The sequence below is a fragment of the Zobellella denitrificans genome (assembly GCF_002407485.1).
Lineage (GTDB): Bacteria > Pseudomonadota > Gammaproteobacteria > Enterobacterales > Aeromonadaceae > Oceanimonas > Oceanimonas denitrificans.
This window is the reverse complement of record NZ_CP012621.1, coordinates 337,501-565,191: the sequence shown is the minus strand read 5'-3', so window position 1 is coordinate 565,191 and position 227,691 is coordinate 337,501. Positions and strand designations below refer to the sequence as shown.

The 227,691-nt window shown below is 64.2% G+C and carries 205 protein-coding genes, 1 tRNA gene, 2 rRNA genes, 1 pseudogene and 1 riboswitch (2 of these 210 cut by a window edge); of the genes and pseudogenes, 93 read left to right on the top strand and 116 right to left on the bottom strand.

Translation table 11 applies throughout. From position 1 onward, the window contains the following. Positions 1–180 carry the final stretch of an RES family NAD+ phosphorylase gene (locus tag AN401_RS02645; protein WP_096778459.1) on the top strand. It extends 510 nt beyond the left edge of the window, so 180 of the gene's 690 nt are visible here — the last part of the coding sequence; the start codon falls outside the window, past its left edge; the stop codon is at positions 178–180. 14 nt (positions 181–194) lie between these two features. On the opposite strand, the gene AN401_RS02640 is transcribed toward AN401_RS02645, so the two are convergent. The 3 genes from AN401_RS02640 to AN401_RS02630 all read right to left on the bottom strand — a co-directional run bounded on the left by AN401_RS02640 (position 195) and on the right by AN401_RS02630 (position 3,354). Then, positions 195–449: an ogr/Delta-like zinc finger family protein gene (locus AN401_RS02640; RefSeq protein ID WP_096778458.1), complete on the bottom strand. Its 255-nt coding sequence runs from the start codon at positions 447–449 to the stop codon at positions 195–197. A gap of 83 nt (positions 450–532) precedes the next feature. Beyond that, positions 533–1,528, bottom strand: coding sequence for a phage portal protein (locus tag AN401_RS02635; RefSeq protein ID WP_096778457.1), 996 nt, complete (start codon positions 1,526–1,528; stop codon positions 533–535). After that, the gene (locus tag AN401_RS02630; RefSeq protein ID WP_096778456.1) at positions 1,525–3,354 is read right to left on the bottom strand and encodes a terminase large subunit domain-containing protein; all 1,830 of its coding nucleotides are present in this window, start codon (positions 3,352–3,354) and stop codon (positions 1,525–1,527) included. Before AN401_RS02630 ends, AN401_RS02635 begins: the two co-directional genes overlap by 4 nt. A gap of 176 nt (positions 3,355–3,530) precedes the next feature. On the opposite strand from AN401_RS02630, the gene AN401_RS02625 reads away from it, so the two are divergent. From AN401_RS02625 to AN401_RS02600, 6 genes are read left to right on the top strand one after another with little or no spacing between them, the layout of a single operon-like run. Then, positions 3,531–4,409 (top strand): GPO family capsid scaffolding protein, encoded by an 879-nt coding sequence (locus tag AN401_RS02625; protein ID WP_096778455.1) that lies wholly within the window; start codon positions 3,531–3,533, stop codon positions 4,407–4,409. A gap of 9 nt (positions 4,410–4,418) precedes the next feature. Continuing rightward, positions 4,419–5,468: a phage major capsid protein, P2 family gene (locus tag AN401_RS02620; protein WP_096778454.1), complete on the top strand. Its 1,050-nt coding sequence runs from the start codon at positions 4,419–4,421 to the stop codon at positions 5,466–5,468. Positions 5,469–5,472: 4 nt separating this feature from the next. Further along, entirely contained in the window at positions 5,473–6,186 is a 714-nt protein-coding gene (gene gpM, locus AN401_RS02615; RefSeq protein ID WP_096778453.1) for a phage terminase small subunit, read from the top strand. A gap of 36 nt (positions 6,187–6,222) precedes the next feature. Next, positions 6,223–6,567, top strand: a complete 345-nt coding sequence (locus AN401_RS02610; protein ID WP_157772129.1) for a hypothetical protein — start codon at positions 6,223–6,225, stop codon at positions 6,565–6,567. Continuing rightward, complete coding sequence (locus AN401_RS02605) at positions 6,564–7,130, top strand: baseplate complex protein (RefSeq protein ID WP_096778452.1); 567 nt, start codon at positions 6,564–6,566, stop codon at positions 7,128–7,130. Before AN401_RS02610 ends, AN401_RS02605 begins: the two co-directional genes overlap by 4 nt. Beyond that, on the top strand, positions 7,108–8,835 hold the full coding sequence (locus AN401_RS02600; protein WP_096778451.1) for a hypothetical protein: 1,728 nt from the start codon (positions 7,108–7,110) through the stop codon (positions 8,833–8,835). The genes AN401_RS02605 and AN401_RS02600 overlap by 23 nt, the downstream gene beginning before the upstream one ends. Before the next feature lie 701 nt (positions 8,836–9,536). Here AN401_RS02600 and nhaA (AN401_RS02595) read toward each other — a convergent pair. From nhaA (AN401_RS02595) to rppH, 6 genes are all read right to left on the bottom strand, one after another. Continuing rightward, positions 9,537–10,733, bottom strand: coding sequence for a Na+/H+ antiporter NhaA (nhaA, locus tag AN401_RS02595; protein WP_096778450.1), 1,197 nt, complete (start codon positions 10,731–10,733; stop codon positions 9,537–9,539). 446 nt (positions 10,734–11,179) lie between these two features. Next, positions 11,180–12,370, bottom strand: coding sequence for a Na+/H+ antiporter NhaA (nhaA, locus tag AN401_RS02585; protein WP_094039154.1), 1,191 nt, complete (start codon positions 12,368–12,370; stop codon positions 11,180–11,182). A 182-nt stretch (positions 12,371–12,552) separates the two neighbouring features. Next, a complete protein-coding gene (gene thyA / locus AN401_RS02580) occupies positions 12,553–13,347 on the bottom strand; it encodes a thymidylate synthase (protein WP_094039155.1) in 795 nt (264 codons plus the stop codon). Further along, positions 13,344–14,162, bottom strand: coding sequence for a prolipoprotein diacylglyceryl transferase (gene lgt, locus AN401_RS02575; RefSeq protein WP_094039156.1), 819 nt, complete (start codon positions 14,160–14,162; stop codon positions 13,344–13,346). Before lgt ends, thyA begins: the two co-directional genes overlap by 4 nt. A 62-nt stretch (positions 14,163–14,224) precedes the next feature. Continuing rightward, on the bottom strand, positions 14,225–16,483 hold the full coding sequence (ptsP, locus tag AN401_RS02570; protein ID WP_096778449.1) for a phosphoenolpyruvate--protein phosphotransferase: 2,259 nt from the start codon (positions 16,481–16,483) through the stop codon (positions 14,225–14,227). A gap of 28 nt (positions 16,484–16,511) precedes the next feature. Next, positions 16,512–17,024: an RNA pyrophosphohydrolase gene (gene rppH, locus AN401_RS02565; RefSeq protein WP_094039158.1), complete on the bottom strand. Its 513-nt coding sequence runs from the start codon at positions 17,022–17,024 to the stop codon at positions 16,512–16,514. A 639-nt stretch (positions 17,025–17,663) separates the two neighbouring features. Between rppH and mutH the strand changes: the two genes are divergently transcribed. Continuing rightward, on the top strand, positions 17,664–18,380 hold the full coding sequence (gene mutH, locus AN401_RS02560) for a DNA mismatch repair endonuclease MutH (protein ID WP_094039159.1): 717 nt from the start codon (positions 17,664–17,666) through the stop codon (positions 18,378–18,380). 46 nt (positions 18,381–18,426) lie between these two features. Here mutH and AN401_RS02555 read toward each other — a convergent pair whose 3' ends face one another. From AN401_RS02555 to ffh, 6 genes are all read right to left on the bottom strand, one after another. Then, on the bottom strand, positions 18,427–19,593 hold the full coding sequence (locus AN401_RS02555; RefSeq protein WP_094039160.1) for an MFS transporter: 1,167 nt from the start codon (positions 19,591–19,593) through the stop codon (positions 18,427–18,429). A gap of 149 nt (positions 19,594–19,742) precedes the next feature. After that, positions 19,743–20,105: a 50S ribosomal protein L19 gene (rplS, locus tag AN401_RS02550; RefSeq protein ID WP_094039161.1), complete on the bottom strand. Its 363-nt coding sequence runs from the start codon at positions 20,103–20,105 to the stop codon at positions 19,743–19,745. A 32-nt stretch (positions 20,106–20,137) separates the two neighbouring features. After that, positions 20,138–20,884, bottom strand: coding sequence for a tRNA (guanosine(37)-N1)-methyltransferase TrmD (gene trmD, locus AN401_RS02545; RefSeq protein WP_094039162.1), 747 nt, complete (start codon positions 20,882–20,884; stop codon positions 20,138–20,140). A 27-nt stretch (positions 20,885–20,911) separates the two neighbouring features. Continuing rightward, positions 20,912–21,433: a ribosome maturation factor RimM gene (rimM, locus tag AN401_RS02540; protein ID WP_094039163.1), complete on the bottom strand. Its 522-nt coding sequence runs from the start codon at positions 21,431–21,433 to the stop codon at positions 20,912–20,914. Between the two features lie 23 nt (positions 21,434–21,456). Beyond that, entirely contained in the window at positions 21,457–21,708 is a 252-nt protein-coding gene (gene rpsP / locus AN401_RS02535; protein ID WP_094039164.1) for a 30S ribosomal protein S16, read from the bottom strand. 122 nt (positions 21,709–21,830) lie between these two features. Beyond that, positions 21,831–23,213, bottom strand: a complete 1,383-nt coding sequence (gene ffh, locus AN401_RS02530) for a signal recognition particle protein (RefSeq protein WP_094039165.1) — start codon at positions 23,211–23,213, stop codon at positions 21,831–21,833. Between the two features lie 145 nt (positions 23,214–23,358). Between ffh and AN401_RS02525 the strand changes: the two genes are divergently transcribed. Then, positions 23,359–24,147: a cytochrome C assembly family protein gene (locus AN401_RS02525; protein ID WP_176442017.1), complete on the top strand. Its 789-nt coding sequence runs from the start codon at positions 23,359–23,361 to the stop codon at positions 24,145–24,147. Positions 24,148–24,214: 67 nt separating this feature from the next. After that, positions 24,215–25,483 (top strand): HlyC/CorC family transporter, encoded by a 1,269-nt coding sequence (locus AN401_RS02520; RefSeq protein ID WP_094039167.1) that lies wholly within the window; start codon positions 24,215–24,217, stop codon positions 25,481–25,483. A gap of 2 nt (positions 25,484–25,485) precedes the next feature. Here the strand turns inward: AN401_RS02520 and AN401_RS02515 are convergent, their stop codons facing one another. Next, a complete protein-coding gene (locus AN401_RS02515; protein ID WP_094039168.1) occupies positions 25,486–25,935 on the bottom strand; it encodes an Rrf2 family transcriptional regulator in 450 nt (149 codons plus the stop codon). A gap of 136 nt (positions 25,936–26,071) precedes the next feature. Continuing rightward, positions 26,072–26,728 (bottom strand): tetratricopeptide repeat protein, encoded by a 657-nt coding sequence (locus AN401_RS02510; RefSeq protein WP_096778448.1) that lies wholly within the window; start codon positions 26,726–26,728, stop codon positions 26,072–26,074. Positions 26,729–26,958: 230 nt separating this feature from the next. Between AN401_RS02510 and ptsG the strand changes: the two genes are divergently transcribed. Beyond that, the gene (gene ptsG, locus AN401_RS02505) at positions 26,959–28,398 is read left to right on the top strand and encodes a PTS glucose transporter subunit IIBC (protein WP_096778447.1); all 1,440 of its coding nucleotides are present in this window, start codon (positions 26,959–26,961) and stop codon (positions 28,396–28,398) included. A 127-nt stretch (positions 28,399–28,525) separates the two neighbouring features. Here ptsG and mazG read toward each other — a convergent pair whose 3' ends face one another. Genes mazG through rlmD form a run of 3 tightly spaced genes read right to left on the bottom strand, consistent with a single transcriptional unit; the run spans position 28,526 to position 32,877 of the window. Beyond that, on the bottom strand, positions 28,526–29,329 hold the full coding sequence (gene mazG / locus AN401_RS02500) for a nucleoside triphosphate pyrophosphohydrolase (protein ID WP_096778446.1): 804 nt from the start codon (positions 29,327–29,329) through the stop codon (positions 28,526–28,528). An 11-nt stretch (positions 29,330–29,340) separates the two neighbouring features. Continuing rightward, entirely contained in the window at positions 29,341–31,554 is a 2,214-nt protein-coding gene (gene relA, locus AN401_RS02495; protein ID WP_096778445.1) for a GTP diphosphokinase, read from the bottom strand. A gap of 9 nt (positions 31,555–31,563) precedes the next feature. Then, entirely contained in the window at positions 31,564–32,877 is a 1,314-nt protein-coding gene (rlmD, locus tag AN401_RS02490; protein WP_096778444.1) for a 23S rRNA (uracil(1939)-C(5))-methyltransferase RlmD, read from the bottom strand. An 80-nt stretch (positions 32,878–32,957) separates the two neighbouring features. Between rlmD and barA the strand changes: the two genes are divergently transcribed. Continuing rightward, a complete protein-coding gene (gene barA / locus AN401_RS02485) occupies positions 32,958–35,654 on the top strand; it encodes a two-component sensor histidine kinase BarA (protein ID WP_096778443.1) in 2,697 nt (898 codons plus the stop codon). Between the two features lie 94 nt (positions 35,655–35,748). Here barA and pdxJ read toward each other — a convergent pair whose 3' ends face one another. From pdxJ to rpoE, 10 genes are all read right to left on the bottom strand, one after another. After that, positions 35,749–36,486 carry a pyridoxine 5'-phosphate synthase gene (pdxJ, locus tag AN401_RS02480; RefSeq protein WP_094038511.1) on the bottom strand — a complete coding sequence of 246 codons (738 nt, stop codon included), beginning with the start codon at positions 36,484–36,486 and terminating at the stop codon, positions 35,749–35,751. Beyond that, positions 36,479–37,186: a DNA repair protein RecO gene (gene recO, locus AN401_RS02475; RefSeq protein WP_094038512.1), complete on the bottom strand. Its 708-nt coding sequence runs from the start codon at positions 37,184–37,186 to the stop codon at positions 36,479–36,481. Before recO ends, pdxJ begins: the two co-directional genes overlap by 8 nt. Positions 37,187–37,188: 2 nt before the next feature. Continuing rightward, positions 37,189–38,091: a GTPase Era gene (gene era, locus AN401_RS02470; RefSeq protein ID WP_094038513.1), complete on the bottom strand. Its 903-nt coding sequence runs from the start codon at positions 38,089–38,091 to the stop codon at positions 37,189–37,191. Beyond that, entirely contained in the window at positions 38,088–38,756 is a 669-nt protein-coding gene (gene rnc, locus AN401_RS02465; protein ID WP_254918194.1) for a ribonuclease III, read from the bottom strand. The genes era and rnc overlap by 4 nt, the downstream gene beginning before the upstream one ends. After that, entirely contained in the window at positions 38,756–39,670 is a 915-nt protein-coding gene (gene lepB / locus AN401_RS02460) for a signal peptidase I (RefSeq protein ID WP_096778442.1), read from the bottom strand. Before lepB ends, rnc begins: the two co-directional genes overlap by 1 nt. A gap of 2 nt (positions 39,671–39,672) precedes the next feature. Then, complete coding sequence (gene lepA / locus AN401_RS02455; protein ID WP_094038516.1) at positions 39,673–41,469, bottom strand: translation elongation factor 4; 1,797 nt, start codon at positions 41,467–41,469, stop codon at positions 39,673–39,675. Between the two features lie 80 nt (positions 41,470–41,549). Continuing rightward, a complete protein-coding gene (locus AN401_RS02450; protein WP_096778441.1) occupies positions 41,550–41,999 on the bottom strand; it encodes a SoxR reducing system RseC family protein in 450 nt (149 codons plus the stop codon). Beyond that, the gene (locus AN401_RS02445) at positions 41,996–42,967 is read right to left on the bottom strand and encodes a MucB/RseB C-terminal domain-containing protein (protein WP_094038563.1); all 972 of its coding nucleotides are present in this window, start codon (positions 42,965–42,967) and stop codon (positions 41,996–41,998) included. The genes AN401_RS02450 and AN401_RS02445 overlap by 4 nt, the downstream gene beginning before the upstream one ends. A gap of 18 nt (positions 42,968–42,985) precedes the next feature. Beyond that, positions 42,986–43,543, bottom strand: a complete 558-nt coding sequence (locus AN401_RS02440; protein WP_096778440.1) for a sigma-E factor negative regulatory protein — start codon at positions 43,541–43,543, stop codon at positions 42,986–42,988. 16 nt (positions 43,544–43,559) lie between these two features. Further along, positions 43,560–44,138, bottom strand: a complete 579-nt coding sequence (gene rpoE, locus AN401_RS02435) for an RNA polymerase sigma factor RpoE (protein WP_094038519.1) — start codon at positions 44,136–44,138, stop codon at positions 43,560–43,562. Between the two features lie 181 nt (positions 44,139–44,319). Between rpoE and nadB the strand changes: the two genes are divergently transcribed. Then, positions 44,320–45,936 (top strand): L-aspartate oxidase, encoded by a 1,617-nt coding sequence (gene nadB / locus AN401_RS02430; protein WP_096778439.1) that lies wholly within the window; start codon positions 44,320–44,322, stop codon positions 45,934–45,936. Here the strand turns inward: nadB and AN401_RS02425 are convergent. Continuing rightward, on the bottom strand, positions 45,933–46,316 hold the full coding sequence (locus AN401_RS02425) for a protein YgfX (protein WP_094038520.1): 384 nt from the start codon (positions 46,314–46,316) through the stop codon (positions 45,933–45,935). The genes nadB and AN401_RS02425 overlap by 4 nt on opposite strands. Beyond that, positions 46,285–46,548, bottom strand: a complete 264-nt coding sequence (locus tag AN401_RS02420) for an FAD assembly factor SdhE (protein WP_094038521.1) — start codon at positions 46,546–46,548, stop codon at positions 46,285–46,287. The genes AN401_RS02425 and AN401_RS02420 overlap by 32 nt, the downstream gene beginning before the upstream one ends. A 120-nt stretch (positions 46,549–46,668) precedes the next feature. Between AN401_RS02420 and ygfZ the strand changes: the two genes are divergently transcribed. After that, positions 46,669–47,571 carry a CAF17-like 4Fe-4S cluster assembly/insertion protein YgfZ gene (ygfZ, locus tag AN401_RS02415; RefSeq protein WP_094038522.1) on the top strand — a complete coding sequence of 301 codons (903 nt, stop codon included), beginning with the start codon at positions 46,669–46,671 and terminating at the stop codon, positions 47,569–47,571. On the opposite strand, the gene AN401_RS02410 is transcribed toward ygfZ, so the two are convergent. Continuing rightward, positions 47,553–48,443 (bottom strand): LysR family transcriptional regulator, encoded by an 891-nt coding sequence (locus AN401_RS02410; RefSeq protein ID WP_094038523.1) that lies wholly within the window; start codon positions 48,441–48,443, stop codon positions 47,553–47,555. The two genes, ygfZ and AN401_RS02410, sit on opposite strands and share 19 nt — an antisense overlap. Positions 48,444–48,534: 91 nt before the next feature. On the opposite strand from AN401_RS02410, the gene AN401_RS02405 reads away from it, so the two are divergent. Then, entirely contained in the window at positions 48,535–48,978 is a 444-nt protein-coding gene (locus AN401_RS02405; protein ID WP_094038524.1) for a PACE efflux transporter, read from the top strand. A gap of 34 nt (positions 48,979–49,012) precedes the next feature. Here the strand turns inward: AN401_RS02405 and AN401_RS02400 are convergent, their stop codons facing one another. The 9 genes from AN401_RS02400 to ehuR all read right to left on the bottom strand — a co-directional run bounded on the left by AN401_RS02400 (position 49,013) and on the right by ehuR (position 60,355). Continuing rightward, the gene (locus tag AN401_RS02400; protein WP_096778438.1) at positions 49,013–50,290 is read right to left on the bottom strand and encodes a dicarboxylate/amino acid:cation symporter; all 1,278 of its coding nucleotides are present in this window, start codon (positions 50,288–50,290) and stop codon (positions 49,013–49,015) included. 358 nt (positions 50,291–50,648) lie between these two features. Then, positions 50,649–51,977 carry an amidohydrolase gene (locus tag AN401_RS02395; protein WP_096778437.1) on the bottom strand — a complete coding sequence of 443 codons (1,329 nt, stop codon included), beginning with the start codon at positions 51,975–51,977 and terminating at the stop codon, positions 50,649–50,651. 2 nt (positions 51,978–51,979) lie between these two features. Next, positions 51,980–53,413, bottom strand: a complete 1,434-nt coding sequence (locus AN401_RS02390; protein WP_096778436.1) for an aldehyde dehydrogenase family protein — start codon at positions 53,411–53,413, stop codon at positions 51,980–51,982. A gap of 52 nt (positions 53,414–53,465) precedes the next feature. Then, positions 53,466–54,518 carry a threonine aldolase family protein gene (locus tag AN401_RS02385; RefSeq protein ID WP_232513369.1) on the bottom strand — a complete coding sequence of 351 codons (1,053 nt, stop codon included), beginning with the start codon at positions 54,516–54,518 and terminating at the stop codon, positions 53,466–53,468. Between the two features lie 41 nt (positions 54,519–54,559). Continuing rightward, on the bottom strand, positions 54,560–55,741 hold the full coding sequence (locus AN401_RS02380; protein ID WP_198401794.1) for a M24 family metallopeptidase: 1,182 nt from the start codon (positions 55,739–55,741) through the stop codon (positions 54,560–54,562). A gap of 94 nt (positions 55,742–55,835) precedes the next feature. After that, entirely contained in the window at positions 55,836–57,122 is a 1,287-nt protein-coding gene (locus tag AN401_RS02375) for a TRAP transporter large permease (protein ID WP_094038566.1), read from the bottom strand. Between the two features lie 17 nt (positions 57,123–57,139). Then, positions 57,140–57,739, bottom strand: a complete 600-nt coding sequence (locus AN401_RS02370) for a TRAP transporter small permease (RefSeq protein ID WP_232513368.1) — start codon at positions 57,737–57,739, stop codon at positions 57,140–57,142. 26 nt (positions 57,740–57,765) lie between these two features. Further along, a complete protein-coding gene (locus tag AN401_RS02365) occupies positions 57,766–58,785 on the bottom strand; it encodes a TRAP transporter substrate-binding protein (RefSeq protein WP_094038529.1) in 1,020 nt (339 codons plus the stop codon). Positions 58,786–58,990: 205 nt separating this feature from the next. Next, positions 58,991–60,355, bottom strand: coding sequence for a MocR-like ectoine utilization transcription factor EhuR (gene ehuR, locus AN401_RS02360; protein ID WP_198401793.1), 1,365 nt, complete (start codon positions 60,353–60,355; stop codon positions 58,991–58,993). Between the two features lie 446 nt (positions 60,356–60,801). Between ehuR and doeA the strand changes: the two genes are divergently transcribed. From doeA to AN401_RS02315, 9 genes are all read left to right on the top strand, one after another. Continuing rightward, entirely contained in the window at positions 60,802–61,989 is a 1,188-nt protein-coding gene (gene doeA, locus AN401_RS02355; RefSeq protein ID WP_094038530.1) for an ectoine hydrolase DoeA, read from the top strand. Positions 61,990–61,996: 7 nt separating this feature from the next. Next, the gene (gene doeB / locus AN401_RS02350) at positions 61,997–62,998 is read left to right on the top strand and encodes a N(2)-acetyl-L-2,4-diaminobutanoate deacetylase DoeB (protein WP_094038531.1); all 1,002 of its coding nucleotides are present in this window, start codon (positions 61,997–61,999) and stop codon (positions 62,996–62,998) included. 106 nt (positions 62,999–63,104) lie between these two features. Then, on the top strand, positions 63,105–63,584 hold the full coding sequence (locus AN401_RS02345; protein WP_094038532.1) for an Lrp/AsnC family transcriptional regulator: 480 nt from the start codon (positions 63,105–63,107) through the stop codon (positions 63,582–63,584). Between the two features lie 469 nt (positions 63,585–64,053). After that, a complete protein-coding gene (locus AN401_RS02340) occupies positions 64,054–65,571 on the top strand; it encodes an NAD-dependent succinate-semialdehyde dehydrogenase (RefSeq protein ID WP_094038568.1) in 1,518 nt (505 codons plus the stop codon). Between the two features lie 53 nt (positions 65,572–65,624). After that, entirely contained in the window at positions 65,625–67,031 is a 1,407-nt protein-coding gene (locus AN401_RS02335; protein WP_096778435.1) for an aspartate aminotransferase family protein, read from the top strand. Between the two features lie 102 nt (positions 67,032–67,133). After that, positions 67,134–68,126 carry a hydroxyectoine utilization dehydratase EutB gene (gene eutB / locus AN401_RS02330; protein WP_094038534.1) on the top strand — a complete coding sequence of 331 codons (993 nt, stop codon included), beginning with the start codon at positions 67,134–67,136 and terminating at the stop codon, positions 68,124–68,126. A 40-nt stretch (positions 68,127–68,166) separates the two neighbouring features. Next, positions 68,167–69,111, top strand: coding sequence for a cyclodeaminase (locus tag AN401_RS02325; RefSeq protein ID WP_096780281.1), 945 nt, complete (start codon positions 68,167–68,169; stop codon positions 69,109–69,111). Positions 69,112–69,209: 98 nt separating this feature from the next. Continuing rightward, positions 69,210–70,004, top strand: coding sequence for a maleate cis-trans isomerase family protein (locus AN401_RS02320; protein ID WP_096778434.1), 795 nt, complete (start codon positions 69,210–69,212; stop codon positions 70,002–70,004). Next, a complete protein-coding gene (locus AN401_RS02315) occupies positions 70,001–70,894 on the top strand; it encodes a DMT family transporter (RefSeq protein ID WP_096778433.1) in 894 nt (297 codons plus the stop codon). The genes AN401_RS02320 and AN401_RS02315 overlap by 4 nt, the downstream gene beginning before the upstream one ends. 308 nt (positions 70,895–71,202) lie before the next feature. Here the strand turns inward: AN401_RS02315 and lysS are convergent, their stop codons facing one another. Both lysS and prfB read right to left on the bottom strand, forming a co-directional pair. Continuing rightward, complete coding sequence (gene lysS / locus AN401_RS02310; RefSeq protein WP_181256419.1) at positions 71,203–72,687, bottom strand: lysine--tRNA ligase; 1,485 nt, start codon at positions 72,685–72,687, stop codon at positions 71,203–71,205. Positions 72,688–72,851: 164 nt separating this feature from the next. Next, positions 72,852–73,950 (bottom strand): peptide chain release factor 2 gene (gene prfB, locus AN401_RS02305; protein ID WP_096778432.1). Its coding sequence is split into 2 segments (ribosomal slippage): positions 72,852–73,874 and positions 73,876–73,950, totalling 1,098 coding nucleotides; the frame shifts between segments, so codons are not numbered across the junction. A gap of 200 nt (positions 73,951–74,150) precedes the next feature. Here prfB and AN401_RS02300 point away from each other — a divergent pair. Then, a complete protein-coding gene (locus tag AN401_RS02300; protein ID WP_096778431.1) occupies positions 74,151–76,031 on the top strand; it encodes a methyl-accepting chemotaxis protein in 1,881 nt (626 codons plus the stop codon). A 62-nt stretch (positions 76,032–76,093) separates the two neighbouring features. On the opposite strand, the gene recJ is transcribed toward AN401_RS02300, so the two are convergent. Both recJ and xerD read right to left on the bottom strand, forming a co-directional pair. Then, complete coding sequence (gene recJ, locus AN401_RS02295) at positions 76,094–77,833, bottom strand: single-stranded-DNA-specific exonuclease RecJ (protein ID WP_408645754.1); 1,740 nt, start codon at positions 77,831–77,833, stop codon at positions 76,094–76,096. 149 nt (positions 77,834–77,982) lie between these two features. Continuing rightward, complete coding sequence (gene xerD / locus AN401_RS02290) at positions 77,983–78,870, bottom strand: site-specific tyrosine recombinase XerD (protein ID WP_096778429.1); 888 nt, start codon at positions 78,868–78,870, stop codon at positions 77,983–77,985. A 75-nt stretch (positions 78,871–78,945) separates the two neighbouring features. On the opposite strand from xerD, the gene fldB reads away from it, so the two are divergent. After that, the gene (fldB, locus tag AN401_RS02285) at positions 78,946–79,461 is read left to right on the top strand and encodes a flavodoxin FldB (RefSeq protein WP_094038540.1); all 516 of its coding nucleotides are present in this window, start codon (positions 78,946–78,948) and stop codon (positions 79,459–79,461) included. A 77-nt stretch (positions 79,462–79,538) separates the two neighbouring features. Here fldB and AN401_RS02280 read toward each other — a convergent pair whose 3' ends face one another. The 3 genes from AN401_RS02280 to AN401_RS02270 all read right to left on the bottom strand — a co-directional run bounded on the left by AN401_RS02280 (position 79,539) and on the right by AN401_RS02270 (position 82,279). After that, positions 79,539–79,913, bottom strand: coding sequence for a DUF6746 family protein (locus AN401_RS02280; RefSeq protein ID WP_198401792.1), 375 nt, complete (start codon positions 79,911–79,913; stop codon positions 79,539–79,541). A gap of 189 nt (positions 79,914–80,102) precedes the next feature. Beyond that, complete coding sequence (gene brnQ / locus AN401_RS02275; RefSeq protein WP_096778427.1) at positions 80,103–81,407, bottom strand: branched-chain amino acid transport system II carrier protein; 1,305 nt, start codon at positions 81,405–81,407, stop codon at positions 80,103–80,105. Between the two features lie 164 nt (positions 81,408–81,571). After that, on the bottom strand, positions 81,572–82,279 hold the full coding sequence (locus AN401_RS02270) for a tRNA1(Val) (adenine(37)-N6)-methyltransferase (RefSeq protein WP_096778426.1): 708 nt from the start codon (positions 82,277–82,279) through the stop codon (positions 81,572–81,574). Positions 82,280–82,350: 71 nt separating this feature from the next. Here AN401_RS02270 and srmB point away from each other — a divergent pair, with 71 nt between their 5' ends. Further along, positions 82,351–83,646 carry an ATP-dependent RNA helicase SrmB gene (gene srmB, locus AN401_RS02265; RefSeq protein ID WP_094038544.1) on the top strand — a complete coding sequence of 432 codons (1,296 nt, stop codon included), beginning with the start codon at positions 82,351–82,353 and terminating at the stop codon, positions 83,644–83,646. A 166-nt stretch (positions 83,647–83,812) separates the two neighbouring features. Here srmB and yaaA read toward each other — a convergent pair whose 3' ends face one another. Genes yaaA through AN401_RS02250 form a run of 3 tightly spaced genes read right to left on the bottom strand, consistent with a single transcriptional unit; the run spans position 83,813 to position 86,757 of the window. Continuing rightward, positions 83,813–84,586 (bottom strand): peroxide stress protein YaaA, encoded by a 774-nt coding sequence (yaaA, locus tag AN401_RS02260; protein WP_094038545.1) that lies wholly within the window; start codon positions 84,584–84,586, stop codon positions 83,813–83,815. A gap of 9 nt (positions 84,587–84,595) precedes the next feature. Beyond that, positions 84,596–85,705, bottom strand: coding sequence for a PilT/PilU family type 4a pilus ATPase (locus AN401_RS02255; RefSeq protein ID WP_096778425.1), 1,110 nt, complete (start codon positions 85,703–85,705; stop codon positions 84,596–84,598). A gap of 14 nt (positions 85,706–85,719) precedes the next feature. After that, on the bottom strand, positions 85,720–86,757 hold the full coding sequence (locus AN401_RS02250; RefSeq protein ID WP_438273030.1) for a PilT/PilU family type 4a pilus ATPase: 1,038 nt from the start codon (positions 86,755–86,757) through the stop codon (positions 85,720–85,722). 31 nt (positions 86,758–86,788) lie between these two features. On the opposite strand from AN401_RS02250, the gene AN401_RS02245 reads away from it, so the two are divergent. The 10 genes from AN401_RS02245 (at position 86,789) to mutT (ending at position 92,897) form a co-directional block, all read left to right on the top strand. Beyond that, complete coding sequence (locus AN401_RS02245; RefSeq protein ID WP_096778424.1) at positions 86,789–87,481, top strand: YggS family pyridoxal phosphate-dependent enzyme; 693 nt, start codon at positions 86,789–86,791, stop codon at positions 87,479–87,481. Positions 87,482–87,491: 10 nt separating this feature from the next. Next, positions 87,492–88,316 carry a pyrroline-5-carboxylate reductase gene (gene proC, locus AN401_RS02240; protein ID WP_096778423.1) on the top strand — a complete coding sequence of 275 codons (825 nt, stop codon included), beginning with the start codon at positions 87,492–87,494 and terminating at the stop codon, positions 88,314–88,316. A 9-nt stretch (positions 88,317–88,325) separates the two neighbouring features. Next, on the top strand, positions 88,326–88,877 hold the full coding sequence (locus AN401_RS02235) for a YggT family protein (protein WP_094038550.1): 552 nt from the start codon (positions 88,326–88,328) through the stop codon (positions 88,875–88,877). Beyond that, on the top strand, positions 88,862–89,176 hold the full coding sequence (locus AN401_RS02230) for a DUF167 family protein (protein ID WP_094038551.1): 315 nt from the start codon (positions 88,862–88,864) through the stop codon (positions 89,174–89,176). Before AN401_RS02235 ends, AN401_RS02230 begins: the two co-directional genes overlap by 16 nt. Before the next feature lie 37 nt (positions 89,177–89,213). Further along, the gene (locus tag AN401_RS02225) at positions 89,214–89,627 is read left to right on the top strand and encodes a DUF4426 domain-containing protein (protein ID WP_096778422.1); all 414 of its coding nucleotides are present in this window, start codon (positions 89,214–89,216) and stop codon (positions 89,625–89,627) included. 142 nt (positions 89,628–89,769) lie between these two features. Then, the gene (gene rdgB / locus AN401_RS02220; protein WP_096778421.1) at positions 89,770–90,369 is read left to right on the top strand and encodes an RdgB/HAM1 family non-canonical purine NTP pyrophosphatase; all 600 of its coding nucleotides are present in this window, start codon (positions 89,770–89,772) and stop codon (positions 90,367–90,369) included. Further along, complete coding sequence (hemW, locus tag AN401_RS02215) at positions 90,369–91,514, top strand: radical SAM family heme chaperone HemW (protein ID WP_094038554.1); 1,146 nt, start codon at positions 90,369–90,371, stop codon at positions 91,512–91,514. The genes rdgB and hemW overlap by 1 nt, the downstream gene beginning before the upstream one ends. A gap of 51 nt (positions 91,515–91,565) precedes the next feature. Beyond that, complete coding sequence (zapD, locus tag AN401_RS02210; RefSeq protein WP_096778420.1) at positions 91,566–92,300, top strand: cell division protein ZapD; 735 nt, start codon at positions 91,566–91,568, stop codon at positions 92,298–92,300. Continuing rightward, positions 92,297–92,488, top strand: coding sequence for a DNA gyrase inhibitor YacG (yacG, locus tag AN401_RS02205; RefSeq protein WP_094038556.1), 192 nt, complete (start codon positions 92,297–92,299; stop codon positions 92,486–92,488). Before zapD ends, yacG begins: the two co-directional genes overlap by 4 nt. Next, a complete protein-coding gene (gene mutT / locus AN401_RS02200) occupies positions 92,478–92,897 on the top strand; it encodes an 8-oxo-dGTP diphosphatase MutT (RefSeq protein ID WP_096778419.1) in 420 nt (139 codons plus the stop codon). The genes yacG and mutT overlap by 11 nt, the downstream gene beginning before the upstream one ends. A 36-nt stretch (positions 92,898–92,933) precedes the next feature. Here mutT and AN401_RS02195 read toward each other — a convergent pair whose 3' ends face one another. Beyond that, on the bottom strand, positions 92,934–93,671 hold the full coding sequence (locus AN401_RS02195) for a FadR/GntR family transcriptional regulator (RefSeq protein ID WP_198401791.1): 738 nt from the start codon (positions 93,669–93,671) through the stop codon (positions 92,934–92,936). Positions 93,672–93,937: 266 nt separating this feature from the next. Between AN401_RS02195 and AN401_RS02190 the strand changes: the two genes are divergently transcribed. The 7 genes from AN401_RS02190 to AN401_RS02160 all read left to right on the top strand — a co-directional run bounded on the left by AN401_RS02190 (position 93,938) and on the right by AN401_RS02160 (position 101,724). Further along, entirely contained in the window at positions 93,938–94,909 is a 972-nt protein-coding gene (locus AN401_RS02190) for a TRAP transporter substrate-binding protein (protein ID WP_094038558.1), read from the top strand. Positions 94,910–94,975: 66 nt separating this feature from the next. Then, positions 94,976–95,533 (top strand): TRAP transporter small permease, encoded by a 558-nt coding sequence (locus AN401_RS02185; protein ID WP_198401790.1) that lies wholly within the window; start codon positions 94,976–94,978, stop codon positions 95,531–95,533. Beyond that, a complete protein-coding gene (locus tag AN401_RS02180; RefSeq protein WP_094038559.1) occupies positions 95,530–96,816 on the top strand; it encodes a TRAP transporter large permease in 1,287 nt (428 codons plus the stop codon). Before AN401_RS02185 ends, AN401_RS02180 begins: the two co-directional genes overlap by 4 nt. A 2-nt stretch (positions 96,817–96,818) precedes the next feature. Beyond that, entirely contained in the window at positions 96,819–97,844 is a 1,026-nt protein-coding gene (locus AN401_RS02175; RefSeq protein WP_096778418.1) for a 4-hydroxythreonine-4-phosphate dehydrogenase PdxA, read from the top strand. A 119-nt stretch (positions 97,845–97,963) separates the two neighbouring features. Then, positions 97,964–99,136 (top strand): L-rhamnonate dehydratase, encoded by a 1,173-nt coding sequence (locus AN401_RS02170; RefSeq protein WP_094038561.1) that lies wholly within the window; start codon positions 97,964–97,966, stop codon positions 99,134–99,136. Positions 99,137–99,141: 5 nt separating this feature from the next. Continuing rightward, positions 99,142–100,137 (top strand): AraD1 family protein, encoded by a 996-nt coding sequence (gene araD1, locus AN401_RS02165; RefSeq protein ID WP_096778417.1) that lies wholly within the window; start codon positions 99,142–99,144, stop codon positions 100,135–100,137. A gap of 9 nt (positions 100,138–100,146) precedes the next feature. Continuing rightward, on the top strand, positions 100,147–101,724 hold the full coding sequence (locus tag AN401_RS02160) for an aldehyde dehydrogenase (NADP(+)) (RefSeq protein WP_096778416.1): 1,578 nt from the start codon (positions 100,147–100,149) through the stop codon (positions 101,722–101,724). A 45-nt stretch (positions 101,725–101,769) separates the two neighbouring features. Here AN401_RS02160 and parC read toward each other — a convergent pair whose 3' ends face one another. The 3 genes from parC to AN401_RS02145 all read right to left on the bottom strand — a co-directional run bounded on the left by parC (position 101,770) and on the right by AN401_RS02145 (position 107,076). Beyond that, positions 101,770–104,019, bottom strand: coding sequence for a DNA topoisomerase IV subunit A (gene parC / locus AN401_RS02155; RefSeq protein WP_096778415.1), 2,250 nt, complete (start codon positions 104,017–104,019; stop codon positions 101,770–101,772). A 10-nt stretch (positions 104,020–104,029) separates the two neighbouring features. Continuing rightward, entirely contained in the window at positions 104,030–105,925 is a 1,896-nt protein-coding gene (gene parE, locus AN401_RS02150; RefSeq protein WP_096778414.1) for a DNA topoisomerase IV subunit B, read from the bottom strand. A 578-nt stretch (positions 105,926–106,503) separates the two neighbouring features. Next, positions 106,504–107,076 (bottom strand): YqiA/YcfP family alpha/beta fold hydrolase, encoded by a 573-nt coding sequence (locus AN401_RS02145; protein ID WP_094040819.1) that lies wholly within the window; start codon positions 107,074–107,076, stop codon positions 106,504–106,506. A 334-nt stretch (positions 107,077–107,410) separates the two neighbouring features. On the opposite strand from AN401_RS02145, the gene AN401_RS02140 reads away from it, so the two are divergent. The 3 genes from AN401_RS02140 to AN401_RS02130 are packed head-to-tail and all read left to right on the top strand — an operon-like array spanning position 107,411 to position 110,452. Then, entirely contained in the window at positions 107,411–108,718 is a 1,308-nt protein-coding gene (locus AN401_RS02140) for a CmpA/NrtA family ABC transporter substrate-binding protein (protein ID WP_094040820.1), read from the top strand. Between the two features lie 19 nt (positions 108,719–108,737). Next, positions 108,738–109,595 carry a nitrate ABC transporter permease gene (ntrB, locus tag AN401_RS02135; RefSeq protein WP_094040821.1) on the top strand — a complete coding sequence of 286 codons (858 nt, stop codon included), beginning with the start codon at positions 108,738–108,740 and terminating at the stop codon, positions 109,593–109,595. Positions 109,596–109,606: 11 nt separating this feature from the next. Next, positions 109,607–110,452, top strand: coding sequence for an ABC transporter ATP-binding protein (locus AN401_RS02130; protein ID WP_094040822.1), 846 nt, complete (start codon positions 109,607–109,609; stop codon positions 110,450–110,452). A gap of 1 nt (position 110,453) precedes the next feature. Here the strand turns inward: AN401_RS02130 and AN401_RS02125 are convergent, their stop codons facing one another. From AN401_RS02125 to nudF, 4 genes are all read right to left on the bottom strand, one after another. After that, positions 110,454–111,737 carry a nitrate regulatory protein gene (locus tag AN401_RS02125; protein ID WP_096778413.1) on the bottom strand — a complete coding sequence of 428 codons (1,284 nt, stop codon included), beginning with the start codon at positions 111,735–111,737 and terminating at the stop codon, positions 110,454–110,456. Positions 111,738–111,798: 61 nt separating this feature from the next. Beyond that, entirely contained in the window at positions 111,799–112,584 is a 786-nt protein-coding gene (cpdA, locus tag AN401_RS02120) for a 3',5'-cyclic-AMP phosphodiesterase (protein ID WP_254918319.1), read from the bottom strand. 56 nt (positions 112,585–112,640) lie between these two features. After that, positions 112,641–113,084, bottom strand: a complete 444-nt coding sequence (locus tag AN401_RS02115) for a DUF1249 domain-containing protein (RefSeq protein ID WP_232513366.1) — start codon at positions 113,082–113,084, stop codon at positions 112,641–112,643. Between the two features lie 20 nt (positions 113,085–113,104). Beyond that, positions 113,105–113,725, bottom strand: a complete 621-nt coding sequence (gene nudF / locus AN401_RS02110) for an ADP-ribose diphosphatase (protein ID WP_096778412.1) — start codon at positions 113,723–113,725, stop codon at positions 113,105–113,107. 214 nt (positions 113,726–113,939) lie between these two features. On the opposite strand from nudF, the gene tolC reads away from it, so the two are divergent. From tolC to nirD, 6 genes are all read left to right on the top strand, one after another. Beyond that, complete coding sequence (gene tolC, locus AN401_RS02105) at positions 113,940–115,244, top strand: outer membrane channel protein TolC (protein ID WP_096778411.1); 1,305 nt, start codon at positions 113,940–113,942, stop codon at positions 115,242–115,244. Positions 115,245–115,564: 320 nt separating this feature from the next. Beyond that, the gene (locus AN401_RS02100) at positions 115,565–118,174 is read left to right on the top strand and encodes a nitrate reductase (protein WP_096778410.1); all 2,610 of its coding nucleotides are present in this window, start codon (positions 115,565–115,567) and stop codon (positions 118,172–118,174) included. 271 nt (positions 118,175–118,445) lie between these two features. After that, positions 118,446–119,255: a hypothetical protein gene (locus AN401_RS02095; protein ID WP_157772127.1), complete on the top strand. Its 810-nt coding sequence runs from the start codon at positions 118,446–118,448 to the stop codon at positions 119,253–119,255. Positions 119,256–119,451: 196 nt separating this feature from the next. Continuing rightward, positions 119,452–120,213 (top strand): uroporphyrinogen-III C-methyltransferase, encoded by a 762-nt coding sequence (gene cobA, locus AN401_RS02090; protein WP_094038889.1) that lies wholly within the window; start codon positions 119,452–119,454, stop codon positions 120,211–120,213. A 533-nt stretch (positions 120,214–120,746) separates the two neighbouring features. Next, on the top strand, positions 120,747–123,260 hold the full coding sequence (gene nirB, locus AN401_RS02085; protein WP_094038890.1) for a nitrite reductase large subunit NirB: 2,514 nt from the start codon (positions 120,747–120,749) through the stop codon (positions 123,258–123,260). Continuing rightward, positions 123,257–123,577 (top strand): nitrite reductase small subunit NirD, encoded by a 321-nt coding sequence (gene nirD, locus AN401_RS02080; protein ID WP_096778408.1) that lies wholly within the window; start codon positions 123,257–123,259, stop codon positions 123,575–123,577. Before nirB ends, nirD begins: the two co-directional genes overlap by 4 nt. A gap of 185 nt (positions 123,578–123,762) precedes the next feature. Here the strand turns inward: nirD and hldE are convergent, their stop codons facing one another. After that, complete coding sequence (gene hldE / locus AN401_RS02075; RefSeq protein ID WP_096778407.1) at positions 123,763–125,187, bottom strand: bifunctional D-glycero-beta-D-manno-heptose-7-phosphate kinase/D-glycero-beta-D-manno-heptose 1-phosphate adenylyltransferase HldE; 1,425 nt, start codon at positions 125,185–125,187, stop codon at positions 123,763–123,765. Between the two features lie 139 nt (positions 125,188–125,326). On the opposite strand from hldE, the gene lpxL reads away from it, so the two are divergent. Then, positions 125,327–126,250, top strand: coding sequence for an LpxL/LpxP family Kdo(2)-lipid IV(A) lauroyl/palmitoleoyl acyltransferase (lpxL, locus tag AN401_RS02070; protein WP_094038893.1), 924 nt, complete (start codon positions 125,327–125,329; stop codon positions 126,248–126,250). A gap of 409 nt (positions 126,251–126,659) precedes the next feature. Here lpxL and glnE read toward each other — a convergent pair whose 3' ends face one another. Next, positions 126,660–129,524 carry a bifunctional [glutamate--ammonia ligase]-adenylyl-L-tyrosine phosphorylase/[glutamate--ammonia-ligase] adenylyltransferase gene (gene glnE, locus AN401_RS02065; protein ID WP_096778406.1) on the bottom strand — a complete coding sequence of 955 codons (2,865 nt, stop codon included), beginning with the start codon at positions 129,522–129,524 and terminating at the stop codon, positions 126,660–126,662. 167 nt (positions 129,525–129,691) lie between these two features. Here glnE and AN401_RS02060 point away from each other — a divergent pair, with 167 nt between their 5' ends. From AN401_RS02060 to AN401_RS02050, 3 genes are read left to right on the top strand one after another with little or no spacing between them, the layout of a single operon-like run. Next, entirely contained in the window at positions 129,692–130,105 is a 414-nt protein-coding gene (locus AN401_RS02060; RefSeq protein ID WP_094038895.1) for a YjfI family protein, read from the top strand. A 10-nt stretch (positions 130,106–130,115) separates the two neighbouring features. Then, on the top strand, positions 130,116–130,739 hold the full coding sequence (locus AN401_RS02055; RefSeq protein WP_094038896.1) for a hypothetical protein: 624 nt from the start codon (positions 130,116–130,118) through the stop codon (positions 130,737–130,739). Next, entirely contained in the window at positions 130,736–131,071 is a 336-nt protein-coding gene (locus tag AN401_RS02050; protein ID WP_094038897.1) for a hypothetical protein, read from the top strand. Before AN401_RS02055 ends, AN401_RS02050 begins: the two co-directional genes overlap by 4 nt. A gap of 3 nt (positions 131,072–131,074) precedes the next feature. Here the strand turns inward: AN401_RS02050 and AN401_RS02045 are convergent, their stop codons facing one another. Further along, positions 131,075–132,586 carry a CYTH and CHAD domain-containing protein gene (locus AN401_RS02045; RefSeq protein WP_096778405.1) on the bottom strand — a complete coding sequence of 504 codons (1,512 nt, stop codon included), beginning with the start codon at positions 132,584–132,586 and terminating at the stop codon, positions 131,075–131,077. A 167-nt stretch (positions 132,587–132,753) separates the two neighbouring features. Between AN401_RS02045 and AN401_RS02040 the strand changes: the two genes are divergently transcribed. The 4 genes from AN401_RS02040 (at position 132,754) to putA (ending at position 138,884) form a co-directional block, all read left to right on the top strand. Further along, entirely contained in the window at positions 132,754–133,434 is a 681-nt protein-coding gene (locus AN401_RS02040; RefSeq protein WP_094038899.1) for a TIGR00153 family protein, read from the top strand. Between the two features lie 21 nt (positions 133,435–133,455). After that, positions 133,456–134,721 (top strand): inorganic phosphate transporter, encoded by a 1,266-nt coding sequence (locus AN401_RS02035; RefSeq protein ID WP_094038900.1) that lies wholly within the window; start codon positions 133,456–133,458, stop codon positions 134,719–134,721. Positions 134,722–134,809: 88 nt separating this feature from the next. Continuing rightward, positions 134,810–135,427: a TIGR04211 family SH3 domain-containing protein gene (locus tag AN401_RS02030; protein ID WP_094038933.1), complete on the top strand. Its 618-nt coding sequence runs from the start codon at positions 134,810–134,812 to the stop codon at positions 135,425–135,427. A gap of 286 nt (positions 135,428–135,713) precedes the next feature. Beyond that, the gene (putA, locus tag AN401_RS02025) at positions 135,714–138,884 is read left to right on the top strand and encodes a bifunctional proline dehydrogenase/L-glutamate gamma-semialdehyde dehydrogenase PutA (RefSeq protein WP_096778404.1); all 3,171 of its coding nucleotides are present in this window, start codon (positions 135,714–135,716) and stop codon (positions 138,882–138,884) included. Positions 138,885–139,059: 175 nt separating this feature from the next. On the opposite strand, the gene AN401_RS02020 is transcribed toward putA, so the two are convergent. The 3 genes from AN401_RS02020 to AN401_RS02010 all read right to left on the bottom strand — a co-directional run bounded on the left by AN401_RS02020 (position 139,060) and on the right by AN401_RS02010 (position 141,683). Continuing rightward, the gene (locus AN401_RS02020; protein WP_198401789.1) at positions 139,060–140,634 is read right to left on the bottom strand and encodes a copper resistance CopC/CopD family protein; all 1,575 of its coding nucleotides are present in this window, start codon (positions 140,632–140,634) and stop codon (positions 139,060–139,062) included. A 75-nt stretch (positions 140,635–140,709) separates the two neighbouring features. Beyond that, on the bottom strand, positions 140,710–141,231 hold the full coding sequence (locus tag AN401_RS02015) for a YcnI family copper-binding membrane protein (protein WP_096778402.1): 522 nt from the start codon (positions 141,229–141,231) through the stop codon (positions 140,710–140,712). Positions 141,232–141,290: 59 nt separating this feature from the next. After that, positions 141,291–141,683: a hypothetical protein gene (locus AN401_RS02010; protein WP_157772125.1), complete on the bottom strand. Its 393-nt coding sequence runs from the start codon at positions 141,681–141,683 to the stop codon at positions 141,291–141,293. A gap of 99 nt (positions 141,684–141,782) precedes the next feature. Between AN401_RS02010 and AN401_RS02005 the strand changes: the two genes are divergently transcribed. Then, the gene (locus AN401_RS02005; protein ID WP_094038905.1) at positions 141,783–143,015 is read left to right on the top strand and encodes a multifunctional CCA addition/repair protein; all 1,233 of its coding nucleotides are present in this window, start codon (positions 141,783–141,785) and stop codon (positions 143,013–143,015) included. Here the strand turns inward: AN401_RS02005 and AN401_RS02000 are convergent. Next, on the bottom strand, positions 143,006–143,809 hold the full coding sequence (locus AN401_RS02000) for an undecaprenyl-diphosphate phosphatase (protein ID WP_094038906.1): 804 nt from the start codon (positions 143,807–143,809) through the stop codon (positions 143,006–143,008). The genes AN401_RS02005 and AN401_RS02000 overlap by 10 nt on opposite strands. A gap of 65 nt (positions 143,810–143,874) precedes the next feature. Further along, positions 143,875–144,243: a dihydroneopterin aldolase gene (gene folB, locus AN401_RS01995; protein ID WP_094038907.1), complete on the bottom strand. Its 369-nt coding sequence runs from the start codon at positions 144,241–144,243 to the stop codon at positions 143,875–143,877. Between the two features lie 108 nt (positions 144,244–144,351). Here folB and plsY point away from each other — a divergent pair, with 108 nt between their 5' ends. Further along, the gene (gene plsY, locus AN401_RS01990) at positions 144,352–144,951 is read left to right on the top strand and encodes a glycerol-3-phosphate 1-O-acyltransferase PlsY (protein WP_094038908.1); all 600 of its coding nucleotides are present in this window, start codon (positions 144,352–144,354) and stop codon (positions 144,949–144,951) included. A 59-nt stretch (positions 144,952–145,010) separates the two neighbouring features. Here the strand turns inward: plsY and tsaD are convergent, their stop codons facing one another. Continuing rightward, entirely contained in the window at positions 145,011–146,036 is a 1,026-nt protein-coding gene (gene tsaD, locus AN401_RS01985) for a tRNA (adenosine(37)-N6)-threonylcarbamoyltransferase complex transferase subunit TsaD (protein WP_096778400.1), read from the bottom strand. Positions 146,037–146,207: 171 nt separating this feature from the next. Between tsaD and rpsU the strand changes: the two genes are divergently transcribed. The 5 genes and pseudogenes from rpsU (at position 146,208) to AN401_RS01960 (ending at position 151,027) form a co-directional block, all read left to right on the top strand. Then, entirely contained in the window at positions 146,208–146,423 is a 216-nt protein-coding gene (rpsU, locus tag AN401_RS01980) for a 30S ribosomal protein S21 (protein ID WP_014293599.1), read from the top strand. A gap of 15 nt (positions 146,424–146,438) precedes the next feature. Continuing rightward, positions 146,439–146,882, top strand: a complete 444-nt coding sequence (locus AN401_RS01975; RefSeq protein WP_094038910.1) for a GatB/YqeY domain-containing protein — start codon at positions 146,439–146,441, stop codon at positions 146,880–146,882. 74 nt (positions 146,883–146,956) lie between these two features. Next, complete coding sequence (gene dnaG / locus AN401_RS01970; protein ID WP_096778399.1) at positions 146,957–148,729, top strand: DNA primase; 1,773 nt, start codon at positions 146,957–146,959, stop codon at positions 148,727–148,729. A gap of 233 nt (positions 148,730–148,962) precedes the next feature. Next, a pseudogene (gene rpoD / locus AN401_RS01965) lies at positions 148,963–150,810 on the top strand (RNA polymerase sigma factor RpoD); the annotation flags it as partial. A 140-nt stretch (positions 150,811–150,950) separates the two neighbouring features. Beyond that, positions 150,951–151,027, top strand: a tRNA-Ile gene (locus tag AN401_RS01960). Between the two features lie 155 nt (positions 151,028–151,182). Here the strand turns inward: AN401_RS01960 and AN401_RS01955 are convergent. Further along, positions 151,183–152,115: a ketopantoate reductase family protein gene (locus AN401_RS01955; protein WP_198401788.1), complete on the bottom strand. Its 933-nt coding sequence runs from the start codon at positions 152,113–152,115 to the stop codon at positions 151,183–151,185. 94 nt (positions 152,116–152,209) lie between these two features. Continuing rightward, entirely contained in the window at positions 152,210–153,076 is an 867-nt protein-coding gene (locus tag AN401_RS01950) for a LysR family transcriptional regulator (protein WP_096778398.1), read from the bottom strand. A gap of 120 nt (positions 153,077–153,196) precedes the next feature. Here AN401_RS01950 and AN401_RS01945 point away from each other — a divergent pair, with 120 nt between their 5' ends. Beyond that, complete coding sequence (locus AN401_RS01945) at positions 153,197–154,390, top strand: MFS transporter (RefSeq protein WP_096778397.1); 1,194 nt, start codon at positions 153,197–153,199, stop codon at positions 154,388–154,390. Positions 154,391–154,416: 26 nt separating this feature from the next. On the opposite strand, the gene AN401_RS01940 is transcribed toward AN401_RS01945, so the two are convergent. Beyond that, a complete protein-coding gene (locus tag AN401_RS01940; RefSeq protein ID WP_096778396.1) occupies positions 154,417–155,235 on the bottom strand; it encodes a DUF2797 domain-containing protein in 819 nt (272 codons plus the stop codon). A 141-nt stretch (positions 155,236–155,376) separates the two neighbouring features. Between AN401_RS01940 and AN401_RS01935 the strand changes: the two genes are divergently transcribed. Next, a complete protein-coding gene (locus AN401_RS01935) occupies positions 155,377–155,793 on the top strand; it encodes a VOC family protein (RefSeq protein WP_094038916.1) in 417 nt (138 codons plus the stop codon). Positions 155,794–155,828: 35 nt separating this feature from the next. Here the strand turns inward: AN401_RS01935 and AN401_RS01930 are convergent, their stop codons facing one another. Next, a complete protein-coding gene (locus AN401_RS01930; protein WP_096778395.1) occupies positions 155,829–157,751 on the bottom strand; it encodes an alkaline phosphatase D family protein in 1,923 nt (640 codons plus the stop codon). A gap of 195 nt (positions 157,752–157,946) precedes the next feature. Here AN401_RS01930 and AN401_RS01925 point away from each other — a divergent pair, with 195 nt between their 5' ends. Further along, positions 157,947–159,617 carry a methyl-accepting chemotaxis protein gene (locus AN401_RS01925; protein WP_096778394.1) on the top strand — a complete coding sequence of 557 codons (1,671 nt, stop codon included), beginning with the start codon at positions 157,947–157,949 and terminating at the stop codon, positions 159,615–159,617. Here AN401_RS01925 and AN401_RS01920 read toward each other — a convergent pair. Next, a complete protein-coding gene (locus AN401_RS01920) occupies positions 159,602–160,609 on the bottom strand; it encodes a hypothetical protein (RefSeq protein ID WP_096778393.1) in 1,008 nt (335 codons plus the stop codon). The genes AN401_RS01925 and AN401_RS01920 overlap by 16 nt on opposite strands. A 150-nt stretch (positions 160,610–160,759) precedes the next feature. On the opposite strand from AN401_RS01920, the gene AN401_RS01915 reads away from it, so the two are divergent. Continuing rightward, positions 160,760–161,809, top strand: coding sequence for an AI-2E family transporter (locus tag AN401_RS01915; RefSeq protein WP_094038920.1), 1,050 nt, complete (start codon positions 160,760–160,762; stop codon positions 161,807–161,809). A gap of 6 nt (positions 161,810–161,815) precedes the next feature. Here AN401_RS01915 and AN401_RS01910 read toward each other — a convergent pair whose 3' ends face one another. Next, the gene (locus AN401_RS01910) at positions 161,816–162,118 is read right to left on the bottom strand and encodes a metal-sulfur cluster assembly factor (protein ID WP_094038921.1); all 303 of its coding nucleotides are present in this window, start codon (positions 162,116–162,118) and stop codon (positions 161,816–161,818) included. A gap of 68 nt (positions 162,119–162,186) precedes the next feature. Then, on the bottom strand, positions 162,187–163,419 hold the full coding sequence (locus AN401_RS01905; RefSeq protein WP_094038922.1) for a methyl-accepting chemotaxis protein: 1,233 nt from the start codon (positions 163,417–163,419) through the stop codon (positions 162,187–162,189). Between the two features lie 141 nt (positions 163,420–163,560). On the opposite strand from AN401_RS01905, the gene AN401_RS01900 reads away from it, so the two are divergent. Further along, the gene (locus AN401_RS01900) at positions 163,561–164,304 is read left to right on the top strand and encodes a phosphatase (RefSeq protein ID WP_094038923.1); all 744 of its coding nucleotides are present in this window, start codon (positions 163,561–163,563) and stop codon (positions 164,302–164,304) included. A gap of 56 nt (positions 164,305–164,360) precedes the next feature. Here the strand turns inward: AN401_RS01900 and AN401_RS01895 are convergent, their stop codons facing one another. From AN401_RS01895 to puuE, 3 genes are read right to left on the bottom strand one after another with little or no spacing between them, the layout of a single operon-like run. Continuing rightward, entirely contained in the window at positions 164,361–164,870 is a 510-nt protein-coding gene (locus AN401_RS01895; RefSeq protein WP_096778392.1) for an ureidoglycolate lyase, read from the bottom strand. A gap of 52 nt (positions 164,871–164,922) precedes the next feature. Continuing rightward, positions 164,923–165,438 carry a 2-oxo-4-hydroxy-4-carboxy-5-ureidoimidazoline decarboxylase gene (gene uraD, locus AN401_RS01890; protein ID WP_094038925.1) on the bottom strand — a complete coding sequence of 172 codons (516 nt, stop codon included), beginning with the start codon at positions 165,436–165,438 and terminating at the stop codon, positions 164,923–164,925. Continuing rightward, positions 165,438–166,361, bottom strand: a complete 924-nt coding sequence (gene puuE, locus AN401_RS01885; RefSeq protein WP_094038926.1) for an allantoinase PuuE — start codon at positions 166,359–166,361, stop codon at positions 165,438–165,440. Before puuE ends, uraD begins: the two co-directional genes overlap by 1 nt. A 360-nt stretch (positions 166,362–166,721) precedes the next feature. Between puuE and uraH the strand changes: the two genes are divergently transcribed. Further along, a complete protein-coding gene (gene uraH, locus AN401_RS01880) occupies positions 166,722–167,075 on the top strand; it encodes a hydroxyisourate hydrolase (RefSeq protein ID WP_094038927.1) in 354 nt (117 codons plus the stop codon). Between the two features lie 147 nt (positions 167,076–167,222). After that, positions 167,223–168,512 (top strand): NCS2 family permease, encoded by a 1,290-nt coding sequence (locus AN401_RS01875; RefSeq protein ID WP_408645753.1) that lies wholly within the window; start codon positions 167,223–167,225, stop codon positions 168,510–168,512. Positions 168,513–168,584: 72 nt separating this feature from the next. Here AN401_RS01875 and AN401_RS01870 read toward each other — a convergent pair whose 3' ends face one another. Continuing rightward, positions 168,585–168,926, bottom strand: a complete 342-nt coding sequence (locus AN401_RS01870; protein WP_232513365.1) for a DUF3461 family protein — start codon at positions 168,924–168,926, stop codon at positions 168,585–168,587. Positions 168,927–169,156: 230 nt separating this feature from the next. On the opposite strand from AN401_RS01870, the gene AN401_RS01865 reads away from it, so the two are divergent. Further along, positions 169,157–169,405: a hypothetical protein gene (locus tag AN401_RS01865; RefSeq protein ID WP_094038930.1), complete on the top strand. Its 249-nt coding sequence runs from the start codon at positions 169,157–169,159 to the stop codon at positions 169,403–169,405. A gap of 174 nt (positions 169,406–169,579) precedes the next feature. Here the strand turns inward: AN401_RS01865 and AN401_RS01860 are convergent, their stop codons facing one another. Beyond that, positions 169,580–169,987, bottom strand: coding sequence for a DUF3461 family protein (locus tag AN401_RS01860; RefSeq protein WP_096778390.1), 408 nt, complete (start codon positions 169,985–169,987; stop codon positions 169,580–169,582). Positions 169,988–170,178: 191 nt separating this feature from the next. Continuing rightward, on the bottom strand, positions 170,179–171,498 hold the full coding sequence (locus AN401_RS01855) for an aldehyde dehydrogenase family protein (RefSeq protein WP_096778389.1): 1,320 nt from the start codon (positions 171,496–171,498) through the stop codon (positions 170,179–170,181). A 232-nt stretch (positions 171,499–171,730) separates the two neighbouring features. Here AN401_RS01855 and AN401_RS01850 point away from each other — a divergent pair, with 232 nt between their 5' ends. The 8 genes from AN401_RS01850 (at position 171,731) to AN401_RS01815 (ending at position 182,137) form a co-directional block, all read left to right on the top strand. Beyond that, a complete protein-coding gene (locus tag AN401_RS01850; RefSeq protein ID WP_198401787.1) occupies positions 171,731–173,524 on the top strand; it encodes a SulP family inorganic anion transporter in 1,794 nt (597 codons plus the stop codon). Between the two features lie 109 nt (positions 173,525–173,633). Continuing rightward, positions 173,634–174,614, top strand: a complete 981-nt coding sequence (locus AN401_RS01845) for an AAA family ATPase (protein ID WP_096778388.1) — start codon at positions 173,634–173,636, stop codon at positions 174,612–174,614. Between the two features lie 453 nt (positions 174,615–175,067). Further along, entirely contained in the window at positions 175,068–176,831 is a 1,764-nt protein-coding gene (locus AN401_RS01840; RefSeq protein ID WP_096778387.1) for a cobaltochelatase CobT-related protein, read from the top strand. A 273-nt stretch (positions 176,832–177,104) separates the two neighbouring features. Beyond that, the gene (locus AN401_RS01835; protein WP_096778386.1) at positions 177,105–178,121 is read left to right on the top strand and encodes a TRAP transporter substrate-binding protein; all 1,017 of its coding nucleotides are present in this window, start codon (positions 177,105–177,107) and stop codon (positions 178,119–178,121) included. Between the two features lie 66 nt (positions 178,122–178,187). Next, complete coding sequence (locus tag AN401_RS01830; protein ID WP_096778385.1) at positions 178,188–178,739, top strand: TRAP transporter small permease; 552 nt, start codon at positions 178,188–178,190, stop codon at positions 178,737–178,739. A gap of 15 nt (positions 178,740–178,754) precedes the next feature. Then, a complete protein-coding gene (locus AN401_RS01825) occupies positions 178,755–180,098 on the top strand; it encodes a TRAP transporter large permease (RefSeq protein ID WP_094039612.1) in 1,344 nt (447 codons plus the stop codon). 111 nt (positions 180,099–180,209) lie between these two features. Beyond that, entirely contained in the window at positions 180,210–180,716 is a 507-nt protein-coding gene (locus AN401_RS01820; protein ID WP_094039613.1) for a universal stress protein, read from the top strand. Positions 180,717–181,153: 437 nt separating this feature from the next. Further along, positions 181,154–182,137 (top strand): ribonuclease Z, encoded by a 984-nt coding sequence (locus AN401_RS01815; protein WP_096778384.1) that lies wholly within the window; start codon positions 181,154–181,156, stop codon positions 182,135–182,137. A gap of 16 nt (positions 182,138–182,153) precedes the next feature. Here the strand turns inward: AN401_RS01815 and AN401_RS01810 are convergent, their stop codons facing one another. From AN401_RS01810 to xdhA, 11 genes are all read right to left on the bottom strand, one after another. Then, complete coding sequence (locus tag AN401_RS01810) at positions 182,154–182,447, bottom strand: DUF6506 family protein (protein ID WP_094039615.1); 294 nt, start codon at positions 182,445–182,447, stop codon at positions 182,154–182,156. 24 nt (positions 182,448–182,471) lie between these two features. After that, entirely contained in the window at positions 182,472–183,413 is a 942-nt protein-coding gene (locus tag AN401_RS01805) for a bifunctional enoyl-CoA hydratase/phosphate acetyltransferase (RefSeq protein ID WP_096778383.1), read from the bottom strand. Positions 183,414–183,699: 286 nt separating this feature from the next. Continuing rightward, a complete protein-coding gene (gene xsc / locus AN401_RS01800) occupies positions 183,700–185,463 on the bottom strand; it encodes a sulfoacetaldehyde acetyltransferase (RefSeq protein ID WP_096778382.1) in 1,764 nt (587 codons plus the stop codon). A gap of 361 nt (positions 185,464–185,824) precedes the next feature. Further along, positions 185,825–187,291 (bottom strand): MocR-like pyridoxine biosynthesis transcription factor PdxR, encoded by a 1,467-nt coding sequence (pdxR, locus tag AN401_RS01795; protein ID WP_094039618.1) that lies wholly within the window; start codon positions 187,289–187,291, stop codon positions 185,825–185,827. Positions 187,292–187,698: 407 nt separating this feature from the next. Further along, the gene (locus AN401_RS01790) at positions 187,699–189,123 is read right to left on the bottom strand and encodes an NAD(P)/FAD-dependent oxidoreductase (protein ID WP_094039619.1); all 1,425 of its coding nucleotides are present in this window, start codon (positions 189,121–189,123) and stop codon (positions 187,699–187,701) included. A 31-nt stretch (positions 189,124–189,154) separates the two neighbouring features. Then, entirely contained in the window at positions 189,155–189,550 is a 396-nt protein-coding gene (locus AN401_RS01785; protein WP_094039620.1) for a nuclear transport factor 2 family protein, read from the bottom strand. 222 nt (positions 189,551–189,772) lie between these two features. Continuing rightward, on the bottom strand, positions 189,773–190,513 hold the full coding sequence (locus AN401_RS01780) for a GntR family transcriptional regulator (RefSeq protein WP_096778381.1): 741 nt from the start codon (positions 190,511–190,513) through the stop codon (positions 189,773–189,775). A 199-nt stretch (positions 190,514–190,712) separates the two neighbouring features. Beyond that, positions 190,713–192,020 carry a guanine deaminase gene (gene guaD, locus AN401_RS01775; RefSeq protein WP_094039622.1) on the bottom strand — a complete coding sequence of 436 codons (1,308 nt, stop codon included), beginning with the start codon at positions 192,018–192,020 and terminating at the stop codon, positions 190,713–190,715. A 29-nt stretch (positions 192,021–192,049) separates the two neighbouring features. Then, positions 192,050–192,868, bottom strand: coding sequence for a xanthine dehydrogenase accessory protein XdhC (gene xdhC, locus AN401_RS01770; protein ID WP_096778380.1), 819 nt, complete (start codon positions 192,866–192,868; stop codon positions 192,050–192,052). Between the two features lie 279 nt (positions 192,869–193,147). Further along, entirely contained in the window at positions 193,148–195,550 is a 2,403-nt protein-coding gene (gene xdhB / locus AN401_RS01765; protein WP_096778379.1) for a xanthine dehydrogenase molybdopterin binding subunit, read from the bottom strand. Next, a complete protein-coding gene (gene xdhA, locus AN401_RS01760) occupies positions 195,543–196,988 on the bottom strand; it encodes a xanthine dehydrogenase small subunit (protein WP_096778378.1) in 1,446 nt (481 codons plus the stop codon). Before xdhA ends, xdhB begins: the two co-directional genes overlap by 8 nt. 244 nt (positions 196,989–197,232) lie before the next feature. On the opposite strand from xdhA, the gene AN401_RS01755 reads away from it, so the two are divergent. After that, positions 197,233–198,636 (top strand): MFS transporter, encoded by a 1,404-nt coding sequence (locus tag AN401_RS01755; RefSeq protein WP_096778377.1) that lies wholly within the window; start codon positions 197,233–197,235, stop codon positions 198,634–198,636. On the opposite strand, the gene AN401_RS01750 is transcribed toward AN401_RS01755, so the two are convergent. Further along, positions 198,633–199,253 carry a TetR/AcrR family transcriptional regulator gene (locus AN401_RS01750; RefSeq protein ID WP_096778376.1) on the bottom strand — a complete coding sequence of 207 codons (621 nt, stop codon included), beginning with the start codon at positions 199,251–199,253 and terminating at the stop codon, positions 198,633–198,635. The two genes, AN401_RS01755 and AN401_RS01750, sit on opposite strands and share 4 nt — an antisense overlap. A gap of 169 nt (positions 199,254–199,422) precedes the next feature. Beyond that, positions 199,423–199,854, bottom strand: coding sequence for a GlcG/HbpS family heme-binding protein (locus tag AN401_RS01745; protein WP_096778375.1), 432 nt, complete (start codon positions 199,852–199,854; stop codon positions 199,423–199,425). A 237-nt stretch (positions 199,855–200,091) separates the two neighbouring features. Between AN401_RS01745 and AN401_RS01740 the strand changes: the two genes are divergently transcribed. Beyond that, on the top strand, positions 200,092–200,664 hold the full coding sequence (locus tag AN401_RS01740) for a superinfection exclusion B family protein (RefSeq protein ID WP_096778374.1): 573 nt from the start codon (positions 200,092–200,094) through the stop codon (positions 200,662–200,664). A gap of 81 nt (positions 200,665–200,745) precedes the next feature. On the opposite strand, the gene AN401_RS01735 is transcribed toward AN401_RS01740, so the two are convergent. The 16 genes from AN401_RS01735 to AN401_RS01660 all read right to left on the bottom strand — a co-directional run bounded on the left by AN401_RS01735 (position 200,746) and on the right by AN401_RS01660 (position 213,451). After that, positions 200,746–201,207, bottom strand: coding sequence for a methylglyoxal synthase (locus AN401_RS01735; RefSeq protein WP_096778373.1), 462 nt, complete (start codon positions 201,205–201,207; stop codon positions 200,746–200,748). Positions 201,208–201,326: 119 nt separating this feature from the next. Continuing rightward, a complete protein-coding gene (gene bfr, locus AN401_RS01730) occupies positions 201,327–201,803 on the bottom strand; it encodes a bacterioferritin (RefSeq protein WP_094039631.1) in 477 nt (158 codons plus the stop codon). A gap of 68 nt (positions 201,804–201,871) precedes the next feature. Beyond that, positions 201,872–202,063 carry a bacterioferritin-associated ferredoxin gene (locus tag AN401_RS01725; RefSeq protein WP_094039632.1) on the bottom strand — a complete coding sequence of 64 codons (192 nt, stop codon included), beginning with the start codon at positions 202,061–202,063 and terminating at the stop codon, positions 201,872–201,874. A gap of 82 nt (positions 202,064–202,145) precedes the next feature. Then, positions 202,146–203,852, bottom strand: a complete 1,707-nt coding sequence (locus AN401_RS01720) for a SulP family inorganic anion transporter (RefSeq protein WP_096778372.1) — start codon at positions 203,850–203,852, stop codon at positions 202,146–202,148. A 3-nt stretch (positions 203,853–203,855) separates the two neighbouring features. Then, positions 203,856–204,281, bottom strand: a complete 426-nt coding sequence (locus AN401_RS01715) for a TIGR01244 family sulfur transferase (RefSeq protein WP_094039634.1) — start codon at positions 204,279–204,281, stop codon at positions 203,856–203,858. 147 nt (positions 204,282–204,428) lie between these two features. Next, on the bottom strand, positions 204,429–205,613 hold the full coding sequence (tuf, locus tag AN401_RS01710) for an elongation factor Tu (RefSeq protein ID WP_096778336.1): 1,185 nt from the start codon (positions 205,611–205,613) through the stop codon (positions 204,429–204,431). A 63-nt stretch (positions 205,614–205,676) separates the two neighbouring features. Next, a complete protein-coding gene (gene fusA, locus AN401_RS01705; RefSeq protein WP_096778371.1) occupies positions 205,677–207,776 on the bottom strand; it encodes an elongation factor G in 2,100 nt (699 codons plus the stop codon). A gap of 76 nt (positions 207,777–207,852) precedes the next feature. Further along, complete coding sequence (rpsG, locus tag AN401_RS01700; RefSeq protein ID WP_094040576.1) at positions 207,853–208,323, bottom strand: 30S ribosomal protein S7; 471 nt, start codon at positions 208,321–208,323, stop codon at positions 207,853–207,855. Between the two features lie 84 nt (positions 208,324–208,407). Beyond that, positions 208,408–208,782, bottom strand: a complete 375-nt coding sequence (gene rpsL / locus AN401_RS01695; protein ID WP_094040575.1) for a 30S ribosomal protein S12 — start codon at positions 208,780–208,782, stop codon at positions 208,408–208,410. 132 nt (positions 208,783–208,914) lie between these two features. Then, on the bottom strand, positions 208,915–209,199 hold the full coding sequence (gene tusB / locus AN401_RS01690; RefSeq protein WP_094040574.1) for a sulfurtransferase complex subunit TusB: 285 nt from the start codon (positions 209,197–209,199) through the stop codon (positions 208,915–208,917). Positions 209,200–209,206: 7 nt separating this feature from the next. Beyond that, a complete protein-coding gene (gene tusC / locus AN401_RS01685) occupies positions 209,207–209,563 on the bottom strand; it encodes a sulfurtransferase complex subunit TusC (RefSeq protein ID WP_094040573.1) in 357 nt (118 codons plus the stop codon). Further along, entirely contained in the window at positions 209,563–209,964 is a 402-nt protein-coding gene (gene tusD, locus AN401_RS01680) for a sulfurtransferase complex subunit TusD (RefSeq protein ID WP_094040572.1), read from the bottom strand. The genes tusC and tusD overlap by 1 nt, the downstream gene beginning before the upstream one ends. A 48-nt stretch (positions 209,965–210,012) precedes the next feature. Then, on the bottom strand, positions 210,013–210,396 hold the full coding sequence (locus AN401_RS01675; RefSeq protein ID WP_094040571.1) for a RidA family protein: 384 nt from the start codon (positions 210,394–210,396) through the stop codon (positions 210,013–210,015). Continuing rightward, a complete protein-coding gene (locus tag AN401_RS01670; protein WP_094040570.1) occupies positions 210,393–211,127 on the bottom strand; it encodes a helix-turn-helix transcriptional regulator in 735 nt (244 codons plus the stop codon). Before AN401_RS01670 ends, AN401_RS01675 begins: the two co-directional genes overlap by 4 nt. A 111-nt stretch (positions 211,128–211,238) precedes the next feature. Then, complete coding sequence (ilvN, locus tag AN401_RS01665) at positions 211,239–211,733, bottom strand: acetolactate synthase small subunit (RefSeq protein ID WP_094040569.1); 495 nt, start codon at positions 211,731–211,733, stop codon at positions 211,239–211,241. Beyond that, positions 211,733–213,451, bottom strand: a complete 1,719-nt coding sequence (locus AN401_RS01660; RefSeq protein ID WP_094040568.1) for an acetolactate synthase 3 large subunit — start codon at positions 213,449–213,451, stop codon at positions 211,733–211,735. The genes ilvN and AN401_RS01660 overlap by 1 nt, the downstream gene beginning before the upstream one ends. Positions 213,452–214,240: 789 nt before the next feature. Between AN401_RS01660 and leuA the strand changes: the two genes are divergently transcribed. The 4 genes from leuA to leuD are packed head-to-tail and all read left to right on the top strand — an operon-like array spanning position 214,241 to position 218,916. Further along, the gene (gene leuA, locus AN401_RS01655) at positions 214,241–215,806 is read left to right on the top strand and encodes a 2-isopropylmalate synthase (protein WP_094040567.1); all 1,566 of its coding nucleotides are present in this window, start codon (positions 214,241–214,243) and stop codon (positions 215,804–215,806) included. Between the two features lie 2 nt (positions 215,807–215,808). Then, positions 215,809–216,909, top strand: coding sequence for a 3-isopropylmalate dehydrogenase (gene leuB / locus AN401_RS01650; protein WP_096778370.1), 1,101 nt, complete (start codon positions 215,809–215,811; stop codon positions 216,907–216,909). Then, a complete protein-coding gene (gene leuC, locus AN401_RS01645) occupies positions 216,909–218,306 on the top strand; it encodes a 3-isopropylmalate dehydratase large subunit (protein ID WP_096778369.1) in 1,398 nt (465 codons plus the stop codon). The genes leuB and leuC overlap by 1 nt, the downstream gene beginning before the upstream one ends. 10 nt (positions 218,307–218,316) lie before the next feature. Then, positions 218,317–218,916, top strand: a complete 600-nt coding sequence (gene leuD, locus AN401_RS01640; RefSeq protein ID WP_094040564.1) for a 3-isopropylmalate dehydratase small subunit — start codon at positions 218,317–218,319, stop codon at positions 218,914–218,916. An 18-nt stretch (positions 218,917–218,934) separates the two neighbouring features. On the opposite strand, the gene AN401_RS01635 is transcribed toward leuD, so the two are convergent. Together AN401_RS01635 and AN401_RS01630 are read right to left on the bottom strand one after the other, a co-directional pair. Further along, the gene (locus tag AN401_RS01635) at positions 218,935–219,375 is read right to left on the bottom strand and encodes an acyl-CoA thioesterase (protein ID WP_094040563.1); all 441 of its coding nucleotides are present in this window, start codon (positions 219,373–219,375) and stop codon (positions 218,935–218,937) included. Positions 219,376–219,450: 75 nt separating this feature from the next. Further along, a complete protein-coding gene (locus tag AN401_RS01630; protein WP_094040562.1) occupies positions 219,451–219,741 on the bottom strand; it encodes a PilZ domain-containing protein in 291 nt (96 codons plus the stop codon). A gap of 56 nt (positions 219,742–219,797) precedes the next feature. Beyond that, positions 219,798–219,888, top strand: a riboswitch (TPP riboswitch). A 24-nt stretch (positions 219,889–219,912) separates the two neighbouring features. Here AN401_RS01630 and thiB point away from each other — a divergent pair. The 3 genes from thiB to thiQ are packed head-to-tail and all read left to right on the top strand — an operon-like array spanning position 219,913 to position 223,176. Beyond that, on the top strand, positions 219,913–220,896 hold the full coding sequence (gene thiB, locus AN401_RS01625) for a thiamine ABC transporter substrate binding subunit (protein WP_096778368.1): 984 nt from the start codon (positions 219,913–219,915) through the stop codon (positions 220,894–220,896). Beyond that, a complete protein-coding gene (thiP, locus tag AN401_RS01620) occupies positions 220,896–222,497 on the top strand; it encodes a thiamine/thiamine pyrophosphate ABC transporter permease (protein ID WP_096778367.1) in 1,602 nt (533 codons plus the stop codon). The genes thiB and thiP overlap by 1 nt, the downstream gene beginning before the upstream one ends. Beyond that, positions 222,481–223,176, top strand: coding sequence for a thiamine ABC transporter ATP-binding protein (gene thiQ / locus AN401_RS01615; RefSeq protein ID WP_096778366.1), 696 nt, complete (start codon positions 222,481–222,483; stop codon positions 223,174–223,176). The genes thiP and thiQ overlap by 17 nt, the downstream gene beginning before the upstream one ends. On the opposite strand, the gene AN401_RS01610 is transcribed toward thiQ, so the two are convergent. The 3 genes from AN401_RS01610 to AN401_RS01600 form a co-directional block, all read right to left on the bottom strand. Beyond that, positions 223,173–224,552 carry a PhoH family protein gene (locus tag AN401_RS01610; RefSeq protein WP_096778365.1) on the bottom strand — a complete coding sequence of 460 codons (1,380 nt, stop codon included), beginning with the start codon at positions 224,550–224,552 and terminating at the stop codon, positions 223,173–223,175. The two genes, thiQ and AN401_RS01610, sit on opposite strands and share 4 nt — an antisense overlap. Before the next feature lie 342 nt (positions 224,553–224,894). Next, positions 224,895–225,009, bottom strand: a 5S ribosomal RNA gene (gene rrf / locus AN401_RS01605). Positions 225,010–225,088: 79 nt separating this feature from the next. Further along, positions 225,089–227,691 (bottom strand): 23S ribosomal RNA (locus tag AN401_RS01600) (it continues 287 nt past the right edge of the window).

Sequence of the window (227,691 nt, the reverse complement as noted above, 5' to 3'; positions counted from 1 at the left end):
CAGCAGCGCAGTAATGGGGCCGATGGATTGAAATACCGCTCGGTCAGGCATGCAGGCCATGATTGCTTTGTGCTGTTCAGACCCAGGCTGATCACTGAAATCTGCCAGGCCAAGCACTATGACTATTGCTGGAATGGAAGTGCAATTACCAGTGTGCTGGAAACACGTCTATACGGCTAAATAAGAAAGAGCGCTCACCGCGCCCCTTCCATTTCCCTCAGTAAATCTTTCTGTGCCCCTGGTGGCAGGGCCCTCATCAGTTGGAACGCCAGCTGGGTGGTGGTTTTGGCGCTGGGGCTCAGGCTGTGCCGGTAGCCGGCGCCCATCACCCAGGTGTGGCCGCACTCGGCATCGTTGCACTGACAATACAGCTCGGTGTAATCCCGGCTCAGGCGGTTGGTTTTTGTTATCCGCCCCTTGCTTCCGCACTCTCTGCAGTAAACCCGCATGTTTAAAACTCCCCCGAGTAAACATGCACCTATGATAAAACATCCGGCACCGGATGGCAGCAAACCACTGTTTTTTTATCCAGTTACTCCAGCGTAAACTGCAGGGCCAGCCGCGCCGGGATATCCGGGTCCGAGTTGACCACGTCGGCGATCAGCTCGCACAGCGGCAGCACCTCGTTGCGGGTGTAGACGGCATCGTATTTCTCCGGGTCGCCCAGGCCGCCGGTGTTGGTGGGGATGATGCCGGCCAGCCCGGGCGGAAAGCGGTGCGCGGTGAGCACGTCCTGGGCGCTGATGTTCTTGATGCGGTCGAAGTCGTCCTTGGTGGCGATGTCCCCCACCGGGATCAGCTTCACCCCGTCCGGGTTGCCGTTGGGGATGTTGATAAACAGGCTGCGGAAGTTGCCCACCCCCTTGGAGCTTTGGATCTTCTCCTTCAGCTCTTCTTCCTGGCTTTCGCTCAGGTTGGGGTCGGTGGCGTAGAAGATAAAGCCCATGTGGGCGCCGTTCTGGTAGTAGCGCCGGCGGAACAGGGTGGCGTCCCGGTTCAGCAGGGCGGACTGGATGCCGCCCAGGTAGTCCGGCAGGCCGTAGATCTGTTGGCGGGGGTCGTACTGGCTCAGGAAGATAACGTCGTCTTCCCGGTAGCGGATCTGCTGGTTGTTGGCCTGCAGCAGCACAAAGTCCCCGCTCTTGTGCCGGCGCAGGTACATGGAGGGCAGCGGATGCAACCGCACCACCCGCCCCAGGCCGTTGCGGATCTTCAAAAAGCCCGCGTCGCCGAACTGGATCAGGTTGTGGGCAAAGGCCTGCATCTGCACCCGCTTCATGCCCCCGCCGCCCTTGAACTTGCCGGCGATCATGTTGCGCCGGGCATAGAGCAGGGCGCCGTGGTGGGCGTTGGTGTTGGCAATCTGGGCCAGCCCCTGGCGGCTGACCGGGGTGCTCCAGTAGTCGGCGTAATCGTCGTAAAACAGTTCGGTGTAGTCGGTCAGCCAGCGGCCGGGCTCGATGGCCTCCGGCTCGCCAAAGCTGAACGCAACCAGGTTGTTGGATTGATGGCTGGCTTGCTCGGTCATGCTTGTATGGCCCAGGTTGAGGTGCGTTGGTTGGAGTGGTCCAGCGGCTCGTTGATCACCGCGTGGGCGATGGCGAAAAAGGCGTCGGCGTGGCCGGTGGTGGCGTCCCGCCCCGCCTTGAAGGTCATGGCGTTGCCGGATCCTGTGGTGGTGCGCTTGATGGCCATAAACGCCAGCGGAATGTCCTTGTGCAGCCGGTCCCAGCTGATGCGCCCGGCCTCCACCACGTCGATCATCTTCAGCACCAGGCGGTTTTTGCTCTCCACCGAGTAGTGGATGGCGTGCGCCTCGCGCGGGTACTTGGTTTTGATCAGGTCGAACACCCCGGCACCGATGCCGGTGATGTCCACCCCGATGTAGGTCACCCGGTAGCGCTTGAACAGCTTGGCGATTTCGGCCACATGGTGCTGAAAGTTGAGCCCCCGCCAGTGGTGCTTTTCCAGCACCCGGAACGGCTCGCCGGCGACCAGCGGCGGGGCCAGCACCACCAGGGTGGCGTTGTCGCGGGTGCGGCTCGGGTCGTAGCCCAGCCACACCTCGCGGGTACCGAACGGCCGGGCCGCGCGCGGGTCGAAGTCTTCCCACTGGGCGGTGTCGACGCCGCAGCCTTCCAACTGGTTGAACTTGAACACGCTGGCTTCGTCGTCGACGAACTCGCACATAAACAGGTTGCGGAACACCTCGTCGGCGTATTCGTCGCGCAGCTCGTCCACGTCAATCAGGTTGCAGCCGCTGGCCACCGCGTCTTCCACCGTGATGGCGTAGCGCCATTGCCGGTCCGGGCACACCCGGCCGCCGTCCTGGTAGTCGGCCAGGGTCGGGAATTCGATATCCTTGCGGCTGTCCTTGCCATCTTTCCAACTGTCGCCGGTCCAGAAGCCATAACCCGGGTGCGACTTGGCCGAGGGGGTAGAGAAGTAGGTTTTCCGCCACCGGCTTTGCGTGGCCATGGCCGAGGCCACGTTGGACAGTTTGGTAAAGCCCGGGATCCAGAAGTATTCGTCGATGTAGACGTTGCCGCTGCGGGACTGGGCGCTGTTGGAGTTGGTGGACAGAAAGTGCAGCTCGGCGCCGTTGCTCAGGATGATCGGGTTGCCCGACAGCTCCACCCCCAGAAACTCCCGGGCGATGTTGATGATGTAGGAGCGGAACACCTCGGCCTGGGCCCGGGTGGCAGACAGGAAGATCTGGTTGCCGCCGGTGATGACCGCGTCTTCCAGCGCCTCGCCGGCGAAGTAGTAGGTCATGCCGATTTGGCGGCTTTTCAGGATGTTGCGGGTACGCGGGATGGCCGGGTCGTTCTTGGCCTCGCGGCACCGCAGCTGATAGCCGAACAGGGTATCCAGCCAGCCCTGGAAGTCTTCGGGCAACAACTCGCCGATATCGTTTTTGCGTTGCTTGCCCTTCTTGCCCTTGCCGCCCTTGGCCTGTCCCCCGCCGCGCTTGCCGCGCCGCTCGCCCGGTTCGGGCAATTCATCCGCCGGCACCCCGGCGGCCAGGGCCGCTTCCCGCTCCTTCAGGGCCAGCTCTTTCTCGCGCAGCTGCACCAGATCTTTCTTCAGCCGCACATGCTGGCCGATCAGCCGGTCCAGTTCGTCCAGCTCGGCCGGGGTCTTCTTTTCCCGGGCCAGCAGCAGCTGCACCCGCCGGGCGATGGCGTCTTCCAGCTGCTCGTCGGACAGCAGCGCGTCCCAGCTGTATTTTTCCGCCCACTGGTACACCACCCGCGCCGAGTTCAGGCCCAGCTCCTGGGCGATTTCCCGGGGCAGCCAGCGCTTGAGGTAAAGCCCCTTGGCGGCGTTGCGGATTTCTTCGGTGTAGGCCATGGTGGTCCGTGGTGGTGATGAATGCGGCCATCATACCCACCGAAAACCGCCACCTATCGCCATGAAATTCCGAGAAATTCCGATTTCCCGAAAATCGGAATTCGGTGGAACGGCCCTTGATGAAATCCCCTTCACAAGCCCCTAGCCTGTCGCCATCACAGAACACGAGCAGGCACATGAAACCCGATTCACGGTTACGCACAGGCTGGATTTGCATTGCCACCGAGGGCAACAGCATCGACGGACGTTATATCTCCCGCGAGTGGCTGACCGACATGGCCGAAACCTACGACCCGGATCACTACACCGCCGTTATCTGGCCGGATCACTCTCGTTGGTCGGCCATGGGCACCGTGGAGGAGGTCAAGGCCGAGCAGGTGGACGGCAAGATGAAGCTGTTTGCCGTGCTGCGCCCGACCCGGGATCTCATTTACTACAACCAAATCGGCCAGTACCAGTTCTGCAGCATCGAGCCCCTGGAGCAATTCGCCGGCGGCGACAAAACCTACCTGGGCGGCCTGGGCGTGACTGACCGTCCGGCCAGCACCGGCACCACCCGCATGCAGTTCAGCGCCAAAGACAAGGCGCCCAAGATCATCGGCCAGAGCGAAGCGTTCAGCCTGGCCGAGCTGGCCGACCGCGAGCAGGAAGCCGGCCTGTTCAAGAAGTTTATGGCCTGGTTCAAAACCCAGGAACAAGAGCCCCCTGCCCCCACCAATAACACCCCCGAGGATCCAGCAATGGACAAAGAGCAGTTCAACGAGCTGATGAACACGGTTAAAGGCATCGCCACCAAGCAGGGCGAGCTGGAAACCAAGTTCGAGCAGTTCAGCAAAAAAGACGAGCCCGCCCCCGAGCCGCAAGCCAAGCCCGAGTCCGCCCCGGCCCCCGCCGGTGTCACCGCCGAGCAGTTCAGCGAGTTGCTGACCGCCGTCAAGGGCGTGGCCGAGAAGCAGGGCGCGCTGGAAACCCAGTTTTCCGCCCTGCTGAAGGAAGCGCCCGGCCAGAACCCCAATCCCGCCCCCGCCGGCGGCGACGTCTATCACCTGGTGTAAGGAGCCGACATGAGCATGATCCTCACCCCCGCCGCCGGCGCCATGCTGAATAAATACTTCAGCCAATTGGCCCAGGGCTACGGCATCGACCTGGGCGCGCTGCAGCGCGGCGAGAAGTTCAGCGTCACCCCGCCGATGGAAACCCGGCTGCGCGCCGCCCTGCTGGAGTCGGCCGACTTCCTGCGCATGATCACCCTGGTCGACGTGGACCAGATCAAGGGCCAGGTGGTCGACGTAGGCATCGGCAGTATCCACACCGGCCGTAAAGCCAATGGCCGCTTCCTGAAAAACGTGGGCGTGGGCGGCCACGGCTATGAGCTGGTGGAAACCGACTCCGGCGCCGTGCTGCCCTGGTCTACCCTCGCCGGCTGGGCCAATGCCGGCAGCGAAGGCGAATTTATGCGCCTGGTGAACGAGTTCATCAACCGCACCTTCGCGCTGGACATGATCCGGGTGGGCTTTAACGGCACCTCGGCCGCCGCCGATACCGACCCGGCGGCCAACCCCCTCGGCCAGGACGTGAACAAGGGCTGGCAGCAGCTGGTGCGCGAGTGGAACGACGGCTCGCAGATCGTGGGCTCGGCCCAGAGCAAGATCTACTTCGACCCCGACGGCCAGGGCGACTACAAGACCCTGGACGCCATGGCCTCGGACCTTATCAACAGCACCATCGACCCGGCGTTTCGCAACGATCCGCGCCTGACCGTGCTGGTGGGGGCCGATCTGGTGGCCGCCGCCCAGGGCCGGCTTTATCAGGAAGCCGACAAGCCCAGCGAGCAGATCCTGGCCCAGCAGCTGGCCACCAGTGTTGCCGGCCGCCGTGCCATCACCCCGCCCTTCTTCCCGGGCAAGCGCATGGTGGTGACCATTCCGGCCAACCTGCACCTCTACACCCAGCGCGGTACCCGCCAGCGCAGCGCGGCCCACAACCAGGACCGCAAGGGCTTCGAGAGCCAGTACTGGCGGATGGAAGGCTACGCCGTGGGCGAGTACCGCGCCTATGCCTCCTTCGACGAGTCCGGGATCGAAATCGCCCCGGCACCGGCACCGGCGGGCTAACTGAATGAGCACCCCGGCCCAGCGGCATCGTGATCGGCACCGCGCCCTGCAGGCGGCCACCCAGGCCGGCCGCACCGGGCAAGCCGAGGGCGAGCTGGCCCACAGCCTGCACCTGCAACTGCTGGCCCTGGAGCAGGACCAGCAGCGGCTGAAGGCGCTGGACCGCATCGGCGACAAGATAGCGCTCAAGCGCGAGCTGTTGCCCAAGTACCGCCCCTATGTGGAGCAGTACCTGGCCGGGGACAAGAGCCACCAGAACCCGCTGTTCGCCACGCTCATCGTCTGGCTGTTCGACCTGGGCGAGTTCGAGCAGGCCCTGGACTGGGCCGAACGGGCGATTGCCCAGGGCCAGCACACCCCGCCCCGGCTCAAGCGCGACTTTCCCCACTTTGTGGCGGACACCGTGCTGGAGTGGGCCGAGCAGCAGGCGGCCGAGGGCCAGGCGGTAGAGCCCTACTTCAGTCGGGTGTTCGCCCATGTGGTCAAGGACTGGCGGCTGAATGAAAAGCTCACCGCCAAGTATTTCAAGTTCGCCGGGCTGCTGTTGCTGCGCGACGCCACCGGCGAACCCCGGGCCAGCGCGGTGAATGATCCGGACGTGCTGGAACAGGCCGACGCCCTGCTGGCGAAGGCCCACGAATGGGATCCGGTGGGTGCCCAGGTAAAAACCCACCGGAGCCGGATTGCCATGCGCCTGCGGGCGCTTGAGCAAGACTAGCTCCACGCCGCCGCCCGCCCCCTCACCCCCGCCTGGGTGCCGGGCCGGCACAACAGCGCTCCGGCCCGCCCGGCCCTGGCCGCCCTCGGGGCCCAACTGGCCCAACTGGAATCCCTGGCCGCCGACGCCGCCAGCCCCATAAGCAAGCTGGAAGCGCTGGCCGCCAGGCGTGCGCTGTGGCTGGACGAGCAGCAGCAGGCCCTGGCGGACATCAAGGCCGGCCTCTCCGGCAGTCTGTTCCGGGCATCGGCCTCCGGCACCCCGGGTGCCATCGCCGCCGCCCTCGCCGGCGGCCTGCCCGGCTACGAGCAGGCCCACACTGCCGCCGTGCTGCTGGTCTCGCCCCAACCATTGACGTTTTTCAAGGAGCTGCTGCCATGATTGCACTGGATGGCGAGCTGATCCGCCTCAAGTCCCCCCGCATCAGCCTGAGCATGGAATTCAAGGAGCAGGACACCTCCGGCCAGACCTCCGGCACCGACGGCGCCGAACAGGGCGAAAAGGGCAAGGAGCTGCAGGTCACCGGCCTGATCCCCTTCTCCGACCCCACCGGCCTGGCCCAACTGTTCGAGCTGGCCCAGGCCAAGGGCGACGGCAACGAGCGCAAAATCTACCGCATCGGCTGCGAGCTGGCCGAAGCGGTCAAGATCTACCAGGTCAAATTCGTCGGCCGCATCATGGCCCCGGAGCAAGAGGGCCTGCTGGCCTGGCGCGTTACCTTCACCCTTCGCGAGCACCTGTCGGTGCCGGAAAAACTCGAACAGCGCCGCCCGCAGCCGGAAGCCCAGGTCACCCAGGGCACCGCCAACGCCGAGCCGGTCGCCCCGGCCGGCGCAGTAGACGGCGCAGAACAGCAACAGCGGGATCTGACCAGTACCGAAAAATTCCTTAAAAAGCTGGACGACGCCCTGGGAGGAAACAGTGAAGCTGAACAAACGGCTTAACATCAACGGCCAGCCCGTCACCCTCGCCAACGACAAGTTGATGCTGGAGCTCTCCGCCGCCGGCCGCGGCATCGTCACCGTCGCCGGTCAGGCCAAGGTGCGCGACCGGGTGCAGCTCGACATCGGTTACGGCCAGCGCATGGAGCCCTATTTCACCGGCATCGTCACCAAGGCGGTACCGGCCGAAAACGGCCATACCAAGCTGGTGATCAAGGAGTTGGCCTTCGTGCTCGGCACCCGGCTCACCATCAGCCTGCAGCACGCCACCTTTCGCCGGGTGCTGGAGTGGGTGGGGGAAGAAACCGGCCTTGCCTTCGTGCTGCCCGCCGGCGCCGACTACACCGACCGCCCAATCCCCAACTTCACCAGCGCCGGCTCCGGCGCCCAGTTGCTGCAGAACGCCGGCCGGGCCTTCAACATCCCCGACTTCTGCTGGTACCAGCAGCAGGACGGCACCCTGTACGCCGGCAGCTATCAACACTCCCGCTGGCCGTCCCGCCCGGTCACCATCGACCAGGCCGAAACCGGCGCCCAGGCCGGCGGCAACACCATCACCGTGCCCGCCTCCCCCGCCCTGCGCCCCGGCGCCCTGGTCAACGGCAACCAGATCACCCGGGTGGAATTCGACGGTACCCACATGCGCCTGCAATGGGCCGGCAGCCAGAAAACACCCCAGCAGCGGCAGATGGAGCAGCAATACCCCGAGCTGGCCGCCGGATTCCATCTGCCCCAGTTCGGCCAGGTCATCGCCGTGGCCGACCACGCCCGGGCCGGCGAACTCAACGACCCATTCCGCCCCCGCTACGCCGTGGACGTGCAGATGCTCGACGAAAACGGCCAGCCCGACCAGGCCGTGCCCGTCTATCAAGCCGTGCCCCTGCCCGTGCTGTTCGGCGGCCCCGAACAGGGCCAGTTCCAGTATCCGGTAGAGGGCACCCTGGTGGAGCTGGGCTTCGCCTTTGGTCGCGCCGACCAGCCCTTTATCCGCACCGTGCTCGGCACCGGCTGGCCCCTGCCCGATATCCAGCCCGGCGAGCAGCTGCAGCAGCAGCGGGCCGAGGTATTCCAGCGCACCGATCCGGCCGGCAACCACACCCTGGCCACCGACCAGGCCATCCACCACATCGCCGCCCAGCTCACCCAGCAGGCCGACGACTACCACGGCGAGTTCGGCAGCCAGCACACCACCGTGGCCCAGCACAGCACCGAGGCCGTGGCCGGCCGCAAGCTGATCGAGGCACTGGGTGCCATCGAGCTGCTCGCCGGCGACGATATCGAACTGGCCACCCTGGCCAACCTGCACCTGGTGGCCGCCGGCGAGCGGGTCGACGTGACCGGCGGCGACTACCAGCACGGCATCGGCGGCAACAGCACCACCACCATCCAGGGCAATCGCAGCCTCACCGTGCAGGGCAACGAACAGCGCACCACCCAGGGAAACACCACCGAACAGATCACCGGCAACAAGACCAGCACCGCCCAGGCCCAGGTGATCCAGGGCCAGAGCATCGTGCTGGGCAACGGCACCCACAACATGCTGGCCCTGATGATCAGCATGATGGCCAACGTGCAGGAGGCCCTGCAGAAGCTCGACGGCCACACCCACCCCGACCACCACCAGCCGCCCAACGTCCAGGGCCAGGTGGCCGGCCACGCCGGCAACATCGGCACCATCAAGGGCAACCTGCAAAGCTTCACCGGCTAAACCCCTGTCACACCCACCCAGGCGGCCCACAGCGGCCGCCTTCTTGTATCCCCACCCCACTGCTATATGCCAAGCTCTCCAGCTATATGCTAAGCCCAGCCGCTATATGCTAAGCCCGGCCCGCCGCCGCCACGGCAACCGCCCACGCACGCGCTCGCCCCACGAAAACCGCGCTCCTCCGCGCCCGCCTTCGCGCTTTGCGTCATAAAAATTGTGAAATTCTGCGGGTGTGCAAAACTCACCGCCAGCCCCCGCTGTTATTGGGATCTCGCGTTGATCTGAGGATCTGCAACCAGTGAAGTAAATTGCACGAAAATGAAGGAATTAGAGGCCGGCAAGATCACCGGCAGGATCGGCAACGCCGCGCCGGGCCTGGGCTTCGTGTCGTTTACGTGGGGAACTTCACAGATGACAGAAACAGGGGACCGCCTTGCAAGCCGCGCCAGAACTGGAAACAAGGCCGTATAAGAATTTCAAAACCGATCATCGTCGCCAAAACTGACCAGCGCCGCCAAATTGTCGCCAAACAAAGCGAGAGTGAATTATAAGATGTTGATTTTAAAGGAATAAAAAGAAATTAATTAATACAGGTGGTTGTAATTCAGGTGTGACAAAGCACCATCTCCCATGGATACAGGCCCCATCATAATGAAAGCGGCCGGGTTTGAATACCCGGCCGGCATGGGACAGGCGGCAATGCCCTAGACCGGTTGCGTGTGCGCCTGCTTCTCGTGCTCCGGCGCCGGCTGCGGTAGCACCAGTTTCAGCATCACATAGCCGGCCACGGCCGACATGCTGGAGCCCATCAGGATGCCGAGCCGGGCCAGGTTGGCCAACTGGGCCTGTTCGGCGAAGGCCAGCGATGAAATGAAAATGGACATGGTGAAGCCGATACCGCACAGCACCGACACCGCGAAGATCTGTCTAAAGCCGACACCGGCCGGCAACTGGGCATAACCCAGGCGCACCGCCAGCCAGCTGAACAGAAAGATGCCCATGGGCTTGCCCAGCAGCAGCCCCGCCATGATGCCGAGGGGCAGGGTCGAGGACAGGTCGGCGAACGACAGCCCTTCCAGCGACACGCCGGCGTTCGCGAAGGCGAACAGCGGCAGTATCATAAAGCCACACCAGGGGTTGAGAAACTGCTCCAGTTGCTTGGACGGCGAGAAACGGTGGCCGTAGAGCGGGATCAGGAAACCCAGTATCACCCCGGCCAGGGTGGCGTGAAGACCCGACTTCAGCACCGCCACCCAGACGATCCAACCCAGCACCAGATAGGGCACCAGATTGCACACCCGGGCCCGGTTCAGCCACATCAGGCCGGCAATGCCCAGGCCGGCTGACGCCAGCGCCGTCAGCTCCAGGCCATGATTGTAAAACAGGGCGATGATGATGATGGCACCCAGATCATCGATGATCGCCAGGGCCAGCAGAAACACCTTGAGGCTGAGCGGTACCCGCTTGCCCAGCAGCGTCATCACCCCCAAGGCAAAGGCGATGTCGGTGGCGGCGGGAATGGCCCAGCCGCTCTGGTTGACCGGCTCGCCGAGATTCAGCAGCATGAACCAGAGGGCGGGAAACAGCATGCCGCCGATGGCGGCCAGCGCCGGAAACAGGGCCTTTTCGCGGGTGCAGAGCGCCCCCTCCACCATCTCCCGCTTGACCTCGAGTCCCACCAGCAAAAAGAACACCGCCATCAGGCCGTCGTTTACCCACAGCAGCAAGGGCTTGTGCAGATCCAGTTCACCGATGCGCAGCTGGATGCTCGTATTGAGCACCTCCTGATAAATACCGGCCAGGGCGGTGTTGGCCATCAGCATGGCGATCAGGGCGGCGATGATCAGCAACACCCCGGCGGCCGATTCCATGGCCAGAAAGCGTTTAAGCACACGAGACATATTGAGCTCCTTCTCAAAGTGCTGGCCCGAGTGCAATCAGCTTGTCACAGAGGTAGTCATCGGTTTTTTCTGATTAACACCTCGGGAAAAACGAACTAAAGAGCGAAATGACTCATCAATGCCGATGAAATTGAAATATTAATCTTAAGTTAAGATTTATTTAAAAACAAAAATCTGTCAAATCGCCACAGGTGCTTTTATATGAGGGATAGAGTGGCGTTCAATCAGAATAATATATCAATAAAGATACCCGAACAGTGATGCCGGGCGGTGCACCAACCACATTCCGGGCAAAGATCTTGGCTCGCGGCCGAGTTGCAGCCGGGCCTGCTCCGGGTGGTTGCCATTGCGCCGCGACAAAGCCTCCCTCTTATGGAAACGGGCCCCACCATCATGAAAGCGGCCGGGCTTAAAGGCCCGGCCGCCTGCTGGGTTAATCCGGCCGCTCAGGCCCGGACCGACTCCCCGGCCATCGCCGGTTGGGCCCGGGGCAGGGCCAGGTGCAACATGGTGTAACCGATCAGGGCCGCCAGGGTCGAGCCCAACAGTATCCCCAGCCGGGACAGGTTGGCCAGGTCGGCGTGGCCGACGAAGGCCAGGGAGGTGATGAAGATGGACATGGTGAAGCCGATGCCGCACAGCACCGACACCGCGAAGATCTGCCTGAAGCAGACGTCTGCCGGCAACTGGGCGATACGCAGCTTCACCGCCAGCCAGCTGATCAGGAAGACCCCCATGGGCTTGCCCACCAGCAGTCCCATCATGACTCCCAGCGGCAGGGCGGAGGAAAGATCGCCCAGCGACAGCCCCTGCAAGGACACCCCGGCATTGGCGAAGGCAAACAGCGGCAGGATAAGGAAGGCGCACCAGGGATGCAGGGCATGCTCCAGCCGTTTGGAGGGAGAACCGCCGGCATGGTACAGGGGCACCAGAAAGCCCAGCAGCACTCCCGCCAGGGTCGCGTGGATGCCGGACTTGAGCACCGCCACCCAGACCACCAGCCCCAGCAGCAGGTAGGGAGCCAGGCTGCCGACCCGGCTGCGGTTGAGCAGCAGCAGTCCGACGATAGCGAGCAGGGCTATGCCAAGAGGAGGCAGGGAGAGACCATGGCTGTAGAACAGGGCGATGATGAGGATCACCCCCAGATCGTCGATGATGGCCAGCGCCAGCAGGAATACCTTGAGGCTGAGCGGCACCCGCTTGCCGAGCAGGGCCATTACCCCCAGGGCAAAGGCAATGTCGGTGGCGGCGGGAATGGCCCAGCCGTTCTGGGTCAGGGGATCGTCGGCATTGAACAGCAGGAACCAGAGGGCCGGAAAGACCATGCCACCGAGGGCCGCCAGGGCGGGAAAGATCGCCTGCTCCCGACGGGAGAGGGCCCCTTCCACCAGCTCACGCTTGACCTCGAGGCCGATCAACAGGAAAAACAGCGCCATCAGGCCGTCGTTCACCCACAACAGCAGCGGCTTGTCCAGATCCAGGGCGCTGATGCGCACCTGGACCCGGGTATCGAGAAAGGTGGTATAGAGATGGGCCCAGCCACTGTTGGCCATCAGGATCGCAGCCAGGGCGGCCAGGATCAACAGGATGCCACTGGCCGACTCCATGGCCATAAATCGTTTCAATACGCTTGACATAGATGAGACTCCACAACTCGGAATCACCCGAGTGTAATCAGCTCATCTGCCGGGGAGTAATCGGTTGTTTCTGCTTAAAGACTCGATAAAAACGAATATTTTTACAATTAGACGTTAGTATATCCGATACAAAAACAAAACTTACCACCAAGAGTTAACATTATTAACAATAAAAATACCGTTCAGATAGCCACCGGCGCCTTGATATGGGGGTGCGGCTGGTAATTTTCCAGGACAAAATCCTCAAAGGCATAATCGAACAGGGACTCGGGCTTGCGGGCCAGGCGCAGGGTCGGCAGCGGCCGGGGCTCACGACTCAGTTGCAGCCGGGCCTGCTCCAGGTGGTTGCTGTAAAGGTGCACGTCGCCCCCGGTCCAGACGAAATCGCCCACCTCCAGCCCCGCCTGCTCGGCCATCATATGGGTCAGCAGGGCGTAGCTGGCGATATTGAACGGCAAGCCGAGGAAGACATCGCAACTGCGCTGGTAGAGCTGGCAGGACAGCCTGCCGCCGGCCACGTAGAACTGGAACAGGGCATGGCAGGGGGCCAGCGCCATCTGGTCCAGTTCGCCCACGTTCCAGGCCGAGACGATGATGCGGCGGCTGTCCGGATTGTGCCTGATGGTGTCCAGGGCCAGGCTTATCTGATCGATGACCCGGCCGTCGGCTCCCTGCCAGCTGCGCCACTGGTGGCCGTAAACGGGACCCAGATCGCCGCGCTCATCGGCCCATTCGTCCCAGATACTGACGCCCTTGTCCTTGAGGTAGGCGATATTGGTGTCCCCGTTCAGAAACCACAGCAGCTCATGGATGATGGACTTGAGGTGGCACTTCTTGGTGGTCACCAGGGGGAAGCCCTCGCGCAGGTTGAATCGCATCTGGTACCCAAATACCGACAGGGTGCCGGTACCGGTCCTGTCCTCCTTCTGCTCGCCCTGGTCCAGGATATGCTGCATCAGCTCCAGATAGGCCTTCATGCGGTTTTTTCTCCGTTGGCAAACCATTGCGGGCGCCGGCAGGCGGCCCATAACATTATCGCTCCCGCCACCATCATCGGCATGGACAGCAGTTGCCCCATGCTGAACAGGTTGAGGTAGACGCCGAGGTGGGCGTCCGGCTCGCGCACGAACTCGACCATAAAGCGGAACAGGCCGTAGCACAGCAGGAACAGGCCGGACACCACGCCGCGCGGGGCCTTCAGGCGCCAGGCCAGGTTGAGGATGAGCAGCAGCGCCACCCCTTCCAGGGCGAACTGGTAGAGCTGGGACGGATGGCGCGGCAATGCGCCCGCCGCCGGGAAGATGATGCCCCAGGGCACCTCGGTGACCCGCCCCCACAGCTCGCCGTTGATAAAGTTGCCGATGCGGCCCGCCCCCAGGCCGAAGGGGATCAGCGGGGCGATAAAGTCGGAGACCGCGAAGAAGGTCTTCTTCTGCTTGCGGGCGAACAGCCAGAGGGCGACCAGCACCCCGACCAGGCCGCCGTGGAAGGACATGCCGCCGGTCCAGATCTTGATGAGGTAGAGGGGATCGGCCAGGAAGGTGTCGAACTGGTAGAAGAACACATAGCCCAGGCGGCCGCCGAGGATGACGCCGAGAAAACCGTAGAACAACACATCGGACACCTGATCCCTGGTCCAGCCGGAGCCCGGCTGTGCCGCCCGCCGGTTGGCCATCCACCAGGCGAAGACAAAGCCCAGCAGATACATAAGGCCGTACCAGTGGACCGCCAGCGGCCCCAGCTGGAAGGCGATGGGATCGAATCCGGGAAATACCCAGTGGCTATCAGACATGCGTTTACCCCGTCAAAAACAAAAGCGGTATTGTGCAGTCGTCAAAGGGCAAATACCAGAGCTTAACGCCCGGGGCGCAACAGGCCGCCCAGCCCCCGCTCTTCCAGGTAGCGGCCGAAGACGCCCTTGAAGGCGCCGCTATGCTGATGGCTCAAGGCTTCCTGAAATACCTTCTTCAGTTCGTCGGTACGGGACTGGCGCACTATGTATTTGATACGCATGATATTGCTGTTATTCATGCTGAAACGGCGGTAGCCCATGGCCAGCAGCACCAGCACCCCGACCGGGTCGCCGGCCAGCTCGCCGCAGATGGACACCGGCTTGGCGTAGCGGCGGGCCGCGTCGATGATCTGCTGCAGCGCCCGCAACACCGCCGGGTGCATGGCGTCGTAGATGTCCGCCACCCGGCCGTTGTTGCGATCCACCGCCAGCAGGTACTGGGTCAGGTCGTTGGTCCCCACCGACCAGAAATCCACCAAAGGCGCCAGCTCCGGCAGCTGGTAGAGCAGGGAAGGCACTTCGATCATCACCCCCAGGCTGGGATAACGGATCACCCCCTGCTGTTCGGCGGTTTCGGCCGACACCTCGCGCCAGGCCCTGTCCAGCAGCCGGCGCGCCACCCGCACCTCGTCCAGGTTGCCCACCATGGGCAGCATGATGGACAGGTTGTCCAGCCCCTGGCTGGCGCGCAGCATGGCCTTGAGCTGGACCAGGAAGATCTCGGGGTGATCCAGGGTGAGGCGGATGCCCCGCCAGCCGAGAAAAGGGTTTTCTTCCACTATGGGGAAGTAGGGCAACTGCTTGTCGCCGCCCACGTCCAGGGTGCGCATGCATACCGGCTTACCCACGTAACTGGTCAATACCCGGCGGTAATTGCTGGCCTGCTCCTGCTCGGAGGGAAAGCGATCCCGCATCATGAAGGGGATCTCGGTGCGGAACAGCCCCACCCCGTCGGCCGCGTCGTTCATGGCGATATCGGTATCGGCGCTCAGGCCCGCGTTGAGCAGCAACGACACCGTGACCCCGTCCCGGGTGACCGAACGCTCGTTGCGCACCGTGGCGAACAGTTCGTCCATCTGGGCTTCTTCGGCGATCAGCCGGCGGTATTCCCTTAACACGGAGGCGACCGGCTCCACCAGCAGTTCGCCACTGTAACCGTCGACGATCAGGGTGCGCTCCTCCAGCAGTTCGAAGGAATGGTCGATGCCCATGACGGCGGGGATGCCCATGGCCCGGGCCAGGATGGCGGCGTGGGAGTTGATGGACCCCTTGGCGGAAACGATGCCCCTGAGTTTGTCCCGGGGGATCTCGGCGATCAGGGTGGCGCTGATCTCGTCCGCCACCAGTATGATGGGCTCGGCCAACGTCAGGGGACCTTCGTCTTCATGGATCAGCCGGGTCAGCAGCCGTTGCCCCAGATCCCGCACATCCGCCGCCCGCTCCCGCAGGTAGGGATCGGACATGGTGGAGAACTGGGCGATTTGCTTTTCGCACACCCGCTTGACCGCGCTGCCGGCGGTCCAGCCCCGCTCGATCTCCTCGCGGATCAGGCCGATGAACACCGGATCCTTGAGGATGTATTGGTAGACCTCGAACACCGCCACCGACTCGCTGGCCTGAGACTCCTTGAAGCGCAGCGCCATGCTGTCGAGTTCGTCCTCCACCTGGATCAGCACCTTGTCGAAACGCTCGTGCTGCGCGGCCACGTCGTCGCCCTTGCGGGCCTTGACCTGGTTCAACTCGACCCTGGGCCGCCATACCCAGGCCCGGCCGATGGCCACGCCAGGAGAGCCGGCCAGACCGCGCAGCATGCCGTGCCAGTTGGGAGACTTGAGGTTGCCCTTGGCCTCGGCATGGGCGATCACCGTGGCCAGTTGGGAGGCCAGGGTCACCAGGAAGGATTCTTCCCCCTCCTCGAACAGCCGGACCTGTTTCTGCTGCACCACCAGCACCCCCAGGGCCTTGCGCTGGTGGATGATGGGCGCGCCGAGGAAAGACTTGAAGGCGTCTTCATGGGCTTCGGGCAGGTATTTGAACTTGGGATGGTGCTGGGCGTCGGCCAGGTTGATCAGCTCTTCCTTCTCGCCGATAAGGCCGACGATGCCCTCCCCCAGCGGGATCTTGGCATGGCCCACCGCCTCGACCGCCAGGCCGTCGGTGGCGGCGAGCAGGTAGGCCTGTTCCAGATCCTGGCGCAGATAAATGGAGCAGCAGTCCACATGCATGGCTTCGCGGGTCTTCTTGACCAGTTCGGACATGGCTTCGTTGAGATCGGAGCTGGCCGTCACCCGCTGAACGATTTCCCGCAATTCCTTTAACACTGCCGCCTACTCCTTAATGTCGATCGCGCTAGCGGTGCCGCCGTCGCCCGTCTTTGCGGCCCTGCTCCGCCATCACTATGGGCGCGAACTCCCGCAGCACCCGTCGATATACTTCCCGTTTGAAAGACACCACCTGGCGCACCGGGTACCAGTAGCTGACCCAGCGCCAGTCGTCGAATTCCGGATGCCCGTGGCAACCGAACTCGATCTGCGATTCATGATCCGAATCCAATCGCAACAGAAACCATTTCTGTTTTTGACCGATGCACACGGGATTGCTATCCCACCGCACCAGACGCTTGGGTAACTTGTACTTGAGCCAGTGGCGGGTGACTGCCAGCAGGGTGACGTTTTCGGGCCTGAGCCCTATCTCCTCGTACAACTCCCGGTACATGGACTGCTCCGGCGTTTCGCCGTCGTCCACGCCGCCCTGGGGAAACTGCCAGGAATGCTGCCCGTAGCGTCTGGCCCATAACACCTGGCCTTTGCGATTGCAGATCACTATGCCTACATTGGGACGAAAACCGTCGCCATCTATCACGCAATCACCAGACTAATAAAGCTAACATAAGGATGATTGTTCCATATTCCCCTATTCCCGGCAAATGGTGCTGCAGCAAGGGCAACACGGCCGGATGTTGAATAACTTGGGTTACTGTCAATAGTTATAAACAGAAAAAGGATCTTGTGGCGATCGATTGCCCCCAAATCGTGTGGATAAGCTTGTGACAAAGGTTGTATAGCTTGCGTTCCACCGCGCTGTCAGCGACTTTCATCATACCGAGGGTTACCAAACACAGAATGCAAGTCAAAAATAAATCAATAACTTAACACCATAAAAAAGGATCGAGCTGGATCTTTTCACAGCATCAACCTCGCTGGGCCCAGTGTGAATAAGTCCGATAGCTTAAAGATCCACCACCACCAACTTATCCACAGAGCTTGGGTTGCTCCCGGGTTAACGGCAAGAAAAAAAACCTGATCCTGGCCTTGTCCAGGGTCGGAAAAATCCCCCCGCCATGCCGGCAATACAGTTATCCAGTGTTTCTGTGGATAAGGCTGTGCAACAGCATGTTTATACTCGGGTAAAACCGGTATATCATCCCGTCCTTCGGAAACCTTCCCGAAAGACAGCAATACTGTCATTAAAATCAAATAGTTATAATGATAAACACGATAGATGTCACACCTGAAAGCGGCCCCGGAGAGCGAGCAAAAATTGAGCAACCCCATTTCACGTCCCCCGACCATCGAAGCTCTGCTGTCCCGGGCCGAACAACTGGCCGGCCTGCCCCTGGGCGAACTGGCCGGGCGGCTGGACCTGCCGGTGCCCGCCCACCTGCGGCGCGACAAGGGCTGGACGGGGCAACTGCTGGAACTGGCCCTGGGGGCCAGCGCCGGCTCCAAACCCGAACAGGACTTTCCCGAACTGGGTGTCGAGCTCAAGAGCATTCCCGTCGATGCCGCCGGCAAGCCGCTGGAAACCACCTTTGTCTGTGTGGCGCCGCTCACCGATATCGCCGGCCTGCGCTGGGAGCACAGTAATGTGCGCAACAAGCTGTCCCGGGTATTGTGGATACCGGTACTGGGGGAACGGGGAATCGCCCCCGGTGACAGGATCATCGGCCAGCCCCTGCTGTGGACACCCGACCTGGAGGAAGATCGACTGCTGCGCCAGGACTGGGAAGAGCTGATGGAACTGATAAGCCTGGGACGGGTGCAGGAGATCACCGCCCGCCACGGTCAGGTGCTGCAACTGCGGCCCAAGGCCGCCAACAGCCGGGCCCTGACCGAGGCGATCGGCCCTCGGGGGGAGCCGATCTTGACCTTGCCGCGGGGCTTCTACCTCAAGACCCCCTTCACCGGCGCCCTGCTGGCGCGCCACTTTATGCTGTAGCCGCGAGGGGTGAGGCGCCAGGCCTCATGCCGCCGAGACAAGGCGCCTAAGCCGCCACCGGCTCACCGGCCTTGAGCCGCCAGATCAGCACCAACACCAGCAGTATCCAGGGAATCGCGAGGAGGTTGAGCCAGGCCCAGCCCAGCAGGGCGACGCCCTGGCCGGAGAAAAGGCTGCCCAGGGCGGCGGCACCGAACACCAGGAAATCGTTCATGCCCTGCACCTTGGCCTTCTCCGCCGGCTGGTAGCTGAAGGTCAGCAAATGGGTGGCGCCGATAAAGGTGAAGTTCCAGCCGATGCCGAGCCACAGCAGCCCCCACCAGTAATGCCAGAAGCCCTGGCCGGAAAGATTGATCGCCACGCTCAGCAGCAGGGCGGCGCAGCCCCAGAGGATCACCCGGCGGGTGGTGAAGCGCCGGATCAGATGGCCGGTGAAAAAGGAAGGCACGAACATGCCGAGCACATGCCACTGGATCACCAGGGCGGTGTCGGAAAAGTCGTGACGGTGGTGATCCATCGCCAGTGGGGTCGCGGTCATCAGCAGCACCATGATGCCATAGCCGATCATGCCCGAGGCCACCGCCGCCAGCAACAGCGGCTGGCGGCACAGCTCGCCGTAGGAGCGCACCCGTTCCGCCTGGCTCACCGGCCGGGCCCTGGGCAGGGGCAGCAGCAGGATCAGCAGCAACGCCACCACATAGAGGCCGGACAGGCCGTAAAAGGCGCCGCCGTAGGGGTTGGCCGCATACCAGTCGCGGGACCAGACCGCCAGGTTGGGACCGAGCACCGCCGCCAGCACGCCACCGGCCATCACCAGGCTGATGGCCCTGGGATGCAGGCTGCTGTCGCAGGCTTCGAGGGCCGCGAAACGGTACTGCTGGCCCACTCCGATGGCGATGCCGATCAGGAAGGTGCCCAGGGTGAAGCCGGCCAGGCTGGTCGCCGCCAGCCCCTGCAGGGCCACCCAGGTGCCGAGCAAGCCGATTACATTGCCGAGCACGAAGCCGGTCTTGCGCCCCAGGGTCTGCATCAGGTGGGCAGCGGGCAGGGTGGAGAGGATCAGCCCCAGAAACTGGCAGGCCACCGGCAGGGTGATGAACAGGGGATCCGCCGCCAGGTGCTGGCCGATCAGCGCCGATACCGACACCAGCAGGATATTGCCCGACGCCAGCAGCGCCTGGGCGATGGCCAGGCCCCAAACGGTAATGGGCATGGAAACATCCTTGAAATCAAAGGAAAGGATCATCCTAGCCAGTTTACCGGTAAATGGACAGCCCGCTCAGGCCATGAAAGATCCGGGATGGATGGAAAACGAAAAGGCCCGCAATCGCGGGCCTTTTTCGACAGCCGAACCGGCTTGGCTTATTTGCCGTTCTTGGCGGTAAGACGCTCTTTGATACGAGCAGACTTGCCGGCACGGTCGCGCAGGTAGTAAAGCTTGGCGCGGCGGACGGCACCACGACGCTTCACTTCCACGCTGCCGATCAGCGGGCTGTGAGTCTGGAAGGTACGCTCAACGCCTTCACCGCTGGAGATCTTGCGTACGGTGAAGGAAGAGTGCAGACCGCGGTTACGCTTGGCGATGACCACGCCTTCGTAGGCCTGCAGACGCTCTTTGCCGCCTTCGGCAACGCGTACCTGTACGCGCACGGTATCACCCGGACCGAAGTCGGGGATATCTTTGCGCAATTGTTCTTCTTCAAGCTGCTTGATGATGTTGCTCATGATATTTCCTTACCTAGGGTAAACTGAAAACTCTACTGCTTGCCGCGACAGTCGCGGACAAATTCGGCAAGAAGCTGCTCTTGCTCGTCAGTCAGAGCTAGGTTGTTCAAGAGTTCCGGCCTTCTTAACCAGGTCCGGCCCAACGACTGCTGCATTCGCCAGCGTGCCACCTCGGCGTGGTTGCCACTGAGCAACACTTTGGGAACGGCCATTCCCGCCAGTTGCTCCGGGCGCGTGTAGTGGGGATGATCCAGCAAACCTTCACTGAAGGAATCCTGCTCCGCACTCGCCATGTCGCCCAGGACGCCGGGCACCAGACGGGCCACCGCATCAATCAGCACCATGGCCGGCAATTCGCCGCCACTGAGCACGTAATCGCCGACCGACCACTCTTCGTCGATATCGGCCTGGATGACGCGCTCATCCACTCCTTCGTAGCGTCCCGCCACCAGGATCAGCTTCTCCTGGCCGGCCAGTTCGCGCACGCCTTGCTGGTCCAGCTTGCGGCCCTGGGGGGACAGGTAAATCACCCTGGCTCCCTCGCCTGCCGCCGCCCGCGCCGCCGCGATGGCATCGCGCAGGGGCTGGACCATCATCAGCATTCCGGGCCCGCCCCCGTAGGGTCTGTCGTCGACAGTGCGGTGTCTGTCCCGGGTGAAATCCCGCGGATTCCAGCATTCAAATGTCAGCAGACCGTCCTTGACGGCCCTACCGGTTACTCCATAGTCGGATACTGCCCGGAACATCTCCGGGAAGAGGCTGACCACCCCTATCCACATGATTCTCTCCGCGCGGTGCGACTGGAATTAAAAATCCGGATCCCAATCAATTTCGATGATTTTGTCCTGAAGGTTCACGGACTTGATCACCTGATCTTCCAAAAACGGTATCAACCGTTCCCGTTGACCAAATGCATCGTTGGCATTGGCTTTGACCACCAGCACGTCGTTGGAGCCGGTTTCCATCAGTTGCTCCACCAGGCCGAAATCATAGCCCCTGGTGTTGAGCACCCGACAACCGATCAGATCGCGCCAGTAAAATTCATCTTCCGGCAGGGGCGGAAATGCATCCGCGCTTACCGCGATGTCGACACCGGTCAGTGCCTGGGCCTCTTCCCGCTGGTCGATATCGGCCAGCTTGCAGATGAGCCCCTTGTTGTGACGCTTCCACCCAGTCACCTGGATTTCGCGCCAGCCTTTGCCATCTCTCACCAGCCAGGGCCGGTAATCGAAAATGCCTTCCGGCTGGTCGGTAAAGGAGTTGACCTTCAACCAACCTTTAATGCCGTAAACGGCGCCCAGTTGGCCTACTACTACAGGTTCGCTCACCTTAACTCCCTACCCGTCAAGACTCAGGCTGCGGCTTTGGCAGCGTCTTTGATCAGCTTGGCTACGCGATCGGACACGTTGGCGCCCTGGCCTACCCAGTGATTGATGCGCTCCAGGTCCAGACGCAGTTTTTCTGCCTGGCCGGAAGCGATCGGGTTGAAGAAGCCAACGCGCTCGATGAAACGGCCATCGCGGGCGTAGCGGCTGTCAGCAACGACTACTTGGTAGAACGGACGCTTTTTCGCGCCACCACGTTGTAAACGAATGGTTACCATACCGTCCTCTATTTACTTGAAACAAACAAGGTTCGCAGACAATGCGAACCCCGGCTTAAAATAAGCCGCGCAATTGTACTCCGATCCGGCGAGAATGCAACCGGCTTGGCCCGGCCCCGGCCTCAGAAGGGACCGCGCCGACCGCCGCCCAGTCCGCCCGGGCCCATCAGTCCCTGCATCTGGCTCATCATCTTGCGCATGCCGCCCTTGCCGGACATCTTCTTCATCATCTTCTGCATCTGGGTAAACTGCTTGAGCAGCTTGTTGACCTCCTGCACATCGGTACCGGAACCCAGGGCGATGCGGCGCTTGCGCGACCCCTTGATCAGATCCGGATGGCGGCGCTCCTTCGGCGTCATGGAGTTGATGATGGCCTCCATCCGCACCGTCAGCTTGTCGTTGACCTGATCCTTGACGTTGTCCGGCAGCTGATTCATGCCCGGCAGCTTGTCCATCAGGCTCATCATGCCGCCCATGTTGCGCATCTGCACCAGTTGGTCGCGGAAGTCCTCCAGATCGAAGCCCTTGCCCTTTTTCAGCTTCTGGGCCATTTCGGCCGCCTTGCCCTTGTCCACCGAACGCTCCATCTGGTCGATGAGCGAGAGCACGTCGCCCATGCCGAGGATACGCGAGGCGATGCGGTCCGGGTGGAAGGGCTCCAGAGCGTCGGTCTTTTCGCCGACACCGATGAACTTGATCGGCTTGCCGGTGATGTGGCGCACCGACAGGGCGGCACCGCCCCGGGCATCGCCGTCCGCCTTGGTGAGGATGACACCGGTCAGCGGCAGCGCCTCGCTGAACGCCTTGGCGGTATTGGCCGCGTCCTGGCCGGTCATGGCGTCCACCACGAACAGGGTTTCGACGGGCTCGATGGCCGCGTGCAGCTGCTGGATCTCGGCCATCATCTCTTCGTCCACGTGCAGCCGGCCGGCGGTATCCACCAGCACCACGTCGAAGAACTGCTTGCGGGCATGGTCCACGGCGTTGCGGCCGATGTCCACCGGCTTCTGGTCCGCCCGGCTGGGGAAGCATTCCACCCCCAGATCCGCCGCCAGGGTCTCCAGCTGCTTGATCGCCGCCGGCCGGTAGACGTCGGCGCTCACCACCAGCACCTTCTTCTTGTGCCGTTCCTTCAGGAACTTGGCCAGCTTGCCCACCGAGGTGGTCTTACCGGCCCCCTGCAGGCCCGCCATCAGGATCACCGCCGGCGGAGTGACCGCCAGGTTGAGCGCCTCGTTGGCCTCGCCCATCACCGCCACCAGCTCGGCGTTGACTATCTTGATGAAGGCCTGGCCCGGGCTCAGGGACTTGGAAACCTCCTGGCCCACCGCCCGTTCCTTGACCCGGTTGACGAAGTCCCGCACCACCGGCAGGGCCACGTCGGCCTCCAGCAGGGCCATGCGCACCTCGCGCAGGGTCTCTTTGATATTTTCTTCGGTGAGGCGCCCGCGGCCGCTGATGTTCTTCAGGGTGCGCGACAACCGTTCGGTGAGATTTTCAAACATGACTGAGTCCGCAATTGGCGAAAATTGCGACCAGTATACCCAAGTTGCCGGCCGAACTTAAGCGACCTCAGGTAGCGACATGGCTTCCCTTGGGGGTATACTGGCCGTCCTTCTTTATTTTACCGGTTAATGGCTTACGTTCACTATGGAATTGCTTGCTGTATTGGCGATGGCCTTTTATCTGTTGGCGGCCTTCGCCTGTGTGCACCATCTGCTCAACCCCCACAGCCAGAGCCGCCGCTATGGCCTGCTGGCCGCGCTGTTTGCGCTGGGCCTGCATGGACTCTGGCTGTTCGACACCGTGGTGCTGGTTCCCGGCCAGAACCTGAGCATGCTCAACGTGGCCTCCGTCGTCAGCCTGATCATCTGTGCACTGATGACCCTGCTGGTCAGCCGGTTCAACGTCTGGCTGCTGATGCCGCTGGTCTACGGCTTTGCCGGCCTGCTGCTGGCGGCGGACCTGCTGTTGCCGAGCTACTACGGCATGCATCTGGAAACCCGTCCGGCGGTGCTGCTGCACATCGGCCTGGGGCTTATCTCCTACTCCCTGCTGGTGATCGCCTGCCTGCTCGCCATCCTGCTGGGTTTTCTCGACAACCGGCTGAAAAAGCACAAGCTGTCCAACCTGCCGGCGATGCCGCCGCTGATGACCATAGAACGCTACCTGTTCCGCCTCATCTTCGTCGGGGTGGTGCTGCTGACCCTGTCCATCTCCAGCGGGCTCTTCTTCCTGCAGGAGATGTTCAGCCCCGGCAAGGCCCACAAGGCCATCCTCACCATACTGGCCTGGTGCGTCTATGTCGGCCTGCTGTGGGGACACCACCGCCTCGGCTGGCGCGGACGCAAGGTGATCTGGACCAGCGTGGCCGGCAGCGTATTGCTGACCCTGGCCTATTTCGGCAGCCGTTTCGTGCGCGAGGTACTGCTGGGTTAGCCGCGACTTGACAGTACCGGCCTAAACCCTTAGAAATTGATCAGCTTTTTTACACAGGACGGTCTGCTTGGACGACATATCCACGGGTACCCTTACCGGTATCCTGATAGCCTTACTCTTTATCTCCGCCTTTTTTTCCAGTTCCGAAACCGGCATGATGTCGCTCAACCGTTATCGGTTGCGCCACCTGGCCCAGAACAAGCACAAATCCGCCACCCGGGTCGAAAAACTGCTGGCCCGCCCCGACCGGCTGATCGGCCTGATCCTGATCGGCAACAACCTGGTCAACATACTGGCGTCGGCCATCGCCACCCTGATCGCCATCCGCCTGTTCGGCGACTACGGCGTGGCCGTGGCCACCATCGCCCTGACCATAGTGGTGCTGATCTTCGCCGAAGTCACCCCCAAGACCCTGGCGGCGCTCTATCCGGAACGGGTCGCCTTTCCGGCCTCCTTTCTGCTCAAGCCGCTGATGGTGCTGCTCTACCCGGCGGTGTGGACCATCAACGCCATCTCCAACGGCCTGTTGGCGCTGCTGCGCATCAATCCCCAGGGCCGGGAGGATACCGCCATCAGCTCGGAGGAGCTGCGCACCATCGTCAACGAGGCCGGCGCCCTAATCCCCCGCCGCCACCAGGACATGCTGGTGTCCATCCTGGATCTGGAAAAGGTGACGGTGGACGACATCATGGTGCCGCGCAACGAGATCTACGGCATCGACGTGACCCAGGACTGGAAGACCATCAGCCGGCGGCTGCTGCAGAGCCCGCACACCAAGGTCCTGCTGTACCGGGACAGCATCGACGACGCCCTGGGCTTTATCCATGCCCGCGACGCCCTGCGCCTGCTGGCCAAGGAGGAGTTCAGCAAGTCGAGCCTGATGCGGGCGGTGCGCGAAATCTACTACATCCCCGAGGCCACCCCGCTCAACGTGCAGTTGCTCAAGTTCCAGCGCAACAAGGAGCGCATCGGCCTTATCGTGGATGAATACGGCGACATCCAGGGCCTGGTCACCCTGGACGACATTCTGGAGGAGATCGTCGGCGATTTCACCACCACCATCAGCCCGACCCTGAGCGACGAGATCAAGCCCCAGGAGGACGGCTCCTACCTGATCGAGGGCTCGGCCAGCATCAGGGATATCAACAAGGAACTGGGCTGGGCGCTGCCCACCGACGGCCCCCGCTCCCTCAACGGTTTGATCCTGGAATACCTGGAAGAGATCCCCCAGGCCAATATCGGCCTGCGGCTGGCGGGTTACCCCATCGAAATACTGGAAGTGGAAAACAACATGGTGAAACTGGCCCGGGTGCTGCCCCAATACTACCGGTCCTGAGTTCAGGCCTGACTGGCACGCGGCTCGAGCTGCCTGAAGATCACCGTCAGCTCGTCCCTGTTGCCCACCAGGTCGGCCAGGGTATAGCTTTCCATCACCCGCAGAAAGGCTTCCATCGCCAGCTGAAGGGCATCCTTCAGGCGACAGGCGGGCACCAGGTAACAGGCCGGGCTGCCGCAGTCGATGCCCCTGAGGTTGTGTTCCAGGCTGCGGATCACCTGCCCGATATTGATGTCTTCCGGCGCCCGGGCCAGGCGGATACCGCCATTCTTGCCCCGTACCGCATGGATGTAGCCTTCCCGCGCCAGCTGGTTGACCACCTTGACCATGTGGTTGCGGGACACATCGTACAGCCTGGAGACATGGGCGACGCTGGTCAGTTCGCCCCTGGGCAGGGTGGCCAGGTACATCATGGCTCTCAGTCCGAAATCGGTATAGGTGGTCAGCTTCATTCAGCGGGTATCCTGGGTCGGCGGCTAATATATATACATGATACACATTAGTGCACTAAGGTGACATGAAATGTCGGCGATGACAAGCGCGTCCCGGTAGCGGGCGCCGGAGCACGACGCCCGCCGGCATTCCGGTTCAGAACAGCAGCTGGTGGTTCAGCTCCTTGACCTTGTGGGGCGGCATGCGGGCGGCCAGGCCCTGGCTCAGGCGCTCCGCCTCCCGGTGCCGGGCCGGATCGGCGGTGACTATCTGCTTCAACCACAGGTAGGCCTGGGGATAGTCCAGCGGGCTGCCGGCGCCCTCCAGCAGCCAGCGGGCCCAGGTGAACTGGGCCTTCTCGAAGCCCAGGCTGGCGGCCTCCTGCATCAGGGGCGTGGCCCGCTCCCGGTTCTGCTGCACCAGGGTGCCGTTGTAGTAATACCGGCCCAGCTGTTCCAACGCCGCCGGCAAGCCCTGCTCCGCCGCCTTCCAGATCATCGCCATGCCCCGCCGTGGCTGTTTGGGCACACAGACCCCCCAGGCCAGCATGTCCCCCCACAGGAACTGGTAGGAAGGCAGCCGCAGCACCTCGGCCCTGGCCTCGATATCCTGCACCAGTTGACAGTTGTCCTTGTCCCGCACCTGCTGCAGGTGGCGGTTGTCGTTGATCCAGCGGATCAGCTCGTGCTCCTCGTACAGGGGCACGGCCCTGAGATCGTCGGTCGCGACCGTGCCGGAGGCAGCCGGATCCCGCTCCTGGGCAAAAGCCTGCAGGCTGCAGCACAGCAATAGTAAACAGGATATTCGCTTCATCGGTCGTCCTCCTGGGCTATCTATCGGCGCCGCCTGGCAAAGGTTGAGCCTTGTGTAACGTTTTGTAAGAAACTGTTGCTTTGTTACCGATAAACGCCGGCGAAATGCGCACTCGATCCCCCTTTTTACACTCCGGGTTGCACAAGCTGAATCGATTCAATCAATATATGGCCAACAAGCTTCTATACTACCTGAAAATCCGTTACATCCTTTGTCCTGGAGTGTTTTTTATGCTTAAAAACGCCTTTTCCAACCTGCAGAAAGTCGGCAAATCGCTGATGCTGCCGGTGTCGGTGCTGCCGGTGGCCGGCCTGCTGCTCGGTATCGGTGCCGCCGACTTCAGCTGGCTGCCCCATATCGTGTCCATGCTGATGGCCCAGGCCGGCGGCGCCATCTTCGGCAACCTGCCGCTGATCTTCGCCGTCGGTGTGGCCCTCGGCTTCACCAACAACGACGGCGTGGCCGCCCTGGCCGCCGTGGTCGGTTACTTCGTGCTGACCGCCGCCATCGGCGTCATGGGCCCCATCGTCACCGGCCTGGATCCGGCCACCGACGCTACCCTGATTAAACAGTTGACCGATACCGGCGTGCTCGGCGGCATCATCGCCGGCGGCATCGCCGCCTACCTGTTCAACCGCTTCTACCGCATCCAGTTGCCCGACTACCTGGGCTTCTTCGCGGGCAAGCGCTTCGTGCCCATCATCACCGGCGTCACCGCCATCTTCACCGGCGTGGCCCTGTCCTTTATCTGGCCGCCCATCGGCAGCGCCATCAACAGCTTCTCCGACTGGGCCGCCTACCAGAACCCGGCCCTGGCCTTCGGCATCTACGGCGTGGTGGAGCGGGCGCTTATCCCTTTCGGCCTGCACCACATCTGGAACGTGCCTTTCTTCTTCGAAGCCGGCACCTACACCAACGCCGCCGGTGAAGTGTTCCGCGGCGAAATTGCCCGCTATATCGCCGGCGATCCCAGCGCCGGCAACATGGCCGGTGGCTACATGTTCAAGATGTACGGCCTGCCCGCCGCCGCCATTGCCATCTGGCACTCCGCCAAGCCGGAAAACCGCGCCAAGGTCGGCGGCATCATGATCTCCGCCGCCCTGACCTCCTTCCTGACCGGCATCACCGAGCCCATCGAGTTCGCCTTCATGTTCGTGGCGCCGGTGCTCTACGGCATCCACGCCCTGCTGGCCGGCTCCGCCTATGTGCTGACCATACTGTTCGGCATGAAGCACGGCATGACCTTCTCCCACGGCTTTATCGACTTCGTGGTGTTCTTCTCGCAATCGACCAAAGGCTGGATGTTCCCCATCCTGGGCCTGGCCTACGGCGCCCTCTACTACACCCTGTTCCGGGTCGCCATCGTCAAGCTGGATCTGAAGACCCCGGGCCGGGAAGAGGCCAGCGAGGAAGGCGCCAAACAGGGCGGCTCCGAAATGGCCGAGCAACTGGTCACCGCTTTCGGCGGCAAGAACAACATCGCCAGCCTCGACGCCTGTATCACCCGCCTGCGGGTGGGCGTGAAGGACGTGGCCCAGGTGGACCAGGCCCAACTGAAGAAGCTGGGCGCCGCCGGCGTGGTGGTGGCCGGCTCCGGGGTACAGGCCATCTTCGGCACCCGTTCCGACAACCTGAAGACCGACATGGATCACTGGATCAGGGACAACTGATCCCGTCATTCCGCCGATAGCAAAACGCCACCCGCAGGGGTGGCGTTTTTTGTTTGATGACAAAGTCGTTGCCATAACCGCATAAGTCGATCACGGGGCAAGCTTCGCAAAGGTCATCAACAGCTGTTCAGGACTCCTGCCGCTTGACCCGGTTCCAGTAACCGTCCAGCTCTTCCAGGCTGCAGGCCCGGCTGTCCTTGCCGTCGGCCCGCAGCGCCTGCTCCACCGCCCGGAAACGGCGCTCGAACTTGTCGTTGGCCCGGCGCAGCACCGCCTCCGGATCCTGCTTGAGGTGGCGTACCAGGTTGACGGTAGCGAACAGCAGATCGCCCAGCTCGTCCGCCACCCTGTCCTGATCCCGCTCCGGCTCGTCCAGCTCGGCCATCACTTCGTCCAGCTCTTCGCGGATCTTGTCCACCACCGGCGGCAGTTCACGCCAGTCGAAGCCGACCGCGGCGCAGCGCTTCTGGATCTTGGTGGCCCGGGACAGCGCCGGCAGGCTGCGGGGAATGTCGTCCAGGGCGCTGGTGGCAGCGGCGTCCTTGGCTCTTCGCTCCTCGGCCTTGGTGTTTTCCCAGTTGGCCTTGACCTGTTCTTCGCTGTCGAAGTCGGCGTTGCCGAACACGTGGGGATGGCGGGCCACCAGCTTGTGGCTGATGGACTGCACCACGTCGCCGAAGTTGAACAATGACTGCTCCTCCCCCAGGCGGGCATAGAACACCACCTGGAACAGCAGGTCGCCCAGTTCCCCGGGCAGCTCCGCCAGCGCCCCCCGCTCTATGGTGTCGGCCACCTCGTAGGCCTCTTCCAGGGTGTAGGGCACTATGCTGGCGAAGTCCTGTTTCAGATCCCAGGGACAGCCGTTTTCCGGATCCCGCAGCGCCGCCATGATGGCCAGCAGATCGCCGAGCGAGTAGTTGTAATGTTCCATCCTTGCTCCCGTTACAGCCGCTTGGCTTCCAGTATGTCCGGCAACTGGCTGATCTTGGCCAGGGTCCGGCTCAGGGTATCGATATTGTAGACCTCGAGCTCCATGTCGATGATGGCGGTCTGCTGCTTGCGGTTGGAGCGGCTGTTGACGCCCATCACGTTGATCTTCTCGTTGGCGAGGATGGTGGTGATGTCCCGCAGCAGGCCGGATCTGTCGTTGGCCACCACCCGCATGGTGAGGTTGTAGCCGCCGGAATAGTTCTCGCCCCAGACCGCGTCCACCATCCGCTCCGGGTGCTGGGTCGCCAGCTCCTTGAGCTGCTCGCAGTCGGCCCGGTGGATGGAGATGCCCCGCCCCTGGGTGATGAAACCGACGATCTCGTCGCCCGGTATCGGCTGGCAGCAGCGGGCGGTGTTGGTCAACAGGTTGCCCACCCCCTGCACCACTATATGGCCATGGGCCTTGTGATCCTGTGGCTTCTTCGCCGCCTTCTGCTCCAGCTGGCGCAGCACCTGCTCGTCCTGCTCGGCGCTGGTCGGCTTCTTGTGCTGCCCCTGCAGGTAATTGAGCAGCTGGTTGATGCGCAGGTCGCCGCCGCCGATGCCGGCCAGCAGATCGTCCAGGGTGGCCACGTTGAACCGCTCCAGCGCCTTCTTGTCGATCTGGGAGAAGGTCAGCCCCAGGCGGTCCAGCTCCTTGTCGAGCACCTCGCGGCCGGCGTGGATGTTCTTGTCCCTGTCCTGCTTCTTGAACCAGGTGGCCACCTTGGAGCGGGCCCGGCTGGTGCGCAAGAAGCCCTGGTTGGGGTTCATCCAGTCCCGGCTGGGATTGGGCTGCTTCTGGGTGATGATCTCCACCTGGTCACCGGTCTGCAACTGGTAGGTGAAGGGCACGATGCGGCCGTCGATCTTGGCGCCGATGCAGCGGTGGCCGATCTGGCTGTGGATGTAGTAGGCGAAATCGAGCGGGGTGGCGCCGGCGGGCATGTCCACCACTTCCCCCTTGGGCGTGAACACATAGACCCTGTCCTCGAACACCTGGCTGCGCAGCTCGTCCACCAGGGAGCCGCTCTCGGCCATGTCTTCCTGCCAGGCCAGCAGCTTCCTGAGCCAGGCGATCTTTTCCTCGAAGCCGCTCTGCCTGGCGGCGACGGCGCCTTCCTTGTACTTCCAGTGGGCCGCCACCCCCAGTTCCGCATCCTGGTGCATCTGATCGGTGCGGATCTGGATCTCCACCGTCTTGCCCTCGGGCCCGATCACCACCGTATGGATGGACTGGTAGCCGTTGGGTTTGGGATTGGCCACGTAATCGTCGAACTCCCGGGGGATATGGCGCCACTGGGTGTGCACCACCCCCAGGGCCGCGTAGCAGTCCTGCAGGTGCCTGGTCACCACCCGCACCGCGCGCACGTCGAACAGCTCGTCGAAGTCCAGGTGCTTCTTCTGCATCTTGCGCCAGATGCTGTAGATGTGCTTGGGCCGGCCGTACACCTCGGCCTCGATGCCCGCGTCGCGCAGCGCCGCCTTGAGCCCGGCGACGAAGTTGTCGATATAGGCTTCCCGCGCCAGCCGCTTTTCGTCCAGCAACCTGGCGATGCGCTTGTAGGTGTCCGGATGCAGGTAGCGGAACGACAGATCCTCCAGCTCCCATTTGAGCTGGCCGATGCCGAGCCGGTTGGCCAGCGGCGCATAGATGTTGGCGATCTCCTTGGCCACCAGCACCCGGGTCTCCTCGTCGGCGCTTTTCACCTCGCGCAGGCAGGTGATCCGCTCGGCCAGCTTGATCACCACGGCCCGTACGTCTTCCACCATGGCCAACAGCATGCGACGGACCCTGTCGACCTGGGCCTCGGAACTCTTGTCGCTGTGCACATGCTGCAACGAGCGGATGGCCTCCATGTCGGCCACCCCCTGCAGCAGGCGGGCGATATTGTCGCCGAAATCTTCCCGAGCCCGCTCCAGGCCGAGGTAACCGCTTTCCAGAAAGGGATAGAGCAGGGCCGCCTTGTGGGTATCCAGATCCATGCTCAGGGTCAGCAGTATGCCCACCATCTCCACGCCCTGGGCGTGCAGTCGCTGCTCCACCTCGGCGGGCGCCCCCAACCGGCGGCAATAGTCGTAGACCGCCGTCAGCTGCTCCCGCTCCCTGGCATCCAGCGGCAGGGCCGCCGCCCATTCCGCCAGGCTGAAGGTTGATCTGAGGTGGGTGTCGCGCACTGAAACCATAAGCGTCCCTTAACTGAGTTCAAACAAGGCCATCGCTTCGCAATGGGCCGTATGGGGGAACATATCAATGAGGCCGAGGCGGGCGAGCCGGTAGCCCCCCGCCAGCAGGGCCTCGCTGTCCCGGGCCAGGGTGGCCGGGTTGCAGGAGACGTAGAGCAGCCGCCGCGGCGAGAGCTTCAGCAGATAGGGCATCACCTGCTCGGCCCCGGCCCGCCCCGGATCCAGCAGCACGGCGCCGAAGCCCTGCCGGGCCCAGGACTCGGCGGTGAAGTCGGCGGCCAGATCGGCCCGATGGAAGCGGGCTCCGGGCAGGTCGTTGTCTTCCGCGTTGCCGCGGGCCTGCTCCACCATCTCCATCACGCCTTCCACCCCGACCACGGGATGTCCGGCCGCAGCCAGCGGCAGGGAAAAATTGCCCACGCCACAGAACAAATCCAGCACCGCTTGCCCGGGCTCGGGCGCCAGCCAGGCCAGCGCCTGACGTACCAGCTGTTCGTTGAGCCGGCCATTGATCTGGATAAAGTCCCCGGGAGTAAACGAAAGCTTAATATTATCTATTTGATAATAAAGCGGAAAGGGAACATGTAAAGGGCGCCGGCCGACATCGTCCTGTAAAAACAGCGCCAGTTCCCGCTCCTGGGCGAAGGCCAGCAGGCTGTCCAGATCCCGGTTGGACAGGGCGCCGCCGTGACGCAGCAGCAGGGCGATGCCTTCGGCCGCCTGGTACAGTTCCAGGTGGCCGAGCTGCCTGACCGCCTGCAGCCGGTTGAGCAGGGCACGCAGGGGCGGGATCAGGGCCGACAGGGATGGCGCCAGCACGCCGCAATGGTCGATCTCCACCAGTTCGTGGGACTGGTGCCGGCGAAAGCCCAGCGCCACCCCCTTGCCCTGGCGGCGGATCGCCAGCCGGGCCACCCGCCGGTAGCCCTGCCCTTCCCCCGTCAGCCATTCCGGTTCGGGCAGCGCCTCGACGCCGTGGCGGGCGAACAGCCGGGCCACGGCCCGGGCCTTGAGGGCCCGCTGGTCGACCAGCGGCACATGCTGCAGCGAACAGCCGCCGCACTGGGCGGTATAGGGACAAAAAGGCTTCTGCCGCTGCGGGGACGCCCGCAGCACCTTGGCCAGGCTGGCGGTCCGGTACTTGCTGTTCTGTCCGGTCAGCCGCACCCGCACCCGTTCACCGGCCAGCACGCCGGGCACGAACAGGGGCTTGCCCTGGTGGCGGGCCACCCCCACGCCGTGGGCGTTGAGCTCGAGCACCTCGACCTCGAGCGGCGCCTGGGCCTGGACATCGGGCTTTTTGACCTTGAAGAACTGAACCATAAAACGTGGAGCCCTCGAACCGGCTATGTCATCATAAGCATCTGTTGATTTGAGCGCGTATTGTCCCACATTCACCCACTATGACCAAATACGGCCTGCGAGCCCGGGTACTGGCCTTCACCATCATACCGACCCTGATCATCGGCATATTGCTGGCCGGCTATTTTTCCGTGAACCGCTACCAGCAACTGGAAGAAGCCCTGATCCGCCAGGGGGTCAACGTCATCGAGCCCCTGGCCCTGGCCAGCGAACTGGCCCTGACCGGCCGCAACCGGGAAGCGCTCAACCGCCTGCTCAGCAACATCCATCGCAACAACAGCCCCCTGGTCAAGTCCATCGCCCTGTTCGATCTGGAAGGCCGGCTGCTGGTCACCTCCAACTACCACCGCGACTTCAACGTCATGCGCCTGCCCGAGGGGCTGCCCCTGCCCCGGGTGACCCTGGTGGAAACCGGCCCCGAGGGCATCATACTGCGCACCCCGGTGGTAACCGACAGCATCCGCGTCGACGCCCTGTGGGAGGAGTCCTCCTCCACCCCCATCGGCTATGTGTCCATGCAGCTGACCAACGACTCGGCCATGCTGGTGCACTACCGGGACAGCTTCTTCGCCGGTCTCATCGTGCTGCTCGGGGTCTGCCTCAGCACCCTGTTCGGGGTGCGCCTGATCAAGGGGGTATCCCAGCCGATCACCGACATGGTCAGCGCCGTGTACAAGATCCGCGAGGGCCGGCTGGATACCCGGGTCAATGGCGAGTTCACCGGCGAGCTGGAGGTACTGAAGAACGGCATCAACGCCATGGCCAAGTCCCTATCGGAATACCATGACGAGATGCAGCAGAACATCGACCAGGCCACCTCGGATCTGCGCGAGACCCTGGAGCAGATCGAGATCCAGAACATCGAGCTGGACATGGCCAAGAAGCGGGCCCAGGAGGCGGCCCGGGTCAAGACCGAGTTCCTGGCCAACATGTCCCACGAGCTGCGCACCCCGCTCAACGGCGTCATCGGCTTCGCCCGCCAGCTGCAGAAAACCCGGCTCACCTCCAACCAGCTGGATTATCTCAAGACCATCGAAAAGTCGGCCCAGAACCTGCTCGGCATCATCAACGACATCCTCGACTTCTCCAAGCTGGAAGCCGGCAAGCTGAAGATGGAGCAGATCCCCTTCTCCCTGCGCGACACCCTGCAGGAGGTGATGACCCTGCTCGCCCCCAGCGCCCACGACAAGGGACTGGAGCTGTCGCTGCGGGTGGACGCGGCGGTGCACGACAGCCTGGTGGGCGACCCGCTGCGACTGCAGCAGGTGCTCACCAACCTGGTGGGCAACGCCATCAAGTTCACCGAGCAGGGCAACGTGGACGTGCGGGTCGACGCCCGTCCCGCCGGCCACCCGGACAAGGCCGGCCTGTGCATCCATGTGCAGGACACCGGCATCGGCATCTCCGACAGCCAGCGCCGCCAGCTGTTCCAGGCCTTCAACCAGGCCGACTCCAGCATCTCCCGCCGCTACGGCGGCACCGGCCTGGGCCTGGTGATCACCCAGAAGCTGGTGCACCAGATGGCCGGCGACATCGAACTCTACTCCGAGCTGGGCGCGGGCTCGGTGTTCAGCTTCACCCTGGAGCTGGGCCGGGCCGCCCTGCCCCTGGCCGAACCCCTGCCCCTGAGTGAGCTCGCCGACAGGACGGTGCTCTACCTGGAAGAGGACAACTTCAGCCGCCGGGCCACCACCGCCCTGCTGCGGGAGTGGGGGGTGCAGGTGCTGCACGAGCCCTATCCGGGCATGCCCATCGACTGCGCCCTGCTGGGCTTCGGCCCCCATACCCTGCCCAGCCAGATGGAGCAGAGCATCCTGCGGCAAAAAGAGTACGACAACAGGGTGGTGGTGCTGCTCAGTTCCACCGATCCCACCCTGATCGACGCCCTGCTCAAGACCGGTGCCAGCCACTGCCTGAGCAAGCCGGTGCACTACCAGAAGCTGGCCCACGCCCTGGTGGAGCAGGCCAGCCCGGCCCCCGAGGCGATGCTGCAGATCACCCTGGCCCCCCCTTCCCACAAGCAGGTACTGCGGGTGCTGGCGGTGGACGACAACCCGGCCAACCTCAAGCTGATCAGCGCCATGCTGAGCGAGCAGGTCAGCCAGGTGGAAAGCTGCACCAATGGGCGGGAGGCGCTGAACCTGGCCACCGTCAACCGCTACGACATCATCTTTATGGATATCCAGATGCCGGTGATGGACGGCATCCAGGCCACCCGCGAGATCCGCGCCCGGGGCGGCCTCAACGCCAGCACGCCGATAGTGGCGGTGACCGCCCACGCCATCGAGGGGGAACGGGACCGGCTGCTGCGCCAGGGCATGGACGACTACCTGGCCAAGCCCATCGACGAGGCCATACTGGCCCGCATCATAGAGCGCTTCAGCCACCGGCCACAGGCCCCGGGCCAGATCGACTGGCCCCTGGCGGTCAAACAGGCGGGCGGCAAGGAGCCCCTGGCGAAGGAAATGCTCACCCTGCTGCTGCAGAGCTTCGACGAATTCGCCCCCCTGCTGGACGCCGCCCTGTCCGGGGAGCTGGACGGTGAGCGGCTCTACCCGCCCCTGCACAAGCTGCACGGCGGCACCGCCTATTGTGGCGTGCCCCAGTTGCAGGCGCTGGTGGCCCAGCTGGAGCGGGCCCTGCTGGCCAAGCAGCCGGTAGAGGAGCTGGAGCCCGAACTGCTGGAGCTGGAGGAGCGGATGGGGCAGATCCGAGAAGAGGCGAAGGAATATTTATAATCCGGTGAGGGGTGAGGAGTGAGGGGTGAGGAGTGAAGGGAGGCGTGAGGAGAAGCCTCACGCCGCTCCCCTCACGCCTCACCCTGACCGACGATCAAACGCCCTGGCGGGCTTCGCGCATCAGCCGCTTCATGTCGCGTACCGCCTTTTCCAGGCCGTCGAAGGCGGCGCGGGCGATGATGGCGTGGCCAATATTGAGCTCCAGCATCTCCGGGATGGCGGCGATGGGCTTGACGTTGTGATAGTGCAGGCCGTGGCCGCCGTTGACCTTGAGCCCCAGATCATGGGCGTAGGAGGCGGAGGCGGCGATGCGCTTGAGCTCCGCCAGCCGCTCGGACTCGCAGGGCGCGTCGGCGTAGTGGCCGGTGTGGATCTCGATATAGGGCGCCCCGGCGGCCACCACCGCATCGATCTGGGCCTTGTCCGCATCGATAAAGAGCGACACCTTGATGCCGGCCTCGGTCAGCCGGGTCACCGCGTCCTTGACCTTGTCGAGCTGGCCGGCCACGTCCAGGCCGCCTTCGGTGGTGACTTCTTCCCGTTTTTCCGGCACCAGGCAGACGAAGGCGGGCTTGATGCGGCAGGCGATATCGAGCATTTCCTCGGTCACCGCCATCTCCAGGTTCATGCGGGTCTGAATGGTCTGAGCCAGGATCTCCACGTCCCGGTCGGTGATATGCCGGCGATCCTCCCGCAGGTGCACGGTAATGCCGTCGGCGCCGGCCTGCTCGGCCACCGCCGCCGCCTGCACCGGATCCGGATAACTGGTGCCCCTGGCGTTACGCAAGGTGGCGATATGATCGATGTTGACCCCTAAATACAATTCACTCACTGCGACTTCCTCTCTTTCCTTTGACAAACAGGGCCCGGCTGCGCAGGGCGCGTCCTCCCAGGTAGGGTCCCAGGGCCTGGCGGCTGAAGCGTTTGGCGGAGACCAGCACCTCGGCCCGGCCGAGTTCGAGCCCGGCCAGGGCGTGGAGGTGCTCCCCCGGGTAGGCGCCCGGCTCGGGTCCCTCCAGGGCCACGAAACCGGCCTCCGGCTGGTAGCGGTACCAGCGATCCGGCAGCACCGTCTCGCCGCTCAGGGCGTCCTGGGTAAAATCCACGCCGTAGCCCAGTATATTTAGCATATAAAACTCGAAATGACGCAGACACGGCTCTATTTCCTCGCCGTTCGCCAGCTTTTTCAGCGTATCCTGATAAACGTCGAACACCTCGTCGAACGGCGTCTGGGTTTCCAGCAGGTAATAGATGAGTTCGTTAAGATAAAGGCCGCTGTACAGGGCCGTCCCCGCCAGGCGGATGGCCGGGCCGGTGGCCTCGGCGCTGTGCAGGTTTTTCAGTTCGCCCTTGCCGGCGAAGCCGAGCCGCAAGGGCACAAAGGGCTGCAACAGCCCCTTGAGGGGAGAACGGGGCTGACGGCTGCCCTTGGCCACCAGGCTCTGCCGGCCCTGCTCCCGGGTGAACACCTCGACCAGCTGGCTGGTTTCCCGGTAGGGCCGGCTATGGATGACAAAGGCGGCCTGGGCCATGGTCAGTCGTCACCATACCCCAGGCTGCGCAGGGCGCGCTCGTCGTCGGCCCAGCCGGACTTGACCTTGACCCACAGTTCGAGGAACACCTTCTGCTCCAGCAACTGCTCCAGCTCGATACGCGCTTCGGTGCCGATCACCTTGAGCTTCTCGCCCTTGTTGCCGATCACCATCTTCTTCTGGCCGCTGCGCTCCACCAGGATGAGGCCGTTGATGTGCACCACTCCCTTGTCGTCCACCTGGTAACGCTCGATTTCCACCGTTACCGAATAGGGCAGTTCCTCGCCCATAAAGCGCATCAGCTTCTCGCGGATGATCTCCGCCGCCATGAAACGGGAAGAGCGGTCGGTGATGTAGTCCTCCGGGAAATAGTGCAGCGACGGCTTGAGCCGCGAGCGGGCCAGCTTGGCGATGATGTCCACGCCGGTGCCCTTCTCCGCGGAAATGGGCACGATGTCGGCGAACGCCATCTGCTGGGACAGCCACTGGATATGAGGCAGCAGCTCGTCCTTGCTCTTGACGTTGTCGATCTTGTTGATCGCCAGCACCACGGGGCAGTGCACCCGGCGCAGCTTGTTCAGCACCATCTCGTCGTCGGCGGTCCATTTGGTGCCTTCCACCACGAACACCACCATCTCCACGTCGCCCAGGGAGCTGGTGGCCGCCCGGTTCATCAGCCGGTTGATGGCCCGCTTCTCCTCGATGTGCAGTCCGGGGGTATCCACGTAGATGGCCTGGTAGGCCCCCTCGGTATGGATGCCCATGATGCGGTGGCGGGTGGTCTGCGCCTTGCGCGAGGTGATGCTCACCTTCTGCCCCAGCAGCTGGTTGAGCAGGGTGGACTTGCCCACGTTGGGGCGGCCGACGATGGCGATAAAGCCGCAGTAGGTTTGTTGTTCGGTCATAGCAGGGTATCCAGGGCCTGCTCGGCGGCGGCCTGCTCGGCCTTGCGGCGGCTGGTGCCCACACCAACCACCGGCTCGGGCAGGCCGTCCACCAGGCAGTGCACGGTAAATTTCTGATTATGGGCCTCGCCGATCACGTCCACCACTGTGTAGGTCGGCAAGGGCTTGCGCTTGGCCTGCAGCCATTCCTGCAGGCGGGTCTTGGGATCCTTCTGGTCCACCCCGGGCTGGATGTCGCTGAGCCGCTCGTCGTACCAGGACAACAGCAACTCGCGGATGCGTTCGATGTCGGTATCCAGGTAAATGGCGCCGATCAGCGCCTCCACCGCATCCGCCAGGATCGACTCGCGCCGGTAGCCACCGCTCTTGAGTTCGCCCGGCCCCAGGATCAGGTAGTCGCCCAACTCGAACTCCCGCGCCAGCTCGGCCAGGGTCTTCTCCCGCACCAGAGTGGCGCGCATGCGCGACATGTCGCCTTCGTTCACCTTCGGAAAACGATGGTAGAGGGCGTCGGCGATCACCATGCTGAGGATGGAATCGCCCAGGAACTCCAGCCGCTCGTTGTGGCGGGAGCCGGCGCTCCTGTGGGTCAGGGCCCGCACCAGCAGGGTTTCGTCACCGAAATCGTGGCCCAGTTTTTTCTGCAGAATGTTCAGTTTTTTCATCAATGAATGGCGCCTATGCGGCTGAAGCGCACGTCGCTCGGCACCCAGGCGGGCAACCAGCTGTCGGCGCTGCGTTCAAACTCAAAGCTTATCCAGATGGCCACCGCCCGGCCCACCAGGTTCTCTTCGGGCACGAAGCCCCAGAACCGGCTGTCGGTGCTGTTGTCCCTGTTGTCGCCCACCGCGAAGTAATGGCCTTCCGGCACCAGCCACTCGTCCCGGGCCGTGCCCGGCTGGCGATAGTACATGGAAATGCGGTCCGGCAGCAGCGGGTTGACCAGGATGTCGTGAGGCCGCTCGGTCAGGTGCTCCCGGTAGCGCTCGAGCGATATGCCCATCTGGGTAAACTCGCCGCTGCGCTCGAACTCCAGCGGCACGGGGGCGAAGTCGGGGCAGTCGTCGCCGTCGCAGGCCGGCTTGATAAACAGCTGCTTGTCCCGGTAGACGAGGCGATCCCCGGGCAGGCCGACGATGCGCTTGATGTAGTCGATGCGGGTGTCTTCCGGATACTTGAACACCGCCACGTCGCCCCGCTTGGGCTCACCGGTGGCGATCAGCCGGGTGTTGGTCACCGGCTCCTTCAGGCCGTAAGAGAACTTCTCCACCAGGATGAAGTCGCCCACCAGCAGGGTCGGCATCATGGAGCCGGAGGGGATCTGGAAGGGCTCGTAGATAAAGGAGCGCAGCACCAGCACGGCGGCGATCACCGGGAAAATGGACTTGGCCTGCTCGATCCAGCCCGGTGCCGCGGCGGCCCTGGCCAGGGCGGACCGGTCCACCTTGTTGCCGTGGGCCAGTTGGGCATCGGCAATCCTGCGGGCCCGCTGGGGGGCCCAGATCCACTTGTCACAGGCCCAGATGATACCGGTGACCAGGGTCACCAGCACCAGGATCAGGGCAAAGGTACTCGCCATGGCTACTTGTCCTTACCAACGTGCAATATGGCCAGGAAGGCGTCCTGGGGGATATCCACCCGGCCCAGGGACTTCATCCGCTTCTTGCCTTCCTTCTGTTTGGCCAGCAGCTTTTTCTTGCGGCTGACGTCGCCGCCGTAACACTTGGCGGTCACGTCCTTGCGCAGGGCCTTGACGGTGCTGCGGGCGATGATCTGGTTACCGATGGCGGCCTGGATGGCGATGTCGAACATCTGGCGGGGGATCAGCTCGCGCATCTTCTCCACCAGCTGGCGGCCCCGGAACTGGGCGTTGTCCTTGTGGGTGATGATGGCCAGGGCATCGACCCGGTCACCGTTGATCATGATGTCCAGGCGCACCATGTTGGCCGCCTCGAAGCGCTTGAAGCCGTAATCCAGCGAGGCATAGCCGCGGCTGGTGGACTTGAGCCGGTCGAAGAAGTCGAGTACCACTTCCGCCATGGGAATGTCGTAGGTCAGCGCCACCTGGTTGCCGTGGTAGACCATGTTGGTCTGCATGCCGCGCTTCTCGATGCACAGGGTGATGACGTTGCCCAGGTATTCCTGGGGTACCAGTATGTGGCATTCGGCGATGGGCTCGTGGATTTCCTCGATGTTGTTCACCGCCGGCAACTGGGAGGGGCTGTCGATATAGACGGTTTCGCCGTCGGTCTTGACCACCTCGTAGACCACGGTCGGCGCCGTGGTGATCAGGTCCAGATCGTACTCCCGTTCCAGCCGTTCCTGGATGATCTCCATGTGCAGCATACCGAGGAAGCCGCAGCGGAAGCCGAAGCCCAGGGCATTGGAGGTTTCCGGCTCGTAGAACAGGGAGGCGTCGTTCAGGGACAGCTTGTCGAGGGCGTCACGGAAGGCCTCGTAATCGTCGCTGGAGATGGGGAAGAGGCCGGCATACACCTGGGGCTTGACCTTCTTGAAGCCGGGCAGCGGCTTGTCGGCGCCATGCTTGGCCAGGGTCAGGGTATCGCCCACCGGCGCGCCGTGGATCTCCTTGATGCCGCACACCACCCAGCCGACCTCGCCGCAATTGAGGCCGTCGGTGTCCTTCTGCTTGGGAGTGAAGATGCCGATGCGATCCACGCCCCACACCTGGCCGGTGCTCATCACCTTGATCTTGTCGCCCTTTTTCAGGCTGCCGTTCTTGATCCGCACCAACGACACCACGCCCAGGTAGGAGTCGAACCAGGAGTCGATGATCAGCGCCTGCAGCGGCGCCTGCGGATCCCCCTCGGGCGCCGGTATCTTCTTCACTATGGTTTCCAGCACCTCGTCCACGCCCAGGCCGGTCTTGGCCGAGCAGCGCACCGCGTCGATGGCGTCGATGCCGACGATGTCCTCGATCTCCTGGGCCACCCGCTCCGGCTCGGCCTGGGGCAGGTCTATCTTGTTCAGTACCGGCACCACTTCCAGATCCATGTCCAGGGCGGTGTAGCAGTTGGCCAGAGTCTGTGCCTCAACCCCCTGGCCCGCGTCCACCACCAGCAGCGCCCCTTCGCAGGCGGCGAGGGAACGGGAGACCTCATAGGAAAAGTCCACGTGTCCCGGGGTATCGATAAAGTTGAGCTGGTACTGGTTGCCGTCTTTGGCCTGGTAGTTCAGGGTCACACTCTGGGCTTTGATGGTAATGCCGCGCTCCCGCTCCAGGTCCATGGAGTCGAGCACCTGCTCCTGCATTTCCCGGTCGGACAGGCCGCCGCAGACCTGGATCAGGCGGTCGGACAGGGTGGACTTGCCGTGGTCGATGTGAGCGATAACGGAGAAGTTACGAATATGCTTCATGATGCAATAAGGAGTCCGTATTCTGAAAAGCGAGAGTCAAGGGCGAGATTCTACTGGATTCGCGGGACCGTGGCCAATCCTTAGTCGATCCTGGTGGTCGGGATCAGGGCGCCCAGGATCACCGGCTCGGACAGGGGGCGGCCCGCTCGGCGGGACAGGCGGGATGCCAGCCAGAAGCCGATGCCGCCGCCTGCGGCGGCGCCCAGCAGGGTACCGCCATCGCCCATGTCCAACCCCAGGCTGGCCAGCAGGGCGCCGCCCAGCAGCAGCAGCAGCGGCAGCAGATACAGCAACAGGGCGCTGGTGATCAGGCTGTGCTCGGGAATGCCGATGCGCACCTGCTCCCCCACCTCGAATTCCTGGGTGGTGGCGATAAAGAAACGGTGCTCGCGCCCCGGCAGGGCCCTGGACACCAGGCCGGTGCCGCACTGGCTGCTTTGCCGGCATTGGCCGCAGGCGGACTGGCTGAAACAGGCGACCTCGACGCCGCCCTCGCCCACCGCCACCACGGTGGCCACCTCCTCGATCATGGCTTGACGGCCCTGGGCTGGATCGACTCGGCGATTCGGCGGGCGGTTTCGGCGGGAATGTCCCCGACCACGGTGATCTCCACCCGCGCCGGACTGACCAGGCTGACCAGGTGAGTGGCACCCTGGCGCACCAGCTGTTGCTGGGGTTCGGTACCGGCGGCGGCCTGGGCCACGTAGACGGAGATATCCACCACGCCGTTGGAGGCCATCAGGTAGTCCACCGGCTGTTCGGTCACCGGCAGCTTGTGCTTGTCCTGGGATTTCACCTCGAAGCCCCGGGGCAACCAGCCGGTCTGCCAGGGCAGCGGCTGCTGGGGTGCCGGGTAGACTTCGGCCAGGGACATGGCCGGGGGCAGGCTGGCGGCTTTCAGCTCGCGCAGAAAGGTGGCCGGCTCTTCGCTGATGCGCAGCGCCACCCCCATGCTCTGCTCCACCAGGCCCGCGTCCTTGTCCAGGGTATCCAGCTTGAGCAGCAGGCCGGATTCCTGATCCAGCCAGAGCACATAGCCGTAGTAGTGATCCGCCCTGGGCACCAGCCGCACCACCTGGGCCACCCGGCCCAGCACCCGGCTGCGCCCGGCGATCACCGCATCGTAGTGCGCCAGCAGTTCTGTCAGCGGCATCAGTTGCAGCCGGTTGAACAGACCGGGCAGGCGCGAACGCTTGAGGGTATAACCGTCGTGGCTGGCGTCGAGGAAGCTCACCTCGTCGTCCCGCTGCACGTATTCCCGCGGCCGGCCGTTGAGGTGGGTAAGATGGGTGATCACCTGGCCGTTGAGGTGGCCGCGGGTGAGGCGCTTGGGCTCGAGCTGCCCCTGGCTGGATTCAACCAGGGTCAGTTCGAAATTGAGCTGACGGTAGGCCTGCTGCATCTGTTGCAACAGGGTTTCGGCCGGCCCCGTCTCGGCCATGACAGAAGAGGACAAGGTCCAGGCCAGCGCCAGGACAACGGCACGCAGTCCACTCATGATCAAATCGGGTTACCTTCAGTTCTGGCGCAGCCGTTGCTGCAGCTCATGATCCATCAGCAGGGCATGGATCCTGCGTTGCTGTTCGAGCAGGGCCTGCTCGTTCAGGGACTCCCGTCCGTCCGCCTGATAGTTGAGGCTGACCGGCGCGGCGCCGCCGCTCAGGGGCACGGTATTGAGCACCGGCGCCTGGGGATCGTTCTGGCTGTATTGCTGCACCCCGAAGATCACCGCCGCCGACACCGAGGCCGCCACCGCAAACTGGCCGAGTTGGCGTCCCATGGGCGCCAGCCGCCCGAACAGGGGCCGCAGCACCCTGGCCTGGCGCGGTTCCTCCCCGGCCACCTTGGGGGCCGGCGCCGCCACCATGGCCGGCTCCTGCTCCAGGGCCGCGCTGATCTTGTCGCACAGATCGAGGTGCAGGTGCGCCGGCAATTCGTTGCGCATGGCATCGCCATAAAGATGATAACGACCGAAGGTGTCGGACAGCTCATGATCGCGCCCCAGTCGTTCCAACAGCACCTTGTCCTGGATTTCTCCGTCCACCAGTGCCGAGATGTGCTCTTTGTTCGCCATAAGACTTGTTCCCCGTTCAACCCTGAAGTAAAGGCTGGACCCGCTTGTCGATTGCCTCCCGTGCCCGGAAGATCCGGGAGCGGACCGTGCCCACAGGACAGTCCATCACGCTGGCAATTTCTTCATAGCTCATCCCTTCCAGCTCTCGCAAGGTAATCGCCGTTTTAAGATCCTCCGGAAGCGCATCAATGGTCTCGAATACCGCCCGCTTGATCTCGTCCGACAACATGAGGTTTTCCGGTGACGACAGCTCTTTCAGCGCCTCGCCACCGTCGTAATATTCCGCATCGTCAATTTCAACATCGGAGCCCGGAGGCCGCCGCCGCTGGGAGACCAGATAGTTCTTGGCGGTGTTCACCGCTATCCGGTACAGCCAGGTAAAAAACGCGCTTTCTCCCCTGAATCCGGGCAGGGCCCGGTAAGCCTTGATAAAGGCCTCCTGGGTCACGTCCGGCACATCGCCGGGGTTAGACACGTATCGGGACACCAGGTTCGCCACTTTATGTTGATATTTTCTTACCAGCAGACTGTACGCGTTCTTATCGCCACGCTGGACCCGTTCAACCAACTGCTGGTCCGTTAAATGATCGCTCATGCGAGCCGCGTAACCTCCGATTATTCCAGTGCCTTGCCACCGGCCCGTGATAAGCGCACCTTAGTAGACTCTGGGTGCGGGGAAAAGTTCTGAACTCATTTGAGAAAGATGATTCCGGCTGCGCCTGTGCTCAGCTTGGGATAACATAGAAATATTCTCCATTCCGGGCCAATGATACTTTATGAAGGATCCTGTTGAATACCTCTGCGACGTCCTCATCATCGGCAGCGGTGCCGCCGGCCTGTCCCTGGCGCTGAAACTGGCCGACCATGCCAGGGTGCACGTGCTCAGCAAAGGCCCGCTTGCCGAAGGGGCGACCCTCTACGCCCAGGGCGGCATCGCCGCCGTGTTCGACGAAACCGACAGCATCGAATCCCATGTCACCGACACCCTGATCGCCGGTGCCGGCCTGTGCGACGAGGAAGTGGTGGAATTCACCGCCCGCCAGGCACCCGGCGCCATCCAGTGGCTGATCGGCCAGGGCGTCCCCTTCGACACCGAGGAGTCGGCCGAGGGCGAGCCCTCCTATCACCTGACCCGGGAAGGCGGCCACAGCCACAGGCGCATCTTCCACGCCGCCGACGCCACCGGCCGGGCGGTGCAGATGACGCTCACCGAGCAGGTGCAGCGCCACCCCAACATCCACATCCTGGAGCGGGTCAACGCCCTGGATCTGATCACCACCGCCAAGCTGGGCCTGCCCGGCAACCGGGTGCTCGGCGCCTATGTCTGGAACCGCAACAAGGAGCGGGTGGAAACGGTGCGCGCCAAATTCATCGCCATGGCCACCGGCGGCGCTTCCAAGGTCTACCAGTATACCTCCAACCCGGACGTCAGCTCCGGCGATGGCATCGCCATGGCCTGGCGCGCCGGTTGCCGGGTGGCCAACATGGAGTTCAACCAGTTCCATCCCACCAGCCTCTATCACCCGGCCGATAACAACTTCCTGCTGAGCGAGGCCCTACGCGGCGAAGGCGCCCTGCTCAAGCGCCCCGACGGCAGCCGCTTTATGCCCGATTACGACGAACGGGCCGAGCTGGCGCCGAGGGACATCGTCGCCCGCGCCATCGACCACGAGATGAAGCGCCTGGGCGCCGACTGCATGTACCTGGACATCAGCCACCAGCCGGCCGACTTTATCGTCAAGCACTTCCCCACCATCCATGAGCGCTGTCTCAAGGTGGGCATCGACATCACCAAAGAACCCATGCCGGTGGTGCCCGCCGCCCACTACACCTGCGGCGGCGTCATGGTCGACCGGCAGGGCCGTACCGACATCGAAGGCCTCTACGCCATCGGCGAAGTGTCCTACACCGGCCTGCACGGCGCCAACCGCATGGCGTCCAACTCGCTGCTGGAGTGCATCGTGTTCGCCCGCGCCGCAGGCGAAGATATGCTGGCCAAGCTGGCGGACACCCCGGAGCCGCCCATGCTGCCCCTGTGGGACGAGAGCAAGGTGACCAACTCGGATGAAGAAGTGGTGATCCACCACAACTGGCACGAACTGCGGCTGTTCATGTGGGACTACGTGGGCATAGTGCGATCCGACAAGCGGCTGGAACGGGCCAAGCGGCGCATCGATCTGCTCAAACAGGAGATCCAGGAGTACTACGCCAACTTCCGGGTCAGCAACAACCTGCTGGAGCTGCGCAACCTGGTGCAGGTGGCGGAGCTTATCGTGCTCTCGGCCATGGAACGCAAGGAGTCCCGCGGCCTGCACTTCACCCTGGACTACCCGGAGCAGCTGGCCAATCCCAAGCCCACCATACTGACGCCGGCCAACTATCCGGCCGGCTAACCGCCGCTCAGCACCAGCCGGGACAGGCGCCGGAACACCTCGTCCGGCACCGCGTCCTGGAACAGCCAGAACGGCGGCCAGGGGTCGCCTTCCAGCACCAGCAGCAAAAAGCCGGGCCCGGCCCGGCTGTGGCGGGACAAAACCCCGCTGCGTCCATTGAGGCGGAGCACCCCCTGGTTGAACTCCCCCTCCAGCCGGTAGGCGCCCCCCCTGCGTCCCAGCCACCACAGTGCCAGCAGCCAGCCGGGCAGGAACCAGGGCAGCCGGTCCGCCGCCAGCCAGAGCGAGGCGGGCAGCCAGAGCGTGCTTGCCGCCGCCATCAGGTAACAGCGGTGCAGCAGCGACGGCTCAGCGCTGATTGCGAACCTGGTTGCGTTCAAGGATATAGCCCACCATGGCCTGCAACTCGGCGTCCTTGGAGCGGTCGTGGCCCATGAACCAGGCGAACAGATCCGGATCGTCGCATTCCAGCAGGCGCCGGAACACCGCCTTGCGGGCCTCGTCCAGGGCGTCGTACTCGTGCTCGACAAAGGGGGCCAGGATCACATCCAGCTCCAGCATGCCGCGGCGGCAGGCCCAGATCAGGCGGGGTTTATCGGAGGTATTGAGCATGGTGGCTTCCAGAAAAATAAAACAAAGCCCATGTTATAAGGTCGAATGAGTACTGACAAATATGTTGGCCATCTTTACCATGAGGGTCACACTTCTTTATAGACAACAGAGGATGTACCCGTGTTGACTATCGCCACTTCCCCCGTACTTTATCCCCTGAGCGACAGGGCCGTGCTCAGCCTGACCGGCGACGACAGAACCAAATACCTGCAGGGCCAGGTCACCTGCGACGTGGCCGCCCTCGAGGCCGGCGACGCCTGTCCCGGCGGCCACTGCGACAGCAAGGGCAAGCTGTGGGCGCCCTTCTGGCTGGCCAACCTGGGCGAGCGGCTGCTGCTGGTGTACAACCGCTCGCTGCTGGAACGCCAGTTGCCCGAGCTGAAAAAGTTCGCGGTATTCTCCAGGGTGGAGGTCGAGGACGCCAGCGATCGCTGGCAGGTATTCGGCCTGGCCGGCGAGGGCCTGTCCCACTGGCTCAACAACCATGTGGGTGACGGCAACCTGTGGCAGGGCGGCATCGTCATACCGGTGGCGGCCGAACATGCCCTGCTGCTGTTGCCGCTGGACGCCGAGCTGCCCGAATTGCCGCGAGGCGACGAGCAGGAATGGCTGGGCCTGATGATCCAGGCCGGGCTGCCCGACATGAGCGCCGAACACCAGGGCGAATATATCCCGCAGATGCTCAACCTGCAGGCCCTCGGCGGCATCAGCTTCAACAAGGGCTGCTACATGGGCCAGGAAACCGTGGCCCGGGCCAAGTACCGGGGCGCCAACAAGAAGGCCATGTTCGTGCTGGGCGGCAAGGCGTCCGGCAAGATTGAGGTCAATCAGGATCTGGAACTGCAACTGGGCGACAACTGGCGCCGGGCCGGCACCGTGCTGAGCCACTGGCAGCGGGGCGAGGACTGCCTGCTGACCGCCGTGCTCAACAAGGATCTGGAGGCGGACGCCGTGCTCCGGCTCAAAGATCAGCCGGACAGCCGCCTGCATCTGCAGCCCCTGCCCTACGATCTGGTGGACTGAGCGCCGCTGATGGCCGCGTTTTTCAGCCAGGACGCGGCCTTGCCGAGGGGCCTCTGCTTGTGCCAGATCAGCTCCAGCGCCACCTGCCAGTCGGTCTCGTCGAACGCCAGCCGGGGCGACACCAGCAGCCCCTCGCCCAGGGCCCGGGCGACGATGTGTTCGGGCACATAGGCCCAGCCCAGGTTGCGCTGCACCAGCTCGACGATGACCCAGTGGCTCTCCACCCACCACACCTCCGAGGCCACCCGTAATCGCACCTTCTCCTCGCTGTCGTTGCGGGTCGCCACCATCAGCTGGCGGTGACGCTTGAGTTCCTCCCAGTCCACCCGCTGGCCGGCCAGGGCATGGCAAGGCGCACAGACGATCTTCATCGGCACCCAGCCGAGGGCATGGAAGTTGAGCGAGGAAGGCAGTATCTCCTGGCGCCACATGATGCCGAGATCGACCCGCTCCTCCAGCACCATGCGGCTGACGTCCTCCATCAGCGGGAACAGCAGCTCCAGCTCCACGCTGGGGAAGCGGCGGGCGAACTCGTCCATCAGCCGTCCCAGTTGCTCGGAAGGATAGAGTTCGTCCACTGCCAGCACCAGCCGGCTTTCCACCCCCTCCCCCAGGCTCCTGGCCAGGCCGCGAAAATGCTCGCAGCGCTCCAGGATCACCCGCGCCTCCGCCAGCAGCCGCTCCCCGGCCGGGGTCAGCCGGGGATAGCGGCCGTCACGGCTGAACAGCGGGTTGTCGAGATCGATCTCCAGGTTGGCGACGGCGGTGCTCACCACCGACTGGGCCTTGCCCAGGCGACGGGCGGCGGCGGAGAAGGAGCCGGTCTCCACCGTGGCCACGAAGGCCTGCAATTGTTCCAGGGAAAAGCTCATCTATCTTCAAATCCGATACAAGCTAACTTTTACTCTCGATATTAGCAGATAGAATCGCCATCAAAGCACTTCTTATTGCGGAGGAGACATGATGCGCACCACCAAAGACAGGGTTCGCCACGCCCTGGGATTCGAACTCATCGGCCTGCTGATCTTCGCCCCCCTGGCCAGCCTGGTGTTCGGCTACCAGCTGTTCGACATGGGACTGATGGCGCTGGTCGGCTCCATTATCGCCACCCTCTGGAACTATGTGTACAACCTGCTGTTCGACCATGCCCTGCTCAGGCTGAGGGGAGATGTGCGCAAGACCACGCCGATCCGGATCGCTCATGCCCTGCTGTTCGAGGGCGGCCTGCTGCTGCTGTTCATGCCGATGATCGCCTGGCACCTGGGCATCACCCTGTGGGAAGCGTTCGTGATGGACATCGCCATGGCCAGCTTCTACCTGGTGTATGCCTATCTCTACAACCTGGCCTACGACCGCGTTTTTCCCATTCCCCCCACCATGCGGGCGCCGGCGACCGGCCAGGGATAAAAAAACCGCCGGCCGGCGGTTTTTTCTTTACCCTTTATTTTGGTTCCTGCGCCGGGGCCAGCCCGGCCGCCTCTTCCAGGCTGTCCGGGTTGCCTTCCATCCTGGCCACTATGGTGTTGACCGCGGTGTCGCCCACCACGTTGGAGGCGGTGCAGAACATGTCGTTGATGCGATCCACCGCCATGATGATGGCCATGGCCTCGATCGGCAGCCCCATCTGGTGCAGCAGTACCCCGGCCATCACCACGGCACCGCCGGGCACGCCGCCCACACCCACGGACATCAGCAGCACGGTCACGCCCACGGTCAGCAGATCACCGGCGGGAATGGGGGTACCGGAAATATTGGCGGCGAAGATGGCGGCCAGGGTGATGTAGATGGCGGAGCCGGACATGTTGATGGTGGCGCCGAGCGGCACCCCAAACCCGGCGATGGCACGGGATACCCCCAGCTTCTCGGTCAGGGTGCGCATGGTCACCGGTATGGTGGCGTTGGAGCTGGCGGTGGACAGGGAGAACAGCAGCTGCTCCCGGGTGGCCTTGCGGAACGCGCCGGGCCGGATACCGGTGGTCAGCCATACCGCCAGCGGATAGGCCACCAGTATCCAGAAACCGAGCACCACTACCACCAGGGCCACGTAGCCGGCCACCGACATCAGGGTGTCCGCCTCCAGGGTGGCGCCCAGGCTTATCATCAGCGCGAACACGCCGTAGGGAGCCAGGGTCATCACCAGGCCCACCAGCTTCATCATCACCTCGTTGGCCATGCGGAAGGCACGGACGGCAGGGGCCGCCGTGGTCCCCAGCCCCTGGATGGCCAGGCCGGTGAGAATGGCCATGAAGATGATCTGCAGCATGTCGCCGGAGGCGAAGGCCTGCACCGGGTTGCTGGGCACTATGCCCACCAGCATGGCGCCGATATTGGGCGTTTCGGTGGTGGCCAGCTCGACGGCGTCGGAGGCACCGTGGGGCAGACTGGCGCCCAGGCCGGGCTGGAAGATCACCCCGACCAGGATGGCGGCGGCGATGGACAGGATGGTGTTGACAATATAAAGCCCGAAGGTCTTGCTGCCCAGGCGGCCGAAACTGTTGATGTCGCGCAGCTCGCAGATGCCGGTGACGATGGAGATATAGACCAGGGGCACCACCATCAGCTTGATCAGCGACACGAACATGCCGCCCACCCCCTCGGCCAGGCCGACCACCCCGTCATTCAGGAAGGCGACGCCGGTAAAGAGATACTGAATCATGCTGCCGATGATCAGGCCGGCGAAGAGGCCGGTGAAGATGCGGGCAGAGAGAGAACCTTTCATATGTATTCCTCAGCAAGACCTGAACAGATTATCTGTTATTAGTTGTTTTTATAGATAAGTTGACCAGCCAGTTGGCAAGTCGGCGGGATTTTACATTTAAAAAACAGCTCGGCAACCCTGGCGTCCGGGCGGGCGGCGGTTGCGTGACCTCACTCACAACATTTGATCATTTACAAAAAAGTTTAATACCCGGGTGGCACCCATAAAAATGCCGGCGATCGGCCGGCGCAGCAGTGCACTTTATCCTCCCTGACGCCCCGGTGCCGCCTGCCGGCACCACCATCAGGCGACATCGGGGGCTGAAAGAGGCAGCAGGGATTGCCTCTTTTCTCGATTGCAGCAGACAATCCCCATCTGGTTAGACTTTAAACTGGTCGGAACCCCAGCAAGCCAGCGCCTGCCGTGCCAGGTGAAAATAGAAGCTGCTGCCCCAGGCCAGCAGGGGATCGGGAATGTCGAAACGGCTGTTGTGGTGCCCGCCCACCACCGGGCAACCGAACAGCAGGTGGCAGGCCTGGCCGCCGCCCTCGTTCACCGCCCGGGTCATAAAGGTGGCGTCCTCGCTGGCCGGCACCTGGTAGCTGTCCTGAATGTCCCCGGCCCCGAGGCCGAAGGCCAGCGCCTGTTCCTTGATCCAGGCCGCCAGCGCCGGGTGGTTGGGATGGTTCTCGAAGCGGGTGAGCGGGGTTATCTCTACCGTCACCTCCTGCATCGCCGCCGCCCCCTCGATCACCTGCCGGGCCCGCTGTGCCATGTAGTCGCGGATGCCGTTGTCGGCGCCGCGCACCTCGAAGCGCAGTCGCGCCTCGTCGCAGATGATGTTGTTGGGGTTGTCCGCATGCATGGCGCCCACGTTGACTCGCGAGGCGCCGCCGCCGTGGCGGGCGATGCCGTACAGGGCGGTCACCGCCTGACAGGCGGCCAGCAGGGCGTTGCGGCCGTAGTGGGGGTTGTTGCCCGCATGGGCGGGCCGGCCGCGGAACACCACCTCGAACACGCTGCCGGCAATCCAGGTGGCGTCGCACACCAGCACCGGCCGGTCGACGATGCCCACATGCACCGAATAGAGCCGGTCCGCCCCCTGCAGCTGGGGCAGGCGGGCAAAGTGCACCCCGCCCCCGGCCACTTCCTCCGCCGGCTGGAACAGCAGGGTGAAGCGCCCCTTCAGCGCCGCCTTGTGCTCGGCCAGCAGCCGGGCCAGGCCCAGGCCGACCGCCATGTGGCCGTCGTGGCCGCAGGCGTGCATCCGGCCGTCCACCACGGAGGCGAAGCCGGCCCCGCAGGGCGAGTGGTCGCAGCCACCGCTCTCCTGCACCGGCAGGGCGTCAATATCGAAGCGGAAGGCCTGGTGGGGCCCACCGCCGCAGTCGAGTTCGGCCACCAGGCCGGTGAAGCCGCCCGCCATCTCCGCCAGGTAGGGATCCCCCTCCCCCAGCTCGGCCCGGGCGGCGGCGAAGGCCGCGTCCAGCTGTTCCCGGGGCGGCAGGTTGTGGGGCCTGAGTTCACCCCACAGCGGCCGTCCCCAGCGGACGCTGAAGCCCATCTGCGCCAGTTCCCGGCACAGCACCGCCGTGGTCCGGAACTCGCACCAGGACAGCTCCGGATGGCGATGAAAGTCGTGCCGCCGGGCGCGCACATAGTCGAGCACCGCCAGGCCGTGCTCGTCCAGCCGATCGTAATAGGCCATGTTCAGTCCTCCAGGGCGGCGCCGTTGATGTTGAGCGAGTTCTTTCTGCTGAAGGCGCGCAGCCCTTCCGGCGACAGCGCCAGGGAGCCGTTGCCGGAGTGGCGGTGGCCGATCCAGCCCAGGCGGGCGTCGACGAAGTTGCAGCGGTTCACGTAGAGGGTGCCGAAATCGAGCGCCTCGATAAAGGCATTGGCCCGGGCGCGCGAACGGGTGAAGATGGACGCGGTCAACCCGTAGCGGGTGTCGGCGACCAGGCCGAAGGCCTCTTCGTCGCTGCGTACCTTCATCACCGGCAGTACGGGCCCGAAGGTTTCCTCCTTCATGATGCGCATGCCGTGATCCACCCCGGCCACCAGGGTCGGCTGGATGAAGTCGCAGCCCGCCAGGGTCTCTCGCGCCCCGCCGGCCACCAGGGTCGCCCCCCTGGCGGTGGCATCCGCCACCAGTTCCAGCAGGCCGTCGATGGCCGCCCTGCCGCCGAACAGGGGGCCCAGGGTGGTCTCTGGCCGCAACGGGTCGCCATTGACTTCGGCGGCCATGATGGCCCTGGCGCCTTCCACCACGGCGTCGTACAGGGACTCGTGCACGTAGAGCCGCTTGACCGCACAGCAGGACTGACCGGCATTGTGCAGCCGGCCGATCTTCACCGCCCACAGCAGGGCCTGCTCCAGATCGGCGTCCTCGGCGATGTAGCAGGCGTCGTTGCTGCCGAGCTCCAGCGCGGCCTCGATAAAGGGGGAATCCAGCTGATCGTTGAGCGCCCGCCGGGCGATGCTCTGCTGGATCACCCGCCCGCCCTGCACCGAGCCGGTGAACACCACCTGGTCGATGTCACCCCGCTCGATGATCTCGGCGGACACCTCATAGTCGACGGTGATGTTGAACAGCAGATCCGCCTGATCGCCCAGGGTGTGGAAGGCCCGTTCGAACAGGCGCCCCACCGAGGGGGTGGTGGTGTGCTTGAGCAGCACGGCGCTGCCGCTCAGCAGGGCACAGACCACGCCGTTGATGGCGGTGAACAGCGGGTAGTTCCAGGGGCTGATGATATAGACGATGCCCTTGCCCCGGTAGCGGATGCGGCCCTGGAAGTCGGCATCGTGATAGGCCGAGAGATCCAGATCCGCCAGCGCCCCGTCCTCGGCGAAGCGGCACAGGTATTCCGCCCGCTCGATCATGTAGCGCAGCTCTTCGGCCGCCGCCGTCTTCGGCTTGCCCATCTCCCGGGCGATGGCGGTGCTGATCTCGTCCTCTGCCGCCCGGAATACCTCCAGGGCGGCGCGCACCCGGCGTGCCCGCTCCGGCGCCGGTACCCGCGACCAGCGCCGGTAGGCGGCCCGGGCCAGGGCCAGTTTTTCCGCCACCGCGCCGAAGCTGGCCGAGTCCTGTTCGAAGACGGTTTCGCCGGTGAAGGGGTTGTTCAGTCGTACCATCGCCATCGTTGTCTCTCCTTGGTTGTTCTGGGTTCCCGCTCGGGCCGATGCCTGCGGTTTACTGTTCCTGTGCGGCCAGTTGTCCCATCCGCGCCACAAAGGCGTCGACATGGGCGCGCTCGATATCGAACGACATCACCAGCCGTGCCTCGGAGCGGCCGGGACTGCTGTCGGCCCGCCAGACGTGGAAGTAGGCCTGCTGCTGCAGCGGCGCCAGCCAGTCGTTGGGCAGTTCCACGAACAGCATGTTGGTCTCTACCGGCGCCACCAGCCGGGCCTGGGGCACGGCCTTGAGCCGCTCGGCCAGGTAGGCCGCCATGGCGTTGGCCTGGGCGGCGTTGTGCAGCCAGAGATCGTCCTCGAAATAGGCCAGGAACTGGGCGGCGAGGAAACGCATCTTGGAGGCCAGGTGCATGCCGTGCTTGCGGATCACCGGGTACTGGGCCTGCAGGGCCGGGTTGAGCACCACCACCGCCTCGCCCATCATCAGGCCGTTCTTGGTGCCGCCGAAGGACACCACGTCCACTCCCAGCTCGGTAAAGAGCCGTTTGCAGTCGCCGCCCAGCGCCGCCACCGCGTTGTGGATGCGGGCGCCGTCGATATGCACGTAGAAGCCGTGGGCCCGGGCGAAGTCGCAGAAGGCCCCGAGTTCGTCCGGGCGGTAGACGGAACCGCGCTCGGTGCACTGGGCGAGGGAAATCACCCTGGGCTGGCTGCGGTGCTGGAAGCCGATGTCGCCCAGGCGCGGGCGCATGTCGTCGATGCGGATTTTGCCGTTGTGCGCCGGCAGGGTGATCAGCTTGGCGCCGAGGAACTGTTCGGGGGCGCCGGCCTCGTCGACCCACAGGTGGGACTCGGCGGAGCAGAACACCGCCTCGAAAGAGCGCACCAGCCCCTTGAGGGCGATGACGTTGGCGCCGGTGCCGTTGTACACCAGGAAGCTTTCGGCCTGATCGCCGAACAGCTGCTTGAAGGCCCGGTTGGCGCGGGCGGTCAGTTCGTCGGCGCCGTAGCCCAGGGCATGGCCCCGGTTGGCGTCGGCCAGCGCCGCCATGATGGCGGGGTGCACCCCGGAGGCGTTGTCGCTGGCAAACATGGGAGCTTGGGTCATGAATCCTCCAGTGGGCGCCGGCCGGGGCCGGCGCCGTGCGGTCAGTCGATGATAAAGAGCGCCCGCGGGGTGTTGCACAGGCATTCCACCCCGGTCTTGGTGATGCGGATCGACTCGGTGATGGCCACGCCCCAGTCATCGAACCAGACCCCGGGCATGAAATGCATGGTGACGTTCTCGGTCAGCAGGGTGTTATCGATGGGCCGGAAGCTGATGGTGCGCTCGCCCCAGTCGGGCGGGTAACCGATACCGATGCTGTAGCCGCAGCGGGAGTCCTTGACGATGCCGTGTTTGGAGATCACCGCATCCCAGGCGGCGTGCACCTCGTGGGCATAGACCCCTTCCCTGGCGGTGTTGAGCACCGCCTCTATACCCTCGAGCACGATCTGCACGGTGTCGTAGGCCTTGGGGTTGGGCTTGCCGAGGAAGACGGTACGGCTCTGGGGCGCGTGGTAGCGGGCCTTGACCCCGGAGATCTCCAGGGTAGAGCAGTCGCCCTGCTGGTAGACCTCGTCCCGCCACATCACGTGGGGGCAGGAGGTGCCCACCCCGGCCGGGATCAGCGGGGCGATGGCGGCGTATTCGCCGGCGTATTCTTCCAGCCCCGCCACCGAGGTGGCATAGACCTCGGCGGCCACGTCCGCCAGCCGGACCCCGGGCTTGATCCTGTCGATGGCCTTGGTCATGGTCAGTTCGGTCAGGCGGGCGGCCTGGCGCATGTAGCCGATCTCCGCCTCGGACTTGACGCTGCGCACCCAGTTGACCAGGGCGTCGGCATCCACCAGGGTGGCGTTGGGCAGGTGGTACTGCAGCTGGTTGAGGCTGCGGCCGCTGAAGAAGAAGCTGTCGCCCTCATAGCCTACCCGGGCGCTGCCCTTGCCGCGTTCGGTAAGCAACTGGGCGACGAACTCCATGCAATGGGCGGCCGGGTTCTGGATGTAGTGATCCGAATAGCCGAGGATGAAGTCGTCGGTCAGGTAGCTGGTCAGGCGGGCGCCGTTCACGTCCTGGCCGCGCACCACGCACAGGGGCCTGTCCCAGTCCTGGCTGACCAGGGCGTACTGGGGGGTGTAGAACGACCAGGCGTCGTAGCCGGTCAGGTAGTAGAGGTTGGCAGGCTCGCTGACGATCAGCACGTCGATGCCCTGCTCCAGCATGCTCTGCTGGGTCTTGTGCAGACGGACCTGATATTCTTCGAGGCTGAATGGCTGTTGGTACTTCACAGACGGACACTCCAGGCACGAGGTTGCGGGTGCAACCGGGTATACCGGCAACCGCGGTTGCCGGTGGTTTGATTAAACAGGATTCGGAACGGGCTTACTTGGCGAAGGCCAGATCGCGCAGGAACAGGGCGATCTGCGGAAACAGGATCAGCAGGCCCGCCACCAGCACCAGGATCAGCACGAAGGGCAGGGATCCGCGTACCACATCCACGTAGCGCCGGCGGAACACCGCCACCGCGGTGAAGATGTTGCAGCCGAAGGGCGGCGTGACCGCGCCGATGGCCACCTGCAGGGTGATGATGACCCCCACCAGCACCTTGTCCAGCTCCAGACGGTTAATCTCGGGCAGGAAGATGGGCACCATGATCAGGATGACCACGATGGAGTCCACGAACATGCAGCCGACGAAGAAGGCGATGGAAATCGCCAGCAGCAGGCCGATCTCGTTGGTCTCGTTCAGTCCCAGCCCGGCCATGATCGCCTGGGGGATCTGGGCGAAGGAGATCACCCAGGAGAAGGCGCTGCCCGCCGCCACCAGGATGAACACCACGGCGGTGATAAGCCCGGTGGATTTGGCGATATCCAGCACGTCCCTGATCTTCAGCTCGCGGAAGATCACCACCTCCAGCAGCAGCGCATAGAGCACGCACATCGAGGCGGCTTCGGTCGGGCTGAAGATGCCGCCGTAGATGCCGAACACCACTATGACGGGGAAGCCCAGGGGCCAGATGGCATCCCGGGTCGCCTTGAGCCGTTCGGCCAGGCTGGCCTTGGGCACGGTCGGCACTTCTTCCTTGATGGCAAAGAACACCGAATAGATGGAGAACAGCACCAGGATCAGCAGGCCGGGGACGATGCCGGCGATAAACAGCTCGGAAATCGAGGTCTGGGCGATGCCGCCATAGATGATCATGCCGATGCTCGGCGGGATCAGCAGGGCGATGCCGCTGGAACTGATGATCAGCGACAGGGAGAAGGAGTCCTTGTAGCCATTCTGGATCAGCTTGGGGTGTAGCGGCGAGCCCACCGCCACCACGGTGGCCTGGGTGGAGCCGGACACGGCGCCGAACATGGTGCAGGCGGTGGCGGTACTCACCGCCAGGCCGCCCTTGTAGTGGCCGATATAGGCCATCACCATGTCGATAAGCTTGGTGGCCGAGCGTCCCTTGGTCATGATGTCGGCGGCCAGGATAAACATGGGCACGGCGATCAGCGATGCCGGCCGGATACCGGCGAACATCTGCTGGATCATGAACTGGGAATTGCCGAAGCCGTTAAACTGTACGTAAAAGCCGATCAGGGTAGCCACCATCATGGGCACCATCATGGGGAAGCCGATCAACAGCAGCACCACCATGGCCATCAGCATCAAAGAGGTCATATCCATTGGTCCAGCCCCTAAATTTCCGCCACGTTTTCATACTCTTCACTGGTCACTTCACTGGCCAGGAAAATCTCTCTGTTGAACAGGTTCTTGATCCCGGCAACAAAATACTCGAAGCCGGTAATAAACAGGCTGATCGGCACCCACAGATAAATGGTGTAAACCGGAATTTGCAGGGCGGGCAGTACCTGGCCGCGCGGGGCCACCCACAGGATGTATTTCACCGAGAAGTAGCAGATGGTAAAGATGCAGGCCGAGGTCACGAAGGTAATGATGACAATCAGGCCTTTCTGAAGCTTCTTGGGCAGGGCGTCGAAGATGGCCGTCATCCGGATATGGCTGCCATGCCGGGCCGCAAAGCTGGTACCCGCGAAGGTCACCAGGATAATCAGAATGCTGTTCACTTCCTCGGCGAAGAACAGGCTCTGGTTGAAAATGACGCGACCGATAACGTTCGCAATATTGTTGGTCGCCATCAACAGGACGCTGGCAATAAGAATAGCGCCCTCCACCTTATTCAATATGCCGATAAAGTGATGGTAACCCGATTTGATCAGGCCGGGAGACGAGGTAGTCATCAGCAGCTCCTTGAGACTTGGCGCACGGGGTGACACGGGTTGCCCCGTGCCCCCCCTGGTTTTTACTTGCCCTTGGCGTCTTGCAGATCCGCTTCCATCTGCTCGAGGATCGCCTTGCCGGATTGGCCGGTCATTTCCACGAACTTGGCCTTGACCGGAGCGGACGCCTCGCGGAAGGCGGCGCGCTTGTCTTCGGCGAGCGACACGAACTGGATGCGCGGCTTGGCTGCCTTGATCTTGGCGATGGACTCGTCCTCCAGCCCCTGCTGGTAGTCGAGGATGTAGTCGGTGGCCTCGGCAATGGCTTTTTGTACCAGCGCCTGATCGTCATCGGACAGGCCGTCATAGAAATCCTTGTTGGCCATCACCGCGGTGGTGAAGATGTTGTGGCCGATGTCGGTGATCACCTCGGTCACCTCGTACATCTTGGTGGACTCGATGAAGAACATGGGGTTTTCCTGGCCCTGGATCATCTTGGTCTGCAGGGCGCCGAACACTTCACCCCAGGGCAGCGGGGTGGGCACGGCGCCGAAGGACTTGTAGGTTTCCACCAGCAGCGGCGAGGTCATTACCCGGATCTTGACCCCGTTCAGCTCGGCCGGGCTCTCGAAGGGCGCCTGGGTGGTGATGTGTACCCGCCCTTCCGGGAACATGCTCAGCAGCTCCAGCCCCTTGTCGGCGTACAGGGCCGGGAAATGTTCGGTAATGACCTTGGAGTTCTTGAAGAAGTAGTTGATTTCACTTTGCTTTTCCGGGATCACATAAGGCATCAGGAAGACCTGGGCCTCGGGGATCAGGCTGCCGGTAAAGCCGGGGGACTGGTCCACGAACTGCAGTATGCCGGCCTGGGCCTGCTCCATCACGTCCACCGACTCGCCCAGGGTGCCGAAGGGGTAGATCTGCACCTTGTGATCCGAGTTGGCCTCGATCACTTCCTTGAACTTGGTGGCGTACACTCCCTGTACTTCGGTCAGGCTTTCCTCGATCGCGTACTTCCAGGTGGCGGCACTTACCTGCAGTGAGGCCAGGGCCAGGGCGGCGACGGACAGCTTGGTGGTCAGACCCGGTGATTTCTTGCTCATATCAGTAGTCCTTCTGATGGTTGGTTCCACGTTACACAAATGTAAAAAGCGACTTCATTGACAGACAGCTTCTCGAACGACCTCCGTTCAATTTGTCCTGACATTGCCTTGTGACAATTTTATAACATTCATACTAACCGGAGCCTGCCGTCGTTTTTTTTCGTGTCGGGCCCGGCCAGCTTGCGACTTCTTCTGTAATCGCCCCTCACAACAGAAAATGTGTGGGCGGCGGCGGCGCGTTGAGCATGTCCGCCAGCAACTGCAGGCCATGACGCACCCGTTGGCGGCTGCTTTCACTGCCCAGGCTGAGCCTGACCCGGCCAAGCCGGCGTTCCGGATCGACCACGAAGGGCTGGTAGCCGGTGATCAGGATATTGGTCTGCAGGGCGGAACTCACCAGCTCATCGGCGCCCCAGCCTTCCGGCAGGCGCAGCCACAGGTGCATGCCGTGTTCGTGGCAGTCGTACTCGAAACCCGACAGTATCTCCCGCGCCAGCCGCTGGCGGACGGCGAACTCCTGCTGCTGGAAGGCGATCTGCCGCGCCAGGCTGCCATCCTGGATCCAGCGGCTGGCCACCTCGAACACCAGGGGGGTAGCCATCCAGCTGGAGGCCGCCAGCCGTGCCACGCAGTGCTGCATCAGGTGGCGCGGGGCCACCAGAAAGCCGCAGCGCAGGCCGGGCGCCACCGTCTTGGTCAGGCCGGTGACGTAGAACGCCTGATCCGGCAACAGGCTCGACAAGGGCGGCAGCCGGTCCGGCTCCAGGGCACCGTAGACGTCGTCCTCGATCACCATCAGGTGATGGCGCCGCGCTATCTCGGCAATGGCCTCGCGCCGCTCCGGCCCCATATGGCAACTGGCCGGGTTGCTCATGCTGGGGGTACAGCACAGCACCTTGATTTTTTTCTTGCGGCAGGCCTCTTCCAGGGCGGCGGGAATGATGCCCTCCCGATCGGTGGGCAGGCCGCACAGGCGCACGCCCAGCATGCGCGAGCGGGCGATCAGGCCGTGATCCACCAGCTCCTCGCAGGCCACCAGATCTCCCGGTTGCAGCAGCACCCCCATGGCCAGCATCAGGCCCTGGGAGGCGCCGTTGCACAGCAGCACCCGCTCCGGCTCCGCCGGCAGTTTCTGGCTGTCCAGCCAGTGGGCGACCGCCTCCAGATGGGCGCGCTGGCCCTGCACCGGACGCATGGCCCCGATCAGGGCGTCGGTATTGCCCTGGCCGATACGTACCAGGGTGTCGCCGAACAGCCGGGACAACTCGCTGGTGCAGACTGGATGGGCGATGGACAGATCGATGGCCCGGCCCTCGGTATCCTTGTCCTCGACCAGCATCAGCTCGGTTTCCTTGCCGGCGCCGTAGTCGCTGACGAAGGTGCCGCTGCCCACGCAGGCGGTGACCAAGCCGTGCTTCTCCGCATAGGCATAGGCGTTGCTCACCGTCTGCACGCTCACCTGCAGTTGTTCCGCCAGCACCCTGTGGGTGGGCAGGCGGGTGCCGGGCAGCAGCTCTCCACGGGCGATAGCCTCTTCCAGCGCCTTGGCGATGGCCAGGTATTTGGGCATTCCGGTTTTCAATAACGGTTGAATATTAATTGTCATAGTTCAATAAATTCATTGACACAAATAAATGCACTGATGTGTACTAGCGCCCGAAGCAACATACTAGGACAATAAGCGGTACCAATCCAGTCTTTTGGCCGATTGTCATGATTGCAGGGACGAATTGTATTAGTTAGGCGCTATGGGCCCCGGCCCGACGAGGTAACACTCATGGATAACCACAGCCTGAACCCCATCCTGCTTCTGCCAGCCTTGGCGACGGTATTCCCTTCCCTTCTGCGTGAGCGAACGCGAGGCCAGCTTCCGCTGGATCGCTGAGCAGCGGTTGTGTCGGCATCGCCGGCACAACCGCAGTACCCAACTCCAAAAAAACCGCCATCAAGCCGCTGTCTGCCCCCTGGGCCGGCAGGGATTGGTGGTCCCGATTGCCAGACATAGAGATAGCTCTCATGCATAACCATGTACCCAACTTCTCCCTCGAGGAGTACCAGACCCGGCTGGCCAAGGTGCGCGCCGCCATGGAGCGGCACGAAATCCAGACCCTGATCGTGCACGATCCGTCCAACATCGCCTGGCTCACCGGCTACGACGGCTGGTCCTTCTACACCCCCCAGGTGGCGGTGGTGGGGCCGGCCGGCGAGCCGATCTGGTACGGCCGGCAGATGGACTCCAACGGTGCCAAACGCACCGTCTACCTGCAGGAGGAGAACATCACCTGGTATCCTGACTACTACGTGATGAACCCGCCCCTGCACGCCATGGAGTACCTGGCCAACCAGATCCTCAAGCCGCGCGACTGGGCCCGGGGCAATATCGGCATCGAGATGGACAACTACTACTTCAGCCCCACCGCCTACCTGGCGCTGAAGGAAAACCTGCCCGAAGCCCAGCTGGTGGACGCCACCGCCCTGGTCAACTGGTGCCGGGCGGTGAAATCCGAGGCCGAACTGCGCTACATGCGCATCGCCGCCCGCATCGTGGAGAACATGCACCAGGCCGCCTTCGAGATGATCGAGCCCGGCCTGCCCAAGAACCGGCTGGTGGCCGAGATCTACCGGGTGGCGATGGAAGGTCACGAAGGTCATTTCGGCGACTACCCGGCCATAGTGCCCATGCTGCCCTCGGGCAAGGACGCCTCGGCCCCGCACCTGACCTGGGACGAACGCCCTTTCAACAACAACGAAGGCACCTTCTTCGAAATCGCCGGCTGCCACCGCCGCTACCACTGCCCGCTGTCGCGCACCATCTACCTGGGCCAGCCCAGCGATGACTTCCTGCGCGGGGAAGAGGCGCTCAACGCCGCCCTCGAAGCCGGCCTGGCCGCCGCCAAGCCCGGCAACCGCTGCGCCGACATCGCCGATGCCCTCAACGCCGTGTTGTCGGACTACGGCTTCAACCGGGAAGGCGCCCGCTGTGGCTACCCCATCGGCCTGAGCTATCCGCCTGACTGGGGCGAGCGCACCATGAGCCTGCGCAACACCGACCAGACCATACTGGAGCCGGGCATGACCTTCCACTTCATGCCGGGACTCTGGCTGGACGACTGGGGCATAGAGACCACCGAGAGCATGGTGATCACCGAGACCGGGGTGGAAACCCTGTGCAACTATCCCCGCAAGCTGTTTGTAAAGAGGTAACCAGACAATGCAGGCAACCACCATTACCCCCACCGTCGACTTTGAGCGGGACGGCAAGCAGCACGGTTTTCTCAAGCTGCCCTACTCCAGCGATCAATCCGCCTGGGGCTGCATCATGATCCCGGTCACCGTGGTGAAAAACGGCGAGGGCCCCACCGCCCTGCTCACCGGCGGCAACCACGGCGACGAATACGAGGGCATCACCGCCCTGTTCAAGCTGGCCAACAGCCTGGAGCCCGAGCAGGTACGGGGCCGGGTGATCATAGTGCCGGCCATGAACTACCCGGCGGTGCGCAACGGCAGCCGCACCTCGCCCATCGACAAGGGCAACATGAACCGCAGCTTTCCGGGCAACCCGGCGGGCAGCATGACGGAGCGCATCGCCGACTACTTCAACCGCTACCTGGTACCGATGTGCGACTACGCCCTGGACATCCATTCCGGCGGCAAGACCCTGGACTTCATCCCCTTCTCCGCCGCCCACCGGCTGCCGGATCCGGCCCAGGAGGCCGCCTGCATCGAGGGCGCCAAACTGTTCGGCGCCCCCAACGTGGTGGTGATGTTCGAGCTGGACACCGCCTCCCTCTACGACACGGCGGTGGAATCCCAGGGCAAGGTGTTCGTCACCACCGAACTGTGCGGCGGCGGCACCAGCAGCCCCGAGACCATCGCCCTGGCGGACCGGGGGGTGCACAACTTCCTGATCTTCGCCGGTATCACCCGGGGCGACTACCGCCTGCCCGACACCCCGCCGCGCCTGCTCGACATGCCCGACGGCTCCTGCTACATGATGAGCGAGCACCAGGGCCTGCTGGAGCTGTGTGTTTCCCTGGGCGACCGGGTCAGGGCGGGCGATCTGGTGGCACGCATCCACAGCCTGGAGCGCACCGGCCAGCCGCCGGCGGAATACCGGGCCAAACGCGACGGCATTCTCGCCGGCCGCCGCCACCCGGCGCTGATCGACATCGGCGACACCTTCGCGGTGCTGGCGGTCGAGCTCGACGCCTGAACATCACTTAAGATAAGTACTTGAGCAAAAAGGGCTGCTGGTTGCCACCGGCGGCCTTTTGTATACTCAAGCCATCAAGATTGCACAGCAACAAGCAGGAAGCCCCATGCGTCTGGATCGCTACGACATCAAAATTTTGCAAATCCTGCACCAGCAGGGCCGCATCACCAAATCCGGCCTGGCCGAGGCCATCAACCTCTCGGTCAGCCCCTGCTGGGAGCGGGTCAAACGGCTGGAGGACGCCGGCATCATCCAGGGCTACGGCGCCCGCATCAACACCGAAGTGCTGTTCAGGCGCTCGCCGGTGCTGGTGGAAGTCAGCCTCAAGCAGCACAGCGCCGAAGCCTTTAACCGCTTCGAGCAGGCCATGCTGCAGTGCGACCAGGTAGTGGACTGCTACGCCACCGGCGGCGGCGTCGACTATATCCTCAAGGTGATGTGCGACGGCATCGACCAGTACCAGCGGCTGATCGACAGCTGGCTCACCTCCGGGCTCGGCATAGAACGCTACTTCACCTATATCGTCACCAAGACCATCAAGCAGCAGCAGCCCAGGCTGGAATTCGCGGCGGAATACAAGGAGTAGGACGGGGATCAACAGTCTCCAGTTTGTGGACGACCTGTCTGTTATAACCCGGGAAGCCGGCCAAAGGGCCAGCTCCGCCGATACGCCGCGGTAGATGACACTCGCCGCTTCAGCCAGCTGCGAACATTCACTGGATGTTCGGTCAGGCTGAAGCAACTCGTCACGGCGAGACAAGCTCGCCCCAGGTGGGCTCGAAATGCCATCCATGGCATTTCATGGTCGGCGGAGCCGTTCCCTTTGTCCGCCTGTTTTAACATGGGTGTTGCCTGTTTACGTCAGCCCGGGCTGGGACAGTAGTCCGTTATCCCCCACCTTTCTCTCCCCCTCCAGAAAAAAACAATTTTTTAACCTCGGTTATCAGAAAAATCGCCCCGCCAACGCCGGGGCAACAAAAAGTATCTCCCCGCCATCGCTCCTAGAATGACCTCATAGCAACAACCTGTACCCAAACAACGAATTGGTGGTGTTTATGAGCCTTACCCTCAAGCATGTATCAGACAGCAAGGTCACCGAAGCCATTATGCCCTATCTCAAGGATCCCCGGCTGGTTCGCGAACTGGCCTATGTCAACGGCAAATGGGTCAACGGCAACGACGATCTGGCCGTGATCAACCCGGCCACCGACGACATCATCGGTCACTGCACCCAGCTGCAGCCGCTGCAGGTCAGCCAGGCCATCGACGCCGCCGAACGCGCCTTCCCGGCCTGGCGGGCACTGCTGGCCGACGAGCGCGCCGCCATCCTGATGCGCTGGCACGATCTCATCCTCGACAACAAGGAAGACCTGGCGGTGCTGATGGTGCTGGAGCAGGGCAAGAGCCTGAGTGATGCCCGCGGCGAAATCGACTACGGCGCCTCCTTTATCCGCTGGTTCGCGGAAGAGGCCCGTCGCGCCTACGGCGAGACCATTCCCAGCCATATTCCCAACGCCCAGCTGGCCACCCTGCGCGAGCCCATCGGCGTGGCGGCGTTGATCACGCCCTGGAACTTCCCCAGCGCCATGATCACCCGCAAGGCGGCGGCGGCCCTGGCCATCGGCTGCACCGTGCTGGTCAAGCCGGCCAACGAAACCCCCTTCTCCGCCCTGGCGCTGGCCGAGCTGGCCGAGCGCGCCGGCTTCCCGGCCGGGGTCTACAACGTGATCACCGGTGACGGCGCCGAGGTGTGCGACGTGCTGTGCCGCTCCGACAAGGTCAAGGCGCTGTCCTTCACCGGCTCCACCCGGGTCGGCAAGCTGCTGCTGGAGCAGGCCGCGGCCACCGTCAAGAAGTGCTCCATGGAGCTCGGCGGCAACGCCCCCTTCATCGTGCTGCCGGACATGGACATCAGCGCGGCCGCCAGGGCGGCGGTGGACGCCAAGTTCCAGACCGCCGGGCAGGACTGCCTGGCCGCCAACCGCATTTTCGTGCCGCGCGCCAGGTATGAAGACTTCCTCGCCGCCTTCGCCGCCGAGATGGCCAAGATCCAGGTGGGCAACGGCTTCGACGAGGGCGTGACCATGGGCCCGCTGATCTTCCGCCAGGCGGTGGACAAGGCCCAGGCCATCGTCGATGACGCCCTCGCCAAGGGCGCCCGGCTGATTGCCGGCGACCAGCGCCAGGCGCCGGGCACCAACTTCTTCATGCCGACCCTGCTGGCCGACGTGACCCCGGAGATGAAGGTATTCCGCGAGGAGAACTTCTGCCCGGTGGCCGGGGTGCTGCCCTACGACAGCATCGACGAGCTGATCCCCCTGGCCAACGACACCGAATACGGCCTGGCCGCCTATGTGTACGGCCACGACATCCGCCATATCTGGCAGCTGATGCGCGGCCTGGAGTTCGGCATGGTGTCGGTCAACTCGGTGAAGATGACCGGCCACCCCATCCCCTTCGGCGGGGTGAAGCAGTCGGGCCTGGGCCGCGAAGGCAGCCGTCACGGCTTCGATGAATACAGCCAGATCAAGTACTACTGCCTGGGTGCCATGCCGACCGTTAGCGGCAGCTGAGACCAGGACTGAACACCCATACCGGATTGAACGCTATCAAGGGAGCGACCACCATGACCATAGATACCAAAAAGCTGCTCGAAATCGACCGCAACACCGTGTTCCACGCCTCCACCCACCTGAAGCAGTACGCTCATGGTGAAGTGGGCGGCCGCATCATCACCGGCGCCCAGGGCATCCGCATCCAGGACTCCGAAGGCGTGGAGCTGATTGACGCCTTCGCCGGCCTGTACTGCGTGAACATCGGCTACGGCCGCACCGAAATGGCCGAGGCCATCTACGAGCAGGCCAAGAAGCTGGCCTACTACCACACCTATGTGGGCCACACCAACGAGGCGCTGATCGAGCTGTCCGACCGTATCATCAAGATGGCCCCCGCCGGCATGAGCAAGGTGTACTACGGCATGTCCGGCAGCGACGCCAACGAAACCCAGCTCAAGCTGGTGTGGTACTACAACAACGCCCGTGGCCTGCCCCAGAAGAAAAAGGTGATCTCCCGGGATCGCGGCTACCATGGCTCCAGCATCGCGTCCGGCTCCATGACCGGCCTGCCGCTGTTCCATGCCCACTTCGACCTGCCGCTGGAGCGCATCAAGCACACCATAGCGCCGGTCTACTACCGCCGCCCCGACGACAACATGAGCGAGCTGGAGTTCTCCAGGTACTGCGCCGCCAAGCTGGAAGAGATGATCCTGGCGGAAGGGCCGGACACCGTCGCCGCCATGATCGGCGAGCCGGTACTGGGCACCGGTGGCATAGTGCCGCCGCCCGAGGGCTACTGGGCCGAGATCCGCAAGGTGCTCGACAAGTACGACATCCTGCTGATCGCCGACGAAGTGGTGTGCGGTTTCGGTCGCCTGGGTGCCGACTTCGGCTCCCTCTACTACGACATGAAGCCGGACCTGATGACGGTCGCCAAGGGCCTGACCTCCGCCTATCAGCCGCTGTCCGGCGTGATCGTGGGCGAGAAGGTATGGAAGGTGCTGGAACAGGGCACCGATCAGTGGGGTGCCATCGGCCACGGCTACACCTATTCCGGCCACCCCATGGGTGCCGCTTCCGCCCTGTGCAACCTGGACATCATCGCCCGTGAAAACCTGGTCGGTAATGCCCGTGACACCGGTGCCTACCTGCAGCAGCGCATGCAGCAAACCTTTGCCGAGCACCCGCTGGTGGGCGAAAGCCGCGGCGTGGGCCTGCTGCACGCCCTGGAGTTCTCCAGCAACAAGGCCAGGCGCGAGCACTTCGATCCCAACCTCAAGGTGGGCCCGCAGATCGCCGCCGCCTGTCTGGAGCAGGGCCTGATCGCCCGCGCCATGCCCCACGGCGACATCCTGGGCTTTGCCCCGCCGCTGGTGGTCACCAAGGGCGAGGTGGATGACATCGTCGAGCGCACCGCCAGGGCGGTGAACAAGGTCACCGACAAGCTGGTCCGCAGCGGTGAGTGGAACGCCAGGTAAATAGACGAAAGCCGGAAGCTTTCAGCTTTCAGCAAATATCACTCAGCCAGGTTCGCCCGCCGAACCTGGCTTTTGCGGTCATCACCACCAGAGAGGCAAAGGATGCCAGCAACGGATGTACTCCCCGACCTGTCGCGGATCTATCGGGCCCGGCAGGCACTGCAAGGCCAGGTGGCGCGCACGCCCCTGATCCGCTCCGAGGCCCTGTCGCGCCGCTTCGCCTGCGAGGCCTGGCTCAAGCTCGAAACCCTCCAGCCCATCGGCGCCTTCAAGCTGCGCGGCGCCACCTTCGCCATGAGCCGGCTCGGCCCGGAACAGCGCCAGGCCGGCGTGGTCACCTGCTCCACCGGCAACCACGGCCGTGCCATCGCCTATGCCGGCCAACGGCTCGGCATTCACACCGTGATCTGCATGTCCCGGCTGGTCCCGGCCAACAAGGTCGAGGCCATCCGGGCCCTGGGCGCCGAGGTGCGCATCATCGGCAATTCCCAGGACGAGGCCGAGGTGGAAGCCCTGCGCCTGGTCGAAGAGCAGGGCATGGTCTACCTGCCGCCCTTCGATCACCCGGACATCATTACCGGCCAGGGCACCATCGGCCTGGAGATCCTGGAGGACCTGCCGACCGTCGACACCGTCTTCGCCGGCCTGTCCGGGGGCGGCCTGGTGGGCGGCATCGGCATCGCCCTCAAGGGCATCAAGCCCACGGTGGAGCTGGTCGGCGTCACCATGGACAGGGGCGCGGCCATGGTGGCCAGCCTGGAGGCGGGCCAGCCGGTGCAGGTGACCGAATACGAATCCTTCGCCGACAGCCTGGGCGGCGGTATCGGCCTGCACAACCGCTACAGCTTCGAGGCGGTGCGCCGGCACATGGACAGGGCCTACCTGGTCAGCGAAGCCGCCATCGCCAGCGCCATGGTGCACTTCGTCGAGCACGAGAAGATGCTGGTGGAAGGCGCCGCCGTGGTGGGCGTGGCCGCCATCGAGCAGCACAGCCTGGACGTGCGCGGCAAGCAGGTGGTGTTCGTGGTCAGCGGCCACAACGTGGCGCTGGACACCTTCGACCGGGCCCGGGCGCTGGCGGCGGCATCGCGCTGACCGACACCCCCCATCAGGACATTCCGCTTTGGAGCAAAACATGAAGATTTATCATAAAGCGCAAATCACCGAGGTCACCGGCCTGACCGACGACGCCCTGGCGGCGGTGGAAGCCGGTTTCGCCGCCCTGGGCCGGGGCGAGGTCACCATGCCGCCGGTGCTCAGCATGAACATCAGCGAGAGCAACGGCGAGGTGGACGTCAAGACCGCCCATATCCGCGGCCAGGAGCGGTTCGCCCTCAAGATAAGCTCCGGCTTTTTCGACAACCCCAAACTTGGCCTGCCCAGTCTCAACGGCCTGATGATACTGTTTTCGGCCAAAACCGGGGTGGTGGACTCGGTGCTGTTCGACGAAGGCTATCTCACCGACATCCGCACCGCCCTGGCCGGCGCCATCGCCGCCAAACACCTGTCGCGGCCGGACAGCGGCTCGGTGGCGGTGATCGGCGCCGGCCTGCAGGCCGAACTGCAGGTTGCGGCCCTGGGCCTGGTGCGCCCGATACGGGAAGTGCATGTGTTCGCCCGCAACCGCGAAAGGATGCTCGCCTACCAGGACACCATGGCACACCAATACGGCCTGCCGGTAACCCTGCACCAGAGCGCGGCCGCCGCCTGCGCCCGGGCCGACATCGTCGTGACCACCACGCCGGCCTCCAGCCCGGTGCTGCACTGGGCCGACCTGCGCCCCGGCACCCACGTGACCGCCATGGGTTCGGACAACGGCCACAAGAACGAGCTGGAGCCGGCGATACTGGCCAACGCCGACGCCCTGGTGGTGGACAGGCGCAGCCAGTCGGAGACCATCGGCGAGCTGCACCACTTCCCCGGTCCTTTTACCAAGCCGGTGTTTGAGCTGGGCCAGGTGATTGCCGAGGGGCTTGGCCTGCGCACCGCCCCCGAGCAGATCACCGTCTGCGACCTGAGCGGCACCGGGGTCCAGGACACCGCCATCGCCAACTACACCGCCGCCCGCCTGGGTGGCTGAAGGGTAACATTAGCGAAACAGAGTCAGAGTGGGCAGGTGGCCGAAACCACCTGCAGCTGGCCGATCCCCTCGGCCCGGATTGCGCAAGGACACGCATCATGCCTCAAGCCCAAGACGCCTTTTCCGCCCTGGAACGGCCCTATACCTTTACCACCCAGCCGCGCCAGGCCCGGGCCCGTATCGGCCTGGTACAACTGGCCAGCGACTACACCCTGGAGAACGACTGGCACCGCCTGGCGGAAGCAGGGATAGAGATCTACAGCACCCGCATGGCCTACAACAGCGTGATGACGCCGGACTCCCTCAGGGCCACGGCGGACAGCATCGCGGACGCCGCCGCCCTGGTGGCCCCTGGGCTGGAGCTCGATGTGATGGCCTTCGGCTGCACCTCCGCCAGCATGCTGATCGGCAGCGACGGCGTGGCCGAACGCCTGACCCGGGATCGTCCCGGCCTGCCCGCCACCAACCCCTGGCAGGCCAGCCTCTGCGCCCTGCGCCACCTCGGCATCCGGCGACTGGCGGTGCTCACGCCCTATAACACCGAGGTCAACCATTCCCTGTACCGGGGCCTGCAGGACGCCGGCTTCGAGATAGTGGCCTTCGGCGCCTTCGGCCTGACCCTGGACACCGAGATCCCCGCCATCCATACCGACGCCATCATGGCCGCCACCGTCGATCTGCTGGCTGGCTGCCGGGCCGAGGGGGTCTTCTTCTCCTGTACCAACCTGCGGGTGATGGCGATACTGGAAGAGATGGAACGGCGTTTCGGCCTGCCCATGGTGTCATCCAACCAGGCGCTGTTCTGGCACGCCCTGCACCTGGCCGGCCAGCAACCGGAGATCGCCGGCTTCGGCCGGCTGTTGCGCACGCCATCCACGGAGGTGGTGCCATGAATCCGAGGCTCAACGGCATGCTGCTGTCCACCGCCGGGGTGGTGCTGCTGTCGCCGGATATCCTGGTGGTACGCTGGGTACCGCTGGATCACGGCTCCCTGCTGTTCTGGCGGGGGATATTGCTGTTTTTCGGCTTCGGCGCCGTGGCCCTGTACCGCTACCGCGGCCAGCTGGGGCCCAGGCTGCGGGAAGGCGGCCTGGCCGGTCTGGGCTGCGCGCTCAGCTTCGCCCTCACCACCTACTGCTTTACCCAGTCGATGAAGCTGACCAGCCCCACCGCCGCCATGATGATCATCAGCACGGCACCGGTGTTCGCCGCCGTACTGGCCTGGCTGTGGCTGCGGGAAAGCGCCAGCCGCCGCACCCTGATCACCATCGCCATCACCCTGGCCGGCATCGGCATCATAGTGGCGGACAAGGACGGCCACAACAGCCTGGCGGGCAATCTCTACGCCCTGGGCGCCGCCCTGTTCATGGCGCTCAACTTCAATATCGCGCGCCGGGCCGCGCCCCGGGATCTCAGCCCCATGCTGATCCTGGGCGGCCTCTTCGCCTCGGCGCTGGCGCTGCTGCACACACCGGTTCCGACCCTGCCGGGCGCCACCGAGCTGGGGGTGATGGCGCTGACCGCCGCCTTGCTGATGCCCATCGGCTTCACCCTGCTGCAGCTGGCGCCGCGCTATATCCAGGCCACCGAGGTCAGCCTGTTCCTGCTGCTGGAGGCGGTGCTGGGACCGCTCTGGGTATGGCTGGTGCTGGGCGAGGCGCCGGGCGAGCGGACCCTGCTGGGCAGCCTGGTGGTCTGCGCCGGCCTGCTGTTCCACTGCCTCGGCCAGTTGCCGAGAAACCGCGCCGGCCTGCCCCCCGCCGCCAGCCCGCCCATGGTTTGAAGACCAGTTATGACTGTTTAGGATCATTTGCAAAGCTTGCTCTGTCACCACTCAGCAAAGAGTCAACAGGGCCGCCTCCACCGACACGCTGCGAGCACATCCCTGTGGCGCTCGGCACATGCCGTCCCTGGCATGTGACGGTCGGTGGGGGCAATCCCTGTTGCCTCTTCCAAGCTCCAGCGCTGTCTAACGCCCGAGTCAACAGGCGACAATGAAACGTTGGGGAGGACAACAGTCCTCAAACCGGTTCTAAAAACAAAAAAGCCGGTCGAGGACCGGCTTTGAACTATCCCGCGGTATGCCCGGACTCAGCGCTGTGGGCGCAGGGTCGGGAACAGGATAACGTCGCGGATGGTGTGGGAGTCGGTCAGCAGCATCACCAGGCGGTCGATGCCGATACCCTGGCCGGCGGTGGGCGGCAGGCCGTGCTCCAGGGCGGTGACGTAGTCCTCGTCGTAGAACATGGCTTCGTCGTCGCCCGCTTCCTTCTGCTCCACCTGATCGCGGAAACGCTGGGCCTGATCCTCGGCGTCGTTCAGCTCGGAGAAGCCGTTGGCGATTTCGCGGCCGCCGATAAAGAACTCGAAGCGATCGGTGATGCTCGGGTCGTTGTCGTTGCGGCGCGCCAGCGGGGACACTTCCGCCGGGTACTCGGTGATGAAGGTCGGCTGGATCAGGCGGTGCTCGGCGGTCTCCTCGAAGATCTCGGTGATCACCCGGCCCAGGCCCCAGGACTTCTCGACCTTGATCTTGAGATCCTTGGCCACTTCGCAGGCGCCGTCATAGGTGGCCAGCTGCTCCAGGGTCACCTCGGGGTTGTACTTGAGGATGGCGTCCTTCATGCTCAGGCGCGCGAAGGGCTTGCCGAAGTCGAACACTTCCTCGCCGTATTTCACCTCGGCGGTGCCCAGTACCTGGGTCGCCACGGTGCGCAGCATCTCTTCGGTGAAGTCCATCAGGTCGCGGTAGTCGGCGTAGGCCCAGTAGAACTCCATCATGGTGAACTCGGGGTTGTGGCGCGGCGACAGGCCTTCGTTGCGGAAGTTGCGGTTGATCTCGAACACCTTCTCGAAACCGCCCACCACCAGCCGCTTGAGGTACAGCTCGGGGGCGATGCGCAGGTACATGTCCAGATCCAGCGCATTGTGGTGGGTGATGAAGGGGCGGGCCGAGGCGCCGCCGGGGATCACCTGCATCATGGGGGTTTCCACTTCCATAAAGCCGTGGCTGTTCATGAACTGGCGGATGGCCGCCATCACCTGGGAGCGCACCTGGAAGGTGCGGCGGGAGTCTTCGTTGGTGATCAGATCCAGATAGCGCTGGCGGTAGCGGGTTTCCTGATCCGAGAGGCCGTGGAACTTCTCGGGCAGGGGACGCAGCGCCTTGGTGAGCAGCTTGAATTCATCCAGGTTGACGTAGAGATCGCCCTTGCCGGACTTATGCAGCACCCCCTTGACCCCGATGATGTCGCCGATGTCCAGGCCGCCGTACTGATCCTTGATGATCTGCTGGGCTTCCTTGGTGGCGTAGGCCTGGATGCGGCCGGACATGTCCTGCAGGGCCAGGAAGGGGCCGCGCTTGGCCATGATGCGGCCGGCCACGGACACCACCTTGCCCAGGGCTTCGAGGGCGTCCTTGTCGTGCTCGCCGAATTCGGCCTGCAGATCGCCGGCCAGGTGTTCGCGGCGGAAGTCGTTGGGGTGCGCGTTGGCCGGGCAGTCCTTGCGGATCTGCTCGAGCTTGGCACGGCGCTCGGCAATGAGTTTGTTCTCGTCTTGTAGCTGCTCTGTCATGATTAAGCCTTGTTTGAATCTTGTTTTGAGCCCTTCTGCCCGCCAGGGCCGGGGGCAGCCACGCCAACACGCAGCAAGTACATCCATGTATGCTCGACGATGGCATCCCTGCCATCGACGGTTGGCTCAGGCTGCCCCCGCCCCGGCTGACCGGTTCCGGGGAATTACAGCCCGGACTTGAGGCTGGCTTCGATAAACTTGTCCAGGTCGCCGTCCAGCACCGACTGGGTGTTGCGGGTTTCGACCCCGGTGCGCAAGTCCTTGATGCGGGCGTCGTCCAGCACGTAGGAGCGGATCTGGCTGCCCCAGCCGATGTCGGACTTGCTGTCTTCCAGCGCCTGCTTCTCGGCGTTCTGCTTCTGCAGCTCCAGCTCGTACAGCTTGGCCTTCAGCTGCTTCATCGCCTGATCCCGGTTCTTGTGCTGGGAGCGGTCGTTTTGGCACTGCACCACTATGCCGGTGGGCTCGTGGGTAATGCGCACCGCCGAGTCGGTTCTGTTGACGTGCTGACCGCCGGCGCCGGAGGCGCGGTAGGTGTCGACCCGCAGATCCGCCGGGTTGATTTCGATTTCGATGTCTTCATCGATCTCGGGGTACACGAAGGCGGAGCAGAAGGAGGTGTGGCGACGACCGCCGGAGTCGAACGGCGACTTGCGCACCAGCCGGTGCACGCCGGATTCGGTACGCAGCCAGCCGTAGGCGTATTCGCCGCTGAACTTGACGGTGGCGGACTTGATGCCGGCCACTTCCCCTTCGGACAGTTCGATGATCTCGGTCTTGAAGCCGCGGGCCTCGCCCCAGCGCAGGTACATGCGCAGCACCATGTTGCACCAGTCCTGGGCCTCGGTGCCGCCGGAGCCGGCCTGCAGATCCAGGTAGCAGTCGGATCCGTCCTGTTCGCCGGAGAACATGCGGCGGAATTCCAGATCCGCCAGTTTCTTTTCCAGCGTGTCCAGTTCGGCCTTGGATTCCTCGAAGGTGTCTTCGTCTTCTTCTTCCACCGCCAGCTCGACCAGGCCACCGATATCCTCTATGCCCTGATCCAGCTCGTCCAGGGTGCCGACCACCCCTTCCAGGGCGGCCCTTTCCTTACCCAGTGCCTGGGCGCGCTCGGGCTGGTTCCACACATCCGGCTGTTCCAGCTCGGCGTTTACCTCTTCCAGACGCTCTTTCTTGGCATCGTAGTCAAAGGTACCCCCTAAGGAGCTGTGCCCGTTCAGACAGCTCCTTGAGTTTGTTGTACACAGGGTTTACTTCAAACATGGGTCGACTGACTCTCTGTTGTGCTGAGTGAGTGTGTTTGGCGGCTCGCCAAAATCAGGGCGCTTATTCTACCGAAAGCCGGCCCTGAACGCAGCAGGCCATGACCAGATTCCGGGCAACTATCAATATTTAGTTTCGATTAAGTTTTACCGGGCTGCCGTCGATATAATGAGTCACCGCCACCAACCAGAATAAAAAAAGTGAACAACCTTAAATTAAAGCACAAGATTCTGTTAAGTTTTGTCGCTGCCATTGTTATTACCGCCCTGACCCTCAGCGGCCTCGGCTTTCGGGACATGAAGGCACAGCTCTATCAGGGCAGCGAGGCGCTGGTGTCCGGCCTGGCGCAGAAGGAAGCCGAAAAGGTGGCCGAATGGCTGGGCAGCCGCCAGGCCATGCTGGGCGCCGCCGCCAAACAGCTGGGAGACAATCCCCTCTCTCCCCTGCAACTGGTGCAGGAGGCCGGTGATTTCCAGCTCGGCTTTTACGGCACGGCCGCAGGTGTCATGCACGACAGCGACCCCGGCATCGATCGCTCCGGTTACGACCCGCGCAGCCGCCCCTGGTATCAACAGGCGCAACAGGCAAACGGCGCCATCGTCACCCCGCCCTATCTGGACGCCGCCTACAAGGTGCTGGTGGTCACCCTGGCCCGGCCGGTGCAGCAAAACGGCCGTCTGGCCGGGGTGATCGGCGGCGACGTGGCCATCACCAGCCTGATCGAGGACATCAACGCCATCCGCCTGCCGGCCCGGGGCTACGCCATGATGCTCGACAGCAACGGTACCCTGATCGCCCACCGGGATCAGGCCCGGGTGCTGCAGCCGGCCACCGGCCTGGACGCCAACCTCGGCACCGCCAACCTGAGCCGCTGGCAGCAGGACAGCCGCCTGCACCCGGTGACCCTGGCCGGCGAGCACAAGCTGGTTTATGTGCAGCCGGTGCAGGACAGCGACTGGCAACTGCTGTTCGTGCTCGACAAGGCCGCCCTGGAAGCGCCGCTTGCCACCCTGCTGTGGCAACAGCTGGGCCTGGCCGCCCTGGTGATCGCCGCCGCCGTGGTGCTGATCGGCCTGCTGGTGCAGGTGTTGCTGGCCCCCCTGGTCAGGGTTTCCCGCGCCCTGGCCCAGATCGCCGACGGCCGGGGCGATCTCACCCAGCGCATCCGCCTCAACAGCCAGGACGAAGTGGGTCAGCTGGCCGCCAGCTTCAACCGCTTCGTCGGCAGCCAGGCGGAGTTGATCCGCCAGATCCGCAGCCAGGCCGGGCACCTGGGAGCCAATGCCGAGCAGGCCTCGGTGCGCGCCAACCAGACGGTGACCGAACTCGGCCGCCAGCAGCAGGAAGTGACCATGGTCGCCACCGCGGTGACCGAAATGGCCTCCGCCACCCAGGAGATCGCCCACAACGCCGAACAGACCGCCACCGCCGCCCAGCAGTCCACGGCCAGCACCGAGCAGGGCAAGCAGCTGGTGCACAAGACAAGGGATTCCATCCAGTCCCTGGCACGGGAAATGGAACAGGCCTCCTCGGTGATAGTGCGCCTGGATCAGCACGCCAAGGACATTTCCAGCGTGCTGGCAACTATCCAGGGCATCGCCGAGCAGACCAACCTGCTGGCGCTCAACGCCGCCATCGAGGCGGCCCGGGCCGGGGAACAGGGGCGCGGTTTCGCGGTGGTGGCGGACGAGGTGCGGGTACTGTCCCAGCGCACCCACGCCTCCACCGAGGAAATCCAGGACACCATCAGCACCCTGCAACAGGCCACCAACGAGGCGGTGAAACTGATGGACACCAGCCGCAACCTGGCGGAGCTGAGCGTGGAAGATGCCGAGGCCGCCGCCCAGGCGCTGGCGGAGATCACCACGGCGGTAGGCCTGATCTCGGACATGGCCAGCCAGATCGCCACGGCGGCGGAAGAACAGAGCCAGGTGACCGGGGAGATCACCCAGAACACCACCGCCATCAAGGACGTGGCCGACGAGCTGGCCGAGGACGCGAGCCAGTCCCTGCAGCAGTCGAAAGAGCTGCACAAACAGGCGGGCGAACTGAACGGCCTGGTGAGCGCCTTTACCCTGTAACAAGGTAAGGGGTGAAGGGGTGGAGCAAGGATCCAAGCCCCATCCCTCACCCCTCACGCGACCTACAGCGGGGCCAGCTGCTCCACCAGCAATTGCAGCTGGCGCCGCCCCTTCCATTCGTTCACGTCCAGCTTGTACACCAGCTCCACCTTCTGGATGGCGGCGTTGGGCCAAGTGGCCAGATCCACGTTGAAGGCGATGGCGTCGAACAGGGTGCGCCCCTCGTCCGGACTCAGCACCAGCTTGAGGTGCTTCTCGCCCACCAGCCGCTGCTGGATGATGCGGAACTCGCCGTCGAACAGCGGCTCGGGAAAGGCCTGGCCCCAGGGGCCGGCGAAGCGCAGCTGCTCGGCCAGTTCCAGGGTCAGCTCATGGACCGCCAGTTCGCCGTCGGTGAGGATGTCCCCGGCCAGCAGCTCGGGGCTGACCCACTCATCCACCACCTGCTCGAACGCCGTCTTGAACGGGGCCAGCGCCGCCTTGGTCAACGACAGCCCCGCCGCCATGGCGTGGCCGCCGAACTTGGTGATCAGGCCCGGATGGCGGCTGTTGATGGCCTCCAGCAGATCCCGCAGGTGCACCCCGGGAATGGAGCGGCCCGAGCCCTTGAGTTCGTCCTCGCCCGCCTCGGCGAAGGCGATCACCGGGCGGAAGTAGCGTTCCTTGATGCGCGAGGCCACCAGTCCCACCACCCCCTGGTGCCAGTCGTCCTGGTGCAGCACCAGGCCGGCGGGCAGCTCGCCGTCGTCGATACGCACCCGGGCCAGGCTGGCCAGGGCCTCCTGCTGCATGCTGGCCTCGATGGCCTTGCGCTCCCGGTTGAGCTCGTCCATCAGCGCCGCCAGCCGGCGGGCCTCGTCCAGGTTGTCGCTGAGCAGGCAGGCCACCCCCATCGACATGTCGTCGAGCCGGCCCACGGCATTGAGCCGGGGGCCGAGGGCGAAGCCCAGATCCGAGGCGGTCAGCCGGGCCTGGCTGCGGCCGGAGATGTCGATCAACGCCTGGATGCCGGGCCGCACCCGGCCGGCGCGCATGCGCTGCAGGCCCTGGTGCACCAGCACCCGGTTGTTGCCGTCCAGGGCCACCACGTCCGCCACGGTGCCGAGCGCCACCAGATCCAGGTAGTCCGCCATGTTGGGCGCCGTGATCCCCCGTTGCTCGAACCAGCCCTGCTCGCCCAGGGCCGAACGCAGCGCCAGCAGCAGGTAGAAGGCCACCCCCACCCCGGCCAGGTTCTTGGAAGGAAAGTCGCAGCCGTGCTGGTTGGGGTTGACGATGGCGTCCGCCTCGGGCGTCTCCTCGCCGGGCAGGTGGTGATCGGTGACGATCACCTGCATGCCCGCCGCCCTGGCCGCCGCCACCCCACTGATGCTGGAAATGCCATTGTCCACGGTGATCAGCAGTTCGGCGCCCAGGGCCGCCGCCTCGTCCACCACCTGGGGGCTCAGGCCGTAGCCGTAGTCGAAGCGGTTGGGCACCAGGTAGCCGACCCGCCGCGCGCCCATGGCGCGCAGGCCGTGCACCATCAGCGCCGAGCTGGTGGCGCCGTCGCAGTCGAAATCGCCCACTATCAGTATGCTGCGCTGCTGCTCCAGGGCCTCGGCCAGCAGCCGCACCGCCTCGGCCATGCCCTTGAAGCCGGGCTTGAGCAGGGCCCCGGCCTGCAGGTTGAGCTGCTCGGGTTGCACCAGGCCACGGCTGGCATAGAGCCGCTGCAGCAGCGGGGAAAGCTCGGCGGGCAACCGATGGGGCACGACTTCACGCCGGCGGATGGGCAATCGGGAACGGACGGACATGGGCAAGACTTGTTTTTAAACGGGCCGACCACACTAACCGCGCCGGGGGGAATTTGCAACGACCCGCCGTAGACAGAGCCGGAAGCGATAAGCTTGAAGCTGGAAGCCATCTCTTCCAGCTTCCGGCTTACGGCTTCCAGCTCCGCCGCAGGCGGTTATCCCCTGGGATGATGCTGCTCGTGCAGGACGCTGAGCCGGTGGTTGGCCACATGGGTGTAGATCTGGGTGGTGGACAGGTCCGAGTGGCCCAGCAGCAGCTGCACCACCCGCAGGTCGGCGCCGTGGTTGAGCAGGTGGGTAGCGAAGGCGTGGCGCAGGGTGTGGGGCGACAGCTCCATGGTGATGCCGGCGCGCAGGGCATAATGCTTGATGCGGTGCCAGAAGGTCTGGCGGGTCATCTGCCGGGCCCGGCGCGAGGGGAACACCACGTCCGACGGCTGCTCACCCAACAGCACCGGCCGCGCCTCCTTGAGATAGCTGGTCAGCCAGTACAGCGCCTCCTCCCCCATGGGCACCAGCCGCTCCTTGTTGCCCTTGCCGGTCACCCGTACCAGGCCCTGGCGCAGGCTGACGCTCTCCATCGACAGGCTCACCAGCTCGCTCACCCGCAAGCCGGTGGCATAGAGCAGCTCCAGCATGGCCTTGTCGCGCAGCTCCAGGGGGTCGCCCACCTCCGGCGCCTGCAGCAGGCGGGACACCTGCTGCTCGCTCAAATCCTTGGGCAAGCGTTTGGGCAGCTTGGGGCCGGCGATCAGCACGCTGGGATCGTCGGCGCGCAACTGCTCCCGGTGCAGGTACTGGAAGAAGCGGCGCAGCACGCTCAGCATGCGCGCCGTGCTGCTGGCCTTAAAGCCCAGATCCAGCCGGTGCGCCAGGTACTGCTGCAGGGTGAGGCCGTCCACCGCCAGCAGGCTGCCGCCCTCGCCGTCCAGCCAGGCGGCGAAGTGGGTCAGATCACTGCGGTAGGAAGCCAGGGTGTTGTCCGACAGTCCCTTCTCCAGCCAGAGGGCGTCGACAAATTGTTCCACCAGGGGATGGCTCATGCTTACTCCGGGCTCTGCCCTGTGCGCGGGCTTCTGTTATGATAGGGCCCTTGTCTGCTGAGATGACGGAACCCCATGAATATCGGTCTCTTTTACGGCTCCACCACCTGCTATACCGAGATGGCCGCCGAGAAAATCCGCGACCAGCTCGGCGCCGAGCTGGTCGATCTGCATAATATCAAGGATGTGCCGCTCAAGCGCGCCGAAGACTATCCCATTCTGATCTTCGGCATCTCCACCTGGGATTTCGGCGAGTTGCAGGAAGACTGGGAATCCCACTGGGACGAGGTGGACGAGCTGGATCTGGACGGCCGGGTGGTGGCGCTGTTCGGCATGGGCGATCAGCTCGGCTACGGCGAATGGTTCCAGGATGCGCTCGGCCTGCTGCACGACAAGGTCGCCGCCCGCGGCGCCACCCTGGTTGGCTACTGGCCCAACCAGGGCTACGAGTTCGAGGCCTCCAAGGCGCTCACCGACGACGGCCGTTACTTTGTCGGCCTGTCCCTGGACGAGGCCAACCAGTACGACGACACCGATGCCCGCATCCAGGCCTGGGTGGCCCAGATCCTGGAAGAAATCGCGGCTCTGTGAGCCGCCGTTACCCGCGCTCCGTCCGCGGGTAACGCCTCTCTTAATCTTTTATTCCACGTCCTGCCTCAGACCTCCGTTCAGGGGATCAGGGTGCGGGATACCGCCAGATAGGCCTCGCCCCTGTCCTTGACCAGCTGCGGCTGGTTGGTCTCGGAGGCGACATGCACCTCCTCCAGGGTCTGTGCCAGGGCTGCGGTTTCTTCATTGATTTTGGCCAGGGCGTTTTCCAGGGTGTAGGTGAGCTGGTGCACCTCGCTCAGGGCCGCCGGTGTCAGCTCTCCCGCCAGCAGTTCGGCCAGCTTGGCGTTGTACTCGGAGAAGTTGGTCACCGCCTGCTCCAGGGTCTCGGCAGGCTCTCCCTGGTAATGGTCCGGGCGCGTCTCGGCCTGAACATGGGCCGCCAACAGCAGGATCAGGGCGGAAAAAAGGGGCAGCGGAAGGGATTTCATCATGGTTTCCTCGCGTTTGAGTGGAAGGTCCCCATCAAGCTAAATCAAACGATAACCATTATCAATTTTATCCGCATAATGCTTGATCGGGATCAAACGACGACTTTCCGACCGGTTGTCCAGCCTTGCTTGCCAAAGCAAAAGGGGCGGCTCGATGCCGCCCCTTGGGATCCAGGGTTAACCCTCACCGGCTCAGGCCAGGGCTTCTTCCCGGGCCTTGCCGATCACCAGGCCGGCCAGGGCGGCGACGGCGGTGGGCAGCACCCAGGCCATGCCGACGCCGAACAGCGGCAGGAAACCAAACAGGCTCATGTTCAGGCCGGCGGCCTGCAGGCCGTCGAGCAGGCCGAACACAAAGGAAACCCCGATGATCAGGCGGAAGGCGAACACCGGCGACTTCATCAGCGGCCGCAGATAGGTCGCCAGCACCAGGGCGATCGCCACCGGATACAGGGCCACCAGGATCGGGATGGACACGCTGATCAGGGTGTTCAGGCCCACATTGGCCACCAGCATGCAGGCCAGGGCGATCAGCACCACCCAACGGCGATAGCTGCCCTTGCCGGTCAGGTTGTGGAAATAATCGGCACAGGAGGAGATCAGGCCCACGGCGGTGGTCAGGCAGGCCAGGGTGACGATGCCCGCCAGTATCCACAGGCCGGGGGTGCCGAACAGGGCCAGTACATAGGCGCTGATGATCTCGCCGCCGTTGCTGGCGGACTCCACCACGCCCAGGCTGGTGCCGCCCAGGATGAACAGGGAAATGTAGACGAAACCCAGGCCGGCGGCGGCGATCAGCGCCGCCAGGGTCAGGTAGCGGGACTGGGCGCGGGTATCGGTCACGCCTTTCTTGCGCAGCACGTCCAGGATCAGGATGGCAAACAGCAGGGACGCGAAGGTGTCCATGGTGTTATAGCCTTCGATAAAGCCCTTCACGAACGGCTGGCTCATATAGGCTTCGGCCACCTCGGGCTGGGAGCCCTGGGGATTGACGAAGACGGCGATGGCCAGCACCACCAGCAGCACCAGCAGCACCGGGGTCAGCAGCTTGCCCACCGCTTCCAGCAGCCGACCCTGGCTGAGGGAGAGCAGCAGCGCCACCCCGAAGAACACCAGGGTATAGAGGGTGAGGCTGGCCTGGCCCGGATTGTCGAGGAAGGGTTTGATCCCCATCTCGAAGGCCACCAGGCCGGTACGGGGGGCGGCGAAGGCCGGGCCTATGATGATGAAAATGGCGCACGCCATGACCGTCACCACCAGCGGCGGCAGGTAGCGTCCCATGGTGGGCAGGCCACCACCGGCCAGGGCGGCGGCGACCAGGCCCGCCAGGGGCAGGCCCACGGCGGTGATCAAAAAGCCGAACATGGCACTGGTCAGGTTTTCACCGGCCAGGAAGCCGGCCAGGGGCGGGAAGATGATATTACCGGCGCCCAGGAAGAAGGCGAAGGTCATGAACCCCAGGCCCAGGATGTCAAAGGTGGATAAGGATCTGTTCACAGCAAACCTCGTTGCGGTTGCCCGCACTGTGCCAGCTTCGTTTGGAAACTAAGCGAGATGACGATACGACATGCTACCAGCAAAGAATTGTAAAATACTAAAAACTGGCGAACGTCGAGCTGGCGAGTAGCATAATGATGTGAAAATCAGATTCAAGGCGAAATTTACATCTTCAAATAGAAGGGCGAGACCATTCCCTTATATATGTCGCCATGGTCATTATTTACAGTATTAATGATAATTTCACCCCACTTCAAACAGTGTTTGATTCTGCAAAAGTGCAATAAAAAACGACCAGGCTTTTTTCCCTCGCGGGTCACGACATCCCGCCTTTCGGCAAGATGAAAGCCGAGAGACTCCGCCTGCAGCATGGCCTCCTCCAATGCCTGCACCGGCAAAACCAGGGATAATCCACCATCTTCACCGAGCAAACGTTTGGCATGAGTGAACAGCTCGGCCAGGGTCAGGGTGCCGGTATGGCGGGCGCTGGCCCGGGCCTGGCAATCGAAGCGCTGGCCGTGGCCGAAATAGGGCGGGTTGGACACGATAAGATCGAAGGGCGAAGCCTCGAACGCCTGCAGGCTGCCCTGGACAATATCGACCCGCTCCGGCCAGGGGGAGGCGGCCACGTTCTCCGCCGCCTGGGCGGCGGCGGCCTGGTCCAGTTCCAGCCCGGTGATCCTCACCCCGGGATCGCCGCGCTGGGCCAGCATCAGTGCCACCAGGCCGGAGCCGGTGCCCACGTCCAGGATGCGGCGGGCCCGCCCCAGGGGCGCCCAGGCCCCGAGCAGGATGCCGTCGGTGCCCACCTTCATGGCGCAACGATCGTGATCGACATGGAATTGCTTGAAGGTGAAACCGCGACTGCTCATGACTTATCCTGACAGGTTTTTTTATCCGAGTTCGCCTATAATACCCGCCTTTTAGGCTGACGAGATCGATCATGAGCAGTATGAGCTTCGAGCAACTGGAACTGGATCCCATTCTGGTCCGCGCCCTGGCACGCATGGGCTATGCCAGACCCACCACCATTCAGAGCCAGGTCATCCCCGAAGCCATGAACGGACGGGACATCATGGCCTCGGCCCCCACCGGCACCGGCAAGACCGCCGCCTTCCTGTTGCCGGTCTGCCAGCACCTGCTGGATTTTCCCCGTCGCCAGGCCGGCCCGGCCCGGGCCCTGATCCTCACCCCCACCCGCGAGCTGGCCAAGCAGATCGCCGACGACGCCAAGGCCCTGCTCAAGGACACCGGCCTGCGGGTCGAGACCATCACCGGCGGGGTGGACAGCGAAAAGCACCTGCCCGCCCTGACCAAGACCACCGACATAGTGGTGGCCACCCCGGGCCGGCTGCTGCAATACATAGAAGAAGAGTCCTTCGACAGCCGGGACATCGAGATCCTGATCCTGGACGAGGCGGATCGCATGCTCGACATGGGCTTTATCGGGGATGTGGACCGCATCGCCGCCGAGGCCCGCTGGCGCCGCCAGACCATGCTGTTTTCCGCCACCCTGGAAGGCCGTGGCCTGATGAAGTTCGCCGCCGACATCCTCAAGGAGCCGGTGGAGCTGTCCGCCGAGCCGCCGCGCAGCGAACGCAAGAAGATCAACCAGTGGCTGCACCTGGCGGACAACCCCGAGCACAAGTTCGCCCTGCTGGTCCACCTGCTGCGCCAGCCGGACGTGACCCGCAGCATCGTCTTCGTGAAAACCCGGGAGCGGTTGATGGAGCTGGCCAGCCGGCTGCAACAGGAAGGGCTGGACAACGCCTGGCTACGCGGCGAAATGGATCAGGACAAGCGCTTCGAGGCGCTGCGCCGCTTTCGCAACGGCAAGGTCAATATCCTGGTGGCCACCGACGTGGCGGCCCGGGGCATCGATCTGCCCGAGGTCAGCCACGTGATCAACTTTGACATGCCGCGCACCGCCGACGTCTATGTGCACCGCATCGGCCGCACCGGCCGGGCCGGCCGCAAGGGCACCGCCATCAGCCTGGTGGAAGCCCACGACATGCCGATGGTGGTGAAAGTGGAGCGCTACACCGACCAGAAGCTCAAGCGCCGGATCATCGACGAGCTGCGCCCCAGGCACAAGGAAGCCAGCGTGGCGCCGCGCAAGAAAAAAGAAGCCGACAGCAAGGTGAAAAAGGCCGAGCAACCCAAGCAGAAGAAACGGCTGCGGGATCAGAAGGCCAAGGGCAAACCCAAGTGGGCGAGGGAGAAAAAAGCCGACCAGTAACGGCTCGGGCCGCGGCCGGCGCGGTACCGATGGCGCCAGGCCGGCCTGGCGCCAATAAAAAACCGGCCCTGGAGCCGGTCAAAATGAAGAAGAGTATCTGAAAATTCAGTAGACACGCCTAGTAAGAGGGCGGCCGGAGCAAAAGGTTCCGGCCGCTTTTTATTTTTTATTGCTCTTCCCGCTTGAACACCAGCTCGGTCGGGCTGGACTCGGCCTCGACGAAGTAATAGCCGGCGCTGTCGAAGGCGGTCAGCTGGCTCACCTCGGTCAGCCGGTGTTCGATGATGTAGCGGGCCATCATGCCTCTCGCCTTCTTGGCATAGAAACTGATCACCTTGTACTGGCCGTTCTTGCCGTCCTTGAACACCGGGGTGACGATCTGCCCGTCCAGCCGCTTCGGTTTCACCGCCTTGAAGTACTCGTTGGACGCCAGGTTGATCAACACGTTGTCGCCCTGCTCCGCCAGGGCCTGGTTGAGCTTGTCGGTGATGAGGTCGCCCCAGAACTGGTACAGATCCCGTCCCCGCTCGTTGTCGAGCCGGGTGCCCATCTCCAGCCGGTAGGGCTGCATCAGATCCAGCGGCCGAAGCACCCCGTAAAGGCCGGACAGCATGCGCAGGTGGCGTTGGGCGAAGGCGAAGTCGTCCGCGTTCAGGGTCTCGGCATCCAGCCCGGTATAGACGTCGCCCTTGAACGCCAGTATCGCCTGCTTGGCGTTGGCCGGACTGAAATCCGGCTGCCAGTCGGCGAAACGGGCGGCGTTGAGCCCCGCCAGCTTGTCGCTGATGCTCATCAGCTTGCCGATCTCGGCCGGGCTCAGCCGACGGGCCCGGGTGATCAGCTCGGCGGCATGATCCAGCAGCTCGGGCAGGCTGTATTCGCCAATCACCGGCGGCGTGTCGTAATCCAGGGTCTTGGCGGGGGAAACCACTATCAGCATGAGGGTCCTCTAAGATTCTATCGTCACGTTATCGAGCATGCCCGCATCCAGCCCGCCACCGCCATGCAGCTTGATCATCAGCCGCAGGTCGTTGGGCGAGTCGGCATAGGCCAGGGCTTCGGTGTAGCCTATATGGTGCTGGGCATAGAGGTCAAACAGCGCCTGATCGAAGGTCTGCATGCCGAGCTCCCGGGACTTGGCCATGACCTCCTTGAGCCGGTGCATCTCGCCCTTGCGGATCAGATCCGCCACCAGGGGACTATTGAGCAGTACCTCGAAGGCACCCCGGCGGTGCGAGCCGTCGCGGGTGGGGATCAGTTGCTGGGCCACGATCGCCTTGAGGTTGAACGACAGATCGAACAGCAACTGGCGGTGCTTGCTTTCCGGCACCAGGTGCATGATCCGGTCCAGCGCCTGGTTGGCGTTGTTGGCGTGCAGGGTGGCCATGCACAGATGGCCGGTCTCGGCGAAGGCCAGGGCGAACCCCATGGTCTCCTCCGAGCGGATCTCGCCGATCAGGATCACGTCCGGCGCCTGGCGCAGGGAGCTTTTCAGGGCGGCGTCGAAGGACTCGGTGTCGATGCCCACCTCCCGCTGGGTCACGATGGACTGGCCATGCTGATGAAGGTATTCCACCGGATCCTCGATGGTGAGGATATGGCCGCCCGCATGGCGGTTGCGGTGACCTATCATGGCCGCCTGGGTGGTGGACTTGCCGGTGCCGGTGCCCCCCACGAACAGCACCAGACCACGCTTGGTCATGGCCACCTCGCGCAACACCTCGGGCAGGTACAACTCCTCGAAGGTGGGGATGCGGCTTTCGATGCGCCGGATGACCATGCCCGCCTTTTCCTGTTGCCAGAAGGCACTCACCCGGAAGCGGCCGGCCTGCTCGTCGGTAATGGCGAAGTTGGCCTCCTTGTGGCGGTGAAAACGCTCCCGCCAGTCATCGTTCATGCAGGACTCCACCAGCGCCAGGGCCTGGGCCTCGGTCAGCAGCTCCCCACCGAGCGGTTGCAGCCGTCCCTGGGTCTTGATGGTGGGGGCTATGCCCACCGAGATATACATGTCCGAAGCCTGCTGTTCCAGCATGGCCTTGAGCAAGGGGGTCAGTTCCATGTCACCTCCGGTTGTCAGATACTCTGGGGATCCACTGCCTTGGCCCGGGCGTCCACCGGCGCCACCATGCCGCTGCTGACCAGCAACTTGAGGCATTGATCCATGGTCTGCATGCCGTGCGCCATGCCGGTCTGGATCACCGAGTACATCTGGGCCACCTTGTCCTCGCGGATCAGGTTGCGGATCGCCGGTGTGCCCAGCATGATCTCGTGGGCGGCAACCCGGCCGCCGTTCACCTTCTTGAGCAGGGTCTGGGAGATCACCGCACGCAGGGATTCGGAAAGCATGGAGCGTACCATGTCCTTCTCGGCCCCGGGAAAGACGTCGATGATGCGGTCTATGGTCTTGGCCGCCGAGGAGGTATGCAGGGTACCGAACACCAGGTGGCCGGTTTCGGCGGCGGTGAGCGCCAGGCGGATGGTTTCCAGATCCCGCAGTTCTCCCACCAGTATGATGTCGGGATCCTCCCGCAGCGCCGAGCGCAGGGCGTTGCTGAAGGAATGGGTGTCCCGGTGCACTTCCCGCTGGTTGACCAGGCACTTTTTGTTGCCGTGCACGAATTCGATGGGGTCTTCGATGGTGAGGATATGCTTGTTGAAACTCTCGTTGATGTGGTCGATCATCGCCGCCAGGGTGGTGGACTTGCCCGAGCCGGTGGGGCCGGTGACCAGCACCAGGCCGCGCGGGTACTCGGCGATGCGGCGGAAGATATCGGGCGCTCCCAGCTGTTCCAGGTTCCATACCTCGCTCGGGATCACTCGAAAAGCCGCCGCCGCGCCGCGGGACTGATGGTAGGCATTCACCCGGAAGCGGGCCAGGCCCGGCAGCTCGAAGGAAAAGTCGACCTCGAAGTTTTCTTCCAGCTCCTTGCGCTGGCGATCGTTCATGATGTCGTACACCAAACGGTGCACGTCCCTGTGCTCCAGTACCGGCAGGTTGATCTTGCGCACCTCCCCGTCCACCCGGATCAGCGGCTGCACCCCGGCGGACAGGTGCAGATCCGATGCATTATGCTTTACACTAAACGCCAAAAGTTCCGTAATATCCATAATAAACTCTCCGTCGCCCCTGGTTACTTATTATATGAATACTATCGTACAGCACCTGACAGAGGTTCACGACAGAATCGCCGCCGCCGCCGGCGCCTGTGGCCGCCGCGAGCACGACATTCAGCTGCTGGCAGTCAGCAAGACCAAGCCCGTCGCCGATATCGAAGCCGCCTACGCCGCCGGCCAACGCCAGTTCGGTGAAAACTATGTGCAGGAGGCGGTCGACAAGATAATGGCGCTGAAAACCCGCTGTCCGGAGATCAGCTGGCATTTGATTGGCCCGCTGCAATCCAACAAGAGCCGGCTGGTGGCCGAGCATTTCGACTGGGTGCAGACGGTGGACCGGCTCAAAATCGCCCAGCGGCTCAGCGATCAGCGCCCGGTGCACATGCGCCCGCTCAACATCTGCCTGCAGGTCAACGTGAGCGGCGAGGCCAGCAAATCCGGCCTGGCACCGGATGAGGTGGAATCCCTGGCGGAACAGGTCAGCGCCTTGCCGGGCCTGTGCCTGCGCGGCCTGATGACCATCCCCGAGGACACCGGGGATGAGCAGCGGCTCGGGACACAATTGCTAGAGTTGAAGCAACTCTTTGATAGAATGGCGGAAAAACACCCCCAGCTGGACACCCTGTCGATGGGGATGAGCAACGATTTAGAACTCGCAGTGGCCTGTGGCAGTACCCTGGTAAGGGTTGGCACGGCTATATTTGGCTCTCGCAACCCTTGAGTGATCATTGATGGAACACAGAAAACTCGCCTTTATCGGTGCGGGCAACATGTCTCGCAGCCTGATCGCCGGGCTGATCAAGTCGGGTTACCCGGCCGATCTGATCCTGGCCGCCAATCCCTCCCGCCCCAAGCTGGACGCCCTCGCCGCCGACTTCGGCATCCGCACCACCCAGGACAACCTGGAAGCCGCCGGCTGGGCCCAGGCCCTGGTGCTGGCGGTCAAGCCCCAGATGATGGCCGCCATGCTGGCGGAGCTGGTACAGGCCGGCACCGACTTCAAGGGCAAGCTGCTGATCTCCATCGCCGCCGGCGTCAGTGTGGCCCGGCTGGAGCAGATGGCCGGCGGCCACGACAACCTGATCCGCACCATGCCCAATACCCCCTCCCTGCTGGGCTTGGGCATGACCGGTCTCTACGCCAAATCCCATGTGAGCCAGGTCGATCGGGACTACTGCGGCCAGATGATGGCCGCGGTGGGCAAGATCCTCTGGGTGGCCGAGGAGGATGGCATCAACCAGGTGATCGCCGCCGCCGGCAGCGCGCCGGCCTATTTCTTCCTCTTTATGGAGGCCATGGCGGCGGAGGCTGAAAAACAGGGGTTTTCCGCCGAGGAAGCCCGCCTGCTGGTGCAACAGAGCGCCCTGGGCGCCGCCCAGATGGTGGCCGCCAATCCCGGGCTGACCCTGGCCGAGCTTCGCGCCCAGGTCACCTCCAAGGGGGGGACCACCGCCGAAGCCATTCGCCGTTTCCAGGAAGGGGGACTGGAGCAGCTGGTGGCCGAGGCCATGGCCGCCGCCGTCGCCCGTGCCCGGGAACTGGAAACCCAGCTCTAAGGAATAATAATGAACACAGCCTATTACCTGATTAATACCCTCTTCGACCTTTACCTTATGGTGGTGCTGTTGCGCATCTGGCTGCAGTGGGTCCGGGCCGACTTCTACAACCCCTTCAGCCAGTTCGTGGTCAAAGCCACCAATCCGCCGCTGATGCCACTGCGCCGCTTCATTCCCGGTTTCTTCGGCATCGACTTCGCCGCCGTGGTGCTGGCGGTGCTGGTGGCCACCGCCAAGCTGCTGCTGTTCAAGGCCATGAACCTGCTCTACGCGGACTGGAGCACGGTGGTGCTGGTCGGCCTGATCACGGTGCTGAAGAAGGCCGGTGTCATGCTGTTCTGGATCCTGATCGTCCGCGCCCTGATGAGCTGGGTCAGCCAGGGCCGCAGCCAGATAGAATATGTGCTGCACCAGCTCACCGAGCCGCTGCTGGCCCCCCTGCGCCGCATCATTCCGCCCATGGGCGGCCTGGATCTGTCGATACTGGTGGCCTTTATCGCCCTGCAGGCGCTGAACTGGCTGCTTGGGGACCTGATTGGGCCACTATGGTGGCAGCTGTGACCCAGGCGGTCCGGCTGGAGCAGGACCGGCTCTATCTCAGCCTGTACCTGCAGCCCAAGTCCAGCCGGGATCAGTTCCTCGGCCTGCACGGCGACGAACTCCGCCTGGCCATCACGGCGCCGCCGGTGGATGGCCAGGCCAATGCCCACCTGCAAAAATGGCTGGCCAAACAGTGCCGGGTGCCCAAGTCCCGGGTGGTGCTGCTGGCCGGCGAAACCAGCCGCCACAAGAAGCTGGTGATCGAGTCCCCCCGGGAAATCCCGCCGGCACTGGCGGAACTCCTGGCCAAGCCGGCCTAAACTAACAATAACGCTCCCAGCCATGTAAGGATTTGCCATGTTCAAAATCATCCTCTCCGCCCTGACACTGCTGTTTGCCTCCCAGGTGACCGGTGCCGAAACCCGGGTCGGCAACTGGACGGTGCATTACAGCGCCTTCGCCTCCACCTTCCTCACCCCGGAAGTGGCGCGCAGCTACAACATAGAACGCAGCCGCTTCAACGGCCTGGTCAACATAGCGGTGACCGACGCCAATGGCGTTACCCAGCAGGTGAACCTGAGCGGCGAAGGCAAGACCCTGCTCGGCACCGTGCGCCGGCTGAACTTCCAGACGGTGCGGGAAGGCGACTCCATCTACTACATCGCCGAGTACCCCTACCGCAACGAAGACAACGTACTGTTCACCATCGATATCCAGGGCCCGCAGCAGGGCGGCCAGTTCTCCTTCCGCCATACCTTCTATACCGACTAAGGTCTTGCCGGTGAGGCTTCAGGGGTGAGGCGAGAGGGAACCACGTCTCACTCCTTTCCCCTCACTCCTCACTACCTCCCCCTCACTTCTGGCGGTCACGGTGTTATCATGGCCGCCAACGGTATCCCGACAGGAACACAAGGTGAGCAAACAAATCGTCCTGGCTTCCGGCAACGCCAAGAAAGTTGCCGAACTGCAAAGCCTGCTCGGCGGGCTGGGCATGAAGGTGGTGCCCCAGAGTGAATTCGGCGTGGCGGACGCAGACGAAACCGGCACCACCTTCGTGGAAAACGCCATCATCAAGGCCCGGCACGCGGCGCGCGCAACCGGCCTGCCCGCCATCGCCGACGACTCCGGCCTGACGGTGGACGCCCTCGACGGCCGCCCCGGTGTCTATTCCGCCCGCTTCGCCGGCCCCGCCGCCACCGACGAGCAAAATGTGGCGCAGCTGCTGGCCGATCTGGAAGGGCTGCCCAGCGGTCTTCGCAAAGCCACCTTCTGGTGCGTGCTGGTCTACCTGCGCCACGCGGACGACCCCACCCCGCTTATCTGCACCGGCCACTGGACCGGCGCCATCACCGAGGCCCCCCGGGGCGAGGGCGGCTTCGGCTACGATCCTGTCTTCCTGGTGCCCGGGGCCGGCAAGACCGCCGCCGAGCTGAGCCCGGAAGAAAAAAACCGCCTGAGCCACCGAGGCAAGGCCCTGCGCCAGTTGCAGGCGCTGCTGCACGAGGAAGCCTGATGCTGCAACTGCCGCCGCTCAGCCTCTATGTGCATATACCCTGGTGCGTGCAGAAGTGCCCCTACTGCGACTTCAACTCCCACGCCCTGAAGGACGCCATCCCCGAACAGGCCTATGTGGACGCCCTGCTCGACGATCTGCGCCAGGATCTGCACCTGGTGCAGGGGCGACGGCTGCACAGCATCTTCATCGGTGGCGGCACCCCCAGCCTGCTCAGCCCCGAGGCCATCGCCCGGCTGCTGGCCGGCGTGGCGCAACTGGTCCCCTTCGAGGCAGATATCGAAATCACCCTGGAGGCCAACCCGGGCACGGTGGAAGCCGGCCGCTTCCGCGGCTTTCGGGAAGCCGGCGTCAACCGCATCTCCATCGGCGTGCAGAGCTTCCAGCCGGACCAGCTCGCCCGCCTGGGCCGCATCCACGACCCGGAGCAGGCCCGCTTCGCCGCCCGGGAGGCGGCGAGCGTGGGGCTCAGGACCTTCAACCTGGATCTGATGCACGGCCTGCCCGAACAGCGCCCGGAAGACGCCCTCCAGGATCTGGAGCAGGCGCTCGCACTGGCGCCGCCGCACCTGTCCTGGTACCAGCTCACCATAGAGCCCAACACCCCCTTCGCCTCGCGCCCGCCGGCCCTGCCGGAAGACGAGGTGCTGGCCGACATCTACGAGCAGGGCCACGCCCTGCTGCTGGCCCGGGGCTACCGCCAGTACGAGGTGTCCGCCTACGCCAGACCCGGCCATGAGGCCAGGCACAACCTCAACTACTGGCGCTTCGGCGACTACCTGGGCATCGGCTGCGGCGCCCACGGCAAGGTCACCCTGCCGCTTGAAGGCAAGCTGGTGCGCACCGTCAAGGTCAAGCACCCCAAGGGCTACCTGGAGCCGGGACGCCCCTATCTGGACCAGTACTGGCCGGTGGCGCCGCAGGATCTGTCGCTGGAATACTTCATGAACCGGCTGCGCCTGTTCGAGCCCATCCCCCGGGACGAATTCACCCGGCTGACCGGCCTGGCCCCCGAACGCCTGTCTGCGCCGCTGTCGGAGGCGATGCGGCTGGAACTGCTGGTCGAAGACGAACAACACTGGCGGGTCACGCCCCTGGGGCGCCGTTTCCTGAACCGGCTGCTCGATTTGTTTATCACCGACTGATGCGGGTAAACTTGCCCCCATTACCGCCGTCACTCTGCAGGCCGGAGCCTTATGTCATCACTGGTTTATGAATTCCCCCTCAACGAGAAGTGCCGCAACTACCTGCGCCTGAACGAACTGCAGCAACAGATCCGTCTGTGCCGGGAGCTCTCGGCCCCCGGCCAGGCCACCGCCCTGTTCAAGGCGCTGCTGGACATCATGGAGCTGCTGGAGCGTTGCGATGTCCGCAGCGATCTGGCCAAGGATCTGGAGGCCCAGCGGGGCAGGCTGGCCGCCTGGTCCCAGGTGCCGGGGGTGGACGCCACCGCCCTGGCCCAGCTGCAAGGCCAGCTGGAGCAACTGGCCCAGCAGTTGCCCCGGGCGGCCCGCCTGGGCCAGCAGCTGCGGGAAGACAAGCTGCTCGCCGCCGTGCGCAGCCGTTTCGCCATTCCCGGCGGCCTCTGCCCCTTCGACGTGCCCCAGCTGCACTACTGGCTGAACCTGCCGGTGGTGCGCCAGCAACAGGACATCGACGGCTGGCTGGCCCAGCTGCAATTGCTGCAGCAGGGGCTGGAACTGCTGCTGACCCTGTGGCGGGAAGCCGGCCAGTTCCGCCCCCAGCAGGCGGTGGGCGGCTTTTTCCAGGACGGCGCCGAGTTCACCGAGATGATCCGCCTGCGGCTGCCGGCCGAGCTCGCCGTCTATCCGGTGGTCAGCGGCAGCAAGTACCGCTTCACCATCCGTTTTATGCCGGTCGGCAATCACGATCCCGGCAATGTCGACTTCGAACTGGCCAATATCAAATGAGCACCATCACCACAGTCCCCTGCCCCACCTGTGGCACCCCCGTGGAATGGGGCGAACAGAGCCCCTACCGCCCCTTCTGCAGCAAGCGCTGCCAACTGATCGATCTCGGCGAATGGGCCGACGAGGAAAAGCGCATTCCCGGCGATCCCGCCTGGCTGCCGGAGCAGGACGATGAAAATGAATACTGAGGCCGGCCCGAAGAAAAGCGTGCTGGTGGCGGTGGGCGTGATCGAGAACGGCACCGGCGACATCTTTATCTGCCGGCGCGGCGAAAGCCAGCACCAGGCCTGCAAGTGGGAGTTCCCGGGCGGCAAGGTGGAAGCCGGCGAGACCGTGCCCCAGGCCCTGGCCCGCGAGCTGGAAGAGGAGATCGGCATCCGGGTGGCGAGCTGCCAACCCTTTATGCGCATCGAGCACGACTACGGCGACAAGCAGGTGACCCTGGATATCCGCAAGGTCACCGCCTTCGAGGGCGAAGCCCACGGCCGCGAAGGCCAGCCCAGCCGCTGGGTGCCCATCCCGGAGCTGCATCGCTACGACTTTCCCGCCGCCAACGCCCCCATCGTTCACAAGTTGCAGCTGGAAGCCGAAGGCTAGAAGCAATATACCCACCCCACACCCGGGCCGGCTCTCTCAGCCCGGCATTTTCTCCCGGGTGGTGTTGTAGACGCTGGTCAGGTGGCCGAGCATGGCCTGCTCGGCGGCGGCGCCGTCGCCCCGGGCCAGGGCCTCGACGATCTGGCAGTGTTCTGCATAGCTGCGGGCGATGGCGCCCGGCTCCAGCATCACGCTGCGGCGGATATTGAGCCCGTACGAATACAACTCCTCCGAGTACTTGAGCAGCAGCTCGTTGCCCGCGTACTCGGCGATCAGCTTGTGGAAATTCTTGTCCGACAGCTGGAAGTGCACCGGATTGTCGAACATCCCGGCCTGGGCCTCCAGCATCCTGCGCAGCTTGTCGAGCCCCTCCTGGTCGATGCGCGCCGCCGCCTTGCGGGCGATGGCCGCCTCGATCAACTGCCGGCTCTCGAACACCGTATCGATATCGTACTGGTTGACCTCAACCGGGCTCATATGGGCATAACTGTCGTGAAAACGCGCCAGTTGGGCCTCCCCCGCGGTGATCCGGGTCTTGCTGCCGTGGGAGACCGAGATCAGGCCATAGGCCGCCACCAGCCGCAGCGCCCCGCGCACCGTTTCCCGGCTCACCCCGAACAGCTGGGACAGCTCCCGCTCGCTCGGCAGCACGTCGTTGTCGCGCAGCAGGCCGGTGACGATCATCTCGATGATCTTCTCCGCCAGAATGTCTTTCTTGGTCTTGTTCTCCAGGGTCTGCTCAAAGGCAAACACCGTCTCCTGTGCCATCGTCATGGGCGCCTCCGCCAGCCAAACTGGACTAAATACTAGACCTCTCGAATCACCTTAGCAAGACATCACAGATTTTCACAAACAAAATCAAAACATCACGACACAAAAGATTAACAAATCCGCTTGACACTTCACCGCGCGGCTGACTAAATTGAATGCCAACTGGTACGGTAAACCAACCAGCATACCAGTTAAGGTTTTCAAGCGAACGAGAGTAGGACACGCCTCCCTGCCGGGCCACCCCCGCAGGCACCACAAGGAACCATGCCATGCTTAAGACACTGCTTACCGCCTCCGCCCTGACCCTGGCGCTGACCGCCCCCCAGGCCCACGCCGAGAAAATCGTGTTCGCCATCGGCGGCAGCCCCCAGAGCCTGCAGGGACAAACCGCCAGGCTGTTCGCCGACAGGCTGCAGGAGCGGCTCGGCGACGCCCACCAGGTGGAGTACTACGACAGCGCCCAGCTCGGCGACGAACGCCAGCTGGTGCAAAAGATGCGCCTGGGCACCGTGAACCTGGCGGCCATCTCCTCCATCATGTCGTCCATCTCCGACGACTTTGCCCTGTTCGATCTGCCCTTCCTGGTGCAGGACAGGGACCACCTGATGAAGATCGACGAGCAGATAGTAATGACCGAGCTGGCCGCCTCCGCCGAGGCCCGCGGCCTCAAGGTGCTGTCCACCTGGGAGAACGGCTTTCGCCAGATCACCAACAACGACAGGCCCATCAATACCCCTGAGGATCTGAAAGGCCTCAAGATCCGCACCCCCCAGAGCGAGTGGCGCACCCTGATGTTCACCCAGTGGGGCTCCAATCCGACCCCCATGGCCTTCTCCGAGCTGTTCGTCGGCCTGCAGACCGGGGTGGTGGACGGCCAGGAAAATCCGCTCACCAATATCGAGGGCGCCAAGCTCAACGAGGTGCAGAAATTCCTGTCGATCACCGATCACGTCTATTCCCCCATCTGGCTGGTAGCCGGCATAAACGGCTGGAACAAGCTGCCGGCAGAGGTGCAGGCCGCCATCCGCGAGACCGCCCGGGAAGCCCAGCAGTGGTCCCTGGACGAAGGCGAGCGGATGGACAAGGACTTGCTCGACGCCTTTGCCGCCGCCGGCATGGCGGTGAACCACGCCGACAAGGCCGCCTTTATGGCCGCCAGCCAGCCGGTGTACGACCGCTTCGCCGAGCAGGTCGGCAACGGCAAGCAACTGGTCGACAAGGCCATCGCCCTGGGGAACTAAGCCATGCCACGAACCCTGACCCAAGGTGCCGCCCCGGCGGCACCCCATCCCCTCCAAGGCAAAGCCATGACCTCCTTGTTCGACGTCCTGAAAACCTGGCTGGAGCGGGGCCTGGAAGTGTTCACCATCGGCCTGCTGCTGGCCCTGACCACCATAGTGGTGGCGGCGGTGTTCTTCCGCGCCGTCGGCAGCTCCATCATCTGGTATGACGAGGTGGCCTCCATCGGCCTGGCCTGGCTCAGCTTCTACGGTGCCAGCCTGGCCGCGCTCAAGCGGGCGCACATGGGCTTTCCCGGCCTGGTCACCGCCGCCCCCCTGGCCCTGCGCAGCCTGCTGTTCGTGCTGAGCGAAGTCATCGTCATCGGCTTCTTCGCCATCATGGGCTGGTTCGGCTACCAGGTGCTGGAGGTCTTGGCCTGGGATCGCATGGTCTCCCTGCCCGGCATCACCATGGACGTCACCCAGTCGGTCATTCCGGTCAGCGCCGCCCTCTTCATCCTGTGCGAGCTGGTCAGCCTGCCCGCCGCCTGGCAGAAGATGCGCAGCGGCATCGACCCCGAACACGAAGCCATCGACGAAGCCATCCGCCTGGCCGAGGAAGATCTGAAGGAGAGCAAGTCATGATGCTGCTGATTGTGATACTGGCGCTGTTCGCCCTGGTGCTGATCAACGTGCCCATCGCCGTGGCCATCGGCGTGGTGGCGGTGGTCGGCGTCTGGTCCACCATGGGCTGGGACGCCCTGGTCAACGCTCCCCTCACCCTGTTCAACGGCGCCACCAGCTTTCCGCTGATCGCCATTCCGCTGTTCATCTTCGCCGGCGCCCTGATGAACACCTCGGGCCTGTCCAAGCGGCTGATCAACCTGGTCAGCGCCATCGTCGGCTTCGTGCGCGGCGGCCTGGCCATGGTCAACGTGGGGGTCTCCCTGTTCTTCGCCGAGATCTCCGGCTCGGCGGTGGCGGACGTGGCCGCGACCGGCTCCATCCTTATTCCCGAGATGAAGAAGCGCAAGTACAACAAGAACTTCGCCGCCGCCATCACCTCGTCGTCCGCCTCGCTGGCGATCATCATCCCGCCCTCGATCCCGATGATCCTCTACGGCGCCATCTCCAACACCTCGGTGATCAAGCTGTTCGTGGCCGGCATCATCCCGGGCCTGCTCGGCGCCGCCATGCTGGCCGGTTTCTGCTACTACTACGCGGTGAAATACGACCTGCCCCGGGAAGAGGCCTTCTCCCTGAGCCGGCTGGGCAAGGCCTTCAAAGAGGCCTTCTGGGCACTGCTGCTGCCGATCATCATCCTCGGCGGCATCTTCGGCGGCTTCGTCACCGCCACCGAGGGCGCGGGCATCGCCGTGCTGGCGGCCATCGTCATCGGCGGCTGCATCTACCGGGAGTTCAACCTGAAGCTGCTGTACCGGGCGGTGCTCGACGGCGTGGTGCAGACCTCGGTGGTGATGCTGCTGGTGGCCACCTCCGCCATCCTCGGCCTCTTCCTCACCGAGATGCAGCTGCCGCAGCAACTGGCCCGCCAGATCCTGGCCATCACGTCCGAGCCGGTGCTGGTGCTGGCCCTGCTCAACGTGCTGCTGCTGCTGCTCGGCATGTTCCTGCACGGGGCCGCCGCCATCATACTGGTGGTGCCCATCGTCATGCCGCTGGTGCAGCAGATCGGCATCGACCCCATCCACTTCGGCATCATCGTCACCCTCAACCTGGCCATCGGCCAGCAGACCCCGCCGGTCGCCTCGGTGCTGGCCACCTCCTGCTCCATCGCCAAGGCTGACATGTGGGACGTGACCCGGGTCAACCTGCCGATGATCCTGGTGCTCTTCCTCATCCTGATGCTGGTGACCTATGTGCCCTTCATCCCCATGGGCCTGGTCGAATACATGTACGGAGCCTGAACATGACTGAACTGAAACCCGTAGTGGCCCTGACCCTGGGCGATGCCGCCGGCATCGGCGCCGAACTGATCGCCAGGCTGCTGGCCGAGCCCGGCGTCGGCGAGCAGGCCCGCATCGTGCTGGTGGCCGACGAATGGCAGTGGCAACAGGGCCAGCAGTTGGCCGGCACCGATCACCAACTGCCGGTGGTGGCCCGCGTCGAGGAGGTCCACGACCACCCGGGCCCGGTGCTGCTGAAGGTGGACACCCTGGCGCCGGCGCAGGCCCGCTACGCCGAGGTGAGCGGGGCCTGCGGCGCCTCCACCCTGGAGATACTGCGGCTGTGCCTGGACGCGGCCCAGGCCGGCGAGGTGGACGCCATCTGCTTCGCGCCGCTCAACAAGCACGCCATGAAGCTGGGCGGGCTCCAGCACGAGGACGAGCTGCACTTCTTCGCGGAATACCTGGGGGTGGAGGGCTACTTCTGCGAGTTCAACACCCTGGGGCACCTGTGGACCTCGCGCATCTCTTCCCATGTGCCGCTGAAGGACGCGGCACAATATGTGACCAAAGAGCGCATCGTCGCGGCCAGCAAGTTGATCCACGAAGCCCTGCTCCTCGCCGGCTTCGAATCGCCCCGGGTGGCGGTGGCCGCCTTCAACCCCCACGCCGGCGAGGGCGGCACCTGCGGCCGGGAGGAGATCGACGTCATCGCCCCGGCGGTGGCCCAGTGCCAGGCCGAGGGCTACCCGGTGAGCGGCCCCTACCCGGCGGACACCCTGTTCATCCGCGCCCGGGACGGTGACTTCGACGCCGTGGTCACCATGTACCACGACCAGGGCCAGATCGCCATCAAGCTGCTCGGCTTTTCCCAGGGGGTGACGGTGCAGGGCGGCCTGCCCATCCCCATCACCACCCCGGCCCACGGCACCGCCTTCGACATCGCCGGCCAGGGCAGGGCCCGGGTGGGGCCGACCCGCAACGCCTTCGACATCGCCTGCCGCATGGGGCTGGCCAGGCGGCGACGGACCCTGGCCGCCACCGGCTAAGGCACAGCACGGCTAACAAAGAGACGGCGCGGGTCCGGAAACGGCCCCGGACGGGCAAGCCTTGCCCGAACAAACTTGCAAACAATATTCAAGCAATTGTTTTATAAGGAATTAATTATATGAAAATCACCAATGTACGCGCCCGGGTATTCGAATGGAAAGGCCACACGGTGCCGCCCCAGCCCCACTTCTGCTCCAACGCCATGGATCTGCTGTGGGACAAGGGCGACTCCATGGGCACCTTCCGCTTCCACGGCTGGACCGTGGTGGAAGTGGAGACCGACGACGGCCTGGTGGGCATCGGCAACGTGGCCCTGGCCCCGCGCATCGCCAAGGCCATCATCGACCAGTACCTGGCCCCCCTGGTGCTGGGCCACGACCCCTTCGACTACGAATACCTGTGGCAGCGCATGTACCGCTCCACCCACGCCTGGGGCCGCAAGGGCGTGGCCATGGCCGCCATTTCCGCCATCGACATCGCGCTTTGGGATCTGATGGGCAAGGCCACCGGACGGCCGGTGTTCAAGCTGCTGGGCGGCCGCACCAAGGAGAAGATCCCCTGCTACGCCTCCAAGCTCTACCGCACCGACCTCGGCGAGATGCAGGCCGAGGCCCAGCGCTACCTGGATCAGGGCTTCACGTCCATGAAGATGCGCTTCGGCTACGGCCCCAAGGACGGCCCCGAAGGCATGCGCAAGAACCTGGACAGCGTGGCGGCGGTGCGCGAGGTGATAGGGCCGGACGTGGATCTGATGCTGGAGTGCTACATGGGCTGGAACCTGGAATATGCCAAGCGCATGCTGCCGAAGCTTGAGAAGTTCGAGCCGCGCTGGCTGGAAGAGCCGGTGCTCGCCGATGACATCGACGGCTACGCCGAGCTGAACCGGCTGACCGCCATTCCCATCTCCGGCGGCGAGCACGAGTTCACCAGCCACGGCTTCCGCCAGTTGCTCGACAAGCGGGCGGTGTCGGTGATCCAGTACGACACCAACCGGGTCGGCGGCATCACGGCGGCGCACAAGATCAACGCCCTGGCGGAAGTGTACGGGGTGCCGGTGATCCCCCACGCCGGCCAGATGCACAACTACCACCTGACCATGTCCACCCTGGCCTCGCCCATGTCCGAATACTTCCCGGTGCACGAGGTCGAGGTGGGCAACGAGCTGTTCTACTACATCTTCGAGGGCGACCCCACGCCGGAAAACGGCTTTATCGACCTCGACGAACACAAGCCCGGCCTGGGACTCAGCCTTTCCCAGCGTTACCTCGACCAGTTCAACATAGTGGAGTGAAGGCCATGCGTTTGATCCAATTTGAGCACCAGGGCCGGCTGGCCGTCGGCCTGGTGGAAGACGAGCAACACATCCGCCTGATCGAGCTGGCCGGCGGTACCTACCAGTTGGCCCGGGACGCCCTGGCCCATGGCCGTTCCCTGGCGGAGGAAGCCCTGCTGCGCGCCGGCGACACCCGCCTCGACTACGAGCAGCTGGTGCGCGAAGGCCGGCTGCGGGTGCCCCTCTGCCACCCGGATCCGGCCCACTGCCTGGTCACCGGCACCGGCCTGACCCACCTGGGCAGCGCCGACACCCGCGCCGCCATGCACGCCAGGCTGGCGGCCGGGGAGGAGCCGCTGACCGACTCGATGAAGATGTTCAAGCTGGGGCTGGACGGCGGCAAGCCCGCCGCCGGCACCGAAGGGGCCCAGCCCGAGTGGTTCTACAAGGGCGACGGCGGCATCCTGGTACATCCGGAGGCGCCGCTGCCGGTGCCCGCCTTCGCCCGGGACGCGGGAGAAGAGCCGGAGCTGGTGGGGCTCTACCTGATCGACGACCGGGGCCGGCCCTGGCGCCTGGGCTACGCGGTGGGCAACGAGTTCTCCGATCACGTCACCGAAAAGGCCAACTACCTGTGGCTGGCCCACTCCAAGCTGCGCGCCTGCAGCTTCGGTCCCGAGCTGCGGCTGGATCCGCTGCCCGCCCGGCTCGAGGGCGAGAGCCGGATCCTGCGCGACGGCGAGCTGCTGTGGCACAAGCCCTTCGTCACCGGCGAGGAGAACATGGCCCACAGCTTCGCCAACCTGGAGCACCACCACTTCAAGTACGCCCAGTTCCGCCGCCCCGGCGACGTGCACGTGCACTTCTTCGGCACCTCGACCCTGAGCTTCGGCGACGGCATCCAGACCCGGGACGGCGATCGGTTCGAAATCCAGCTGCCCGCCTTCGGCCGCCCGCTGCGCAACCCCCTGGCCTGGCAACAGGAAGCGCCGCTCGCCACCGTTTACCACTGGAATTGAGGAACAGACATGACCCTGACCGCACAACTGCTGCTGGCCGGCCGCCCGGTGGCCGGCGAGGGCGAGCCCATTTACGGCATCAACCCGGCCACCAATGAGCGGCTTTCACCCGGCTATGCCGGTGCCAGCCCGGCCCAGGTGGCCGAGGCCTGCGCCCTGGCCGAGGCCGCCTTCGAGCCCTACCGCCACCGCGCCCCGGCGGCCCGCGCCGCCTTTCTCGAGGCCATCGCCGCACAGATAGCAGCGCTGGGCGATGCCCTTATCGAGCGCGCCATGCTGGAAACCGGCCTGCCCCGGGCCCGGCTCGAAGGGGAGCGGGGCCGCACCCTGGGCCAGCTGCGGCTGTTCGCCGAGGTGGTGCGCGCCGGCGACTGGCTGGGAGCCCGCCTCGACTCGGCCCAGCCGCAGCGCGCCCCCCTGCCCCGCGCCGATCTGCGGCTGCAGCACCTTCCCCTGGGGCCGGTGGCGGTGTTCGGCGCCAGCAACTTCCCGCTGGCGTTTTCGGTGGCCGGCGGCGACACCGCCTCGGCCCTGGCCGCCGGCTGTCCGGTGGTGGTCAAGGCTCACTCGGCCCACCCGGGCACCTCCGAGCTGGTAGGCCGGGCGGTGGCGGCGGCGGCCCGGGAGAGCGGCATGCCGGCAGGGGTATTCTCCCTGCTTTACGGCAGCGGCACCGGCGTCGGCCAGGCGCTGGTGGCGGATCCGCGCATCAGGGCGGTGGGCTTCACCGGCTCCCGCCAGGGCGGCCAGGCGCTGCTCGCCACCGCCCAGGCCAGGCCCGAGCCCATCCCCGTCTATGCGGAGATGAGCAGCATCAACCCGGTGCTGCTGCTGCCCGCCGCCCTGGCCGCCCGCCCCGACACCCTGGCCGCGGGCTTCGCCGGCTCGCTCCAGCTCGGTGCCGGCCAGTTCTGCACCAACCCCGGCCTGCTGCTGGGCCTGGAAGGCCCGGTGCTGGAGCGCTTCGCCGGGCTGGCCGCCGAGGCGCTGGCCCGGGCCGAGCCCCAGACCATGCTGACCCCCGGCATCCACCGGGCCTACGAAGAGGGCGTCGCGGCCCTGGCCCGGGCCGAGGGGGTCGACACCCTGGCCACCGGGCTGGCCGCCCGGGGCCCCCACGGCTGCCGGCCGCGGCTGTTCCGTACCAGCGCCACGCACTTCCTGGCGGACGCGCAACTGCAACAGGAGGTGTTCGGCGCCAGCGCCCTGCTGGTGAGCTGCAGGGACGAGAACGAGCTGGTGGCGGTGCTCGATGCGCTGGAAGGCCAGCTCACCGCCACGGTACAGATGGACGATCAGGACGCCGCCCTGGCCCGGCGACTGCTGCCACGGCTGGAGCGCAAGGCCGGCCGGGTGCTGTTCAACGGCTTTCCCACCGGGGTCGAGGTGTGCCACGCCATGGTGCACGGCGGCCCCTGGCCGGCCACCTCCGACAGCCGCACCACCTCGGTCGGCTCGGCGGCGATACAGCGCTTCCTGCGCCCGGTCTGTTACCAGGACTGCCCGCCCGGCCTGCTGCCCGAGGCACTGCAGGACGACAACCCCTGGCACCTGCGCCGCCTGCAGGACGGACGTTACTCCTCCTGAAACAACAAGGCCCGATTGCTCGGGCCTTGCTCCTGTTGCCTCTTATCAGGCTTCTAGCTCGATGCCGTCCACCCGTTGCAGGCCCCTGGGCAGCAGGGCGCCGCGGCGGCCGCGCTCGCCCTGGTAGTGCTCGAGATCGGCGGGCTTGAGGGTCAGCTTGCGCTTGCCGGCGTGCAGGGTGACGCTGGTGCCTTGCGGCATCACCACCAGTTGCTTGATGAAGTCCTCGCGGGCCTGCACCTTGGCGGAAGGGATGCCGATCAGCTTGTTGCCCTTGCCCTTGGCCAGCAGCGGCAGATCCTTGAGCGGGAACAGCAGCATGCGCCCCTCGTTGGTGATGGCCATGCACAGGTCGCTGTCCAGGTTGCCGATGGCGGCGGGCTTGAGCACCTGGCCGCCCTCCGGCACCGAGAGCAGGGCCTTGCCGTTCTTGTTGCGGCTGACCATGTCGCCGTAGCGGCAGACGAAGCCGTAGCCGGCGTCGGAGGCCAGCAGGAACAGGCTGTCGTCCTCCCCCATCAGCACGAAGCTGGCCTGCTCGCCCGGGCTCAGGCTGCAGCGGCCGGTCAGCGGCTCGCCCTGGCCCCGGGCCGAGGGCAGGCTGTGGGCATCCAGGCCATAGGCCCGGCCGATATTGGACAGGAACACCGCCATCTGGTTGCTGCGTCCCGGGGCGGCATCGAGGAAGCCGTCGCCGGCCTTGTAACTGAGCCCTTGGCCATCCACCTCGTGCCCCTTGGCGGCGCGGATCCAGCCCTTCTCGGACAGCACCACGGTCACCGGCTCGCTCGGCACCAGCTCCTTCTCGCTGAGCGCCCTGGCCTCTTCCCGCTCCACCAGGGGAGAGAGCCGTTCGTCGCCGTATTTCTCGGCGTCGGCCAGAATTTCCTTCTTCAGCAGGGTGCTGAGCCGGCGCTCGGAGCCCAGGATCTGGGCCAGCCGGTCGCGCTCGGCGGCCAGCTCGTCCTGTTCGCCGCGGATCTTCATCTCTTCCAGCTTCGCCAGGTGTCGCAGCTTCAGCTCGAGGATGGCCTCGGCCTGGGTCTCGGTCAGATCGAAGCGCGCCATCAGCACCGGCTTGGGCTCGTCCTCGGTGCGGATGATGTGGATCACCTCGTCGATATTGAGGAAGGCGACCAGCAAGCCGGCCAGGATGTGCAACCGGGCCTCGACCTTGTCCAGCCGGTATTGCAGCCGGTTGCGCACCGTTTCGCGGCGAAAGCGCAGCCATTCACCCAGGATCAGATCCAGGCTCTTCACCTGGGGCCGGTTGTCCAGCCCCAGCATGTTGAGGTTGACCCGGTAGTTCTTCTCCAGATCCGTGCTGGCGAACAGGTGCTGCATCAGCTGCTCCACGTCCACCCGGTTGGAGCGGGGGATGATCACCAGCCGGGTCGGGTTTTCGTGATCCGACTCGTCGCGCAGATCCGCCACCATCGGCAGCTTCTTGGCCTGCATCTGGGCAGCGATCTGCTCCAGGATCTTGCCGCCGCTGGCCTGGTGCGGCAGGGCGGTGATGACAATGTCGCCCTGCTCCAGCTGGTAGACGGCGCGCATCTTGATGCTGCCCTTGCCGGTTTCGTAGATCTTCCGGATCTCGGCCCTGGGGGTGATGATCTCGGCCCGGGTGGGGTAATCGGGCCCGGCCACATGTTCCATCAGCTCGGTCACCGTCGCCTGGGGGTGGTCCAGCAGGTGCACGCAGGCGTTGGCCACTTCCCGCACGTTGTGGGGCGGGATGTCGGTGGCCATGCCCACGGCGATGCCGGTGACCCCGTTCAGCAGGATGTGCGGCAGCCGGGCCGGCAGCATGCGCGGCTCCTTCAGGGTGCCGTCGAAGTTGGGGATCCATTCCACCGTGCCCTGGCCCAGCTCGGAGAGCAGCAGCTCGGAAAAGCGCGACAGCCGCGCCTCGGTATAACGCATGGCGGCGAAGGACTTGGGATCGTCCGGCGCGCCCCAGTTGCCCTGGCCGTCCACCAGCGGGTAGCGGTAGGAGAAGGGCTGGGCCATCAGCACCATGGCCTCGTAACAGGCGGAGTCGCCGTGGGGGTGGTACTTGCCCAGCACGTCGCCCACGGTGCGGGCGGATTTCTTGTGCTTGGACAGGGCCGACAAGCCCAGCTCGCTCATGGCGTAGATAATGCGGCGCTGCACCGGCTTGAGGCCGTCGCCGATATGGGGCAGGGCCCGGTCCATGATCACGTACATGGAGTAGTTGAGGTAGGCCTGCTCGGTGAAGGTGTGCAGCGGCAGGCGCTCCACCCCTTCCATGGTAAAGTCGTTGTTGCTCATTCTTTAGTCCTCAGGCCAGGGGATCGACCAGGTTGCCCTTGGTTTCCAGCCATTCCCGGCGATCGCCGGAACGCTTCTTGGCCAGCAGCATGTCCATCAGTTGCTCGGTGGCCTCGGCATCCTCCACCGTCAGCTGCACCAGCCGGCGGGTGTTGGGATCCAGGGTGGTTTCGCGCAACTGCTTGGGGTTCATCTCGCCCAGGCCCTTGAAGCGGGTGACCTGCACCTTGCCCTTTTTCTTCTCGGCGGCGATCCGCTCCAGCACCCCGTCGCGCTCGTCCTCGTCGAGGGCGTAGAACACCTCCTTGCCCACGTCGATGCGGTACAGGGGCGGCATGGCCACGTACACATGGCCCCGCTCCACCAGGGTGCGGAAGTGGCGCACGAACAGGGCGCACAGCAGGGTGGCGATGTGCAGGCCGTCCGAGTCGGCGTCGGCCAGGATACACACCTTGCCGTAGCGCAGGTCGGACAGGTCGTCTGAGTCCGGATCCAGGCCGATGGCCACCGAGATGTCGTGCACTTCCTGGGAGGCCAGCACCTGGCCGGACTCCACTTCCCAGGTGTTCAGGATCTTGCCACGCAGCGGCATGATGGCCTGGAACTCCCGGTCCCGCGCCTGCTTGGCGCTGCCGCCGGCCGAGTCCCCTTCCACCAGGAACAGCTCGCCCTGCATGGGATCCGAGCAGGCGCAGTCGGTCAGCTTGCCGGGCAGGGCCGGGCCCTGGGTCACCTTCTTGCGCACCACCTTCTTGGCCTGGCGCAGCCGGCGCTGGGCGCTGCTGATGCACAGCTCGGCGATCTGTTCGGCCAGCTCGATATGCTGGTTCAGCCACAGGCTGAAGGCGTCCTTCACCACCCCGGAGACGAAGGCCGCGCTCTGGCGCGACGACAGCCGCTCCTTGGTCTGGCCGGCGAACTGGGGATCCTGCATCTTCACCGACAGGATGTAGGCACAGCGTTCCCAGATGTCGTCCGGGGTCAGCTTGACCCCGCGCGGCAGCAGGTTGCGGAACTCGCAGAACTCGCGCATGGCGTCCAGCAGGCCCTGGCGCAGGCCGTTGACGTGGGTGCCGCCCTGGGCGGTGGGGATCAGGTTGACGTAGCTCTCGCCCAGCCCTTCGCCGCCGTCCGGCAGCCAGGTCAGGGCCCATTCCACCGCCGAGTGCTCGGCGGTGAAGTTGCCGGTAAACGGCTGCTCCGGCAGGCAGGTGAACTCCTTCACCGCTTCCACCAGGTAATCCTTGAGACCGTCCTGGTAGCACCACTCCAGGGTCTCGTTGTTGACCCTGTCCTCGAAGCGGATGGCGAGCCCGGGGCAGAGCACCGCCTTGGCCTTGAGCAGGTGCTTCAGGCGGGTGGCGGAGAATTTGGGCGAGTCGAAATAGCCGGCATCGGGCCAGAAGCGCACCCGGGTGCCGGTGTTGCGCTGGCCGCAGGTGCCGGTCACGGTGAGTTCGCTCACCTTGTTGCCGTGCTCGAAGGCCATCTCGAACACCTGGCCGCCGCGGCGCACGGTGACGTCGACCCGGCTGCTCAAGGCGTTGACCACGGAAATGCCCACCCCGTGCAGGCCGCCGGAAAACTGGTAGTTCTTGTTGGAGAACTTGCCGCCGGCGTGCAGCTTGCAGAAGATCAGCTCCACCCCGGAAATGCCTTCCTCCGGGTGGATGTCCACCGGCATGCCCCGGCCGTCGTCGATCACCTCGAGCGACTGGTCGTCGTGCAGTATCACCTCGACCTTGCTGGCGTGGCCCGCCAGGGCCTCGTCCACGCTGTTGTCGATGACCTCCTGGCCCAGGTGGTTGGGACGGGCGGTGTCCGTATACATGCCGGGGCGACGCCGCACCGGCTCCAGGCCATTGAGCACCTCAATGGCGTCGGCAGTATATTGACTCGATGTCATATTGACCTTCGGTAATCAGGGGTATTGGCGGGCATCTTACTACTGAAAGCCGGAAGCTTGAAGCTGGAAGCTGGAAGCCAGAAGAACACCTCCAGCTTCCGGCTTACGGCCTGACTCTTGGTCACAAGTTTCTGTTGACTTTCGATCAGGCAAAACATCGGCCAAAGCACACAGCTCCTCCGGCACACCGTGGGACCTGATACTCGCCCCTGGGGGCTCCGCCGCGCTTCTGAGAACCTGTTCACGATTGGTGTACGCGGCCAAAGAGCACTACTCCGCCGACTCGCCATAAACCCATCCCTGGGGGCTCGACGGCGCCATCCCTGGCGCCAACGGTCGGCGGAGCAGCACTCTTTGTCCTCTCTAAAGCTCAGTGTCGCCTGTTGGCACCACCATCAGGCGACGTCGGGGCTTGAAAGAGGCAACAGGGATTGCCTCCGCCGACCGTCACATGCCAGGGATGGCATGTGCGAGCCTACATGGACGTACTTGCGGCGTGTCGGCGGAGGTGGCCCTGCTGCCTCTTCTTTGCGTTAAATCAGACAGCCGGACTTGTGACCAAGAGTCAGGCTTACGGCTTAAAGCTGCAAGAAGCGGATGATCTGGGCGCAGTAGTGCTCGAAGCCGATAAAGGAATGGTCGCCGCCCTTCTGGATGCAGACCCGGGCGAAGCGGTAGTAGTCCAGCGCTTCCCGGTAGTCGAGCACCTCGTCGCCCTGCTGTTGCAGCAGCCAGATGCGCTCCAGGCAGCTCGGCGCGTCCACCCGCAGGGCGGCCAGCTCGGCCATGTGCCCGGAGGTCAGGACATAGCGCTCGCCGGTATAGGGATTGAGCTGTTCGCCCAGCCAGTCGCCGAGCAATATATGAGGATTGACCGCCGGGTTGATCACCACCGCGCGCACCCCGTACAGCTCCGCCACCCGGGTGGCCCAGAAGCCCCCGAGGGAGCTGCCCGCCACCCCGAAGGGGCCGTCCAGCCCGTCGCAAATCGCCGCTATCTGGCTCCAGGCCGCCGCCGGGGTGGCCGCCAGCTGCGGACACACCAGGCGGATATCGGGCCGGTGCCGGGCGAGATGCTCCCCCATCAGCCGGGCCTTGATCGACCGGGGGGAGGAGTTGAAGCCGTGCAGATAAAGCAGCGTGGCCGCCATAAGGATACTCCTGGGTGAAAATCGCAGCCCCGAGCTTACCCGTCCGCCCGGGCAAGCTCAACGTCCGGCGCTGCCTTTATCCGGTGCAAAACGCACCAGGATGGCGCTTTTTTCCACCCTCCGGCCGCGGCTTCTGTTACCTCCAATGAGTTAGCCCTTAGGAAATATCCCTTTGGAGGCAACCCGGCGATCTCTGGCACGCTTTCTGCTTATGTCATGGCAAGACGGGTTCAACGGCGGACCCACTCATTCAGGCAACGTTGCCCACCGCAGGCTGCACCCAGATGCAGCGGCGCGTGGGCTTTTTTTTTTTGAAACTTCGAGGGAATGAACCATGACCAAGCACAATACCGTGGATCCGGCCAGCCGCCGGCGCTTTCTGAAGGCCTCCCTGGCCGCGGCCGGCGGGGCCGCCCTGTGGAGCAGCCTGCCGAGCCTGGGCCTGGCGGCACAGAGCGCGGGCCCGCTCGAAACCAGGTCCGCCAAGCTGGGCTTTATCGCCCTGTCCGACGCGGCGCCGCTGTTCGTGGCCGACGAGAAGGGCTTCTTCGCCAAGCACGGCATGACCGAGGTGGAGGTGCTCAAGCAGTCCTCCTGGGGCACCACCCGCGACAACCTGGTGCTGGGCTCGGCCAGCAACGGCATCGACGGCGCCCACATCCTCACGCCCATGCCCTATCTGCTCACCACCGGCGCCATGACCGCCAACAACGTGCCCACCCCCATGTACATACTGGCCCGGCTCAACCTGGCCGGCCAGGGCATCTCGGTGGGCAAGGAATACCAGGATCTCAAGGTCGGGCTGGATCTGGCCGAGTTCAAACAGGCGCTGGCGGCCAAGCAGAACGGCGGCAGCCCGGTGCGCGCCGCCATGACCTTCCCCGGCGGCACCCATGACCTCTGGCTCCGCTACTGGATGGCGGCCGGCGGCATAGACCCCAACCAGGACATCGCCACCATAGTGGTGCCGCCGCCCCAGATGGTGGCCAACATGAAGGTGGGCAGCATGGACACCTTCTGCGTGGGTGAACCCTGGAACGAGCAGCTGATCAACCAGGGCATCGGCTACTCCGCCCTGACCACGGGCGAGATCTGGGCCGGCCATCCGGAGAAAGCCTTCGCCATGCGCGCCGACTACGTGGACCAGAACCCCAACGCCACCAAGGCCCTGCTCAAGGCGATCATGGAAGCGCAGATCTTCTGCGAGCAGCCGGAAAACCGCGCCGAAGTGGCGGCGATTTGCGCCAAGCGCCGCTGGATCAACGCCCCGGTCAAGGACATCATCAACCGCATGCAGGGCCATTTCGACTACGGCACCGGCCGCGTCGTGGAGAACAGCCCCCACCAGATGCGCTTCTGGAAGGACAACGCCTCCTATCCCTTCCAGAGCCATGACCTCTGGTTCCTGACCGAGAACATGCGCTGGGGCTACCTGCCCACCGACCTCGACACCCAGTCCCTGATCGCCCGGGTCAACCGGGAGGATCTGTGGCGGGCCGCCGCCGCCGAGCTGGGGGTGGACAAGGCCGACATCCCCGCCTCCACCTCCCGCGGTGTCGAAACCTTCTTCGACGGCAAGCAGTTCGATCCCGAAAACCCCATGGCCTACCTGGACAGCCTGGCCATCAAGAAGCTGGCCTGAGGCCGCAAGGAGCATCACCATGACCACCCAAAGCACTTCTTCCCCGACTCCCGCGCTCGCCCGGCGAGCGCCCCGGCCGGCCCCCCTCGGCCCCGTGCTGCGCTACGGCCTGAACCACCTGGCGCCCCCCCTGGTGATCCTGGCCGGGCTGCTGCTGCTGTGGGAGCTGCTGTGCTCCGGCAGCAACGCCGCCCTGCCGGCCCCCAGCCAGGTGCTGAGCGATACCTGGGAGCTGATCACCGATCCCTTTTATAACAACGGCGGCAACGACGTGGGCATGGCCTGGCAGATCCTGGCCAGCCTGGAGCGGGTGGCCTATGGCTACAGCCTGGCGGTGCTGGTGGGCGTGAGCCTGGGGGTACTGGTGGGCCAGTCCACCTGGGCCATGCGCGGCCTGGATCCCCTCTTCCAGGTGCTGCGCACCGTGCCGCCCCTGGCCTGGCTGCCGATCTCCCTGGCCGGCTTTCAGGACAGCAGCCCGTCCGCCATCTTCGTGATCTTCATCACCTCGATCTGGCCCATCATCATCAACACCTCGGTGGGGGTGCGCAACATTCCCGAGGATTACCGCAACGTGGCCCGGGTGCTCCGGCTCAACGGCCTGGAATACTTCACCCGCATCATGCTGCCCGCCGCGGCCCCCTATATCTTCTCCGGGCTGCGCATCGGGGTCGGCCTGTCGTGGCTGGCCATCGTCGCCGCCGAGATGCTGATCGGCGGCGTGGGCATCGGCTTCTTTATCTGGGACGCCTGGAACGCCTCGCTGCTCAGCGACATCGTACTGGCCCTGATCTACGTGGGCCTGGTGGGCTTCATACTCGACCGCATCGTCGCGGTCTTCGGCCAATGGGTAAGCCGCGGCACCAGCGCCGCCTGAGGAGGAACATCATGAGCCATCACTACCTGACCATCGAAAACGTCGACAAGCTCTACCATACCGCCGGCGGCAGCACCCAGGTGCTGAAGAACGTCAACCTCAAGGTGAACAAGGGGGAATACATCTCCATCATCGGTCATTCCGGCTGCGGCAAGAGCACGGTGCTCAACATCGTCGCCGGCCTGACCGGCGCCAGCAGCGGCGGCGTCATCCTGGACGGGGCCGAGGTCACGGCCCCGGGCCCGGAGCGGGCCCTGGTGTTCCAGAACCACTCCCTGCTGCCCTGGCTGACCGTCTATGAAAACGTGGCCCTGGCGGTGGACAAGACCTTCCGCCACAGCAAGACCAGGGCGGAACGGCAGGACTGGATACTGCACAACCTGGCCCTGGTGAACATGAGCCACGCCCTGCACAAGCGCCCGGACGAGATCTCCGGCGGCATGAAGCAGCGGGTGGGCATCGCCCGGGCCCTGGCGATGGAGCCCAAGGTGCTGCTGCTGGACGAACCCTTCGGCGCCCTCGACGCCCTGACCCGGGCCCACCTGCAGGACGAGGTGATGCGTATCCAGAACGAGCTGCACAACACGGTGCTGATGATCACCCACGACGTGGACGAGGCGGTGCTGCTCTCCGATCGCATCGTGATGATGACCAATGGCCCGGCCGCCACCATCGGCGAGGTGCTCACCATCGACCTGCCCCGGCCCCGGGACAGGATCGCCCTGGCCGACAACCCGCGCTACAACCACTACCGCCACGAGGTGCTGCGCTTCCTCTACGAGAAACAGCGCAAGCTGGAGCCGTTGCGCCCCCGGCGGGAAGCACAGGCGCCGGCCGCCGAAGCCGCCGGCGCCTGAATCAGGTCCACATCTCGGCCAGGGCGATCAGCTCCCTGGCCACATCCAGCTGCCGCCGCCCCTGCTCCATGGAGGTGCGGCGCAGCAGTTTGTGGGCCTCCTCCTCCGACAGCCGGCGGTGGGTCATCAGCAGGCCCTTGGCCCGCTCCACCACCTTGCGCTCCTCCAGCGCCGTCCGGGCATTGTTGAGCTCGTCCTGCATCTGCTGCAGGCGGCGGGACTGGGACTGCAGCAGCTCGATCAGCGAGCGGCCCAGCTGCGGGCTCAGGCCATGGTAGCCGTCGCTGCCGGCCAGCCCGCCCTCTGCCGAGCAGAACACCACGAAGGCGTCGTCCTGGCCCTGTTGGAAACGGGGCAGCAGATCGATCACCGAACAGTGCTGGGCCAGGCTGTCCCGGGCCGCGGAAAGCTTGCCGGAGCACAGCACCTCCAGCCGGGCGGCCAGGCACAGCTCCACCTGCTGCATGGTGTCGATGCGGCCACTCATCACCTCGAACCAGCGCTGTCCCAGCCGGGGATCGAAGGCGGTGCGCTCATTGCTGGTGCACAGCAGCCGGCGCAGGCGCTCCACCTCGATCAGGCCGGTATCCTGCTGGCACTGGCGCCATACCGCCCAGGACGCCGGATCCACGAAACCGGCAAACACCTCGAAGCAGCGTTCCTCGGCCTCGATCAGGTGCTGGATGCGCAGCGAAACCTCGCCCCCGCCCTGGCCGGAGGCGAAGGCCGCCGCCCCCGCCGCCCGCTCCTGGCCGGTGAATTCCTTGCCCTGCATAAAGTGGAACATGGCCACCAGCAGCCGGGCGATATCGGGATCCACCGCCGCGTCGGCGGCCTCGAACACCACCGCCAGCAGCCCCTGCACCAGCTCGGTATAGACCCGGGTGGCCGCCTCCGCCGGTATGGCCTGACGGCCGACCTCGTCCCGCAGCCGGTCCATGTCCGACAATATGTGCACCGCGTAGCCGATGCGGTTGAGCAGCCGGCTGCCGGCCTGCACCGTGTTCTGGCGCAGGTTGAGTGCCGCCAGGGCCTGGTGGAACTGTTCCCGCTGCCGATCGCTGTCGCGCCGGATGGCCTGCAGCTCGGGGCCGAAACGCTCCCCCCGGGAGCCCAGGTACATGTTGGACGCCCCCCGCTCCCGCTGCAGGACGTGCACCAGGTGGCTGATGCAGACCACCAGCTGCCCCATGCGCAGCAGTTGTTCCAGGATCTGGATCTCGCATTCCTTGGAGGCGATCAGGTAATCGGTGGCGTCGGGTCGGCCGGCGGAAGTCTCTGCCATGGTCTTGCTCCGTTGGACATAAAGGGCGTTATCCAACAGAAGCAAGAAATACGCCAGCTGGTCAGTAACCGGTGGCGCTGAAGTCGGGCACGAAGGCGTCGGGCGGCAGCCGCCATACCTGGGTACTGAGCCGGCCGTCGGGATAGAGGGTGAGGGCGCGCCAGCCCGGCGCGGTATGATCCAGGGCGAAGTCGTCGGACAGGGGCTTGAACTGGATGCAGGTGGAGGGACTGGCCAGGTAGCGCACCCCGTCATGCACCTCGTCGAAGCCCTGGTGCACATGGCCGAACAGCACCACCTTGGCGGCCCGGTGCCGCGCCAGTCGCTGCTTGAGCTCGCCGGCGTTGCGCAGGTTGTGCTGATCCAGCCAGGCGCAGCCCACCGGCACCGCCTGGTGGTGCACCGCCACCAGCAGGTGGTGGTGGGGGTAGTCGTCGATGGCCTGCTCCAGCAGCGCGAGCTGCTCCGGCGCCAGCTCGCCGTGCACGGCGCCGCGCAGCTGGGTGTCGAGCAGCAGTATCTGCCAGTTGCCGCACAGCAGCTGCTTGGCGTTGCTGATGCCGGCGGCGTCCAGCTCGGCCTGCATCACCGGGGCGTCGTCGTGGTTGCCCGGCAGCCAGAACACCGGCGGTGCCAGCTCGCCCATCAGCCGGGTAAAGTGCCGGTAGGACTCGGGGCTGTGATCCTGGGACAGATCGCCGGTGGCCAGGATCAGATCCCGGGGGCTGTCGTCCTCCAGGATGGCGTCGACCACCGCCCGGCAACTGCGCCAGGGGGCGATGCCCAGCAGATCGGTGTCGGCGCCGGCGAAGAGGTGGGTATCGGTGATCTGCAGCAGCTCGATCACGCCATCGGCGCGACGGGGCTGGAGACGGGTGGGTGCTGGTTGTGTTGTTGCCCTGTTCAAAGCTGTTTGACCGTGCTGAATCCGTGGTAAAGGCAACATCTCAGCCATTCGGCCAGAAAGAGGTTAACCTGTTCTTTTTCATTGGGATGATGCATGTTTTTATTGGGGTAATCATAACTCGGTTGCAGTGCAAAAATCTGCTGGCTGGCACACACTTCGGCCATGCGCACGTCGTGATAGAGCCGTACCCTCACCTTCATGCGCATAAAGCTGGGCAGGCCGGGAGTGCATTGCTCAATGGACACATGCCAGGTGTAGGGGGCGATCTCCAGCACCCGCAGCACGAACAGCACCTGGTCGCTGATGCCGACCGACACGCTCTCACCCGCCGTGGCCCCCTTGGGCAACAACTTCATCAGCGCCAGGTAGTTGGTGTCGCAGGTACGCTGCAACGCCTTCAGATCCGGGACATGTTTGCGGGTGGTGATCACCGAAACCAACAGCTTCTCCTCTCTTCGATTCAGGCCCCGGCGCGCCCATGCGCACGGTGCAGTTCCAACCATTGTAGTGCGATCACGCTGGCGGCATTATCTATTTTTCCTTGCGCCAGCCACTCCATCGCCCGGGTCCGGGGCAGGCGGTGCACCCGGATGTCTTCGCCCTCGTGGACCAGGCCGGCGTGGTCGGCCGCCTCGGTCGCATCCACCTCGCCGATAAAGACGGTGATGCGTTCGCTGCAGCCGCCGGGGCTGGAAAAATAGCTGAGCGCCCGGGTCAGGGTTTTCAGGGTCAGGCCCGCCTCTTCCCGGGCTTCGCGGCGCACTACCTCTTCTTCCGACTCGCCCTCTTCCACCATGCCCGCCACTATCTCCAGCAGCCAGGGGCTGTTGCGATCGTGGATGGCGCCCACCCGGAACTGCTCCACCAGCACCACTTCGTCCCGCACCGGATCATAGGGCAGCACGGCGGCGGCATGGCCCCGGTCGAACAGCTCCCGGGTAAGGACCGGCCCCCAGCCACCGGCGAACAGCCGGTGTTTGAGGCGTACCTTGAGCAAGCGGAAGAAGCCCTTGTAGCCTACCTCCTCGGCCAGCAGCTGCATATCCTCCCGGCCGAAGCCGGTGCGGTTTTTCATGGTCATATCGACTCCCGTCTTGACATTTAACCGGCAGATTTTAGACTAGCGCTTACGTGAATGAACGTTCATTCACAAACAAGCCAGCCGTCGTTTTAGCGCTATCCCCATATTACTGCAACGAAAAACGGTCACGCTACCGTTATACTGAACGACGAAAAACAAGATGCCTGCCCCCAGCACGGCGATAATTGGTCCATCCGTTATTAAAGGCTACATAATGAAAAAAACGCTGTTGTCGACCCTGATGCTCCTTTGCGCGGCAGCTCCGGTCCAGGCCGAAGACCTGCTGGATATCTACCGGCAGGCCACCCAGAACGACCCCCAGGTACGCGAAGCCAAGGCGCGCCGTGACGCCGCCTTCGAACAGATCAACGAATCCCGCGCCGCCCTGCTGCCCCAGGTCAACCTGGGCGCCGGTGCCAACTACACCCAGAGCAACCAGAACGATCGCACCACCCGCAGTACCACCAACGTCGGCGCCACCCTGGGCCAGGCACTGTACCGTCGCGCCAGCTGGATCAACCTGGACATCACCGAAAAGGCCGCCGCCCAGAGCGAGGTTGGCTACCAGCAGGTGCAGCAGGCCCTGATCGTCCGCGCCACCCAGGCCTATTTCGACGTGCTCAACGCCCAGGATACCCTGAGCTTCGTGCAGGCCAACAAGGAAGCGGTCAGCCGCCAGCTGGATCAGACCCGGCAGCGCTTCGAGGTGGGACTGAGCGCCATGACCGACGTGCACGAGGCCCAGGCCCAGTACGACCAGGCCCTGGCCGAGGAAATCGCGGCGGAAAACGCGGTCAACAACGCCAAGGAGGTGCTGCGCGAACTCACCGGTATCAGCTATGCGCGACTCAACGCGCTCAATACCGATACCTTCAGCCCCCAGCGTCCCACCACCGCCGCCGATGCCTGGCTGGAAATCGCCCTGGAGCAGAACCTGGAGCTGCACAGCCAGCGCATCAACAAGGACATCGCCAACGAGCAGATCACCCTGGCCCAGTCCGGACGCCTGCCGACCCTGGATCTGAATGCCGGCCTGAGCAGCAGCTACAGCGACTACAAGAATTCGAACCAGAACAGCGACGGAACCCTGAACGAAGGCACCGTGGGCGTCTCCCTGTCGCTGCCGCTCTATACCGGCGGCGCCACCGGCTCCCAGATCAAGCAGGCCCAGCACAACTACGTGGCGGCCAGCGAACAGCTGGAGCGCAGCTTCCGCTCGGTGCAGAGCCAGGTGTATTCCTCTTTCAACGACGTCAACTCGGCCATCGGCTCCATCCGCGCCTTCGAGCAGTTCGTGGTGTCCGCCGAGAGCGCACTCAGCGCTACCGAGGCCGGCTACGAGGTGGGCACCCGCACCATAGTGGACGTGCTCAACGCCACCCGCCAGCTGTACGACGCCAAGCAGAAGCTGGCCGAAGCCCGCTACAACTACATCCTGAGCCAGTTGCGGCTCAAGCAGGCCGCCGGCAACCTGACCGAACAGGATCTGGTGGACATCAACAACGGGCTCAAGCGCTAAGAACCTGTTTACGCTCTGGTGTGCGCGGCCAAAGCTCGGTGTCGCCTGTCGGTTAGACCATCAGCCAACAGCGGGGCTTGGAAGAGGTAACAGGCAACCTTTCAAAGATCGTGAACAGGTTCTAAGCCAAGCGCACTCTCTCCGGCGGCCCGCTCGCCTTCTTTTGCCTGCTCCGTTGCACCATCATATGGTCCCTGCCTTATGATGGTGCATGCTCCCCGCCGCGCTCGCTGTTAATTTATTGATAAAAAAGAAAATCACATCATGGCACAGGCCTTGCTTTATGAGTGACAGAGTCACTTAATCTTTACAAGGCCACTATGACAGCTTCGATCCATACCACCTGCCCCTATTGCGGCGTTGGCTGCGGCGTTAAGGTCGACAGCCAGGGCGTTCCCAGCGGTGATGCCGGCCATCCCGCCAACCTCGGCGCGCTGTGCGTGAAAGGCATGGCGCTGGGCGAAAGCCAGAGCCTGCCCAACCGCCTGCTCTACCCGCGGGTGAACGGCGAACAGGTGGACTGGCCCGGGGCCGTCGACCATATCGCCCGCCGCTTCGGCGAGCTGATCGAACGCCACGGCCCCGGCGCCATCGCCTTCTACGGCTCGGGCCAGATGCTGACCGAAGACTACTATGTGGCCAACAAGCTGATGAAGGGCTTTATCGGCTCGGCCAATATCGACACCAACTCCCGGCTGTGCATGTCCTCCGCCGTGGCCGCCCACCAGCATGCCTTCGGCGAGGACGCGGTGCCGGCCAGCTACGAGGACATCGACCAGGCCGAGCTGGTGGTGATCGTCGGCGCCAACACCGCCTGGACCCATCCGGTGCTGTTCCGCCGGCTGGAAGCCGCCAAGGCCGCCAACCCGCACCAGCAGTGGGTGGTGATCGATCCCCGCGCCACCGCCACCGCCCAGCAGGCGGATTTGCACCTGGCCATCACCCCGGGCTCGGATCTGGTGCTGTTCAACGGCTTGGCCCGCCGCATCCTCGACAGCAACCGCCTGGATCGCCACTTCGTGGAACGCCACGTCGCCGGTTTCGACGAGCTGCAGCGCCAGCTGTCAGCGCCCGAATACAGCCCCGAGACGGTGGCCGAGGCCACCGGCCTGTCCATCGCCCGGCTCGAGCGTTTCTACCAGCTGTTCCTCGACCACCCCAAGACCCTGACCCTGTTCTGCATGGGCATCAACCAGTCGCTGCAAGGCACCCTCAACGCCGGCGCCATCATCAACTGCCACCTGCTCACCGGCCGCATCGGCAAGCCGGGCGCCGCCCCCTTCTCGCTCACCGGCCAGCCCAACGCCATGGGCGGACGCGAGGTGGGCGGCCTGGCCAACCAGCTGGCGGCCCATATGGACTTCGCCCCGGCCAACCGGGACAAGGTGGCCCGTTTCTGGAACACCGACCGCCTGGCCCAGTCTCCCGGCCACAAGGCCATGGACATGATAGCGGCGATAGAACGCGGCGAGATCAAGGCTCTGTGGGTGATGGGCACCAACCCGGCGGTATCGCTGCCGGACAGCGACCGGGCCCGCCGCGCCCTGGCCAGCTGTGAGCTGCTGATCGTTTCCGACATCAGCCCCAACACCGACACCGCCAAACTGGCCCAGGTGCTGCTGCCCGCCGCCGGCTGGGGCGAGAAGGACGGTACCGTCACCAACTCGGCGCGCATCATCTCCCGCCAGCGCCCCTTCAAGCCGGCCCCCGGCGCCGCCCGGCCGGACTGGTGGGCCCTGTGCCAGGTGGCCCGGGCCATGGGCTTCGAGCAGGCCTTTGCCTTCGAGTCGGCCGCCGATATCTTCCGCGAGCACGCCGCCCTCACCGGGTTCGAAAACGGCGGCGAGCGGTTGTTCGACATCTCCGCGCTCAGCACCCTGAGCGACGCCGAGTTCGACGCCATGACCCCGCGCAGCTGGCCCCTGTCCGGCAAGGAGGGCGGCCCGGCCCGGCTGTTCACCGATGGCCGTTTCGCCACCCCCGACGGCAAGGCCCGGCTGCGCCCGGCCCAGCCGTCCGCCGCCGCCGGGCCGGCCGGGCTGCTGCTCAACACCGGCCGGCTGCGGGATCAATGGCACACCATGAGCCGCACCGGCCACGTGGCCCGGCTGATGGCGGCGGCCACCGAGCCCCAGGCCCAGCTCCACCCGGATACCCTGGCCGCGCTCGGCCTGGAGCGGGCCGAGCTCATCGCCCTGCACAACGAACACGGCCGTACCCTGGTCCGGCCGGTGGCCGACCCGGGCATGGCGCCCGGCCAGGTGTTCGTGCCCATGCACTGGAGCGAGGAATTCAGCGCCGGCGGCCGCATCAACGATCTGGTCGAGGCCCGGGGATGCGCCCTGTCCGGCCAGCCCGCCTTCAAGCAAAACCGGGTGCAGGCGACCCCCGTCGAACTCCAGTGGCAGGCCAGTTGGATAGCCACCGAGGCGCCGGCCCGGCTGCCGGCATGGTGGAGCCGCCGCCCCCTGGCCCAGGGCGAGTGCTGGAGCCTGGCCGACCTCGATACCTCCGCCGCCGAGGCCCGGGCCGCCCTGACCGCCGAAGGCAGCTGGCTGGACTGGCCCCTGCCCCAGGGCCGGCTGCTGGTCAACCTGGAGCAGGGCAAGATCGCCGGCCTGCTGCTGCTGGGACTGTCACCCTGGCATATCAACCCGGAGCCGCTGGCGACCCTGCTCGGCACCGCCCTGCAGCCCAGCCTGCTGCTCGGCCAGCTGAGCCAGGCCCTGGCCGGCAACAGCCGGCTGGTGTGCAGCTGCTGGAGCGTGAGCGAGGAGCAGATCCGCCGTGCCATAGCACAAAACGAGATCACCGAGCTGCCCCAGTTGCAGCAGTTGCTCAAGTGCGGCACCCGCTGCGGCTCCTGCGTGCCGGAGCTGAAACAGCTGATAGCGGTATGCCAGCCCCAACTGCAGGGAGAACACATCTGACCGGGCCGCGCCCGGCCTACCCCGATTTCCGTAATCTCGGGTCCGCCCCGAGCCGTTTCCTCCAGACTGTGCCATTTGGCTGGCTCCCCTGTTCGCAGGGGAGCTCTTTTTTTATCCTTGGCGCCCTGCCCCAAACTGGTGAAGGCCCGCCTCAAAAGGAATCAGCCTGCATCAAGCGGAAAAATAAAACCATTTATTATCAATAGATTAATATTTGGCGCGCTTTTTGAATCCCTGACAGCCTGGTTCGGCCTCTCAGGGAAAGACACGCATGAAGACAACGCCATCACCCCGGTTATCCGCCCGCTTGGGCCCCCGCTGGCGCCTGCCCGCTGTCCTGCTCGCCCTGGTGCTGTGGCAAGGGCTGGCCGGCCTGCCGCCCCATCCCCCCGGGCCCCTGCAACTGGGCGGTCAGCTGGTGCAACTGCTGCAGGAGCACAAGGCCGAGCAGGACAGGGAGCGCGCCTTCTACCAGGCCGAGCTCCGGCAACGGCTGGCGCAGGATGAAGGTGCCGCTGCCCTGCCCCGGATCCCCGCCTTCGAACGCACGCCTACCTTCTTCGATCAACTCCTGCTCAGCCTGCAACGGGTGTTGGCCGGATTCGCCCTGACGGCCCTGCTGGCGGTGCCTGCCGGCCTGCTGCTGGCGCGGGGCCGTCGCCGGATCGCAGCCGGGCCTGGAATGTCGATGGCCAGGCTGCTGCCGGCCCCCCTGGTACTGGCCGCCCTGCTGCTGAGCCCCCAGCCCGGCGGCACCAGCACGCTGCTGGGCTGCATGCTGCTGGGCTGCCTGGTTCCGGCCCTGCATGGCGTGGCCAGGGCCGGGCGGCAGGCCGACGCCGGCAACTTGGCCCAGGCCCTGCTCCAGGGTTTGCGCCTGCCCCTGGCCCTGGCCTGGCTGGTGCTGCTCCTGGCCGAAATGGCGCTCCAGCCCCAGGGGCTGGGCCATTTCATCCTGTCCGAGCTGGGTCAGGACGGCCAGAGTGCCCGGGCCCTGCTGGGCCTGGGCTGCGCCCTCCTGGCCGCGGTGCTGCTGGATCGCCTGCTGCTCGGCCTGGGGCAGCCGGCCCCCCGCCCTTAGTGCAGCAGTTGCACCAGCCTGAGGCCGACGCCTTGTCATGGTGCAAAACCGTCCCCCGGCCGGGCACAAGCCGCTGATTTATCAAACAATGAAAAATGGCACCGCTTTTGCTTAGTTCTGTACAGCACCGCCCCGTCGGGGCGGGAACAGGATCACAGCCCCGTGGCGCCGCCTCGCGGTATTAAGGAGAGAAGCGATGAGCCAAAGCATGAATGTCACCCTGGTCGGCGCCGGCCCCGGCGATCCCGAACTGCTCACCCTCAAGGCCCTGCGCGCCATCGAGCAGGCCGAAGTGGTGGTGTACGACAGCCTGGTCAGCCCCGACATACTGGCGCTGATCCCGGCCGGCGTGAAACGCATCGAAATGGGCAAGCGCTGCGGCAAGACCAGCGCCCGCCAGGAAGACATCTGTGCCGTGCTGGTGCGCCTGGCCAGGACCGGCAAGCGGGTGGTCAGGCTGAAAGGCGGCGACCCCTTTATCTTCGGCCGCGGCGGCGAAGAGGCGCTCTACCTCCGGCAGCACGGCATCCCCTTCGGCGTGGTGCCGGGCATCACCGCCGCCCTGGGCTGCGCCGCCTCCAGCCTGATCCCCCTCACCCACCGGGGCCTGTCCCGCGCCGTCACCCTGGTCACCGGCCACCTGCAGCAGGGCGGTGAATTCCGGGGCTGGTCCGCCCTGGCCCAGGCCGGCCAGACCCTGGTGTTCTACATGGGGCTGGAGCAGGCCGCCGTGATCCAGCCCCGGCTGCTGGCCGAAGGCTGTCCGGCGTCACTGCCGGTGGCGCTGATCGAATCCGGCACCACCGCCGCCCAGCAGATCACCACCACCGAACTGGGCCGGCTGACCGCCACCGCCGCCACCCTGAAGCCGAGCGGCCCGGTGCTGATGATCCTCGGCGAGGTGGTGGCACTGCGCGCCGAACTCACCGCCACCCTGGACTCCCTCGCCGTCGCCTGACCCATCCTGGCCGGGCCCCGCGCCCGGCCAGGCCCACTGACCAGGCTTCGGATCACTCTGCACTCACTCCCCATACGCCTTGCCGTACTCCGATCACTTTGCCGTGCTCCTGCCGCAGTTCCCGCAGGCAGGAATCCATCAGCCTTGGCACCAGGCTCAGTCCCGTTCTCGTTGCCCCAGGCAGGCTGCACCGCACCCTCAATGGCACCACCCGGCCGGCTATCCGTCTCTTGTTCACCCCGCTTATCGGCGAAGAAAAAACGCTTGCACTCTGTTTTACATAACCCTAAAGTGATACCTCTAGCGAGTTATTCCCTGTTTTATCTGCATCATCATGGTGAAAGCACTGCTCCCTAAACGGGCAGGGCTTTTTCGTGCCTCGTATAAAAAACCTTACTTATCAAACAAATAAAATTTGGCACGCATCTTGATATCCCCTGTTTAAGCGCAAGTCGCACAACTAAACGGGGCCGCACCAAGGCCACCAAAAACCATCAACCCGCAAGCAAGTCCTGGGTGGCTTAAGGATAGCAATGATGAAACAGAAACTGATTGTCATCGGCAACGGCATGGTCGGACACCACCTGCTGCAACAGCTGGTGGACCAGAACGGCGTGGAGCAGTACGACATCACGGTGTTCGGCGCCGAGAAGCATGCCGCCTACGACCGGGTGCACCTCTCCGAAGTGTTCGACGGCAAGGAGCCGGAAGCCCTGCTGATGGCCAGCCCCGACTGGTACGGCGAAAGCGGCCTCGAGCTGCGCCTTAACGAGGCGGTAACCGCCATCGACCGGGACGCCAAGACCCTGACCACCGCCGCCGGCGCCGTGCTCTCCTACGACCGCCTGGTGCTGGCCACCGGCTCCACCCCCTTCGTGCCGCCCATCCCCGGCCGGGAGCGGGACAAGTGTTTTGTCTACCGTACCCTGGAAGATCTGGCCGACATCAAGGCCGCCTGCCGCAATGCCAAGACCGGCGTGGTGATCGGCGGCGGCCTGCTCGGCCTGGAAGCCGCCAACGCCCTGCGCCTGCTCGGCCTGGAAACCCATGTGGTGGAATTCGCCCCCCGGCTGATGCCGGTACAGCTGGATGCCCAGGGCGGCACCCTGCTGAAGGACAAGATAGAGCGCCTGGGGCTGAAAGTGCACACCGAGAAGGCCACCCAGCACATCATCGACGGCGAAAGCGCCACCCACCGCCTCGAATTCACCGATGGCGGCATGCTCGAAGCCGACGTGCTGGTGTTCAGCGCCGGTATCCGTCCCCAGGACGCCCTGGGCCGCGAAGCCGGCCTCACCCTGGGCGAGCGCGGCGGCATCTGCATCAACGATCTGTGCCAGACCTCGGACCCGGACATCTACGCCATCGGCGAATGCGCCCTGTGGGAAGGCAAGCTGTTCGGCCTGGTGGCCCCCGGCTACCAGATGGCCCGCACCGTGGCCGCCCAACTGCTGGGCAAGGACGGCGCCTTCAAGGGCGCCGACATGAGCACCAAGCTCAAGCTGCTGGGCGTGGACGTGGGCGCCATCGGCGATGCCCACGGCCAGACCCCGGGCAGCCAGGAAGTGCTGCTGCTGGATCGCAGCAAGGATCTGTACAAGAAGCTGGTGCTGAACGAAGCCGGCGATCGTCTGCTGGGCGCCGTGCTGGTGGGCGACACCGGCGACTACGACACCCTGCTGCAGACCTACCTCAACGACATGCCGCTGCCGGATCACCCCCTGGCCCTGCTGGTGCCGGAAGACGCCGCCGGCGGCGCGCCCAAGGCGGCCCTGCCGGCCACCGCCACCGTCTGCTCCTGCCACAACGTGAGCAAGGGCGCCATCATCGAGGCGGTGCAGGGCGGCGCCTGCGATGTATCGGCGGTCAAGGCCTGCACCAAGGCCGGTACCGGCTGCGGCGGCTGCGCCGGCCTGCTCACCCAGGTGGTCAACCAGGCGCTGGAAGATCAGGGTATCACCGCCGACAAGAGCCTGTGCGAGCACTTTGCCTACAGCCGCCAGGAGCTGTTCCACCTGGTCAAGGTGGGCCAGATCAAGAGCTTCGACGAACTGCTGGCCAAGCACGGCACCGGCCTGGGCTGCGACAGCTGCAAGCCGGCGGCGGCCTCCATCTTCGCCTCCCTGTGGAACGAGCACGTACTGGCGCCCAAGCACCAGCCGCTGCAGGACACCAACGACACCTTTCTCGCCAACATGCAGAAGAACGGCACCTACTCGGTGGTGCCCCGGGTACCGGGCGGCGAGATCACTCCGGAGCAGCTGATCGTGCTGGGCCAGGTGGCCAAGCGCTACGATCTCTACACCAAGGTCACCGGCGGCCAGCGCATCGACCTGTTCGGCGCCCGCCTCGAGCAGCTGCCGCAGATCTGGAAGGAACTGATCGACGCCGGCTTCGAGACCGGCCACGCCTACGGCAAGTCGCTGCGCACCGTCAAGTCCTGTGTCGGCTCCACCTGGTGCCGCTACGGAGTGCAGGACTCCCTGGATCTGGCGGTGGCCCTGGAGCACCGCTACAAGGGCCTGCGCTCGCCCCACAAGCTGAAGTTCGCGGTGTCCGGCTGCACCCGTGAGTGCGCCGAGGCCCAGGGCAAGGACGTGGGCGTGATCGCCACCGAGAAGGGCTGGAACCTGTACTTCGCCGGCAACGGCGGCATGCGCCCGCGCCACGCCGACCTGTTCGCCACCGATCTGGATACCGACACCCTGATCCGCTACATCGACCGCTTGCTGATGTTCTACGTAGCCACCGCCGACAAGCTGCAGCGCACCTCGGTGTGGATGGAAAACCTGGAAGGCGGCCTGGACTACCTGCGCGAGGTCATCATCGACGACTCCTTAGGCTTGGCCGAGGAGCTGGAAGGGCGCATGGCCCACGTGATCGCCACCTACGAGTGCGAGTGGAAAGCCACCCTGCAGGATCCGGAAAAACTCAAGCGCTTCAAGAGCTTCGTCAACACCGACGAGGCCGATGACAGCATCGTCTTCGAGCGCAAGCGCGGCCAGATCCGCCCGGTAGAACTGATTGAAATCAAGGAGGTATCATGAGTCTTGTTCGCCTTTGCCACGTCAACGACATCCCCGAGCACAGCGGCATGGCCGCATTGGTGGAGGGCCGGCAACTGGCCCTGTTCAACCTGCCCGGGCTCGGCTTCTTCGCCCTCGACAACTGGGATCCTTTGGGCCGCGCCCAGGTGCTGGCCCGGGGCATCGTCGGCGACATCAAGGGCGAGCCCTGCGTGGCCTCGCCCCTGTACAAGCACCATTATTCACTGAAAGACGGCCGCTGCCTGGAGCAGGAGGACGTCAAGGTCAAGGTCTGGCCCCTGGTCGCCAAGGACGATCAGCTGTGGCTTGAGCAGTAATCCCTGACGGGATAAGGACGCGGGGTTGGGCCACCGGGAATTAGGGGAGCCGCAACCCGCCCCGCTTCCACCTTTATAATCAAACGGGGCCGAATGGCCCCGTTTTTACTGGCAGCTGTTTACGATCCTTACGAAACTCGTCGGTGGAGTGGCCCCTTTGGCCGACCTCACCGACATGTTATCCGTCAGCGGGTGCGGATGGCCTGGATGATGGCGGTGGTGGAGCAGCCGTCCTCGAAGTTGAGCACCTTCACCTCGCCGCCGTTGGCGGTCACTTCCTCGAAGCCGGCGATGTCCTCGGGTTTATAGTCGCCGCCCTTGACCAGGATGTCGGGCAGCACCTCGGCGATCAGCCGGCGCGGGGTGTCCTCACTGAAGGGCACCACCCAGTCCACCGCGCCCAGGCCGGCCAGCACCGCCATGCGCCTGTCCACCGAGTTCACCGGCCGGCCCTCGCCCTTGAGGGCGCGCACCGAGGCATCGGTGTTCACCGCCACGATCAGCCGGTCGCCCAGCTTGCGGGCGTTGTTGAGGTAGGACACATGGCCGGCATGGAGGATGTCGAAGCAGCCGTTGGTCATCACGATTTTTTCGCCCCGGCGGCGGGCGGCGTCCACCACGTACTTGAGCTGCTGCTCGGTCACCACCCCCATGCCCGACTCGGGACCGCCGTAGAGCACGTTGGCCAGCTCGATGGCGGAGACGGTGGAGGTCCCCAGCTTGCCGACCACTATGCCGGCGGCCACGTTGGCCAGGGCGCAGGCTTCGTCCAGCGGCTGGCCGGCGGCCAGGGCCGAGGCCAGGGTGGCGATGACGGTGTCGCCGGCACCGGTCACGTCGTACACCTCGTGGGCCTGGGCCGGCAGGTGCAGTTCGTCCTCGCCCGGGCGGATCAGGGTCATGCCGTGCTCGGAGCGGGTCACCAGCAGGGCCTTGAACTCGAACCGTGCCACCAGCTCCAGGCCGCGGGCCACCAGCTCCTGCTCGTCCTTCACCTTGCCCACCACCGCCTCGAACTCGCTCATGTTGGGGGTGAGCAGGGTAGCGCCCCGGTACTTCTCGAAGTCCGAGCCCTTGGGATCCACCAGCACCGGCACCCCGGCCTGGTTGGCGGCGTGGATAAGCTGCTGCACCTGGGCCAGGGCACCCTTGGCGTAGTCGGACAGCACCAGCACCCCGGCCTCGGCCAGGGCGGCCCGGGTCTTGTCGGTGAGGGGAGCGGCGTCCCCGGCCGCGAAGCCTTCCTCGAAGTCCAGCCGCAGCAGTTGCTGGTTGCGGCTCATCACCCTGAGTTTGGTGATGGTGGGATGGCTATCGAGACGAACGAAGTCGCACTCCACCCCCACCCCCTTCATCTTGTCCTGCAGGGAGCTGGCCGCCTCGTCGTCGCCGGTCAGGCCCAGCAGCCGGGCGCCGGCGCCCAGGGCGGCGGCGTTCAGGGCCACGTTGGCGGCGCCGCCGGGGCGTTCTTCAATGTGCTCGACCTTGACCACAGGCACCGGAGCCTCGGGGGAGATGCGCCCGGTGGGGCCGGACCAATAGCGGTCCAGCATCACATCCCCGACCACCAGCACCCTGGCGTTATCGAATTCCGGCAACTTGATCTTCATAGGTTCCGACCCCTGTCGATATGGAAAGGCGAAATCTTATCACAGCCACGGCCGATCGCACCCGTCGGCCGGCCTTGGGTGGCCATTACCGCCATTGTTATTTAGAATTCGGCCATTCGACGACGATGGCGACTCCCTGATGCAAGACTCCCGGCTTCCTCCCTTTCACGCGGCGCTGCTGCACCCGCGCTATGCCCTGAACTGGCTCGGCCTTTGCCTGCTGTGGCTGCTGGTCACCCTGCTGCCCTGGCGCGCCCAGATGGCCCTGGGCCGCGGGCTGGGCCGGCTGTCGATGAAAGTATTGAAGTCCCGGGTCAAGGTGGCCCGGCGCAACCTGGAGCTGGCCCTGCCGGAGCTGACCCTGGCCGAGCGCGAGCACCTGCTCAGGGGCAACTTCGAGAGCGTGGGCTGCGCCCTGTTCGAAACCGGCATGGCCTGGTTCTGGCCGGACTGGCGCATGCGGGCCCTCACCCGCATGGAGGGCACCGAGCAGGTGGATGCCGCCGCGGCCAAAAGCCAGGGCATGCTGCTGCTGTCGGCCCACTTCCTTACGCTCGAGCTCAACGCCCGCCAGTTCGGCCTGTACCGGCCGGGCGTGGGCGTCTACCGGCCCAACACCAACCCGGTGCTGGAATATGCCCAGGTGCACGGCCGCTGCCGCTCCAACAAGTACCTGGTGGATCGGCTCGACATCAAGGGCATGCTCAAGGCGCTGCGGGCCGGCGATGCGCTCTGGTATGCGCCGGACCACGACTACGGCAGCCACGCCAGCGTGTTCGTGCCCTTTTTCGCGGTGGACAAGGCCGCCACCATCACCGGCACCGCCACCCTGGCGCGGGTGAAGAATACCGTCACCCTGCCCTGCTTCACCCTGCGCGAGAGAGACGGCTACCGGCTGGTCGTCCAGCCGCCCCTGGCCGGCTTTCCCACCGGCGACGACGAAGCGGACGCCATCACCGGCAACCGGGTGCTCGAGGCCGCCATCCGCCAAGCGCCGGAGCAGTACATGTGGCTGCACCGGCGCTTCAAGACCACCCCGGAAGGGGTGCCTTACCGGTACTGAAGCGGGAAGCGATAGGCTGGAAGCCTGACTCTTAGTCACAAGTCCGACTGTCTGATTCAGCGCAGAGAAGAGGCAGCAGGGCTACCTCCGCCGACACGCCGCAAGTACATCCATGTAGGCTCGCACATGCCATCCCTGGCATGTGACGGTCGGCGGAGGCCATCCCTGTTGCCTCTTTCAAGCCCCGACGCCGTTTGAAGATGGTGCCAGCAGGCGGCATCGGGGCGACAGAGAGGACAAAGGGCGCAGCTCCGCCGGCCCTCCGCGCCAGGGAGGGCGCGGCGGAGCCCCCAGGGAGGGGTTTACGGCGTGCCGGAGGAGCTGTGCGCTTTGGCCGATGTTTTGCTGATCTAAAGTCAACAAAAACTTGTGACTAAAAGCCAGTCTTCCAGCGTCTGTCTTCCAGCTTCTAGCTATCTTTAAGCCATTTGTTCCAGCTTGCCACCACCCAGCCGCGTTCCCGGACGAGTTCACTGTCCGGCACCCGGCCGGGCTGGTCGGACAGGCTCAGCCGGTGGCCCCGGTCGCGGATGGCGCAGTAGGCGGTTTTCAGCCGGCCGGCCTCCTCCTCTTCCAGCAGCCCCACTTCCACCGCCGCCTCCAGGATGCGAATATTGTCGGACCAGCGGGTCAGGGCCGGGTGCTCATGGGCATGGGCCAGCACCAGGTACTGGGTGAGGAATTCGATATCGGCCAGACCACCCACCGACTGCTTGAGGTGGAACTCGCCGGGCCCGGCCTTGATCAGATGAGCACGCATCTTCTCGCGCATCTGCACCACCTCCAGCGCCAGCTCGCCACGCTCCCGCTCCTTGCCCAGCACCTCCCGGCGGATGTCGTTGAAGGCCTCGAACAGCGGCGGATCGCCCACTATCATGCGGCTGCGTACCAGGGCCTGGTGCTCCCAGGTCCAGGCCTCGTTGTGCAGGTAGGTGCGGTAGGCGTCGAGCGGGCTCACCATCAGGCCGGAGGCGCCGCTCGGTCGCAGCCGCATGTCCACCTCGTAGAGCACGCCGCTGGGGGTGCGGGTGCTGAACAGGTGGATGATGCGCTGGGCCAGGCGCAGGTAGAACTGGCGGCAGTCCAGGGGCTTGTCGCCGTTGGTCTGGCCCTTGAGCCCGGCCTCCTGTACGAACACCAGGTCCAGATCCGAGCTGTAGGCCAGCTCGATGCCGCCCAGCTTGCCGTAGGCCACCACCCCGAAGCCCTTGCGGCCGCTGTCCGCCAGCTGTTCGGGCACGCCGTGGCGGGCGCTCATCTGGGCCCAGGCCTGGTTGACCACCTCTTCCACCATGGCCTCCGCCAGCCAGGTGAGGTGATCGCTCACTTTCATCAGCGGCAGGGCGCCGGCGATGTCGGCGGCGGCGATGCGCAGCAGATGGATCTGCTTGAACTGGCGCAGGGCCTCCATCTGCTGCTCCACGTCCTCCTCCGGCACCCGCAGCAGGAACTGGCGCAGCTCGCCCCGGTAGGCATCGAGGGGGATGGGGTTGTACAGCAGCTGGGGCACCAGCAGCTCGTCCAGCAGAATGGGATAGCGCGCCAGCTGCTCGGCCACCAGGGAGCTGGCCTCGCACAGGCGGATCAGCTGGGTCAGGGCACCGGCGTTTTCCACCAGCAACTGCAGGTAGGCGGTGCGGGTGGCGATCTGCAGCAGCAATTTTTGCAGCCGGGCAAACAGGATGCCGGGGGTGTCGGACTGGCTGACCTTGTCGAGCAGCACCGGCATCAGCTTCTCCAGCGCCTGGCGTCCCTGGGGGCCCATGGCCCGGCGCGGACACTCTTCCTTGAAGGTATTGAGCGCCCGGGCCAGGCGCCCGGCCTTGTCCTCGGCCATGCCCTGTTCCTGCAGCAGCCGGACCAGTTCTTCCTCTTCCCAGTCGGTCTGCCAGATGTCGAACCAGATCTGGGCCGCGCCCTCCTCTTCCGCCTCGGTGCTGTCGCCGATCAATTGCTCGAACTGGCGGTGCACCAGGGCCATGGCATCGTGCAGCGCCCGGTAGAAGACATCCCAGTCCGGGTAGCCCGTCAGCCAGGCCAGGCGGGTGCAGTTGAGTTCGTCCTGGGGCAGGGTCTGGGTCTGCTGATCGGCAAAGGCCTGCAGAAAGTTTTCGACCTTGCGCAAAAAGCGGTAGCTCTGGTGCAGCTCTTCGGTCACCTCGGGGCTGAGCGCCCCGGCCTCCCGCGCCGCCGCCAGGGCCTGGGGCAGATGGCGCACCTGCAGCGCCGGCTCCCGGCCACCGCGGATCAGCTGGAACACCTGGGCGATGAACTCCACCTCGCGGATGCCGCCGGCGCCCAGCTTGATGTTGTCCTTGAGTCCCTTGCGCCGCACCTCGGCGGCGATCATCGCCTTCATCTGGCGCAGGGAATCGATCACCCCGAAGTCGATGTAGCGGCGGAACACGAAGGGCTTGAGCATGGCCTTGAGCTCGGCGCTGTATTCGCCCTCGTCATTGAGGATGCGCGCCTTGACCATGGCGTAGCGCTCCCAGGTGCGGCCGTGGTGCTGGTAGTAGTCTTCCATGGCGGCAAAGCTCACCGCCAGGGGGCCGGACTCGCCGAAGGGCCGCAGCCGCATGTCCACCCGGTAGACCTGGCCGTCCACCGTGGTCTGGTGCAGGGCGTTGACCAGCTTTTGCCCCAGGCGGATAAAGAACTGCTGGTTGGCCAGCTCCCGCCGCCCGCCCCGGGTCACCCCGTTGTGGGGAAAGGTGAAGATAAGGTCGATGTCGGAGGAGAAGTTGAGCTCCCGCCCGCCCAGCTTGCCCATGCCCAGGATCAGCATGGGCACCGGCTTGCCCTCGGCGTCGGAGGGGGTGCCCAGCTCGGCGCACTGGCGCCGGTAGAGCCAGCGATAGGCTTCCACGATCAGCGCATCGGCCAGGGCCGAGATATGCTCGAAGCTTTCCTCCACCTCGGCCCCCAGCAGCATCTCCCGCCAGGCGATCAGCAGCAGCTCGCGCCGGCGAAAGCGGCGCAGGGCGCGCAGCAGGCCGGGCTCGTCGTGCACGGCCGCCAGTTGGGCGGCCAGCGCCGGCCGGTAGCCGCCGGCCCGGTCGCCGTTGTGCAAGTCCTTTTCGTCGTCCAGTTCCAGGGCCAGCTCCGGCTGCTGGCACAGGCTGTCGGCGGCGAAATCGCTGCAGGCGAACAGCGCCCTGAGCTGTTCGCAGCGCGGTTCGCTCAGGCCGGCACGGATGTCGCCGGCGCGTTCTTCGAAGCGGGCCCAGTGTCTGTCGGCCTGGGCCCCGAGCAGGGCGGGCATCTCTCCCATCTAGGTTTCCTTGTTGGCGGATTCTGGCACCAGACTACCATTGTTGCCGGCCTTGAACAGAGAGCCGGCGCAGATTGTCGCGCCGGCCGGCGGCGACGGAGCGCGGGCTTGCACTGAAGGCGGCGGCTGATTAGTCTGTAGCGGACTTATTATGTCAGGACCTGTTGATGGAACTCTCAGTTATCGGCCGGCATCTCGAAGGGCTCGGCGACCAGTCGAGCACCGGCTTCGGTTTTCAGTGCTTCCCCATCCCCGGCGAGGTGGAGGTGCTCAAGGTGACGGTGGAAGGGCGCGAAGAGCTGCCCCTGTTCATCTCCGTTTCCGACGATCAGATTTTGTGCATCAGCTACCTGTGGGACGAAAGCCAGGTCGATCCGGCCCGGCGCCAGGCCATGCTGGAAGCCATGCTCGACATGAACATTCCCATGCCGCTGTCGGCCTTTGCCCGGCTCGACGACTGGTACGTGGTGTTCGGCGCCCTGTCGCTCAACGCCGATCTGGCCGACATCGAGCACGAGCTGGCGGTGCTGAGCGACAACTGCCTCGAGGTGATCGAGGACATGGCGGAGTTTCTGTTATGAGGACGGGGCTATGAGCGTATTGGGTCAGGTCCTGCGCAGCCTGCAGGATCCGCAAGACGGCAGCCTGGATCCGGACAGGGTCTGCGTTCAGCTGGTGCGCGCCTGCCGCCACGCCGAACAGCACATGCAGGGGCTGGCGCGCCAGTGCCGGCAACTGAAGGCCGAGCGGCAGCTGGCCGACCGCCGCGAGCGGGCGTTGCGGCACGAACTGCACCGGCAGGAACAAGGCGTGCTGGCGACCCTGGCCGCCGGCCACGATGCTCACGCCCAGGCCACCGAGGTGGCCCGGCTGGAAGACCGCCAGGACGAGCTGGCCGCCGACCTCGCCCGGCTGGAAAAACGGCTGGGCTATTACCAGCGCCGCTGGCTGGAGGCCGAGCGCCACTACCATGATCTGTGCCGCCAGCTGGCCATGGCCAAAACCACCGCCTGCGTGCGCAAGACCATGGCCGCCATCCGCCGCCATCCGGCGGTGACCCTGGTCAACGCCAAGCAGGCCCTGGCCGATATCCGCGCCCGGGAGCAACGCCAGCATCAGGACACGGAGCCCGACGAGGCGCCAAGGGCCCTTTGCCCCCACAGCGCCGAGCAGGTATTGGCCCGGCTGCAACAGCAACTGGGAGGCCGCCCTTGAGCCAGCGCAAGATACCGGAAAAATGGCAGAGTTCGGTGCGCGCCGCCAAGGCGGTGCAGGTAGCCTTCGACATGGACGAGAAGCTGCAATACCAGATCCGGCGCGAGGCGCTGGACAACGGCCTGAGCCCCTCGGATCAGATCCGCCACATCCTGACCCTGCCCACCGCCGCCAAGCCCAAGCGCCCCCGGCTGACGGTGTCGCTCAGCCCCGAGGATTACGCCTACCTGGCCGAGCGCTACGGCCTGCGCCCCGAGCAGCAGCTGGAAATCAAGCACAGGGTGATGGACGAGCTGCTGGCCTACAGCCGCCAGCAGCTCGATGAAGGCTAGGCCTCAGCGCCAGTAGGGCTCCAGCTGCAGGGCCTGGGCCCGGGACTGCTCCAGGGCTTCCAGCAGGAAGCGCCGCTTGCGCGCCAGCCAGTCGTCCAGCTCCTCGCGATCTTCCGCCGCCAGCCGTTCGCGCACGTCCTCCAGGGGCGAAAGCATGTCCAGATCCTCGATACCGCGCAGTATGTCGAGCCAGGGCATGCGAAAGGCCAGCCGTTCCTCCTCCGGGTAGAGACCGCTGAAGCAGAGCCCCACCATCAGGGTGCGCCTGAGCTTGCCCTTCTGCTGGATATACTGCTCGCCGTCGAGTACCGGCCCGCCCAGGGCGCTCTGGCGCAGGGTCTGCCAGCTGTCTTCCAGCAGTTCCCGGGCCAGGCCGTTGATGGGCGCGGCCAGTTGCGCGCTCTGCTGCGGCGCCAGCCCGGCCCGCCAGTCCTGGCGATAGAGCCAGTGGGTAAGCCGGAGCAGCAGCCGGCCATAACGGGGCCCGTAAAACAGCTCGCGCAGTTGCTGCTCGTCGGGCAGTTGCGCCTGTTGTTCCGCCAGCTCCACCAGCAATGCCTTCTGGCAGTCCAGCCGGCGCAGATAATGGCCCCTGTCGGCGGTGAGGTGGGCCAGCATCTGGGCCCGGTCCAGCCAGGACAGCTGCTGCTGCAACCACAGCAGATCGTCGATCCAGCCGCTGTTGATGCGGTGCGATACCAGCTCGCCGAACATCAGCAGGATCTGGTGCACCAGGGAAACCCCCTCGCGCAGCTGCACCAGCCAGTCGGTGCCGGGCGCTGCCATCCAGCCATCCTCATGATACTGCCAGTGGCGCAGCCCCTGATGGAGCAGGGTCACCATGGCCTGCTCGCAGCCGTCTTCCGCCCTCAAGTCGGCCGGCGCCAGGGCCCGCAGCCGGGGCATGGGGCTGAGGCCCGCCAGGCGGTAGCCGCGCTGGGCCTTGGACACGGCCCCCAGGCGCAGGCCGCCCTGCCGAACCAGGGTGTCGGCCAGCTCGAACAGGCGGGAAGCATCCCCCCGCACCAGTTCCAGCTCCAGCTCGCGGATGGGCTCGCGCCGCTCGCCCGCCTGCACCTCGCCCTCGTCCAGGGCCAGTTCGATCTCGGTGCCGTCATCGGCCAGCAACCAGCGCCGGCGCACGAAGTCGGTGCAGAACAGGGGCTGCAGCGCCTGTTGCAGGGCGGCGGCGTCGACCCCGGCGGGCCAGATATGGGCGGGGAACAAGGCCAGGTCGGGATCGGGCGCCGCCAGCGCCACATTGTATTCCGGCCGCTGATGCAGGCCGCCGACCTGGCTGCCCGCCAGCTTGATGGTCTGCTCCAGGGCGCCGTCCTGGCTGCGGATGCGCAGGCCGGCGTCCATCCGGCGCAGCGTCAGATCGGGGGTGTCGTAGTAGGTATTGGCCAGATGCCGCCGGTCGTGCTTGAGGATTTGGTAAGATTGCAACAGCTCGGGCAGGGCGTCGGTGATATCGCGCGAGACCAGGAACTTGATCTCTATTTCTGTATCCATAAGGGTGTCCGGAAAACCAACCTTCTGATTTAAAAGTAAAAGCAGAAACCGCTAGCAGAGAGACATGACGGTTTTATGAAAAATGCTGTTTTCTTGCCTTTGTAGTTAAGTTACCATGCGCGCCACATTGATGTATCGAGTGTTTTTTCACCGACACAGGATTGGCTATGCCAGTAAATACTATTTTGGGACTCTTTGCCAAGTCCCCGATCAAGCCCCTGCAGAAGCATGTGATGAAAGTCCATGAGGCTGCACAGCAATTGGTTCCCTTCTTCGACGCCATGTGGGAGCAGGACTGGGAAAAGGCCGAACAGATCCAGGGCCGCATCTCCCAGTTGGAACGGGAGGCCGACGCCCTCAAGCGGGAAATCCGCCTCAAACTCCCCCGCGGTCTCTTTATGCCGGTCGCCCGCACCGACATGCTGGAGCTGCTCACCCAGCAGGACAAGATCGCCAACAAGGCGAAGGACATCTCCGGCCGCATCGTGGGCCGCCAGATGGAAATCCCGCTGCAGCTCAAATCCTCTTTCATGGATTACCTCAACCGCTGCATCGACGCCACCGCCCAGGCCGCCAAGGCCATCGACGAGCTCGACGAACTGCTGGAAACCGGCTTCAAGGGCAGGGAGATGGATCTGGTCACCGACATGATCCACCAGCTGGACTTGATCGAGGACGATACCGACGTCATGCAGGCCAGATTGCGCAAGCAGTTGCAGGCCATCGAGGACGGCTACAACCCCATCGACATCATCTTCCTGTACAAGATCCTTGAATGGGTCGGAGATCTGGCGGATCAGGCCGAACGGGTAGGTGCCCGTCTGGAGCTGATGCTGTCCCGTTCCTGAGCGAATCAACAAGGTATATAAATGGATATCATCGCTAACTACGGCACCACGCTGATCCTGGTGGCGGCCGTCTTCGGCTTCTTTATGGCCTGGGGCATCGGCGCCAACGACGTGGCCAACGCCATGGGCACCTCGGTGGGAACCCGCTCGCTGACCATCAAGCAGGCGATCATCATCGCCATGATCTTCGAATTCGCCGGCGCCTACCTGGCGGGCGGGGAGGTCACCTCCACCATCCGCAGCGGCATCATCGACTCAGACGCCTTCGTCGACACCCCCGACCAGCTGGTGTTCGGCATGATAGCCTCGCTGCTGGCCGCCGGTACCTGGCTGCTGCTGGCCTCCTACTTCGGCTGGCCGGTGTCCACCACCCACTCCATCATCGGCGCCATCATCGGCTTCGCCCTGGTGTCCCTGGGGGCCGAGGCGGTGCACTGGAACAAGGTGATGGGGGTATTCGGCTCCTGGATCGTCACCCCGGCCCTGTCCGGCCTGCTCGCCTATTTCACCTTTATCAGCGTGCAGCGCCTGATCTTCAACGCCGACAGCCCGCTGGCGGCGGCCAAGAAGTACGTGCCCGTCTATATCTTCTTCACCGTCATGGTGATCTGCCTGGTGACCCTGAAGAAGGGCCTGAGCCACGTGGGCCTGGACATGACCAACCTGCAGAGCTGGGGCCTGTCGGTGGTGGTGTCCCTGATCAGCGCCGTCATCTGTGCCTTCTATATCAAGCGCCAGCGCTACAACCCCCAGGATGACAAGGACATGCATTTCTCCAACGTGGAGAAGGTATTCGGCATCCTGATGGTGGTCACCGCCTGCGCCATGGCCTTCGCCCACGGCTCCAACGACGTGGCCAACGCCATAGGTCCGCTGTCGGCGGTGGTGAGCGTGGTGGAAAGCGCCGGCCAGATCGCCGCCAAGTCGACCATCGCCTGGTGGATACTGCCGCTCGGCGGCATCGGCATCGTTATCGGCCTGGCGTCGCTGGGCCACAAGGTGATGGCCACCGTGGGTACCGGCATCACTCACCTGACGCCGAGCCGCGGCTTCGCCGCCCAGCTCGCCACCGCTGCGACAGTGGTGATCGCATCCGGTACCGGCCTGCCCATCTCCACCACCCAGACCCTGGTGGGCGCGGTGATGGGGGTCGGCCTGGCCCGGGGTATCGCCGCCCTCAACCTTAACGTATTGCGCAACATAGTGGTGTCCTGGATAGTGACCCTGCCCGCGGGGGCCATACTGGCCATCGTGTTCTTCTACGTCATCCAGTGGATGTTCGTCTGATCGAGGGGGCCGGCAGGCCCCCTTGTTCTTGTCCTTCCCTCCGCCCCCCATTACCATGATTTCATCGACGACAGTGAAGGACACCCTGGTGAAATCAAAAGTACTACTGGCGCTGCTGTGCAGCCTGCCCTGGCTCGGCCATGCCGAGGCCGCCACCCGTTATATCTCCGACAACGTCTACGCCTTTCTGCATGCCGGCCCCGGCAACCAGTATCGCATCCTCGGCTCCATCAACGCCGGCGAGCCGGTGGAATACCTGAGCCGCAACGCCGACAGCAAATACGTGCAGATCCGCGACAAGGACGGCCGCACCGGCTGGGTGGACGGCCAGTTCGTGCAGACCGAGGAGAGCTTCCGCTCCCGGCTGCCGGCCCTGGAGCAGCAACTGGCGGATGCCAGGCAGCAACTGGCCAGCGCCGACGAGCGCCACCGCCAGGATGTGCAGGACAAGACCGAGCGGCTGCAGCGGCAGGAGCAGGAACTGGACGAACTGCATGAGCAGTTGGCCGAACTGCGCCAGACCAGCGACCGGCTGGCGGCGGACAATCGCCGCCTGAGCAGCCTGATGGACGACAGGGAACACCAGATGCGGCTGGACTGGCTGCTGCGCGGCGGCCTGGTGGCCGGCGTCGGCGCCCTGGTCGGTTTTCTGCTGCCGCTGATCCCCCTGCGCCGCAAGCGCCGGCAGGATCGCTGGATGAACTGACCCCGCCCCCTGTTTTGAAATGGCGAAGCAACGGCTTCGCCATTTTTTGTATCTATGCCCCCTCTCACGACGCCTTGCCCGCCAGGCGGACTATCCTTGAACAAACAGCCGGAAAGGTAGCATCGGATACCCTCGCCACCCCCCGATTGAACGGCTTGTTGCCGGCCATGCCGGTGCAGCGCGGACGATCCGGCACCGCCCTGGCAATCGGGTTTCCATGCTTCCACGGCCAGCCAGGCGGCGTCCGAACTGCCGCCTTCCTCAAGCAACGTCAGGAAATGCCGCCATGTTCAATGCCGCCACCGTCTTCGCTTCCGGTTACGCCCCCCGTGATTTGCCGGCCCTGCGCCAGGACATTACCCGAAACTACGTGGTCGATGAAAACAGCTACCTGGCCAGCCTGCTGGAGCAGGTGCCGGACGACGCCCAGACCCTGGCCCGCATCACCGACCAGGCCCGCCGCCTGGTGACCCGGGTGCGGGCGGAAAGCGATGGCGGCGACGGCATCGACGCCTTCCTGCAGCAGTACAGCCTGGACACCCAGGAGGGCATTATCCTGATGTGCCTGGCCGAGGCGCTGCTGCGCATCCCCGACAGCCATACCGCCGACGAACTGATCAAGGACAAGCTGTCCGGCGCCGACTGGGCCAGACACTTCCGCCAGAGCGATTCCACCCTGGTCAACGCCTCCACCTGGGGCCTGATGCTGACCGGCAAGATAGTACGCATGGACAAAAAGCTCGACGGCAACCCGGCCAATGTGCTCAACCGCATGATCAACCGCCTGGGCGAGCCGGTGGTACGCTCCGCCATGTACGCGGCCATGAAGATCATGGGCAAGCAGTTCGTGCTGGGGCGGGACATCAAGGAGGCGCTCAAGGCCAGCCGCAAGTCCCGCGAACTCGGCTACACCCATTCCTACGACATGCTGGGCGAGGCGGCCATGACCGCCGCCGACGCCGAGAAATACCGTGCCGACTACGCCAAGGCCATCGCCACCGTGGGCGCCGAGCAGCTCAACAACCCGGCGGTGCCGCGCCCCTCCGTCTCCATCAAGCTGTCCGCCCTGCACCCCCGCTACGAGGAAGCCAGCCGGGCGCGGGTGCTGAGCGAGCTGCATGCCACCGTGCTGGGGTTGCTGGCAGAGGCGCGCAAACTGGACGTCTTTATCACCATCGACGCGGAGGAGATGGACCGGCTGGAGCTGTCCCTCGATCTGTTCGAGGCCCTGTACCGTGCCGAGGTCAACCGGGGCTGGGGCGGGCTCGGCCTGGTGGTGCAGGCCTATTCCAAGCGCGCCCTGCCGGTACTGTGCTGGCTGACCGCCCTGGCCCGGGAGCAGGGCGACGAGATCCCGGTGCGGCTGGTGAAGGGCGCCTACTGGGACAGCGAAATCAAGCACTGCCAGCAGGCCGGCATCGACGGCTACCCGGTCTATACCCGCAAGGCCGGCACCGATGTGTCTTACCTCGCCTGTGCCCGCTACCTGCTGAGCGAGGCGACCCGGGGCGCCATCTATCCCCAGTTCGCCACCCACAACGCCCACACCCTGGTGTCGGTAATGGCCATGGCGGGGGAACGCCGCTTCGAGTTCCAGCGCCTGCACGGCATGGGCGAGGAGCTGTACAACACCGTGCTGAAGGAAAACCCCGGCCTGGTATGCCGCATCTACGCCCCGGTGGGGGCCCACAAGGATCTGCTGCCCTACCTGGTGCGCCGGCTGCTGGAAAACGGCGCCAACACCTCCTTCGTGCACAAGCTGGTGGATCCCAACACCCCCATCGACAGCCTGATCACCCATCCGCAGTCCTGCCTGCGGGATGGCCCCAGCCTGGCCAACGACAAAATCCCGCTGCCGCTGGCCATCTTCCCGGACAGGGTCAACTCCCGGGGCCTGAACCTGAATATCGAAGGCATCCGCACCCCCTTCTTCAATGAACTGGCCAGGCTGGCCGACAAGCAGTGGCAGGCTGGCCCGGTGATCGGCGGCAAGACCCTGACCAGCGGCACCGCCAGCGCCGTGCTGAGCCCCCAGGATCAGGGCCGGCAGGTAGGCCAGGTGTGGTTTGCCGACCAGGCGACGGTAGCGCAGGCGGTGGGCCGGGCCCAGGCCGCCTTCAAGGGCTGGCGCGACACCCCAGTGGAGCAACGCGCCCGGGCCCTGGAAAAGCTGGCCGAACTGCTGGAGGCACACAGCGCCGAGTTCGTCTCGCTCTGTACCCGGGAGGCGGGCAAGCTGTTGCAGGACGGCATCGACGAGGTGCGCGAGGCGGTGGACTTCTGCCGCTACTACGCCGTTGAAGCCCGCCGCCTGATGGCCGAGCCCACCCGCCTGCCCGGCTACACCGGCGAGCTGAACCTGCTCCATGCCCAGGGCCGGGGACCCTTCGTGTGCATCAGCCCCTGGAACTTCCCACTGGCCATCTTCCTCGGCCAGGTGGCCGCCGCCCTGGTCACCGGCAATACGGTGCTGGCCAAGCCGGCGGAGCAGACCTCGCTGGTGGCCCACCTGGCGGTGAAGCTGGCGCACCAGGCCGGCATTCCCGCCGAGGTACTGCAGTTGCTGCCCGGCGACGGCGCCACCGTGGGCGCGGCCCTCACCCAGGATCCGCGCATCGCCGGGGTCTGCTTCACCGGCTCCACCGACACCGCCCAGTTGATCAACCTGACCCTGGCCAAACGCCAGGGCGCCATAGTGCCGCTCATCGCCGAAACCGGCGGCCAGAACGCCATGATAGTGGACTCCACCGCCCTGCCCGAGCAGGTGGTGCGCGACGTGCTGCGCGCCGCCTTCCAGAGCGCCGGCCAGCGCTGCTCCGCCCTGCGGGTGCTCTACCTGCAGGAAGACATCGCCGAGCGGGTGCTGGAGATCCTCAAGGGCGCCATGAAGGAGCTGAGCGTGGACGATCCCGCGCTCTGGTCCACCGACGTGGGCCCGGTGATCGACCAGGGCGCCAGGGCCGGGCTGGAGGCGCACCTGGCGCGGATGAAGGCCGAAGGCAAGCGGATCATCGCCGAGGCCCCCATGGCCAAGGGCTGCGACAAGGGCTTCTATGTGCGGCCCACGGCGTTGGAAATCGGCAGCATCAAGGAGCTGGAAAAGGAGCAGTTTGGCCCCATACTGCATGTGGTGCGATTCAAGGCGAAGGACATCGGCCAGGTGGTCGATGACATCAACGGCACCGGCTACGGCCTGACCCTGGGCATCCACAGCCGCAACGAGTCCTTTGCCGACCAGGTGGCCAGATCCGTGGATGCGGGCAACGTCTATATCAACCGGGATCAGATCGGCGCCATGGTGGGCGTGCAGCCCTTCGGCGGCCAGGGCCTGTCCGGCACCGGCCCCAAGGCCGGCGGCCCCCACTACCTGAGCCGCTTTATCACCGAGAAGACCGTTACCAACAACACCACCGCCATCGGCGGCAACGCCACCCTGCTGTCCCTGGGGGAAGGCTGAGGCCAGGCCGGAAGCCGGAGATAATAACAAAAGCAGACTGCTGGCAAACCTTCGGATTTACCTATACGGGCAGCACCCATGCCAAAACCGGCGGGCAAAGGGAACGACTTATATGGTCATGACAACGGCGTTGACTCCAGGCCGAAAGGCGCCTCGGCGCCTTTGGTTTAGGGTATCAGGGCGCCAGCCGCAGGGTGCCGGTCAGTCGAATTCGGTCGAAGTCGCCGACCAGCACCTCCACCGTCACCGACCAGTCGCCGGGCACCGGCAACAGCAGTTCCTCCAACAACCAGTGCCCCGGAGCCTGTGGCAGCGCCCGACGGCGGAACGGCGCTATGCCCGCCTGGTCATGGGACAACAGCAGGCCGAGCTCCCGGGCCTCCGCCATCCGCCCCTGGTCATCCCGCAGCAGGATGTCGGCCCGCACCGGGCCGGCCCTGCCCGGGGACAGGGTCAGCACCGCCCGCAGCCCGGCGTCGGCCACGACCACCTGCACCTGCCCCGTCGGCAACAGCGCCCTGGGCGGCGGGGTAAAACGCCAGGCCGCCACCAGCCCCAGCACCACCACCAGCAGCACCAGTTCAAGCCGGATCAGCCGTCGCAGGGCCAGCCGAGCGGCAGCCTCTCCCCGCTGCACCCGGGCGGTCAGGCGCCAGCGGTTCCAGGCGGCCAGCACCAGCACCAGGGCCACCAGCGCCAGCTTCAGCAGCAGGATGCGGCTGTAGCCGGGCCAGGCCAGGGCGCGCCAGTGTCCCAGCTGTATCACCACCAGGACACCGCCGGACAACACCAACGCCGCCAGCATCCCGGGAGCCCAGCGGGAGAACAGTCCCAACACCCGCCGGGCGTCCGCGCCCGGCCTGGCCAGGGCCACCAAAAGCGGCGGCAGGGCGCCCAGCCACAGCATCGCCATCAGCACATGCAGCCCCAGCGCCGGGCGGCTCAGCCAGCGGGGCTCGGCCGAGGCGGCATGGCCGCTGACCGTAAACGCCAGCCCGAACAGGAGCACGACCGTGGCCGACAGCAGCCAGGCAATGGCTGTTGAATGACGCCGCAGCCACAGGGTGCCGCCGGCACCGGCCAGGGCCGGCAGGGCCAGTCCGACGCTGTGACCATAGCTGGTGGCCATGGCGGCCTGCCAGCCGGGCGAGGCCAGCAGGCCGCTCAGGGACAGGCCCAGGGCATCCACCCCCTGCAGGCCGAGCGACAGCGGCAAGGCCCCCGCGCCCAGCCAGAGCGCGGCAACGACCGGGCGCGATGGCCCGGTGCCGAGCCAGAGGGAGGCGCAGGCACCGCCGACACCCAGCATCATCCCCAGATAGACCGCCACCCGGGCGCTCCAGATGGCGAGATAATGGCTACCATCCGTCGTCGGCATCACCGCCGCTTCGGTTTGCACACCGACGGCAAACGCCAGCGCCCCCGCTATGGGATGGCCGTCGGCGGACACCACCCGCCAACTGAGCAGCCAATTGCCCGGGGCCAGGGTGGCCGGCAACGCGATCCGCAGTTGCTGGGCAGGCGCCACGCCCTCCAGTTGCTGCGGCTCGCCATCCGGCCCGATCAGCGTCAGCACCAGGGGGCTGACCCTTTCACTAAAGTGCAGTGCCAGCCAGGCTGGCGATTCGCCAACTACACTGCCCTCCGCCGGTATGCTGTGCAACAGCACGGCGTGGGCACGGGCGCCACCGCTGCCCAGCAGGAGCAGCAGCCCCAGCCAGGGCAGCAGGGCGCGCGATTTCATCAACATGAGCATCTCCGCCAGCGGATAACAGCGGGGGCGGCCACGCCGCCCCCGGGAGTTCAGGCCAGGAGCCCGCTCCGGTTAATGATGGTGGCCCGCTTTCAGGGTCAGGCCGGGCGCCGGCTCGTCGCTCTCCTCGCCGCCCGAGGTATCGATCCAGCGGGCCACCCCGTTGGCGCATTCCTGCACCGTGGGGAAATAGAAGCGGCTGTCGGCCGGCAGGCTGTCGGCGAAGCGCCCGCGGAACACGAACTCGTCGTAGAAGTCATCGGGCAGGTTGCCACCGGACCAGATGATTTCGGTCACCCCCCGGGTCACGACCGTGCCGTGATTGTCATAGGCCCGGGCATAGTCACCTGTGAGGGTTTCCAGCGTCCAGCCCGCCTTGGGCATGGGCTTGACGTCGTAAAACCCCTCCGGGATCCTGACCCTCAGGGTATGGGTGGCTTCCCCCTCGCAACCGTGGGGTATCCGCAGCACCGCCTTGTAGCTGGCTCCCGGCTGGGCCGTCGGCTGCTCCAGGGTCACATGGGCTGACGCGGCCGGCAGCCACAGGCAGGACAGGGCCGCCGCCAGGGCGGTGTTTCTGGTGATAATGGTCATGCGCTTTCCTCGATATCAATATGAATGGTAGACAGGCACGCGCGGTGAGCGCGCTCACATCAGACGGAGGCGAGGAAAGCGGGAGGGGCGCGGGCAGCGAGACCGGGCCAGCGCGGCGGCGCCCGGGCAGGAGGAGTGTAGCCGCCGGGCAGCCCGCCAAAGAAGGCCTGCCTGGCGGGCAAGAGCAGGCCAGGTTCGGGATCGCCCGCATCGAGGATCTGGGTCCAGCAGGGGCACTGATCGCAGTGCTCCGCCATGGGGCGCGGTGGGTCTTCGTCCGTGGCCGGCTCGCCCTGCCACTCGGCCAGGGACACCCACTTCAGGGTGCCGCCGCTGCAGATGGGCACCCGGTCGTCGGCGCCCGCCCCGCGCCAGGCGGTGCCGCCGAAGGCCGGCAGCAAGGCGCCTGCCAGCAGGCTCAGCAGCAACAGCGGCAAGATAGGAAGTGACATCCTTTTCAGCACTGGGGACAATAGCCTCGAATATCCTGGAAAAGTTCTTTTGAATCCCTTTGGGGACGGGCTGACTCATATTAAGGCGAGGGGGGAAAAGTGCAAACATATCTGGTGGGGGGCGCGGTCAGGGACGCCTTGCTGGGCCTGGAGGTCGGCGAGCGGGACTATATGGTGGTGGGGGCCACCCCGGAGCAGTTGCTCGCGCTCGGCTATACCCAGGTAGGCAAGGACTTTCCGGTGTTCCTCCACCCCGACACCAGGGAGGAATATGCCCTGGCCCGCACCGAGCGCAAATCCGGCCGTGGCTACACCGGCTTTATCTGTGACTTCGGCCCCGAGGTGACCCTGGAGGAGGATCTGCGCCGCCGGGATCTGACCATCAACGCCATCGCCCAGGACCAGGAGGGCCGCCTGCATGACCCCTACGGCGGTCGGGCGGATCTCGACAACCGGGTGCTGCGCCATGTATCCGACGCTTTCGCCGAAGACCCGCTGCGGGTGCTGCGGGTGGCCCGCTTCGCCGCCCGCTTCCACCACCTGGGCTTTGCCCTGGCCGACGAGACGCTGGCCCTGATGCGGCGGATGGCCGCCGGCGGCGAGCTCAAGGCCCTGACCCCGGAACGGGTCTGGAAGGAAACGGAGAAGGCCCTGGCCACCGTCAATCCCCAGGTCTATTTCACGGTGCTGCGCCAGGCCGGCGCCCTGGCCGTGCTCTTCCCCGAACTGGACGCCCTGTTCGGGATACCGGGCCCGGAGCAATGGCATCCGGAGATCGATACCGGCGTGCACACCCTGATGGTGCTCAAACGGGCGGCGGAGCTGGGCGGCGACCTGCCCTGCCGATTCGCCGCCCTCTGCCACGACTTCGGCAAGGCGCTGACGCCCCAGGAGAAATGGCCCAGCCACCACCATCATGGTGAGCTGGGTGTGGCGCCGATAGAAGCCCTGTGCGCCCGCTTCAGGGTGCCGACCGAGCACCGGGAGCTGGCCATACTGATGAGCCGCTGGCACATCCTGTTCCATCGGCTGGCGGAGCCGTCCCCGGAGCAGGCCGGGCGTATCCTCGAGCTGTACCAGCATACCGACGCCTGGCGCAAGCCGGAGCGTTTCGCCCAGCTACTGATCTGCGCCCAGGCGGATCTGCAGGGCCGCGAGGGGTTCGAGCACCGGCCCTACCCCCAGCGGGAACGGCTGTGGCAATGGCTGGATGAGCTCCGGCAGATCACCGCCGGGCCCTTCGTCGCCCAGGGGTTGAAGGGGCCGGCCATCGGCGAGGCCATCGCCGCCGCCCGCCGACAAAAGCTGGAAGCCCTGCTGGCTCAGGCCTGAGCCGTCATCAGCCACAGCAGCACGGCGCCCAGCCCCAGCCGGTAGAGCACGAAGGGCAGCACGCCGATGCGGTTGAGCAGGGTCAGAAACAGGTGGATGCAGGCCAGGGCGCTGGCGAAGGACACCAGCACGCCCACGCCCACCGCCGGCCAGGACATCACCGCCTGGCTGCCGATCAGATCGGTGGCCTGGTGGCTGCCGGCCAGGAAGATGATGGGGATGGACATCAGGAAGGAAAAGCGGGCCGCCGCCTCCCGGGTGAGGCCCAGCATCAGGCCGGCGGTGAGGGTGATGCCGCTGCGGGAGGTCCCCGGGATCAACGCCAGGGCCTGGGCACAGCCCAGCCAGAGGGCACCGCGCCAGCCCGCCTGGTATTCGGTTTTCTGCAGCCGGGCCATGCGATCGGCCCACCACAGCAGCAGCCCGAAGACGATGGTGGCCACCGCTATCACCCAGCCGGAGCGCAGGTGATCCCCGATCCAGTCGCCGAACAGCAGGCCCACCACGCAGGCGGGGACGGTGGCCAGTATGATGCCCCAGGCCAGGCACGACTCGGCGCTGTGGCCGCCGCCACGGAGGGAGTGCCACCAGGCCGCGGCCATGGTGCCGACCTCGCGCCGGAAATACCAGAGCACCGCCAGCAGGCTGCCCAGGTGCACGGCCACGTCGAAGGCCATGCCCTGATCCCGCCAGCCCAGCAGCACGGACGGCAGGATCAGATGGGCGGAGCTGGAAATGGGAAGAAACTCGGTGAACCCCTGGATCAGGGCGAGCAGTACGGCCTGCACTTCCATGATGCACTTCCTGTTGGTGGATGGGTAGGCAGGCTATCAGGCGTCGATGACGCTTTGATGACGGCTCAGCTTACCGCCTGGTCCCTGGCAAAACGCTCGATTTCCACGCCCACGCCGGCGGCGTTGGGCACGGCGCCCGGCTTGGTCAGCCGCACCCGCACCGACTGGACCGGGAACTCGGCCAGGATCAGTTGGGCGATACGCTCGGCCATGGTTTCGACCAGCTCCACATGGTTTTGTTCGGCATAGGCGCTGACTTTTTTCGACAGGCTGGCATAGTCCATCGCCTTGGAGATGTCGTCGCCCAGCGCCGCGGCCCTGGTATCGCAGCCCATTTCCAGATCGAAGCGGATCTTCTGCCGAATGCCCTTTTCCCACTCATAAACACCTATGGTGGTCAGCACTTCGAGGCCCTGTACAAACACTTTATCCATCGTCTCTGTCTTCTGTTAAGCTGTGGCTATCTTCGGCGACCGGGCCGCGTTGGTCCGGTTTCAGGCGCGCAATGATAACGGATTGAACCCGGGGTATAAACCGCGATTATGACGGCGCTCACCTTATTCATGATCATCCTGGCCTATCTGGGCGGTTCGGTGTCCAGCGCCGTGCTAATCTCCCGGCTCTACCGGTTGCCGGATCCCCGCGCCCACGGCTCGGGCAACCCCGGCGCCACCAATGTGCTGCGCACCGGCCACCGCAGCGCGGCGGTGTGGGTGCTGCTGATCGATATCCTCAAGGGCACCCTGCCCGTCTACCTGGGCTGGTTCCTCGGCATCACTCCGCTGTACCTGGCGCTGATCGGCATGGCCGCCTGCCTGGGGCACATGTTCCCCCTGTTCTTCCACTTTCGCGGCGGCAAGGGCGTGGCCACCGCCCTGGGTACCCTGCTGCCGCTAGGCATGGACATGGCCGGGCTGCTGCTGCTGACCTGGCTGGTGAGCCTGGGGCTGTTCGGCTATTCCTCGCTGGCCTCCCTTATCACCGCCCTGGCGGCCCCGCTCTACGTGTATTTCATCAAGCCGGAATACACCCTGGCGGTGGCCCTGTTGTCCTGCCTCATCATACTGCGCCACCACCGCAATATCAGCCGGCTCTACCACCATGAGGAAACGCCCATCCTCAACCGCTTCAAGCGCAGGTGAAGTTCGAGAGGGGTGAGGGGAGAGGGGTAAACCCCGGCATTATCCTCACTCCAGTCTCCTCACCCCTCACCGTCGACCGGTGCCAGCTCATCCAGCGGCCAGCGCGGCCGGGCCCGGACCGACAGCGGCTCGAATTCCCCCGCCTTCAGCCGCTGCAGCCCGGCGAAGGCGATCATGGCGCCGTTGTCGGTGCAGTATTCGTTGCGAGGGTAGAACACCTCCCCCCCGAGATCCGCCATCAATTCCGCCAGCTGGCTGCGCAGCGACAGGTTGGCGCTGACCCCGCCGGCCACCACCAGGCGGTTGAGCCCGGTCTGCTGCAGCGCCCGCTTGCATTTGATGGCCAGGGTATCCACCACCGCCTGCTGGAAGGCGTGGGCGATGTCGGCCCGGGTCTGCTCGTCGTTGCCCTCGGCGGCGATGGTGTTGGCGGCAAAGGTCTTGAGCCCGGAAAAGCTGAAGTCCAGGCCGGGCCTGTCGGTCATCGGCCGGGGAAAATGAAAGCGGCCGGCCACCCCCTGCCCGGCCAGCCGGGCCAGGCGCGGGCCGCCGGGATACTCCAGCCCCATCAGCTTGGCGGTCTTGTCGAAGGCCTCGCCGGCGGCGTCGTCGATGGACTCGCCGAGGATCTCATAGCGGCCGATGCCGTCCACCCGCACCAGCAGGGTGTGGCCGCCGGACACCAGCAGCGCCACGAAGGGAAAGGCCGGTATCCGTTCCTCCAGCATGGGGGCCAGCAGGTGGCCTTCCATATGGTGCACCGCCACCGCCGGCTTGCCCCAGGCGAAGGCCAGGCTGCGGCCGATGGTGGCGCCCACCAGCAGGGCGCCCATCAGGCCCGGGCCGGCGGTGTAGGCCACGCCGTCGATCTCGTCCTTGCCGCAGCCGGCCTCGCGCAGCGCCGCCTCGATCAACGGGATGGTCTTGCGGATATGATCCCGGCTGGCCAGCTCCGGCACCACGCCGCCGTAATCGGCGTGCAGCTTGACCTGACTGTAGAGCTGATGGGCCAGGATGCCGAGTTGGTCGTCATAGATGGCGATGCCGGTTTCATCGCAGGAAGTCTCGATACCTAGTACGCGCATGGAATGAATAACACTGTCGAAAAGATGGCGGCTATGTTACCCTGCCCGCGATTTTTTAACCAGTGAAGGGCCACCGGACTTTACAGCCGTGGGCGCTTCAGAGTAGAATTTCGCACCATTTTTATAGTCATGCTGGTCGGTGACAGGCCAGTTAACCGAGGTGAGAGGCACATGCCAGTAATTAAAGTACGTGAAAACGAGCCCTTCGACGTAGCCCTGCGTCGCTTCAAGCGTTCCTGCGAAAAGGCCGGTATCCTGTCCGAAGTGCGTCGCCGCGAGCACTACGAGAAGCCGACTACCGAGCGCAAGCGCGCCAAGGCTGCCGCTGTCAAGCGTCACGCCAAGAAGCTGGCTCGCGAAAACGCACGTCGCACTCGTCTGTACTAAGTCGTTATTGATCTCATGTCTTTGAAAGACCAGCTGTCGGAACAGCAGAAGAATGCCATGCGCGCCAAAGACAAGGCTCGCCTGGGTACCCTGCGCATGCTGATGGCCGAGATCAAGCAAAAAGAGATAGACAGCCGCGAAACCCTGGACGACGACGGCATCATAGCGGTGATCACCAAGATGGTGAAACAGCGCAAAGACGCCGCCGGCCAGTTCGAGCAGGCTGGTCGCCAGGATCTGGCCGACAACGAGCGCCAGGAAATAGTGGTGCTGCAGGAGTTCCTGCCGCAACCCCTGACCGAAGCCGAACTGGACGCCTTGCTGACGCAAGCCATCGCCGATACCGGCGCTGCCGGCATGCAGGACATGGGCAAGGTGATGGCGGTGCTCAAGCCGCAGATCCAGGGGCGTGCAGATATGGGCAAGGTCAGCGCCATCATCAAAGCCAGACTGGCTTAATCCGGTTGCTTACCTGCCAACGGGCCGTGCCTCATCCGATGCACGGCTTTGTTTTTTCCCATACCCGGTGAACCATGGCAGGCAGAATTCCCCAATCCTTCATCGACGACCTGTTGGCCCGCACCGACATTGTCGACCTGATCGATCAGCGGGTAAAACTCAAGAAAGCCGGCAAGAACTACCAGGCCTGCTGCCCCTTTCACAACGAAAAAAGCCCCTCCTTCACCGTCAGCCCCGACAAACAGTTCTACCACTGCTTCGGCTGCGGCGCCCACGGCACCGCGCTGGGCTTTTTGATGGAGTACGACGGCCTCGAGTTTCTCGACGCCATCGACGAACTGGCGTCCATGCACGGGGTGACGGTACCCCGGGAGCAGAGCGGCTCCCCCGAACGGCAGGCGGCCGCCAAGGCGGTGCGCCAGGATCTCTACGGCCAGCTGAACGAGATCAGCCGTTTCTACCAGGCCCAGCTCAAGCAATCCCAGGCCGCCATCGCCTACCTGAAAGGGCGCGGCCTGAGCGGCGAGGTGGTCAAGCAGTTCGCCATCGGCTATGTGCCGGATCAGTGGGACAGCGTCAAACGCCAGTTCGCCCGCGGCCGGGAGGCGGAGCAGCAGCTGATTGAAGGCGGCATGCTGCTGCAGAACGACAAGGGCCGGGTCTACGACCGCTTTCGCGATCGCATCATGTTCCCGATCCGCGATCGCCGGGGCCGCACCATCGGCTTCGGCGGTCGGGTGCTGGGTGAAGGCACCCCCAAGTACCTGAACTCGCCGGAAACCCCGGTGTTCCACAAGGGACGGGAGCTGTACGGCCTGTTCGAGGTCCGCCAGGCCCATCGCAACCCGGATCGCATCCTGGTGGTGGAAGGCTACATGGACGTGGTGGCCCTGGCCCAGTTCGGCATCGACTACGCGGTGGCGAGCCTGGGCACCTCCACCACCACCGATCAGTTGCAACTGCTGTTTCGCACCACCCGCGAGGTGATCTGCTGCTACGACGGGGACAGGGCCGGGCGCGAGGCTGCCTGGCGGGCGCTGGAAAACGCCCTGCCGCTGATGCAGGACGGCCGCAGCCTGAAGTTCGTGTTCCTGCCCGATGGCGAAGACCCGGACACCCTGGTGCGGCAGCTTGGTGCCGCCACCTTCGAACGGATGCTGGACCAGGCCCAGGACTTCGGCGACTTCCTGTTCGAGCGCCTGGGCCAGGACACCATGGCCGGGGATGCCGGCCAGCACGAACTGGCCCACAAGGCCGCCGAGGCCATCATGCGGGTGCCGGAAGGCTTTACCCGCGAGGGCCTGATCACCCGCCTCTCCCGCCAGCTCAACTGGGGCGAGAACGAACGGCGGGTGCGCGAGCTGTTCACCCGGCTGAACCGGACCGACGCCCCGCCCGAGCCGGCGCCGAAACGGGAGTCGAAAAAGATAAAGCTGACCCCCCTTCGCCGGGCCATCGCCCTTGTGCTACAATATCCGGCTGCCGCGGCCAGGCTGCCGGCCATGCCCGAACTGCGGGAACTGCCGCTGCCGGGCATGGAACTGTTGCTGGCGCTGCTGGCTCAGGTGCAACACCATCCCGACATGACCACGGCCCAACTGCTGGAACACTGGCGCGGACATTCCTCCGAGCCCGCCCTGGCGCGGCTGGCCATGGCGGAAGAGCTGTTCGCCGGCGAGCATATCGAGCAGGAGCTGCAGGACATCTTCGTGGTGCTGATCAACGAGTTTCTGGCCGGGCGTATCGAAACCCTGCAGCGCAAGAGTCGCAGCCCCCAAGGGCTGACCCCGGCGGAAAAGCAGGAACTGCTGCTGCTGCTGACCGAAAGCAAGGGCAACCACGGCTGAGGCCGGCATTGAAAAACGGGCGCACCGCCCCAAGATCGACAGACAGACCCGGAACACGGGCAAAGATGATGAAACCATTGCGCGTTGCAGCACTCTCACCGTTAAGAAGGCGAGGCGTGTTGGCAAGCACAGACCAGCATAGCGACCCTGGTCAAATTTTGTTATAATCGGCTACTTGCGCGTCGTAAAAGAGTGCCTGATGCCTACACCCTCTTGCAACATCTAACCGGACGAGTTCTATGGAGCAAACCCCGCAGTCACAGCTTAAGCTTCTCGTTGCCAAAGGTAAAGAACAGGGTTACCTGACTTACGCCGAGGTGAACGATCATCTACCCCAGGATATTGTCGACTCCGATCAGATCGAAGACATCATCCAGATGATCAACGACATGGGCATCCAGGTGGTGGAAAGCGCCCCCGATGCCGATGATCTCATGATGTCGGAAACCACCGCCGACGAGGATGCCGCCGAGGCCGCCGCCCAGGCGCTGGCTTCCGTCGAATCGGAAATCGGCCGCACCACGGATCCGGTGCGCATGTACATGCGTGAAATGGGCACGGTAGAGCTGCTGACCCGCGAAGGCGAGATCGACATCGCCAAACGTATCGAAGACGGCATCAACCAGGTACAGAGCTCGGTGGCCGAATACCCCGAGGCCATCACCTCCCTGCTCGACCAGTTCGACCGCTTCGAGGCGGGCGACATCAAGCTGAGCGACATCATCTCCGGCTTTGTCGATCTGGACGAGGCCGACGAACTCGCCCCCACCGCCACCCACATCGGCTCCGAGCTGAGCGAAGAAGAGCTGGATGACGAGGACGACGATGAGGACGAGGATGAAGACGAGGACGACTCCGACGGCGATACCGGCCCCGATCCGGAAGTAGCCCGCGAGAAGTTCGGCGAGCTGCGTACCCAGTACGAAAAGACCCGGACCACCATCCAGGCCCATGGCCGCACCTCCGACGCCGCCGCCGAACAGATTACCATCCTGGCCGACGTGTTCCGTCAGTTCCGCCTGGTGCCCAAGCAGTTCGACCGCCTGGTCAACAGCATGCGCGACATGATGGAGCGGGTGCGGGTGCAGGAGCGCATCATCATGAAGCTGTGCGTGGAACAGAGCAAGATGCCGAAGAAGACCTTCGTGCAGGCCTTTGCCCACCACGAAAGCGAACAGGCCTGGTTCAACCAGCAAGTGGCCGCCGGCAAGGCCTGGTCGCCCAAGCTGGAAGACGTGGCGGAAGACGTGCTGCGCGCCATCGGCAAGCTCAAGCAGGTGGAAGAAGAAACCGGCCTGACCATCTCCCAGATCAAGGACATCAACCGCCGCATGAGCATCGGTGAGGCCAAGGCCCGCCGTGCCAAGAAAGAGATGGTGGAAGCCAACCTGCGTCTGGTGATCTCCATCGCCAAGAAGTACACCAACCGCGGCCTGCAGTTCCTGGACCTGATCCAGGAGGGCAACATCGGCCTGATGAAGGCGGTGGACAAGTTCGAATACCGTCGCGGCTACAAGTTCTCGACCTACGCCACCTGGTGGATCCGCCAGGCCATCACCCGCTCCATCGCGGATCAGGCCAGGACCATCCGCATCCCGGTGCACATGATCGAGACCATCAACAAGCTCAACCGGATTTCCCGCCAGATGCTGCAGGAAATGGGCCGCGAGCCCACCCCGGAAGAGCTGGCCCACCGCATGGCCATGCCGGAAGACAAAATTCGCAAGGTGCTGAAGATCGCCAAGGAGCCCATCTCGATGGAAACCCCCATCGGCGATGACGAAGATTCGCATCTGGGCGACTTTATCGAGGACACCACCCTGTCCCTGCCGGCCGACTCCGCCACCAGCGAAAGCCTGCGCGCCGCCACCCGCGACGTGCTGGCCGGTCTGACCGCACGGGAGGCCAAGGTGCTGCGCATGCGCTTCGGTATCGACATGAACACCGACCACACCCTGGAAGAGGTGGGCAAGCAGTTCGACGTGACCCGCGAGCGTATCCGCCAGATCGAAGCCAAGGCCTTGCGCAAACTGCGCCATCCCAGCCGCTCCGAGGTGCTGCGCAGCTTCCTCGACGAGTAAGCCGCAGCCACGAAAAGGGCGCTTCGGCGCCCTTTTCCATGGCCGCCGACCGGCACGCCAACCGCTTAAAAATCAAGCTGATATAAACCCGCCGCGACTGGACAGCCTAAGCCGCTTTCCCTATAATCAGCACCACTTTTGGCCCCTTAGCTCAGTTGGTTAGAGCGCTCGACTCATAATCGATCGGTCGCTGGTTCAAGTCCAGCAGGGGCCACCAAACACCAAGGGTTAGCAGCTTGACGGCCGCTAACCCTTTTTCTTTGGATACCTCGGGGAGATGTCCGGCCGGGAAGCCCGGGGGAATATTCCCCGGGCATCAACCCGGACAGTTCCACCGGTTCTGCTTGCCGGCCATGCCGCCGCCCTGCCTGTTCAGTCCCGCAGTTGCAGCAAGCCGTAGGCCAGGCGGGTGGCCGGCACCTCCAGCCCCAGTTGTTCCGCCCGGCGCAGCACGGCGCCGCTGATGGCGTCCAGCTCCAGCTCCCGCCCCTTCTCCTTGTCCACCAGCATGGAGGTCTTGATGGCGTCGAAGTTGCGGATCAGGGCATACATCTCGTCCACGTCGGTCTTGCCCAGGCTGACGCCGTCGGCCTCGGCCACGGCGGCGGTTTCCGCCATCATCTGGTAGACGCTGCGGCCCAGTTGCGGATGGTGGCTGAGGCGGCGGGTGTCCAGCCCGGAGAGGGCCGAGAGCGGGTTGACGCCGTTGTTGATAATCAGCTTGCGCCACAGCTCACGGCGGATATCCACCGCCACCTGGGTCGGAATGCCGGCCAGCTCGAAACACTGCCTCAATTGCTCCAGCCAGCCGGCCTGGGCCGGCCGTTGCCGGGGCCAGGCACCCATGATCACCTGGGCCGGGCCGTCCGCCTGCACCAGGCCCGGTGCCACTATATGGCCGCCGATGCGCACCGCCAGTCCGCCCAGGGTCCGCGCCTCCCCCACCACCTCGCTGATAAGGGGTTCGTTGTCCACCCCGTTCTGCAGCGACAGCACCGGCACCGCGCTTGCGGCCAGCCAGTCCGCCAGCTCCGCCATCAGGGGGCCGGTGGCCTGGGACTTCATCGCCAGCACGACCAGGTCGAAGTCGCCGCTGGCGCAGGTCTCGCGCAGGGTGGTCAGATCCAGCGCCCGCACCGGCTGCGCGAAACGGAATTCCTGGTGCTCCACCCTAAGCCCCTGCCGTTGCATGGCGGCCAGGTGTTCCCCCCGGGCCACCAGTACCACCTTATGCCCCGCCTGCTGCAGCCGGGCGCCGTAATAGCCGCCGATACCGCCGGCACCGATAATCAGAAACCGCTTCACTCCCTTTCTCCTTGCTCCAGGTTCACTTTATGGCCGGTGAACAGATTTCTCGCCTCGCCCTGTTTCACCTTATTTTCTTATCCATTACAGCCAGTTATGGCTCGCCCCGATATCGCTGGAACTGCGGGCTCTCCTCGATGGTCTTGGCCAGGCGGGCCGTGGCCTCGTTTGCCCGTTCGGCCACGAACAGGGTGGTGTCCGCCCTGGGCAGCGGAGGCAGCCCTTCTTCCACCACCATCAGGCCCGGCTCCAGGGTCTGGCGCGGGATCACCCCGACGCCGATCCCGGCCCGCACCGCCGCCAATACGCCCGCCCGGCTCTGGCTGGTAAAGGCGATACGGTAGGCGGTGTCGGTGTGCTCCAGCGCCTGGCAGGCCGACTCCCGGTGATAGCAGCCTTCGACGAACACCGCCAGCGGCAAGGGTTCCCGCCGGTGGGTCGCATGGGCCTCAGAGCATACCCAGACCAGTTCGTCCCGGCATAGCCGCAGGCCCCCGTCGGACAGGGCCGGCATCTCCACCAGGGCGATGTCCAGCTTGCCCTCCTGGACCAGGGCCGCCAGGTAATGGGGCCGGTGATCGCAGAGCACTTCCAGCCGGGCCTCCGGATAATTGAGCACAAAGGCTTCCAGCAGGGGAGTCAGGCTGCGGGTGGCGTATTGATCATGGGTACCGAAGCGGACCTTGCCCACCACCTCCGCATTCTGGAAAGACCCCAGGATCCGGTCGTGCAGGTTCAGCAGCTGATGGGCGTGCGTCCTGAGCTGCTCCCCCGCCGGGGTCAGCCTGACCCCATACTGCCCCCGCTCCAGCAACTCGGCCGCCACCAGTCCCTCCAGCCGGCTCAACTGCATGCTGATGGTGGACGGCGCCCGGTGCAGCCGCCCTGCCGCCGCGGTCAGGTTGAGGGTTTCCGCCACCACCGCAAAGGTGCGCAGCAGGGTAATGGGTAAATCGCGCATCGGCAGACTTCATCCTTATTGAAGACAGACCTCAATATTTATCGATTTACCGAATACTGGCAAGAAGAGAAGATGGCTCGCGGCCAATGAGCGCCGTTACCGGATCAGGGAGATCACCCCATGCGCATGGCCGCTATTTTCGGAATGAACCAGGTTGTCAGCCACGGTTTCGGCATGTTTCTGTTTGCCGCCCTCGTGCCCATGATGCGGGACAGCATTGCGCTGAGCCACTGGCATCTCGCCACCATCGGGGCCTTGACCCAGCTGGCCTACCTCGGGGGCGCCCTGTTGCTGGGCCTGGCTGGCCACCGCCTGGGCACCGCCCGTCTAACGCTGGCCACCGGCGGCATCACCAGCCTGTTGCTGTTTACCCTGTCGCAGTTGCAGGAGCCGCTGCTGATCATCCTGGCCCTCACCTGCCTGGCGGCCAGTGCCGCCATCAGCTGGGGCAGCATAGTGGAGATCGTCAGCCGCCATGCCGGGGCCGAACAGCGCTCGGGCTGCCTGTCGACCATCTCCAGCGGCACCGCCTGGGGATACGGCCTCAACGGCCTGCTGATCCTGCTGGTGGTCCCGGCCTTGGGCTGGCAACGGGGCTGGCAGCTGGCCGGATTGATGGGCCTGCTGGTCATGGGGCTCACCTGGCATATGCTGCGGACCTTAAAGCGCCAGCCGGCGACGCCAGGCGGGGGGCCGGTTGCCGCCATACCGGTGACCCGGCTGCTGGCGACCATCTGTGGTGAACGCACCGCCCTGTGCGCCTGCCTGATCTGCTTTCTGGTCGGCTTTACCACCATGCCGTTTTCCAACTGGCTCAATACCTACCTGGATCAGCTGGGCCTGCCCGCCACCCTCGGTGGCTATACCTGGACCACGGTCGGGCTGACCGGCATGGTCGCCGGCCTGCTCACCGGCAAGCTGGCCGACCGCAAGGGGCCGGAGCTGGCACTGCTGGTGATCTTCGGCGGCTTTGCCCTGGGCTTGCTGGCCTTCGTCCAGGATCCCGCGCGCTTCGCGCTGGTGGCCGGCTTCGGCTACGGCCTGATGTATTTTCCCATGTGGGGAATACTGGCCGGCTGGGTCGGCCAGCGCTATTCGTCGACCGCCACCATGCAGATCAGCGGCATCTGCATGGTCACCTTCGGCCTGGGCGGCACCCTGGGCAACCTGCTGGCCGGCTATCTGCGCGAGGCCACCGGCACGCTGGACAGCGTCTACCTGGTGCTCGCCTCGGCTTCGGTGGTACTGGCCTTGCTGGGACTCTGGCTATACCGGGCCGGCCCCCGTCCCGACCCGGCCTGCCCAACCGCCTGACCGCTCCGCCGGCCGCGGCCGGCGTCTCAGCCCAGGCTCACTTCATAGCCGGTGAACTTGCGCAGGTTGATCACCCCGCTGTCGAAGATCAGGTACTGGCCCTTGATGCCGAGCAGGGTGCCGGACACCACCGGGTTCTTGTCGAAGTTGTGGCTGGCTATCTTCTTCGGGTACTCCAGCACCGGGTAGCTGAGCCCGACCACCGGCTCGTCGAGCGGGGTGATGGCCTCTTCGCCATAGCGCAGCACCAGTTCGGCCAGTTTTTCCTGAATTTCCGGCAGCAGACGGGCGGCCTCGGCCTTGAGGTCGAGCGGGGTTTCGTCACCCTTGAGCATGGCCCGCCAGTTGGTCTTGTCGGCCACCAGCTCGGCCAGGGCCACTTCCACCAGGCCGGAGATTTGGCGGGTGGCCACCCGCAGGATGGGCAGCGCCTGGGTGGCGCCCTGATCGATCCAGCGGGTGGGCACCTGGCTGGCCCGGGTGATGCCCACCTTGAGGCCGGAGGTATTCGCCAGGTAGACGATATGGGGCACCATGCAGTGGCGCTCGCCCCACTCGGGCTCGCGGCAGGTGCCTTCGAAATAGTGGCAGGTCTCCGGCTTCATCACGCACATGTCGCAGCGGGCCAGCTTCTTCATGCAGGGAAAGCAGTGCCCCTGGGCAAAGCTCTTGCTGGTCTTGCGGCCGCAGGCGTCGCAGTAGATGTTGCCGGTGTAGCCGAGGGTGAGCGGCTGGCCGAGCAGGGCGTTCAGTTCCACCCTGTGCTCGCCCAGGGCCAGCTGGTAGGCCACGGGCTCGGCCAGGCTGGCCGGCATCTTGACCAGGGTTCCGGTGATCTTGCTCATGCTTCTTTCGTTATCGGTTGTGGGTTACCCGGCTACTTTAACAGCCGCCGCCGGCGAGCGCACCCGCCCCCGGCCCTTTGGCGGGAGCGCGAACCGGCGGCCATACTCAGCAGGGTAGGCACCCGGCAGGAGGAACCCGAGATGAACGTCGCCCCCCATTACCCCCGTCTGACCCATATCGCCCTGCATGTGCGGGATATCGAGGCCTGCATCCGCTTTTATTGCGGCTTCTGCGGCATGGTGGAAACCCACAGGCGCGAGAGCGGCCACCAGACCATCGTCTGGCTGGCCGAGCCGGAGCGGGAGCAGGACTTCATCTTCGTGCTGATGAACGGCGGCGAAGATCTGCAGCTGTCGCCCCACGACTATCGCCACTTCGGCTTCGCCCTGCCCAGCCGCGAGGCGGTGGACGCCCTCGCCGCCCGAGCCAGGGCCGCGGGCTGCCTGGTCTGGCCGCCCCGGGACGAGCCCTATCCGGTGGGCTACTACTGCGGCGTCAGGGATCCCAACGGCAACTATGTGGAGTTCAGCCACGGCCAGCCCCTGGGGCCGGGCTGACCATCCCCTACGCCGGGCAGGCTTACTGGCTCGGCTCAGCGCTGCACGGGCCGCCCGGGCAGGGACTCGTCCGCCGGGGCAGGCGGCGGCTCGCTCAGGAAGTCCACCACCCCCTCGGCGGTGATCTGCTGTACCAGCACCGGCTCGCCCTGCTCGTTGAAGCGTACATGGCCGATGCCGGCCCGGTTCAGCAGCCGTTCGCCACGGGCGGCGCCGACCGGCGGGTGGGGGCTTATTTCCAGCCGCCGCCGGCGGGTGAACCAGTTGAGCGGCGAACGGGGCGAATACAGCCAGCGGTTGAGCCGGTCCAGCACGTCCAGCAACCGGGGCGGGAACTCGTTCTTGATGCCGCTGCTGGTGATCTGCCAGATATGGGGATCGCCGCGCCGGTGGCGCAGCCGGATGTCGTACATAAAGGAGTAGTGCACGTCGCCGGACAGGATCACGTAGTTGGCCGGGGTGCGGACATGGCGGAAGATATTGAGGATGACGTTGGCGGTGCCCCGGTGCGCCATCCAGTTTTCCGCGTCCACCAGCAGCGGCTTGCCGAACCAGGTGAAGACCTTCTGGATCACCTCGATCAGCTTGACCCCGAACACCGGCGTGGGCGAGACGATCACCACGGCGTCCTGGTGCAGCAGTTCCCCCTGCAGCTCGGTCAGCGCCTCCCAGTCCATCAGCCCCGACGGGCTGCCGAAGTTGGACTCGGCCCGCCAGCGGCGGGTGCGGGTGTCCAGCACCAGCAGCCTGGGACTGGTGTCCAGGCGGTAGTGCCAGCGCTCGAAGCGCAGCAGATGATCGATAAGGGCGTCCTGCCGCCCGGCCTCCGGCTGCTCGCACCAGGCTTTGAGCAGGGCCATGGGCTCGCCCGCAAAGGCGTCCGGATCGTTGCCCCAGCCCTGGCAGATAAAGTAGCCCACCAGGGCGTTGCCGATGATGCGCCGGGAAAAGGGATGGCCGTAGGCGCTCTCTTCCCAGGCGGCGGTCAGGTTCCAGTCGTCGGTGACGTCGTGATCGTCGAAGATCATCAGGGTCGGCAGGTGCGCCAGCAGCCGGCGCACCGCCGGCAGGCCCTCGACAAAGGCCACCAGCCGCTCCCGCTCCTCCTGGTAGCGCTGCGCCAGCACCCCTGCCAGTTCGGGCCGGGTATCGGGCAACAGGCGCCAGGGCTCGGGCGACCAGACCAGCAGGTACATGGCCAGCACCTCGGCCAGGGTGATCAGGTGGTTGTCGGCGCTGCTGGTGGTGAAGATGGGCTTGCGCGCGCCCTCGAAGAAGCGCTCACGCAGCGGCAGGTTGGCCCTGCTGTCGGGCAGCAGTTCATGGCGCCGGTAGTAGTTCTGCGGGCTGGCGAACAGTTCGGCGCTGTCGGCCACCAGGGCCCCTTCCAGGGTTTCCGGGTAGAGCCCGAGTTCCTCTATCAGCTGGTGGATGGCGGTGAGCATGGGGCCGGCCACGTCGTCCGCATACACCTGATCCCCGCTCAGCATCAGCACCGCCGGCCGCTCCTGCGGCCGCTCCCGGCATTGGCGCAGCCAGGCGTCGGCCGCCACCAGGCCGTCGGGCGCCGCATGGTGCGGCTTGCGGCAGGAACCGTGCAGGATGCCGTCCAGCCGGCCGCGCACCACCAGGCTGGGCAGTTCGCCCTCGCCGTAGCCGAGATCCGGCGCCCAGTCGGCCAGGCCGTGCCAGTCGTTTTCTCCTTCCCGCCGCCACTGCAGATCATAGGGGATCAGGGTATCCGCCGGCAGCGGCTGTTCCAGGGCCAGGTCCAGCAACTGGATAAAGCAGTGCTCTCCCACCCGCAGTTGTTGTTGCCGCTCGCCGTCCAGGGTCAGGGGGGCACGCCCGTCCAGCAACAGCCGGAACCGCACCGGTTCGCGGCTGGCCAGCCAGAATACCAGCCGCTCGGCGCTGATCCGGCGCAACAGCGGCCCGGCAAGGATGGTCGAAGCCATGTCATGTTCTGTTGATAAGGTCATGGCCGCATCATAGCGGCACCGGCAAGCCGTTGAAAAGCCGGCATGGGCCGGCGGCCACCGGGAGGACCGGCTCGGGTATTTTTATTGGGCATTTATGTATCAACTAAAATGACAACCAAAACACAAGATGATAAAAATATGTAAACAAATAATAATACAGAGAGACCAAGGATGAACCGACTTTCCATCAGGCAAAAAATACTGTTGCTGGCCCTGCTGCCCCTGGCCCTGCTGGCCGCCGTCAGCACCTGGGTCAATGTGGAGCAATCTCTACGTCTTAAAAACCTGAGTGGCGACAGCCTGCACCGCTCCCTGTTCGAGGCACGCAAGGATCAATTGGCCAACTACATGGAGCTGGCCATCAGCGGCATGACCCCCCTGCTGCAGCGGGGCGAGGTCGAGATTGCCAAGGATCAGCTGCGCCGGCTGCGCTTCGATGACGGCAGCGGCTATTTCTTCGTGTACGACCACCAGGGCGTCCAGGTGGTCAGCGCCGACAACCCGGCCCGGGAAGGCAACAACTACCTCGACGCCACCAGCCCCGACGGCCGCCACCTGGTGCGGGAATACGTGGCCCTGGGCCGCCAGGGCGGCGGCTATGTGGAATACAGCTGGCCCAGGCCCGACACCCAGCAGGGCGCGCCCAAGCTGGCCTATATCGCGCCGGTGCCGGGCACCGACTGGCTGCTGGGCACCGGTTTTTACATCGACGATCTGCAGGCCACCGTCGCCGGGCTGGAGCAGGAGCTGTCCCGCTCGGTGCGCCAGGGCCTGATCAACTCCGCCCTGTCCGCCACCCTGCTGCTGGCGCTGATCGCCGCCGTCGGCCTGGTGCTGGCCCGCAGCATTCACGCCCCCATCCGCCAGGCGGTATCCACCATGCAGGACATCGCCCAGGGGGAAGGCGACCTGACCCGCCGGCTCGATGCCGACCATGGCCACGAGCTGGGCACCCTGGCCCGCTCCTTCAACCAGTTTGCCGGCCAGATCAGCGAACTGGTGCACAGCACCCGCCAGTCGGCGGATACCCTGCAGCAGGCCAGCGCCGAGCTGCAACGCTTTATGGACGAGACCGAAACCGGCATCGGCCGCCAGCACCACGAAAGCGACCAGCTCGCCACCGCCATGAACCAGATGTCGGCCACCGCCCAGGAAGTGGCGGCCAGCGCCGCCCGCGCCGCCGACGCGGCCCAGCAGGCGGAAACCCAGGTCACGGACGCGCAGCGGCTGCTGCAGGGGGCCATCACGGTGATCGACGGCCTGGAGCACCAGGTGGCCGGCGGGGTGGACATCATCCAGCGGTTGGGGCAGGAATCGGAGCAGATAGGCTCGGTGCTGGACGTGATCCGCGGCATCGCCGAGCAGACCAACCTGCTGGCGCTCAACGCCGCCATCGAGGCGGCCCGGGCCGGCGAGCAGGGCCGCGGCTTCGCGGTGGTGGCGGACGAGGTCCGCACCCTGGCCGGCCGCACCCAGAGCAGCACCGAGGAGATCCACAACATGATCACCCGGCTGCAGCAGGGCGCCCGGGAGGCGGTGCAGGCCATCGAGAGCATCCGCGACCGCAGCAGCCATACGGTGACCGAGGCCAGGCGCATCGACAGCGCCCTGCTCGACATCGGCACGGCGGTGAACACCATCAACACCATGAACGCCCAGATCGCCAGCGCCGCCGAAGAACAGACCCAGGTGTCGGAGAGCATCAACGGCAACGTGCACCAGATAGTGGCCATCGCCGAACAGACCAACGCCGGTTCAAAGGCGGCCAGCCAGACCAGCCGGGAAGTGGGCGAGCTGGCCGCCCGGTTGCAACAGCTGGTGGGGCGCTACCGTACTTCCTGACGGCGTTGCAGGTAACCGGCCAGCTGCACCCCGACGAAGGTCAGCACGAAGCCCAGTATGGCCAGGCTGGTCAGCTGGGCGCTGAGCCTGGGCCAGTCGTGGCGGGCCAGCAGCCCCAGTTGCAGCAGCGCCAGGGGCAGGTACAGCAGCCAGTGGTAATGGCACTGTATCTTCAGCAGCGCCGGCGCTATCACCGGCGCATGGCCGAACACCATGGCCATCACAAAGCCCAGCATGACCCCGTGCAGCGCCATGTCGCCCCCTCCCCCCAGCCACAGCAGGCCGCTCAGGCCCAGCCAGCCGTAGCCCGCCAGCAGGCAGGCGGCCACATAGCGCGGCAGGCCGCGACTCTTGATGGTCTTGCGGGCGATGTCGAAGCGCAGCAGCCAGAGCGCCAGCCCCACCAGGGCCGCCCCCAGCCAGAGATGGCCGAGTGGCAGCCAGGGCGCGGCCAGCAGGCCCAATGCCAGCCCCATAAAGACCCGCTTGGCCCAGCGCGGCTTGGGCAGCAACCGGGACAGTTCCAGCCGCTCGGCGGCGATGGTGAGTACCAGGAACACCAGCCAGCCCCGCTCGGTGGCCGCGCCGACGGCGCCCTGCCGCCACCAGTCCAGGTTGGCCAGCAGCAGGGCGCCGCAGGCCAGCACCAGCAGCAGGGTGAAATCCTGGGGCTGGCGCCGCCACAGCTGCCAGGACAATATCGTCATCCCCGCCGCCAGCAGGCCGTACAGGGCCGGGGCCAGTTCCGGCCGCCACCACAGGCTGGCACTTGCCAGAAGGCCGCTGGCGGGCACCAGCCAGGCCCAGCCCCGGCCATGGGCCACGCAGCGCTCACAGCTTATCAGGGTGGCGAAGAAACCGTTGACCATAAGGGCGCCGTGGTAGACCAGGCCGGTGTGAGTCAGCGGCAGCCAGTCGGCCCCCAGGCGCCAGGCGCCGCCGGCCACCCCCAGCAGCAACAACGCCATCATCGGCAGCAACAAGATCGGCATGCGTCCTCCTCCTCGGTGAGCGGCCATGATGCCAGCCGGCGACCGGGCCCGCCTTGCGCCGGCGCAATAAATCCGCCGCCGGGAAGCGCTGGCGCCGCCGCCCGGGCTTCTTTACTATGATGGCACTGTCTCATCAGGAACCACCTCGCCATGCGCGAAAAACTGGAACAACGCTCCTTTCTGTTTATGCTGCTGCTGGTCAGCCTGCTGTTCGGGCTGGTGCTCAAGCCCTTCTGGGGCGCCATCTTCTGGGCCTGCGCCATCGGCGTCATCTTCTATCCGCTGCAGCAGCGCATCCTGTCCCGGATCGGCCCCAAACCCAACCGGGCCGCCCTGCTCACCCTGCTGATCTGCATCGTCATCGTGGTGCTGCCGGTGCTGCTGATCGCCACCTCCTTCGTACAGGAAGGGCTGAGCCTCTACCAGCGCATCGACCGGGGCGAGATCAGTCCGGCCCGGGTGCTGGAGCAGATCCGCAACGCCTTTCCGCTGCTGCCCGAGCTGCTGGAGCGAGTCGGCATCGATATGGACAACCTGCGCCAGCGGCTGTCGGAGGCGGCGGTGGCCGGCAGCCGGCTGCTGGCGGAGAAGGCCCTGGTGGCGGGCCAGAACACCTTCGTCTTTATCGTCAACGTGGCGCTGATGCTCTACCTCGCCTTCTTCCTGCTGCGCGACGGCCACCAGCTGACCGAACTGCTGATCAAGGCCCTGCCCCTGGGGGACGAGCGCGAGCGCAAGCTGTTCGCCAAGTTTTCGGAGGTGACCCGGGCCACGGTGAAGGGCAATATCCTGGTGGCCATGGTGCAGGGCGCCCTGGGCGGCTTTATCTTCTGGGCGCTGGATATTTCCGGCCCGCTGCTGTGGGGGGTAGTGATGGCCTTCCTGTCGCTGATCCCGGCGGTGGGCGCCGGCCTGGTCTGGCTGCCGGTGGCCATCTACCTCTACGCCACCGGCGCCTGGGTGGCCGGCACCGTGCTGGTGGCCTTCGGCGCCCTGGTGATCGGCCTGGCGGACAACGTGCTGCGCCCGCTGCTGGTGGGCCGGGATACCAAGCTGCCCGACTATGTGGTGCTGTTCTCCACCCTGGGCGGCATCAGCCTGATGGGCATCAACGGTTTCGTGATAGGCCCCTTGGTGGCGGCCCTGTTCCTGGTGTTCTGGGACATCTTCATGCGGGAGTTCAACGACCACCCGCACTGAGCCGCCTCATTCCCACCCCAGCCGGGCCCGCAGGGCCGGGCTCATCCGCTCCGGCCCCCAGGCCGGCTGCCAGACCAGCTCGACCTCGGCCCGCTGGCCGTCCCGGCACAGGGCCTCGAGTTCCGTTGCCACCTGCTGGCGGATCCAGTCGCCCATGGGGCAGGAAGGCGAGGTCATGGTCATGGTTACCGCCAGCCGTCGTTGGTCGATCTCGATGCCGTATACCAGCCCCAGCTCGATGATGTTCTCGCCCACTTCCGGATCCAGCACCCGGCAAAGGGCCTCCCGTACTTGCTGCTCGGTCACCATGACCCGCCTCCAAAACATGCATTGTGAAAGCCGATTATGGCCGCCCGCCCCGGCGGACGCAAGGGGGCTCAGGCCCGCACCCGGGCCATGTTGGCCGCCAGTTGCTCGGCAATCTCGTGCACATGGCCCCGGTCCCGGCTCAGGGTGTCGAGCCGGCGGCGCGAGCACTCCGCCTGGCCCAGCAGCTGTTCCAGGCTCAGATCCAGCTCGGCCATGGCCTGCTCCTGCTCCGACACGGCGCCGGCGATGTCACGGTTCATCCGGCTGAGTTCGGCCACCTGCGCCAGTATGTTCTCCAGGCTTTGCATGCCGGCCCGCACCCCGCCGGCGGCATCGGCGCTGGCCTCGGCATTGCGCGACATCATCTCTATGCTGCGGCTGACCCGCTCGTCGAGGGTTTCTATCATCTGCTGGATGTCCCGGGTGGCGTGCTGGGTGCGCCCCGCCAGGGTGCGCACCTCGTCCGCCACCACCGCGAAGCCGCGACCCTGCTCGCCGGCCCGGGCCGCCTCGATGGCGGCGTTGAGCGCCAGCAGGTTGGTCTGCTCGGAGATGGCCTTGATGGTTTCCACCACTGTGCCTACCCGCTCCAGGGTATCGCCCAGCACGCGGGAGTCGGATCTGGCCCCCTCGGTGTCGGCCACCAGCCGCTCCATGCCCTGCATGGCGTCGGCCATGTGGCTGCCCGCCGCCTGGGCGGCATCCTGGGTCCGGGCGGTGAGTTCGTCCGCCAGGCGGGAATGGGCGGCCACCTGTTGCACCGCCTGGTTGAGCTCGGCCACCGTCTGCCGGCATTGGGCCACCTGCCGGTGCTGGGTGCCCACCTCCTGCCCGGCCTGGCTCACCGCCTCGCCGATATTGCCCACGGCGCCGTGCAGCACCCCGGCGGAACGCTCCACCAGCTCGAAGGTGGCCGACAGGTGCTGCAGGGTGGCGTCGATGGCCGAGCCTATCTTGCCGAATTCGTCCTCGCCGGAAAAACCGACCCGCTGCTCGAGCCGGCCCGCCGCCACCCGGGCCATGACCCCCTCGATATGACCAAGCAGCGGCAGCAGGTTGTCGCTCACCGCCCGGGCCAGCAGCCAGAGCAGAACGACCAGCCCCGCCACCAGGGCCACTACCCCATTCGGGCCAGGGCCGGACGTCCCGCCCAGCGCCGCCAGCTCGCGCCACAGCTGCCAGTAGCCGTAGAGCAACCCCAGCAGGCCGAGAGTGGCCAGGTAGCAGGTGAGCATCAGTTTCTGGCGGAGGGAAATGTTCATCAGCAGGCGATCGCGCCAGCCTATCTTGAGTGCGTCCATGCAGTCACCTTCATGTTAAATATTTTCATATAGAAATAACATGGAGTGCAGCCTGGAACAAGGCTCAACCGGTGACCGAATCGTCGCGGCAGGCGGCCGATGTTTGTTATGCTGGCCACAGTCCGCTCAGGGAGAAGCCCCATGACCTATCTCGTCGATACCCACAATCATACGGTGGCCAGCACCCACGCCTACAGCACGGTGCACGACTACCTGCCCATCGCCCGCGCCCGCGGCATCAAGCTGTTTGCCCTCACCGATCACGGCCCGGACATGGCCGACGCTCCCCACTACTGGCATTTCGTCAACATGCGGGTGCTGCCCCGGGTGGTGGACGGGGTGGGCATACTGCGCGGCATCGAGGCCAACATCAGGAACGAGGCGGGGGAAATCGACTTTCCCGAGCGCTACTTCGACTGCCTGGACCTGGTGGTGGCCGGCTTCCACGAGCCGGTGTTCCCGCCGGCGGACCGGGCCCGCCATACCACCGCCATGATCAACGCCATCAAGAGCGGCAAGGTGGACATCATCAGCCATCCGGGCAACCCGGCCTATCCCATCGATATAGCGGCGGTGGCCGCGGCCGCGGCCGAACACCGGGTGGCGCTGGAGATCAACAACTCCTCCTTCAACCACTCGCGCCAGGGCAGCGAGGCCAACTGCCGGGCCATAGTGGCGGCGGCGCGGGACAGCGGCGCCTGGCTCGCCTTCGGCTCCGACTCCCACGTGGCCTTTACCCTGGGCCAGTTCGAGCACTGCCACCGGCTGGTGACCGAGCTGGACTTTCCCCGGGAGCGGATACTGGCGACGGATCCGGACAAGTTGCTGAGCTTTCTGGAGCGGCGGGGACATCCGCGCATCGCGGAATTTGATGAGCTGCGTTGAAGACGCCAGAGGCGGCCCGGAGCCGCCTCTTCTTTACATAACAGGCAAAGGGAAACTCAGCCCAGTTCCAGGCTCAGCTGGACGGACTCGTCGAAGAAGAATTCGTCGCAGTTGTTGCCGGGGCCGCTGCGATCCACCACCAGGAACTCGTCGTCGTCGCGCAGCGCCAGTATCGGGTGGTGCCACACGCCCCTGTGGTAGTTCACGCCCTGGCGGCCGCTGGCACGGAAGGCGCGCACGGTGGACGGGTCTATGTTCATGCTGCCGTCGCCCACCGGGGCGACCACCAGCAGAAAGTCGTGGCCGAACAGGGGAATGAAAGACTGGGAGCCGAAGGGGTGGCGCTCCAGCATCTTGATCGCCAGCGGATACTCCAGGGTCTTGGCCCGGAAGATGCTGATGATGCCCTGGCCCTGCTCGTCCAGCTGCACCTCGCCCAGCTTGTGGTAACGGCGGGTGGAGCCGTTGTTGATCATGAAGTAATCGCGGCCTTCGGACTCGATCACGTCGCCGAAGGGCGCGAAGGCTTCCCTGGTCAGCGGCTCTATCTTGAGGGTCTTGATCATCTCTGCCTCCGAAAACGGATAAAAAAACGGGGGCCTGGGCCCCCTCGCCTCGTTACATCTCGTTCAAGCGGAACAGGGCTATCTTGTTGATTTCCTTGACGGCACGATCGAACTCGGTGTCGTAGTCGTTATGGATGCGCTCTTCGAAGGCGGCCAGGATCTGATGCCGGTTGGAGCCCTTCACCGCCATGATAAAGGGAAAGGCGAACTTTTCCTTATAGGCGTTGTTCAGCTCGGTGAAGCGGGCGAATTCCTCCGCGGTGCACTGGTTGATGCCGGCGCCGGCCTGCTCGTTGGTGGAGGCCTCGGTCAGTTCGCCCCGCTGGGCGGCCTTGCCGGCCAGATCCGGGTGAGCGTTGATCAGCGCCAGCTGGGCGTCCTTGTCGGCGGCCAGCAGCACACCGGCCATGCGCGCATGCAGGCGCTCGATCTCGTCGTCCTCGGCGCTCAGGCCCTGGTCGAAGGCGGTTTCCGCCACCCAGGCGGAATGCTCGTAGATGTCGGCGAAGGCGGCGACGAACTCGTCGCGGCTCATGGCGCTGGGGGTACAGGTCTTGAACCGGCTCATTATTTGTTTCCTTTGTAGGGGTGGTGCTCGTGCCAGTGCTTGGCGATGTCGATACGGCGGGTGAACCACACCCGATCGTGGCTACGGGCATACTTGATGAAACGCTCCAGCGCGGCCATGCGGGCGGGGCGGCCCAGCAGGCGGCAGTGCATGCCGATGGACAGCATCTTGGGCGCCTCGGCCCCTTCTTCGTACAGCACGTCGAAGGCGTCCTTCAGGTACTGGTAGAACTGCTCGCCGCTGTTGAAGCCTTGCTGGGTGGCGAAGCGCATGTCGTTGGTGTCCAGGGTATAGGGGATCACCAGATGGCCCTTGCCGTTGTTGTCCACCCAGTAGGGCAGATCGTCGGCATAGGAGTCGGAGTCATACAGGAAGCCGCCTTCTTCCATCACCAGCTTGCGAGTGTTGGGGCTGTCGCGACCGGTATACCAGCCCAGCGGGCGCTGGCCACAGATGCGCTCGATGATCTCGATGGCCTTGTACAGCTGCTCGCGCTCTTCGTTCTCGTCCATCCACTGGTAGGTGATCCACTTGTAGGCGTGGGAGCAAATCTCGTGCCCCTCTTCCACGAATACCCTGGCCAGCTCCGGATAGCGTTCCAGGGCGGTGGCCACGGCGAAGACGGTGAGCGGAATGTCGTACTTCTTGAACAGGCGCAGCAGGCGCCAGACACCGGCCCGGCTGCCATACTCATAGACCGACTCCATGCTCATGTGACGCACGCCCTCCCAGGGCATGGCACCGGGCAGCTCGGACAGGAAGGCCTCGGACTCGCCGTCCCCGTGCAGTACGTTGCGCTCACCACCCTCTTCGTAGTTCAGCACGAAGGAAATGGCGACACGCGCATCACCGGGCCATTGTGGGTGAGGAGGATTGGCTCCATACCCGATGAGGTCACGGGGATAGTCTTTGTTCTGGCTCATCGGAAAACTCCTTGAAAACGCAGGTTTGAAAACCGGTCGGGACAAGCGTGAAGAGGGCTTGCCGGTCATTGTGACGACCTTATTGTATACAATAAAATCAATATATGTAAATAACAGGTTTAGTTTTTGTATCGGATCTTGCCAGGAATTCTTGCTTTACAGCACCAAAGTAAAGACAATCCTACTCGATCGGGATAGATCGGCGCCTGATAACACAGGCACTCGGCCTCATTGTACACATTTGTGTTAATTAAATGTAGACGAGAGAAAATATCTTGATGTAAAGTTAATTCTATCGACGCACTGTGTCGATAGTACCTTGGACCAACAGAGACGCGTATGACGCGCAAGGTAACTAAAATGGGAAAACTGACCACACACGTATTGGATACCGCCAAGGGCCTGCCTGGCTCCGAAATCAAAGTTGAACTGTACCGGGTTGAAGGCGAGAAGACCACGCTGATCAACACCGTCTACACCAACCACGACGGCCGTACCGATGCGCCCATCCTGGCAGGTGACGACTATGTAGCCGGCAAATACCAGCTGGTATTCCACACCTCCAGTTACTTTAAGAAACAAGGTATTGAGCTGCTCGAGCCGGCCTTCCTGGACGACGTTGTCATCCGTTTCGGGATCGCCGCCGGCGAAGAGCATTACCACGTACCCCTGCTGATCGCACCCTACAGCTACTCTACCTACAGAGGCAGCTAACGGGTCGCAGACGGCTCCTGCCAATGCCGTGGACGAAGGAAAATCGTGCGGCATTGGCAGTCTGCAACTCAACCTACTCGAGGACTTCTGGTCATGGAACACATCAAGAATGAGCCAACCCCTCAAACTCTCCCGGCTTCCGGGGGATTGCTGGACAGGTGGTTCAAGTTAAGTGCCCACGGCACCACGGTCAAAACCGAGCTGATCGCCGGCCTGACCACCTTCATCACCATGGCATACATTATTTTTGTCAACCCCAACATCATGTCCGCCTCGGGTATGGATGCGGGCGCCGTGTTCGTGGCCACCTGCATCGGGGCCGCCGTTGCCACCCTCTTTATGGGGCTGTACGCCAACTGGCCGGTCGGCCTGGCACCGGGCATGGGCCTGAACGCCTTCTTCGCCTTCACCGTGGTCGGTGAAATGGGCTACAGCTGGGAAGTGGCGCTGGGCGCCGTGTTCTGGTCCGGCGTGATCTTCACCGCCATGAGCTTCTGGAAAATCCGTGAGTGGGTGCTCGACTCCATTCCCGAATCCCTGCGCTACGCCATGACCGCGGGCGTGGGCCTGTTCCTCGGCCTGATCGGCCTGAAAACCGCCGGCATAGTGGTGGAAAGTCCAGCCACCCTGGTGACCCTGGGCGACTTCACCAAGCCCAGCGCCCTGCTGGCCGCCGTCTGCTTCCTGATCATCTCCATCCTGGTCCATCGCAAGGTGTTCGGCGCCGTGCTGATCGGGGTGCTGAGCGTAACCCTGATCGGCCTGTTCATGGGCATCGTCGAATACAACGGCATCTTCGCCATGCCGCCCAGCATCGAGCCCACCTTTATGAAGCTGGACATCATGGGCGCGCTGGACATCGGCATGATCACCGTGATCCTGGCCTTCCTGTTCGTCAACATGTTCGACACCGCCGGCACCCTGATGGGCGTGGCCGAGCGTGCCAACCTGCGCCGCCCCGACGGCAGCATCGAAGGGCTGAAGAAATCCCTGAAGGCCGACAGCGCCTCTTCCGTGATCGGCACCTTCGTCGGCTGTCCGCCGGTAACCAGCTACGTGGAAAGCGCCGCCGGCGTGGCCGCCGGGGGCCGTACCGGCCTGACCGCCGTGACCATCGCCGCGCTGTTCCTGCTGTCCATGTTCCTGGCGCCCCTGGCCGGCATGATACCGCCCTACGCCACCGCCGGTGCCCTGATCTTCGTGGCCTTCGCCATGATGAGCAGCCTGGCCAAGATCGAGTGGGACGACTTCACCGAAATGGCCCCGGCCGCGGTAACTGCGCTGATGATGCCGCTGACCTTCTCCATCGCCAACGGCATCGCCATGGGCTTCGTCACCTACACGGTGCTGAAGATGGCCACCGGCCACCCGCGCGACGTCTCCATCAGCGTCTATATCCTGAGCGCCATCTTTATCGCCAAGTTCGTGTTTATGTAAGGCTCTGCCACCCGCACAACAAAAAACCACCGGCTCGCACCGGTGGTTTTTTTATGATCGTTGAAACCCGGATCAGGCCGGCAGCGTCGCCAGCCGGTGCTTGATCTCCTCCATCTTGGCCTCCATCACCCGCTCGAACTGCTCCAGGTTGTGCAGTATGGCCGCCCGGGGATCGGCGTTTCTCTGCCCCAGGATCTGTTCGAGTTCATCCATGGCCCTGTGCAGGGTGGCCTGTACCTCGGGATTGTTGCCGTGGGGAAAGCGGAACTTGAGGCTGGCGGGCAGGCAGGAGCCGGCGGGGCGCTGGAAACACACCTTGAGTTCATCGTGATCGTCCCGCTCCGTCACCTGGAAACGGCTGATCTGGTCGAGATCCTCGATGCCCATGGCGGTCAGGGTGGTAAAGGCTGGCATGACGGTTACCTCTTTCGGGCCGGGTGGCGGGGCCGCCCCGGCGGCAAAATGTGATTTACATATCGTTAACATGAAGGTTAATCCCGCCGCCATCGATGCATTAGAGCCAGTCGGGCACCCTGACTGAGTCCAGCTGGCCCCATCCCCGCCCCGCTGCTGGCGCTAGCCAGCGGCGGCCGGGGCTCCTAGATTGGGAACCATCACGACGCCATTTACAGAGGGATGCGGCTATGCCGAAGCAACAGGAAGTGACCATCAGGCTGGATGAGGCCACCAGCGCGCTCTTTGCCGAATACCAGGCCTATACCCGGGTCAGCCCCGAGCACTATCTGCAGCAGTTGCTGGAAAAGACCCTGCCCACCCTGGAAGCCATGGTCGGCGCCCTGCGCGAGGCGGGGGAGGATGAACAGGCGGTGATGGAGCTGTTCGGCAAGAAGATGGCGGAGTCGCTGCTCCGGCAGCAGGCGGCCAGATCCTGATCTGGCCAAAAACCACGCCGATGGAGCGCAGGCGGCCCGCCTGCTTTCCCGCGTAGCGGGAACCACAGGCCTGGAAAGCCACGCCTCAACCCTGGGCACGACACCGATGCGGGTGAGCCGCCCGCGCCCCATTCGGTCACCTGCAGACAGGGGCGGTGATCACCGCCCCTGTCGCTATTTCAGCGCCGCTATCTGCCGGCGCAGCTCTTCCAGCTTGGCCTTCATCACCCGTTCCATATGCTCCAGATCCTCAAGCAGTTGCTGCCTGCTGTCCCGGGTGGTGTCGTCCTCGGCCGGCGCGTCGGGTTTGAGCAGCTGGTGCAGTTCCACCAGCGCCTGGCGCAGCACCGGGCTGGTGTCTTCCAGCTGGTGCCACTGGGCGGTTTTCTGGAACTCGACCGGTACCCCGGACTGGGGACGGGCGAAGGTGAATTTCTTGCTGCGCGACAGCAGGGAACCCGCCGGCCGGTGGTAGTAGACCTTGAGCACGTCGGCCCGGGCCTCGCGGCGCAGGCGGTACTTGCTGATGTTGTCGAAGGAGGTAATGCCCATCTGTTCCAGGGTGGGGTACTGTGCTGTCATCTGTGTTCGCCCAAAACTCTCATGCTGCGGTAACCGGGGCCGGCCCAGGGGACCGGCGATTGCACTTGGGCGTCGGCTCCCTGACCGTCGAGCTACCACTCCGGGCAAACCAGGCAATGCGTGGACGCAGTATAGCCAGCCGCCGCCACCACCGGACAGGGCCAGATCCGGCCGCCGGCTGGAACCAGGGGCTACACCGAGATCCTGAGCGACCTCATCCGGCAGAACGCCTTGATGTTGAAATGCTCCTCCGCCGCCATTCCCGGAGGATAGGTTCGCCCCGGATCCGGGTTCACCAGGCAGCGATCGAAGGGCAGCCGGCGCGCCAGTTGTTCGCCCCGGGCCAGCTCCCGGGTCCAGATCCGGGCCGTGCCGTCCGGGCCCAGCCCCCGGCACAGGGAAACGATGTCTTCCTCGTTCCGTACCCGCACCACGGCGGCCAGGGGACCGGGCAAGGGGCGGCGGAACACCGCCATGTCCGGGCTCACCCCGTCCAGCAACGAGGCCGGATAGTACCAGCCGTCGCCCTCCGGCAGGGTGCCGCCCGCCACCAGGCGGGCGCCCTCGTCCACCGCCGCCGCCAGTTGCCGGTGCAACGCTTCCCGCTGCCGTCCGCAGGCCAGGGGCGCCAGCCGGCTGCCCAGCTCTTCCGGATGGCCCGGCCGCCACTCGGCCAGGCGCGCCGCCAGCAGTGCCACGAAGTCGTCGGCGATGGCCGGCGTCACCACCAGGCCCCGCGCTTCAATGCCTTGCTGACCGGCGTTGCCCAGCCGCGCCAGCAGCACCGCGTCCACCGCCGCCTCCAGATCCGCGTCGTCCAGTACCAGGTGCAGCTCGGCCTCGTCCAGTTCCAGTTCCACCTTCTTCAGTTGTTGCCCGGCCAGGGCCGCCAGCCTGGCGCCGTCTTCCCGGTTGCCGCCGAAGGCCAGGCCGCTCACCCGGGGATCCCGGATCAGTTCGGCTACCCGGGCCTGGTCGATGGCCAGGCTGGTGACCAACCCTGCCGGCACTTGCGCCGCCTCCATCAGGGCCGCGATCTCCCGGGCGCAGCCGGGCAGGTTGTCGGCCAGCTTCAGCAGCACGGCGTTGCCGGCCATCAGGGTCGGCGCCAGCACGCGGAACAGTTGCCACAGGGGAAAGTGCCAGGAGCCGAGCAGCAGCACCACGCCCAGGGGCTCGAAGGTGACCGGGCTGCGCGCCAGCGGCAGCATGGCCTGGCCGTGGGCGGCGAAGTAGGCGCATTCCCGGGCACAGCGGTCCACCTCGGCCAGGGACTCGCTCAGCAGCTTGCCCATCTCCCGGGTGATGCACAGGGCCAGCCGCTCCCGGTTGGCCGAAAGCTGGGCGGCCACCTGGTTGAGCAGGGCGGCGCGCTCGGCGAAAGGGCGATGCCGCCACCCTTCGGCCGCCTCGGCGCTTTGTTGCAGGCGGCGCTCCAGCTGGTCAGCATCCAGTGCCTCGAACCGGCCGTTCTGCCGGCCGGTGGCCGGGTTGAAGGAAATAAATGTCATGGTGCCGTCCTCTTGTCCTTGCCGCCGCCCGGCGGGCGGTTCCGTCCTGGTTCGACGTTACCGGGCACCAGGGGGAGCAACAAAGGCCAGTTATCACCCCGGGATAGAGCCAGCCATGCCGGCAGGCGGGAGCAGGCCCCTCACGGAACTGCCATCCGGTCGCAGACATGTTTTAATAAGCAGTATCCGGTGGGACTGGTTCCCACCCTGGCCGCAGCAAGGGGGATTGGGCATGAACAACAGGGGCAAGGACAAAACGGCCTGGATGCGGCTCCTGCCTTTTCTGCAATGGGCACCCATGGTAAATGGCCGCACCCTGCACGCCGATGCCCTGGCCGGCCTGACCAATGCGATCATAGTGCTGCCCCAGGGCGTGGCCTATGCGCTGATCGCCGGCCTGCCCCCCGAGTTCGGCCTTTATGCCGCCATCATACCGGCCATCATCGCCGCCCTGTTCGGCTCCTCCTGGCACCTGATCTCCGGGCCGACCGCCGCCCTGTCCATCGTCGTCTTCACCACCATCAGCCCCCTGGCCTCCCCCGGTTCGGCCGAGTTCCTCCGTCTGGCGCTGACCCTGACCCTGCTGGCGGGGCTGTTCCAGTTGGCCCTGGCCACCGCCCGGCTGGGGGTGCTGGTCAACTTCGTCTCCCATTCGGTGGTGCTCGGCTTCACCGCCGGCGCCGCCCTGGTGATCGGCTCCAGCCAACTGCAGAATGTTTTCGGGCTGGCGGTGCCGACCGACGGCTCGGTGGCCGACCAGTGGTGGCAATGGCTGCAGCACCTGCCCGAGACCCACCTGCCCAGCCTGGCGGTGGCCCTGGTCAGCCTGCTCGGCTGCGTACTGATCAAACGCTTCCGTCCCCGCTGGCCCAACATGCTGCTGGCGCTGGTGCTGGCCAGCCTGCTGGCCCGGGTACTGGACCCCGGCGGCGAGCGGATCGCCCTGGTGGGCGCCATTCCCGCCGCCCTGCCCCCCTTCAGCCTGCCCGATCTCAGTTTCGGCGCCCTCAGTGCCCTGGGGCCGGGGGCGCTGGCCATCGGCCTGCTCGGCCTGGTGGAGGCGGTGTCCATCGCCCGGGCCGTGGCCAGCCGCTCCCACCAGCGGCTGGACGGCAACCAGGAGTTTGTCGGCCAGGGGCTGTCGAATGTGGTCGGCGCCTTTTTCTCCTGCTATGTGTCGTCCGGCTCCTTTACCCGCACCGGGGTCAACTACACCTCCGGCGCCCGCACCCCGCTGGCGGCCATTTTCGCCGGGTTCTGGCTGCTGCTGATCCTGCTGCTGTTTTCCGAGCTCACCGCCTGGCTGCCCATGCCTGCCATGGCCGGCCTGCTGCTGGTGGTGGCCTGGAACCTGATCGACTTCCACCATATCCGGCTGATCGTGCAGGCCGGCAAGTCGGAGGCGGCGGTGCTGCTGACCACCTTCTTCGCCACTCTCTTCGTCGCCATGGAGTTCGCCATCTACGCCGGGGTGCTGCTGTCCCTGGTGTTCTACCTCAAGCGCACCTCCACCCCGCGCATCGTTTCCATACTGCCGGATCCGGACGCCAAACATCCCGTCTTCGTCAGCGCCGAGCAACGCCGCCTGCCCTACTGCCCCCAGTTGCGCATCATCCGCATCGAAGGCTCCCTGTTCTTCGGGGCGGTCAACCATGTGCAGGAGTACCTGCAGAGCATCCGCGAACCCCGGCTGCTGATCGTGGGCAGCGGCATCAACTTCGTGGACATCGTCGGCGCCGAGATGCTGGTGCAGGAGGCCCAGCGTCGCCGGGCCGAGGGCGGCGATCTGTACTTTTCCAACCTCAAGGAGGGGGTCAGCCGCTTTCTGGCCCGCAACAACCTGCTCGAGGAGATAGGCGAGGATCATGTCTTTCCCAACAAGGGCCGGGCCATCCACCGCATCTACGACCAGCTGGATCCGGCGGTATGCAAGACCTGCACCGCCCGCATCTTCCGGGAGTGCCATATCGCCCCGCCCGGCGAGTTGCCCTCCCCCGAGGAGGTGATTGCCCGGCAGCCGGCCTAGCCCCTGGCCGCATCCCCTCCCGCCAACTGGCCCTGTGCGGGCGGGGACCGCCGGTTACACTGGTTACATCCTGTTTACCACCCAGTTTCAGCCAGCGAGGCCAAGCCCCATGACAGATCTGATCCACGAGCGACCCAGCCGGCGGGTGTCGGTGCGCGAGCTGTTCCATATCGACGCCGACCTCGAGGTGCCGGTGTTCGAGCACCGGGACGAGCACGTACCCGAGGCGGATCCCGCCTACTGCTTCAACCCGGACGTGACCCTGGCCATTCTCGCCGGCTTCACCCGCAACCGGCGGGTGCTGATCCAGGGACTGCACGGCACCGGCAAGTCCACCCATATCGAGCAGGTGGCCGCCCGCCTCAACTGGCCCTGCGTGCGCATCAACCTGGACGGCCACATCAGCCGGCTGGACCTGGTGGGCAAGGACACCATAGTGCTGGAGGACGGCAAGCAGATCACCCGCTTCCAGGAAGGCATGGTGCCCTGGGCCCTGCGCCGGCCGGTGGCGCTGATCTTCGACGAGTTCGACGCCGGCCGCCCGGACGTGATGTTCGTGATCCAGCGCATCCTGGAGCAGGATGGCAAGTTCACCCTGCTCGATCAGAACCAGGTGATCAGCCCCCATCCCTATTTCCGGCTGTTCGCCACCGCCAACACCGTGGGCCTGGGCAACGCCAATGGCCTCTACCACGGCACCCAGCAGGTCAACCAGGCCCAGATGGATCGCTGGAACATCGTCGCCAGCCTCGACTATCTGCCCCGGGAAGACGAGATCCGCATAGTGCAGGGCAAGGTGCCCCGTTATGCGGATGACCGTGGCCGCCAGTTGATCAGCAGCATGGTGGCGGTGGCCGAGCTGACCCGGGCCGGCTTCGCCGCCGGGGATCTGTCCACCCTGATGTCGCCGCGCACCCTGATCGCCTGGGCGGAAAACACCGAGATCTTCGGCGATCCTGCGCTGGCCTTCCGGCTCTCCTTCCTCAACAAGTGTGACGAGGCGGAGCGGGGACTGGTGGCGGAATATTACCAGCGCTGCTTCGATCAGGAACTGGCCGAATCCCAGCCCCTGCGGCTGGCGATGATATAAGCGCCTGTTTGAAGACTGTAGTCATTCAGCGATAAGGCAACAGGGCCACCTCCGCCGACACGCTGTGAATACATCCCTGTACGCTCGCACCTGCCATCCCTGGCAGGTGACGGTCGGCGGAGGTGGCCCTGTTGCCTCTTGCAAGCCCCGACGCCGTCTGATGGTGGTGCCAGCAGGCGGCGCTGAGGCGATGGGAGGACAAAGGACACAGCGAAGCCGGCCCTCCGCGCCAGGGAGGGCGCGGCGGAGCCTCCAGGGGGCAAGCTTGCTCGCCGTGACGAGCAGTTTCGGCCTGACCGAACATCCAGTGAATGTTCGCAGCAGGTCGAAACTGCGAGTGTCCTGTCTTTACGGCGTGCCGGCGGAGTAGTGCCCTTTGGCCTCTAACACCACAGGCCGGCACCTGGGCCGCCCAGCCCCGAACCCAGCCGCATCATCAACGGGATGGAAACCATGACCACCACCTCCAATTCACCCCAGGATCCGGCCGCCGCCGCCCGTCGCCAGCAGCGGCTGGAAGAACTCTGCGCCGCCCTGATCCGCGCCCAGTCGGCCCAGCCGGCGGTGCGCTACCGGGGCCACCAGCTGGAATGGCAGGGCCGCCCCTACCCCCTGCGCGCGCCCCATCTGCACCCGGAGCCGGGCCTGGACGATCTGGGCTCCTTTCGCGGCGTCGCCGACGCCATCGCCCTGCGCCTGCGCCACCAGGATCCCACCCTGCACTTGCACTGGCTGCCGGCCCCGCCGGTCGCCCGCCTGGTGTTCGAGCTGCTGGAACAGCTCCGGGTGGAATCCCTGGTCGAGGACCATCACCCGGGCAGCCGCCGCAACCTGCACCACCGCTTCAGCGCCTGGAGCAACCAGTTCCTGGCCTCGGGCCAGACCGAAAGCCATGTGGGCCTGCTGCTGTTCACCCTGGCCATGATGAGCTGGGTCCAGCTCGGCGGCGGCCCGCTGGATGAGCCGACCGAGATGCTGATCGAGTCCACCCGCATGTTCCTGCTGCGGGAAATCGGCCCCGCCTTCGGCCTGCTGCGCCGCCATCGCCAGGATCAGGGTGCCTTCGCCAAGCCCGCCCTCGACATCGCCCTCTGCCTGCACGAACTGGTGGACGGGCTGCAGCAGCGGCTGGCGGCGGACGGCAAGGGCGAGCCCTTGAGTGAAGACACCAGGAAGGCCTTCGGCCTCTTGCTGGAGCTGGAGGGAGAGGGCGACCAGGGGCCGGGCAGCAGCCCGGCGGAGCAGCAGGCCCGCCTGCGCCAGGCGGCCGAACACCTCGCCTACCGCATCTACAGCGACCGCTTCGACCGGGAGTGGCCCGCCCACCAGCGGGTGCGCCCCGAGCTGCTCGGCCGGCTGCGCGACAGCCTGGATCAACGCATCCGCGAGCAGGGCCTCAACCTCAACCTGCTCACCAAGAAGCTGCGCCGGCTGCTGGCCAGCCCCGTCGAGCAGGGCTGGCGCTTCGGCGAGGAGGAAGGCCGGCTCGACGGCCGGCGGCTGCCGACCCTGGTCACCTCCCTGGCCGACCGGCGGGTGTTCAAGCAAGAGCGCCGGCAGCCCCGGGCAGAGGCGGCGGTGACCTTTCTGATCGACAACTCCGGCTCCATGCGCCCGCACATGGAGAGCATCGCCATGCTGGTGGACAGCCTGGCCCGGGCCCTGGAGCGGATCGGCGCCCGGGTGGAGATACTGGGTTTTACCACCGGCCACTGGAACGGCGGCCAGCCGCTGCGCCAGTGGCAGCGCGACGGGCGCCCGCCGGAGCCGGGCCGGCTCAACGAACGCTGCCATGTCGTCTACAAGGCGGCACAGCTGCCCTGGCGTCGGGCCAGGAAGGACATCGCCGCCCTGCTCAAGGGCGATCTGTTCCGCGAGGGGCTGGACGGCGAGGCCCTGCTGTGGGCCGAACAGCGGCTGCTGGCGCTGCCGGCGCGGGAGCGGCTGCTGCTGGTGATCTCCGACGGCTGCCCCATGGATACCGCCACCCGCCAGGCCAACCGCCAGGACATCCTCGACCTGCACCTGCGCCAGGTCGCCAGCCGGCTGGAGCGGGAGGGGCGGCTCGCGCTCTGCGCCCTGGGGGTGGGGCTGGATCTGAGCGGCTATTACCGCCACAGCCAGTTGCTGGATCTGGACCAGGCCCTCGATAACAGGGTATTCGATGAGGTCCTGTCCCTGCTGGCCAAAGCGCGCGCGCCAGGCCGCCACAGTTAACAAAATATTTACAAAATAGTTTTTTAATTTATTGATTTTAATGTACTTTTCACCTGGCCCCAGCATGAAAAGGGAAGTGGTCCTAACCATTTCGGCGGCCTCATTTCAAGATGAACCTCAAGCCCGCTTCGGCGGGCCCGAATCAACCAGACGCCATTGACCCGCAAGGGGATGGCGGACATCGAGCCAGCAGTGGGCAACCCCGGTTGCCCGGTATCACGGAAGGTCAGCGCCCCGCCCTCGGCCGGGCCATTGCAACTGGAGCAAGTAGCCATGATATTCAAGCAACGTTTTGTGAAATCCCTGTCCTTCGCCCTCTGCCTGGGCGCCGCCGCGGCCACCAGCAGCCTGGCCCAGGCCAAAACCTTCAGGGTCGCGGTGGGCGACGGGGCCGGCGGCACCCAGCATGAGCTGGGGCTGAAATTCTCGGAAGAGCTGAAAGCGCGCACCAACGGCCAGCACGATACCCAAATGTTCCTCAACGGCCAGCTCGGCGACGAGCAGGCCACGGTCAACGACGCCGCCATGGGGCTGCTCGACTTCTCCATCCTGGCCATCAACAACGTCACCCCCTTCTCCCCCTCGGTGGGCGTGCTGACCCTGCCCTACATGGTGCAGAGCCTGGATGACGCCGTGGCCCTGACCCAGGGCGAGGTGGGCCAGCAACTGGTGGACAACACGGTGCGCGACGCCGGGGTGCGCATCGTCGGCTGGGCCTATTCCGGTTTCCGGGTGCTGACCAACTCCAAGCAGCCGGTGCAGAGCCTGAGTGACCTCAAGGCGCTCAAGGTACGGGTGCCCAACAACGAGATCATGATCGACACCTACCGCGCCTGGGGCATCAACCCCACCCCCATGGCCTGGTCCGAGACCTTCACCGGCCTGCAGCTGGGCGTGGTCGACGGGCAGGACAACCCCTACATCACCGTCTACGCCATGAAGTTCGACGAGGTACAGAAGTACATCACCAATATCCGCTACCTGTTCTCCATCGAGCCGCTGATCATGTCCGAGGCGGTGTTCCAGTCCCAGCCGGACGAGGTGCAGCAGGCCATACTGGCGGCGGGCAAGGCGGCCACCGAGCACAGCGCCCGCTGGCTGGTGGAGCAGGAAGACAAGATCAAGGCCGAGCTGACCAGCCGCGGCATGGTCATCACCGAGCCCGCCAACGGCGAACGGGAATGGATGGACAACGCCATCAGCAAGGTCTGGCCCAAGTACTACGACAAGCTGGGCGGCAAGGACAACCTGAACCGCATCCTGCAGTCCCTGGGCCGCGACGCCATCTAAGCCGCCGGCTCAGCAAAAATGCACTCGGGCCGCGCCCGGGTGCATTTTTCTCAGGGAGGAAACGTCATGACCATCGGCAAACTGATCTTCAAGATCCTCGATAACATAGAAAGGGTGATTTGCAGCACCCTGCTCGCCACCTTTGTGGTGATCCTGTTCATCCAGATTATTTCGCGGCAGCTGTTCAACCACTCCCTGTCCTGGAGCGAGGAATTGTCTACCTACATGTTCGTCTGGTTCGTCTATTTCGGCGCCAGCTATGCCACCAAGCTGGCGGCCCACAACAGGGTGACCTTTCAGTTCAAGCTCTTCCCGCCCAAAGTGGCGGTGATCTCGGAGGCCCTGGCGGACCTGATCTGGGTCTGTTTCAACGGCTACTTCGTCTGGCTGAGCTACGACTTCGTGTTCAACAAGATGAACCTGTTCTGGAAATCCCAGACCCTGGGTTTTCCGATGAAGTACGTCTACATGATATTGCCCATCGCCTTCGCGCTGATGACGCTGCGCATCCTGCAGGTCAACTACTACAAGCTGGTCAGGGGCATCGACATCCGGGATCCCGAGTCCCTGGAGGTCGAGAAGTTGATCGAATCCTCGGGCCAACCCAAGTCGAGTTAAGGCAGGAGCACCCCCATGGTTGAATCATCCGTCGTCATGATACTGTTCGGGAGCTTCCTGGCCCTGCTGCTGCTCGGGGCGCCCATCAGCGTCTCGCTGGGCGTCTCGGCGCTGGCCTCCTTCCTCTACCTGGGCGAAAACCCGATCAAGTTCGTGCAGATCGCCTTTACCTCGGTCGGTTCCTTTCCGCTGATGGCCCTGCCCGCCTTTATCCTGGCCGGGGCCCTGATGGAGGCCGCCGGCATTTCCAAACGGCTGGTGGACCTGGCCGAAAGTTTCGCCGGCCCCTTCACCGGCGGCATGTCCGCCGCCACCGTCATGGCCTGCATGTTCTTCGGCGCCATCTCCGGCTCGGGCCCGGCCACCACCGCCGCCGTGGGCATGCTGATGATCCCGGCCATGGTGCAGCGCGGCTACGGCAAGGGCTACGCCTCGGCCATCACCGCCTCCTCCGGCGGCCTGGGGGTGGTGATACCGCCCTCCATTCCCATGGTGATCTTCGGCATCTCGGCCATGGGGCTGATGGCGCCACCCGAGGCCATTGCCCAGCACGGCCAGTTCCAGTCGGTGTCCATTCCCAAGCTGTTTATCGCCGGCTTCCTGCCTGGCCTGGTGCTGTCCTGCGGCCTGCTGATCATGAACTATTTCCTGTGCCGCAAGCACGGCTACAAGGGCACCACCGAGGGCTGGTCCGCCGGCCACACCCTGGCCGCCCTGCGCAAGGGCATCTGGTCGGTGCTGGCGCCCATCGTCATCCTGGGCGGCATCTACAGTGGCCTGTTCACGCCCACCGAGTCCGCCATCGTCGCCATCTTCTACACCCTGGTGATCGGCTTTCTCGTGCACAAGGAGCTGAAGTTCAAGGACGTGCTGCGCTCGCTGGAAACCACCACCTGGCTGACCGGACGGGTGCTGCTGATCCTGTTCACCGCCACCGTGTTCGGCCGCCTGCTGGTGGAAAACCAGATCCCGGCCATCGTCGCCGCCTCCATGCTGGAGATGACCACCAACATCTACCTGATCTGGGCGCTGATCATCTTCTTTCTGCTGTTCGTGGGCATGTTCATGGAGACCCTGGCCGCCATCATGATCCTGACGCCGGTGCTGCTGCCGGTGGCCTACAACCTGGGGATAGACCCCATCCACTTCGGCATAGTGGTGGTGTGCTGCCTGTCCATCGGCTTCCAGACCCCGCCGCTCGGCGAGAACCTGTTCATCGCCTCCGGGGTGTCGGGCACCTCCATCGAGGAGATTTCGGTACGGGCCCTGCCCTTCGCCCTGACGTCGGTGATCGCCGTCTTCATCATCGCCTATGTGCCGCAGATAGCCCTGTTCCTGCCCGGCTTGCTGGGCTATTAGCACAAGCCGCCGCCGGGCTGACCCAGGTCAAGGACAAGCCCCGGCGGCGGCACCATACTGTTACCCAGAGGCCGCCATGCCGAAGCCTGATCACCGAAAAGGAGTGTCCAGATGCTGCCCCAAGTGAACAAGATCCTCTACTGCACCGATCTCTCCAAGAACGCCTCCTACGCCTTCCAGTACGCCGTCTACCTGGCCAGGCAGACCGGCGCCGACATCCATGTGCTGAACGTGGTGGAGCAACTGTCCGGTGACGAGAAGCTGACCCTGCAGTCCTACATCCTCAACCAGAGCAGCCGGGAGGAGTTCCTGCACCAGCGGCTCAACCACGCCAGGGCCCAGTTGCAGCAACGGCAGGATTATTTCTGGGAGGTGATCGCCCCCACCGAAAAGGCGCTGCGCACCAAGATCGTCGGCTGCGAAGTGGTGGAGGGCTACCCGGTGCAGACCATACTCCGCCGCTCCCGGGAGCTGGGTTGCGATCTTATCGTGATGGGCGCCCACGAAAAGGGCTGGCTGCACACCCTGCTCGGCAGCGTGGCCAAGAACGTGCTGCGCGAGTCGCGCATCCCCACCCTGATCGTGCCCCGGCCGGAGAAAAAAGCGCCGGCTGAATGATGCCCTTCTGCCGGGAGCTTGTTCAGGATATTCGCAGAGCTGTCTGCTATGCCCGAGTGAAGAGGCAACAGGGCTACCTTCGCCGACCGTCACCTGCCAGGGGGCGCGAAGCGCCTAGCACCGCCGCCAGCATCGCGAAGCGATGATACGGCGGTTTCTGCAACATCCGGCAGGTGCGAGCCTACAGGGGGCGAGCTTGCTCGCCGCGACGAGCGGTTTCGGCCTGACCGAACCTCCAGCGCATGTTCGCAGCAGGTCGAAACAGCGAGTGTCATATATTGCGGCGTGTCGGCGGAGGTAGCTCTGTTGACTCCTTGCTGGATGAGTGACAGACATCTTTGTAACGATCGCAAACAGCGTCCAGAAAGTGACTCCGGATTCCCCATCCCGGCGCTTGCGGTTACCATCAAGGGACTCCTTTTTCGTCGGCGCAGCGCATGGAACTGATCTTCCTCGGCACCTCCTCCGGTACCCCCACCAAGAGCCGCAACGTCTCCGGCCTGGCCCTGCGCAGGGCCGGCGCCCGCGCCTGGTGCCTGATCGACTGCGGCGAAGGCACCCAGCACCGGCTGCTGCATACCCGGCTGTCGCCGATGCAGCTCGACACCCTGCTGATCACCCATGTGCACGGCGACCACTGCTACGGCCTGCCCGGGCTGCTGGCCAGCGCCGCCCTGGCCGGGCGCACGGCGCCGCTGCGCATCATCGCCCCAGCGCCCATCGCGGCTTTTATCGAGTGCGTGGCCCGGCTGAGCGATCTCCGGCTCGACTTCCCCATCGATTTCGTGCCGGTCGAATCGCTGCAGGCCCCCCTGGCGGTGCAGGATTTCACGCTGGAAGCGGTGGCCCTGTCCCACCGGGTGCCGAGTTATGCCTATGTGTTTACCGAAACCCGGGTGGAAGCCAAGCTGGATGTGACCCGGCTGACCGCCGAGGGCATTCCCGCCGGCCCGCTGTGGGGCCGGCTGCACCGGGGGGAGGAGCTGGAGTTCGAGGGACGGCGCCTCAGGGGGCAGGACTACCGGCTGCCCGAACGGGCGCCGCGCAAGGTGATCATCGCCGGTGACAACGACAGCCCCGCCCTGCTGGCGGAGGCCGCCCGGGGCGCCTGCCTGCTGGTGCACGAGGCCACCTACACCCGGGAAGTGGCCGAGCGCCTGGGACCGGCGCCCCAACACAGCGACGCCGAGCGGGTGGCCCGCTTCGCCGAACAGGCCGGCCTGCCCAACCTGATCCTCACCCACTTCAGCCCCCGCTACCAGGACGGTGCCGGCTCGCCCCATATCGACGAGATAGCGGCGGAAGCCCGCGCCCATTACGGGGGCAGGCTGGTGCTGGCACGGGATCTGGATCACTACCGGCTGAGCCGGCAGGGGGAGCTGGAAACGGCCGCTCCTCGCCGGGCCGGCCGTCAGCCATAAAGCGGCCTCGAGGGGGTCAGGGCCAGTCGACCCGGCCCTGGTCTTCGGGCCGGTAGCTTACCCGCCCCAGGGGCACGTGATCCTGGATCGCTGCGCGGATCTGCGCTTCCTCCTCGGCGCTGAAGCCGCCGCACAGCTCGATAAGCTCGATGCGCCGGGTCAGCATTTCCTGGGCGGCCATGACCGCCTCCTCCAGGGTACGCACCCCGGCCACGGCGATGTCGAAGCCGTCGCTCTTGATGCGGCCGTGGTGCTTGAACAGCTCCAGGTCCGGCCCCTTGACGATAAAACCATAACGACTGAGTGACATGGGCAGCTCCTTTCGGGTCGAGGCTCAGGCCACCGCGGCGCGGCTGGCCTGGTGGGCACAATGGAGGGCGGCCAGGGCGCAGGACGCCAGCCGGGCCTCGGGCGGATCGGCGCGGGAGGTGAGGATGATCGGCACCCTGGCGCCCAGCACCAGGCCGGCGGCGGTGGCGCCCATAAAGTACACCATCTGCTTGAACAGGAAGTTGCCCGACTCCAGGTTGGGCACCAGCAGGATGTCCGCCTGCCCCGGCACCCGGCCGCGGATGCCCTTGATGGCCGCCGCCTCCGCCGAGACCGCATTGTCGAAGGCCAGCGGCCCTTCCACCAGGGCGCCGGGCAGGGCCCCCATGGCCGCCAGCTTGACCAGCTCGGCGGCGTCCAGGCTGGAAGGCATGCTCTTGCTCACCTCCTCGGTGCCCGACAGCACCGCCACCTTGGGCTCGGGGTTGCCCAGGGCGTGCATCAGGCCGATGGCGTTGCGGGCGATGTGCAGCTTGTCGAGCACCGTCGGCTGGACGTTGATCACCGCATCGGTGATGCACAGGGCCTTGCAGCTGCCCGGCACCGTCATGTGGAACAGGTGGCTCAGCCGGCTGTCGGTGCGCAGCCCGGCGGACTTGTTCAGCACCGCCCGCAGCAGGATATCGGTATGCACATGGCCCTTCATGATGGCGTCGGCCTCGCCCTGGCTGACCAGGGCGACGCCCAGGCGGGCGGCCTCGGTTTCGTCGGCGGCCGGCACCAGGCGCAGGCCGTCCAGCGTCCAGCCCATGGCCTGGGCCTGATGTCGCATGACGGCCACATCCCCCACCAGTATCGGCTCGATCAGCCCCTGCTCCCGGGCCAGCCGGGCGCTGGCCAGGGACACGGCGTTGACCGGGTTGATCACCACAGTGGTGACCCTGGGGTGCTGGCGGGCCAGGGCCAGCAAGTGGGGCGGGCATTCCTTGGGCGCGGTATTGAGCATGATTCCCTTCCTGTTCGACAGAAGACCACCGGAGGCCACTGGCACAATGGCATCGGGTTGTGTTCCGGTATCGGCAGACTGGCATAAACAGGCGACACCCATGTCAGAAGAGACGGACAAAGGGAACCGCTCCGCCGACCGTCACATGCCAGGGATGGCATGTGCGAGCCTACATGGATGTACTTGCGGCGTGTCGGAGGAGTGGGCCCTTTGGCCGGCTCATGCCAGTAAAACAGACGGCTTGATGATAAAGCCGAGCTGCCCGCCGTGGCGGGCAGCTTCCTTATCAGCAATAGTCCTTGTACTTGTCCAGGTGACGCACCGGCTTGGACAGGGCGTCGCGGCGGAAAGGGTCGCCCAGCTCGCGGGTGCACATGATCTCGATGACGGTGGTCTTGCCCTCCTCCATCTGGCGCGCGATGGCGGCCTTCAGGGCCGGGCCCACGTCTTCCAGCTTGTCCACCGTCACCCCTTCGGCACCCATGGCGCGGGCGATGTCGGCGAAGCTGGGGTTTTCCAGATCGCCGGCCACGAAGCGGCGGTTGTAGAAGTCGACCTGGTTCTTCTTCTCCGCGCCCCACTGGCGGTTGTGGAACACGATGGAGGTCACCGGAATGTGTTCGCGTACGCAGGTCATGATCTCCATCATCGACATGCCCCAGGCACCGTCACCGGCGTAGGAAATGGCCGGACGATGGGGCGCGGCGGTCTTGGCGCCGATGATGGTCGGCAGGGCGTAACCGCAGTTGCCGAAGCTCATGGCGGCGAAGAAGGAGCGCGGCTTCTCGAAGCGCAGGTAGCTGTTGGCCACCGAGTTGATGTTGCCGATGTCGGTGGACACCATCACGTCCTCGGGCATGGCCTTTTCCAGCTCGCGCAGCACCTGGCGCGGATGCAGGTAGCTGCCCTGCTCTTCCGCCTGCTCGGCGATCATGTCCAGGGAATAGTCGTCCTTCTCGTGGATCCACTGATCCAGCTCCGCTTCCCAGGCCGCTTTTTCGGCGGCGATCTCACTGGCGCGGGCACCCTTGTTTTCCAGGCAGGCGACGTTGAGGTTCTGCAGCCGCTCGAGGATGGAGACGGCGGCGGCCTTGGCGTCACCGCACACGCCGACGGAAATCTTCTTCACCAGGCCCAGCATCTTGGCGTCGCAGTCCACCTGGATGATCTTGGCCTGCTTCGGCCAGTAGTCCAGGCCGTGCTGGGGCAGGGTGCCGAACGGCCCCAGGCGGGTACCCAGTGCCAGCACCACGTCGGCGCGGGAGATAAGCTTCATGCCGGCCTTGGAGCCCTGGTAGCCCAGCGGGCCGCACCACAGCGGGTGGCTGGCCGGGAAGGAGTCGTTATGCAGGTAGCTGTTGACCACGGGGGCCCCCAGGAACTCGGCCAGGGCCTTGCACTCCTCCACCGCGTCGGCCATCACCACGCCGCCGCCGGAGATGATCACCGGGTTCCTGGCTTCGGCCAGCAGGGTGGCCGCCTGCTGCAGGCTCTGCTCGCCGCCGGCGCCGCGCTCGATGCGGATCGGCTGGGGGATCTCCACGTTGATGTCACCGTAGAAGAAGTCCCGCGGAATGTTGAGCTGGGTGGGGCCGTTTTCCAGCATGGCCCGGTCGAAGCAGCGGGCGGTGAACTCGGCCATCCGCGCCGGGTTGGCCACGTGGCCCTGGTACTTGGTGATGGTCTCGAAGAAGGGCAACTGCTGCGCTTCCTGGAAGCCGCCCAGGCCCTGGGTCATGGAGCCGGTTTCCGGGGTGATGCACACCACCGGGCTGTGGGCCCAGTAGGCGGCGGCGATGGCGGTCACGAAGTTGGTGATGCCGGGGCCGTTCTGGGCGATACAGACGCCGTGCCGGCCGCTGACCCGGGCGTAGCCGTCGGCCATGTGGCCGGCGCCCTGCTCGTGCACCGTGGGGATCAGGCGGATGCCCGCCGGGGCGAAGATGTCCATGGCGTCCATGAAGGCGGAGCCCATGATGCCGAAGATATCGGTTACACCGTTGGCCGCCAGGGTTTCGACCATGGCTTCACTGGGAGTCATACGTGGCATAGCTGTCTTCCTTTTTGCTGGTTCCTGTCGGTGACGGTGGTGGCCGTCACCCCGGAGGGTTCAATCCAATGTTTCGGTTCAAGCAGGTTTTCATTTGTTTGTTATTGGTTCTGTGGTGAATCGGCCACCGCCGGCCGCCTCGTTCCGGGCTTCCCCTCCCGGATGTCGGCGGGGCGAATGGCGCCTGCTGGCTGCGATGTGATTCACTGGAGCTAGATTAGGAAGTGGGGGGGGAAGAGAGTAGGACCAGTTCCGTAACAACGGTTACGCCAGCCATAAAGCACTTAATAATCAATTAATTGAAAAACAAGAGAGGCGCCCGACGGCGCCCCTCGTTAACAAGTGGTCAACATGAAGGGACTCAGACCATATCCTCGATCAGCTCCACCAGCGCCTTGATGCCGGGGCGGATCCTGGCGGCGGGGATGGAAGAGTAGCCCAGGCGGAAGTAGTTGAGCGGCACCGGCTCGGCCAGAAAATGGATGTCGCCGGGTTCGATCAGGATGCCCCGATCCGCCGCCTCCTTGCGCAGGATGCGGCTGTCCAGCCCCTCGGGGCCGCGCACCCAGTAGCAGGAGCCGCCGAAGCTGGGCTGGCGGCTGGAGGACGGCAGGTATTCATCCAGCGCCGCGCCCATTTCCTGCCAGCGCTCCTCGTAGGCCTTGGCGATGTTCATGATCAGGGCGTCGTGGTAGCCCCGCTCCAGGAACAGCGCCACCGAACGCTGGTTGTTGGCCGCCGGGTGGCGCAGCATCAGCCGGCGCAGGGCGCGCGCCTCGCGGATAAGCTCCGCCGGCCCCACCAGGTAGCCCAGGCGCAGTCCCGGCGCCAGGGTCTTGGACAGGCTGCCCACGTAGAGCACCCTGTCGTTCTTGTCCAGGCTCTTCAGGGCCGGAATGGGGTTGGTCCTGAAGTTGCTCTCGCTCTCGTAGTCGTCCTCGATGATCAAAAAGTCCTGCTCGCTGGCCTTGTCCAGCAGCGCATAGCGCCGCTCCAGCGGCATGGTCACCGTGGTGGGGCACTGGTGGCTGGGGGTGCTGTAGACGAGATCACAGCCATCGAGCCGTTCGTCGACGATCAGTCCCTGTTCGTCCACCGGCAACGGACGCACCTTGGCCGGGTTCATGGTGGCGATATTGCGGATATCCACATAGCCCGGATCCTCGATGCCGATGGTGCTGTCGCCGTCCAGCAGCAGCCGGGCCAGCATGTACAGCGCCTGCTGGGCGCCCACCGTCACCAGGATCTGGTCCGCCGAGGCCCAGACTCCGCGCCGGGGCAGCAACCGGGTACGGATCTGCTCGATCAGCAGGGGATCGTCGTTGTCGAACCGGTCCGAGGCCCAGTCCCGGATCGCCGGCACGCTCACCGCGTCACGGCAGCATTCGCGCCAGTTGTTGCTGGGGAACAGGCTGGGGTCGAACTGGCCGTAGATAAAGGGATAGGGATACTTCTGCCAGTCCTTGGGCTTGGTGATGTTTTGCTGGCTGCCCGGGCGGATCTTGAGCTTGCGGGCCCAGTCGGGCGCATGGCCGCCCTCGAGCGGGTTTTCCTTGGCTGGCACCTCGGGCTGGCGCGACAGTATCTCGGGGTTGACGAAATAGCCGCTGCGCTCGCGGGCGATGAGATAACCGTCGTCCAGCAGGTGCTCGTAGGCCAGCACCACCGTATTGCGGGCGATGCACAGCTGCTTGGCCAGCTTGCGGCTGGAGGGCAGCGGGCTGTCCTGGGGAATGTTGCCGTTGAGGATGGCGGCGGCGATCTGCTCGCGCAGCTGTTGCTGCAGGCTGGTGCTTTTTTCCGTGGAGAGGTGAAACAGCTGGAACATGGTGACTCAACTTACCTGTCGATGCATGGCCCTGCGGGCCGGAACAACCCAGTTTGACCCTTTTTGCTGCCGCTTGTAAACCACAGGGCAACATATTGAAAACAAAATGGAAACGCCGGGGCATCGGCTCCCGGCGTGGTTCAGGCGAACTAGAGCACCGAACAATTCATAAAACGACCAATTAGCTATTTGTTGTCTGTTGCAACCTAGAGAGAGTCAACAGAGCCACCTCCGCCGGCCCTCCGCGCCAGGAAGGGCGCGGCGGAGCCCCCATGGATGGGTTTACGGCGTGCCGGAGGAGTAGCACCCTTTGGCCGACGGCCTCTGCCTCGCCAGAATCAACAATGCCTTCGACCAAAAGCGTATCAGAGCCGCCTCAGTTTTAAACTATATGATGCTCTATACCATTACAGGTGTTCGTCGCGCAGGTGGTACCAGTGGTAGAGCATGCGCTGGCCCAGGCGGCGGAAGGGCGCGAACAGGTGTCCCGGCAGCGGCGAGTTGTAGATGGGCAGCTCGAACCCCTCGCGGATACCCGCGATGCGCTGGGCCATGCGCCGGCCGGCATGGGCCGAGAACATGACGCCGTTGCCGCCGTAGCCCAGGGCGTAGAAGATCTGCTCCCTTTCATCCGGCTGGGCGATGCGCGGCATCATGTCGTGGCTGACGTCCACCCAGCCCCACCAGGAGTAGTCGATCTTGATGCCCTTGAGCGCCGGAAACTTGCGGTGCATGCCGTCGATCAGCACCTGCAGGTGCTTGGGATTGTGGGCATCGGCGCCGGTGATGGAACTGCGGCTGCCGATCTGCAGCCGGTTGTCGGGCAGCTTGCGGTAGTAATAGCGCAGGGTACGGGTGTCGGTGATCACCTCGTTGGTGATGAAATTGCACTGGGCAATCTCGCTGTCGGTCATCGGCCGGGTCACCAGGGAGTTGGACAGTATCGGCATGATCTTGCTGCGCAGGCTCTGGTGCAGCCCCTGGGAGGTATAGCCGCCGGTAGCCACCCCCACCGCCCGGGCCCGCACCACCCCGCCCGGGGTCTGCAGGTAGTGCACGCCGTTGCGGGTCTCCCAGCCCAGCACCGGGCTGGAGGGATGGATGGTGGCGCCCAGCTCCCGCGCCATGCGGTGATAGCCCTGGGCCAGCTTGAGCGGATGCACGCCGATGCCGTCCGGCTCGTGCATGGCGCCCACCGCCTCCGCCTCGTTCACGTAGTTGCGGCTGAGGGTGGCCTTGTCCAGCAGCTCGGTGTGGTAGTTGAACTGCTCCCGCAGCACCTTGGCCTCGGCCTCCAGCTTGCGCATGGCCTTGTCCCGGTGGGCAATGTAGAGGTGGCCGCCGTCCTGGGGATTGCAGTCGATGTTGCCGTCCCGGATCAGCCCCCTGAAGGTGTCGAAGCCCTCGCGCACCTCCTCGTGCATGCGCCGGGCGGTGTCCAGGCCCCAGCGCTGGATCCACTGGGAGCGGCTGAGCCGGCCCGAGGCGTTCTGGGCCTGGCCGCCGTTGCGGCTGGTGCAGCCCCAGCTGACCTGGTTAGCCTCCAGCACCGTGGCCTTGATGCCGTGCTCCTTCGCCAGGAAGACGGCGCAGGACAGGCCGGTAAATCCGCTGCCGATGATGACCACGTCCACATCCATGTCGGCGGTGACCGGGCCGTCGTCTTCCGGCGGGGTGCCGGCGGTGGCCACCCAGTAGGTCGGTGCGTACTGCTGGCCCCGTCCCGGGGTGGCGGCCACCAGGGGATCGTAGCTGGGATCGTAACGGTCCAGCACGGTTTTGGCCTGGGCCGGCTGGCGGAGTTCCGCCTGGGTGTTGTTGGCAATATCCATATTCGTGTTCCCCGAGATCAGGTGGTGGCGGTTACTGGGGATCCAGCAGGGGGCGGTCCTTGCGGAACGCCTGCTTCAGGACCAGTTTGCCGTCCTTGAGGGTGAAGACATCGACCCCGTCGGCTTCGATGCGGCGGCCGTCCGGACAGGTGGCGCAGAAGGTCCACTGGGACACGGCCCGGTCGCCGGCGGCGAAGTGGCTGGTGCCTTGCCAGCTGACGTCGGGATAGGTGGTCCAGACCTTGACGAAGGCGGCGGCCACGGCCTCGGCACCGCTGAAGCGGGTCCCGAAGGCCTCGCTGCCGGCGGCGCCCTCGAACACGCAGTCGTCGGCCATGCAGGCCATGACGCCCTCGATATCGTGGCGGTTAAAGGCGGCGAACAACTGCTCGAGCAGGGCGACGGTTTTCTGGTTTTCGGCTGACATCAGATTCTCCCTTGGCCACCGGAGGTGGCGGTGAACGGACACCGGCAGCGGGACTGCCGTTTACATGTTCACAACATTAGGAGCCGGGCCTCGATACCGGTAGCGCCAGTTGGCGGCATCGACTTGGACCACAAAATAAGTATTTGGAAATCAGATGGATAGGTGAAAGGAAGAGAGAGGAAACGGCGTGGGCGGCCAGGCCGCCCCACGCGTTGGGGAGTATCAGCGGCGGCGGCCACTCTGTTTTTTCACCACACCGGAGAACACCACGTGCAGATCGGTGGAAGCGGACTCGTTATCCAGGTTCAGCTTGGCCTCGATATGATCCAAGTGCTCCTTCATCATGGTCACGGCCTTGTCCTTGTCGCCCGACTCGATGGCCTTGAGCAGCTCTTCGTGCTCGTTGAAGGAACAGTGGGCCTTGTGGCCGACCTCGTACTGGGCGATGATCAGCGAGGTCTGGGACACCACGCTGCGCTGGAAATTGAGCAGCGGCGTGTTGTTGGCCATATGGGCCAACTCCAGGTGGAACTCGCCGGACAGACGGATGCCGGTGCCCCGATCGCCCCGGGCGAAGGCGTCCTGCTCTTCCTGCACCATGGTGCGCATGCGGGCCAGGCTCTCGGGCGTGGCGTGCTCGACCGCCAGTTCGGTCACCGCCAGCTCCACCACCCGGCGGGCGGCGAAGATCTGCCGGGCTTCTTCCACGCTGGGGGCCGCCACCACCGCGCCACGGTTGGGCCGGATGCTGACCACCTGCTCGTGGGACAGCCGCAGCAGGGCGCGGCGGATAATGGTCCGGCTGACGCCGAAGATCTCGCCCAGGGCTTCCTCGCTGAGCTTGGTGCCCGGCGCCAGCCGCTGTTCGAGAATGGCGTCGAAGATATGTTCGTAAACGATATCGTCCTGAGTGTTTGAGCTCGACTTGACAGGTCTTGGCTCCAGTTGACTGAGTGAACTCATGTTTAGGTTTCCAGTTACGGCCTGTATCTACGGCGGAGTACCGCATTCCTTGCCGGTTAATAAATTGTTATTGCTCTCGTATACAATCTTACTGGGTTTTTGCCGATTCGACAGCCGGAATATCAAAGTCTGTGACTGAACACAAAAAACGCCCTTGACGGGCGTTTATCGGATATTCTGCAATGCAGGACGTCGCCGGCTAGTGATCACGCCGATAACGGCACTCGCCGTAAATATACGTTTGTGCGATGGCCCTGTCATCTCCGAGCATCATCAGCACGAAGAGTTGCTCGAACAGATTGTGTGCATTGTTCATCCGCGCCTGCATCAGCGGGGTGGCGTGCAGGTCCAGCACCAGGAAGTCCGCCTCCTTGCCCACCGCCAGGTTGCCCACCTTGTCTTCCAGCCGCAGCGAGCGGGCGCCGCCCAGGGTGGCGAGATAGAGCGCCTTGAGCGGATGCAGCTTGTGCCGGCGCAGTTGCTGGATCTTATAGGCCTCGTTGATGGTCTGCAGCATGGAAAAGCTGGTACCGGCCCCCACGTCGGTGCCCAGGCCGACCCGGATCCCCCGCTGCTCGGCACCGGGCAGGTCGAACAGGCCGGAACCCAGGAAGAGGTTGGAGGTGGGGCAGAAGGAGATCACCGAATCGGTTTCCCCCATGCGTGCCGCTTCCTCCTGCTCCAGGTGCACCGCATGGGCGAACACGGAGCGATCCCCCAGCAGGCCGAAGTGATCGTACACGTCCAGGTAGCCTTTCTGCTCCGGGAACAGGGACTTGACCCATTCGATCTCCTGCTGGTTTTCGGACAGGTGGGTCTGCATATAGACGTCGTCGTATTCCGCCAGCAGCTTGCCGGCCAGCGCCAGCTGCTCGGCGGTGCTGGTGGGCGCAAAGCGCGGCGTCACCGCATAGAGCTGGCGGCCTTTTTTATGCCAGCGCTCGATCAGCTCCTTGCTGTCGGCGTAACCGGACTCAGGCGTGTCGAGCAGGTAGTCGGGGGCGTGCCGATCCATCATCACCTTGCCGGCGATCATGCGCATGTTACGCGCGTGGGAGGCGGTGAAGAAGGCATCCACCGACGCCTTGTGCACGGTGCCGAACACCATGGCGGTGGTGGTGCCGTTGCGCAGCAGCTCGTCCAGGAACAGCTCGGCCACCCGGGCGCCGTGGGCCTGGTCGACGAACTTGCGCTCTTCCGGGAAGGTGTAGTTGTTGAGCCAGTCGAGCAGTTGCTCGCCATAGGAGGCGATCATCTCGGTCTGGGGAAAGTGGATATGGGTGTCGATAAAACCCGAGGTGATCAGCCGGTTTTCAAACCGGGTGATGTCGAGCCCGGCGGGCTGGCGCGCCAGCACCTCGTCGGCCGGGCCTATATCCCGGACGCGACCGTCGGCCACCACCAGGACGCCGTCCGGGTAGTAGGCATGGCTGGCCTCCAGGCCGACCTGGGCCGGATCGCCCAGGCTGTGCAAAATAGCGGCACGATACGCCTTTGGCTGCGTCATGGTCGTGCGTCTCCTTCCATCGATAATACTTAAAGCGTGTGGGCGGCGGCGGGGGCCGCCGCTGTCATGGGTACCGGTTCGGCCTGGTAGGCGGCGATCAACTGGCCGGCCACCGACACCGCGATTTCCGCCGGATGCTTGCCGGCCACTTCGGCCAGGCCGATGGGGCAGATCATCCGGGCCAGGGCCGCGTCATCGAAGCCCCGCTCCTGCAGCCGGTAGTCGAAGCGCTTGCGTTTGGTGCGCGAGCCGATCACCCCGAAGTAGCGGGCGTCGTTACGCTTGAGAATACGGGCGCACAGCTCCAGATCGAGCTGGTGGTTGTGGGTCATCACCAGGTAGAAGCTGCCGGCGGGCTGGTCGTCGACCTCGTCCACCGGATCCTCGCTCACCACCCGGGTGACACCGGCGGGCAGCTCGGCGGGAAACTCCTCGGCCCGCTCGTCTATCCAGGTGATGCGAAACGGCAGGGTCGCCACTATGTGCACCAGCGCCTTGGCCACATGGCCGGCGCCGAACAATACCAGGTGATGGCGGGGCCGTACCACCGGCTCCAGCATGATGGTGGCCATGCCGCCGCAGCACTGCCCCAAGCTGGCGCCCAGGTTGAAGCGCTCGACCTTCATCTGCTGCTCGCCCCGGGCCAGCATGTCCCGGGCCAGCTCCAGCGCCTTGTATTCGAGGTGGCCGCCACCTATGGTGGCATGGCAGCCCTGTTCGGTCACCAGCATCTTGGTGCCGCTGTCCCGCGGGGTGGAGCCCTTGTGCTCCACCACCGTCACCAGCACACAGGGTTCCCCCTTCTGTTCCAGCTCGGCCAGCGCCTGAATCCAGTTATCCTTGAACATAGCTTACTCCTCGAAGACGATGGTTCCGTCTCAAACACCCGGGGTTCCTGGCAAGTCGGCCAAAGGCCGCCTCACTGTCCCGGCATCGCCCGCTGGCAAGCCACCAGCAATGTCGAGTCCTGAAAAAGGCAAACAGAGCCGCCTCAGCCGACCGTCACATGCCAGGGATGGCATGTGCCGAGCGATACAGGGATGTACTTGAAGCGTGTCGGGGGAGGCGACTCTGTTTGCCGCACCCCCGCACACAGCTGACAGCCATCCTGGTGGCTGCCCCTGCCCTTACTTGATCAACACATCCTCGACCCGGGTGGCGATCTCGTCCTGCTCCACCAGCGCCTGCATCTGCTCCACGCCCCACAGCACCCGTTCCGGGGTGGCCGGCGCGTCGATGTGCGGGTAGCGGCGGTAGCCGGACACGCTGGCCACGGCGTCTTTCAGCGCACACCACACCGACATGCCGAGCATAAAGGGCGGCTCGCCCACGGCCTTGGAGTGGAATACCGTGTCTTCCGGGTTCTTGCGGTTTTCCACCAGCTTGACCCGGAAGTCGATGGGCATGTCCGCCACCGCCGGGATCTTGTAGCCCGCCGGACCGTTGGTCATCAGCCGGCCCTGGTCGTTCCACACCAGCTCCTCGGTGGTCAGCCAGCCCACGCCCTGGATAAAGGCGCCTTCCACCTGGCCGATGTCGATGGCCGGGTTGAGGGAGTCACCCACGTCGTGCAGTATGTCGGCACGCAGTATCTTGTACTCGCCGGTCAGGGTGTCCACCACCACTTCGGCACAGGCGGCGCCGTAGGCGAAGTAGTAGAAGGGACGACCGGAGCCGGTGGCGTGGTCGTAGTAGATCTTCGGCGTCTTGTAGAAGCCGGTGCTGGAGAGCGACACCTGGTTGAAATAGGCCAGTTGCACGAATTCCGGAAACGACAGCAGCTGCTGGCGGATCTGCACGAAGTTGTTCTTGAACACCACGTCCTCGGGGCTGACCTTGAAGTGGCCCGCCGCCCAGTCGATCAGGCGCTGCTTGATGGTCTGGGCCGCGTTCTGGGCCGCCTTGCCGTTCAGATCGGTGCCGCTCGAGGCCGCCGTCGGCGAGGTATTGGGCACCTTGTCGGTGTTGGTGGCGGTGATCTGGATGCGATCCACGTCCACCTGGAACTCTTCCGCCACTATCTGGGCCACCTTGGTGTTGAGGCCCTGGCCCATTTCGGTGCCGCCGTGGTTGAGGTGGATGCTGCCGTCGGTATAGATGTGGATCAGCGCCCCCGCCTGGTTGAGGAAGGTGGCGGTGAAGGAAATACCGAACTTCACCGGGGTGATGGCGATGCCCTTCTTGAGGATGGGGCTGCGGGCGTTGAACGCCTTGATTTCCTCGCGCCGCTTGCCGTACTCGGCCGACTGCTCCAGATCCGCCACCATCTCGTGGATGATGTTGTGCTCCACGGTCTGGTGGTAGTGGGTGACGTTGCGCTCATCCTTGCCGTAGAAGTTGACCTTGCGGATCTCCAGCGGATCCTTGCCAAGCTTGGAGGCGATCTCGTCCATCACGTGCTCGATGGTCATCATGCCCTGGGGGCCGCCGAACCCGCGGTAGGCGGTGTTGGAGGCGGTATTGGTCTTGCAGCGGTGGCCGATGACGGTGGCGTCGCCCAGGTAGTAGGCGTTGTCCGAGTGGAACATGGCCCTGTCCACGATGGACGAGGACAGATCCGGCGAGTAGCCGCAGTTGCCGGCCACCACGATTTCCGCCGCCTCGATACGGCCGTTGTCGTCGAAGCCTACCTTGTACTGGTTGAAGAAGGGATGACGCTTGCCGGTCATCATCATGTCTTCGACCCGCGGCAGGCGCATCTTGGCCGGGCGGCCGGTGAGCCGGGCCACCACGGCGGCCATGCAGGCCGGGCCCGCGGCCTGGGTTTCCTTGCCGCCGAAGCCGCCGCCCATACGGCGCATGTCGATGACGACCTTGTTCATGGGCACGCCCAGGACGCTGGCCACCAGCTTCTGCACCTCGGTCGGGTTCTGGCTGGAGGTGAACACCAGCATGCCGCCGTCTTCGGTGGGCACCACCGAGCTGATTTGGGTTTCCAGGTAGAAGTGTTCCTGGCCGCCGATGTGCAGGCTGCCCTCGATCACGTGCTTGGCCTGCTTGAGTCCGGCGGCGGAGTCGCCGCGCTGCTGCTTGTGGCTCTCGGTCACGAACAGCTCTTTTGCCAGCGCTTCTTCCACCGACAGCACCGCCGGCAGCTCTTCATATTCCACGATGGCGGCCATGGCCGCCTTGCGGGCGGTCTCGAGATCGTTGGCTGCCACCGCCAGCACCGGCTGGCCGTAGTATTCCACCTTGCCATCGGCCAGGAGGGGATCCCCCGCCAGCACCGGGCCTATGTCCAGCTCGCCGGGCACGTCCTGGGCGGTAATGGCGATGGCCACGCCGGGAAACTGGTAGCAGGGGCTCACATCCAGTTTGGTGATGCGGGCGTGAGCCTTGTCGGACAGCCGGGCATACACATGCAACTGATTGGGGAACTCCAGCCGATCGTCGATGTACTGGGCCTCGCCGGCCACCTGCTTGGCGGCGCTGTCGTGGGGCACGCTCTTGCCCACGCCGGTCTGCAGGTCCTGTTTGATCCTTTCCATCATTTCGTCGATGGTGAGCGTGTTCAGCGGTTTGTTAGACATAAGACGTCACCCTGGTTTCCAGTTTCAGATCCTGTTGCTCGATAAAGAACTTGTAGAGCAGGTTTGCCGCCGTCTTGGCGCGGTATTCCTTGCTGGCGCGGAAGTCGGACAGGGGCTGGAAGTCGCCGTCCAGGGCCTTCATCGCCGCCTTGACGGTGGCGTGGTTCCAGTCCTGGCCCACCAGCGCCTGCTCACAGGCCGCAGCCCGCTTGGGCGTGGCCGCCATGCCGCCGAAGCCGATGCGGGCCTCGGTCACCTTGCCGTTTTCTATGGTCAGGTTGAAGGCGCCGCACACCGCGGAAATATCGTCGTCTATCCGTTTGGACAGCTTGTACACCTTGAAGTGCTGGTTGGCCGCGGGCTTGGGCACTATCACCTTCTCAATGAACTCGCCTTCTTCCTGGGCGGTCACCTTGTAGCTCAGGAAGTACTCCTCGATGGGCAGCTCGCGCACCCGCTCGCCCTTGCGCAACACCAGGCGGGCATTGAGCGCGATCAGCACCGGCGGGGCGTCGCCGATGGGCGAGGCGTTGCCGATGTTGCCGCCCAGGGTGCCCTGGTTGCGGATCTGCAGGGAGGCGAAACGGTGCAGCAGCTCGCCGAAGTCCGGGTAGCTGCGGCTCAGGGCATCGTAGCTGTCGCTCAGGGTGCGGGCGGCGCCGATCACCAGCTGCTCGTCGGTTTCTTCCAGCTGCTTCATGTCGGCCACGTTGCCCACATAGATCATCTTGGGCAGTTCCCGGTGGAACTGGGTGACTTCCAGCGCCAGATCGGTACCGCCGGCCAGCAGCCGGGCGTCCGGATGCTGTTCCAGCAGGGTCGCCAGTTCGGCGCTGGAGGTGGGCGAGAAGCACACCTTGTCGTCCCCTTCCAGGGTCACCAGGGTGTCGGTCTCGATCTGCGCCAGCCTGGCCACCACTTCGGCCTCGTAGCGGGAGAAGTCATCGGCCAGCTGCGGCTGCTCGGCGATGGCCTTGGCCGCATCGACGATGGGCCGGTAGCCGGTGCAGCGGCACAGGTTGCCGGCCAGGGCCTCGAGGATGTCGTGCTTGTCGGCCGCGGGCTTGTTCTTGCTCAGGGCGAACATGGACATGATAAAGCCCGGGGTGCAGAAACCGCACTGGGAGCCGTGGAAGTCCACCATGGCCTGCTGCACCGGGTGCAGGCGGCCGTCCTTCGACTTGAGATCCTCCACGGTGATCAACTGCTTGCCGTGCAGCGCCGACACGAAGGTCAGGCAGGAGTTGACCGAGCGATAGCTGATCCGGTCTCCTTCACGCTCCCCCAGCACCACGGTACAGGCGCCGCAGTCACCGGACGCACATCCTTCCTTGGTGCCGGTCTTAGCCGCGCGGGTACGCAGATAATTCAACACCGTCATATTTGGCGAAAGGTCCTTCTCCTCCCGCAACTCCTGGTTAAGTAGGAACTTAATCAAGGTTTGCCTCCTTCAGCGAATACGCTGCACATTGCCGACCAACAGAATGGTAGTATCTTTACCTGTAATTAAAATAAAAAACTGACTCCTGAGTCAACAAATATTTCACAGCCAAGTAACCGTTTTGTTGCCGGCATGTATTAAGCGATTGCTGCCACAAGCAATTTACTCAACACTTGTGTACGTTGATGGCGGCAATTTTTTCTGTCTTTTGTGTTAAGTGTAGCGGGAGCAAAGCCAAACGATGACTCGAGACCTTCACCACGCCGAACGCCGGCGCGTACAGCAGGTTTTTCTCGGCGTGGCCCTGGCCATCATGCTGGGCGCCCTGGAAATCACCCTGCTGATGCCGGCGCTCTCCACCCTGGGGCGGGCTTTCGCGGCACCGGAGCTGGCCCCGCTGCTGGTGAGCAGTTACCTCTTCGCCATGACCCTCAGCATGCCGGTCTACGGCCGGCTGAGCGACCGCTTCGGCCGCCGCCCCTGTCTGGCCATGGCCCTCGCGCTCTTTACCCTGGGCTCGCTCGCCAGCAGCCTGGTCGACACCCTGCCGGCCCTGCTCGCTACCCGGCTGCTGACCGGCGCCGGTGGCGGCGGCCTGATCGCCCTGTCCTTCGCGGTGATCGCCGATGTGATACCGCCACGCCAGGTGGGCCGCTACCAGGGCTATATTTCCGCCATCTTCGCCATCTCCAGCGTGGCCGGACCCCTGCTCGGCGCCCTGATCATCGGCCTGTTCGACTGGCGCTGGCTGTTTATCTTCAAGGTGCCGCTGGGGCTGCTGGCGCTGGGGCTCAACCACTGGGCATTGAAGGATCTGGGCCACCAGGGCGCCAAAGGAAAACAGGACGGTGTCGGCATCCTGCTGCTGCTACTGACGGGGGCCGGCTGGGGACTGGCGGCCAATGTCCCCCTGATCGCACCGGCGCTGGCCGGCTACCAGCCCCTCTTGCTGGGGCTGGCCGCCCTGCTCAGCCTGGTACTGGTCTGGCACCAGTGGCGACACCCGGGCCCGGTACTGCCCCTGCGTTTCCTGAAGGAGCGGCTGTTCGGCATCGCCGTGCTGCTGCTGGCCCTGTCGGAGGCCATCCGGCTGGCGCTGCTGGTCTATGTGCCGCTGGGGCTGGAGCAGCAACTGGCGATGACGCCCGCCCAAACCAGCCAGGTACTGTTATGGTTTATCCTGAGCGTGACCCTGGGCACCTTTGTCAGCGGCAAGCGCATTGCCCGCCAGGGATTCTGCCGGCCTTTCCCCTTGCTGGGCGGAGTCACACTGGGTCTGGGCTGTGGTGGCTTGTGGTGGGTATTCCAGGGGCAGGAGCCGGGGTTATGGCTCTATCCGGCGCTGATCCTGGCCGGGGTGGGCATCGGCTTTCTGATCGTGGCCTGCTCCATCGCGGTGCAGAACGCCCTGCCCGCCCACCAACTAGGCTCGGGGCTGGCGCTGATGAACTTTATCCGTTCCCTGGGCGGCACTCTGGGGGTGGCCCTGCTCGGCTGGCAGTACCAGGGCAACGGTGGCGGCGACTGGATCATGCCGGTATTCCTGGCCCTGTCCAGTTATGCCCTGCTCTGCCTGGTGCTGGGGTGGTGGATGCCCGATGCCAGCCTGGCGGACACCGCCAAGAACGATCCCGCCCGGCCCTAGCCCTCCGTCAGGGATTTCACCCGGCAGCCGTCGATCACCAGCCGGGTGATCACCTCCGCCGCCTGGTCGAAGTCGCCGTCGTCCAGCTCTTCCTTGCCCAGGGCCATGGTGATCTGCCAGTTGAAGTCGGCATAGGTCTGGGTGGAGGCCCAGATGGCGAACAGCAGATGATGGCCGTTGACCGGCGCCATCAGCCCCTGCCCCACCCAGTCGTTCAGCTTGGCGCTCAGGGTGCGGGTCTGCTCGCTCAGGCGGGCGATGATGTCCTCCGGCAGGTGGGGAGCGCCGTGCATGATCTCGCTGGCGAAGACCTTGGAGGCATAGGGGTAGTCCCGGGAGATCAGCAACTTGGCCTTGATATAGGCGGTCAGGGCCTTCACCGGATCCCGGTACTCGATAAAGGGAGCCGACGCCGCCAGCAGCGGCTCGGTCACGCTCTCCAGCACCGCCCGATAGAGCTTTTCCTTGCTGCCGAAGTAGTAGTAGATATTGGGTTTGGGCAGTTGAGCCAGTTCGGCGATATCGGCGGTCTTGGTGGCGGCATAGCCGTTTTCGGCAAAGATCCGGCTGGCGGCACGGATGATCTTTTCTTCGTTCTTGACTCTGATCCGGGACATACGGGGTTTCAGGCTCCAGGCCATTGGAATGGAAGTTTATTTTTGCTAACCATACCGGAATCCCGTGAAAATGAGTAAAAAAAAGCGCCCACCGAAGCGGGCGCGTAAAAATGAGTAACCAAGGTTACCCCTCGACCAAAACAACAAGTTACTGCACAACGCTGCCAGACTAGCCGCAATCCGCGATCAGTTCGGCCAATGTGATTCCCGCGACCGCACAAGCCTCGTCCACGTCCGACTGATCACCGCTGATGCCGACGGCACCCAGCAGGCGGTTGGCCGCGTCCCGGATCAGCACGCCGCCGGGCACAGGCACAATATTACCCTGGGCCAGCACGTTGACCGCCGACATAAAGGCCGGTCGGGCCGCGGCCATTTCCGCCAGACCGCGGGAACTGCGCCCCAGGGCGATGGCGCCCCAGGCCTTGCCGACGGCGATATCCGGCCGCAGCAGGCTGGAACCGTCCTGGCGCTGCAAGGACACCAGCCGGCCAGCATTATCCAGCACGGCAACGGTCAGGGGCGCAGTGCCCACTTCCATCCCGTGCTGCAAGGCACCACGCGTGATCGTCAGTGCCTGCTCTAGTGTAACTGTACTCATTACCTGGACTCCCTGTCAGCTGTAACAATGGCGACAAATTGAGTACCAATAAAACACAAAACAGGCACAATGTTAAGATCATTTGTATACATTTAATGTAAAAATAAATTTTTGGCTACCTATCCGATACACAAATGAAACTAAAACGGTTCTCTGTGGCTGTGCGCCCATACAATGGCACAGCAATTGCTTTAGCCGGGGACAGGTTGGACACGCCCCGGGACTGTGGAGACAAGCATGCTGGATTTACGAGAGGTTTCGCCGCTTAACTGGTTTATGTGCTGGTTGTTGCTGAGCTGCACCCTGGTGACCCTGTTGCCGGACAGCCTGTTCGCCGGCGCCTTCGGACTCTGGCTGGCCGATTATCGCCTGCTGTTCGTGCTGGGGATGGTGGTCTCGGCCTCCTACTTTCTCGCCCATGGCGCCATACTGCTGTTTCAGCACGTGTTTTATCGCAAGCAGCGACTGGTGCGACAGAAACTGCTGAAGGAAGTGCTGGATTATCTGGATGCGGGCGAGAAGGCGGTGCTGCGGGAGTTCGTGATCCAACGCAAGAGTGTCATAAAACTGCCGGTTACCGAGCCGGCCGTCAAAAATCTGTTGGAGCAGGGCATCCTCACCTACGCCTACGGTGAGCCCGTCGAGCCCGGGTTCAGCGCCATCAAGCCGCTGATGATCACCCTGGAAGCCCGCCCCCTGCTCACCTTCAAGGTCCTGGGACTCAACCCCGCCAACATGACCGAAGAGCAGAAGAACCAGATCCTCAATACCAGGCCCAAATACGCCTACAAGCAGTTGGGCCGGAACTGAGCCTCCCGGCTACGGCCGGAGCGCTCAGGCTTACCTGGACAGACAACGCCACTACCCGGTCAGGCGGACAAAGGGAGTGGCTCAGCCGGCCGTCCTTTCTTTCAGGTAGCCGTCATAGTCCGGAATGCGGATACTGAAGTCCCGGCTCATCTGGACACTGTCCATCAGCATGTCGGCGGTGGCGATGTTGGTCGCCACCGGGATATTCCATACCGTGGCCAGGCGCAACAGGGCCTTGACGTCCGGGTCGTGGGGCACGGCGTTGAGCGGATCCCAGAAGAAGATCAGCACGTCAATCTTGCCCTCGGCGATCATGGCGCCCAGTTGCTGATCCCCGCCCATGGGGCCGGACATCAGGCAGCGCACCGGCAGCCCGACCTTGCGGCTGAGCATGGTGCCCGTGGTGCCGGTGGCGTACAGGTGGTGCAGCTTCAGCTCTTCGGCCCGGCTGGCCACCCACTCCAGCAGCTGCTCTTTCATATGGTCGTGGGCCACCAGCGCGACATTCTTGTGGGGAGGCAGGGTTCTGTGAGTATTTTTCATCGCTATCGACATCCTTGCTAAAGTCTGGGTCCATAGTATCCAAAGCCGGGGCGGATGAGCAGTCCCAAAACGGAAAAAGCCCCGGGCGGGGCTTTTTCCGTTTTGAGCGGGAGCGGAACTCAGTCGTCGTCCACCAGCTGGGCCTGCAGATAATTCTGGATACCCACCTTGTCGATAAGTCCAAGCTGGGTCTCGAGCCAGTCCACGTGCTCTTCCTCGTTTTCCAGGATCTCGTTGAACAGATCCCGGCTGACGTAATCCCGCACCGATTCCGCATAGCCGATGGCTTCCTTGAGATCGGGGATGGCGTCCAGCTCCAGGGACAGATCGGCCTTGATCATCTCCTCGGTCTCCTCGCCGATACGCAGCCGGCCGAGATCCTGCAGGTTGGGAACGCCTTCGAGGAAGAGGATACGTTCGACCAGGAGATCCGCATGTTTCATCTCTTCGATGGACTCGTGATATTCCTTGTCGGCCAGATGATGCAATCCCCAGTCCTTGTACATCCTGGCGTGAAGGAAATACTGGTTGATGGCAACCAGCTCGTTGCCCAGCACCTTGTTGAGGTAGGAAATAATCTTGGGATCCCCTTTCATCGAACCGGACTCCAGTCAGTGTGAAGTCTTCTAAACGTAGTTCAGGGGCTGAAATTGATAAAGCGGTCTCAGGCGACTTCGTAATAGAGCGCGGTCTTGGCGTTTTCTTCCGCCAGTATGGCCATGGCCACCGGGATGCACTTGCCGCACTGGGAACCCACGCCCAGCTCGCGCTTCAGTTGCTTGAACTCGGTGTTACCTTCGGCAATGGCCTGTTTAAGCTGACGCTCGGTAATACCCTTGCACAAACACACGTACATAAGAAAAGTCCTCCGCCTGGATGGAACAAATCTAAATGATAGTGGTTATCAATGCAAGTTATTCCTTGCCGAAAAAAACGGCTCAGATCACATATTCCGGCTGGGTGGTCAGCCCGTTCCAGGCCTGGTACATGGTCAGGAAGACCCGCCCGTTCAGCCGGTCGAGAAAAGAACTCTGCCGCAGCCTGTCCATCACCGGCCCCTTGACCTCGGCCAGGTGGAAGCCGATGCCGGCCAGTTGCAACCGGTCGTTGATCATCTGCAGGCTGTCCAGGGCGGAAGCATCGATGCGATTGACAGCACTGCACTGCAACACCAGGTGTCGCACCTCGGGCCGCAGGCTCACCAGGGTGGCGACGATGTCTTCCAACTGGCCGGCATTGGCGAAGTAGAGGCTCTCGTCCACCCGCAGGCAGAGCAGGCTCTGGTCCAGCTCCACCTGGTGGCGCAGCCGGTTGCGGAAATGCTCGGTGCCGGCGATAAGGCCGACCTCGGCCCAGTGCGGCTTGTAACTGTGGTAGAGATGCAGCAGCAGGGAGGCCGCGATACCGGCCAGCAACCCCAGCTCGACGTTGACCGCCAGGGTCACCAGAAAGGTCAGCCCCAGGGCGACAAAGTCGGTACGGGAGTAGTGCCAGGTATGGAGAAACTGGCGCCAGTCCAGCAGCCCCAGCACGGCCACCACTATGGTGGCGGCCAGCACCGCCTTGGGCAGGACACCGAGCCAGGGGGCCAGCCAGAGTCCGGCCAGCGCTATGCCGACGGCGGTGTAGATGCCGGCCGCCGGGGTCTGGGCCCCGGCATCGAAATTGACCACGGAGCGGGCGAAACCGCCGGTAACCGGCATGCCGCCGGACAGGCCGGCGGCGATGTTGGAAACCCCCAGCCCGATCAGCTCCTGGTTGGCGGAGATCCGCTGGCGACGTTTGGCCGCCAGGGTCTGCCCCACCGAGACCGACTCCACAAAGCCCACCAGGGACAGCAGCAACGAGGGCACGATCAGCGCCTGCCAGGGCAAGGCAGACCACTGCGGCCAGCTCCAGGCAGGCAGTCCCGACGGCACTTCGCCCACCAGGGCAACACCCAGGGCACCCAAATCGAGCCCCCACGACAACAGCATGGCCACCATCACCAGCAAGGCCGGCGTCAGCCGCACCAGGGATGCAGCCAGCCCCTCGTCCACGCCCAGGCGCAACAGCATGCCCTTAAGCCGGTAACGGGACCAGAGCAGCAACGTCAGGCTGGCCACCGAAATCACCACAGTGGCCAGGGTAATGGCATCCCACTGCCGTACCAGGGAGCCCAGGGCCTGCAACTGATGCCCCTCCAGCCTCACCCCCAGCAGCGGGCCCAGCTGGCTGAGGGTGATCAGCAGGGCCGAGGCGCTGATAAAGCCGGACATCACCGGATGGCTGATAAAGTGGGCGACAAAACCCAGCCGCAGCAGCCCGAACAACAGCAGCCAGCCGCCACTCATCAAGGCCAGGGCCAGGGCACCATCCAGGTAGTGCACACCCTCGAGTTGCAGTTGTCCCAGGGTGGCGGCCGTCATCAGCGACAGCACCGCCACCGGTCCGACCGAGAGGGTACGGCTCGAGCCGAACAGGCCATAGGCCACCAGCGGCAATATGCTGGCATAGAGTCCCGCCTCCGGCGGCAATCCGGCCAACATGGCGTAGGCCAGCGACTGGGGGATCAGCATCAGGGTGACGATCAGCGCCGCCCCCAGATCCTGGGCCAGGGTCGGCTTGTCGTAATGGCGGAACCAGCCGAGCAGGGGCAAGGACACGGCTCAGCCCCTGAAGCGGGCGTCGAACAGCGGCGCCATCGGCGACAGGTCGTATCCGGCCCGGGCGGCGGCGGCAATCAGTTCCGCCGCCGTCTGCCGGGAGGACTGGGCCAGGGCCCAGAGGGTGACGGAACGGGTACCACTGCGGCAGAAGGCCAGCACCGGCTGCTCGGTGGCGGCCAGGGCCAGCTCGAAGGCCCGGATGGCGTCCGGGGTAAAGTTGCCGGAAGAGATAGGGATCCAATGCCACTCGAAACCCAGCTCCCGCGCCCGGGCCGCCAGTGCCTCGGCCGCCGGCTGCCCTTGCACCTCGCCATCGGGCCTGTTGCAGATCAGGGTCCGGAAGCCGCGGGCCCTCAGCAGGGGCAAATCTTCTTCGGTGATCTGATCCGCCACCGCGAAGGTGGCATTAACCTGTCTGATATCCATAGTCTAGCCTCGTTGCAGGCCATGCCGGCCGGGAGTCGCCATCGGCAACACATTAAATTAGAGTATTCTAATAATAAGTTGACGTACAGCCCCTGAAACGCAAAAAGGAGGCCGAAGCCTCCTTTTTTAGCGATTGCCGGATCCCGATTACTCGATGATCTTGGCAACAACGCCGGCGCCAACGGTGCGGCCGCCTTCACGGATGGCGAAGCGCAGACCGTCTTCCATCGCGATGGGAGCGATCAGGGTCACGACCATCTTGATGTTGTCGCCAGGCATTACCATCTCAACGCCTTCCGGCAGTTCGATGGTGCCGGTCACGTCGGTGGTACGGAAGTAGAACTGCGGACGGTAGCCCTTGAAGAACGGGGTGTGACGACCACCTTCTTCCTTGGACAGTACGTACACTTCGGACTCGAACTTGGTGTGCGGCTTGATGGAGCCGGGCTTGGCCAGAACCTGACCACGCTCAACTTCTTCACGCTTGGTACCACGCAGCAGGGCACCGATGTTCTCGCCGGCACGGCCTTCGTCCAGCAGCTTGCGGAACATTTCCACGCCGGTACAAGTGGTGGTGATGGTGTCTTTGATACCAACGATTTCGATGGTGTCACCCACTTTCACGATACCACGCTCAACACGGCCGGTAACCACGGTGCCACGACCCTGGATGGAGAACACGTCTTCGATCGGCATCAGGAAGGCACCGTCGATGGCACGCTCGGGCTCGGGGATGTAGGTGTCCAGGGCGTTGGCCAGCTCCAGGATCTTCTCTTCCCACTGGGGGTCACCTTCCAGGCCTTTCAGGGCGGAACCCTGGATAACCGGAATGTCGTCGCCCGGGAAGTCGTACTCGGACAGCAGCTCGCGCACTTCCATTTCTACCAGCTCGAGCAGCTCTTCGTCGTCAACCATGTCACACTTGTTCATGAACACGACGATGTAGGGTACGCCTACCTGGCGGGCCAGCAGGATGTGCTCACGGGTTTGCGGCATGGGGCCGTCGGTGGCAGCAACCACCAGGATGGCGCCGTCCATCTGGGCCGCACCGGTGATCATGTTTTTCACGTAGTCGGCGTGGCCGGGGCAGTCAACGTGCGCGTAGTGACGGATTTCGGTGTCATACTCGACGTGGGAAGCGGCGATGGTGATACCACGGGCTTTTTCTTCCGGAGCGTTGTCGATCTGGTCGAAGGCACGGGCGGCGCCGCCGAATTTCTTGGCCAGCACGTTGGTGATGGCAGCAGTCAGAGTGGTTTTACCATGGTCAACGTGGCCGATGGTACCGACGTTGACGTGCGGTTTTGTACGTTCAAATTTTTCTTTAGACACGACCTAGTCCTTCCTAGTTTGATCCCACCCGCAGGGCGGGTGGGGAGTTAAAACAAAAATTAATTAACCTCTGCGAGAAGCGATAACCGCCTCTGCCATGTTCGCAGGCACTTCGGCGTACTTGGCAAACTCCATGGAGTAAGAAGCACGGCCCTGAGTCTGAGAACGCAGGTCGGTGGCATAGCCGAACATTTCGGACAGCGGTACCAGGGCATTGACTATCTTGCCGGTAGGGCCGTCTTCCATGCCTTCGATGATGCCGCGACGACGGTTAACATCACCGATCACATCACCCATGTACTCTTCCGGCGTTTCTACTTCAACCTTCATCATCGGCTCAAGCAGCGCCGGGTTGCACTTCATGAAACCGGCCTTGAACGCCATGGATCCGGCGATCTTAAAGGCCATTTCAGAAGAGTCAACATCGTGGTAGGAACCATCGTACAGGGTGATCTTGATGTCTTCGATCGGATAACCGGCCAGAACGCCCTGCTTCATCTGCTCTTGAATACCCTTGTCAACGGCGGGGATGTATTCCTTCGGAATCACACCACCGACAACGGCGTTCTCGAACTTGTAGCCGGCACCGGCTTCTTGCGGCTCGATCTTGATCCAGACGTGACCGAACTGACCACGACCACCGGACTGACGCACGAACTTGCCTTCCTGCTCCACGGAGCCACGGATGGTTTCGCGGTAGGCCACCTGGGGTTTGCCCACGTTGGCTTCCACCTTGAATTCACGCTTCATACGGTCGACGATGATGTCCAGGTGCAGCTCGCCCATACCGGCGATAATGGTCTGACCGGATTCTTCATCGGTCCACACGCGGAAAGACGGGTCTTCCTGCGCCAGACGGCCCAGGGCCAGGCCCATTTTTTCCTGGTCTGCCTTGGTTCTCGGCTCGACGGCCACGGAGATAACCGGCTCGGGGAACTCCATCCGCTCGAGAATGATAGGCGCGTCCTGGGCACACAGGGTGTCACCGGTGGTCACGTCTTTCAGACCGATGGCGGCGGCGATGTCACCGGCGCGCACTTCCTTGATCTCTTCCCGCTTGTTGGCGTGCATCTGTACGATACGGCCGAAACGCTCGCGCTTGCCCTTGACGGAGTTCAGCACGGTGTCGCCGGAGTTGATCACACCGGAGTAGACACGGAAGAAGGTCAGGTTACCCACAAAGGGGTCGGTCGCTATCTTGAACGCCAGGGCGGCGAAAGGTGCGGCATCGTCGGCGGTACGGCTGTCCGGCGTTTCACCGTCTTCCTTCACACCGGCGATGGCCGGTACTTCCACCGGCGACGGCAGGTAGTCGACCACCACGTCCAGCATGGCCTGTACGCCCTTGTTCTTGAACGCGGAACCACAGGTCACCAGAATGACTTCGTTGTTCAGCACCCGGCTGCGCAGCGCGGACTTGATCTCTTCCTCGCTCAGTGCGCCTTCTTCCAGGTACTTCTCCATCAGCTCTTCATTGGCTTCGGCGGCGGCTTCCACCAGGTTCTGGTGCCACTCTTCGGCCAGTTCCTGCATCTCTGCAGGAATGTCGTGGTATTCAAAGCTGGTGCCGTTGTCTTCGTCGTTCCAGTCGATGGCTTTCATCTTGACCAGGTCGACCACGCCACGGAAGCCCTCTTCGGCGCCGATCGGCAGTTGTACCGGTACCGGAACGCCTTTCAGGCGGCTCTGGATCTGGGACACCACGCGCAGGAAGTTGGCACCGGTACGGTCCATCTTGTTGACGAAGGCGATACGCGGTACGTGATACTTATTGGCCTGGCGCCACACGGTTTCGGACTGGGGCTGAACGCCACCCACCGCGCAGTACACCATGACGGCACCATCGAGCACCCGCATGGAGCGTTCCACTTCGATGGTAAAGTCAACGTGTCCAGGGGTATCGATGATGTTGATACGGTGCTGGGGATACTGGTGCGCCATACCGTCCCAGAAACAGGTGGTAGCGGCAGAGGTAATGGTAATACCACGCTCCTGCTCCTGCTCCATCCAGTCCATGGTGGCAGCACCATCATGCACTTCACCGATCTTGTGGTTTACACCGGTGTAGAACAGAATACGCTCGGTAGTCGTCGTCTTACCGGCGTCGATGTGAGCGCTGATACCGATGTTACGATAGCGCTCAATTGGGGTTGTACGAGCCACAATGATATCCTCTTGCTAAGGTCAACTGTCCTTAGTCAGCAACCGAAGAGGCGCGGCCTTGACCGCGCCCGTCCAATTACCAGCGATAGTGTGCGAACGCTTTGTTGGCTTCGGCCATACGGTGCACGTCTTCACGCTTCTTGACCGCAGAGCCTTTGTTTTCAGCGGCATCCAGCAGCTCGCCAGCCAGACGCTGAGCCATGGATTTTTCACCACGCTTACGGGCGGCGTCTACCAGCCAGCGCATGGCCAGGGCATTACGACGCACGGGGCGTACTTCAACCGGAACCTGGTAGGTAGAACCACCCACCCGGCGGGATTTAACTTCAACAGTAGGACGAACGTTGTCCAGGGCTTCTTCGAACAGAGCCAGGTGCTCCTTGCTGGTTTTGGCAGCAACGATGTCCAAAGCACCGTAAACAATATTTTCAGAGGTAGATTTCTTACCGTCTACCATTACTACGTTTACGAACTTCGCCAGCAGTTCGGATCCGAACTTGGGATCCGGCAGGATTTTACGCTGGCCGATTACGCGACGTCTTGGCATTGCAAACTCTCCGTAACTTCAGGGATAACCCAAAACAAAACAGGTTAAAAAATAAAATGTTTGGCCTTACTTAACGGAGAACCATTAAGCCTTGGGCTTCTTGGCGCCGTACTTGGAACGGCCTTGGCGACGAGCGGAAACACCAGAGGTGTCCAGTGCGCCACGCACGGTGTGGTAACGAACACCGGGCAAATCTTTAACACGGCCACCGCGGATCAGCACCACGGAGTGCTCTTGCAGGTTGTGACCTTCACCACCGATGTAGGAGTTCACCTCGAAACCGTTGGTCAGACGAACACGGCACACCTTACGCAGTGCGGAGTTCGGCTTCTTCGGGGTGGTGGTGTACACGCGGGTGCATACGCCGCGCTTTTGCGGGCAAGCTTCCAGCGCCGGAACGTTGCTCTTGGCTACGTTCTTTTGACGCGGTTTGCGCACCAGCTGGTTAATTGTTGCCATTAACAGCTCCTGAAAAATATCGTTCTACAGTTGTGAAAAATCCATCCCCGAAAGCGGGGACGCAAAATTCTATGCTTGCCTCGTTTTTGAGTCAAGATTTATACAATTCCTGTCGGTGATTTCTACCCCGCCTCACCAGGCCTGGGGACTGCCCAGCTCCGCCACCAGCGCCACCAGCTCCGCCATGGTCAGGGGTTGTCCCAGGGCGGCGTGCAGCCCCCTGGCCTGCAGATCCTCCTGCATCACATATAGACCACCGGCCTCGGCCAAAGGTTGCAGTCGTGCCTGCCAGGCCGGCGCCGCCACCGCGATGACGGCATCCTGCCATAACAATAGCCGATCTCCGGCCTCCATATAGCGCAGGGCCTGGGCCAGGGTGTGATGGTTCAGCGGGGAGTCCTTGACCGTATGCAGCATAGTCACCTCAAAAACGCAGTCGCACGTCGTAACCGGCCAGTTGCTGCTTCAGCTCGGGCAGCGCCAGCGCGCTGGCCTCAATGACCAGCTCGGCCCCGTTCAGCCCACGCTCCGCCAGCGACTCGGCGCAGACATAGACCGTCTCGATATCGTACAACTCGAGCAGACCGAAGGTCGGCGCATGATGGCGGCCCAGCACGGCGGCGGGATCCTGCCCCGCCAGCAGCTGGTAGACACCATCGCCGATAAAAAATACCGCGATATCCTCGCTCAGGGCCGAGGTGGCCAGGACTGCGTCCAGCCCTTCCCGGCCGGAGGCCGAGCCATGGGGCGAGGTACGAAAGACAAAGGCGATTCGGTTCATCAGAATTGCACCACCCTGTCGGCGCTCAAGGAAGCCTGCGCCAGCTCTCCCAGGCCGCTGAGGCGAAAAGGCGCCACCACGTTCCACTGCGCCAGCCCGGCCTGTTGCGAGGAGGCCTGGTCGCTGAGTCCGCGGCGCAGCGCCGCCGCCACGCAAAGGTCGAGCGCCAGCCCCTGCTCTTCGGCCAGTTCGACCCAGGCCCGGTGCAGGTCAACCTCATCCCCGGCCGGCTGGATCAGCAGGCTGCCGTTGTGCACCCCGTCCTGATAGAAGAAGACATTGTCGATAACATGCCCCTGCTGCAGCAGGGCCCGGGCGAAACGATAGGCGTCGGCGGCGGACTGGGTACCGTAGCAGGGCCCGGTGACCAGCAGGGCAAAACGAAGAGGAGAAGGGTTCATCGGCGGATCCGGACAAAAACGGGGCGACGAGAATCGCCCCGCGGAGACTTACTCGACGTAGGCCACGGCCTCGACTTCGACCAGCACGTCCTTGGGCAGACGGGCCACTTCCACGCAGGAGCGGGCCGGGGCGCCGGCCACGAAATAGCTGGCATAAACTTCGTTAAAGGCCAGGAAGTTGTTCATGTCGGACAGGAAACAGGTGGTTTTCAGCACGGAGGAAGCGCTGGCGCCGGCTTCTTCCAGTACCGCCATCAGGTTGTCCATCACCTGCTTGGTCTGGGCTTCGATGCCGCCTTCGACGATATCCATGGTGACCGGATCCAGGGGGATCTGACCGGAGGTATAGACCATGTTGCCGATACGGGTGGCCTGCACATAGGGGCCGATGGCGGCGGGGGCCTTGTCGGTGGCGATTACGGTTTTAGTCATGGGTACTCCTGGTTGGGCGATGGTTCTTCGTCATCGCGTTTTTTTTGCCGAATATAAAGATAGACGGTGTGTTTGGATATATTCAGTTTGTTCGACACCATGGCGATGGCGTCCTTGATGTCGAAAATGCCTTTCTCGTAGAGCGTGGTGACGATCTGCTTGTTCTTGGCGTTGTTGGCCACTTCCGGGTCGGCATTGATCTCCTCGATGGTCCGCTCCACCGTCAGGGTCACCAGCTCTTCCACGTTGTTGCTGAAGTTCTCCGGCGAGACTTCCGTCAGCTCGGTGGCCTTGGGCAGGAAGTCGGCCATGAATTCATGAAAGGGCGCCCCCAGGTGCAGATTGATGCACAGCAGGCCGATGATGTCTCCCTGCAGGTTGCGCAAGGCCAGGGTCGAGGACTTCATCGGCGAGCCCAGCCGGCTCTGGGTGAAATAGGCCTGGCTGTGGCTCAACCCCTGCTGTTCCAGCTCCGGCAGCAGGCGCAGCGCCAGATCGGTGATGGGCGCACCCTGGGTACGGCCGGTGTTGAAGCCGTTGGCAATCTTGATCACCGAGCACTCCAGATCCTCCAGCGAGTGCAACACCACTTCGCAGTGCTTGCCGAACATCTCGGCCAGGCCGTCCACCATGGCGGCGTAGCCGGCCAGCAGTTGCCGATCCTGCTGGCTGAACGCACGCTTGGCCGCACTCTTCTTGAGGGAACGGGCTGTCCCACTTTCCGCTGGCATCTCTGGCTCCCACCCAAACATCTGGCTCCGATTTTCAACCCATGATGCCAGATGTCAACTTTTTTTGAAGACGTAAAAAAACCGCCCGCAGGCGGTTTTCTGCTTTCAGCTTCAGGCGCGCAGGGCTTTTTCCCCGCGAGACACGCCACAAACTCCGCTGCGCACTACCTCCACCACCTCGGTGGTTTCGCTCATGTTGCGGATAAAGGCGTCCAGCTTGTCGCTGGTACCCACCAACTGCACCGTATAGAGGTGCGGGGTCACGTCGACGATCTGGCCCCGGAAGATATCGGCGGTGCGCTTGACTTCGTCCCGGTTGGCGCCGTCGGCCCGCACCTTGACCAGCACGATTTCCCGTTCGATATGATCGCCGTCGGTCAGGTCGCTCACCTTGAGCACGTCCACCAGCTTGTTCAGCTGCTTGGTGATCTGCTCCAGGACCCGGTCATCACCCGTGGTCACTATGGTCATGCGCGACAGGGTAGGATCCTCGGTGGGGGCCACCGTCAGGGTCTCGATATTGTAGGCCCGCTGGGAGAACAACCCCACCACCCGGCTCAGGGCTCCGGATTCGTTCTCCAGCAACAGGGATATGATTCGCCGCATCAGGTTCTCTCCGTTTTGCTTAACCACATTTCATCCATGGCGCCGGTCTTGATCTGCATGGGGTAGACATGCTCTTCCGGATCGATCTGGATATCCATAAACACCAGCTTGTCGGTGAGGGAGAAGCATTTCTCCAGCGCCGCATCCAGCTCGGCCGGATCGGTCACCCGCATGCCCACATGGCCATAGGCCTCGGCCAGCTTGACGAAATCGGGCAGGGAGTCCATGTAGGAGTGGCTCTGCCGCCCTTCATAGAACATCTTCTGCCATTGCTTCACCATACCGAGGGCCTGGTTGTTCATGGAAATGATCTTCACCGGAATGTTGTACTGCATGCAGGTGGAGAGTTCCTGAATGTTCATCTGAATGGAGCCGTCGCCGGTCACGCAGACGGAAACGGCATCCGGCCGCGCCATCTTGGCCCCCATCGCAGCCGGCAGGCCGAAGCCCATGGTGCCGAGGCCACCGGAGTTGATCCACTGGCGCGGCTTGTCGAAGGGATAGTAAAGGGCGGCAAACATCTGGTGCTGGCCCACGTCGGAGCTGACCATGGCCTCCCCCTTGGTGATGCGGTACACCGACTCGATCACCTGCTGGGGTTTGATGTACTTGTCGCTCTTCTCGTAACGCAGGCACTGGCGGTCCCGCCATTGCTCAATCTGGGTCCACCAGTCGCTCATGGCCTGGCTGTCGGGCTTGAGCCCCAGCTCGCGGATGGCGTCCAGCATTTGCGCCAGCACCGTATCGGCCGAGCCCACGATGGGAATATGGGCCTGGATGGTCTTGGAGATGGAGGTGGGGTCCACGTCCACATGCACTATGGTGGCATGGGGGCAGAACTTGGCCACGTTGTTGGTCACCCGGTCGTCGAAACGGGCACCGATGGCCAGGATCAGATCCGAGTTATGCATGGTCTTGTTGGCTTCATAGGTGCCATGCATGCCCAGCATGCCGACGAACTGCTTGTGGGTGCCGGGCATGCTGCCCAGGCCCATCAGGGTATTGGTCACCGGCAGGTTGAACATTTCGGCCAACTGGACCACCAGGGCGCTGGCCTCGGCGGTGACGGCCCCTCCGCCCACATACATGACCGGCCGCTTGGCCTCTGCCAGGGCCTTCATGGCCTTCTTGATCTGGCCCTTGTGACCGACACCGGTGGGATTGTAGGAACGCATTTCCACCGAGCTGGGGTACACGTAGGGATGCTTTTCCCTCGGGTTCTGCACGTCTTTCGGCAGGTCGACCACCACCGGGCCGGGTCGACCGGTCGCCGCTATGTAATAGGCTTTCTTGATGGCCAGCGGGATATCGGTGGCCTTCTTGCACAGGAAGCTGTGCTTTACGATGGGCCGGGAAATACCGATCATGTCGGTCTCCTGGAAGGCATCGTCGCCGATATAGTTGGTCGGAACCTGGCCGGACAGGATCACCATGGGGATCGAATCCATGTAGGCGGTGGCGATGCCGGTGATGCAGTTGGTCGCTCCCGGGCCCGAGGTGACCAGCACGGTGCCGACCTTGCCGGTGGCGCGGGTATAACCGTCGGCCATATGCACGGCCGCCTGCTCGTGGCGCACCAGCACATGCTCAATCTTGCTGTTTTCGAATAAGGCGTCATAGATATCCAGCACCGAACCGCCAGGATAACCGAAGATATGCTCGATCCCCTGGTCTTCCAGCGCTCGTACCACCATTTCCGCGCCTGATAACATCTCCATGGTAAGCCCTCCAGGCTCTGCTCCGTTCACGTTTGCCACTCTCCCCTGTCGATATTTACAGCCTGGCCCGGCTGGCATATCGCAATATGACAAAGCGAGCAGCTTTTTATCTTTATAAAACAAACACTTCTGCTAGCTAGGCTACAAATAAGCAGAAAAGGGATGAAAAATCACCTTAACCTGCTTTAAATCACTTGTCTATGGCTTTGTACAACGCCCGCCCGCCTCGACAGAGGGGAACTTTATATCAGTTTTCACGACGAAAAAACGGAACCAGTTCCGGCCATGCAGGAGGGCCACGGGTCACTCGCTCCCGGTTGGGCAACGCTCGACCGCGACTCTCCCGCCGCCCGGCCTTCGCCGAGGGCGGCCAGGCCTTGTCCCCGGGAGCGAAAAAACGCCCCCAAGGGAAGAATGACGATTTAATTGCAAAACCCCAAAATAACAGACAAAAAAAATACCATAAGAAACTCAACCAACACAAAATCCCATCAACCACCCAATTTATCGCCTTATCAACCACCAATATTTATCCCATCGCGGCAGCCGGCGATTGACAGCCGCGCCGATTCCCGTTATTGGTATAGCGTTGTTAACGGATTCTTCTTTCGGTGATGAGTGATATGCAAAAGCGCATTCAGCTACTACTACTAACTCTAGAGGTGCACAAGCGCACGGGTTGGGCGTAGCTGGAATTCATCATCCATATATTCAAGTTAAAACCCGTGCCATCCGCACGGGTTTTTTATATCTGTCGCGGGCGGCACGGATCAACAGAGGGGAAGCGACATGTCGAGCCAAGTCATTATATTCGATACCACCTTGCGGGACGGCGAGCAGGCGCTTTCCGCCAGCCTGACGGTCAAGGAAAAACTGCAGATCGCCCTGGCCCTCGAGCGCCTCGGGGTGGACGTGATGGAAGTCGGCTTCCCCATCTCCTCCCCCGGCGACTTCGAGTCGGTACAGACCATCGCCCGCCATATCAAGAACAGCCGGGTCTGCGCCCTGTCCCGCGCCCTCAAGGCCGATATCGACGCCGCCGGCGAAGCCCTGCGGGTGGCGGACCAGTTCCGTATCCACACCTTTATCTCCACCTCCGACATCCATGTGCAGAGCAAGCTGCGCAAGGATTTCGACTCGGTGGTGGAAATGAGCGTCGCCGCGGTCAAGCACGCTCGTGGCTATACGGACGATGTGGAGTTTTCCTGTGAAGACGCCGGCCGCACCCCCATCGACAACCTGTGCCGCATGGTCGAGGCCGTCATCAAGGCCGGCGCCCGCACCGTCAATATTCCCGACACCGTGGGTTACACCGTACCCAGCGAGTTTGGCGGCATTATCAAAACCCTGTTTGAACGGGTGCCCAACATTCACCAGGCGGTGATTTCCGTGCACTGCCACGACGACCTCGGCATGTCGGTGGCCAACTCCATCGCCGCGGTGCAGCAGGGTGCGCGCCAGATCGAGTGCACCATCAACGGCATCGGCGAGCGGGCCGGCAACTGCTCGCTGGAAGAAGTGGCCATGGTCATGAAGACCCGGGGCGAACTGCTCGGGGTGCACACCAACATCAAGCACCAGGAAATCTACCGGACCAGCCAGCTGGTGCGCAACCTGTGCAACATGCCGGTACAGCCCAACAAGGCCATCGTCGGCGCCAACGCCTTCGCCCACTCCTCCGGTATTCATCAGGACGGGGTGCTGAAGAACAAGAACACCTACGAGATCATCACCCCCGAGAGCATCGGTCTGCCCAAGAACCAGCTCAACCTGACCTCCCGCTCCGGCCGCCACGTGATCAAGCACCGCATGGCCGAGATGGGCTACACCGAGCAGGACTACGATCTCGACAGCCTGTACCAGAGCTTCCTCGCCCTGGCGGATCGCAAGGGACAGGTGTTCGACTACGATCTCGAGGCGCTGGTGTTCTTCAGCCAGATCCACGAAGAGCCGGAGCAGTTCAAGCTCAAATACCTGAGCGTGCAGTCCGGCAGCAACGTGATGTCCACCGCCAGCGTACGCATGCAGGTGGGCGAGCAGGTGGTCGACGAGGCCGCCGTCGGCAACGGTCCGGTGGACGCGGTATATCAGTGCATCAATCGCATCACCGGCTACGACATCCGCATCGACAAGTACGAGCTCAAGAGCAAGGGCGAAGGCAAGGATGCGCTGGGCCAGGTGGACATCGTCGCCGAATACAAGGGCCGCAAGTTCCACGGCATGGGCCTGGCCACCGACATCGTCGAGTCCTCCGCCCAGGCGCTGGTGCACGTGATCAACAGCATCTACCGGGCCGAGCAGGTGGCCGAGATGAAAGAAGAAATCCAAAAGAAAATTCGTATGGAGACAGTGTGAGTATGAGTGCAAGCTACAAGGTCGCCGTCTTGCCGGGCGACGGCATCGGTCCCGAGGTGATGGCGCAAGCCCTCAAGGTGCTGGACAAGGTACAGGCCGAGTTCGGTTTCAGCCTGGAGCTGAGCCACCATGACGTGGGCGGTATCGCCATCGACAACCACGGCACTCCGCTGCCGGCGGCGACCCTGGCCGGCTGTGAAGCCGCCGACGCCATCCTGTTCGGCTCGGTCGGCGGTCCCAAGTGGGAAAAGCTGCCTCCCAACGAGCAGCCCGAGCGCGGTGCCCTGCTGCCCCTGCGCGGTCACTTCAAGCTGTTCTGCAATATGCGCCCCGCCAAGATCTACCAGGGCCTGGAAGGCTTCTCGCCGCTGCGCGCCGACATCAGCGCCCGCGGCTTCGACATCCTGTGCATGCGCGAGCTGACCGGCGGCATCTACTTCGGCCAGCCCAAGGGCCGGGAAGGCTCCGGCCCCGAAGAGAAGGCGTTCGACACCGAGGTCTATCACCGCTATGAAATCGAACGCATCGCCCGGCTGGCGTTCGAGGCGGCCCGCGGCCGTCGCGGCCTGGTCACCTCGGTGGACAAGGCCAACGTGCTGCAGGCTTCCATCCTGTGGCGGGAAGTGGTGATCGAAGTGGCCAGGGAATACCCGGACGTGACCCTGAACCACATCTACATCGACAACGCCACCATGCAGCTGATCAAGGATCCGTCCCAGTTCGACGTGCTGCTGTGCTCCAACCTGTTCGGCGACATCATCTCCGACGAGATGGCGATGATCACCGGCTCCATGGGCCTGCTGCCCTCGGTCAGCCTGAACGACAAGGGCTTTGGCCTGTACGAGCCGGCCGGCGGCACCGCCCCGGATATCGCCGGCAAGAATATCGCCAACCCCATCGCCCAGATCCTCTCCGCCGCCCTGATGCTGCGTTACAGCTTCAAACAGGAAGAGGCCGCCCAGGCCATCGAGCGGGCCGTGAGCGAAACCCTGGCCGCCGGCTACTTCACCGGTGATCTTTACAGTGCCGCTGCCGAACATCCGGTACAGAGCACCAGTCAAATGGGTGAGCAGATAGTCGCGCGCATCAGGAGAGCAAACTAATGGCCAAGACCCTCTATCAGAAAGTTTTCGACGCCCACCTGGTACGCGATGAAGCCGGCGAAACCCCGCTGCTCTATATCGACCGCCACCTGGTGCACGAAGTCACCTCGCCCCAGGCCTTCGACGGCCTGCGCGAAAAGGGCCGCAAGCTGCGCCGCCCGGACCGCACCTGGGCGACCATGGATCACAACGTCTCCACCCAGACCAACGACATCGCCGCTTCCGGCGAGATGGCCCGCATCCAGATGGAAACCCTGGCCAAAAACTGCGAAGAGTTCGGCGTGCCGCTCTATGACCTGCACCACAAGTACCAGGGCATAGTGCACGTGATCGGTCCCGAGCTGGGGCTGACCCTGCCCGGCACCACCATCGTCTGCGGCGACTCCCACACCGCCACCCACGGCGCCTTCGGTGCCTTGGCCTTCGGCATCGGCACCTCCGAGGTGGAACACGTCATGGCCACCCAGACCCTGAAGCAGGGCCGGGCCAAAACCATGAAAATCCAGGTCAACGGCGCACTCAAGCCGGGCATCAGCGCCAAGGACGTGGTGCTGGCCATCATCGGCAAGGTCGGCCACGCCGGCGGCACCGGCTATGTGGTGGAATTCTGCGGCCAGGTGATCGAGTCCCTGTCGATGGAAGCGCGCATGACCATCTGCAACATGGCCATCGAACTCGGCGCCAAGGCCGGCCTGGTGGCTCCCGACCAGACCACCTTCGACTACCTCAAGGGCCGCCCCTTCGCGCCCGAGGGCGAGCAGTGGGAAGCGGCGGTCGCCTACTGGAGCACCCTGAAGTCCGACGCGGACGCCGTCTTCGACGCCGTGGTCGAGCTGGAGGGCGCCGAGATCGCGCCCCAGGTGACCTGGGGCACCAACCCGGGTCAGGTGATGCCGGTGGATGGCACCATCCCCTCCCCGGACGATTTCGAGGATCCCATCGAGCGCCAGTCCGCCGCCAAGGCACTGCAATACATGGCTATTCAGGCCGGTGGCAAGCTGACCGACGTACAAATCGACAAGGTGTTTATCGGCTCCTGCACCAACAGCCGCATCGAGGATCTGCGCGCCGCCGCCGCCGTGGCCCGTGGCCGCAAGGTCGCCGCCGGAGTACAGGCGCTGGTGGTCCCCGGCTCCCAGCAGGTGAAGGCCCAGGCCGAAGCGGAAGGGCTGGATAAAATCTTTATCGACGCCGGCTTCGAGTGGCGTCTGCCCGGCTGCTCCATGTGCCTGGCCATGAACAACGACCGGCTGGCGCCGGGCGAGCGTTGTGCCGCCACCAGCAACCGCAACTTCGAAGGCCGCCAGGGCCGCGGTGGCCGCACCCATCTGGTGAGCCCGGCCATGGCCGCCGCCGCCGCCGTGTTCGGTCACTTCGTCGACATCCGGGATTTATAAGGGGTAAACCATGAGCGGATTCAAGCAATTAACCGGTATCGCCGCCCCCCTGGACGCGGCCAACGTAGACACCGATCAGATCATCCCCAAGCAGTTCCTGCAGAAGGTGACCCGGTCCGGCTTCGGCAAGCACCTGTTCCACGACTCGCGGTTTCTGGATGACGCCGGCGAGCAGCCCAACCCGGAGTTCGTGCTCAACCAGGCGCCCTACGACCGGGCGGTGATCCTGCTGGCCCGGGAAAACTTCGGTTGCGGCTCCAGCCGCGAACACGCCCCCTGGGCCCTGGCCGACTTCGGCCTCAGGGCCATCATAGCGCCGAGCTTCGCCGACATCTTCTACGGCAACGCCATCAACAACGGCATGGTGCCGGTGCGGCTGAGCGAGGAGCAGGTGGAAGCCCTGTTCCAGTACGTCAATGCCGACAAGGGTGCCGAGATCACCGTGGATCTGGAAGCCCAGCAGGTGCGCGCCGGCGAACTCGCTTTCCCCTTCGAGATCGACGAATTCCGCCGCTACTGCCTGCTCAACGGCCTGGACAATATCGGCCTGACCCTGCAGCACGCGGATCAGATCGACGCCTACGAGGCCAGGCAGCCGGACTGGCTGTAATCCACGACAACGCCGGCGCTAGCCGGCGTTGTTTTCTCCTTCCAGCTGCAGCACCCGCCGCTTCAGTGCCTCGCCGAGCGGTGCCCTGCGCCCGGTCCCGAAATCCACCATCACCACCCGCGCCGAGCCTTCGGTCGTTACCGTCTGCTGGGCCTGGCTGAGGATACGGTACTCCATGGTAAAGCCGTGCTCGTCCAGCTCGATGACCCTGGCCTCGGCCCTCAGGGTGTCGGGAAAGGTCACCGGCCGGCGGTAACGGGCGGAGGTTTCCGCCAGCACCGGCCCCACGCCCGCCGTACTCAGTACGTCCAGCATGCCGATGCGGCGCAGGTACTCAATGCGTACCGTCTCGAAATACCGGAAATAGACCACGTTGTTGACGTGGTTGAGCGCGTCCATCTCGCCCCAGGCGACGGGGATCTCGACGCTGACCGGAAAACGGGGTTCGTCCCTGGACATGGTGATACCTCCTGAACAAGTTTAGAGCTTTTAATCTAACCACAATCCGGGAGACATTCAATGAACCTCCTGTCCTCAATGGACCTCGCTCAATGCCAGGGCCACCAGGTCCACTCCATCGCCGGGTTCGAGCCGGATCACCCTGGCCGTGGCGGTCAGGGGCTCCACGCCAGCGTCAACCGAGGGCAACACCAGCCGCCATTCCTGCCCCAGTTGGCACTTGCCGGCGGCGACTTCCATCAGGAGCCCCTCGGCACTGAGGTTGCGGCAGATCCCCTCCACCCTTTCCTTGGTGGTGGCCAGGATCACCTTGGCATCCAGTTGCATGCGGCTGTACAGCCGTTGTTCTTCATGGGCGGGTAGCATAGGCCTTCTTCCTTATAGCACTGGTTTAACAAAACGAATGGTCCTACAATAGCGGCCATTCTCGAACGGGGTGCGGCCAGCCGCTGAGATCATACTCGTACACCTGATCCGGGTCGTGCCGGCGTAGGGATTTGAGCACTCGGCCCTACCCTATCCACAAGGAGTGGCCCTGTGAAAAAAGCCCTGATTGCCCTGCCCCTGCTCGCCGCCGGCCAGGCCATGGCGCAAGATCCGACCCTGACCATCTATACCTATAGCTCATTTGCGTCCGATTGGGGCCCTGGGCCGGCCATCGAGCAGGCCTTCGAGGCGGAATGTGGCTGTAATCTCGAGTTCGTGGCCCTGGACGATGGGGTTTCCATCCTCAACCGACTGCGACTCGAAGGCGCCAATACCAAGGCCGACATCGTACTGGGGCTGGACAACAACCTGCTGCAGGCCGCCAAGGACACCGGCCTGTTGGCCGAGCACGGTCAATCCCTCGAAGGGCTCAAGGTGCCCGGCGGCTGGAGCGATTCCGTCTTCCTGCCCTTCGACTACGGCTACTTCGCCTTTATCTACGACGCCGAGCGCCTCGCCAATCCCCCCGCCAGCTTCGCCGAGCTGCTGGAACGCCCCGAGCTGACCCTGCTGTACCAGGATCCGCGTACCAGCACCCCGGGCCAGGGCCTGATGCTGTGGGTGCAGAAGCTCTATGGCGAGCAGGCCCCCGAGGTCTGGCAGAACCTGGCCAAGCGTACCGTGTCCGTCACCAAGGGCTGGAGTGAGTCCTACGGCATGTTCCTCAAGGGCGAGGCGGATCTGGTGCTGTCCTACACCACTTCCCCCGCCTACCACATAGAAGCGGAGCAGAAGACCCAGTACCGGGCCGCCGGCTTCGAGGAAGGCCACTACCTGCAGGTGGAGGTAGCCGCCCGGCTCAATACCAGCCAGCAGCCAGAACTGGCCGAGCGCTTCCTGCAGTTCATGGTGAGCCCCGGCTTTCAGCAGCACATTCCCGCCGGCAACTGGATGTACCCGGTGATCGATGTCGAACTGCCCGCCGGCTTCGATACCCTGGTGAGCCCTGAACAGCCGCTCAGCTTCAGCGCCGAGGAAGTTTCCGAACAGCGCCAGGGCTGGCTGCGGCAGTGGCTGGGTGCCGTAACCCGCTGATGCCGAACCGGTACTGGTGGCTGCCGGGCAGCCTCAGCCTGCTCGGCATACTGCTGCTCACCGCAGGGCCCATAGGGGCCCTGCTGCTGCAAGGCGGCCAGATGTCCCTGGGGAAGGTGCTCGCAGATCCTTATCTGCGCCACGTCATCTGGTTCAGCTTCTACCAGGCCTTGCTGTCCACCCTGCTCAGCCTGCTGCTGGCCATTCCCCTGGCCCAGGCCCTGTCCCGTCGTTATTTTCCCGGGCGAACCCTGCTGTTGCGCCTGTTCGGGCTCTCGCTGGTGTTGCCGGTGATCCTGGTGGTATTCGGCATCGTCGCCGTCCATGGCCGCCAGGGCTGGGTCAACCAGTTGCTGGGGTTGATCGGCCTGGAGCCCGTCAGCTACCTCTATGGCCTGCCCGGCATCCTGCTGGCCCATGTGTTCTTCAACATGCCCCTGGCGGCCCGGATCCTGCTGCAGGCCATCGAAGGCATTCCCCAAAGCCAGTGGCGAATGGCCAGCCAGCTCGGCTTCAGCGGCTGGCAGCTGTTACGCTGGCTGGAGTGGCCGGCCATGCGCGGCACCCTGCCCGCGCTGGCCAGCATGATCTTCATGCTCTGCTTTACCAGCTTCGCCACCGTGATGGCGCTGGGCGGCGGGCCCAGGTCCACCACCCTGGAGGTGGCCATCTACCAGGCCCTGCGCTTCGACTTCGACCTGCCTCTGGCGGGCATGCTGGCCGTGCTGCAATTGTTGTTCTGCAGCGGCTTCCTGTTGCTGCAGTACTGGTTGACCAGGCCGGTGCTCCACTCACCGGAGAGGCAGCTCCTCTCTGCCCGACCGGACCGGCACTGGAGAGGCGTCTATCTTTGGGATCTGCTGGTACTGAGCCTTTGTCTCGTCCTTTTTCTACCGCCCCTGCTGGCCATCATCGTCAGCGGCCTCAACCCCAGTCTGTGGACGGCCTTGAGTTCTTCCCTGCTATGGCGGGCCACGGCCAGTTCCCTGCTTATCGCCGGTGGCGCCGGGCTGCTGTCGGTGCTGCTCACCCTGGGACTGCTGAGCAGCAGCCGTCATCTCAGGCTGAGGCTGCATCACAGAATAGGAGCGGCGCTGATGGAAGCCACCGGCTCGGTGATCTTGGTGCTGCCCGCGGTGGTGCTCTCCACCGGGCTCTTTATCCTGCTGCGCAGCTCGTTCGATGTGTTCACCCTGGGTCCCTTGCTGGTGTTGCTGGTCAACGCCCTGATGGCGCTGCCCTATGGGCTGCGCGCCCTGCAGCAGCCCATGGAGCGGATTGCCCGCCAGTATGACCGTCTCTGTACCAGCCTCGACATAGGAGGGCTGAACCGGCTCCGACAGCTGGAGTGGCCCCTGCTGCGCAAACCGGCCGCCCTGGCACTGGCCCTGGCGATGATGCTGTCGCTGGGCGATCTCAGCGCCATCGCCATGTTCGGCAGCCAGCATCTGCAAACCCTGCCCTGGCTGCTGTACCAGCAGTTGGGCAACTACCAGATGACGGAAGCGGCGGCCACCTCGCTGATCCTGCTGTTGCTGAGCCTGGGACTGTTCATCCTGATCGAAGGCGTGCTGGGAGGTAAAGATGCTGGTACTCGATGAGCTACGCTCCCGCTATCCGGAGCAGGAACTGTGTTTTTCTCTCCGGGCCGAGGCGGGGGAAATCACCGCCCTGATCGGACCGAGCGGCGCCGGCAAGTCGACCCTGCTGGCCATGGTGGCCGGCTTTGCCCGGGTCGACTCGGGGCGGCTCTGCCTCGACGGCCGGGATTTGCTGCCCCTGCCACCGGCCCAAAGGCCCATGACCACCCTGTTCCAGGACAACAACCTGTTCTGGCATATGACGGTCTACCAGAATATCGCCATCGGCCTGTCTCCTTCCCTACGACTGACGGCCGCTCAACGGGAAGACGTGGAACAGGTCGCCCGGCAGGTGGGCATAGCGGCCCTGCTCCAGCGCAAGCCGGCGAGCCTGTCGGGGGGACAACAGCAAAGGGTGGGGTTGGCCCGCTGCCTGGTGCGCCAGACACCGGTGCTCTTGCTGGATGAGCCCTTTTCCGCCCTGGACCCGGCCCTGCGCTTCGAGTTGCTGGATCTGTTGCGGACACAGACCGATAGGCTCGGCCTGACGGTGTTGCTGGTTACCCATCATCCGGATGAGGCGGCCAGGGTCGCCGATCGCATCGCCTTCGTTTACGACGGCCACATCCTTGAGCAGGGCGACAAGGGGCTGTTGTCAGCCCCCCGCACCCCGGCGCTGCAGGCCTATCTGGGCCGTTAGAGGTTTTCCTCGGCGAAGGAGGCCAGGCGGCTGCGCACCACGCCGTTGAGATAGATGTTGGCGCTGCCTTCAAAATCCTTGAAGCGCTCCACTATGTAGGTCAGCCCGGAGGTCACCGGGGTCAGGTAGTTGGAATCGATCTGCGCCAAATTGCCCGAACACACCAGCTTGGTGCCTTCGCCACAGCGAGTGATAATGGTCTTGAGCTGGGATGCGGTCAGGTTCTGGCACTCGTCCAGCAGCACGAAGGTATTCTGGATGCTGCGCCCACGCATGAAGTTGACCGACTTGAACTGGATATTGGCCTTGCCCATGATGTAACTTAACGAGCCGTCCATGCATTCATCCTGCTTGTGCAGCACTTCCAGGGTGTCGGTGATGGCGCCCAGCCAGGGGGCCATTTTTTCCTCTTCGGTGCCGGGCAGGAAGCCGATGCTCTCGGCTATTTCGGGAGTATTGCGGGTCACGATGACCCTGTCGTAGATACCCTTCTCGATGGTCATTTCCAGGGCGGTGGCCATGGCCAGCAGAGTCTTGCCGCAACCGGCGGGGCCGGTCAGGATCACCAGATCGATATGGGGATCCAGCAGGGCATCCAGCGCCATCGCCTGATAGATGTTCTTGGGATGAATGCCCCAGGCCTTGCGCCCCATCATCCGCTCCCGTCCCAGATCGACGAAGCGTACCTTGCCCTCCCCCTTGCTCAGAACCCGCCCGGCGAAATCGTCGGTATCGTCGATCAGGTACTGGTTGATATGGGCCGCCGGCAGTACCTCGTCGGCAACCGTATGGATGACCTCCCGGCCATGGGTTTCACTTTCACATTCCCCCACCTTGTCCCAGAAGCTGTCTTCCACACTATAGAAGCCCTTGGACAACAGGCGGATATCGTCCACCAACTGGTCCGAACGGTAGTCCTCCACATGCTGCAGGCCGGCGCCCTTGGCCTTGAGCCGCATGTTGATGTCCTTGGTCACCAGTACCGCCATGCCCTCGGTATGATGCTTTTGCAGATAGAGCGCGGTGTTGATGATGCGATTGTCGGCCTCGTCGTCGGTGAATACCGCATAGCCTTCCGGTAAATGCCGATCGGAGATAATGGCAATGGTACCGCTGGCCTCGTCGTCCTTCAGCCCCAGCGGCACCCCGGCCAGGATCTGCTCCGGGGTGGCATCGTGAAAGATGTCTTCCAGGGTGCGAATCGCTACCCGGGCATCGCGGCTGACGTCCTTCTGCCGGTCCTTGATCCGGTCCAGCTCTTCGAGCACCGTCATGGGTATAACGACATTGTGTTCCTTGAAGGAATAGATGGAGAGGGGTTCGTGCAGGAGTACGTTGGTATCCAGAATAAAGCGTTTACGGTCGTTGCCGTCCATAGGCATGCTCCCCGGGCCTGGCCCTTGTCATGGTCATTGCTCAGTTAAACCACCGTGCAATGACAGCTTTATTACACTTTAACGCTATGACGTTTTATAACACTCGGCAAGTGATTGCTTATGATGCTTATCATCCATGAGGCTTGACTCACTAAATCACAAGACGGGAAAACAGACCAGCGCTTTTTGTGAACTTCCTCACGGTAGTGAGAACCGAAGGAGGATGTAATTGGCGGATCGAATGGGTTCCTTACGAAGCCAGTCAATGGTTCGATGGATGGGTAAAATCCTGCAGGAACGAAAAAACCCCGACACTTTCGTATCGGGGTTTTCCAATTGGGTGCCTGGCAGTGACCTACTTTCACATGGCAGCTGCCACACTATCATCGGCGCGGGTGCGTTTCACTTCTGAGTTCGGCATGGGGTCAGGTGGGACCACAACGCTATCGCCGCCAGGCATAAACTTTAATCCGGAAAAGCTGTCTTCGATGAATTTGTTCTCGAAACCGCAAGGTCTCACACTTCTTGGGTGTTGTATGGTTAAGCCGCACGGGTCATTAGTACAGGTTAGCTGCACGTATCGCTACGCTTCCACACCCTGCCTATCTACGTCCTAGTCTCGGACGGCCCTTCAGGAGGTTCTAGACCTCTGGGATGACTCATCTCGGGGCTCGCTTCCCGCTTAGATGCTTTCAGCGGTTATCGATTCCGAACTTAGCTACCGGGCAGTGCCATTGGCATGACAACCCGAACACCAGCGGTTCGTTCACTCCGGTCCTCTCGTACTAGGAGCAACCCCCCTCAATCATCCAACGCCCACGGCAGATAGGGACCGAACTGTCTCACGACGTTCTGAACCCAGCTCGCGTACCACTTTAAATGGCGAACAGCCATACCCTTGGGACCGACTTCAGCCCCAGGATGTGATGAGCCGACATCGAGGTGCCAAACACCGCCGTCGATATGAACTCTTGGGCGGTATCAGCCTGTTATCCCCGGAGTACCTTTTATCCGTTGAGCGATGGCCCTTCCATTCAGAACCACCGGATCACTATGACCTGCTTTCGCACCTGCTCGACCTGTCCGTCTCGCAGTTAAGCTGGCTTATGCCATTGCACTAACCGTACGATGTCCGACCGTACTTAGCCAACCTTCGTGCTCCTCCGTTACGCTTTGGGAGGAGACCGCCCCAGTCAAACTACCCACCAGGCACTGTCCGCAACCCCGATCAGGGGCCTACGTTAGAACATCAAACATACAAGGGTGGTATTTCAAGGTCGGCTCCACGGCAACTGGCGTCACCGCTTCTCAGCCTCCCACCTATCCTACACATGTAGGGTCAATGTTCAGTGCCAAGCTATAGTAAAGGTTCACGGGGTCTTTCCGTCTAGCCGCGGGTACACCGCATCTTCACGGCGATTTCAATTTCACTGAGTCTCGGGTGGAGACAGCGTGGCCATGGTTACACCATTCGTGCAGGTCGGAACTTACCCGACAAGGAATTTCGCTACCTTAGGACCGTTATAGTTACGGCCGCCGTTTACCGGGGCTTCGATCAAGAGCTTCACCTTGCGGCTAACCCCATCAATTAACCTTCCGGCACCGGGCAGGTGTCACACCGTATACGTCCTCTTACGAGTTTGCACAGTGCTGTGTTTTTGATAAACAGTCCCAGCCACCTGGTCACTGCGACTGGCTCAGGCTCCATCCGCAAGGGACTTCACCCGCTCCAGCGTACCTTCTCCCGAAGTTACGGTACTATTTTGCCTAGTTCCTTCACCCGAGTTCTCTCAAGCGCCTTGGTATTCTCTACCCGACCACCTGTGTCGGTTTGGGGTACGGTTCACACACATCTGAAGCTTAGAGGCTTTTCCTGGAAGCCGGGCATCAATGACTTCGTCACCGTGGTGACTTCGTCTCGGGTCTCAGTGTTATGCGTCCGGATTTGCCTAAACGCACCACCTACACCCTTTCACCAGGACTACCAACGCCTGGCCCATCTAGCCTTCTCCGTCCCCCCATCGCAATGTGTGTCAGTACGGGAATATTAACCCGTTTCCCATCGACTACGGCTTTCGCCCTCGCCTTAGGGGCCGACTCACCCTGCCCCGATTAACGTTGGACAGGAACCCTTGGTCTTCCGGCGAGGAGGTTTTTCACCCCCTTTATCGTTACTCATGTCAGCATTCGCACTTCTGATATCTCCAGCATGCCTCACGACACACCTTCGCAGACTTACAGAACGCTCCCCTACCACTCAGAATAAATTCTGAATCCGCGGCTTCGGTGCCTGGTTTAGCCCCGTTACATCTTCCGCGCAGGCCGACTCGACCAGTGAGCTATTACGCTTTCTTTAAATGATGGCTGCTTCTAAGCCAACATCCTGGCTGTCTGAGCCTTCCCACCTCGTTTCCCACTTAACCAGAACTTGGGGACCTTAGCCGGCGGTCTGGGTTGTTTCCCTCTTCACGACGGACGTTAGCACCCGCCGTGTGTCTCCCGGATAGTACTTACTGGTATTCGGAGTTTGCATGGGGTTGGTAAGTCGGGATGACCCCCTAGCCCAAACAGTGCTCTACCCCCAGTAGTATAAGTCCGAGGCGCTACCTAAATAGCTTTCGGGGAGAACCAGCTATCTCCCGGTTTGATTGGCCTTTCACCCCCAGCCACAGGTCATCCCCTAACTTTGCAACGTTAGTGGGTTCGGTCCTCCAGTTGATGTTACTCAACCTTCAACCTGCCCATGGCTAGATCACCGGGTTTCGGGTCTACTCCTAGCAACTCATCGCCCAGTTAAGACTCGGTTTCCCTACGGCTCCCCTATACGGTTAACCTTGCTACTAAAAGTAAGTCGCTGACCCATTATACAAAAGGTACGCAGTCACCCCACAAGGAGGCTTCCACTGCTTGTACGTACACGGTTTCAGGTTCTATTTCACTCCCCTCACAGGGGTTCTTTTCGCCTTTCCCTCACGGTACTGGTTCACTATCGGTCAGTCAGGAGTATTTAGCCTTGGAGGATGGTCCCCCCATGTTCAGACAGGATAACACGTGTCCCGTCCTACTCGATTTCACAACAAGGGCGGTTTGGTGTACGGGGCTATCACCCACTATGGCCGGCCTTTCCAGGGCCGTTCCA

Coding starts and splice junctions, on each gene's coding strand:
- AN401_RS02640 (WP_096778458.1), bottom strand. CDS start 449: ATGCGGGTTTACTGCAGAGAGTGCGGAAGCAAGGGGCGGATAACAAAA.
- AN401_RS02635 (WP_096778457.1), bottom strand. CDS start 1,528: ATGACCGAGCAAGCCAGCCATCAATCCAACAACCTGGTTGCGTTCAGC.
- AN401_RS02630 (WP_096778456.1), bottom strand. CDS start 3,354: ATGGCCTACACCGAAGAAATCCGCAACGCCGCCAAGGGGCTTTACCTC.
- AN401_RS02625 (WP_096778455.1), top strand. CDS start 3,531: ATGAAACCCGATTCACGGTTACGCACAGGCTGGATTTGCATTGCCACC.
- AN401_RS02620 (WP_096778454.1), top strand. CDS start 4,419: ATGAGCATGATCCTCACCCCCGCCGCCGGCGCCATGCTGAATAAATAC.
- gpM (WP_096778453.1), top strand. CDS start 5,473: ATGAGCACCCCGGCCCAGCGGCATCGTGATCGGCACCGCGCCCTGCAG.
- AN401_RS02605 (WP_096778452.1), top strand. CDS start 6,564: ATGATTGCACTGGATGGCGAGCTGATCCGCCTCAAGTCCCCCCGCATC.
- nhaA (WP_096778450.1), bottom strand. CDS start 10,733: ATGTCTCGTGTGCTTAAACGCTTTCTGGCCATGGAATCGGCCGCCGGG.
- nhaA (WP_094039154.1), bottom strand. CDS start 12,370: ATGTCAAGCGTATTGAAACGATTTATGGCCATGGAGTCGGCCAGTGGC.
- thyA (WP_094039155.1), bottom strand. CDS start 13,347: ATGAAGGCCTATCTGGAGCTGATGCAGCATATCCTGGACCAGGGCGAG.
- lgt (WP_094039156.1), bottom strand. CDS start 14,162: ATGTCTGATAGCCACTGGGTATTTCCCGGATTCGATCCCATCGCCTTC.
- mutH (WP_094039159.1), top strand. CDS start 17,664: ATGTCACACCTGAAAGCGGCCCCGGAGAGCGAGCAAAAATTGAGCAAC.
- AN401_RS02555 (WP_094039160.1), bottom strand. CDS start 19,593: ATGCCCATTACCGTTTGGGGCCTGGCCATCGCCCAGGCGCTGCTGGCG.
- rplS (WP_094039161.1), bottom strand. CDS start 20,105: ATGAGCAACATCATCAAGCAGCTTGAAGAAGAACAATTGCGCAAAGAT.
- trmD (WP_094039162.1), bottom strand. CDS start 20,884: ATGTGGATAGGGGTGGTCAGCCTCTTCCCGGAGATGTTCCGGGCAGTA.
- rpsP (WP_094039164.1), bottom strand. CDS start 21,708: ATGGTAACCATTCGTTTACAACGTGGTGGCGCGAAAAAGCGTCCGTTC.
- ffh (WP_094039165.1), bottom strand. CDS start 23,213: ATGTTTGAAAATCTCACCGAACGGTTGTCGCGCACCCTGAAGAACATC.
- AN401_RS02525 (WP_176442017.1), top strand. CDS start 23,359: ATGGAATTGCTTGCTGTATTGGCGATGGCCTTTTATCTGTTGGCGGCC.
- AN401_RS02515 (WP_094039168.1), bottom strand. CDS start 25,935: ATGAAGCTGACCACCTATACCGATTTCGGACTGAGAGCCATGATGTAC.
- AN401_RS02510 (WP_096778448.1), bottom strand. CDS start 26,728: ATGAAGCGAATATCCTGTTTACTATTGCTGTGCTGCAGCCTGCAGGCT.
- ptsG (WP_096778447.1), top strand. CDS start 26,959: ATGCTTAAAAACGCCTTTTCCAACCTGCAGAAAGTCGGCAAATCGCTG.
- mazG (WP_096778446.1), bottom strand. CDS start 29,329: ATGGAACATTACAACTACTCGCTCGGCGATCTGCTGGCCATCATGGCG.
- relA (WP_096778445.1), bottom strand. CDS start 31,554: ATGGTTTCAGTGCGCGACACCCACCTCAGATCAACCTTCAGCCTGGCG.
- rlmD (WP_096778444.1), bottom strand. CDS start 32,877: ATGGTTCAGTTCTTCAAGGTCAAAAAGCCCGATGTCCAGGCCCAGGCG.
- barA (WP_096778443.1), top strand. CDS start 32,958: ATGACCAAATACGGCCTGCGAGCCCGGGTACTGGCCTTCACCATCATA.
- recO (WP_094038512.1), bottom strand. CDS start 37,186: ATGGCCCAGGCCGCCTTTGTCATCCATAGCCGGCCCTACCGGGAAACC.
- era (WP_094038513.1), bottom strand. CDS start 38,091: ATGACCGAACAACAAACCTACTGCGGCTTTATCGCCATCGTCGGCCGC.
- rnc (WP_254918194.1), bottom strand. CDS start 38,756: ATGAAAAAACTGAACATTCTGCAGAAAAAACTGGGCCACGATTTCGGT.
- lepB (WP_096778442.1), bottom strand. CDS start 39,670: ATGGCGAGTACCTTTGCCCTGATCCTGGTGCTGGTGACCCTGGTCACC.
- lepA (WP_094038516.1), bottom strand. CDS start 41,469: ATGAAGCATATTCGTAACTTCTCCGTTATCGCTCACATCGACCACGGC.
- AN401_RS02450 (WP_096778441.1), bottom strand. CDS start 41,999: ATGATCGAGGAGGTGGCCACCGTGGTGGCGGTGGGCGAGGGCGGCGTC.
- AN401_RS02445 (WP_094038563.1), bottom strand. CDS start 42,967: ATGAGTGGACTGCGTGCCGTTGTCCTGGCGCTGGCCTGGACCTTGTCC.
- AN401_RS02440 (WP_096778440.1), bottom strand. CDS start 43,543: ATGGCGAACAAAGAGCACATCTCGGCACTGGTGGACGGAGAAATCCAG.
- rpoE (WP_094038519.1), bottom strand. CDS start 44,138: ATGAGCGATCATTTAACGGACCAGCAGTTGGTTGAACGGGTCCAGCGT.
- nadB (WP_096778439.1), top strand. CDS start 44,320: ATGAAGGATCCTGTTGAATACCTCTGCGACGTCCTCATCATCGGCAGC.
- AN401_RS02420 (WP_094038521.1), bottom strand. CDS start 46,548: ATGCTCAATACCTCCGATAAACCCCGCCTGATCTGGGCCTGCCGCCGC.
- AN401_RS02410 (WP_094038523.1), bottom strand. CDS start 48,443: ATGAGCTTTTCCCTGGAACAATTGCAGGCCTTCGTGGCCACGGTGGAG.
- AN401_RS02405 (WP_094038524.1), top strand. CDS start 48,535: ATGCGCACCACCAAAGACAGGGTTCGCCACGCCCTGGGATTCGAACTC.
- AN401_RS02400 (WP_096778438.1), bottom strand. CDS start 50,290: ATGAAAGGTTCTCTCTCTGCCCGCATCTTCACCGGCCTCTTCGCCGGC.
- AN401_RS02395 (WP_096778437.1), bottom strand. CDS start 51,977: ATGGCCTATTACGATCGGCTGGACGAGCACGGCCTGGCGGTGCTCGAC.
- AN401_RS02390 (WP_096778436.1), bottom strand. CDS start 53,413: ATGGCGATGGTACGACTGAACAACCCCTTCACCGGCGAAACCGTCTTC.
- AN401_RS02385 (WP_232513369.1), bottom strand. CDS start 54,518: ATGACCCAAGCTCCCATGTTTGCCAGCGACAACGCCTCCGGGGTGCAC.
- AN401_RS02375 (WP_094038566.1), bottom strand. CDS start 57,122: ATGACCTCTTTGATGCTGATGGCCATGGTGGTGCTGCTGTTGATCGGC.
- AN401_RS02365 (WP_094038529.1), bottom strand. CDS start 58,785: ATGAGCAAGAAATCACCGGGTCTGACCACCAAGCTGTCCGTCGCCGCC.
- ehuR (WP_198401793.1), bottom strand. CDS start 60,355: ATGCCCAAATACCTGGCCATCGCCAAGGCGCTGGAAGAGGCTATCGCC.
- doeA (WP_094038530.1), top strand. CDS start 60,802: ATGCATAACCATGTACCCAACTTCTCCCTCGAGGAGTACCAGACCCGG.
- doeB (WP_094038531.1), top strand. CDS start 61,997: ATGCAGGCAACCACCATTACCCCCACCGTCGACTTTGAGCGGGACGGC.
- AN401_RS02345 (WP_094038532.1), top strand. CDS start 63,105: ATGCGTCTGGATCGCTACGACATCAAAATTTTGCAAATCCTGCACCAG.
- AN401_RS02340 (WP_094038568.1), top strand. CDS start 64,054: ATGAGCCTTACCCTCAAGCATGTATCAGACAGCAAGGTCACCGAAGCC.
- AN401_RS02335 (WP_096778435.1), top strand. CDS start 65,625: ATGACCATAGATACCAAAAAGCTGCTCGAAATCGACCGCAACACCGTG.
- eutB (WP_094038534.1), top strand. CDS start 67,134: ATGCCAGCAACGGATGTACTCCCCGACCTGTCGCGGATCTATCGGGCC.
- AN401_RS02325 (WP_096780281.1), top strand. CDS start 68,167: ATGAAGATTTATCATAAAGCGCAAATCACCGAGGTCACCGGCCTGACC.
- AN401_RS02320 (WP_096778434.1), top strand. CDS start 69,210: ATGCCTCAAGCCCAAGACGCCTTTTCCGCCCTGGAACGGCCCTATACC.
- AN401_RS02315 (WP_096778433.1), top strand. CDS start 70,001: ATGAATCCGAGGCTCAACGGCATGCTGCTGTCCACCGCCGGGGTGGTG.
- lysS (WP_181256419.1), bottom strand. CDS start 72,687: ATGACAGAGCAGCTACAAGACGAGAACAAACTCATTGCCGAGCGCCGT.
- xerD (WP_096778429.1), bottom strand. CDS start 78,870: ATGAGCCATCCCCTGGTGGAACAATTTGTCGACGCCCTCTGGCTGGAG.
- fldB (WP_094038540.1), top strand. CDS start 78,946: ATGAATATCGGTCTCTTTTACGGCTCCACCACCTGCTATACCGAGATG.
- AN401_RS02280 (WP_198401792.1), bottom strand. CDS start 79,913: ATGATGAAATCCCTTCCGCTGCCCCTTTTTTCCGCCCTGATCCTGCTG.
- AN401_RS02270 (WP_096778426.1), bottom strand. CDS start 82,279: ATGAGCAGTCGCGGTTTCACCTTCAAGCAATTCCATGTCGATCACGAT.
- srmB (WP_094038544.1), top strand. CDS start 82,351: ATGAGCAGTATGAGCTTCGAGCAACTGGAACTGGATCCCATTCTGGTC.
- yaaA (WP_094038545.1), bottom strand. CDS start 84,586: ATGCTGATAGTGGTTTCCCCCGCCAAGACCCTGGATTACGACACGCCG.
- AN401_RS02255 (WP_096778425.1), bottom strand. CDS start 85,705: ATGGAACTGACCCCCTTGCTCAAGGCCATGCTGGAACAGCAGGCTTCG.
- AN401_RS02245 (WP_096778424.1), top strand. CDS start 86,789: ATGAATACTATCGTACAGCACCTGACAGAGGTTCACGACAGAATCGCC.
- proC (WP_096778423.1), top strand. CDS start 87,492: ATGGAACACAGAAAACTCGCCTTTATCGGTGCGGGCAACATGTCTCGC.
- AN401_RS02235 (WP_094038550.1), top strand. CDS start 88,326: ATGAACACAGCCTATTACCTGATTAATACCCTCTTCGACCTTTACCTT.
- AN401_RS02230 (WP_094038551.1), top strand. CDS start 88,862: ATGGTGGCAGCTGTGACCCAGGCGGTCCGGCTGGAGCAGGACCGGCTC.
- AN401_RS02225 (WP_096778422.1), top strand. CDS start 89,214: ATGTTCAAAATCATCCTCTCCGCCCTGACACTGCTGTTTGCCTCCCAG.
- hemW (WP_094038554.1), top strand. CDS start 90,369: ATGCTGCAACTGCCGCCGCTCAGCCTCTATGTGCATATACCCTGGTGC.
- zapD (WP_096778420.1), top strand. CDS start 91,566: ATGTCATCACTGGTTTATGAATTCCCCCTCAACGAGAAGTGCCGCAAC.
- yacG (WP_094038556.1), top strand. CDS start 92,297: ATGAGCACCATCACCACAGTCCCCTGCCCCACCTGTGGCACCCCCGTG.
- mutT (WP_096778419.1), top strand. CDS start 92,478: ATGAATACTGAGGCCGGCCCGAAGAAAAGCGTGCTGGTGGCGGTGGGC.
- AN401_RS02195 (WP_198401791.1), bottom strand. CDS start 93,671: ATGACGATGGCACAGGAGACGGTGTTTGCCTTTGAGCAGACCCTGGAG.
- AN401_RS02190 (WP_094038558.1), top strand. CDS start 93,938: ATGCTTAAGACACTGCTTACCGCCTCCGCCCTGACCCTGGCGCTGACC.
- AN401_RS02185 (WP_198401790.1), top strand. CDS start 94,976: ATGACCTCCTTGTTCGACGTCCTGAAAACCTGGCTGGAGCGGGGCCTG.
- AN401_RS02180 (WP_094038559.1), top strand. CDS start 95,530: ATGATGCTGCTGATTGTGATACTGGCGCTGTTCGCCCTGGTGCTGATC.
- AN401_RS02175 (WP_096778418.1), top strand. CDS start 96,819: ATGACTGAACTGAAACCCGTAGTGGCCCTGACCCTGGGCGATGCCGCC.
- AN401_RS02170 (WP_094038561.1), top strand. CDS start 97,964: ATGAAAATCACCAATGTACGCGCCCGGGTATTCGAATGGAAAGGCCAC.
- araD1 (WP_096778417.1), top strand. CDS start 99,142: ATGCGTTTGATCCAATTTGAGCACCAGGGCCGGCTGGCCGTCGGCCTG.
- AN401_RS02160 (WP_096778416.1), top strand. CDS start 100,147: ATGACCCTGACCGCACAACTGCTGCTGGCCGGCCGCCCGGTGGCCGGC.
- parC (WP_096778415.1), bottom strand. CDS start 104,019: ATGAGCAACAACGACTTTACCATGGAAGGGGTGGAGCGCCTGCCGCTG.
- parE (WP_096778414.1), bottom strand. CDS start 105,925: ATGACATCGAGTCAATATACTGCCGACGCCATTGAGGTGCTCAATGGC.
- AN401_RS02145 (WP_094040819.1), bottom strand. CDS start 107,076: ATGGCGGCCACGCTGCTTTATCTGCACGGCTTCAACTCCTCCCCCCGG.
- AN401_RS02140 (WP_094040820.1), top strand. CDS start 107,411: ATGACCAAGCACAATACCGTGGATCCGGCCAGCCGCCGGCGCTTTCTG.
- ntrB (WP_094040821.1), top strand. CDS start 108,738: ATGACCACCCAAAGCACTTCTTCCCCGACTCCCGCGCTCGCCCGGCGA.
- AN401_RS02130 (WP_094040822.1), top strand. CDS start 109,607: ATGAGCCATCACTACCTGACCATCGAAAACGTCGACAAGCTCTACCAT.
- AN401_RS02125 (WP_096778413.1), bottom strand. CDS start 111,737: ATGGCAGAGACTTCCGCCGGCCGACCCGACGCCACCGATTACCTGATC.
- nudF (WP_096778412.1), bottom strand. CDS start 113,725: ATGACCATGAAAAACCGCACCGGCTTCGGCCGGGAGGATATGCAGCTG.
- tolC (WP_096778411.1), top strand. CDS start 113,940: ATGAAAAAAACGCTGTTGTCGACCCTGATGCTCCTTTGCGCGGCAGCT.
- AN401_RS02100 (WP_096778410.1), top strand. CDS start 115,565: ATGACAGCTTCGATCCATACCACCTGCCCCTATTGCGGCGTTGGCTGC.
- AN401_RS02095 (WP_157772127.1), top strand. CDS start 118,446: ATGAAGACAACGCCATCACCCCGGTTATCCGCCCGCTTGGGCCCCCGC.
- cobA (WP_094038889.1), top strand. CDS start 119,452: ATGAGCCAAAGCATGAATGTCACCCTGGTCGGCGCCGGCCCCGGCGAT.
- nirB (WP_094038890.1), top strand. CDS start 120,747: ATGATGAAACAGAAACTGATTGTCATCGGCAACGGCATGGTCGGACAC.
- nirD (WP_096778408.1), top strand. CDS start 123,257: ATGAGTCTTGTTCGCCTTTGCCACGTCAACGACATCCCCGAGCACAGC.
- hldE (WP_096778407.1), bottom strand. CDS start 125,187: ATGAAGATCAAGTTGCCGGAATTCGATAACGCCAGGGTGCTGGTGGTC.
- lpxL (WP_094038893.1), top strand. CDS start 125,327: ATGCAAGACTCCCGGCTTCCTCCCTTTCACGCGGCGCTGCTGCACCCG.
- glnE (WP_096778406.1), bottom strand. CDS start 129,524: ATGGGAGAGATGCCCGCCCTGCTCGGGGCCCAGGCCGACAGACACTGG.
- AN401_RS02060 (WP_094038895.1), top strand. CDS start 129,692: ATGGAACTCTCAGTTATCGGCCGGCATCTCGAAGGGCTCGGCGACCAG.
- AN401_RS02055 (WP_094038896.1), top strand. CDS start 130,116: ATGAGCGTATTGGGTCAGGTCCTGCGCAGCCTGCAGGATCCGCAAGAC.
- AN401_RS02045 (WP_096778405.1), bottom strand. CDS start 132,586: ATGGATACAGAAATAGAGATCAAGTTCCTGGTCTCGCGCGATATCACC.
- AN401_RS02040 (WP_094038899.1), top strand. CDS start 132,754: ATGCCAGTAAATACTATTTTGGGACTCTTTGCCAAGTCCCCGATCAAG.
- AN401_RS02035 (WP_094038900.1), top strand. CDS start 133,456: ATGGATATCATCGCTAACTACGGCACCACGCTGATCCTGGTGGCGGCC.
- putA (WP_096778404.1), top strand. CDS start 135,714: ATGTTCAATGCCGCCACCGTCTTCGCTTCCGGTTACGCCCCCCGTGAT.
- AN401_RS02020 (WP_198401789.1), bottom strand. CDS start 140,634: ATGTTGATGAAATCGCGCGCCCTGCTGCCCTGGCTGGGGCTGCTGCTC.
- AN401_RS02015 (WP_096778402.1), bottom strand. CDS start 141,231: ATGACCATTATCACCAGAAACACCGCCCTGGCGGCGGCCCTGTCCTGC.
- AN401_RS02010 (WP_157772125.1), bottom strand. CDS start 141,683: ATGTCACTTCCTATCTTGCCGCTGTTGCTGCTGAGCCTGCTGGCAGGC.
- AN401_RS02000 (WP_094038906.1), bottom strand. CDS start 143,809: ATGGAAGTGCAGGCCGTACTGCTCGCCCTGATCCAGGGGTTCACCGAG.
- folB (WP_094038907.1), bottom strand. CDS start 144,243: ATGGATAAAGTGTTTGTACAGGGCCTCGAAGTGCTGACCACCATAGGT.
- plsY (WP_094038908.1), top strand. CDS start 144,352: ATGACGGCGCTCACCTTATTCATGATCATCCTGGCCTATCTGGGCGGT.
- tsaD (WP_096778400.1), bottom strand. CDS start 146,036: ATGCGCGTACTAGGTATCGAGACTTCCTGCGATGAAACCGGCATCGCC.
- rpsU (WP_014293599.1), top strand. CDS start 146,208: ATGCCAGTAATTAAAGTACGTGAAAACGAGCCCTTCGACGTAGCCCTG.
- AN401_RS01975 (WP_094038910.1), top strand. CDS start 146,439: ATGTCTTTGAAAGACCAGCTGTCGGAACAGCAGAAGAATGCCATGCGC.
- dnaG (WP_096778399.1), top strand. CDS start 146,957: ATGGCAGGCAGAATTCCCCAATCCTTCATCGACGACCTGTTGGCCCGC.
- AN401_RS01950 (WP_096778398.1), bottom strand. CDS start 153,076: ATGCGCGATTTACCCATTACCCTGCTGCGCACCTTTGCGGTGGTGGCG.
- AN401_RS01945 (WP_096778397.1), top strand. CDS start 153,197: ATGCGCATGGCCGCTATTTTCGGAATGAACCAGGTTGTCAGCCACGGT.
- AN401_RS01940 (WP_096778396.1), bottom strand. CDS start 155,235: ATGAGCAAGATCACCGGAACCCTGGTCAAGATGCCGGCCAGCCTGGCC.
- AN401_RS01935 (WP_094038916.1), top strand. CDS start 155,377: ATGAACGTCGCCCCCCATTACCCCCGTCTGACCCATATCGCCCTGCAT.
- AN401_RS01930 (WP_096778395.1), bottom strand. CDS start 157,751: ATGGCTTCGACCATCCTTGCCGGGCCGCTGTTGCGCCGGATCAGCGCC.
- AN401_RS01925 (WP_096778394.1), top strand. CDS start 157,947: ATGAACCGACTTTCCATCAGGCAAAAAATACTGTTGCTGGCCCTGCTG.
- AN401_RS01920 (WP_096778393.1), bottom strand. CDS start 160,609: ATGCCGATCTTGTTGCTGCCGATGATGGCGTTGTTGCTGCTGGGGGTG.
- AN401_RS01915 (WP_094038920.1), top strand. CDS start 160,760: ATGCGCGAAAAACTGGAACAACGCTCCTTTCTGTTTATGCTGCTGCTG.
- AN401_RS01910 (WP_094038921.1), bottom strand. CDS start 162,118: ATGGTGACCGAGCAGCAAGTACGGGAGGCCCTTTGCCGGGTGCTGGAT.
- AN401_RS01905 (WP_094038922.1), bottom strand. CDS start 163,419: ATGGACGCACTCAAGATAGGCTGGCGCGATCGCCTGCTGATGAACATT.
- AN401_RS01900 (WP_094038923.1), top strand. CDS start 163,561: ATGACCTATCTCGTCGATACCCACAATCATACGGTGGCCAGCACCCAC.
- AN401_RS01895 (WP_096778392.1), bottom strand. CDS start 164,870: ATGATCAAGACCCTCAAGATAGAGCCGCTGACCAGGGAAGCCTTCGCG.
- uraD (WP_094038925.1), bottom strand. CDS start 165,438: ATGAGCCGGTTCAAGACCTGTACCCCCAGCGCCATGAGCCGCGACGAG.
- puuE (WP_094038926.1), bottom strand. CDS start 166,361: ATGAGCCAGAACAAAGACTATCCCCGTGACCTCATCGGGTATGGAGCC.
- uraH (WP_094038927.1), top strand. CDS start 166,722: ATGGGAAAACTGACCACACACGTATTGGATACCGCCAAGGGCCTGCCT.
- AN401_RS01870 (WP_232513365.1), bottom strand. CDS start 168,926: ATGCCAGCCTTTACCACCCTGACCGCCATGGGCATCGAGGATCTCGAC.
- AN401_RS01865 (WP_094038930.1), top strand. CDS start 169,157: ATGCCGAAGCAACAGGAAGTGACCATCAGGCTGGATGAGGCCACCAGC.
- AN401_RS01860 (WP_096778390.1), bottom strand. CDS start 169,987: ATGACAGCACAGTACCCCACCCTGGAACAGATGGGCATTACCTCCTTC.
- AN401_RS01855 (WP_096778389.1), bottom strand. CDS start 171,498: ATGACATTTATTTCCTTCAACCCGGCCACCGGCCGGCAGAACGGCCGG.
- AN401_RS01850 (WP_198401787.1), top strand. CDS start 171,731: ATGAACAACAGGGGCAAGGACAAAACGGCCTGGATGCGGCTCCTGCCT.
- AN401_RS01845 (WP_096778388.1), top strand. CDS start 173,634: ATGACAGATCTGATCCACGAGCGACCCAGCCGGCGGGTGTCGGTGCGC.
- AN401_RS01840 (WP_096778387.1), top strand. CDS start 175,068: ATGACCACCACCTCCAATTCACCCCAGGATCCGGCCGCCGCCGCCCGT.
- AN401_RS01835 (WP_096778386.1), top strand. CDS start 177,105: ATGATATTCAAGCAACGTTTTGTGAAATCCCTGTCCTTCGCCCTCTGC.
- AN401_RS01830 (WP_096778385.1), top strand. CDS start 178,188: ATGACCATCGGCAAACTGATCTTCAAGATCCTCGATAACATAGAAAGG.
- AN401_RS01825 (WP_094039612.1), top strand. CDS start 178,755: ATGGTTGAATCATCCGTCGTCATGATACTGTTCGGGAGCTTCCTGGCC.
- AN401_RS01820 (WP_094039613.1), top strand. CDS start 180,210: ATGCTGCCCCAAGTGAACAAGATCCTCTACTGCACCGATCTCTCCAAG.
- AN401_RS01815 (WP_096778384.1), top strand. CDS start 181,154: ATGGAACTGATCTTCCTCGGCACCTCCTCCGGTACCCCCACCAAGAGC.
- AN401_RS01810 (WP_094039615.1), bottom strand. CDS start 182,447: ATGTCACTCAGTCGTTATGGTTTTATCGTCAAGGGGCCGGACCTGGAG.
- AN401_RS01805 (WP_096778383.1), bottom strand. CDS start 183,413: ATGCTCAATACCGCGCCCAAGGAATGCCCGCCCCACTTGCTGGCCCTG.
- xsc (WP_096778382.1), bottom strand. CDS start 185,463: ATGCCACGTATGACTCCCAGTGAAGCCATGGTCGAAACCCTGGCGGCC.
- pdxR (WP_094039618.1), bottom strand. CDS start 187,291: ATGTTCCAGCTGTTTCACCTCTCCACGGAAAAAAGCACCAGCCTGCAG.
- AN401_RS01790 (WP_094039619.1), bottom strand. CDS start 189,123: ATGGATATTGCCAACAACACCCAGGCGGAACTCCGCCAGCCGGCCCAG.
- AN401_RS01785 (WP_094039620.1), bottom strand. CDS start 189,550: ATGTCAGCCGAAAACCAGAAAACCGTCGCCCTGCTCGAGCAGTTGTTC.
- AN401_RS01780 (WP_096778381.1), bottom strand. CDS start 190,513: ATGAGTTCACTCAGTCAACTGGAGCCAAGACCTGTCAAGTCGAGCTCA.
- guaD (WP_094039622.1), bottom strand. CDS start 192,020: ATGACGCAGCCAAAGGCGTATCGTGCCGCTATTTTGCACAGCCTGGGC.
- xdhC (WP_096778380.1), bottom strand. CDS start 192,868: ATGTTCAAGGATAACTGGATTCAGGCGCTGGCCGAGCTGGAACAGAAG.
- xdhB (WP_096778379.1), bottom strand. CDS start 195,550: ATGTCTAACAAACCGCTGAACACGCTCACCATCGACGAAATGATGGAA.
- AN401_RS01755 (WP_096778377.1), top strand. CDS start 197,233: ATGACTCGAGACCTTCACCACGCCGAACGCCGGCGCGTACAGCAGGTT.
- AN401_RS01750 (WP_096778376.1), bottom strand. CDS start 199,253: ATGTCCCGGATCAGAGTCAAGAACGAAGAAAAGATCATCCGTGCCGCC.
- AN401_RS01745 (WP_096778375.1), bottom strand. CDS start 199,854: ATGAGTACAGTTACACTAGAGCAGGCACTGACGATCACGCGTGGTGCC.
- AN401_RS01740 (WP_096778374.1), top strand. CDS start 200,092: ATGCTGGATTTACGAGAGGTTTCGCCGCTTAACTGGTTTATGTGCTGG.
- AN401_RS01735 (WP_096778373.1), bottom strand. CDS start 201,207: ATGAAAAATACTCACAGAACCCTGCCTCCCCACAAGAATGTCGCGCTG.
- bfr (WP_094039631.1), bottom strand. CDS start 201,803: ATGAAAGGGGATCCCAAGATTATTTCCTACCTCAACAAGGTGCTGGGC.
- AN401_RS01725 (WP_094039632.1), bottom strand. CDS start 202,063: ATGTACGTGTGTTTGTGCAAGGGTATTACCGAGCGTCAGCTTAAACAG.
- AN401_RS01715 (WP_094039634.1), bottom strand. CDS start 204,281: ATGGATATCAGACAGGTTAATGCCACCTTCGCGGTGGCGGATCAGATC.
- rpsG (WP_094040576.1), bottom strand. CDS start 208,323: ATGCCAAGACGTCGCGTAATCGGCCAGCGTAAAATCCTGCCGGATCCC.
- rpsL (WP_094040575.1), bottom strand. CDS start 208,782: ATGGCAACAATTAACCAGCTGGTGCGCAAACCGCGTCAAAAGAACGTA.
- tusB (WP_094040574.1), bottom strand. CDS start 209,199: ATGCTGCATACGGTCAAGGACTCCCCGCTGAACCATCACACCCTGGCC.
- tusC (WP_094040573.1), bottom strand. CDS start 209,563: ATGAACCGAATCGCCTTTGTCTTTCGTACCTCGCCCCATGGCTCGGCC.
- tusD (WP_094040572.1), bottom strand. CDS start 209,964: ATGAACCCTTCTCCTCTTCGTTTTGCCCTGCTGGTCACCGGGCCCTGC.
- AN401_RS01675 (WP_094040571.1), bottom strand. CDS start 210,396: ATGACTAAAACCGTAATCGCCACCGACAAGGCCCCCGCCGCCATCGGC.
- AN401_RS01670 (WP_094040570.1), bottom strand. CDS start 211,127: ATGCCAGCGGAAAGTGGGACAGCCCGTTCCCTCAAGAAGAGTGCGGCC.
- ilvN (WP_094040569.1), bottom strand. CDS start 211,733: ATGCGGCGAATCATATCCCTGTTGCTGGAGAACGAATCCGGAGCCCTG.
- AN401_RS01660 (WP_094040568.1), bottom strand. CDS start 213,451: ATGGAGATGTTATCAGGCGCGGAAATGGTGGTACGAGCGCTGGAAGAC.
- leuA (WP_094040567.1), top strand. CDS start 214,241: ATGTCGAGCCAAGTCATTATATTCGATACCACCTTGCGGGACGGCGAG.
- leuB (WP_096778370.1), top strand. CDS start 215,809: ATGAGTGCAAGCTACAAGGTCGCCGTCTTGCCGGGCGACGGCATCGGT.
- leuC (WP_096778369.1), top strand. CDS start 216,909: ATGGCCAAGACCCTCTATCAGAAAGTTTTCGACGCCCACCTGGTACGC.
- leuD (WP_094040564.1), top strand. CDS start 218,317: ATGAGCGGATTCAAGCAATTAACCGGTATCGCCGCCCCCCTGGACGCG.
- AN401_RS01635 (WP_094040563.1), bottom strand. CDS start 219,375: ATGTCCAGGGACGAACCCCGTTTTCCGGTCAGCGTCGAGATCCCCGTC.
- AN401_RS01630 (WP_094040562.1), bottom strand. CDS start 219,741: ATGCTACCCGCCCATGAAGAACAACGGCTGTACAGCCGCATGCAACTG.
- thiP (WP_096778367.1), top strand. CDS start 220,896: ATGCCGAACCGGTACTGGTGGCTGCCGGGCAGCCTCAGCCTGCTCGGC.
- thiQ (WP_096778366.1), top strand. CDS start 222,481: ATGCTGGTACTCGATGAGCTACGCTCCCGCTATCCGGAGCAGGAACTG.
- AN401_RS01610 (WP_096778365.1), bottom strand. CDS start 224,552: ATGGACGGCAACGACCGTAAACGCTTTATTCTGGATACCAACGTACTC.